Below are 225,958 nucleotides of genomic sequence, written 5' to 3' on the forward strand. Positions count from 1 at the left end.
ACCTGTGCTGCGGCAGCGGCGCGCTCGGGGCCGCCGTCGCGGCCACGGCCGGTCACCCCGTCGAGCTGTACGCGGCCGATCTGGACCCGGTGGCCGTTCGCTGTGCCCGCCGCAATCTGGCCGGTACGGGCGCCCGGGTCTTCGAGGGTGACCTGTTCGCCGCCCTGCCCGACGCGCTGCTCGGCCGGGTGGAGGTGCTGATCGCCAACGTCCCGTACGTCCCGACCGGCGACATCGAACTGCTGCCGCCCGAAGCGCGGTTGCACGAGGCACGGCCCGCGCTGGACGGTGGGCCGGACGGGCTGGACGTGCTGCGCCGGGTGGCCGCGGCGGCGCCGCAGTGGCTGGCGGCCGGTGGGGCGTTGCTGTTCGAGACGAGTGAGCGGCAGGCGGACGGCGCCCTGGCGGTGGCGCGGGCGGCCGGTCTGGCGGCGGCGGTGAGCCGCGAGGAGGAACTGGACGCCACAGTCGTCACGGCGACCCTGGGCTGACCGGCGACGGATCCCGCAGGGCGGTCGGTCCGCCGCTCCGGCCACCGGACCCCCGTGCCGGTGGCCGGCCGGGCGGACGGCCGGCCGGGCGGGCGGACGAGGCCCGACGAGCGGTCAGATCCTCGCGCCGTACACGTGGTCGACAGGGATGGTGAGCAGCACCCGACGGTCGGCGACCATCGCCTCGCGGTACTCCGCCCAGTCCGGGTGCTCCCCGGCGGCCCGGCGGTAGTAGTCCACCAGCGCCTCGACCTCGGGCCCGTGCGGGTCGGTGCCCGGGCCGGTGAGGGTGGCGCCACCCTCGGCGGTGGCCCAGGACCGACCGTCCGGCCCGGTCACCTCCAGGCTGACCCGCGGGTCCCGGCGCAGGTTGGCGGTCTTCGCCAGCCCCTCCCGGGTGGAGATCAGGATGACGTTCGCCTCGCGGTCGTAGAAGGGCATGATCGGGGAGAGCTGGGGCCGTCCGTCCGCCTTGATGGTGGCGAGGATGCCGAGGCGGCTCTGCGCGAGCAGGGCGTACGGATCGTGAGCAGTCGTGGTCATGCGGGCCATCATCGGGCTTCACACCGGTGTGAAGGTCAAGACCCGGTAGGCGTGTCGCACCCGTTGGCCCCGAAAGGTGGGGATCCGGGGAATCGCCGGTGGCGGCCGCCACCCGGGGCCGGCGTCCGTGGACCACGGGGGATGACGGCCCGTCACCGGGCGTTGATCCGAACCGGAGCAGCGCCGCGCGATGGCCGCCGACCCCGCCTCCCGCCGACCCCCGCCACTGTCCGCGCCCCCGCCATTGCCCGCCGCCCCCCGCGCGGGTCAGGTGGTCCCGAGCTTGCGGATGGCCCCGGCGAGCGCCTCGGCCGTCCGTCGCACGTCCGCCTCCGTGGTGCGCCAGTTGCTGAACGCGGCGCGCAGGGCGGGCAGGCCGGCGTAGCGGGTGGGGGTGAGGAAGGCCTCGTCGGAGATCGCGGCGGCGAGGGCGGCGAGGCGCTGGGGCGTCGGGTCCTCGGCGAGGGTGAAGCAGACCACGTTGAGGCGTACCGGAGCGAGCAGTCGCAGGCCCTCGATCGCGCCGATCGCCTCGCCGAGCGCGTGGGCGCCGCTGGTGCAGCGCTCCACGATCTCGCGGTGGCCGGCCCGGCCGTAGGCGCGCAGGGTGAACCAGGCGGCCAGGGCGCGCAGCCGGTGCGAGTTCTCCGGGGTGAGGTGCACGAGGTCGGGGTGCTCGCCGATCGGGCCGAGGTAGGCGGCGGCGTTCTGGAAGACCCGGGCCTGGAGGTCGCGACGGCGGGTGAACTGCACGGCGCTGTCGTAGGGCACGTTGAGCCACTTGTGCAGGTCCACGCAGACCGAGTCGGCCTGGTCCAGCCCGGCGACCAGCTCCGCGTGCTCCGGGGAGAGGGCCGCGAAGGCGCCGAAGGCCGCGTCGACGTGCAGCCAGAAGCCGTACCGCTCGCGGAGCGCGGCGATCGCGCGCAGGTCGTCGAAGTCGACGGTGTTCACGGTGCCCGCGTTGGCGACCACGATGCACGGGCCGTCGGCCTCGGCGAGCGCCCGCTCCAGCGCGGCCACGTCCACGGCCTCCCGGCCCGGCAGGGCGGTGACGGCGGTCAGCGCGGTACGGCCGAGGCCCAGGAGGGACAGCGCCTTGGACACGCTGGAGTGCGCACTGCCCGACAGCACCCGCACCCGTCCCAGCGCGGCGACCCCGTCCTCGGCCACGTCCACCCCGAGCCGCTCGCCCAGCCACTCCCGGGCGATCGCCAGCCCCACGGCGTTGGACATGGTGGCGCCGCTGACGAAGGTGCCGCTGTGCGCGGGGGAGAGCCCGAAGAGCTCGCGCAGCCAGCCGACCGTCTCCCGTTCCAGGTGCTGACCGGCCGGGTCCAGCGAGGAGTTGGAGTTCTGGTCGGCGGTGGCGGTGAGCCAGTCGCCGACCAGCGCGGCCGGCGTCGCCCCGCCCGTCACGAACCCGAAGTAGCGAGGCCCGGCACTGGCCGACAGCCGCGGCTCCCAGCGCTCGCCGAACTCGGCCAGGGCCGCCCGCAGGCCCCCGCCGTCCTCGTGCAGCGGCCCCGGCGGCGTCGGCCGGTCGGCCTGCGGCGGGATCACCGGCCGCTCGTCGAGTCCGGCGAGGAAGCCGATCGCCCGCTGCCGCGCCTCCTCAAGGAGGGCGGGCAGCTGGTCGAGGTCGGCGGCGAGGTCGGGGTGCATGCGGGTTTCTCCGTTGATCGGTTGTCAGGCCGAGGGTAGTGACGCGCGGAGATCGTGTCGCGGGCCAATCCGCTGCCGGTGGCCTGGGCGCGCGCCCGGGGTGGAGGCCGCTCGCGGGTGGTAGCGGTGCGTGAGGATTCCCCGGCCGCGGTCGGGGAACGCGCGATGCGACCGAAGGAACCGGTACGAGGCGAGGAGGCAACGGTGAACGACATCGCGCAGGGAGGCGCCGGAGGTGTTCCGCTGCACCACGGCTCCGACGAGGACGTCCGCGACGATCCCCGGGCTCCGGGGACGAACGGCCGGGGCGACGGCGGACCGGGCGGGTCCGGTGCGTCCGGGCAGGCTCCCGAGGACCCGGTCGAGGACCAGGGGGAGGCGACCACGGCAGAGCCGGGCCGGGCGCGCAGGCTCGGACCCGACGAGTCGGAGGAGACGGACGGGTCGGAGGAGGCGTGACCCGCTCGGCAGACGCCTTACGGACGTCCGACGGCTGCGGTCGGGTACCCCGGCCCCGGCCGTCGGACGACGGGCGCCACGCCGGGTGCCGCGCCCGGTGCCGCGTCCGGCCCGCACCGGGAGGGTTTGGCCCGTGCCCGCGGCGGTAGACGCGTGCCCGGGGCGGCTTCGAGCACCGGACCGCACCGGCTGCTCCGTGCCGAGAACCGTCCGGTCGACTTCGGGAGGACCCTGTGATCGTGCCCCGTGTCATGGCCCGGCCGTCCGCAGCCCCGGCGGCGGAACGCGACGGGCGAGTACGTCGTGACGGCTACGCCCGGTTGAGCGCCGCCGATCTCGGTATCGACACCGAGGCGCTCGCGGCGGACTTCGAGGGCCTCGCGGACGCCTACCGCGACCTGCCCCCGGATCCGTACGCGCGGCGGACCAACCGGTTCCGCCGCTACTCCCACGCCGTCCACCTGCCGTGGACCGGGGAGCTGTTCTACATCCCGGGGGCTCCCGACGACGAGTTCGGCACCGCCACCGAGTACTGGCAGGACGAGCACAACCCCGAGTACCCGCGGATGCGTCGCCGGCTGCCCGACATCCCGCCCGCCCTGCACCGCAACCGCCTGCTGGACGCCCTGATCCGGGCCGATCTCGACCGCGCCCTGTGGCTGGAGGACCTGCACCGCGTCCCCGTCTACGTGGGTGTCCACCTGATCGCGCTCGCCGTACGGGGCCGCGAGCAGGTCGCGGTGTCCTCGCCGAACTGCCTGCACCAGGACGGCGGTTCACCGGCGACGTTCACCTTCGCCCACCTCGTCGGGCGGCGCAACGTCGAGGGTGGCGAGAACGTCATCGCCACTCCGGAGAGCGCCGGCCGGCAACCCGATGACCTGCCCCCCGGGGCCGTGCACGACCGGTTCTTCCTGACCGAGCCCCTGGACGGCTACGGAGTGCACGACCGGCGGGTCAGCCACTACGTCGGCCCGGTCCGTCTCGGTGACGAGGACGGCGACGGCCGGCGCGAGATCCTCATCGTCGGCATCGCGCCGTACGAACCCGGGCTGTAGCCGGGGCTCAGGAAGCCGGGCCGGACTCGTTGTCGGACCTGCCCGCTAGCCTCCGACCGGAGCCCCCGGAACGGGCCAGGGGTGGGAGGGAGGGCGGGGCGCATGGGAACGACGTCCGGGGTGACCGGGGACCGGCCGGTGCCGCTGGTCGGCTGCTGGCTGGCCTGGATCGCGGTGAACACCGGCGACCAGGCCGGGGTGATGGAGCTGCTGGGGTTGTCCTCGCCGCAGCCGGTGTCCTTCGAGACCGGGGTCGACACGGTGGACGGCGACGGCCACGGCTTCTCCGACGAGGATCCGCACGACGGCTACCGCCGGGTGTTCGTCACGCCGGAGCTGGCCGGTTGGACGCTGGTGGCGGGCGCCTGGTGCGATCCGGTCGATGCCGAACGGGCGGCCGACGTCCTGGCGGCCTGCGAGCGGTTGAGCGCCCGCTACGGGCGGGCCCAGGCGTACTGGTACGGCGCGCAGACCGACGGTTCGGCGGTCCTGGTCGCCGAACAGGGCGTGGCCGTACGGCGGTTCGGCTACGTCCCGGGCGAGGAGACGGCGCACCTGGAGCTGGGTGCGCCGCTGCCCTACGAGCAACGGCGACGTGCCGAGCTGGGGCTGCCCCCGCTGGTGTCGGGCCGCGTGGACTCCGAGGAGCAGGCCGACGCGTGGGTGTGGGAGCTGTTCGAACTGGCACCCCGCCTGGCCGGAGAGCTGAGCCTCGACCCCGGTTCGGTAGGACCGGACACACCGGTCCGGGGCGTCGGGGTGCTGGCCCTCACGGAGTACGGGCGCCGACCGGGCGCGGCGCGGTGACCGGAACCGTCGGCGAGGACACTCAGCGCTCGCGGCGGGGCAGTTCGGCCTGCCGGACCGGCCGGCAGACCAGGGCGTGGACGGCGCCGAGGCTGGAGAGGCCGCCGCAGGCCAGGAAGACCGGGGCGGTGCCCCAGGCACCGATGGCGGCGCCGACCACCGGGTAGCTGAGCGGGGCGATGCCGACCATGGTGAGCATCACGACGGAGGTGACCCGCCCGAGGTAGGCGGGATCGGTGGTGGTCTGGACGAGGGCGCCGTCCAGGCTGCCGAAGACGCCCGCGCTCAGGCCGACGAACGCGGCGAGCACGGCGGCCGACCAGAGCGTGGGCACCGCGCCCATGGCGGCCGCGCCGAGGCTGCCGAGGAGCAGAGTGGTGGCCATGGTGAGGCCCGCCCGGGGCAGCCGGCCGGCGACGGCGAGCAAGGTCGCGCCGGCGGCGGCGCCCGCGCCGAAGCAGGCGACGATCAGGCCGAGGCCGGACGGGCCCCAGCCGCGTTCGGCGTTGAGGAGCACCATGCCGACGTTGAGGGTGCCGACGAGACCGAGTTCGCAGACGGCGCCGACCAGGACCAGCGGTCCGAGCAGGCGGTGGTGCCGGATGTAGCGCAGGCCGTCGAGCAGCTCGGCGCGGGCGGTGCCTGAGCCGCCGGGCGCGGCCCCGCCGTCGGGCGGGTCCAGCGGCCGGATCCGCACGGACAGCAGCAGGGGCAGCGACAGGGCGAAGAGCCCGCCGGCGACGGTGAAGGCGACGGCCGGACCGCCGAGGCCCATGGCGAGGCCGCCGATCGGCGGGCCGGCGACCTGGCCGAGGCGCATCGCGAGCGAGCGCAGACCGGTGACGCGGGCCAGCTGGTCGGCGCCGGTGATCCGCGGCGGCAGGGCGCCGACGGCCGGGACGAACAGGGCGTCGACCGCGCCGAAGACCAGGGCGACCGTGACCAGCAGCCACAGGGCGGGCGTGGTCACGGCGACGGCGGCCGCGACGGCGAGGATGAGCAGGCAGCGCAGCGCGTCGCTGCCGAGGATCACCCGCCGCGGGTCGAGGCGGTCGGCGACCACCCCACCGCCCAGCATCAGCACCGCCCGGGGCAGCGCACCGGCGGCCATCACCAGGCCGACCTCGGTGGGGCCGACGGCCTTCTGGGCCGACCAGCCGAGGGCGAGGAAGTAGACCGTGTCGCCGACCAGCGAGGCGGTGTAGGCGGCGAGCCAGCGCAGCACGTTGGCGTCGCGGTGCGCGGGCAGGCCGGGGCGTATGGACCGCGGTGTCACCGACGTGGCCATGGCGGCGGGCTCCTGTGGATCGGCGGATGCGTCAGGGGCGGAACGGGAAGCCGTACAGGTGGACGGACACGTGCTCGCGGTTCTCGCTGTCGCCGGCCGCCTTGGCGGCCTTGCCGCGCTCCCGCCAGCGGCGGCCCAGGGCCTGCAACTCATCATTCAGTTCGGCGAGTTCGGCGGCGGTGAGATCGAGCAGCCACTCGGAGGTGAAGGCCGCGTCCGTCCACTCCCGGCCCCAGGCGGCGCCCTGGTCCAGGTAGGTGCGGACCTGGGCGGCGCGGCTGTCCAGCAGGCCGCGGGTGACGGCGCCGACCGCCGCCGCGCCCTCGGGCGTGCCGGCGAGGTCCGACTCGCGGAAGCCCCAGCCCTGCTCGGAGGCGACCTGCCACCACCGCTCCCGACCGTCCGTGCTCTGGCCGGTCGCCTCGACGACGAAGTCGAGCTCGGCCAGCTTGCGCAGGTGGTAGCTGACCAGGGACGGCGCCTGGTCGACCTGCTCGGCGAGCTGTGAGGCGGTGGCGGTGCCGGCCGCGTAGAGCAGGCGGTAGAGCTGCATCCGCAGGGGGTTGGTGAACGCCTTGAGGCGGGAGAGATCGGTGATCAGCTCAGGCTCGGGGGTTTCGGGCACGGCTTCACCGTAGACAGGAAAGGAAAGTTGCGCAAGGAAAACTGCGCAATAAACATTTCGGATCTGGCTGCGGCTTCGGGACGGCCGGTGCGTGCCGGTGCTCCGCCCGGGTGCCGCCGGTCGCGGGAACACGCCGGGCGCCCGGGGGCGGATCGGGGCGAACCGTTTGCCCGGACGGGGCCGGGGTTACCCGAGGAGGGCAGCCCCGAGAACGAGGAGTCCATCGCATGCAAGAGCCCGGCCCGCTGAAGAAGATCGCCGACAAGGTCGTGGACGTCGTCCAGAACGCGGCCCCGGGGGAGCATCCGGAGATCCCCGGAGCACCCGGCGCGGCTTCGCCGAGCGTCGCGGAGCCCGTCGAGCCGAACGGTCCGCTGCCTCCCAAGCCCGACCAGGCCGCGCCCCGGCCGGTCACCGCGACCGGCCGTGACACGGGCGCCGGAGCGACGGTCCGCTCCCAGGACGGCCAGTTCCTGACCAACGCGCAGGGCGCCCGACTGCCCGACAGCGACCACTCCCTCAAGGCCGGCCCCCGCGGCCCGGTGCTGCTGCAGGACCACCATCTGCGCGAGAAGATCACCCACTTCGACCACGAGCGCATTCCCGAGCGCGTCGTCCACGCCCGGGGCGCGGCCGCGCACGGCGTCTTCCGCGGCTACGGGACGGCCGGAGCCGTCTGCAAGGCCGCGTTCCTCGCCGAGGACGTCGAGACGCCGGTGTTCGTGCGCTTCTCCACGGTGCTCGGCTCGCGCGGCTCCGCGGACACCGTCCGCGACACCCGCGGCTTCGCGACGAAGTTCTACACCTCCGAGGGCGTGTTCGACCTGGTCGGGAACAACATCCCGGTGTTCTTCATCCAGGACGCGATCAAGTTCCCCGACGTCGTCCACGCGGCCAAGCCCCACCCGGACCGGGAGATCCCGCAGGCCCAGTCCGCGCACGACACCTTCTGGGACTTCGTCACCCTGCACACCGAAGCCACCCACCACACCCTGTGGAACATGTCCGACCGGGGCATCCCGCGCTCCTTCCGCACCATGGAGGGCTTCGGCATCCACACCTTCCGCCTGGTCAACGCGGACGGCGCGAGCACCCTCGTCAAGTGGCACTGGAAGCCCAAGCTCGGCGTGCACTCCATGGTCTGGGAGGAGGCCCAGCTGGTCGCCGGTGCGGACCCGGACTTCCACCGCCGGGACCTCGCGGACGCGATCGAGGCCGGGGCCTACCCCCAGTGGGAGCTCGGCATCCAGACCTTCCCCGACACCCCCGAGCAGACCTTCGAGGGCATCGACCTCCTCGACCCGACCAAGATCGTGCCGGAGGAGCTCGCACCGGTGCGCCCGGTCGGGCTGCTCACCCTCAACGCCAATCCCACCAACTTCTTCGCCGAGACCGAGCAGGTCGCGTTCCACCCCGGGCACCTGGTGCCGGGGATCGACATCACCGACGACCCGCTGCTGTCGGGGCGTCTGTTCTCCTACCTCGACACCCAGATCACCCGGCTGGGCGGCCCCAACTTCGCCCAGATCCCGATCAACCGCACCCACGCCCCCGTCAACGACATGCTGCGCGACGGGTTCCACCAGCACGCCGTCCACTCCGGCGTCGCGCCCTACAAGCCGAACTCGCTCGACGGCGGCTGCCCGTTCTTCGCCGGGGCCGCAGACCACGCCTTCATCGAGTACCCGACGCCGGTGGCCGCCGCCGGCAAGGTGCGCGAGGCACCGGCCTCGTTCGCGGACCACTTCAGCCAGCCGCGCCTGTTCTGGGCGAGCATGAGCCCGGTGGAGCGCGAGCACATCATCGCCGCGTACACCTTCGAACTCGGCAAGTGCTACGAGCAGGCCGTCAAGGAGCGCGGCCTCCAGGTGCTGGCCCGGATCGACGCCGACCTGTGCGCCCAGGTGGCCGCCGGCCTCGGCCTGCCCGTGCCCGAGCCCACCGAGCCGCCCGCACAGGTGCAGCCCAGTCCCGCCCTCTCCCAGCTCGGCCGGACCTGGCCGGTGGACGGGCGGGTCGTGGGCCTCGTCGCGGGGAACGACCACGGAGCGCTGGCCACCGTGCGCCGGGCCCTGCTCTCGGCCGGCCTGGTCCCCCTGGTGATCGCCGGCGCCGGGGGCGAACTCCGGACGGGTGGCGACGGCGAGCCCCTCGCCGTGCAGCGGACGTTCGACACCGCCCGCTCGGTGGAGTTCGACGCGATCGTGCTGGTCGGCACCCCGGTCCCGGCCCGGGGAGCGAACCCCGCCCGCGACGCCAAGGCGGGCACCCCGCAGCCGGACTCCTCCGGCATCGACCCCCGACTGGTGCTCATGCTCACCGAGGCCTACCGCCACTCCAAGCCCCTGGTCGCCGTGGCGGGCGGGCAGAGCGCGCTGCAGGCCGCGGGCATCGCCACCAACGCCCCCGGCGTCCTCGCGGGCCTCGGACCGGACGAGGCAGTGCGACCGCTCATCGAGCTGCTCGCCGGCCACCGGGTGTGGGACCGCTTCCCGCCGTCCTCCGACCTCTAGGCCTGCCGGCACGGCCATCCGGCGCCCCCGGTCCCGGCGGATCCGCTCCGCCGGGACCGGCGGCGCCGGCTGATCACCGGTGGCGGCCGGCGGACGGCGGACGGCGTACGGCGGCCGTGAAGCGAAGGCCGCCGTACGGCCGCCGTGGTGCCGGTCGCGCGCCCGACCGGGTGGCGAGGTGGGGCTCGTCGGCTCAGCGCCGGGTGCGAACGGCAGGCCGGGCGGTGACGCTGGCGAAGCCGGCCGTGCATCCGGCGCCGGATCGGCCGTGCCGCAGAGACAGGGAGGACACGGGACCATGGCTCTCCGTCATCCGTCCGAGCGCAGCCGTGACGGGCGGGGTCGCTTCGAACGGTTCGCGGAAGCCGCCTCGAACCTCACCAGTTCCCCGCTCTTCTACGTCTTCTGCGTGCTCCTGGTGCTCGCTTTCGCGGCCGTCCACGCGGCAGGCCTGTCCCTGGAGTGGCAGATCCTGGTCGGGGACATCATGACCGCACTCAACCTGCTGCTCCTCACCCTGCTGAAGAACGCCGAACGCCGCGCGGAGCACGCCGTCCAGCGCAAGCTGGACGCGATCGCCACCGGTCTGCTGCGGCAGATCGACGAGCGCGACCCGGGCGATGCCCGCAGGGCGCTCGAAGAGGCCATCGGCATGGAGGAGGAGGTCTGAGCAGACGGCCGTGCCGCAGCGCCGGGCACGGCACGCCGTGGGTGCGGCCCGCCACAACCGAGTGCCGCAGCGCCCTGTCGTCCGGTGACGGTGTCTGCGGACCGGGTGAATACGCCCCGGGCCGCGCAAGGTCCCGGGCCCGGGCGCCGATGGTTGAAGAGCAGGTCCGGACCGCTCTGGGTCCGGCCGACGACACGGAGGCGGATTCTGATGGCTCGGTTGCTCCACACTCGTCCCGCGGCCACCGGCGCCCACCGGCGTACGGCGTTGGTGGCGGCCGTGCTCGGGTGCGCGGTTCTGGTGGCCGCCGGCTGCTCGTCCTCCTCCTCGTCCTCGTCCGGCTCCTCAGGGACGGCGAGTTCGCGCCGGCCGGAGGCGAGCTCATTCTCCGGGCAGCTTCCCTCGGCGCTCGCATCGGCGAACGCGTCGGTGCTGGAGTCGGTGTCGGCCGCCGCGGCCTCCGCGTCGGCCGCGGCGGCCTCGTTCGAGGCTTCCGTCTCGGCGCAGATCGCCGCCGGACGCTCCGAAGCCAAGGCCGTGCTGGACAAGACACAGGGGGCCGGGAACGCGATCTCGGACGTCACGATCACGGGGCTGCCGAAGGCACAGGCGGCCGGCTTCAACGCGGCGCTGGTGACGGTGCTCAACAACACCCAGGCCAAGGCCTCCTACGCGATCAAGGTGGAGTTCTCGGAGCAGAGCGGGAAGGTCGTCGACACGACCTACCTGAACGTCAAGGACCTCGCGGCCGGTGCGACCGCCACGCCCACGGCATTCAGCTCGCTCGACCGTGACCAGGCCCTCGTTTCGCGGGTGGTCCAGGCCCAGCGGTACTGATCCCGACCGCCCGGAGGTCGCGGTGGGCCTGCTGTTCGCAGGCCCCTCCGGCCCGGCGCGCCATGTCGTCGAGGCGGGCTACCGCGCCGGTGACACGCAACTCCTTCGCCTTAAGCTGGGCGCATGAGTTCCCGACCCACCACACGCCCCGGCGGGCGCAGCGCCCGCGTCCAGCAGTCCGTGCACCAGGCCGTCCGTGAGCTGGAGGCGGAGGTGGGGCGGGACGCGCTCACCGTCCCGCTGATCGCCGCCCGCGCGGGGGTGACGCCGTCCACCGTCTACCGGCGCTGGGGGGACCTGCGGGAACTGCTGTCCGACGTGGCCGTGGAGCGGCTGCGCCCCGACGCTCCGCCGGCCGACCACGGCAGCCTGCGGGCGGACCTGGAGGCGTGGGCCGTGCAGTTCGCCGAGGAGATGGGCTCGACGGCCGGGCGCACGTACATTCGCGACGCCCTGCTGGGCGACCCGGAGCAGGGCAACGCGGTCCGCTGCTCCGACTACGCCGCCGAGCAGCTGACGGCCCTGGGTGTGCGCGCGGCCGGGCGGGGGGAGGCCGTGCCGGCCGTGGAGACCCTGCTGGACGTCGTCGTCGCCCCGCTGATGTACCGGATCCTGTTCCGCCCCTCGGACCTGTCGGCGGCCTACACCGACGGTCTGGTCGCGGCGGCGCTGGGCGCCGCCCAACCCGCCTCGACGCCTAAAAGCTAATCGTTTGCGTTCCGGGCTCCCCGGCGCCTAGAGTGCTTAACGCAAAGTCTTCGCCTTAACGGTCGGAAGGACTCCCGATGAGCACCGCTGCGCCCCGCCCGGGCATCCCCGTCACGAGCACCGGATGGAGCCTCGGGGGCCTCACCGTGCACCGGGTCGACGAGATCGAACTGCCGCGCCCCACCGGCCCCTGGCTGCTGCCGGACGCCACCGGGGACGTCCTGGACCAGGCGCCGTGGCTGCGCCCCGACTTCGCCGACGCCGACGTCCCCCGGCTGGCCAGCCACAGCTTCGCGGTGCGGGCCGGTGGACTGCGGATCATCGTGGACAGCGGTATCGGCAACGCCAAACCGAGGGCCAACCCGGCCTGGAACGGCCTGGACACCGACTTCCTGGAACGCCTGACCGCGGCCGGCTTCCCACCCGATTCGGTGGACCTGGTGATCACCACGCACCTGCACACCGACCACGTCGGCTGGAACACCCGCCCCGCGGGGGACGACTGGGTGCCCACCTTCCCCAACGCCCGCTACCTGACCGGCCGCACCGAATGGGACCACTGGGCCGCCACCGACCTGGACCCCGCCCGCGCCCAGATGTTCCGCGACTCCGTCCACCCCGTCCGCGACGCCGGACAGTACGACCTGGTGGCCGTGCCCGAGCAGGGGCCCGGGGTCGAGGTCGCACCGGGCGTCCTCCTGGTCCCCGCCCCCGGCCACACCCCGGGCCAGGTCGCGGTGGAACTGCGCGGCGGCGACCGTCGGGCGCTGATCACGGGCGACAGCATCCACCACCCGGTGCAGCTGTCCCACCCCCACCTGAACAGCTGCGTCGACACCGCCCCCGCCCAGGCGGTCCGCACCCGCGCCCGGCTGCTCGACTCCCTGGCGGACACCGACGCGCTGCTCCTGGGCACCCATTTCCCGCACCCCACCGCCGGCACCGTCCGCCGGGACGGCGGCCGCTACCGGCTGCTCGCCGAGCCGGGCACCGCGCTCGCGGCCGCCGCCTAACGCATACCGTTGGCCTTTACGGCCCGGCCTCCCGTACGCCATCCCGCTCCGACCGAGAAGGACCGCAGCCGTGCCCACCGTCGCACTCACGCCCCCGGAGGCCGCCCGTTGGGCCGCCCGCGCCGGACTCGTCCTGCCCGCCGAGCGCCGGGCCGCGGTGGCCGCGGTCGCCGACCACATCCACCAGGTCGTCGCCGTCCTGCGCGAACTGGACTTCGAGGACGTCCCGCCCGCCGCCGCCTACCAGCCCGTCCAGGAGAACCACGATGCAGCCGTATGAGCTGTCCCTCGCCGCCGCCGCGGACGCGATCCGGGCCCGGCGGCTGTCCCCGGTCGAACTGGTCGACTCCGTCCTCCACCGCATCGAGGAGGTGGACCCGCACCTCGGGGCCTACGTCACCGTCACCGCCGAGCGGGCGCGCCGGGCGGCGGCCGAAGCGGAACACGAGGTGGCCCACGGCCGCTACCGGGGACCCCTGCACGGCGTCCCGATGGGGCTGAAGGACCTGATCGACGTCGACGGGATGCCCACCACGGCCAGTCCCGTGTCCGCGCGGGCCACCGAGCGCGAGCGGACAGCACGGTCGCCGCGCGCCTGGGTGCGGCCGGCGCCGTCCTGCTCGGCAAGACCCACACCCACGAGTTCGCGTTCGGCCTGACCACCCCGCAGACCCGCAACGCCTGGGACCGCACCCGGGTCGCCGGCGGCTCCAGCGGCGGCTCCGCGGTCGCCGTCGCCTCGGGCGCCGCCACCTTCGCCCTGGGCACCGACACCGGCGGGTCGATCCGGGTGCCCGCCGCGCTCAACGGGGTCGTCGGCCTCAAGCCGACCTACGGCCTCGTCCCCCGGCACGGCGTCACCCCCCTCTCCTGGTCACTGGACCACGTCGGCCCGCTCACCCGCACCGTCGAGGACGCGGGCCTGGTGCTGACCGCGCTGGCCGGACACGACGCCCGCGACCCGGCCTCGCTGCGCGTGCCCGCCGCCGACTACCGGCCCGGTCCCGACACCGACCTGACGGGGCTGCGCCTCGGCGTGCCGCGCACCTACTACTTCGACCACGTCCACCCGCGGGTGGAGGCCGCCGTCCGGGACGCCGTCGGGCAACTGGAAGCCCTGGGCGCGCGGCCCGTCGAGGTCGACGTCCCGATGGCCCGCTACATCCGGGCCACCCAGTGGGGCCTGATGGTGCCGGAGGCCGCCGCCTACCACGAGGGCACCCTGCGGACCGTCCCCGAGCTGTACCAGGAGGACGTCCGCGTCCTCCTGGAGGCCGGCGGGCTGATGGGCGCCGGCGACCATCTCCGTGCCCAGCGCTCGCGCACGCTCATGCGCGCGGCGTGGGCCCGGATGCTGGCGGAGGTCGACGTGATCGCGGCCCCGAGCGTCCCGATGCCCGCGGTCGGACGGGGGGAGGAGACGGTCACCTGGCCGGACGGCACCGTGGAGGGCGTCTCCGACGCCTACGTGCGCCTGAGCGCCCCCGCCAACATCACCGGGGTGCCCGCCCTGACCGTCCCGGTCGGCCACGACCCCGCCGGCCTGCCGATCGGCCTGCAACTGCTCGCCCGCCCCCTCGGCGAGCCCGTGCTCCTACGGGTCGGCCGCGCCTACGAGTCGACGCAGCCCGCACGGGCGCTGGCCGCAGCGGCCTGAGCGGGGTTGGTGCCGGCCGTCCGCGGCCCAGCGGTCAACTCCGGGCAAGGGCTAGCCTGTTCCGCATGACGACCACCCACTCCGCGAACCCGGCGCCCGCGAGCCCCGGCGGCCGCACCGTCCGCGATCGCCTGCTCGCGCTCGGCTCCCCGCGCGCGGCGGCGGCCGTGCTCACCGGGACGAACGCGCTCTACCTGCTGCTCGTGGTCTTCGGGAACGTCACCGACTTCGCCACCAACCAGCGGTTCGTCCAGCACGTGCTGGCGATGGACACCACCTTCCGCGACCAGGACCTGATGTGGCGTGCCGTCACGTCCCCCGGGCTGCAGAACGCGGCGTACGTCGCGATCATCGCCTGGGAGGCGCTGAGCGCCCTGGTCCTCACGGCGGGGACGTTCGCCTGGTGGCTGCGGCCGGCAGTGGCGCGTCGGCTCAGCACCCTCGGCCTGCTGCTGATGCTGCTGCTCTTCGGGGCCGGGTTCATCGGGATCGGAGGCGAGTGGTTCGCGATGTGGCAGTCGAAGGCGTGGAACGGCCTGGACGCGGCGATCCGCAACGTCACCCTGGCGGGACTGGCCCTCCTGGTGGTGAACCTGCCGCAGCGCGCCCACGCCCCGGTGGACTGAGCGAACCCGCGCCCCGGTGGACGGCGGGGACCGCGCCTCCGGTGCCCGCCGCGGGTCCGGACGGACGCAGGCCCTAGGGTGGCCGGTATGCCGCTCGTCGACGTGACCTACGCGCCCACCGTGCCCGAGCCCTCCCTGCGCGCACTGGGTTCGGTGCTGCCGCATCTGGTGTCCCTGGCGGTGGAGTGCCCCGAGGAACCGTACGACGGCGATCTGCAGCCGGGGGACGTCGAGATCCGCTTCCGGCAGCTGGGCCCGCTGGACCGCAGTGGGCTGTCGGTGGTGATCGAGATCAAGTCGAAGTGGTTCGCCAGCAGGGCGGCCGACCGGCAGGAGCGGGTGGACGCGCTCCACGAGGGCATCCGCGCCGCGACCGGGCTCGTCGACTTCGGCGTCTATCTGTCACTGCCGGTCGCCGCCTGGTCCCAGGGCGACTGACGCCGCCGGACGGACCCACTGGGTAGCGGCCGGGGCGGACATCACGTCCCCTGGAGGAATGGCCGACCCGACACCGCCGCTCAGCCCCGTCGAACACCTGCTGGAACGGTTCCTCGCCTCGGGGCGCACCCTGGATCCCAGGGACGTTCCGGCCATCGCCCAGCACTACACCCGGGCGCTCGGCATCGGCTCCGGCACCGTCTACCTCGTCGACATCCAACAGCACCGGCTCGTCCCCATCGCGGGCGGTCCGGGACTGCCGATCGACGGCACCAGCGCCGGCTGGGCCTTCCGCACCGCCTCCCTGCGCGTCACCGAGGACGACAACGGACTGGTGGCCTGGTTCCCCATGTCCGACGGCGCAGACCGGCTCGGTGTCCTGTGTCTGAGGACCGACCGCCTGAACCGCGAGGCGCTGCACCGCTGCCGACTGCTCGCCGCGCTGCTCGCCGTGGTGATCACGTCCAAGCGCGACACCAGCGACAGCTACGCCCTGGGCACCCGCGCGGAGCCCATGAGCCTCCCCGCGGAGATGCTGCGCGCCTTCCTTCCGCCCCGAACCGTCCGCACCGACAGGTCGTGTCCACCGCCGTCCTGGAACCCGCCTACGACCTCGGCGGGGACGCCTTCGACCACTCGCTGGCCGCAGGCGTCCTGCACGCCACCGTCCTCGACGCGATGGGCCACGACCTCGCCTCCGGCCTGACCGCAGCCGTTGCCCTCACCGCCTGCCGCAACGCCCGGCGCAACGGCGCCGACCTGCCCGCCCTGGTCGCCACCATCGACGACACCCTCCAGCACTGGCTGCCCGACCGCTTCGCCACCGGCATCCTGCTGCGCCTGGACGTGGCCGCCGGGGCACTGGAGTGGATCAACTGCGGCCATCCGCCGCCCCTGCTGATCCGCGACCAGCAGGTCGTCGCGGATGCCCTCGCCCGTGTGTCGGAACCGCCCCTGGGACTGGGCGCGCTCTCCGAGGGGCCCCGCACCGCCCAGACCCTCCGGCTCCAGCCCGGCGACCGGCTGCTCCTCTACACCGACGGCGTCACCGAGGCCAGGGGCGCCGGCGGCGAACTCTTCGGCCTCGAACGCTTCACCGACTTCGTCATCCGGGCCACCGCCGCCGGTGAGGAAGCCCCCGAGGCGTTGCGCCGGCTCATCCACGCGATCCTGGAGCACCAGGACAACCTGCTCTCCGACGACGCCACGATCATGATGATCGAGTGGCAGCCCGCGGCCTCGGCCCCGGTGGACGCCTTCTTCACCGATCCCTCCTGACCCCGGCCGTCACGGTCGTCGACGGCCTCACCCCCTCACCCCCTCACCCCCTCGCGCCCGCCGGCCGGGGCCGGTGTCCGGAGCCAGGGGTGGGGTGCATGCGGCGGGCAAACCGTCCGTCAGGCTGTCGGCGTCGGTGGCTCAGCGTGATGGAGGTCGGCCGATCGGTGAGAGTGCCGGGGATCGCGTGGTGAGTGCGCTCACACGCGAATGCGCTGTACGACGGCGGATAGTGGTGTCCGGCCCCGCGCTTCGAGGACGGGCCGGTGAGGAGGGCGGGAGGCGGCTCGGGCAGGCGCGGAGGGGGTTGCCGGGGGCCACCCGCTCGCCCTGGTGCTCCGCCGTCGAATCGGTGCCGGTGTCTCCGGCTACGACGGGGGATCGTGCTGAGGGGGTCTTGGCGGCCGCGGATCCGGTCTGGCAGCTTTGCATTCGTCGTCGGCTGCACCGGCTCCTGTCCCGCCGGATGCGGCTAACCGCCGAGTCACGCCCCCCGACCGTTCGGCCCCTGTCCGGCCACGGTCGAGGCGGGGCGTGACACCGGCCCAACCCGATTGAGGTCTTGTTCTACATGCCCGCTTTCAAGCTCCGTATGCGTACCTCTGCCGCGATTCTGGCCGGCACCGCCGCTGTGACCGCCCTGGGCGCCGCGGTGGTCCCCACCGTGGCCTCGGCCGCGGACGCCTCCCCGCAGGCCGTCGCCGCCCGGATCGTCCCGGCGGACCAGCTGGCCTCGTTCAGCCAGATCATCTCGCACGAGTCCGGCTGGAACGTGACGGCGACCAACCCGAGCTCGGGCTCCTACGGGCTGGGCCAGGCGCTGCCGGCCTCCAAGATGGCCTCCGCCGGTGCGGACTGGAAGACCAACCCGGCCACCCAGATCAAGTGGACGCTGGACTACATGAACACCCGCTACGGCAGCCCGAACGCCGCCTGGTCCTTCTGGCAGACCCACCACTGGTACTGAGCCGACCACTCGGCTCCTTCCGCCTCGGCGGTCGGACAGGGGTCGCCGGGGTGACCGACGAGGGCCCGGGCCCGCGCGAACGAGCGCGGGCCCGGGCCCTCGTGCTTCCTTCACCCACGCCCGAGGGCGGGGACCGTCGCACCGTCCTGCGGGCCGCCCGGGGCGGTCACGGCTACGGGCTCGACGAGCTCAGGCACTGCCTCCCGTACGGCTGACCGGCGTCCGGCGGGTGGAAGTAGGCGGTGACGGTCTTGCCGTTCTTCTCCAGCCGGGTGTGCCAGTGGTCGGCGAGCGCGTCGACCAGCGCCAGGCCGCGCCCCCCGGTGGCTTCCGGCGTCGCCGCCCGGCGGCGGGGCAGTCGGCTGCTGTGGTCGTGGACGCTCAGGTGCAGGCAGCGTCCGTCCCAGGTCAGCACCAGCTCCGCGTCGCTGCCGGCGTGGACGTGGGCGTTGGTGGTCAGCTCGGACACGGCCAGCACGACCGCGTCCGCGACGGCCGGGGCGTCTCGGTTCCAGCCGAGGTCCTCCAGGTGTCTCCTCGCCCACTCCCGCCCCGCCCGTACCCCCGCGCCGAGCGGAAGCCGCCGGGCCCATCCCACTCCGCCGCTCCTGGACATGAAGGCCTCCCTTCCGGTAGGTGCGAGATTCGTCTGCCCCCATCCGGCGACCGCATGCGACCGGGGTCACATCCCGTCCGCTGACCTGTGCTCAGGAACGCTGACGCGTCCTGTCGGTGGCGCTTCCGCGCTCTGCGTCCGGAGGCGGGGGCGCGAGCCGCCGGCATGGAACCCGAGCGCGCGGGAAGGCGGTCGTCACGGAACGCGTCGCACGGGCGACGCCGCGACACGAGGAGAGCCATGAGCGCCAACACGATCTGGGAGTTCCGTTCCGAATCCGGCCACGTCTCGGGCACCGACCTGGTCGGCTTCCACGTCGAAGCCTCCGACGGCCCGATCGGCAAGATCGACAAGCACTCCGAGGAGGTCGGTGCCTCCTACCTCGTGGTCGACACCGGCCCGTGGATCTTCGGCACCCGGGTCCTGCTGCCCGCGGCCACCGTCGCCAGGGTCGACCAGCACGAGAAGAAGGTGTACGTCGACCGGACGAAGGACGAGATCAAGAACGGCCCCGCGTTCGACCCCACCCACGGCACCGGTACCGACTACCAGGCGGGCTACAACGCCTACTACGGCCCGTTCTACGTCGGTCCCTTCCTCTGATCGGCCCGCCGGGGCGCCGGTCCCCGCTCCCAGGTCGCACCGGCTGACCGGACGGTCCGACGCGCGGGTTCAGCAGGCCTGTTCGGCAGCCGGTGCGGGCGTGCGGGGCGCTTCCCGGACGGTGGGGAGCAGCAGGACGGCGAGATTCGCCGCGCCCACCAGGGCCGCTCCCAGCAACAGCGGCGCCGAAGTCCCGATGGCCGCAGCGAGGGGCGCGGCGACCGCGAGGCCGAGCGGGCGGGCGGCGAAGGAGATCAGGGTGTCGAAGGACCCCACGCGGCCGAGGGCTTCCTGCGGGATGCGGCGTTGCATGGTGGTCTCCCACAGCGGGTTGAGGACGCCGACGCCGAACATCCCGGCGAAGTAGGCGGCCGCGACGACCGGGACCGGTAGCACGAGGGCGAAGGCCGTCAGCGGGAGTGCGAACACCGCGGCGCCGACGGCGACGCCGACCAGTGGGTCGCGGATCCGCAGCCGGGAGGCGGCGTGGACACCGGCCACCGTGCCCACCGTGCCGACCTCGGCGATGACGACCCAGGCGGTGTCCCCGCCCAGGTGGCGTGCGGTGATCACCGGGCCCAGGGTGAGGAGCACGCCCGCGGTCAGGTGCCACACGCCGTGGCCGAGGACGTTGGCCAGGAACCAGGGATGACGGCGGGTCTCGGCCCACCCCTCGCGCAGTTCCCCCAGGAAGGCGCTCCGCTCGGCGCGGGGGAGGGAGCGGTCCAGCCGCAGCCCGCCCAGAGTGGTGGCGGACGCGATGAACAGGGTGCCGGTGAGCAGGGAGGACCAGCCGGCCCCCACCAGCAGCATCAGGCCGCCGGCGGCCGCAGGAGCCGCGATCTGCGCGAGCCCCTGCGCGGCGCCGAGTCGGGCGTTGGTCCGAAGACGCGCCGGTCCGGCCACGACGGCGGCGACCAGCGTACGGACGGCCGGCGTCCCGAAGGCCACGGCCCCGCCCGTGACCGCCGACAGCACGGCCAGATCGGGGATCCGCACCCGGCCGACGAGCAGTTCCGCGCCGATCGCGAGTTGTGCGGCGGCGCGCGTCAGGTCCGCGGTGAGCACGACCCGCTGCGGTGGGAAGCGGTCGGCGACCACGCCCGCGACGGGCAGCAGGACGAGCATGGGGAGCAGCTCGCAGGCCAGCACGAGGCCGAGGTCCGCGGCCGAGCCGGTACGGACGACCGCGAGGGTGAGGGTGGTCGGGATCAGCGCGGTCGCGAGGGCGGCGACGGTGCGCCCCACCAGTAACCGGCGAATCGGAGAGGTCATGACGCGCACGGTACTTCGTGCCGGTCCGGCCGCCCGCGGCGGGCCGTGCCCCGTCACGCCGTCACCCGTCAGCGGGCGAGGGTCGGGACGGTACCGCACTCGGCGTGCTCGACCTGGACGCCGGGCAGGCCGCGGGACCAGGCGGTGGCGATCGGAGTGAGCTGGGCGCGAGGGTCGGGACGGTACCGCACTCGGCGTGCTCGACCTGGACGCCGGGCAGGCCGCGGGACCAGGCGGTGGCGATCGGAGTGAGCTGGGCGCGGGGGAGAGGGACGGGGCCGAGACCGATCGGGAAGTGGATGCGGCCGTCGGGGGTGCGGTAGGGGTGGGGCCAGGCGTGGATCCGGGTGGCTCCGGCCTCCTCCAGGGCGGCGAGCAGGGTGCGGAGGCGGCCGCGGACGGGGCCGGCGGACTCCTCGTCGGCGCTGATCACGGCCCAGGCGGCGTGCCGGCGGTGCAGCGGGGGCGGGGAGAGCAGGGCGGGCCAGGGGTCGGGGTCGGTGGTGGTCAGTTCCCAGGCGCGGTAGAGCTCCTCGGTGAGCAGGTCGCGGGTGTCCGGGCCGACCTGGGTGGTGCAGCTGCGGACGGGGGCGGAAGGGGTGAGGACGGTCAGCGCGGCGGAGCCGTGATCGGTGAACTCCCCGGTGAGGGTGACCGGCTGGCGCCAGTCCCAGGAGGCCCAGGTCTCGGTGAAGCCCTGGAACAGGTCGTTCTCGGAGGCATCGGAGGAACTGGAGGCGTCGGGGGCGTCGGGGGCCGACAGGACGGTGCGGGCGGCGAGCACCGACCAGGCCAGTGAGGGCAATTGGCCGAACGGCGCACCGTCCAGGCCGCGCGCCCGGGCCCAGGCCTTGACCTGCCGGGCCAGCCGGACGAAGCGGGGGTGCCGCTCCCCGAGCGCCGACAGGATCGCCTCGGCGTCCGTCACCGCGCTCAGCGCGAGGGCCGCCGCCTCACCCAACTCGGCGCGCCGGGGAACGGCTCGGGCGGGATCCAGGGCGCCGGTGAACACCAGGGCGAGGTCGACGGTCAGCCCGTCCGTCTCCAGTCGCAGCCCCGGCACCCGGGCGCCGCGTACCTCCCGCACCCGCCGGGCCTGCGGCACGGCGGCCCTCACCCGGGCCAGCACCCCGGGCAGGTCGGCCGGGCCCGGGAGCGCGGCCACCAGGTCCAGGTCGCCGCCGTCCAACTGGCAGCCCAGGCGCCGCGAACCCACCGTGTGGACGATGCCCTCGGGCAGTGCCGAGGTGATTCGCCGGGCCAACTCGTCGGCAACGGCGGTGCGTTCGGGCGCTTCGGCACCCAGCGACACCGCCGGGTCCTCCGGCACCAGCCGCACCTCGCCGGTGCCCAGCGCGACCACCGCGCGCGGGTGCATCGGCTCGTCGCCCCGACGGGAGAGCACCACCAGCTCGCCGACCCGGGCGTCCACGCCCGTCAACCGGGCGGCGCAGTCCGCGGCCACCCGCTGCGGGTCCGCGCTGCGCCCGAGGCTCAGGTGCGGGGTGAAGCCCTCGGCGCGGCCCCGGCAGCGGGGGAAGCGGCGTTCGAGGGCGTGCCGGAGTGCGGCCCAGGGCTCCGGCGCGGCGGCGGCCGGGTCCAGCCAGACGGTGGCGTCCTCGCGGTGCCCGAAGGTGTGCACGCCGTCGAGCCGGGCGGTGAACGGGGCGACCTCGGCGGCGGCCGCGCCGAGCAGCGGCAGGGCGCGGTCGAACGCGGACTCCGGCACGAAGCCGAACAGCAGGTTGACGTGCGGGGGCCAGCGCCGGATCTGGGGGTCGTGGGCGGCGCGCAACTGCTGGATCGGCGGCCAGAGTTCCTCGGGCGGCAGCCAGGCGAGGGCGGTCCGGGGGGTGGGCGCGGCGTCCAGCGTCTCCGGGGAGGAGGCGTCGTCGAGAGTGAGGTCGACGGTCACGCCGTAGTGGTCGGAGGGGTGGAGTCCGTCGGGGCCCGGCCGGTCGCCGAGCAGGGTGGCCGCGGTGGCGCGGGCGCGGTCGGACCGGTGCAGCACGCGGTCGATCCGGCCGGGCCGGCCGGTGAGCGAGGAGACGGCGGCCAGCGGGTTGGCGGTGGGGTCGAAGGTGGGGGTGTCGTCGGCCGGGCCGTGCACCTGCGTCCAGGCGTCCCGCAGTCCCAGGGCGGCGGCGGGGCCGTCCGGGCCGGAGCGGGCGTCGTTGAAGTCCCCGAGCAGCAGCAGTTCGCCCTCGACGCCGGACAGTCCCTCCGCCAGCCGGGCCAGTTCGGCCTGGCGGCGCGAGGGGCCGTCCGTCGAGTGGTCGCTGCTCAGGTGGACCGCGGCGACGGTCAGCGGGCCGTCGGCCGTCCGGACGGTGACGGCGATGACGGCCTTGTGCGAGCCGAGGACGTGCCGTCCGGCTTCGAGCACCGGGAGCCGGCTGAGCAGCAGCAGTCCGTACTCGGCCACGTCGCCGCCGGACGGGTCGCCGCCGAGGGTGTAGCCGTCGCGGACCCAGGGGGCGGCCAGCAGCTGGGCGGCCAGCGCCGGTTCGGCCTCCTGGAGGGCGATGACGTCGGCGTCGGCGGCCTCCAGCTCGGCGAGCAGCAGCGGCCGGCGGCGCGTGGTGGAGATCCGGTCGGCGTCGTAACGGTCCCACAGGGTGTTCCAGGTGACCACGCGAAGGTTGTTCGAGCCGGCTGCTTCGGTGCGGGCCTCGTGCGGCTGCCAGCCGCCGTCCGGCCGCCAGGCGTACGGGGTGACGGCGCTGAAGAAGGGTGAGGGGAGGTGGCGGGGTTCGGTGCGGCGCCCTGCCTCGGTGGTGTCCAGGACGTCCACGCCGGTGGTGCGGTCCCACACCACGACGCCGTCCGCCTCGACCCAGCGGACCCGGTGCCAGGGAACCTCGCCGGAGGCGGCGAAGGCCTCCAGCGGGACGCGCTTGGTGCGGTCGTCGCGCTGACGCACGCCCAGGGTGAACCGGGCCGGGTCGAAGCGGGCGTCCCAGCGGATGCGCTGGCAGACCTGTTCGATGGGGCGCATCACTCCTCCTCGGAGTCGAGCGTGCCCGCCGTGTCCTCCACGGTGCCACCCGGGCCGACGTACCAGGTGCGGTGCGCCTGGCCGGGGTGCGGCGGGCTGAAGCGGTGCAGTTGGGCGGTGAGCACCTCGGACGGCACCGGATGCGGGCGGACGGCGTTGCGGCGCAGCAGTTCCTGTTCCCCGACCAGCAGCACCACCTGGGTGACCAGGGCGTCGCGGCGCCGGGCGATGCCGTGGACGTGGGAGCGCTGCTCGCGGTTGAGCGAGGTGGCGTCCCAGGCCACGGTGGCGGCCGGGTCGGCGAGGGCCGCGTCCAGCCGGGCCAGGCCGCTGCGCAGCACCTCGGGGTTGTGGCGCTGGTCGGCGCGCGAGCCGAGGGCGGCGCGCAGGTCGTCCAGGCTGATCCGGGTGGAGACGCCGGGTAGTGCGGCGGCGAAGGTGCTCTTGCCGCTGCCGGACGGGCCGCTCAGGTGGACCAGCCGGGGGAAGCGGCCGTCCCGCCAGCGCCAGGTGGCGGCGACCGCCTCCTCGACGGTGGTGATCCGGCCGAGCGCGTAGGCCTCGCGGGCCTGGGCCCAGCAGCGGTCGGCGGCGTCCGGGTCGAGCTCGGCCAGGGCCTCGCGCAGGCCGGTGCGCAGCCAGGCCAGCGGGTCGGCGCCGAGCAGTCCGGCGTCCTCGGCGTGCAGGGCGGACCAGGCGACCTGCTCGCGCTCGGCGGGGCCCGGGGCGGCGGTCGCGGCCACCGCGTGCAGCACGCCGAGGTCGGCGGCGGCGGAGAGCCGGACCAGGCCGGCGCGACGCTCCTCGTCCGGGTACGGCTGCTGGAGGCCGGAGTGGAGGGCGACCAGGTCGGCGACCCGGCGGGCCAGCGGCAGGCCGAGGCGGTCGGCCAGTCGGGGGGCGAGCTGGGGTGCGGCCGGTCGGGTGGCGAGCCGGGGCTCCGCGAGCCGGGTGGCGGGCCGGGGCTCCGCGGGCTGGGGGGCGAGCTGAGAGGCGGTTGGGTTCCGATGGGTGGTGCGACGCAGCGCGGTGGCGAGCACGCCGGCCAGTCGGGCGTCGCCGGTGCGGCCCAGCTCGTCCAGCCGGGCGGAAATCTCCGCCAATTCCTCCTGCGGGCAGTGGAGTTCTGGGAATGCCAAGGCTTCGGCCAGCAGCGGGAGGTCCGGCAGCTGGCCGGCGCGAACGTCCCAGAGCGCGGCGTTCGGGCCGAGGCCGTTCTCCACCACGGCGGCGTGCATCCAGTGGGTGTCGGTGCGGACGTGGTGCGGGCGGACCCACTTGGCGATCCGTTCGCCGAACTCGGCCCGGGGGAAGCCGCGGACGGTTCGGACGACGTAGCCCTCCTGCCGGTCCAGGTCCAACCGCAGGGCGCGCAGCGCCCGTTCGTCGTAGCGGCCGCGCCAGAGCACCCGGGGCGTCGGGACCCCGAGGCGGCGCAGGAAGCGGACGGTGTCGTCCCAGTCCAGGCAGTGGTCCCGGTCCGTCCAGACCGAGAAGCCGTGGAACCAGCTGTCCAGGTCGGTGTACGGGATGGAGTGCCGGGCGAACAGGTTCTCGCCGCAGACCCGCCAGCCGGCCGGGATCCGGGGGCCCACCCGGCTCTGCAGGCCCTTGACCCAGGCCCGGGACGGGTGGTGGGCGGAGTCCAGCGAGCGGGCGTGGAGGCCGTCGGCGTAGAGCGTGGTGTTCTCGCCGTCCAGCTTCTCGGTGACGACGACCTCCGCCCCGGCCAGGCCGGAGAGGTCCCCGGTCCTGATGTCGTCCGCCGCAGCCCCCGGTGACCAGGGGAGATGCGGCGTCCGGGGGTAGTGCACGCGCATGTTCCGCTCCCTGGCGTCCTTGATCCGGCGGCCACTGTAGGAGCGGACGGAAGGGACGGGCCACCGAATATCGGACTGCCGTGCGGCTCAGTCGATGCGGTGCTCGCGCCAGAAGGGCGTCAGGTCGACGGAGGTCGCGGCCTGGGCGGCGGCCTTGAAGTCGGCGGTGGTGGAGACGCCGTACCAGTGTGCGCGGGCGTAGTCGCGCAGCAGGGTGGCCATGGTGTCCGCGCCGATCAGGCGGCGCAGTTCGTGCAGGGCGCAGGAGCCGTGGTCGTAGATGACCGGCACGTAGCGGTCCGGGTGGTTGTCCCAGTAGCTCATCGGGTTGGTGAGGCGTTCGTCCGCGGACCGCCAGGGCGTCCTGGCGGCGCAGCCCTCGCCGGTGTCGCCCATGGCGACGGCCATGGCGTACTCGGCGAAGGACTCGTCGAGCCAGGGCGTGCGGTACTGGTCGTCGCCGACGATGCCGTACCACCACTGGTGCGCCAGCTCGTGGATCACGGCGGAGGGCCGGATCCAGTCGAGGACGAAGCCCGGGTACTCCATGCCGGCGAAGTCGAACCGGTTGTCGAGCACCAGGGCCAGGTCCCCGTACGGGTAGGCGCCGTAGCGGGCGGAGTGGGCGTCGATGGTCCGCAGGGAGAGGTCCAGCATGTCCTGGGCGTCCTTGGGGGCGATGTCGGCGACCGAGTAGACGGCGACCCGGACGCCGTCCGGGGACCGGCCCTCGATGCGGCTGAACGGGCCGGCGGCCCAGGCGAATTCGCGGACCTTGCGGGCGCCGATCCGGGTGACCGTACGGCCGGGCTCGCCGGGGGTGTCGACGGCGGTGCCGGTGGCGGGGACCAGCAGGCCGCTGGGGTGGTCGAGGGTGACGTCGAAGTCGGAGCTGAGGCCGTAGAAGGACTCGCCGAGTTCGGAGTACGGGTCGAGGTGCCAGCCCGCCTGGTCGCGGACGGCGAGGACGGGAAGGGCGTTGCCGATGAAGCTGAAGGCGCCGTCGCGGCCGAAGCGGTCGATGCCGTCCGGGACGTCGACGGTGAGGTCGAAGTCGACGGTGCCGGAGGCGCCCTGGGGCAGCGGGCGGGCGAGGGGGACGCGTAGGGCGGTGCAGTCGACCTCGTAGTGGTCCTGGGCGTCCTGGGCGGCTTGAGTGGCCGGCGTGGTCCGGATGGTTCGGGCGGCCTGGGGCGGCTGGGTGGTCTGGGTTGTGTTCAGACCGGTCACCCGGACGGACGGGCGCGCGCAGCCGCCGCGGAAGTTGTCCCAGAGGCGCAGGTACACCTCGTCGAGGGGGTCGGGCGAGGCGTTGCTGAAGGTGATCCGCTCGTGGCCGCGCCAGTGGGCGCCGGTGTCGTCGCTGTTCAGATCGACGGTGTAGGCGGGGGTGCCGGGAGTACGCGTCGGGTCGGTGTCGCTGACGGCGGCGGGGGTGGCAGCAGCGGCAGCAGTCGCGGTGGTAGCGGCGTGGCCGGGCGGGGCGGTGGCCGCCGTCAGCAGCACGGCGAGGACGGCGAACAGGGGGTGGAGGCGTCGCACGCCGTGGTCTCCTGTCGTTGGAAGGGAGGAGCGGTAGGGGAAGCAGGGGTGGTGCCGGGCGAGGCGGCGGTGGACGGTTCGGCGGATGGCGCGCCGAGCTCGACGCTCAACAGGCCGAGCACCTCGCGCATCCGCCGTTCCACCTCCTCGATCGAGGCGCCCACCACCCGGACGTACCCCGAGGCGTTGTCCGAGGGCCGCCGGGCGGCGACCGAGTCGCCGACACCGATCTTGAGAACGGCCCCGACCACTCCGGGGACACGCACCAGCTCCTCCGTCGGAGTGATCCGCCGGACCGTACCCGCGCCGGACAGCGGCAGCAGCAGGGTCCCCGCGCGGCTCCTGTGGTCAGACCATGAGCCGGCGCAGAGCGTCGGCGACCTGCGCGGCGCCGGCGGTTCCGACCGACCTCGTCATCGCCGTCCAGTCGGGGACGGAGCTGCCGGGGACGGAGCTGCCGGGGTCGGAGTTGCCGGGGGCGGACGCGCCGGCCCCGAACCCGTCGGCCAGGCGTTTGAGCTTCTCGACCAGCCCCTGCCGTACGGCCGTCGCCGTTCGGTGGCGGCCGAGGTCGGCGGCTCGGGCGATGCCGCCGTAGATCAGGTCGAGGGCCTTGCCCACGCCGTGGGTGCGCAGCGCCAGCACCTCGTCCTCGTCGAAGACCTCCGCCGGCCAGCGGAGGCGCACGTCGGTGCCGACTGCCCGGCTGTGGAAGCGGCCGTTGAAGATCTGACTGAGGTTCTGCGGCGGCAGGCAGAGCGTGGGGGTCCCGAGCTGCCCCGCCTCCAGGAGGGTGGTCAGGCCGGGGGAGGTGAGCAGTACGTCGCACTCGGCGAGGCGGCGCAGGAAGTCCTCGTGGGGGAGGGCGCCGACCGTGGTGGTGGCCGGATGCGCGCAGGAGTCCACCAACTGTGCCGCCAGCCAGGCGGGCAGGTTGCCCGCGATGTGCACCTCGGTGATCCCGCTCGCGGTGAGCGCCTCCAGGGCAGGGGGCAGGACGAGCCGCGGATAGCCGGCCCAGTCGGCGAGTCGGGGCGCGCGCAGGCCGCCGAGGTTGAGCAGGGCCCGACGTGGGTAGCGCGTCGGCGCGGTGCTCCGGGAGACTCCGCCGTCGGCGATCACGGCGTCCACCCAGCGCAGCTGGTGCACGTCGGCCAGCACCCGGGCGCCCTGGCGGGGCAGTTCCACGCACCGCTGGGCGCAGTACACCTCGGCGTCCAGCGGGAGGTCGGGGCGGTCCCCGTCCGTCCACAGGAACGGCAGGCTGTCGACGAACACCACCGGCACCCCGCAGGCCCGCAACGCCTTCGCCAGCCCGCCGTCCAGTACCACCAGCGCCGCCTCCACGCGCTGCGCCTGGACGATCCGTCTCAGCTCCGCCTCCGACCGGGTGTCCGGGAGGTCGAACCAGCGCTCGACCGGCTGCTCGGCGAGCACCGATCTCCCCAGTCCGGAGGCCAGCCCGATGAATCTCAGCCGGTCGCCGCCGGTACCCCGGAGGGCGGACAGCACCGCGCTCAACTTCCCCGAGCTGCCCCAGCCGAACTCCACCCCGGCCACGGCAACCGTCCTGGTCTCCGCCTTCGCCCGCATCCGTGTCAACTCCCCCGCCCGTACCGGATCTCCTGTCGTCCGTATTCGTACCAGGCGAGAGAAACGGGCTTGATTCGGCTACCTACCGAAAAATGAAAGCTAACCACCCCACCAGGTGAAGCTGCGCGTCAGCGCATTGACGGAGGGTCGTCCAGTGATCGGGCCGGTCGCCTCGCCCCGCCCGCAACACGCGGGCAGGAACGTCCCTGCGCCCCGGGGCCGCCGTACCGGGCTGCAATGGGCGCCGACCCGGGCCGAGCGCCAACCGCAGACCACAGGAGAGGGCCGCCCGATGGAGCAGCCGACGACCGCCGACACCGATCCGGTCCGCGTACTGGAGACCTCGGGCCCCGACTACCGCCGGGCCTTCGGCCTCTTCCTCGCCGGCACGGACGAGAAGCCCCGCACCCACGCCCGGCTGAGCGACATCGCCATGACCCTCCCGCACCGCCGGGTCCTGCTGGACCTCGGCGCCGGGGACGGCCGCACCACCGCGCACCTCGCCCGGTACTTCGACCGCACGATCGCCGTCGAGCCGAGCGCCGCCATGCGCGAGAGGCTCGCCGCCGCCTGCCCGGACGCCCTGGTCCTCCCCGAGCCGCTGGAGCGCGCCGCCCCGCCCGGGCCGGGCGACCTGGTCCACCTCTCCCACGTGCTCTACTACGTCCCGGAGCCGGACTGGCTCCCCACCGCCACCCGAGCCCTCGGCTGGACGGCACCCGGCGGCGCCCTGCTGATCGTCCTGCAGAACCCCGACAGCCCGTGCATGCGGATGGCCGCCCACTTCACCGGCGTCCGCTACGACCTGCGCCCCCTCCTGGACCGCCTGCGCGCCGAGCATCCCTCCCACGACTACGCCCTGGAGACCCTCGTCCTCCACTACCGCACGCCCCACCTCGCCGAAGCCGTCGACGTCGCCGAATTCATGGTCAACGTCGCCGATCTCGCCGCCCTCGACGCCCGCCCGACCAGGGGCGCCGTCGCCGCCTACGTCCAGCAGCACTTCGCCCGTCCCGACGGCGGCTACGCCATCGGCCACACCCAGGACATGCTGATCGTCCGCCGTGCCCGGGAGTGACCGTCGCTCCTCGCGGCGGGTGCCGGGCGCGGTTGAGGGGCATGTCCGGCGGGGCGCTGCTCAGCCCTGACCTCCGGGTGGGGTCCAGGGTGTGCGGGTGAGGGAAAAGTTTGGCGGGGCGCCCGGGAAGTCTTGTATGGTTCGTCGCGAATCATCCAGAGGGGTGGAGGGACCGGCCCTACGAAGCCCCGGCAACTCCCCGTTCGTCCCGGCGTCCGAAGTACGCGCCGTGCCGTCCGGGATCAGTGCCAACTCCGGCCTGTCGCCAACGTGGCGCGGGAAAGATGAGGAGACACGGTGCTCTCTGTGCTGTCCTTCGCCCGGGCGCTTCCCGCCCCGGCCCTTCCGCGTACCCGTCTCGTGTCCGGCGCAGGCAATCGGCCGCATCCGCAGGCCCGTCCTCGCTGACCACCCCGCTCCCCACCCCACCGGAGCGTCCGTGAGCCGGACCCACCCGCGGCCCACGGGATTCGAGACTGGAGTACCCGTCCATGGAGAACATGGAGAACACGAGCGGCGTCGGAGTGCTCGACAAGATCACCTCGATCCTCGGCACCCTGGAGGCCGGTCCGGCCACCCTGGCCGGACTCGTCGACGCCACCGGCCTGGCGCGGCCGACCGCCCACCGGATCGCCGTCGCACTGGAACACCACCGCCTGCTCGGCAGGGACGTGCAGGGCCGGTTCGTCCTCGGCCCGAGACTCGCCGAGCTCTCGGCGGCCGCCGGTGAGGACCACCTGCTGGCAGCGGCCGGCTCGGTCCTCACCCAGCTGCGCGACCTCACCGGCGAGACCGCCCAGCTCTACCGCCGGCAGGGCGACGTGCGGATCTGCGTTGCGGCGGCCGAGCGCCTCTTCGGGCTGCGCGACACCGTTCCGGTGGGCCTCGCCCTGCCGATGAAGGTCGGGTCGGCGGCCCAGGTCCTGCTCGCCTGGGAGGAGCCCGAGCGGCTCCACCGCGGCCTCCAGGGCGCCCGGTTCACCGCCACCGCGCTCAGCGGTGTGCGGCGTCGCGGCTGGGCCCAGTCCATCGGCGAACGCGAGCCCGGGGTGGCCTCGGTGTCCGCACCCGTGCGCGGCCCGTCCAACCGGGTGGTGGCGGCGGTGTCCGTCTCCGGTCCGATCGAACGGCTCACCCGCCACCCCGGCGCCCGGCTGTCCCAGGCCGTGGTCGAGGCGGCGGCCCGGCTCACCGAGGCCCTGCACCGAACCTGACCCCCCCTCCCCCCGGGCGCCTCCTACTCCTTCTCGTCCAGCAGAGCGGCGAACCGCGCCAGTGGGTCCCCGGTGAAGGGGCGCAGCGCGGGGGCGAGGAGGCGCGCGCCGGGGAACCGCAGGCCGCCGAGGAAGGCGAAGCGAGTGGTGCGGTCGGTCTCCGGGCGGGCCGCCATCCCGCCGAGCACCAGGCGGCTCTGCATCAGGCACCAGCCGGGTGCGAGGTCGATCCCGAACGTCGCCCGGAGCCGGGTGCGGCCCTGGATCCGGGCCTGGAGCGAAGTCGTCGGCAGCGAACCGGATGGTGCGGACCGGACGAGTCGCACCGTGCGGACGTCGGGGATCCAGAGCGGCATGGTCCGCTCCAGGTCCTGGGCGAGCGCCCAGACCCGCTCGAACGGCGCGTCGAGGACGGTCTCGCCGATCCGGGCCGCCCCGGGCGCGGTCGCGGCGATCACGTGCAGCCGCCGGACCGGGTCGAAGTCGGCGACGGGCCACTGCGGCATCGGGGTGTCGGTCACTGCTGCCACGCCTTTCGGAAGCTGAGTCGGGCCCGGGAGAGCCGGGACTTGACCGTCCCGGGCGCGACCGCGAGCAGCGCCGCGGTCTGTCGTTCGTCCAGCCCCTCCAGGTCGCGCATCAGCAGGACGGCGCGGTGCTCGGGGGAGAGCCGGGCAAGCACGTCGCGGATGTCCGCGGCGAGCTGGGGATCGCCGGGCGCGGGGACCTCGCCGAGTTCGGCCGGCCGCGAGCGTGCCGCCCGGTTGGCGTACCGGACCGCCTCCCGCACCGCGATGGCCCGGACCCAGCCGTACAGCGCTTCGGGGTCCTGGAGTTGGCGCAGTTTGCGGAAGACCACGATCAGCGCCTCCTGGGTCGCGTCGGCGCCGTCGTCCAGCGCGATCGGGCCGCAGAGCCGCCGGACGTACGGGGTGATCAGGTCCAGCAGTCGGCCGACCGCGAGTTGGTCGCCGCCCTGGGCGGTTCTCACCAGCTCGGCGAGGCCGGGCGGTGGCTCCTGCATGGTGCTGTCTCCGCTCTTTCCACTGCTGACGGTCGTCGGTCGTCGGTCGGCGCTCGGCGACCGGGTCCGGCGTCTGGGCGTCCGGGCGTCCGGGGTCCGTAGAGGGAGGACCCGGAGCGGAGAAACGTTCCCTGCCGACTTCGCCCGGGGGCAGTGTTCCTCGTCACAGGAACGGATCGTCCTGCGGGGTGCTCCTTCGGGTGTTCGAGCGTCCTGAGACCCCGTGAGGTGACGGCATGAAGTCGACGAAGATCAGCAACAGGGCCACCGCGGTCGGTGCGGTGCTGGCGGTGGACGGCCTGGTCCACCTCTACTGGGCCACCGGCCGGACCTGGCCGGTGGACGGCACCACCCGGCTCTCGCAGCTGGTGCTCAACACCCAGGTGCCCTTCACCCCGCAGGGGCTGGTGCCGCTCGCGGGGATGCTCTTCTCGGGCGCGACGCTGGTGCTGGTCCGGGGCGGTCGGCTGCCGGCCCTGGGTCGCCGGCTGCCCGCCCTGCTACCGCGCTGGGGGAGCCGGGCGGTGGCCTGCGGACTGCTCGCCCGCGGCGCGGTCGGACTGGTCTGGGTGACCGGCTCCTGGGCGGACCCGGGCGACACCTTCTACTGGCTCAACCTGCTGCTCTACACCCCGCTGTGCCTGGTGCTCGGCCGGGCGGCCCGGCAGGTCGCAGCCGCGGAGACGACGCCTGCGGGCACGGCGCCCACGGGCGGTTCGGTTTCGGGCGTGGCGCGGGCCTGAGCTTCCCGGCTCCGGCTCCGGCTCCGGCTCCGGACCTGGACCCGGACCCGGACCCGGACCGAGTCCGGGCCGAACCCGAACGGCGTCCCGCGGCTCCGCCCCGAGGAGGCAGGAGCCGCGGGACGCCGTCCGTCCGCCCGTACCGGCCGGGTCAGCGCCGCAGGTGCTGTACGGCGCGCGGGCCGGCGACGGGCGCCGCGGCGCGTGCGGCCTGTGCGCCCGGCGCGCCGGCGGCCGGGCTGCGCAGGGTGCCGGGCTGGAAGTGGCCGCTGTACACGTCGGTGGAGTTCAGCGGCTGGGCGTCGTTGGCGGTCACCATCACCGGACGGATCTGGCGGCCGTCGTTGATCAGCGACTGGTAGTCGCCGAGGAAGTGGCCCCCGGCGAAGGGCGCCTGGAGCCAGTCGAACACCGGCGAGATCTGGCGCTCGACCGGGCTCTCCTCGCCGCCGCGCGGGAAGCTGAGCAGCCAGGCGGCCGTGGGCAGCGTGGTGGTGTTGCCCGGGGTGAGGTAGCGCAGGTCGTAGTAGCTGACGGCGACGGTGCCGTTGGCGGTCACGCTGATGGACGGGGTGAACGCCGGGGCGCCCGGGGCCTGGTTGATCCGGGTCGGGCCGCTCCAGGTCCGGCCGCCGTCCGTGGAGTGCACCAGCTGGATCGCGTCGTACTGACCACCGGTGAACTCCGATCCCTCGTAGGCGAGATACAGCTCGCCGGTCTGCGGGTCGACGGCCACGCTCGGCAGCCCGGCGCCGGCCCGGAGGGACTTGGTGGCGTCGGCGGGCGCGTTCGGGTCGACCTCGGGGACGGAGGTGTCGGCGGCGACCCGGACCGGTTGGCTCCAGGTCCGTCCCTGATCCGTCGAGGTGACCATGCCGAAGTGCACGTCGCTGACGGTGGTGGCCGTCCCGTCGGTGAAGGTGATCGAGTCGAAGAAGTCGTACAGCGTGTCGGTCCGCGGGTCGACCACGATCTGGTTGCCGATGGTCTGGGTGTTGGGCGTCGTGCTGGTGACGACGAAGGGCTTCGCCGGGCTCCAGGTGCGGCCGTGGTCGCGGGTGATGGAGATGTAGCCCGGCCCGTCGAAGTAGGGCGCAGGGCTGCTGACCTGGTCGATCCGGTCCCAGACCTGGTAGGCGACGCCCGGGTGCACCGGGTCGGCGGTGACGGCGTTCTTGTCGTCGGTGATCGCCGGGTCGTTGTCGCTGATCAGCTCGGTGACGTGCTGCCAGCTGCGACCGCCATCGGTCGAGGTGGCGGCCGCCACCGAGTTGCGCGGCGTGGTGGCGTCGAAGACCAGGGCGCTGGCGTAGGCGGTGCCGTCGGGGCCGAAGCTCACCCAGCCGTCGGAGGCCCGCTGGTAGGCCAGCCCGCCCGGGGCGCAGTGGGTGAACGGCAGGGCGGTCTGGGTGAAGTGCACGCCGTCCGTGGTGTAGCTCGAACTCAGGCCCCGGGCACCGCCGTTGGACCAGCGGTCCTGCTGGTAGATGGTGATCGTGTCGGCCGGGTCCAGCGGGTTGGAGGCGGCGTACGGTTCGTCCTCGGCGGCCGGGTGGTTGGTGCCCGGGCCGTCCGCGGAGAGGTCGCAGGTGGCGTACGGATCGCCGGGCGAGATCAGGGCGAGCGGTGGGCGGGCCGCACTCGCGCCGTCCGTGCTGCCATCGGTCGTGCTCGCACCGGCCGGTGCGCCGCCCGCGACGGCGGCGAGGACGAGCGCTGCGGTCGCGGTGGCGAGCGACGCTCTGGTGCGGAACTGCATGGAGACCCCCATGGTCGTCGGCGGCAAACTGCCTGGTGTCCTGGGTGGCGCTGCGCTGTTCCGGTACCGAACTGGAGTTGATGTTCGGTCGGCCGCGCGAGTCTATCCAGGCACGGGAGTCTCACCAACGGTCGGGACACGCTTCTTACCGTTCCGACACCACCCGCGTGGCCGACCGGCCTCCGGTGCGACAACCCTCCCGTACGACCGGGCCTCCGGGTACGAGGAAACCGTCGGCCAGGGAGGCTTACCGTCCGCCCTCCCACAGCGCGCGCTCGACGGTCCGCAGGGCGGTGGCCGACTGCTCCCAGCCGTGCCACCAGAAGAGCCCGCCGTCCCGGCTCGCCTCGGCGGCCAGCGCCGTCAGGTGCGCCCACGGGCCGGCCGGGATGCCGAACTGCGTTCGCGCGGCCATGAGTTGAGCCGTCTCGGCGTCGACCGGCACCATGCCGACCAGCGGGAACGGTTCGTCGTCCGCCGTCCGCCCGGTGCCGTGGAGCATCGGGTGCAGGGTGATCGGGTCGAGCAGCAGGGCGAGGTCGGCGGCCGGTACCGGCTCCGGCCCGTCCCGCCAGCTGAGGCGCCGACCGCTCAACTCGGCCTTGGGGACGGCCAGTCCGTCGATCGTGACGCCGTCCTCCGTGATCCGGAGCTCCGCGCCGCCCGGCCGGGACGGCAGCCGCAGCCGGTAGCCCCCGTGCAGGCACGGCGGCACGTCGGGGAGCGCGCCGGCGAACGGGACGGTGACGCCGTCCACCTCGAAGCCCGTCGGCCCGAGCAGCACCGCCGCGGTGGCGGGCTCGCCGTTGACGGTGACGCCGACCCGCGGGCGCGGGACCGGGCCCCGGTCGTCCCGCGCCACGTCGACGCGCACGCCCTCGGAGGCGTACCCGCCGACCAGGTCGGCGAGCGTCGGGAGTTCCGGCAGCGGGTACTCGGTCAGGCACACGGGGCTGCCGCCGACGCTGCCGACCAGCCGACGCCGCCCGTCCCGGCCGAACTCCGTCCGCAGGTCGCCCCCGGCGCAGTCGTCCCCGGCGGCCCAGCGCAGCACGCCGCGCTCGTAGCGCGGGTCGGCGATCCGGCGGCCGTCGAGGTGGACCCGGTGTCGGGGCGGGTCGGTCGCGCGGCCCAGGACGTAGACGGAGAGTTCGCCGCCCGGCGTGCCGTACAGACCCGTCCACGGGTACAGCGCCCCCGCGAGGACGGAGTCCAGGTCCTGCCGGATCGTCGCCCAGCGCGCCGAGCGGCCGCTCAGCAGCCGGCGTGCCTCGGACTTGCGGGTGAGCAGGGTGCGCAGCCGCCGCACCGCCTCCGGCGCGGGCCGCTGGTGGACGCCCCGGGCGGCGGCCTGGAGGGCCAGGTCCTCGCGCCGGGCCAGCAGGGCGCGTTCGGCCGGGCCGAGCTCCGGCGGTGCCCAGTCCGCCACGGCGGCCGCGGGCTCCCGGACGTAGCGTTCGCGCAGTGCGCTGTCCTCGCCGAGGGCGAGGACGAAGCGGGCGCCGGGCGTGTCCTCCTGCCAGTGGAAGCCGGTCGGGATGCGGAAGTCGGCGAAGCCGTCGAGGGCGGCGAGTTCGCGCGGCCCGTAGTCGTCGATGACCCGCAGCGGGCCGTCGGGCGGGCGGACGGTCTGGCCGGGCTTGAGCAGGCCGAGGCGCCGGAGCACCTGCGGGTCGGCCGGGGCGGCGGCGGTGGGCGCCAGGTACCAGGTGGAGGCGCTGGTGACGGTGCGCTGCACGGCCGGGTCGCGCAGTTCGGCGACGGTGTGGCGGGCGGTGACGGGCTCCAGGCCGCGGTAGCGGGCGCCGATGTAGTTGACCACGGTGTGGTCCGGGCCGTAGGCCTCCTCCAGCCGGTCCAGCAGGACGGGCAGGTGCCGGTTGGTGAACCCGCCGCGCCGGTAGTCGAGTTCGCCGACGATGCCGACCTGCCAGAGCACCAGGTGCAGGCCCGGGTCGATCCGTCTGCCGCGGATCAGCAGGTCGGAGGCCTCGAAGGTCTGCATGCCGGGGGTGCTCGGGTCCACCCCCAGGTCGGCGCAGAGCACGTCCAGGGCGCTGATGCCCGGGCGCATCACGGCGCGGTGGCCCTCGCGGCGGGCGATCCGGAGGGCGCGGTGGCTGGAGAGCACGAAGACGCCCGGGTGGCCGTAGAAGACCGCCGCCACCCGCCGCCCCGCGCGGACGAAGTGGAGGATCGCTTCGGACATCTGGACGTACGTCAGGTACCGGTCCTTGGCGTCGTCGTAGAGCACCCCGAGGTCGTAGGCGTCCGGACGCCAGGCGTTGATCCGGACCACGGTGGCCGGGTCCGCCACGCAGTGGAAGACGTGGTCGGCCTCGCGGAGCAGGCGCTCGTCGGCCCGGGTGAACCCGGCGGCCTCGATGCCGGAGCCGAGGACGAGCAACTCGCCCTGTCGGTCGCCCGGTTCACCCGTGGGTGGACCCGCGGCGGCGAGCGCGCGGGTCAGTTCGGCCCACCGGGCCTCGTGCTCGCGGCGGGAGGGGAAGCGGTCGAAGGGGCGGGCGTAGCGGTGCACGGGCGGGATGCCGGCGGACTCCATTGCGGCGGTGCGGGCCTCAGAGCGTGTCCGCGGCGTCGACGAGGTCGACGATCGCCTGGGTGATCTGCGGCGGCAGCGGGTCCACCAGGACCGGCGGGTCGAGCTGGACGTACGTCTGGGCGATCTGCGGAGTGGGAGCCATCAGGATCGGCGCGTCGGACCCGGGGGTCGTCCGTCCGGTCTGCGCGGGCGCCACCAGCACCGCCGCGTCCGGCCCGAGCGCGTCCGGGCCCGGGGGGAGGCCCTGCTCGGCGTCTCCCGCCAGGGCGAGGTCGACGTCCACGTCGATGTCCATGACGTCGACGTCCAGCACGTCGACGGGCAGGCTGCCGGCGGTCAGCGCGATCACGGCGGTCACTCGTCCCCTCGGGGCCACGGGCTTGGGCGAGTTCATGCTACTGAACATGCGTTCGGTCGGACAGGGGTGCCGTGGCGCCGCAGGTCCCCGGGGCGCCCGCCGTCAGGCGACCGGCCCAGCTCCGCGAGCGCACGCCGGACCGGCCTGGTGAGCTGTGCCCGGGAGCCCGCCACCCGCCCGGCCTCCCGCCCCGCCCCCTGTTCCGCCGAAGGAGGAGCCGTGCCGGACCACCCGACGACGTCGTACCGCGACCTGCGCGCCCTGGTGATCAACTGCACCCTCAAGCGCTCCCCGGAACGCAGCCACACCCAGGGCCTGATCGACGTCTCCACCGGCATCCTCCAGCGCCAGGGCGTCCAGGTCGACGTCCTGCGCGCGGTCGACCTCGACATCGCCACCGGCGTCTGGCCGGACATGACCGAACACGGCTGGGAGACCGACGACTGGCCGGTCATCTACTCCCAGGTGATGGCCGCCGACATCCTCACCCTGGCCGGCCCGATCTGGCTCGGGGACAACTCCTCCGTGATGAAGAAGGTGATCGAGCGGTTGTACGCCCGCTCGTCCCTCCTCAACTCCGAGGGCCAGTACGCCTACTACGGGCGGGTCGGCGGCTGCCTGATCACCGGGAACGAGGACGGTGCCAAGCACTGTGCGATGAACGTCCTCTACAGCCTCCAGCACCTCGGCTACACCATCCCCCCGCAGGCCGACGCCGGCTGGGTCGGCGAGGCGGGCCCCGGCCCCTCCTACCTCGACGAGGGATCCGGCGGCCCGGAGAACGACTTCACCAACCGCAACGCCACCTTCATGACCTGGAACCAGCTCCACCTGGCCCGCATGCTCAAGGACGCCGGCGGCATCCCCGCCCACGGCAACCAGCGCTCCGAGTGGGACGCCGGCTGCCGCTTCGACTTCGAGAACCCCGAACACCGCTGAACCGCATGCCTCAGCGGGCCTGCGGGGCAGCTGTCATGACGGATGGTTGGTGACACCTCGCGGAGGCGCTGCTGCGGGGCGTTCCCGCCGAGGTCACCACCGTGTTCCGCCGGCGGCTCCTGGTACCGCAGCTTCGAGCACGACCGGGGCAACTCCGTGTCGCTGCCGGACACTCTGGACGCCTTCCTCCGCCTGGGCGCCTCCTGGTCGAGGCCGGCCGAGGCGCTGCACATCCACGTCAATACCGTGCACTACCGGATCCAGCGGATCGAAGACCTCACCGGCCGCAGCCTGCTCAAGCTGGAGGACCGGCTGGACCTGTGGGCGGCGCTGCGGTGCAGCTCGTAGGCGCCCCTCGGCGTCAGATCGCGCGGCGGTAGCTGCTGCCGTCCTTGGCCCGGCTCAACCGGCCGCTCTCGACCAGGTAGCGGCGCAGCGCCGGGAAGTCGTCGTGCACCGTGCGGATGGCCTCGTTGACCTCGACCTCGCGGTAGTCGCGGCCGGGCTCGAAGAGCGTCGCGGCGAGGTGGTCGAGCAACGGGTCGCGGCGGGCGGCCTTGCGAGGGATGACCTCCAGGCGCCCGTCACGGAACAGGGAGGCCACCTTGGGCGGGAGGGCACTGGTCACGGGGTCTCCTGACATCGGCGTCGTCGCGGGGAGGTTCGCATGCCGCCGAGTGCCCGCTCAACTGATTTACGGTCAGGATGGCTGCTGGCTGCGGGTGAACAGCAGGGCGACCAGCGCCCCGTCGGCCGTGCGGGCCTCGCGGCAGACGGCGTTCTCGGCGAAGGTCGGGAGAGCGGGCAGGCTGATGTTCGGGCTGATCTGGCGGGCCAGCCAGACGCGCTGTTGGCGGCCCGGTCCGGTCCGGTGCTCCATGGTGGCGGCGTCCCACAGCAGTCCGAGGTCGGCGCTGAGAGCCTGCCAGTGCGGTGCGGCCGCCACGAACTCGGCCTCGGCGATCCGCTCGGGCGGGCCCAGCTGGACGAGCAGCAGGACCACGAACGCCTCCTCCGCCCCGACTGCGGCGTTGTCAATGATCTCGGCGCCGATGTGCACCGGGTGCGAGCCCGACGGCAGGCCGGGCAAGGCCGCGTCACCGGCGTGGTGGTACTCCTCCGGCCGGTCCCAGGGGTCCTCGATGTACTCGTCGGCGAGCCGGCGCAGCAGCGTCTCCACGTCCATGGCCACAGATCATGCCAGGACGGGGCCGCACCCGTTCGGCCGCAGGGATGTCAAGGAAGCGCAGCTCCAGCAGTGGCCACACGACCCGGAACGGCAGTAGAGGGCTCTGCCCGGGTGGCGAAACCCGGGGATGAGTAGAGGCCGAGTGGCCCGCCCCCGGAAGCCGGGGACGGCCCACTCGTTGGGTCCGAGAAAGAAGCCGCGCCTCACGAAGCGCTCCTGGTCGCAGGACCGGCGTTGGCGCCGAGCCCGACCGCGGCGATGTAGGCCCGCTGGGGGTGGTCGGTGCCGTAGCAGCCGATGTCGGAGGTGAGGAACGTCCAGCCGTTGACGGGCGTGGGGCCCTGGTGGCGCTTGATGAGCTCCAGGCCTTCGGCCTTGGCGAGGTCCAGGACCTCACGGTCGGGCAGCCGGTCCCGGTCGTACGGGTGGACGCCCGACTCGGCGGTTCCGCCCGTGGCTCAGAGCCTGCCGGGCCCGGCCGCGCCGTACGCAGGCCCGAGGCGGGGCCCCGCCACGGGCCGCCGGTGGCCGGCGAACGGGTCAGCGGGTCGGTGATCCCTCACCTTCGGCGCGGGTGGTGAGGCGTCCGGCGGTGTCGAGGCGGGTGAGGCGGGCGTGTTCCTTCTCCGCCCACCGGCGGACCCGGTCCGGGTCGAGGGCGGTGCCGTGGCCGACGTGGAGGGCGGTGGGGTCGAGGGCGAGCATGCGGCGGAGGCTGGCGAGGTTCTGCCGGGGGTCGTCGTGGAAGGGCGGGTTGGCCGGCCTGCCGGGGATCAGGCCCATGAAGGAGCCCGCGATCAGGTCGCCGGCGACGAGGTCCCCGTCGTCGGTGAGGACGGAGACCGACCCGGCGGTGTGGCCCGGGGTGGGCATGATGCGCGCGGCCACGCCGTAGTCCTCCAGGCTCGTCTCGCCGCGGACGAGAACGCCGGGTTCGACCGGCTCGGCCTGGACGTGGAGGTTCTGGTTGCGGGCCATGAGGCGGCCCATCGGGCCGGTGGGCAGGTACGGTTCGCGGACCCGGCCGGAGCGGTACGGGCCGAGGTCCGCGATGTGGCCCGCGACGGGCGCGCCGGTGAGCCGGTGCAGTTCTGCGGCGGAGCCGAAGTGATCGATGTGGCCGTGGGTGAGGACGATCAGCGAGACGTCGGCGGGGTCGACGCCGTGGGCGGTGACCTGGTCGAGGATCCGACGGCCGCTCCCGGGGGTTCCGGCGTCGACGATGACGGGCCTGCGGCCGAGCAGCAGGTAGGCGTTGATGTTGTGCCGGCCCATGACCGGGACCGGGACGACCTTCGTACGGGACATGGTTCTCCTCGCGGGGTGGGGGTGTCCGGCTAGAAACGGCGGCGGTACTCGGCCGGGGTGGTGCCCAGCCGCCGCCGGAAGACGCGGTGCAGCGTCTCCACGGAGCCGAGGCCGCTGAGGGCCGCGACCTCGGGCAGGCTGCGGTCGCTCTCCTCCAGCAGCCGCCGGGCGGCCTCCAGCCTGGCCGCCTCGACGTAGGCGGCCGGTGTGGTGGAGGTGCGCTGCTGGAACAGCCGGGTGAAGTGGCGCACGCTCAGGTGCGCCCGGGCCGCCAGGGCTTCGAGGGAGAGGTGCTCGGTGAGGTGTTCGGCGATCCACATCCGCAGTTCGTCGATCCGGTCGTCCTCGGAGCCCTGGACGGACAGCGGCACGCTGAACTGGCTCTGTCCACCGGAACGTTTGACGTACATCACCATCATCCGGGCGGTCGCGAGCGCGACGTCCTGGCCGTGGTCCTCGGCGACCATGGCCAGCGCCATGTCCATCCCTGAGGTGACGCCGGCGCAGGTCCAGACCTGTCCGTCCCGGATGAAGATCGGGTCCGGGTCGACCCGGACCCGGGGGTGCTCGGCGGCCAGCCGGGCCGCGGTGAGCCAGTGCGTGGTGGCGGGCCGGCCGTCGAGCAGCCCGGCCGCGGCCAGCAGGTGCGCTCCCGCACAGACCGAGCCGACCCGACGGGCGCGGGAGGCCGTACGGCGCAGCCACTCGGTGACCTCGGGATCGACCACCGGCTCCACGCCGCCGTCGACGATCTCGATCGCCCCCGCCACCAGCAGGGTGTCGATCGGGCCGGCCACGTCGTCGAGGGCCAGGTCGGCCATCAGCCGGACGCCGCCGGAGGTCGCCGCCGGGCCGCCGTCCGCCGTGGCGATCCGCACGAGGTAGCCGGGCCGGTCGGCTCCGGCGACCCGGGTGGCGACGGAGAACACTTCGGCCGGGCCGGTGATGTCCAGCAGCTCGATACCGGGGAAGGCGGCGATCACGACGCGGTGCGGCGGGGGCATGCCCTGATCATTCCGTCGGGCCGGACATGGCCGCAATGACCAGGATCTGTCACATCCGGCCATCGAGGGGGCGGTCGGCAGGTCTGGCGAGGGCGGCAGGTGTGGCCGGGGCGGCAGGTGTGGCGCGGGGTGGCAGGTCTTTCCAGGGGTCGGCGCCGTGGGCCGGGTCGACGGGAATTACCAGGACCGGGGCCGGGGCAGCGAGAATACGGCCGGTGCGAATCGAGTCGGAAAGGAACGAGATGAGCGGAATCCCGGTGGAGATCGACACCCCGGACATCCTGGTCGAGCTGGACGTGCTCCAGAGGAACATCGAGCGCATGGCGGCCGCCCTGTCCGCCAAGGGCCTGCGGCTGCGCCCCCACGCGAAGACCCACAAGATGCCCGAGGTCGCCGCGCGGCAGCTCGCGGCGGGCGCCGTCGGACTGACGGTGGCGACCATCGGGGAGGCCGAGGTCTTCGCCGAGCACGGCGCGACCGATCTCTTCATCGCCTATCCGCTCTGGATCGGGCCCCGCCAGGCGGAGCGGCTGCGCCGGCTCACCACCCGGGCCAGGATCGCGATCGGCACGGACTCCGTCGAAGCGGCCGAGGCGGCGGGCCGTCAGCTCGGGGCCGCGGCCGGTGACATCGAGGTCCTGGTGGAGATCGACAGCGGCCACCACCGCAGCGGCGTCCGTCCGGCCCGGGCGGTGGAGGTCGCGGACGCGGCGGCCCGTGCCGGGCTCCGGGTCGGGGGAGTGTTCACCTTCCCGGGACACGGCTACGCGCCCGACATGCCCGAACGGGCGGCCGCGGAGGAGGAGAAGGCCCTCGGCGAGGCCGTCGGGGCGCTCAACGCCGCGGGCTTCGAGGTGACGCGGGTGAGCGGTGGCTCCACCCCCACCGCGGAGCTGACCGGGAGCTCGGCGATCACCGAGGCGCGGCCGGGCGTCTACGTGTTCGGCGACGCGCAGCAGCTGGAACTCGGCCGGTGCTCCACGGCGGACATCGCGCTGACGGTCGCGGCCACCGTCGTCAGCCGTCACGAGGGGGACGACACCACGCCCCGGCGGGTCGTCCTCGACGCGGGCAGCAAGATCCTCGGCGGCGACCGGCCCGCGTGGGCGACGGGCTTCGGCCGGCTCATGGACCACCCCGGAGCCCGCATCACGGCGCTCTCCGAGCACCATGCCACCGTGGTCTGGCCCGCCGACAGCGACCTTCCCGGGCTCGGCGAACGGCTGCGCGTGATCCCCAACCACGTCTGTGTGGCGGTGAACCTGGTCGACGACGTCGCCGTGGTCAGCGGCGGCGAGCTCGTCGGCCGTTGGCGTGTGGCCGCACGCGGCAGGAACGCCTGACGCGGCCGCAGCGGTGGGCCGCTACGCCCCGGGGGCCCGGCAGGGATCCACGGTCCCCTCGCCGAGGCCGTCGGCCGGGCGGGCGCGGGTGGGGCACGGGGGAGGAGCGGCCCCGGCCGGCAGGAGGGTCGGAGGTCAGCGCTGGGTGCGGCGGAAGGTGCCGGGGGGTCGGCCGGTTTCGCGGGTGAAGAACTTGCCGAAGTTGGTGGGTTCGGTGAAGCCGAGGATGCGGCCGATCGCGGCGACGGGCAGGTCGGTGTGGGCGAGGAGGCGTTGTGCCTGGAGGGCGACGCGGGCGTCGACGAGCTGCTTGGCGGTGCGGCCGGTGGCGGCCAGGCAGGCGCGGGTGAGGGTGCGGGGGGAGTAGCCGAGGCGCGCGGCGTAGTCCTCGACGGAGCGGGTGGTGGCGAAGGAGCGCTCCAGTTCGCGGCGGAAGGCGAAGTGGAGCTCGTTGCCGCGGGCGGGGTGCGGGGCCGGGTCGGGGAGGCGGGCGATGCGGATGAGGAGCGCGCCGAGGAGCTGGCGCAGGAGGGCGCCCGTCAGCTCGGCGGTGGCGCCGCGGGCGGTTTGGAGCGTCGCGTACTCCGCGGCCAGTTCGGTGGTGGCGCGGTCGAAGGCGGCGTGGTCGCCGGGTGACAGGTGCCATGCGACGGGCCCGAACCCGTCGAGTGCGGAGCGGGCCGAGGGCAGGAGCGGCGGGAAGTCGGCGGTGAAGAGGACCAGTACGGCGTCGAGCTCCGCCGGGTGGCCGCCGGGACCGTGGGGCAGTCGCTGGACCTGGCCCGGCCGGAGGTGCAGCAGGGTGCCGGAGGCGCAGGGGTGGGTGACGAAATCGACCATCGCGGTGCCTTCGCCGCCCCGCACGAGGAGCAGCTGGTGGAAGTCGAGGCGGCTCGGCCGACGGGCCACCGAGCTCTTCAGCCGGGATCTCAGGGCGTCGAAGGTCAGCACCTCGATGCCGGTGTGCAGTCGGTCCGGGTTGTCGTAGGCGATGTCGACGACGTCGTGCTGTCCAGTTTCGACCATCACGAGTCCCGACCCTACCTCGCCCGCGGGGCGGCCGCGGCGGGATCGTGGAGTCACGGCGGCAGCGCGCCGCCGCCACCGTCAACTCTTCGAGAAGTGAGGCCCGTTCACCATGTCCACCTTCGTCATCACCGACCCCGCGCAGCTGCCCGTCGCCTTCGAGGACGCCCTGAACGCCGGGGACGTCGACGCCGTCCTGGCCCTGTTCGCGCCCGGTGCGGCCATGCGCACGGTCTCCGGCGATCTCATCACCGGTCCCGGGGCGCTGCGCGCCGAGATCAGTGGGACGGTCGCCGCCCGCGGCCGGCTCACGAACGTCCAGCGGCACACGCTCGTCGGTGCGGGCACCGCACTGCTGGTCACCGACTGGACCATGGAGATCGACACCCCGGCCGGCGAGCGCGTCGCGCCGACCGGCACCACCGCCAACATCGCCCGTCAGGACCCCTCCGACGGCAGCTGGCGCTTCGCCCTCCTCAACCCGCTCGGTACCGCCTGAGCCGGTCGGTCGGTCGGCCGACCGGTCGGCGGTCGGCGGGTGGCGGGTGGCCGGGTCACGGTGGCGTGATCCGGCCACCCGCCCGGGCTCAGGCCCGGTAGCGGCCGGGAGCGGTCGTCGGCGGGGTGTCCAGCACCCGGAAGGAGATGCCCGCCGCGATCAGCCGGTCGATCAGCGGTCGTCCCATCGCCACCGCCGTGGTCAACTGCCCCGCCAGGGGCGGCAGATCGTCGTACGCCAGGCAGAGCGCCGACTCCGCGAGCATCTTCGCCGTCTCCTGGTAGCCGGGGTCGCCCCCGGACACCTCGGTGAAAACCGTCCGCCCGTCGTGTGCCCGTGCCGCGAACCGGACGGCGAACCAGGACCGTGCCCGCTGCTCCGCGCTCGGGCCGTCGCCGGGCTTGCGCAGCCGCCCCAGGGCCCGGCGCAGCAGCGGGAGTTGGGCGGCGACGGCGAGTGCCGTGACGGCGGCGACACCGCCGAGGGCGATCGGCAGCCGGCGCACCGCCGCGTAGTGCGCGTAGCCGAAGTCCGGGCCGTACTCGTCCAGCGCGGCGGCCGAACGGGACACCACCTGCGGGTCGATGGTGGGCAAGGGCAGCGCCCAGGCGCGGGCCGCCCGCGACCGGTGCGGGCGTCCGGCCGGGGTGCGGACCAGCCGTCCCTTCGGCCGGGGCTCCACCGCGCGGCGCGCCCGGGCGGCCCGGGCCATCGCCCGCGGCCGGGAGAAGGCCGTCATCGCCGAGGCGAAGGTGCCGCCGGAGACGGTGCCGCCGGCGCGGACGAAGCCCTCGACCGAGATCCGCGCCGCCGGGCCGCCGCGGCGCAGCAACTCCTCGACGGTGAACAGCACGCCGAGGTCGTGCGGCACCGAGTCGAAGCCGCAGGCGTGCACCAGCCGCGCACCGGTGGCCAGTGCCCGCTCGTGGTGCCGCAGATACATCCGGTCGACGAACTCCGGCTCGCCGGTGAGGTCCACGTAGTCGGTGCCGCTGTCCGCGCAGGCCGCCACCAGGGGCTCACCGTGCCGCAGGTACGGGCCGACCGTGGAGATCACCACCCGGGTGTCGGCGGCCACGGCGCGCAGCGCCTCGCGGTCGGCGGCGTCCGCGACCAAGAGGGGGAGTTCGGCGCAGCGCGGGTCGATCCGCGCCAGCTTCGCCCGGACCGCGGCGAGCCTGCCCTCGTCCCGTCCCGCGAGGGCCCAGCGGCACCCCTCGGGCGCGGCCCGGGCCAGGTACTCGGCGGTGAGTCCGCCGGTGAAGCCGGTGGCACCGAACAGGACGAGGTCGTACGGGCGGGGCTCGGCCATCAACGGTCCCTACTTGCGGGTAATCGAGTGCGCCACGCTAGGAGCCCGTGGTGGCACTGTCAACGATTCCGGCCGGACGTGCCGCCCGCGACGGACGGCCCGCCAGTCGGCTTGGCCCAAGGTCGCCGGGCGCAGTCGAGTTGGCGTCACAGTATCGGCCGGAAGCCTGGACGGGCCCCGGCGAACCGCCCATGATGCGCGACAGGTGCAGACCTTTTCCAGGAGGGGATGACCGTGCGCTTCACCAAGAGGCTCGCCGCCACTGCGGCGGGATTGTTCCTCACCGCGGCCATGACCGTGGCGGGAGCCGCCTCCCCCGGCTACGCCGGCGCGCCGACGGCACCGCCCGCCGACCAGGCGCGCGCGACCGCGCAGCCCGCCGGGCTGACGCGCCCGGCGACCCCGCCGAACTCGGCGTGCGGGGGAGCGGGCGACTACGGCTGGTTCGGGGTCGCGCCCGGCAGCCCCGCCAACGGCGGGGTGGCCGGTAACCTTTGGGTCGACGCCCAGAACTCGGCGCAGAACACGCCGCTGTGGCTGTGGACGGGGAACGGGAGCAATGCCCAGCAGTGGTGCATGGCGCCGGCCGGCGGTTCCGGCTTCGCCCAGATGTTCTGGATCTTCGCCCAGTACAGTACGACCACCGACTGCATGGACGTCGACAACGGCGACAACAACGGCTACGCGCCCGGCACCAGGGTCCACGCCTACCCGTGCTTCGGATCGCCGGGGGGCGGCCGGTACACAAACCAGCTGTGGTACGTGTGCGAACGCGACCAGCCTGGAACCTTCAGCCTGGAACCGGCGTTCGCGGCGCTCTCCTCCGAGTGGCTGGACGTGTGGGGAGGCCCCGGCCCGAAGGCGTTCGTGCAGGGCAACCCGCTCCAGATCTGGCCGGGCAATGGCGCCGACAACCAGAGGTTCACGGCGTTCACCTCGCCCGGCAGCTACTGGAGCCCCGTGCCGTACTCCTCCGGGGTCCCCGGCTGCTGACCGGCATGATGGCCGTGATCATGATGGGGGTGTCATGGCGCTGTTCCCGCCGAAGTGCCCGGTCGGGCCGGACGAACGGACGTGGATCGAGGAGTCGATGGCCTGGCTGGCGGCCGAGTTCGGCCGTGGCGTGCTGGACCGTGCGCCGGTGCTGCCGACCGCCGAGTACTTCCCGGGGCAGTACCGGGGCTCGGAGGAGGACATCCGGGCCGTGATCGCCCGGATCTGCGGATACCTGGACGTGGCGCCCGACCGGCTGACGATCGAGATCCAGCCGGACGACGGTGAGGACGCCATGGTCGCGGACCTCCGGCTCGCCCGGAGGTCCCGCCACGCGGCCGGGCACTACCGGCGCGAGAACGGGCGGCCGGTGATCGCGATCGACCAGCGCCAGGCCGCTCGTCCGGTCGCGCTGGTCGCCACCGTCGCCCATGAGCTGGGGCACGTCCGCCTCCTCGACGAGCAGCGCATTCTCCCGGCCGACCGGCGCGACCAGGAACCGCTCACCGACCTGCTCACGGTCCACTTCGGCCTCGGCATCCCCACCGCCAACTCCGCCTTCAACTTCCGCCAGGACGGCCGGGGTCGGGCGTACTCGCGGCTCGGCTACCTGAGTGAGCGGATGCTCGGCTACGCCCTGGCCTGCTACGCCCACCGGCGCGGCGAGGTCAAGCCCGCTTGGGCCCGCCACCTCACCACCAACCCACGGGCGTACCTCAAGCAGGGCCTCCGCTACCTGGACCGGAATCCGCCGGGCGCGTGACCTCACGGGCGCGGGACGGCGGTGTCAGAACCCGGTGAGGCTCGTCCTCCCGACGGCGGTGCCGGATTCCTGGAGCCGGTGTGCCGCACGGGGGTCGGCGGCGTTGACGGGACCGGGGCCGCGGACGGCGGTGGGGCGCAGGACACCGGCGTCCACCAGGTGTGCCATCCGGGTGAGGATTGTGGCGCTGCCCGGCCCGGCCGGGGACGGGGCGCTCCTTCAGGCAGGCGCCGGGGGCCGGAGCGCGAGATGACGCGGAGTCAGCCCTGCTGCGGCCGAGGCCCGCTGTAGAGGCCGCGGGTGCGCATCCGTAGTGGCTCCTCGCGGTACTCCTCCACCGCGTGGGCCAGCCAGCCCGGGGTGCGGGCGACGGCGAAGACCACCTCGCCGGCCTCGGGCGGGAGGCCGGCGGTGAGGGCCATCGCGGCGAGGGCCAGGTCGATGTTGGCCCGCAGGGCCGGCCGACCGGCGGGCCCCGCCGCCGCTTCGACCTCGGCGACCGCCGCCACCACGGCCGCGCCGCCGTCGAGCCGGGCGACCGCTTCGAGCAGGGCGACCGCCCGGGGGTCGCCGTCCGGGTAGAGGCGGTGGCCGAGGCCGGGGATCGGCCGGCCGGTGCGCAGGTAGTCGGAGACCACGGGTACGGCGCCGTCGGCCAGTACCTCGGCGAGCATCCGGTGGGCCAGCGGGCTGGCCGCGCCGTGCAGCGGGCCGTCGGTGGCGCCGAGGCCGGCCGAGACCACCGCGTACGGATGGGCCCGCGCCGAGGCCGCGACCCGGGCCGCCACGGTGGAGACCGCCAGCTCGTGGTCGATGAGCAGCACCAGGGCGCGGTCCAGGCAGGCCAGCGCCTCGGGCGTGGGCGCGGTGGTGGCGAGACGGCTCCACAGCCGGGCCGCGAGTGTGGCGTCGGGCCCGGGGTCGGGCGCGGTGCGGGGCAGGGCTTCGACCATGGCGGCGATCAGTGCGGAGCCGGCCGCCAGTACGGTCTGTTCGCGCAGGTCGAAGCGGAGCGGGTCGAGCGCGGCGGCGACGGTGGCCGAGATCCGCAGCCGGTCGGGCAGCCGGATCCCCTCGGGGAGCGCGGCGGCGGCCCGGGTGAGGGCCTCGGCGGTGGCGGGCGGCACCCGCAGGGAGACCGGTGCGTCGGTGCCCAGGCCCCAGAGCCAGGCGACGGCGGCCTCGAAGCCGTGCTCGGCGGCGAGCCGGACGGCGTCCTGCCCCCGGTAGTAGAGCCGGCCGTCCTCGATCAGGGTCAGCCCGCTGCGCACCGTGACCGGTCCGCCGGGCCAGGCTCCGGCGCCGGAGCGTTCGACGGCCGAGGCGTCGCCGACCGAGGCCTCGCCCGCCGGGCGCACCGGTGCGCGGCGGCCGCGGGCGGCCAGTTCGGCCACCTCGCGGGCGTCGAAGGTGCTGCCCCTGCCGCCCGGGGCCCGCTCGCTGCTGAGCTGGCCGCGGCTGGCGTAGGCGTACACCGTCTCCACCTTGACCCCGAGCTGCTCGGCGACCTGCTGGGTGGTCAGGCGTTCGGTCATGGTCTGCCCTCGTCCTCGTCCCGCGTCCTGATGGTGATCGATCCCGATCCACAGTATTCCACATTGATTGCAATCAACGTTGACAATGTGGATCAATGGTCGGAGAGTACAGAACGTCAACGGGAACGAACACCCCCAGGAGGACTCCCGTCATGTCGAACACCCCGAGCAGCACCGAGATCGAGGTCCCGCGCGGACTCAAGGGCGTCGTGGTCACCGAGACCGAACTCAGCGACGTCCGCGGACTGGAGGGCTTCTACCACTACCGCCAGTACTCGGCGATCGACCTCGCCGAGCAGCGCACTCTGGAGGACGTCTGGCACCTGATGCTGCTCGGCGAACTCCCCGACCCGGCCGGGCGCGCCGCCTTCCTGGCCCGCACCGCACCACTGCGCCGACTGCCCGACGCGCTGCGCCCGGTGCTGCCCGCCCTCGCGGCGAGCACCGCGCACGGCGGCCCGCTCACCGCCCTGGGCGCCGCGCTCTCGATCGCCGCCGCCGACCGCGGCTTCCGGCCGCTCTACGACACCGCCCCCGAACGGCGCGTCGAGGACGCCCTGTTCGCCGCCGCGCTGGTGCCCACCGTGCTCACCGCGCTCCACCGGCTGCAGAAGGGCGAGCAGCCGGTCGAGCCGCGCGAGGACCTCGGCCACGCCGCCAACTACCTCTACATGCTGACCGGGCGGGAGCCCGGGCCGGCCGAGGCCCGGGCGATCGAGCAGTACCTGATATCCACCGTGGACCACGGCTTCAACGCCTCCACCTTCACCGCCCGGGTGATCGCCTCCACCGGGGCCGACCTGGCGGCCTGCCTGGTCGGCGGGCTGGGCGCGCTCTCCGGACCGCTGCACGGCGGCGCGCCCAGCCGGGCGCTGGACACCCTGGACGCGATCGGCACCCCGGAGCGGATCGACGGCTGGATCCGGGAGCGGGTGCTGGCCGGCGACCGGATCATGGGCTTCGGCCACGCCGTCTACCGCACCGAGGACCCGCGCTCCCGGATGCTGCGCGGCGTCGCGCAGTCCTTCGGCGGTGAGCTGGTCGACCTCGCCGTCCAGGTCGAGGCCCAGGTCGAGGCGATCCTGGCGGAGCTGAAGCCGGGGCGCGAACTCCACACCAACGTGGAGTTCTACGCCGGGGTGGTGATGCACCTGTGCGGCCTGCCCCGGGAGATGTTCACCCCCACCTTCGCCGCGGGCCGGGTGATCGGCTGGAGCGCCAACATCCTGGAACAGGCCGCCGATTCGAAGATCATCCGTCCGTCGGCCCGCTACACCGGCCCGGCCGCCCCGGCGCCGCTGCCGACGGCCTGAGCGGCCTGCCCGCGCGGCCGGATGCTCTGCCCGCCGGGGCCGGCCGGACCGATCGCCGGGCAGAAGCACCGCCCCCCACTCGTCCTCGGCCTCGGTTGGGCGAACCCGCCATCGCCGAGGACATCGCCGCCGGCGCCGAGCTGCGGCACGTCCGCACGGGTTGAAACCCCGTTCGGGCGGGGTGTGCGGATGTTCGGTGCCGCGCCCGGCCCTTGGTTCGCGCCCGACCGATCACCACCGGGTGCGACCCGGGCATTTCACCACCTTTCGTGCTGCGGGCGTCACCCGTACGCCCTCGTGCGTATAAAAACGATCAGTCACTCTGAGGCTCGGCAGTCGCACGTACCACCGACCGAAGGGGAACGACCGTGACCACGCCCGTCCCGTCCCGCATCGCCCTCGTCAACGGCAGCTTCGAGCAGCCCACCGTCACCACCGGGGTCGGGTTCTTCCCCGACGCCTCCCAGACCCAGGCCCCCAACCACGTCCCGGGGTGGCTGACCACCGCCACCGACCACGTCATCGAGATCTGGCACGACGGCTTCAACGGCGTCCCGGCCGCCCACGGCGCCCAGTTCGCCGAGCTGAACGCCAACCAGGTCTCCACCCTCTACCAGGACCTGCCCACCACCCCGGGCGCCGTCCTCTACTGGCGCCTCTACCACCGCGGACGGCTCGGCCAGGACACCATGGCGCTGGACATCGGGGCCCCCGGCTCGGTCGTCCAGCAGCGGCAGTTCACCGACGGCAACAGCGCCTGGGGCTTCTACACCGGCACCTACACCGTCCCGGCCGGGCAGACCACCACCCGCTTCGCGTTCCGTTCCGTCTCTGCCGCCGGCGGCAACCAGTCGGTCGGCAACTTCCTCGACGGGATCTTCTTCGGCACCGCCCCCTCCGTCACCCTCACCAAGTACGCCATCCCGGTCGGGCCGGTGCAGGTGGGCGACGTCATCACCTACCGCGTCGTCGCCGAGAACCAGGGCGGCGGCAACGCCGAGAACCTGGTCCTGACCGATGCCATCCCGGCCGGCACCACCTACGTGCCCGGGTCGCTGAACATCGTCAACGGGCCCAACGCCGGCCCGAAGACCGACCGGGCCGGTGACGACCAGGCGTTCTTCGACGCCGCGAACAACCGGGTGGTGTTCAACCTGGGCAACGGCGCCACGGCCGGCCAGGGCGGCAGCCTGCCCAACGCCGACACCCTGCCGGACGGGACGACGGTGGAGTTCCGGGTCACCGTCGACGAGGCCAGCGCCTCCGGCACCGTCGCCAACACCGCCACCGCCGGCTACGAGAACCGCCTCGGCCCCACCCCGCAGCCCCTCACGGCGACCTCCAACGTGACCGACACCCAGGTGCTCCCGGCCGCCGACCTGGCCGTGACCAAGTCCGCCGATGCCACCACCGTCACCGTGGGACAGACCGTCACCTACCGCGTCGCCGTGCACAACAACGGCCCGGACCAGGCCACCGGCGTCACCGTCGACGACCCGCTGCCCGAGGGCCTCGCCTTCCTCTCCGCCACGGCCACGGCCGGGGACCACGACTCCGCCACCGGGGCGTGGAGCGTCGGGACGCTGGCCGCGGGCGCCACGGCCACGCTGACCCTCCGGGCCAAGGCCGCCGGCACCGGGCGGATCGTCAACACCGCCACTGCCCACGGCAACGAGACCGACCTCCACCCCGACAACAACACCGACTCCGTCACCGTCTGCGTCCAGCCGGCGCCCACCTGCCCGCCGTGCCCGCCGCCGTGCCCGCCCGCCACGTGCACGGCGCCGCCCACCGACTAGACCGGCCTCTGGCCCGGGGCCGCCGTCGAAGTCCCGGCCTACGTCGATCACCCGGCCCGGTCGGCCGGTCGGGCCGGGTCGAGGTCGACGGCGTAGAAGTCGCCGTCGCACCCGGTGGCGAACGGGAGCCGGCCCGGATGCCCCGAGCTGCGGCGCCCGACCGGATCCGCCGGACAGGCCTAGACCAAGTCGCTGACGACCGGGTGGTCGGGGGAGCGGGGGCAGGTGAAGATCCGCAGGGTCTCCAGGCCCCCGAGGACGTCGGTCGGTTCCTGGTGCCGGCGGCGGTCGCCGGGGCGCCCGTCCAGCGAGCCGACGGGGGCCCAGCTCTCCGTGCCGCCGTCCCATTCGGTACTGGCGACCGCCGCGAGGAAGTGCATCGCGCTGTCGCAGCTGCCGCAGCGGACCGGGCCGAAGTAGCCCTGGTAGTTCCAGGGTTCGTGGCCGCCGAGCTTCCAGCCGGGGGCCGTGGAGAGGTCCCAGGAGTAGCGGGGGTCGTAGTCCTCGGGGTCGTCGGGCAGGGGGAAGGCCGCCTGCTCCCATTCGTCGACCCGGGTCTCGAACTCGCCGCCCAGGGCGCCCGGGTGCGGGTACTCGGTCACCGGCTCCGGGCGCAGCAGGCACGGGGTGGGCAGGTAGCCGGGTTCGCCGATGGCGAGGGGTTCCGGCGGGGTGGCGAAGCGGTCTCCGAGGTCACTGCCGCGGCGGTGGCGGACCTGGACCCACGGTCCGGCGATTCCGTTGTACGGCGCCGCCGGAGCGTCGTAGGAGTGCTGGAACGGACACCACAGAACCTGCAGCACGTCCGTGCCCGCCGGGAACCCGTCGTACCAGGGCACGTCACGCGCGTACACCTGCAGTACCGGCAGCAGCGGCCACGACGTGTCCTCGGGTATCGCGTCCCAGCTGATCTCGCCGTGGTACGCGAACCGCGTCGACCGCTCGCCCCGGACGTTGGCGGGGCGGTGCGGCCGGGTGCGCCTCAGGTGGGTGCCGCCCGGGCAGGCCGGCCACGGCTCGTCCTCGGGCCAGGCGAGCGGTCCGCCCACCGAGCTGTCGCGCGGGCCCGGTTCGGCCGGTGCCGGGTGGAGACGAACCGCAGTCCTGGCGTGGGGCGCGAGTTCCGGGAAGATCGCGGTGACGTCCAGTGGGCGCGGCGGGGTGACGGCGGTGTTCGCGGGGTCTTCCTTGATCACCCGCAGCATCCTACGGGGGGCGAACTCGCCGGAGCAGCGGCCCCGGCGGGCGGTGGGGACGACGAGCGCCGCCGAGGGGGAGGGCGGTGTCCCAGTGGCGGAGGCCGTAGCGGGAGCGCCGGTTGAGCAGTTCGGCCGCCGTCAGGACGGCGTGGCCCGCGAGGGCCGGCCGGCTCGCGAAATTGGTCCAGACCTAAATGGTCCAGACCTATTGACCGCCTCCGGCCGGCCTCCTACGATCCGGTCCGGCACAGCCCCACATGTCCCCACCTCACCCACAGCCGGGCGGCACGCCCCCACGTGCCGGTCACCCCCTGGGCGCCCGGCGGGAAGGGAGCTCAGCATGTTCCGTCGGAGGTCGCGCGCCACGCGCGCGTCGTCGGGTGGTTTCCACCGCAGCCCGTGTCCCGGCCGCCCCGAACAGGGTCCGGGCGTCCTGATGCGCTCCCTCGCCGGGGTGAGTGCCGCCGCCGTCATCGGTGCCGGAATCGCCGCGGTCGGCCCGGTCACCGCCGGGGCCGCCACCACCAACCTGCTGTCCAACCCCGGCTTCGAGAGCGGACTCTCCGGCTGGACGTGTTCCGGCGGTTCCGGGGCGGCCGTCGGCAGCCCGGTCCACTCCGGCGCCTCCGCGCTCCAGGCCACGCCGAGCGGCCAGGACGACGCCCAGTGCAGCCAGACCGTCAGCGTGCAGCCCAACTCCCCGTACACGCTGAGCGCCTACGTCCAGGGCAGCTACGTCTACCTGGGTGCGACCGGCACCGGTGGCGGCAGTGATCCCTCCACCTGGACGGCGGGGAACGCCTCGTACGGCCAGCTCAGCGTCGGCTTCACCACCGGTCCGACCACCACCTCGGTGACGGTCTACCTGCACGGCTGGTACGGGCAGCCCGCGTACTACGCGGACGACGTGTCGCTCACCGGCCCCGGCGGCAGCAGCCCGTCGCCCACCGCCACCCCCACCAGCGCGCCGCCGACCACCCCGCCCCCCACCACCCCGCCGCCCACGACACCCCCGCCGACCAGCACCCCGCCGACCACCACCCCGGCGCCGGGGGACACCTGCCCCACCAAGCCCAAGCCCTCGGGCAAGGTCCTCCAGGGCTACTGGGAGAACTGGGACGGCGCCTCCAACGGCGTCCACCCCGGCATGGGCTGGGTCCCCATCACGGACAGCCGGATCGCCGCCCACGGCTACAACGTCATCAACGCGGCCTTTCCGGTGATCCTCTCGGACGGCACCGTCCAGTGGCAGGACGGCATGGACACCAACGTCAAGGTGTCGACACCCGCCGAGATGTGCCAGGCCAAGGCCGCCGGCGCGACGATCCTGATGTCCATCGGCGGCGCCGCCGCGGGCATCGACCTGAGCTCCAGCGCCGTCGCCGACAGGTTCGTGGCCACGGTCGTCCCGATCCTCAAGAAGTACAACTTCGACGGGATCGACATCGACATCGAGACCGGCCTGTCCGGCAGCGGCAGCATCAACACGCTGTCCGCCTCCCAGGCCAACCTGATCCGCATCATCGACGGCGTGCTGGCCCAGATGCCCGCCGGCTTCGGCCTGACCATGGCCCCCGAGACCGCCTACGTCACCGGCGGCAGCGTCACCTACGGCTCGATCTGGGGCGCCTACCTGCCGATCATCAAGAAGTACGTCGACAACGGGCGGCTGTGGTGGCTCAACATGCAGTACTACAACGGCAGCATGTACGGCTGCTCCGGGGACTCCTACCAGGCCGGCACCGTCCAGGGCTTCACCGCGCAGACCAGCTGCCTCGACAAGGGTCTGACCGTCCAGGGCACCACGATCACGGTGCCCTACGACAAGCAGGTGCCCGGCCTGCCGGCCCAACCCGGTGCGGGTGGCGGCTACATGGACCCGGGATCGGTCGGCCAGTCGTGGAGCGCCTTCGGTGGAGCGCTGAAGGGGCTGATGACCTGGTCGCTCAACTGGGACGGCTCGAAGGGCTGGAGCTTCGGCGACAACGTCAAGTCGCTGCAAGGTCGTTGAACCCCCGCTGACGACCCGCCGGCGACCCGCCGGCGACCCGCGCCCCCGGCCCGTCCGGGGCGCGGGTCGTCGAGGACGGCCGCGATCAGGTCACGACGGTGAATCGGTCAGGCCGGTGGGAACCTGCCAGTCGCGGCGGCGGCCCTGGTTGGTCAGCAGCAACCCCTCCTTGAAGACCAGGAGCCCCAGCTGGCTCGCCACCTTCGCGGTGATCGGCACGATGTCCCCCGCCTTGCCGTACCCGAAGCTGGGAAGCGCTCCGGCGCTCACCCCGAGCCGGCTGACCGGGTCGGCCCGGGGCTCCGGCCGAAGCCCAGCAGCGCCTTCCGCACCTGCTCCTGCTGTCCCAGCGCGTACGTCTCGGCGATCGCGGCGTCCCCGAGCGGGTCGCCGGTGGCGCGCATCCGGTCGAGCAGTTCATCCGTCCAGCCGTTGGCGGTCGTCATGGGGGCCTCCGTCGCGTTTTCGGTGACACGTACAGGTATCACCGCCCTCCGGCCCGGGCGGGCAGCCTCACACGAACGAGGGCGGGTCGCGCGACGCTCAGGGCATGCGGGCCAGGGCGCAGGAGATCAGCCGCTCCCACACCGTCAGGTCGTCTTCGGCGGAGGGTGCCGCGGTGCCGTCCGCCTCGGGGTCCGGGCGCCACAACGAGCAGGGGAGCAGGCCCGGTTCGAGCAGTTCCAGGCCGTCGAACAGGGCGAGGATCTCCTCGTCGGTGCGCCAGCGGCCTCGCCCGAAGCTGTCCTGGAGCTTCCGCTCGGCGATCCGGGTCTCCTCGTTCCCGCCGGAGCGGAAGTGCGAGATGTAGACCAGGCTGCCCGGGGGCACCCGGTCCACCCACCAGCGCACCAGCTCGGCGGGCCGCTCGGAGTCGTCGAGGTGGTGCAGCACGCCGCTGAAGACCACGGCCACCGGCTCGTTGAAGTCGATCAGGCGCCGCACGTCCGGGTGGTCGCGGATCGACTCCGGTTCGCGCAGGTCCGCCTGGACCAGCGTGCTGCGTCCCGCGGCGGCCAGCAGGGCGCGGCCGTGGACGAGCACGGTCGGATCGTGGTCGACGTAGGCGACGCGCGCCTGCGGAACGTGCCGCAGGGCGACCTGGTGCACGTTGTCGGCGGTCGGCAGGCCGCTGCCCATGTCGACGAACTGCTGGACGCCCTCACGGGCCATCGCGCCCACCGCCCGCACCAGGGCCCGGCGGTTGGCATGGGCGATCTCCGCCGAGCCGGGCAGGTCCCGGAGGAAGAAGTCGCCGACCTCGCGGTCGACGGCGTAGTTCTCCTTGCCGCCGAGCAGGTAGTCGTAGACCCGGGCGATGCTCGGCTTCGACCGGTCGATCAGGGCGCTGTGATCGGTCACGGGAGTCAACTCCGTTCCTGGAGTCCGATGTCGCCCTGATCGTAGGAGAACCGGGCGCGGAAGCCGCGCACCTCACCGGCGCGTTGGACGGTGTGGGCGGCATCCGCCCGGTCGGGCCGGTCGTGCTGCGGCGCAACCGTTTCCCGGTCCGGAGGGGCGGTACGGGAGAGGGCCGAACGGCGCGCCGCCGCAACGGGGTTCGGTGCGGCGGCGCGTTGCTCGTGCCCGGGTCGGCGGCCGTCCTCGTCAGGGCCCGGGAGCGCCCGGCAGCCGGTGCCCCGACGCCGATCCCTATCCCTTTGGGACCAGGTCGGTCAGGCCGCGGCGTCGAGGTCGGAGGAGAGCAGGTCGGCGAGCGCCGCAAGTGCCTCTTCGGCCCCGTCGCCGGAGGCGTTGAGCTCCAGGGTGTCGCCGCACCGGGCGGCCAGGGCGAGGACGGACAGCAGGCTGCGGGCGTCGACCGGGGGCTGGCCCGGGCGGCCGACGGTGACCTTGGCCTGCTGACGGGCGGCGGCCTGCACGAACAGGGATGCCGGGCGGGCGTGCAGGCCGCTGCTGGAGCCGATGGTGATCTGGATCGAGGGCATGGGAGTCCTTGGGGAGACGGAGGAGACGGTCGCCGGCCCGGGTGGGAACCGGGTCGGTGGGAGGGCGGGTCCGGCGGTCCGCGCGGAGGGTGGAGCGCGGCCCGCCGGGGCAGAGTGCCCGGTCCTCGCGGTACGGGGGCGGTCGCGGAGACCGGGCAACCTGTGGTTTCACGCCCGTTACGGCGTTGTTTCGGTTGGTTCTACGCCCGACTGCGCAGAGATGTCAACACATTCGGGCGCAATCCAAGAATCGGGCGAGAACGGAACGACCTCTTGCTTTTTGGCCCGGAGCGCGTATGGTCGGGCTTCACCAGGCGTAAACGGACATGAAACGGACCTGAACCCACATGTATGCACCGGAGCGGCAGCAACAGATCCTCCGCCTCGCCCAGGAGCGGGGCAGGGTGGACGTGCCGACCCTGGCCGAGGACTTCGGTGTCACGCAGGAGACCATCCGGCGTGACCTGAGCGCCTTGGACCGGGCCGGCCTGCTGCACCGGGTGCACGGCGGGGCGCTTCCCGTCGGCGCGCTGCACCTGGAACCCGGCCTGGCCGAACGGGACTCCACCGCAGCGGCCGAGAAGGAGCGCATCGCCAGGGCCGCCCTGGCCCTGCTGCCCGGCGAGGGCAGCGTGATCCTCGACGCCGGGACGACCGTCTCCCGGCTGGCCGCCCTGCTGCCCGTCGACTGCGCCCTCACCGTCGTCACCAACGCCCTTCCGGTCGCGGCCCGGCTGGCCGACCACCCCGCGCTCGCCCTGCACCTCGTCGGCGGGCGGCTGCGCCACCGCACCCAGGCGGCCGTCGACTCCTGGGCACTGCGCGACCTGGCCGACATCCACGCGGACGTCGCGGTGGTCGCGACCAACGGCTTCTCCCCGGAGGGCGGCCTGTCGACGCCGGACCTCGCCGAGGCCGCCGTCAAGCGGGCGATGCTCGCCGGGGCCCGCCGAGTGGTCCTGGTGGCGGATTCCTCCAAGTACGGCGCCCGCCACTTCGCCCGGTTCGGCTCGCTGGACCAGGTCGACGTGCTGGTCACGGACACTGGACTGAACGACGAGCAGACCGCCGAGATCGAGAACCACGGACCGGAGGTCATCCGCGCATGATCGTCACCATCACCCCGAACCCCAGTCTCGATCGCACCTACGAGCTGCCGACGCTCACCCCGGGCGAGGTCAACCGAGCCGCGCACGACCGGCTCGACCCCGGCGGCAAGGGCGTCAACGTCTCCCGGGCGCTGACCGCCGCGGGCCACCGCACCACGGCCGTCCTGCCGCTGGGCGGCCTCTCCGGCGGTCTGCTCTCCGATCTGCTGCAACGCCAGGGCATTGACGTGGCGGCCGTCACCATCGCGGGCGACACCAGGATCAACGTCTCGATCGCCGAGGACGGCGGCGGCCTCACGAAGATCAACGCCGTGGGCCCCGAGCTCAGCGCCGCCGAGTCGGCAGCGCTGCTGGCGCTCGTCCGCGACACCCAGCGGACCGGCCGGGGCACCGGGAACGGCGTCGACTGGCTGGCCTGCTGCGGCAGCCTGCCGCGCGGGCTGGCGCCCGAGTGGTACGCCGAGCTGGTGGCCCAGGTGCACTCGGGTGGCGCCCGGATCGCCCTGGACACCTCAGGCCCCGCGCTGCTCGCCGCGCTCTCGGCCCGTCCCGACGTGGTCAAGCCCAACCGGGAGGAACTCGCCGAGGCGGTGGGCCACCAGGTCACCACCGTCGGCGACGCCGTGGACGCGGCCGGGGAACTGCGCAAGCGCGGTGCCCAGCAGGTCCTGGCCAGCCTCGGCGCGGACGGGATGCTGCTGGTCGCCGAGGAGGGCAGCTGGTACGGCAGCGCACCGGTCGCCGCCGTGCGCAGCGACGTGGGAGCGGGCGACGCCTCGCTCGCGGGCTTCCTCGGAGCCGGTGGCACCGGCCCCGAGGCGCTGGCGGCGGCACTGGCGCACGGCGCCGCCGCCGTGCAACTGCCGGGGAGCGTCATGCCGACCCCGGCCGATCTGGACCCGGCCGCCGTGGTCGTGACGGCGGACATCCCGCTCGAACGACCGCTGCGCGGTTGAGAACGGCCTCCTGCCGGAGGCAGCACGCCCGACCGTGTGGGACGGAACGGCGACCATTCCCGGGGGCAAGGGAAGACTGTCAGGCACCAGTTGAAGGACCGACACGATGAGCGACACCAGCGGACTGACCACACCCGCACTCGTTGATCTCCACCTCGCCCCGACGGACAAGGGCGAAGCCCTCCGCTCCCTCGCCCAGCGGCTGGTCGCCGAGGGCCGGGTGACCGACCTCGACGGCTTCCTCGCCGACGTGGCCGCCCGGGAGGCCCAGGCCCCGACCGGGATGGGGGACGGGATCGGCATCCCGCACTGCAGATCGGCACACGTCACCCGGCCGAGCCTGGCCTTCGGCCGCAGCACCAGGGGCGTGGACTTCGACGCCCCGGACGGACGGCCGGCCGACCTGATCTTCATGATCGCCGCACCGGCCGGCGCGGACGACACCCACCTGCAGATCCTCGCCGCGCTGGCCCGCCGACTGATGGACCCGGCCTTCACCGGCGCGCTCCGCGACGCCGGGAGCCCGGGCGCGGTCGCGGCCCTGATCAACGGCGAGGACGCGCCGGCCACCGCTCCGGAAGCAGCCGCTGCTCCGGAGGCGGTCCCGGCCCCGGCCCCCGAGCCGGCCGCTCCGCACGGTGGATTGCGGCTGGTCGCCGTGACCTCCTGCCCGACCGGCATCGCCCACACCTACATGGCCGCCAAGGCCCTCGAACTGGCCGCCGCCCGGGCTGGTGCGCGGATCGAGGTCGAGACCCAGGGGTCGGCCGGGACGACGGTGCTCGCGCCCGAGGTGATCGCGGCCGCCGACGCGGTGATCCTGGCCCATGACGTCGAGGTACGAGACCGTGCCCGCTTCGCCGGCAAGCCGACCGTGGACGTGGGGGTGAAGGCCGCCGTCAACCGCCCCGACGACCTGATCGCCCAGGCCGCCGGACTGGTCACCGAGTACGGCGGGGGCACGCGTCCCGCCGCCGCGCCGGTCCCCGCTCCGCGCGCACCGGCGGGCGAGCACTGGGCCCAGCGGCTGCGCAAGTACCTGATGACCGGCGTCAGTTACATGATCCCCTTCGTCGCGGCCGGCGGTCTGCTGATCGCCCTCGCCTTCGCCGTCGGCGGCTACCAGATCGCCTCCGCGCCGTCCGTGCTGGGCCACTTCGACTGGACCTCCTCGCACAGCTGGGCGGCGATGCTGTTCCAGACCGGCAAGGCCTCCTTCGGCTTCCTCGTCCCGATCCTCTCCGGGTACATCGCCTGGGCGATCGCGGACCGGGCGGCACTGGCCGCGGGCATCGCCGGCGGCGCCATCTCGGTGGCGGTCGGCGCCGGCTTCCTCGGCGGCATCGTGTCAGGTCTGGCCGCGGGCTTCCTGGTGCTGTGGATGATCCGCTGGAACGTGCCGCGCGCGGTCAGGGGCATCATGCCGGTCGTGGTGATCCCGCTCGTCTCGGTGGCGGTGGTCGGCTTCCTGATGTTCGTGGTGGTCGGCTCGCCCATCGCCTCGGCGATGAACGGCCTGACCGACTGGCTGAACGGCCTCTCCGGCTCCAACGCGATCCTGCTCGGCGCGCTGCTCGGCGCGATGATGGCCTTCGACATGGGCGGTCCGCTCAACAAGGTCGCCTACACCTTCGCGGCCGGTGCGCTCACCACGGCGGGCACCACGCCGGACGCCGGCAGCCTCAAGGTGATGGCCGCCGTGATGGCCGCGGGCATGACCCCGCCGCTGGGCATGGCCCTGGCCACCGTGGTCCGGCGCACCCTGTTCACCGCCGAGGAGCGGGAGAACGGCAAGGCGGCCTGGGTGCTCGGAGCCTCGTTCATCACCGAGGGCGCGATCCCGTTCGCGGCGGCGGACCCGCTGCGGGTCATCCCGGCGAGCATCGTCGGCAGCATGACGGCCGGCGGACTGGTGATGGCCTTCGGCTCCACCCTGCGGGCCCCGCACGGCGGGATCTGGGTGCTCCCGCTGATCGGCAGCCCGTTCCTGTACCTGCTCGCGGTCGTGGCGGGCACGGTGCTCACCGCGGCGGTGGTCGTCCTGCTCAAGGGGATGCGGAAGGGCGCCGCCGCGGAGCTCCCGGAATCCCCGGCTGCCGAACAGGGGCTGGCCCGGGTCTGATCCGACGGCCCGTGCGGCGAGCCCTGACCGAGCCGGTCCGCCGGCGCGGTCAGGGCTCGCCCGGTGCGGGGCCCGGGCAGGGGCTCCGGTTGCCGGTGTCCCGTACACCGCCGGTCCGGTCACGCCGGACCGAGGCTCTGGGCGCACCAGATCGTCTTGCCGTTGATGGTGTGGCGGGTGCCCCAGCCCTGGGTGAGCTGGGCGACCAGCATCAGGCCGCGTCCGCCCTCGTCGAAGGTGCGGGCCCGGCGCAGGTGCGGGGCGGTGTCGCTGCCGTCGGAGACCTCGCAGATCAGTGAGGCGTCGCGGATCAGCCGCAGCCTGATGGGAGGTTGACCGTACTTGATCGCGTTGGTGACCAGCTCGCTGACGACCAGTTCGGTGACGAACGCCGGCTCCTCCAGGCCCCAGGCGGCCAGTTGGTCGGCGGCCAGCTGCCTGGCGTGAGCCACCTGTGCGGGGTCGGGCTCGATGCCCCAGTCGGCGACGTGGTCGGGGTCCAGCGCCCGGGTGCGGGCGAGGAGGAGGGCCGCGTCGTCGGTGCGGTGCTCCGGCAGCATGGCCCTCATCGCCGTGTCGCAGAGCGACTCCAGCGAAGTGCCCGGCTCGCTCAGGATCCGGAGCAGGGCCGCGGTCCCCCGTTCGGCGTCGCCCTCGCGGCTCCGCACCAGCCCGTCGGTGTAGAGGGCGAGCAGGCTGCCTTCGGGCAGATCGAACTCCGTCGCCTCGAACGGCAGGCCGCCGATGCCCAGCGGGGGCCCCAGCTGCGCTTCGAGCGGGACGCCGGTGCCGTCCGGCGCGATGACCAGCGGCAGCGGATGGCCCGCGCTCGCCAGCGCGCAGCGGCGGGCCACCGGGTCGTACACCGCGTACAGGCAGGTGGCGCCGGTCTCGCCGGTCGGTTCGAAACGGCCGTCGGGCCCGGAGTCGTCCGGGAGGTGGAGGACCAGGTCGTCCAGGTGGGTGAGCAGTTCGTCCGGCGGCAGGTCCACGTCGGCCAGGGTGCGCACCGCCGTGCGGAGCCGGCCCATGCTGGCGGAGGCGTGCACGCCGTGCCCGACGACGTCACCCACGACCAGGGCGACCCGGGCGCCCGACAGCGGGATGACGTCGAACCAGTCGCCGCCCACGCCGACGCCGGCCCCCGCGGGCAGGTATCCGGACGCCACCTCGACCGCCCGGTGGCTCGGCAGCCGCTGCGGCAGCAGACTGCGTTGCAGGGTCAGCGCGGTCGTGTGCTCGCGGGTGTACCTGCGGGCGTTGTCGATGGCGATGGCGGCCTTGGCGGTCAGTTCCTCGGCGAGGATCAGGTCGTCGGCGGTGAAGGCCTCGGGCCGGTCCTTCCGGGCGAAGGCGACGACGCCCAGCACGGTGCCGCGCGCCAGCAGTGGCACGGTGATCCGGCCGGTCAGTCCCTGGGCGGCGATGGTCCGGTCGATCACCGGGAGGCCCGGCGGCCAGTGGGCGGGGTCGGCGGACAGGCCCAGACCGAAGGCCCACTCGCCGTCCTGGTCGGCTTCGGCGGCGAGCTGGACCATGGACGTGCCGGCGGCCATGCAACGGGCGGCCACGGAACCCGGGGCGTACCCGACCGGCGTCACCGGCCCGGAGGACCCGTCGGGGTCCTCCTGCGCGCTGTGCCGGGCGGCGCGGCTGAGCATGACGGTGCCACCGGCGGTGACCGCGTCGGCGGGCGGTTCCTCCCCGCGCAGGACCTCGTCGAAGAGGTCGACGGTGACGAGGTCGACGAAGCCCGGCACCGGGGTGGTCGCCAGTTCCCGGGCGGTGCTGATCACGTCGAGGGTCCGGCCGATGCCGCTGCTGGCCTCGTTGAGCAGGAGCAGGCGCTGGCGGGCCCAGTACTCCGCGCTCATGTCGAATCCCCAGTTGGCGACCGCGCGTACCCTGCCGCCGGTGTCCCGGACGGGCCACATGCTGGTGGCCCAGGCATTGGCGTAGGCGCTGCCGAGCGGCCGGAAGACCGTGATGAGGCGCGCTGGTTCGCCCGTCCTGGCCACCTCGGAGAGCCGGTTGGTGTACGCGGCGTCGTTCAGTTCGGGAAACAGCTCACGGTACTTGTCACCGAGCACCTGGGCCTCCGAGTGCGCCATCACCCGGCACGCGGCGGCGTTCACCCAGAGGAAGCGCAGCTCGGGGTCGTACACCCCGAGGGCGAAGGGGCACTGCTCGAAGGCCCGGTCGGCGATCACCGGACGGCGGTCCCAGCGCTGGACGGTCAGCACCTGGCCCAGCGGCCGTCCGTCGCCGCCGTTCAGGGGGTGGGCCGTCACCGCGGCGTCCACGGTGGACCCGTCCCGGTGGCGCAGCGTGAGCGACGTGCTGCCGGGGCCGGCGTCCCCGGGGTACCCGGGCCGGGGGTCGACCACGAAGTCCGTCACGGGGCGCCCGACGGTCTCCTCCGCGCTCCAGCCCAGCAGCAGCCGGCCGCCCTCGCTCCAGCCGCTCACCACGCCGTCCGGACCGACCACGACAGCGGCGGTGGGTGCGTCCTGCTCGCCAGTCGTCTCCACGCGCGCCTCCGTCCGGGCAGCGGTGCAAGCCGGAACGGGTTCCGGCGGCCTCGCTCCACCCTAGGGCCGGCTCCCGTCACGCGCGCTCCCAGTGGGGAGGGCACGGTCGGTCACGGCTCGACGACCAGCTTGCCGCGGGTGTGACCGGTGCGGCTGGCGTCGAACGCCTCGGCCGTCCGCTCCAGCGGGAAGGTCCGGGCGACCTCCACGGTCAGCGCGCCGCGGTCCACGACCGCCGCCAGTTCGGCCAGCTCGGCGCCGTCCGGGCGGACCCAGATCCAGTGGCCGCCGTGCTGGGACACCTCGGGATCGGCGACCGAGACGTGCCGTCCGCCCTCGGCGAGTACGGCCAGGGTCGTCTCCAGTTGGCCGCCGACGAAGTCCGCGACGGTCGACACGCCGCCGGGTGCCAGTGCGCGCACCCGCTCGGTCAGGCCGTCGCCGTAGGTCACCGGCTCGGCTCCGAGGCCGCGGACGAACGCGTGGTTGCGCTCGGAGGCGGTGCCGATCACCCTGGCCCCGCGGTCGCGGCCGAGCTGCACCGCGAGGCTGCCCACGCCGCCGGCGGCGCCGTGCACCAGGAGGACGTCGGAGGGACCGACGTCGAGCCGGTCCAGGCTGCGCGACGCGGTGAGGCCGGCCAGCGGCAGTCCGGCCGCCTGGGCCCAGTCCAGCCCGGACGGCTTGCGCGCCACCGCGGGCGCGGCGACCGCGACGTACTCGGCGAAGGTGCCGGCCTGCACCACGTCCTTGCGGGCGTAGGCCATCACCTCGTCCCCCGGGGCGAACTCGGGCGTGTCCGGCCCGGTGCGGGTGACGACGCCGGCCACGTCCCAGCCGGGGATGACGGGGAAGACCGCGTCCATCATGCCGTCCAGGCCACCCGCCATGACCTTCCAGTCGACCGGGTTGACGGCGGCGGCCCGGACCTGGATCAGCACCTGCCCGGGGCCGACCTTGGGGTCGGGCACCTCGCCGTACTTCAGCCGGGAGTTGTCCCGGGCGTACGAGTCGTAGGTCACGGCGCGCATGAACTGACCTCCAGGGAAGCGGTGTTGCGGCCTCACGAACCGCCACGGGGGCGGGTGCCATCGCCCACGCTATGCCGGGGTCCTGCGCCCGGCATCCCCGAAGCGCCGGACGGGGCCGCGCGCACCGGGTCCCTCCCAGGACGCCTCCCGGTTCGGACAAAATCTGTTAGCGCTCACATGATCTTTGGCCGAAACCTTGGCGGGGTGTCATGAAATAGCGGGTCAGAACGCTCGTGAGCGGTCATCGACGGCGTTGACGCTCACAAAGTCCGCTCATACGCTCCGGCACCGGATTCCCGTGGCCGTACTCCGAACGGAGCGCTGATGTCCAAGCCCCGCCCTCGTCCCCCCTTCCTCCGCTCAGCCCTCGTGGGCGCGCTCGGCGCGGCCACCGCGCTGGGCGGCCTGCTCGGCGCGCCCGCCGCTGCCGGTGCGCCCGCCGCTGCCGGCGCGCCCGTCGCGCAAGTCGCCGCCGCGGGCGGATCGTTCTCCGCGCTCACGTACAACGTGGCCGGCCTTCCGCAGGTGCTGTCCAGCGCCTCCACCGACCGGCAGAGCAGCACCACCGCCATCGGCGGCCGGCTCGCGCCGTACGACGTCGTGAACGTCCAGGAGGACTTCAACTACCACGCCGCGCTGTACGCCGCCGACTCCCACCCGTACCGGACCGCCACCAGCGGCGGGGCGGGCATCGGCAGCGGCCTCAACACCCTGTCCGACCTCAGCTACGACACCGACGACTTCCAGCGGGTCAGGTGGAACGACTGCCAGCTGGACTCCGGGGACTGCCTCACGCCCAAGGGTTTCACCTTCATGCGGACCCGGCTGGCCGAAGGCGTGTACGTGGACCTCTACAACCTCCACGCGAACGCGGGCACCGAGCCCGGTGACGAGGCCGCCCGCGCCGCGAACCTGGCCCAGCTCACCGGCTTCATCAGGACCCACTCGGCCGGGAACGCCGTCGTCGTCATGGGCGACACCAACACGCGCTACACCCGCGCCGACGACACCATCGCCGCCTTCGCCGCCGACAACCGGCTGACCGACGCGTGGGTGCAACTGGAGCGCGGCGGAGTGGCGCCGACCCGCGGCGCGGACCCGCTGCTGTGCGACCAGAGCGCGCCCACCGACACCTGCGAGATCGTCGACAAGGTCCTGTACCGCAGCAGCGCCCTGGTCTCGCTCACCGCCACCTCGTACGCGAACAAGCACGCCGACTTCCTCGACGGCTCGGGCAGGATGCTCTCCGACCACGACCCGGTCGCGGTGGGCTTCTCCTGGAGCCGGAACCCGGCCTACCTGGCGAGTGACCAGTTCGGCGGCCCGCACGGCGACTTCTACGACGACATCGACCGCGTCCCGGCCGGTGCGCGGGCCACCACGGTCGGTCTGCGGGCCGGCACCCGGGTCGACCAGGTCGGCCTGACCCTCGCCGACGGCACCGCCCTCACCCATGGCGGCTCCGGCGGCACCGCCTCCTCGCTCACCCTGGCCAGCGACGAGTACGTGAACTCGGCAACCCTCTGCCAGGGCTCGTACAACGGACACACCCGCATCTTCTACGCCTCGTTCGGCACCAGTCTGGGCCGCACCCTGTCCGGTGGCACCACCACCGGCGACTGCGTGACCCGCACCGCGCCGGACGGCTGGCAGTTCGCCGGGTTCCACGGACGCGCCGGCGACGAGGTCGACAAGCTCGGCTTCCTGTTCACCCGTCGCTGAAACGCGCCGGTGTGCCGTCCCGGCACCGGGGAGGCACACCGGGGTCCGCGGCGGACGGAACCCCGGCCGCTGCGGCGGCCGGGGTTCCTCGTGCGTCGTGGTGACGGGTGGGGTCAGCGTTGCAGGGTGAGGAGGCCCGGGCGCCAGGGGAGTTGGTCGTAGGGGCCGGTGGCGGTGGGGGACTTGCCCTGGTAGAGGAGCTGGAGGTTGCAGGGGTCGATGGTCATGGTCTGGTCGGGGTTGTTGCGGACGAGGTCGCCGTGGCTGATGTCGTCGGTCCAGGTGGCGCCGCTGTTGGCCTTGCCGGCGAAGGGGTTGTTCTCGCTCGCGGCCTGCGGGGTCCACTGGCCGTTGAGGCTGGTGGCGGTGAAGGAGCGGAAGTAGCGCTGCTCGTTCGCGCCGCGGGCCTCGACGATCATGAGGTACTGGTTCCGGTCCTTGACCTTGTAGACCTGCGGCGCCTCGAAGAGGTTCTTCACCGAGTCGCTCATGACCGTGGTGTAGGAGGAGCCGAAGTTGCCGGGGAAGTTGCCGATGGGCATGCTCGCCCGGTAGATGCTGCCGTTGTCACCGGCGAAGAACAGGTACATGTTCTGGTCGTCACCGATCAGCGTCTGGTCGATCGGGGCCGCGCCGGGGATGCCGCCGGTGAACAGCGGCTGCGGCGCGGACCAGCCGTTGGGGTTGGTCGGGTCGCTGGACGTGCGGTAGACGAACGGCCACTGGCCCCACTGGTAGGCCAGCACCCAGATGTTCTTCGGCGCGAAGTAGAACAGCGTCGGCGCCACCGCGGCCTGGCCCATCCCGGTCTGGGGGGCCGAGGCCATGTCGGACCAGTTGGTGAAGGGGGCGAAGGCCATCGAGCCGTACGAGGAGCCGTTCACGTTCGACGCGTAGACCAGGTGCTTGCCGTTGTAGACCACGTCGGTGAAGTCCTTCAGCGCGCGCCAGCCGTTCGCCGGCTGGGCCAGCGCGCCGGTCGAGGACCACCGGTACGTCGACGGAAGCGCGCACGAGCCGCCCGGCGGGGCGGAGGAGGACAGGCCGGTCCAGCTCTGGTTGCTGCCGCCGTGGCACGGCCAGAGGTCCACCGCCGTGCCGTTGGCCGTACCGGCGCCCGCGACGTCCAGGCAGAGCCCGGACTCCACGCCGACCACCGTGCCGTCGGCGTTCACCCGCCACTGCTGGTTCGCGGCTCCGGTGCACGCCCAGATCTGCACCCGGGTGCCGGCGGTGGTGGCGTGGCCGGGAACGTCCAGGCACTTGTCGCCGTACACGGTGAGCTGGTTGTCGGATGTCAGCGTCCACTGCTGGTTGGTCCCGTTCCAGCAGTCGTAGATCTGGAGGGGAGCGCCGTCCGTCCGGCTGGCGTTCGCCACGTCGAGGCACCGGCCGGAACCGGTGCCGCGGAGGGCGCCGCTGGTGGTGGCCTGCGCCGGGCCGGCGACCAGTACGGCCGCCAACGCCGCCACGGCCGCGACCACGGCGACGAGCATCCTGGGTCGCCGGCGATCGGACCTTCGTTCACGCATGGGGAGACTCCTTCACGGCCGGGTGGGGCCGACAGTCGGATGTGTGAGCGTTAACAAAACCGCGCGCGGGGCGACGTCTGCCCCGGGGACCAGCTCAACCGAGGTTCCAGTGCTGGTTGGCGCCGCCGTTGGAATCCCAGACCTGGACGGGCGTGCCGTTGCCGGTCTGACCGCCGGGGAGCTCCAGCGCCCGGCCGGAGGCGACGTTGGTCAGGGTGTAGGAGCCGTCGTCGTTCCGGTCGGCCCGCCAGTGCTGGTTGGCGGCGCCGCTGGCGTCCCAGACCTGAAGCCTCGTCCCGTTGCCGGTCCGGCCGCTCGGCTCGTCCAGGACCCGGCCGCTGGCGACGTTGGTGAGCGTGTAGGAGCCGTCGTCGTTCCGGTCGGCCCGCCACTGCTGGTTGGCGGCGCTGCCGTTGGAGTCCCACACCTGGAGCGGAGTGCCGTTGCCGTTCTGTCCCGCGGGCTCGTCGAGCACGCGACCGGCGGCAGCGTCCGTGAGCGTGTGGACGGTGCCGGAGGCGATGCCCCCGCCCGGCGTGCCGCCGCTGCCCCCACCGGGGGAGCTGCCCACCGTGAGGTCGGAGCTGCCGCTGCTCCGGTAGCCCTCGGTGGCCAGGATCTCGTAGTTCAGATTGCCGAGGTTCATGCCGTGCCCGGCCCACGCGTCGAAGTGGTTCCCGAGGGTGATGGTCCCGCCGGTCCGCCTGTCCCGGCGGACGCTCCAGTACTGGTTGAAGGTCCTGATCCCCTCGATCGAGGGGGCGTTGTAGCGGGTCGTCTCGTAGATGTCGTAGGTGCCGCCGTCACTGGTGACGGTGCCCTTGTACGTGCCGGTTGGCTTGTAGGAGCCGTAGTTGTCGACGACGTAGTACTCGACGAGCGGATCGGTGCTCCAGCCGTAGAGCGAGAGGTAGGCGTTGCCGTTGGTGCTCCAGGTGCCCGAGTACGTCACCGGACTGCGGGATCCGGTGCTCCAGCCCTTGCCGGCGACGAAGTTGCCGGCGTTGGTCCAGGACGTGCCGTAGTGACCGCCGCCGTTCAGCGACATCGAGACCGAGCCGGTGCCCTCGGTCCAGAACGAGTAGAAGTATCCGCCGTCGGTGCCGGTCCGGTTCGTGGTCACGGTGTCGGCCTCGGCGGTGCCGGGCAGCAGCAGGACGACCGCAAGGGCCGGTGCGAGAACGGGTACCTTGCCGACGGACCGCCGGAGGCGGCCGACCTTGCGGCTCTTGGGGTGGGAAGGATTCACGGGGTGATCCGTTCTGCCGATGGGTGGGGGTGGGGAGCGGCCCTGCGCCACCCGGTGAGCGCCGACGGAAGGGTGGGTCGGCCGCCCGGCATCGTACGGCGGCGCAGGGAGCCGACGTGCCGTCACCGCCGCTCCGGCGAACGGCGAGAGGTGATCGGCGGCACGCGACATGCGACCCGGAACCGGGGGCACGGCGGTGCACAGGTGTCGACGGCGACAGTGTTGGCCTGCTCCCGACAAGCTGTCAACTCTTTCGGCAGAGAGGGCGAAAGAGTCGGCCCGGGCGCGACCGCGCCTCTTCCTCCAAAGCCAATGGTCACGCCCCTGGCGACCGCACAGGTCGAGGCCGAACCCGGCCGCCCGGTGCAGAGTGGGCAGGGATTCGCGGGAACAGGAAGCTCGAAAGTTTCGGGCCGTGCGGCCGACCGCTCCGCGGTGCGCTCAGCCCGATGCCCGGACGACCAGCCGCGTGGGGAGCACCACCGATTCGCCGCGCGCCGGGTTCCCCAGCAGCAACTCCAGGGCGCGCGAGCCGAGTTCCTCCACCGGCTGGCGGACGGTGGTCAGGCCCGGCCGGCAGCGCGCCGCAAGGGGCGCGTCGTCGAAGCCGATCAGCGCGACGTCCTCCGGAACCCGCAGGCCGTGCCGCCGCAGGGTCCGGAGGGCGCCGGCGGCCATCTGGTCGGAGGCGGCGAACACCGCGTTCACCTCGGGGTACTGGTCCAGCAGCCGCTGCATCGCGTGCTCACCGGAGGCACTGCTGAAGTCGCCGTAGACCACGGCTGGCCGGACCGCGGCCACCGCGGCCATCACCTGGCGGTAGCCGGCCAGCCGGTCCGCACCGGCGGCGGTGTCCGGCGGTCCGGCGATGGTGGCCACCGAGCGGCGCCCGGACGCGCACAGTCGCCGCACCGCGTCCCTGGCGCCGGCGAGGTTGTCCGCGTCCACGAACGCCACGGTGCCCGGCTCCGGCGGCCGGCCCAGCGACACCACGGGCACCCTGGCCGCGTGCAGCAGCCTGACGAGCGCGGTGTCCCCCCAGGCGCCGACCAGCAACACGCCGTCGACGTGACCACCGCACAGATAGCGGACCAGCGGTGGCCGCCGCGAGCGTCTGGGCACCGTGAAGACGGCCAGCTCCCGCTCCGCGCCCGGCAGGGACCGTCGCAGCCCGGCCAGCAAGCGCACCGGGAAGGCATCGGCGTGGTACCGCGCCGGATCGGCGAAGACCACGACGGCCACCACGCCGGTCCCCCGGGCACTGGCCGCCCGGAGACGGACGTACGCCAGCTCGCGGGCCGCCCGTTCCACCCGGGCCGCCACGTCGGTGGACACCGGGGCGGAACGGTTCAGCACCCGGGAGGCGGTCGCGGTGGAGACACCGGCGCGCCGGGCGACCTCGGCCAGTGTCGGAGCGGGGTCGTTGCTGCGCAAGGGCTGGGGCATGGGGCCGTCCTGGATCGATCCTCGACACGGGAACCGCACCCCGAACCGGTCGTGCGCCGGTCCACCCACCGGCTGCCAGCTTGGAGGGTTGAACGGTCTGCGTCAAGGGATCCGGCACCGTCAGCCGGGCAGGTCGGGCAGCGTGTTCCGGCGGATCACCTCCGCGTACCACCGCGCGCTGTCCTTGGCGGTCCGGGCCTGGGTGGCGTAGTCCACGTAGTACAGACCGAACCGCTTGCCGTAGCCCCACGCCCACTCGAAGTTGTCCATCAGCGACCAGAGGAAGTAGCCCCGCACGTCCGCTCCGGCGGCGATCGCCCGCAGGACGGCGTCGAGGTGTCCGCGCAGGTAGTCGACCCGCTGCGGGTCGTGCACCGTGCCCTCCGGCGTCAGCCGGTCGTCGAAGGCGGCGCCGTTCTCGGTGACCATCAGCGGGAGTCCGGGGTGCTCGCGGTGGAGGCGCAGCAGCAGGTCGGTCAGGCCGGAGGGGTCGATCGGCCAGCCCATGACGGTGCGCGGGCCGGGCGCGCGGTGGAACAGCACGTCGGCACAGCCGGCGAAGGGGGACTGGGCACCGTCGCCGTGACCCGCCTCGCCCGCGGTCGCGGGGTCCGGGGCCTGCCCGTGCGGCAGGGCCGAAACGACCGTCGGAGTGTAGTAGTTGACGCCCAGCAGGTCGACCGGCCGGGCGATCGCGGCCGGGTCGCCGTCGTGGACCAGGGCCTGCCAGTCGACCAGGTTGTCCGTGTCGGCGAGCAGGTCGTCGGGGTAGGCGCCGTTCAGCATCGGTCCGGTGAAGACCCGGTTGCCCACCGCGTCGATCCGGCGGGCGGCCTCGCGGTCCGCGGCGGACGCGGTGAGCGGCCGCACCTCGTGCAGGTTGAGCGACACCGCGATCCGCGCGTCGCGGGGCAGCGCCGCGCGCAGCGCCTCGACCGCGAGTCCGTGGCCGAGGTTGAGGTGGTGGGCCGCGCGCAGGGCGGCCGTCCAGTCGGTACGGCCCGGCGCGTGCACCCCGGAGCCGTAACCGAGGAAGGCGGAGCACCAGGGTTCGTTGAGGGTGGTCCAGAGGCCGACCCGGTCGCCGAGGGCGTCGGCGACCAGCGCGGCGTAGTCCGCGAACCGCTCCGCGGTGCTGCGGGCCGGCCACCCTCCGAGGTCCTCCAGCTCCTGTGGCAGGTCCCAGTGGTAGAGCGTCACGGCGGGCTGGATGCCGTGGTCAAGCAGCTCGTCCACCAGGCGCCGGTAGAAGTCCAGGCCCCGTTCGACGGCCGGCCCGCGGCCGGTCGGCTGGACCCGGGGCCAGGAGACCGAGAACCGGTAGGCGCCCAGGCCCAGTTCGCTCATCAGCCGGACGTCCTGCCGGTAGCGGCGGTAGTGCTCGGTGGCGCGGTCACCGGTGTCGCCACCGGCCGTCCGGCCCGGGGTACGGCTGAAGGTGTCCCAGATCGAAGGGGTCCGGCCGTCGACGTCGACGGCTCCCTCGATCTGGTAGGCCGCCGTCGCGGCTCCCCAGAGGAAGCCGGCGGGGAAGGCGGAGGGAGAGGCGTCGACCGGGGCCGACCCGGTCAGTGCGGAAGTCATCGCTGGATTCTCCGTTTCTGGCGGGGTTCATCGACTGACGATCAGTTCTTGACTGCGCCGGCGGTGATGCCGCCGACGACCTGCCTGCCCAGCAGGGCGAACACCAGCAGCAGCGGTGCGGTCCCGAGCAACGCGCCGGTGAGGATGACGGCCTGGTCGGAGTCGTACGATCCGCCGCCGAGGCCGGCCAGCGCCACCTGCACGGTGGGATTGCTCTGGCTCAGTGCGATCAGGGGCCAGAAGAAGTCGTTCCAGGACTGCACGAAGACCAGCATGCCGAGTACGGCCATCCCGGGCCGGGCGATCGGCAGCACCACGCTCCACAGGATCCGCAAACTGCTCGCGCCGTCCATCCGGGCCGCCTCGACCAGTTCGATCGGCAGCGCCTCCGACAGGAACTGCCGCATGAAGAACACCCCGAACGCGGCCACCAGGTTGGGCAGGATCACCGACTGAAGCCGGTCGGTCCAGTGCAGTTGCGCCATGATCTGGTACAGCGGGATGACGCTCAGCTGGGCGGGCACCGTCATGGTCGCCACCACCAGGCTCAGCAGGGCGTTGCGGCCGCGGAAGGGCAGTTTGGCGAAGGCGAAGCCGGCCAGCGTCGCGAACAGCACGGTGCTGGCGGTCACGCAGCTCGCCACCACCACCGAGTTGAGCAGCGCCCGGCCCATGTGGACCTCGTTCCAGGCGATGTCGAGGTTGTGCCACAGGTTCCCGCCGGGCAGCAGCGGGGGCGGGGTCTGCGCGATCCGGCTGCCGGAGGTCGAGGCGCCGACCAGCGTCCAGTACAGCGGGAACAGGGAGAGGGCGGCGACGAGGATCAGCACCGCGTACGTGAACGGTCCGGCTCCGGTGAGCCCGCGGGCTCCCGCGCGCCGTCGTCCCGGATTGACGGCCATCGCTCTCAACCTCCGTTCCGGGCGCGGTGGATGCGGACCAGGGCGAGGTTGAGCGCGCCGATGGCGAGCAGGATCAGCAGCATCGTCCAGGCCACGGCGGCGGCCCGGCCGAGGTGGAAGGCGTACCAGCCCTGGTCGTACAGGTACAGCCCGAGGGTCTGGTACTGGTGGGCCGAGCCGCCGCTGTGGCCGGTCGCCCCGCCGCCGAACAGCAGTGGCTCGCCGAAGAGCTGGGTGGCCCCGATGCTGGAGACCACGACGGTGAACAGGATGGTGGGCCGGATGGACGGCACCGTGACGTGCCGGAACTGCTGCCACCGATTGGCGCCGTCGAGCGCCGCCGCCTCGTACAGGTCGTGCGGGACGGTCTGCATGGCGGCGAGGTAGATCAGGGCGTTGTAGCCCGTCCAGCGCCAGGTGACGATCGTGGAGATGGCGATCTGGGAGGTCCAGGTGCCGCCCTCCCAGTCGACGTGGCCCAGGCCGAGGCTGCCCAGCAGCCAGTTGACCATTCCGTAGTCACGCCCGAACAGCAGCGTGAACACCAGGGTCGCGGCCGCGATCGAGGTGGCGTACGGCGCGAGCATCGCGATCCGGAAGAAGCCGCGGCCGCGCAGGCGGTAGTTCAGCAGGTGCGCCAGACCGAGGGCCATCAGCAGCTGCGGCACGGTGGACAGCAGGCCGATGGTGACGGTGTTGCGCAGGGCGTTCCAGAACAGGTCGTCGTGGAGCAGCCGGGTGTAGTTGTCGAAGCCGCGCCACTGCATCTGGTCGGAGGTCTGCAGGTCGACGCTGTGCAGCGAGACCCAGCCGGTGTAGAGCAGCGGGAACAGCCCGAAGGCGAGGAAGCAGAGGAAGAACGGTGCGACGTACAGGTACGGCGAGGCCTTGAGGTCCCACCGGTAGAGCCGGGTGCGCCAGGGGCGCGGCGGCGGGGGAGCGGGGCGGGGCCTGCCGAGGGAGGTGGCCGGGACGGCCTCGTCGAGCATGGGTGAGGACCTCTCTGGTGGGTGGCGCCGTCCCGGCCCGGCGGGCGGCGGGGCCGGGGCGGGCGGACGGCGGGAGACCGGGTGTCAGTCGCTGACCTTGTCGTCGATCTCCTTGACCGCGTTGCTCCACGCCTTGGCGGGGTCGCTCTGGTGCTGCTCGATGCTGAGCAGGGCGCCGTTGGTCAGGGTGTCCTTGACCAGGCCGTCCCACTCGCCGATCACGGTCGGCTGGATGGACTGGGCGGTGGCGGCGTAGATCCGGCCGGTGGGCGTGTCGCCGAAGAAGTCGAGTGTGGCGTTCTGCACCTCCGGCTGACTCAGCGCCTTGGTGTTGGACGGCAGGTTGCCGACCGTGGTGAAGACCTTGGCCTGCTGCGCGGGTGCGGTGAGCCAGGCGACGAGGGCCTCGGCCTCCTTCTGGTGCTTGCCGGCCTTCGGTACGGTGAGGAACGAGCCGCCCCAGTTCCCGGCGGCCGGCGCCGTGGCGATGTCCCACTTGCCCTTGTTGGCGCTCCCGGACTTGTCGGCGACGATGGCCGTCATCCAGGACGGGCAGGCGACCGTGGCGAACTTGGAATTGGCGAACGCCTGGTACCAGGGTGTGTCGAACTGCTTGAGGCCGGCGCTGATCCCGGCCTGGACCGCGCCGGTCGCCAGGCTCCAGGCGTTCTTGACGCTGGGGCTGTTCTTGTAGTCCAGCTGGCCGCTGCTGTTGTCGTACTGGGTGGTGCTGGAGGACACCACGGCGTTGAACAGGCCGCCGGCGGAGTCGGTGAAGAAGGTGCCGCCGGGGGCCTTGGCCTGGTACTGCTTGCCGGTCTCGACGAACTTGGCCCAGTCGCCCTGCCAGAGCTTGGCCACCTCCTCGCGGTCGGTGGGCAGCCCGGCCTGCTGGAACAGGTCCTTGCGGTAGCAGATCGCCATCGGGCCGATGTCGGTGCCCAGGCCGATGGTGCGGCCGTCCGCCGTGCTGGCCTGCTGCGACTTCCACGGCAGGAAGGCGTTCTTGTCGACCCCGTCCGCCTTGCCGAGGTCGACGAACTTGTTCGCCTGCTTCTTCACCACCTGGGCGATCCGGCCGACCTCGACCGCCTGGACGTCGTCCAGGCCGCTGCCGGAGGCGAGGTGGGTCTGCAGCGCGGGATAGTAGTCGGTCTCCTGCTCGACGGTGTGCTCGACGATGGTGATGCCGGGGTGTTCCCGCATGTAGGCGTCGAACAGGCCGGCCTGCTTGTAGCCGAAGGTGCCGTAGTCGCCGACGGTCAGGGTGATCTTGGCGTCCGAGGCCGTGGCGCCGCCCGAGCCGGAGCTGCTGCACCCGGTGACCACGAGGGCGCACAGGGCGGCGGTCGCGGCGCTCAGCAGCGGCTTGGGGACCTTGCGCAGGGGGAGGCGGGCGGTGGCTCTGCCGCCGTGGGGTGTACCGGGGTTACGCATGGCCGAATCTCCTTGTCCAGGCTGGGTGCAGGGCTGTGCCACACCACGGGGGGCGGCACGGCGTGGTGCTCGGAACCGGTGGGAGTGCGAGGGTGTGCGATCGCGGGAGGAGCGCTATGGGAGCGCTCCCACATCGATGTGGGAAGATTGCTTCGCCGCGTGAGGCGTGTCAAGGGCGGGCAACGGCTCCGTTACCGGACCGTGTCGTCCGGACGCCCCCGCCGCGGTCGTCGCCGTCCACCGTCCGTCCACCGTCCGCGGGGAGAACGATCATGAGCCGAGCCGAGCAGCAGCCGCCCGCTGCCCGTCCCACCCTGGAGGCGGTGGCGGCGCGGGCCGGAGTGGGCCGGGGCACCGTCTCCAGGGTCGTCAACGGCTCGTCCAAGGTCAGCGCCAAGGCCCGCGCGGCGGTGGAACAGGCCATCGCCGAACTCGGCTACGTCCCCAACCAGGCGGCGCGGTCCCTGGTCACCTCCCGGACCGACGCGGTCGCCCTGGTCGTCCCGGAGAGCGTCGCGAAACTGAGCTCGGAGCCCTACTTCTCCGACATCATCACCGGAGTCTCCGCCGAACTCGCCGAATCCGACCTGCAGTTGCTGCTGGTGCTGGTCCGCGACGAGCACGAGCGGGAGCGGCTGACGCGCTACCTCACCGCCCGCCGGGTGGACGGCGTCCTGCTGGTCTCGGTCCACCAGGACGATCCGCTCCCGGAGCTGCTGGAGCGGCTGGAACTGCCCGCCGTGCTGGGCGGGCGCCGCTCGGAGCAGGAACCGCTGAGCTACGTCCACGCCGACAACGCGGGCGGCGCCCGCGCGGCCGTCCGGCACCTGCTGTCCCGGGGCAGGACGGCCGTCGCGACCGTCACCGGGCCGCTCGACATCGAGGGCGCCGCGGCGCGCCTGGCCGGCTACCGTCAGGCGCTCGCCGAGGCCGCGGTGCCGGCGGACGAGGGGCTCGTGGCGCACGGGGACTTCACCGAGCGCGGCGGCCGCGAGGGCATGCGGGAACTGCTCGCCCGACGGCCCGGTCTGGACGCGGTGTTCTGCGCCTCGGACCTGATGGCGGCGGGCGCGTTGCAGGCGCTGCGGGAGGCGGGCCGGCGGGTGCCGCAGGACGTCGCCGTGGTGGGTTTCGACGACTCCGTGGTGGCCCGGCACACCGAGCCGCCGCTCACCAGCGTCCGCCAGCCGATCGAGGAGATGGGGCGGTTGATGGTCCGCTCGTTGCTCCAGGAGATCGCCCAACCGGGCCGGTTCCGCCGGCAGACGGTCCTGCCGACGGAACTGGTGGTGCGGGAGTCCTCGTGACCGGGGCCGGTCCGACGGCGCTACGTGCCGGCCAGGTGGGCGCGGTAGCCGGCGCCGAAGGCCGTCGGCGTGCCGTCGTAGGAGCTGATCAGCGCCGGTCCGTTGCCGCAGTCCCAGGTGTTCCACGTCCAGGCGAGGTAGGAGACGCCGTGCTGGTCCAGCCAGGGCAGCAGGGTGTCCAGATAGCCGTGCGCACAGTCGTTCTCGCCCAACTCGCCCGCGACGACCGGCACCTGGGCGGCGAGTGGGGCGAGCTGGCCGTCCCAGCAGGAAGTGGTGCTGCAGGCGTTGAAGTTGTACGAGTGCCAGGACGCGGCCAGGTTGTGCAGCGGGTCGGCGGGCTGGTGCGCGGCCCACTGGGTGAGGTCGTTGGCGTACTCCTGGCCGCCCAGCATCAGGACGTTGTCCGCGCCGGTCGAGCGCACCGCGTCGACCATCGCCTGCATCCCGGCGACCCGGTAGCCGATTCCGGGACAGCTGCCGCCGTCGCGCCAGCAGGTCCAGCCGCTGTCCTCGCTCCCGGTGGCGCGTGACGGGTACGGCTCGTTGAACAGGTCGAAGACCACCGCGTCGTCGCCCTTGAAGGTCTGCGCCACCGAGGTCCAGAACGGGATGGCACCGGCCGCGTCCGGCATGGGCTTCTGGCAGGTGGCGTTGGCGTCCGGGCAGCCGGCGGAGGGTCCGGTGTACACCCCGTCGGTCCAGTGCAGGTCCAGGACCGCCACCAGGCCGTTCCGCTCCAGCAGGTCGACGTAGCTGCGCACCGCACCGATGTAGGCCGCACCGGCGTAGGCGGGGTCGACGTCGGAATGGCCGAGCCAGCAGTCCTCGTTGAGCGGCACCCGGACGGAGTTGATGTGCCAGGACTTCATCGTGGTGACGGAGGCCTGGTCGGCCGGGCCGTCGAAGAAGCCGTGGCCCTGGACGCACATGAACTCGGCCCCGGAGCGGTCGACCCCGTGCAGGGTGATCGGGGTGCCGTCGGCCTTCGCCAGCGTCCTGCCCGCGACGTGGACGGCCGGGGCCGGTCCGTTCGGGGGCGGCGTGGTCGGCGGGGTGCTGGTCGGCGTGCCGGTCGGCGTGGGGGAGGGGCTCGGCGACGGGCTCGACCGCGGACCGCAGGGGGTGCCGTTGAGGGTGAAGGCGGTGGGGGCGGTGTTGGTGCCGGTGTAGGAGAAGTTGGCGCTGGTGGTGTAGCCGGCGCCGGGGCTGATGGTGGGGGCGTAACCGGGGTTGGTGACGGTGACGGTGTGGCCGGCCTGGCTCCAGGTGCCGTTCCAGCCGTTCTGGAGGGTCTGGCTGCCGGTGTAGGAGTAGCCGAGGGTCCAGCCGTCGATGGGGGTGGTGCCGGTGTCGGTGATGGTGAGGTTGGCGGTGAACCCGCTGCCCCAGTCGTTGACGGAGTAACTCACGTCGCAGGAGGGGCCGGAGGCGGGGGAGGAGGCGGAGGTGGTCGCGGAGGCGGTGAGGGGGAGCACGGCCAGGGCGGTGCACGCGGCGGTGGCGGCCGCCAGCGCGGCCGTGCGGGGTGTGGCGTTACGGGGCATGCCGGGTCCTCGTGGGTGGGGGCCGGGGCCGCCGGTGCGGCCCCGGCCGGGTGAGGTCAGCTGGCGGTGCGGGTCAGCCGGCCGTGCAGGTCAGCGTCGGAGCGGTGTTGCCGCCCGAGTAGCTCGCCTGGAAGCCGAAGCCGGTGGTGCCGTTGGGCGCCAGCGCGCCGTTGTAGGTCAGGCTGGCGGCCGTCACCGCGCTGCCGCTCTGGGCAGTGGTGGCGTTCCAGCTGTTGGTGATCTGCTGGTTGCCGCCCCACGTCCAGGTGACCGTCCAGGACTTCGTCGGTGTGGTGCCCGTGTTGGTGACCGTGACGTTGGCGGTGAAGCCGCTGCCCCAGTCGTTGGCGACCGCGTAGCCGGCGGAGCAGCCGGTGCTGCCGCCACCCCCGCCCGAGGCCGTCGTGGTGGCGGTCACCGCGGCGGAGGCGGCGGAGACGTTCCCGGCGGCGTCCTGCGCCGTGACGGTGTACTGGTAGGCGGTGGCGGGGGAGAGCCCGGAGTCGGTGTAACCGGTGGTGGTCACGGTGGCGACCTTGGCCCCGTTCCGGTACACCGAGTAGCCGGTCACGCCGGCCGGGTCGGTGGAGGCCGTCCAACTGAGCGACACGCTGCTGCTGGTGGTGCCGGTGACGGTCAGTCCGCTCGGCACGCTCGGGCCGGTGTTGCCGCCGGAGCCGCTGCCGAACGCGGGGTAGGCGTTCTGCACCAGCTGCCGGAACTGGGCCGGGAACCACTGTCCGGCCGGGATGTTGCTGCCGGGGATGGCGTCCGTCGGGTAGGTGTTGCCGTTGCCGTCGCTCTGGGTGCCGTTCGGGTCGCAGTGCGGGTCGCCGTGGGGGTGGGAGGCGTCGGGGTAGTCGCCGTCCGACTCGCCCGGCGGCTTGACCCAGAGGAACGCGATGATCGGGCTGCCCGTGCCGTACGGCAGGGACTGCGGACGTTCCCCGATGCCGGCGCCGTTGACGTTGCACCAGTCGCCGCGGAAGGGCTTCCGGTCGACCCTGTTGGCCGCGACGTACGCGTCCACCGTGGTGGGGGCGGAGTTGAGCGCGGTCGGCCGGGCGGAGCCGCCCCAGCCGTTGCGCGAGGTGTCGACCAGCATGCCGATGCTGCTCGGGAACCCGTTGGACACCAGGGTGGAGTACATGGCGGTGTCGTAGTGGTACTCGTCGAACGCGGGGTTGTACTGGTAGAAGTTCGCCGACTTGAGCGGCTGGCCGCCGACCGTCAGATCGGGGTCGGTGAGGAACGGCTCGGTGAGCGGGGTGGTGTTGGCGGTGTCGCTGACGAAGCCGTCGATGCTGGCGAACCCGGCCGTGGTGGCCTGGGCGACCTTGGCGTACTCCTTGCCCGCCGGGACCATGTTGTTGGACCAGCCGAGCCAGCCCGCGTGGCCGATGTCCAGGTAGTCGTACACGTTGGGGATCGCGTGCAGCTTGTTGAGCGCGTACTCGATCCCCGACTCGTAGTACGGGGTCGCGGTGGCGCAGGGCGGCTTGGACTGGTTGGTCACGGCGTTGGGCAGCGAGTCCGGCTCGATGACGGCCGCGATCCGGAGACCGGCGTACTTCGGGTTGGCCAGCACGGCCGCGATCGGGTCGATGTACTGTGCCTCGTAGGTGGCCAACCCGGCAGCGGTGGCGGGGAGTTCACCGTTGGAGGCGATCGCGGCGCAGTCCCGGCCCGGCAGGTCGTAGATCACGACCTGGAAGACCACCGGCGTGCCGCCCTGCTGTTGCTGGCTGAGTGCGTGGTCGAGGTGGGCCTGGAGGCCGAGGTGGGTGGCGTCGCCGGCGATAGCGCCGATGCGGTCCATCCAGACCGCGGTGGGGTTGGCGGCGACCTGGGTTTCCAGAGCGCCCAGGCTGCCGCCGTCGGCCGCGGCCTGGGCCTTGACCTCCGCCGCGAAGTCGGGGTTGAGGTAGCCGGTCGCGCCGGCGAACGGGTTGGTGAGGTGAACGGCGGCCGCTGGGGCGGGCGCCGCGTGGGCGGGGGCGGCGGCACCGATGCTCGGCAGCAGGCCGGTGGCGCCGAACAGCGTGGCGGCCGCTGCCGTGCGGAGCCGACGCAGGACGGGTTGAGGCACGTCCGGGTCCTTTCCGATGGGTGGGGATTCCTGACGGGGCCGCGGGCATCGAGTGGGAACGCGCCCAAACGAGGCGTGGCGACCCCTGTCACATCAAGCCAGGGCCTGAGAAACGGCGTCAATAGGCGCGGGAGCGCTCCCAGAAGAGGCTGTAACTTACATGCCGCCACACCGGAGAAGGCACCGTGCCCGGTGCGCCGGGACCGTCGGCAACCTCCGGCGCCCGCCGGTGCTCCGGACGCCGGGCACTGATTTCCGAAACATTGCCGAAACTTTCAACCACATATTGACGGGTCTCGCACACTCCGAGTTACCTAGCCCCCGGGAGTGCCGCCCACCCGGGCGCCGTCCGCCGGACGGTCGCCGCAGCGCTCCCGTTCCCCGAACCGACGGCCCCACCGCCGTCATTCGCTCGTGCGCCATGACCCGCCGTCAGCGCGGGTGTGCACCTTCCCTGGAGCGACGCTGGAGGGCGACCATGCCTCTTCGAAGGATACTGAACGGAATTCACCATGCCTGGACCGCCGTGGTGGTCCTGGCGCTGGTGCTCGCGACCGGCGCGCTGGCCGCGACGACGCCGGCCGCGGCGGCCGGCAGCACGTTGAAGGCGGCCGCGGAGGCGAACGGCCGGTACTTCGGCACCGCCCTGTCGGACGGCGACCTGGGTGTCGGCGGGGAAACCGCCGTCGTCGGGGCGCAGTTCGACGCGCTGACCCCGACCAACGAGATGAAGTGGGAGACCACCGAGCCGTCGCCCGGCTCGTACAACTTCGGCCCGGGCGACCAGCTCGTGCAGTTCGCCCGGGCGCACGGCATGCGGGTACGCGGCCACAACCTGGTGTGGCAGAACCAGCTTCCCGGCTGGATGTCGAACCTGCCGCTGAGCCAGGCGCGTTCCGCCATGGAGGCCCACATCACCGCCGAGGCCGGCCACTACAAGGGGCAGGTCTACGCCTGGGACGTGATCAACGAGCCGTTCAACGGCGACGGCTCCCTCGTCCCGGACGTGTTCTACCGGGCGATGGGAGCGGACTACCTCGCCGACGCGCTGCGCACCGCGCACGCCGCCGACCCGGGCGCGAAGCTCTACATCAACGACTACAACATCGAGGGTGTGAACGCGAAGAGCAACGCCCTCTACAGCCTCGCCCGGTCGCTGCTCGCCCAGGGCGTGCCGCTGGGCGGCATCGGGCTGGAGAGCCACTTCGTCGTCGGCCAGGTCCCCGCGGATCTGCAGGCCAACATCCAGCGGTTCGCCGACCTGGGCCTGGACGTGGCCGTCACCGAACTGGACGACCGGATCCAGTTGCCCGCCTCCGCAGGCGCCCTCCAGCAGCAGGCCGCCGACTACGCCGCCGTGGTGCGGGCCTGCCTGGCCGTGTCCCGCTGCGTGGGCGTGAGCCAGTGGGGCGTGGACGACGCGCACTCCTGGATCCCCGGCACCTTCCCCGGGTACGGCGCCGCCACCATGTACGACGACAACGACCGGCCCAAGCCGGCCTTCGCGGCGACGCTCTCCGCCCTCGGCGGTTCGAGCGCCGGCGGCGGTGGCGGCACCACGGGCGAGCTGCGCGCGGTCGGTGCCGGCAAGTGCCTCGACGTGCCGAACGGTTCGACCACGGCCGGCACCCAGGTGCAGGTGTACAGCTGCTGGGGCGGCACCAACCAGATCTGGACGCACACCTCCGCCGACCAGCTGAGCGTCTACGGCGGCGCCGGCCGGATGTGTCTGGACGCCTCCGGGCAGGGCACGGCGCCCGGCACCAAGGTGGTCGTCTGGCCGTGCAACGACCAGGCCAACCAGCAGTGGCACCTGAACGCCGACGGCACCGTCACGGGAGTCCAGTCCGGTCTGTGCCTGGACGTCTCCAGTGGCTCCACCGCAGACGGCGCCCCGGCGCAGCTGTGGACCTGCAGCGGCCGGAGCAACCAGCAGTGGAGCCTCGGCTGACCGAGCGGTGCGGTGCGGTGCGGCCGGACGGCGCCGGGTTCCCCGGCCGTCCGGCCACACCGCTTTTCCGCGGTCCCACGGGCCCGGCACCCGACGGCCCGGACCACCGGACGGCCCGCCCGTCAGCCGCGCTCCACCTGGCCGGGCACGGCCGTTCGCGGCGGGGCGGTGCTGCTGCGCTGGACCAGGCTGGTGGCCAGGTCCACCCGGAGCGTGCCGGGCTGCACCCCGCGGGCCAGGTCGATCACCAGACGGGTCGCCACCTCGGCCATCTCGGTCAGCGGCTGGCGCACGGTGGTCAGCGGCGGCCCGACCCAGCGGGCCAGCGGCAGGTCGTCGAAGCCGACCACGCTGAGGTCCTCCGGAATGCGCAGCCCCAGCTCGCGGGCGGCCTCGTACAGGCCTAGGGCCTGGAGGTCGTTCCCGGCGAACACGGCGGTCGGCCGCTGCGGCAGGCCGAGCAGTTCCAGTCCGAGCAGGCGTCCGGCCTCGTGGTGGAAGGAGCCCTCGCGGACCAGGTCCGCGTCGTACGGGATGCCCGCCATGTCGAGCGCCGCCCGGTAGCCGTCGGCCCGGGCGCGGCTGCACATCATCCGGGCGGGGCCGCCGATCAGGCCGATCCGGCGGTGTCCGAGGTCGAGCAGGTGCCGGGTGGCGGCGAGACCGCCGTCCCAGTTGGTGGTGCCGACGGCGGGCACGTCCTGGCCGGGGTCGCCGGCCGGGTCCAGCACCACGAACGGGATGTCCCGGCGGGCCAGTTGCTCGCGCAGCGAGCGGTCCAGGTCGGACAGTACCAGCACCACGCCGGTGGGGCGCCGCGCCAGCACCCCGTCCACCCAGGACTGGCCGGGACCGTGCCGTTCGGCGGACTCGGAGAGCACGATGCTCAGCCCCTCCTCCCGGACGGCGTTCTCGACACCCCGGATCACCTCCACCGCCCAGGCGCTCTCCAGCTCGTGGAAGACCAGCTCCAGCAGCGGGCTGGACCGGCGGTTGCCGCGCCGCCGCCGGTAGCCGTACCGCTGCAGCAGCTCCTCCACCCGCTCGCGCGTGGCCGGCGCGACGTCGGCGCGCCCGTTCAGGACTTTCGAAACAGTCGGCGCGGAGACTCCGGCCTCCTGTGCGATCTCGGCGAGCGTGGCCGCTCTGGTCACGGGTTCCTCCTGCACTGCCCCTGCTGGGCGAACTCCGTCGTGGATGGCTGTACGGGACGACCGCGGGTGGCCGTACCGCACGGATGCTAGCCCCCCGGACGAGTCGCGGGCCGATCCCGTCGGGGCTCTTGACGGTCGGTCAGCGCCGATCTAGGTTTCCCACAACATTCGGCAACTTGCTCGAAACATTCGAAACAGAGGGCAGGATATGCGATCGAAAGTCGCCGCGATCACCGCGGTCACCGCACTCGTCCTGGGGACGTCCGCCGCCTGCGGCTCGGGGGGTTCCTCCGACTCGGGCGACGGCACGATCCACGTACTGGTCTACGGGGATGCCGCCAACAAGGTCGAGAAACAACTCGTCGACACCTTCAACAAGACCTCCAAGGTCAAGGCCGTGCTGGACACCATCCCCGGCGCGGACTACCAGCAGAAGCTCCAGACCGTCATCAACACGCCGCGGGCCCCCGACGTCTTCTTCAACTGGGGCGGCGGCTCCATCCAGCCGTTCGTCAAGGCGGGCCTGCTGCTGCCGCTGGACGACTTCATCGCCAAGGACCCGGGCCTGAAGGGCAACTTCCTGCCCTCGGTCTTCAACTCGGCGGTGGTGGACGGCAAGCCGTACGGAGTGCCGATGCGCGGCACCCAGCCGGTGCTGCTCTTCCACAACAAGCAGGTGCTCGCGGACGCCGGACTCACCCCGCCGAAGACCTGGGACGACCTGGTCGCCGCCACCAGGACACTGAAGGCCAAGGGCGTCACCCCGATCGCGCTCGGCGGCGGCGACCAGTGGCCCACCCTGATGTGGTTCGAGTACCTCTACGACCGGATCGCCGGCCCCGGCCTGTTCCAACGGGCGCTCGGCGGCGACCGCGAGGCGTGGGCGAGCGAGGACAGCCGCAGGGCGCTGACCACCCTCAAGCAGCTGGTCGACGCCGGCGCCTTCGGCAGCAACTACGACTCCGTCAAGTTCACCGACGGCGGATCCCCGGCCCTGGTCGCCAAGGGCAAGGCCGCCTTCGAGCTGATGGGCTCCTGGTACTACTCCACCCAGCAGGACGCCAACCCCGACTTCGCCAGGTCCGGCCTCGGCTACACCGGCTTCCCGGCCCTGAACGGCGGCAAGGGCGACCCGGCCGACGTCGTCGGCAACACCAACAACTTCTACTCCGTGCTCAAGAGGACCAAGCACCCGGAGGCCGTCGCGGCCTTCCTCCAACTGATGTACTCCGACGAGTTCGTGAAGGCCCAGCTGGCCATCGGCAACCTGCCGACCACCACCAGCACCGTCAACTTCCTCGACCTCTCGGCCAGCCCCGGGTACTCCAAGGACCAGTACGAGCTGGTCAAGGCCGCCCCCTCCTTCCAGCTCTCCTGGGACCAGGCCTACCCGCCGGGCGCCATGACGCCCATGCACACCGCCGTCCAGCAGTTCTTCGACGGCAGGCTCGACACCGACGGCTTCATCAAGGCCATGCAGGCCTTGCCGACCTCATGACGCGCGCCGCGCGCCCGGGCGCGGCGGCGACCCGCCCGGGCCTCGTCTGGGCGCTCCCCGCCGCGGTGTTCTTCCTGATGTTCGCGCTCACACCACTGCTGCTGGTCGTCGTGCTCTCCTTCACCAGCTGGGACGGCATAGGCGAACCGCGCTTCAACGGCCTGGACAACTGGACCGCCCTGCTCCACGACCCGGTGATGCTCCAGTCCGTCTGGACCACCCTCCTGCTCACCGCCCTGGGCGTGGTGACCCAGACGCCGGTCAGCATCCTGCTCGGCGTCTGGGCCGCCGGGCACCAGCGCAACCGGGCCGTCCTCTCGGCGGTCTACTTCGTGCCGCTGCTGCTCTCGGCCACCGCCGTCTCGGTGGTGTGGCGGGCCGTCCTCGACCCCAACTTCGGCGTGCCGGCCCAGCTCACCTGGCTGTTCGGTGACGGAAACCTCCTCGGCAGCAAGGGCGGCGCGATCGGCGTGCTGACCTTCGTCGGCGTGTGGCAGTTCACCCCGCTGCACGCCCTGATCTACCAGGGCGGCGCCCGGGCCATCCCCCAGGTGCTCTACCAGGCCGCCGCCGTCGACGGCGCGGGCCGGGTACGGCAGTTCCTCCACGTCACCCTGCCGCAGCTGCGCAACACGATCATCACCTCGGTGATCCTCATGGTGGTCGGCGGTCTGACCACCTTCGACACGGTGCTGATCCTCACCCAGGGCGGCCCCGGCACCGACACCACCGTCACCGCCTACTACATGTACCAGAAGGCCTTCAAGGGCTTCGACTTCGGCGTGGGCTCGGCCGTCGCGCTGGTCCTCGTGGTGGTCGCCACCCTGATCTCGCTCGCGGTCGTCCGGCTCTCCGGCTACGACCGGATGCGCGGCACGGCGGAGGGCCTGTGATGCGACGACGCCCCAACGTCCTGGCCGGGTTCGGCTCCCTGGTGTGGCTGGTGCTGGTGGGCCTGCCGCTGTACGTCCTGCTGATCGCCACCTTCCGCACCCGCTCCGACTACTCCACCGAGGGCCCGCTGAAGCCGCCCGCGCAGTGGACGGTGCAGAACTACCTGACCGACCTGTCGAACGGCTTCGGCCAGGACTTCCTCAACACCCTGACCGTCACCGCCGGTGTGGTGGCCATCGTGCTGCTGGTCGTCCCCCCGCTCGCCTACGCCATCGTGCGCGCCCGCGGCCGGGCGACCGGCTGGATCTTCCGGCTGTTCCTGCTCGGGCTGGCGATCCCCGCCCAGGCGGTGATCGTGCCGATGTTCTACGTCATCAGCCAGACCGGCATGTACGACCACCTGGTCGGCGTCATCCTCCCGACCGCGGCCTTCTGCCTGCCGGTCTGCACCCTGGTGCTGACCGGTGCGATGCGCGACATCGGCCCCGAGCTGTACGAGGCGATGGCGATGGACGGCGCGTCCCCGGCGCGGGTGTTCCGGCAGCTGGTGCTCCCGCTGTCCAAGGGCGGACTGGCCTCGATCACGGTCTTCGCCGCCCTCCAGGCCTGGAACGGCTTCCTCTTCCCGCTGATCCTCACCCAGTCCGACTCCACCAAGGTCATCACCCTCGGCCTGTACGACTTCCAGACCGAACACGGTGTGGACGTGCCCGGACTGCTCAGCGCCGTGGTGCTGTCCATGCTCCCCGTCCTCATCGTCTACCTGTTCGCCCGCCGCGCCCTGGTCCAGGGCCTGACGGGGGTCGGAGGAAAGTGAACGACCACCGGAACCCCGAGCCCGCCCCCGCCTGGCAGGACACCTCGCTCACCCCCGGGGCCAGGGCCGACGCCCTGATCGCCGCGATGACCCTGCGGGAGAAGACCGCCCAACTGGTCGGCGTCTGGGTCGGCGCCGACGCCGACGGCGGGGAAGTCGCCCCCCACCAGCACGAGATGGAGCCGCCACCCGACCTCGACACCCTCCTGCCCTTCGGGCTGGGCCAGCTGACCCGGCCGTTCGGCACCGCCCCGGTCGACCCGGCGCTCGGCGCGCTCTCCCTGCTGCGCACCCAGCAGCGGATCGCCGCCGCCAACCGCTTCGGCATCCCGGCCCTCGCCCACGAGGAGTGCCTGGCCGGCTTCGCCGCCTGGGGTGCCACGGCGTACCCCGTCCCGCTGTCCTGGGGCGCCACCTTCAACCCGGAGCTGGTCCGGACGATGGCCGCGGCCATCGGGCGCGACCTGCGGTCCGTCGGCGTGCACCAGGGCCTGGCGCCGGTGCTCGACGTGGTCCGCGACGCCCGCTGGGGGCGGGTCGAGGAGACGATCGGCGAGGACCCGTACCTGGTCGGCACCGTCGGGACCGCCTACGTCCAGGGCCTGGAGTCGGCCGGGATCGTCGCCACGCTCAAGCACTTCGCCGGGTACTCGGCCTCCCGCGCCGGCCGCAACCTCGCCCCCGTCTCGATGGGCCCGCGCGAGCGCGCCGACGTGATCCTGCCGCCCTTCGAGATGGCCGTGCGGGAGGGCCGCCCCCGCTCCGTCATGCACGCCTACACGGACACCGACGGCCTGCCCTCCGCCGCCGACCGGGACCTGCTCACCGGGCTGCTGCGGGGCACCTGGGGCTTCACCGGCACGGTCGTCGCCGACTACTTCGGCGTCGCCTTCCTCCACACCCTGCACGGCGTGGCGGAGGACCGGTCCGCCGCCGCCGCACTGGCCCTGGAGAGCGGGGTCGACGTCGAACTGCCCACCGTCGACACCTTCGGACAGCCGTTGTTCGACGCGGTCGTCGCGGGCACCGTCCCGGAGCGGCTGATCGACCGGGCGCTGCGCCGCGTCCTCGTCCAGAAGGCCGAACTCGGGCTGCTGGACGCCGACTGGTCGCCCGTACCGGCCGCCCTCGCCGACGCGGACCCGAGCGAACCGCGGGCGCTGCGCGGCCTGGTCGACCTGGACCGGCCCGCCAACCGGGCACTCGCCGCCGAACTCGCCGAGCAGGCCGTGGTACTGCTGCGCAACGACGGTCTGCTGCCGCTGCGCGAGCCCGGCCGGATCGCGCTGATCGGCCCGAACGCCGACGAACCCACGGCGGTCCTCGGCTGCTACTCCTTCCCCGTGCACGTCGGCAGCCGGCACCCGGACATCCCGCTCGGCATCGGACTCCCCACCCTGCGCGAGGCGCTGGCGGCCGAGTTCCCCGACAGCGAGCTGTGCACGGTGCGCGGCGTGGCGGTCGACGGCGAGGACACCGCCGGCATCGCCGAAGCCGTGCGCGCCGCCGAGCGGGCCGACGTGGTGGTGCTCGCCCTCGGCGACCGGGCGGGGCTGTTCGGCCGCGGCACCAGCGGCGAGGGCTGCGACGTCGCCTCCCTCGAACTTCCAGGGAGGCAGGCGCAGTTGCTGGAAGCAGTGCTGGACGCCGGGAAGCCCGTGGTGGTCACCCTGCTGGCCGGTCGCCCCTACGCCCTCGGGCGGGCCGTCACCGAGGCGGCCGGGATCGTCCAGTGCTTCTTCCCCGGGGAAGCCGGGACGGAGGCGCTCGCCGGCGTGCTCAGCGGGCGGGTCAACCCGTCCGGGAGGCTGCCCGTCTCCGTCCCCGCCCACCCCGGGGTCCAGCCCTCGACCTACCTGGCCGCGAGGCTGGCCCAGGCGGGCGGGGTCTCCAGCACCGACCCGACACCCGCCTACGGCTTCGGACACGGGCTCGGATACAGCGAGTTCGCGTGGTCCGGCCCGGAGGTGCGGGAGGCGGAGACCGGCACCGACGGCGCGTTCCGGCTCTCCTTCGAGCTGCGCAACACCGGTTCGCGGGCGGGCACCGAGGTGGTGCAGCTGTACCTCCACGACCCGGTGGCCTCCGTCGTCCAGCCGGTTCAGCGGCTGGTCGGCTACCGGCGGATCCCGCTGGACGCCGGGGCGGGCTGCCGGGTGGAGCTGACCCTCCCGGCCGACCTGGCCTCCTTCACCGGCCGCGACGGCCGCCGGATCGTCGAACCCGGCGCCCTGGAACTGCGGATCTCCGCCTCCAGCACCGACCCCCGCCTCACCGTGCCGCTGCGCCTCACCGGCCGGGTCCGCCGGCTCGACCACACCCGCCGCCTGCACCCGACCGTCACCGTCCACGGCCTCCCACCGGCGGGCAGCCCCTGACGGCGGGAGCCCCCGCTCCCGCCGACTTCCCCGGCGGGCGGATGCTTCGGGGCCGGTCCCGCGGCGGCGGCGACCGGCCCCGAAGCGCTGTTCAGCCGCGGTCCTGCCGCTGAGCGCCCGGCCCGGCGGTGGAGCCCGCGACCTCCGTACCCACCGGGTGCGGCGCACCGCCGGCCCGGACGGGGCCGCTGCCGTCCAGCCCCATGAAGTGAACGGCGTAGGCGGCCATCGGCGTGCCCCGGACCGGCAACTGGTGGCCGGCGCCGGTGATGCTGTACGTCTCGACCTGCGTGACGCCGGAGCGGTCGGCGTACCGGGCCCGGTTCCAGTCAGGGGCCGGGGTGTCCGTGGACGACGGGGTCTGGCGCACCCCGAGGACGTTCGTCCACTGCTTGGTCTCCTCGCCCAGGTCGCGGTGGTTCAGGATCGGGTCGGCGGTGCCGTGCCACAGCTGCACCCGGGGGCGCGGCCCGGTGTAGCCGGGGTCGGCGCGGCGCACCAGGTCGCCCCACTGCTGCGCCGTCATGGAGACCTGGCCCCCGGCGCAGGGGCCGTTCCAGCCGCGCACGGTGCCCGTGTGGAAGCAGTGGTAGGGCACGCCCATGAACGCGGAGCCCGCCTTGAACACGTCCGGGTAGTCCGCGAGCATGACGTTGGTCATCATCCCGCCCGAGGACTCACCGGTGACGTACACGGCGTCGGGGTTCGCGCCGTAGTGCTGCTCGGTGTACCTGATCATCGACATCAGCCCGACCGGGTCACTGCCGCCGTTGCGCGTCAGCGCCTGATCGGACGAGACGTCCCAGCAACTGCCGCCGGGGCTGGTCGAGGGGTAGACGACGATGAACCCGTACCGGTCGGCCAGCGCTGCGAAGTCGGTGCTGGAGTACAGGTAGGGCCCGGAGCCCTGGCAGCCGTGCAGCGCCAGCAGGACCGGTGGACGCGCCCTGGCACTGTTCGGCACGTACACGTACATCTGCAGGCCGGTCGGATTTTCGCCGAAGCCGGTGATCCGGGTCAACGAGGCGGCGCCGGCCTGGGGCGCGGCGGACAGGCTCACCCCGAACGCGGCGCCGACCACCAGCAGTACGGCGAGCAGGCGGGACTTCGAGTACCGGGAACGCAGCATGGAACCCCTTCTCCGCGGCGTGGACGCCGGTGCCGGTGAGCAGGTGACCGGGCGCGCCCCGGAAGGGGCCCGCCACACATGTGAGCGTTCACATTCGCGGCGGCGTTCCCGGGCACCTGTTCCCGTTACGGTGTCGTCTTCGATTGCTGACGCTGCAGCAGGGTCCGTCCGGCTGTCAAGGAGTGACCGGGCCGCCCCGCGATCTCCCGGCGGCCACGGCCGACGGTGCCGGTCGCACCGGTGAAAGTTTCACGGTGGCGGCGTTCGCCGGTCTTCCGGTCCGTGGTGCCGCCACCGCCGGTGTGCCGGTGGCCCGGAGGGTCAGGTGCACCAGAAGAGGAACGGCTTGCAGGATGGCGTCGCCGTTGCCGTGGGGGTGGACGGTCCGGGGGAGTGCCGGGTGGGCGGCGGCGCGGTGGGCGTCGTGGGCTGGGAAGGGGCGGGCTCGGTCGTGGCGGCATGTGAGGGCGTGGCCGTCCTTGACGCGCTGGGCCGGGTGCTGGTGACCGACGGCTGGGCCGGAGGGCTCGCCGTACTCGGGGCGGCCGTCGCGGTGGTGGGAAGGCTCGCGGGCCCGTGGGTGGACGGCGCGGCCGTCGAGGTGGACGCCGCCGTAGCGCCCGGCGGGAGCGGGACCGCCTCGCCGTCGCCCTGGCCGAGGGCCACCACCGCGGTGGCCAGTCCGCCCGCCGCCACACCGAGCACCGCCAGGGCGAGCCGGGCGCCGTGCCGGCGGGCGGTTCGCCGCCGGATCCTGCGGGGCGCGGGAGCCGCGGTGGGCGGGTGCGCGACCGGGGGTTCGGGCTCGTACTGGGGGAGCGCCTCTTGCGGCCGTCCGCAGCCGGGACAGGAGAGTGCGCCGTTGAGATGCCGTTGGCAGAGCGTGCAGTAACTCATTCGATCTTCCTAGGTGCCCGGATGCCGCGTCGGGCGGTCTGCGGAGCCTATGCAGATCCGCCCCGCCCGCGACACCGGCCCGGGGCGAGGCTTCTGCGGAGATCACGTGTGGTTCGCGTGAGGAGCACTCGGCCGTCCGCACGGACGGTTGGCCTTCCGCGGCAACGTGTTCGGCCGCGGGTTCGCAGCCGGCCCTGGACCGAGCACAGTCAGGTCTGCGGTCGATCGATGGGATGGATCCGGTGCGGGTGTCCCGGAGGTGCGGAAGGAGATCGGCGAAGTACCAGGCCGGACAAGCCGGTCGACGGCGGAGGAGGTCGTGGTCTCTTCCGAGACATGGGACCGTCCTGCTACGTTGGCGCCGTGTCCCTGACTGACAAGGCGATCGCCAGCATCCGCCGGATGATCCGCGAGGGCGAGCTGCCTCCCGGAGCGAAGCTGCCCCCCGAGCAGCAGCTCGCGGCCGAGCTGGGCCTGTCCCGGAACCTGATGCGCGAGGCGGTCAAGGCGCTGGTCGTCGCCCGGGTCCTGGAGATCCGGCGCGGCGACGGCACCTACGTGACCAGCCTGGCGCCCGCCCTGCTGCTGGAGGGCCTCGGGGGCGCGGTCGAGCTGCTCCAGGGGGACACCGTCCTGGAACTCACCGAGGTGCGCAGGCTGTTCGAGCCGGTCGCCACCGCGCTGGCCGCCACCCGCATCACCGACGAGGACCTCGCCGAGGTGGAACGGCACCTGTCGGCCATGCGGGACGCCCGGGACGACGTGGAACTGCTGCTCCGGCACGACGCGGCCTTCCACCGCGCGGTGGCCCGCGCCACCCGCAACGAGACCCTGGCCACACTGCTGGAGCACATCTCCGGACGCACGCTCGGCGCCCGGGCCTGGCGGGGTCTGGCCGACGCGGACGCGGCGGGGCGGACCATCGCCGAACACGAGGCGATCCACCAGGCCCTCGTCGCCCGCGACCCGAACCTCGCCCAGGCCGCCGCCCTGATGCACGTCAACACCACCGAACGCTGGTTGCGCGACCACCTCGCCGGGGAAGGGCGGATCCCCGCCGCCCGGTGCCCGGAGCCGGACCGTCCCGGTACCAGCTGACCAGTCGTCCACCGCCAACCGAGGAGTGACCGCGGGTGAGAGTCGACGCGCACCACCATGTCTGGGAGCTGGGCCGGCGCCCGCAGAGCTGGCTGGACGGACCGGAGTCGGCGGCGATCCGGCGTGACTTCGGGACGGCCGACCTCGCACCCCACGTCCGCGCGGCGGGCATCGACCGCACCGTGCTGGTGCAGGTCCTGCCGGACCTGGCGGAAACCCGGGAGTTCCTCGCCCTGGCCGCGGCCGAGCCGCTGATCGCCGGGGTGGTCGGTTGGGTGGACCTCACCGCGCCCGATGTCGCCGACACCCTGGCCGAACTGCGGCAGGGGCCGGGCGGCGACCGGCTGGTGGGCGTGCGGCACCTCGTCCAGGGCGAGGACGACCCGGAGTGGCTGGCCCGGCCCGACGTACGGCGCGGACTGCGCGCGGTCGGCGCGGCCGGCCTCCGCTACGACCTGCTCGTCCTGCCCCACCAACTCCCCGCCGCCGTCGAGGCCGTACGCGAGCTGCCGGAGCAGTCGTTCGTCCTCGACCACCTCGCGAAGCCGCCGATCGCGCGCGGCGGGGTCGAGCCCTGGGCCGGCCGCCTGCGGGAGCTGGCCGACGAGCCCAACGTCTTCTGCAAGCTCTCCGGCCTGGTGACGGAGGCTCGCCGGGACGCCTGGAGGGTCGCCGACCTGCGCCCCTACGCCGACACCGCCCTGGACGCCTTCGGACCCGACCGCGTCATGTTCGGCTCCGACTGGCCGGTCTGCCTGCTGGCCGCCTCCTACCAGGAAGTGGTCGGCGCGGCCGAGGAGTTGACGGACGGACTCGCTGCCCGGGAGCGGGCCCAGGTCTTCGGCGGCACGGCGGTCCGGGCGTACGGGCTGCCCGGACCGACCGCATCAGGACCCGGTCAGGAGCCGGGATGAAGACCGAACTCGCCCAGGGGGAGACCGGGCTCGGCGTGGCGCAGCGGTGCGGTCGACGGCAGGAGCGTCGCCCCCAGCCGCCTCCGCGGTGCGCGGAGGCGGTGCACTGCGGAGACGCACGGCACCGACGCGGTGGGCGGGCGGTTCACTCCTGCGCGGCGGGTGGCTGAGCCTGGGCTTCGATCACCAGCGCGTGGCCGGGGCGGTTGGCCAGGTCCGGAGCGGCCAGGCCGAGGTGGTCCAGGTACCGGCCGGTCACGGTGAGGGCGGTGGTCCGCCGCGCCCAGGCGGGCCAGGTCTCCTCGGGGGAGGAGACCTCGGGGCGCACGCGCACGGCGTAGCGGGTCGCGGGGTCCAGGCCCGGGAGACGTACGGGCGCCCCGTTCTCGGCGACGGAGGTGTCCAACTGGACGTAGGCGAAGACGGCGTGGGCGCGGTCCGGGGAGACGACGCCGTGGACCCAGGCGGCGGGGTCGGGGTGGTCGGCGCGGACGACGTGGCCGCCGTGGAGCAGTGGCCGCAGCTGCTTGTAGGCGCTGACCCAGGCGGTGAGCGCGGTCAGGTCGTCCTCCGACCAACCCGAGATGTCGGACTCGATGCCGGCGTGGCCGAACAGCGCGGTGGCGCAGCGGAAGGCGAGTGCGGTGTCGCGGTGGCTGATGTGGGCGGGCGCGGAGCCGACGTGGGAGCCGATCAGCTCGTAGGGCAGCAGCAGGCCGGTCCAACGCTGGATGGCCTGGCGTTCGACCGGGTCGATGTTGTCCGATCCCCAGATCCGGTCGGTGCGGTCGAGGATGCCGAGGTCGGCGCGGGCGCCGCCGGAGGAGCAGGACTCGATCTCCAGCTCGGGGTGGCGGGCGCGCAGTTCGTCCAGGAGCCGGTAGACCGCCGTGGTCTGCGCGTGCACGCCGGGCCGGCCGTCGTGGACGGCGTCGGCGAGGTCGCGGTTGTGGTCCCACTTGAGGTAGTCGACGCCCACTTCCCCGACCACGGCGCTGATCCGTTCCAGCAGATAGGCGTGGGCGCCGGGGTGCGCGACGTCCAGGACGTGCTGGCTGCGCTGCTCGAACGGGAGGCGTTCGGGGTCGGCGAGGAGCCAGTCGGGGTGGGCCCGGGCCAGGTCGGAGTCGGGGTTGACCATCTCGGGCTCGAACCAGAGACCGAACTGCATGCCGAGCCGGTGGACGTGGTCGGCGAGCGGACGGAGACCGTCGGGCCACACCTCCTCGTCGACGTACCAGTCGCCGAGGCCGGCCCGGTCGTGGCGGCGGTGCCGGAACCAGCCGTCGTCCACGACGAACCGTTCCACGCCGACCGCGGCCGCGGTCCGCGCGAGGGCGTGCAACCGCTCGGGATCGTGGTCGAAGTAGACCGCCTCCCAGATGTTCAGGGTGACCGGCCGGGCGGTGGCCGGGTGCCGGGGTCGGGCCCGGAGCATGTCGTGGAAGCCGCGGCCGATCCCGTCCAGGCCCGTCCCGGAGGTCGCGAAGTACACCCACGGGGTCCGGTAGGACTCGCCCTCGGCCAGTCGGATCTCACCGGCCGCCAGGAGCTCGCCGCCGCCGAGGACGGTCGTTCCGTCGGCCAGCCGCTCCGCGTACTGGACGTGGTCGCCGCTCCAGGCGGAGTGCACGCCCCAGACCTGGCCGTGCCGGAAGCCGAAGCCCGCGGTGCCGGCGAGCAGGAGCCCGGCGTCGAAGCCGGTGCGGCCCCGGCGGTTCTCCCGCGACCACACGCCCTGTCGCAGCGGGGCGCGCTGCGGGGAGCGTTCACGGGCCCAGCGGCCGGCGAAGTCCAGCAGCTCCACGGCGTGGGCGGGGACCGGCAGCACGCACGCCAGCACGTCCAGGGTGTAGGTGTCCGTCGCGGTGTTGGTCAGGGTGTGGCGCAGCCGCACCACGCCGTGCTCCGTCATCTGCAGCTCGGTGTCCAGCGCGAGCCCCGCGCCGCCGTCCAGGGCCCGCACGTGGACGGTGCCGCCGCGGCCGTCCGCGGCGTGCACGGCGACCGGTTCGACGAGCTCGAAACGCGGGGGGCGGACCCGCCCGTCGCGGTGCCCGGTCAGGGCCGGACGTCCGAACCAGCCCTGCCCCTGGGAGGGCATCAGGCTCCCGGCCCGGTGGCGCGGGCCCCGGCCCATGGCATCGAGCACCTGTGCGGCATCGTCGGGGCGGAGGCCGGGATCGACGCCCCAGTGCAGCACCCGGGGCAGGTCGGGTCCGGTGACGTCGAGCGCGATGGCCGCGTCACCGGCCGACAGCACGACGAGGTTCGACTCGGTCATGTGGTCCTCGTTCAGGGGTGAAGCGGTCAACATTGCGGTCAACGAGCCTTGCCGCGCCCTGCCTTGCCGTGCCGGCCAGGGCGCGCCGCTGGGCATCCTATGCATCTGTGAGCGCTAACAAAACGGTTCGGCGACAGCGTCCTCCCACGGTCGGACCCGGGGGCGCGGTGGCCGCCCGCACGCCCCCTCGACAGCACCTGGAGCGCGCGGCTAGGCTCCCGCGCAGGAAGATATTCAATTTGTTGACTATGGAGCCCGCCGTGCACCCCTTCCGCGCAGCCGTCGAGGCCGGTGACCACGACGCCATCGAGGCCCTCCTGGCCGAGGACGTCGTCTTCACCAGCCCCGTCGTCTTCAAGCCCTACCCCGGCAAGGCCATCACCGCCGCGATCCTGCGCGGTGCCGGTCGGGTCTTCGAGGACTTCCACTACGTCCGCGAGATCAACGGCACCGACGGCCGCGACCGCGCCTTCGTCTTCAAGGCCGTCGTCGACGGCCTTGAAGTGCACGGCTGCGACTTCCTCCACTTCGACGAGGACGGGCTGATCGACGAGTTCACGGTGATGGTCCGCCCCCTGTCCGGCGCGCAGGCCCTCGCCGCCGCGATGGGCGCGCAGTTCGAGCGGATCACCGCCGAGGCGCTGGGCGCGTCCGAGGCGTGAGTGCGACGACGGGCTTCCGCCGCTACGTCGCGGTCGGCGACAGCCAGACCGAGGGCCTGGGCGACGGTGACGGGACGACCGGCTGGCGTGGCTGGGCGGACCGACTGGCCGAGACGATCTCCGAGCGGGAACCCGGCCTGCTCTACGCCAACCTCGCCGTCCGCGGCCGGCTCGCCGGCCAGGTGCGGGCCGAACAGCTCGCGCCGGCCCTCGCGTTGCGGCCGGACCTGGTCACCGTGGTCGCCGGGATGAACGACCTGATGCGGCCGGGCTTCGACGCGGGCGCGGTCGTGGCGGAGCTGGACCAGATGTTCGCCGCCTTCACGGCCACCGGGGCGCGGGTGCTGACCTTCACCTTCCCCGACATCGGGCGGATCGCGCCGTTGGCCCGCGGGCTGCGACCCCGGGTCCTGGACCTCAACGCACGCCTCCGGGCCACGGCCGACCACCGCGGGGTCGTGGTCGTCGACTTCTTCCCGCACCGGGTGACGACCGATCCGCGCATGTGGAGCGCGGACCGGCTGCACGCCAGCCCGCTCGGCCACGCCGGGATCGCCGCCGCGGCCGCCCACGCGCTCGCACTGCCGGGCAGCGACGACGGGTGGGCGGAGCCGCTGCCGCCGCTCCCGGTGGCGGGAATCCTGCGGCGGGCCACCGAGGAGTCGGCCTGGATCGGCACCTTCCTCGGACCGTGGCTGCTGCGCCGGCTGCGCGGCCGCTCCTCCGGCGACGGGCGGGCCGCGAAGCGCCCCGAACTGCGGCCCGTCGGGGGTTCCCGCCAGGTGCACTGACCGGCCGGCCCCGGCGACCGTCAGGCCGGCCCCTGTGCGGGGGCCGGCGTGGCGGCCCGCCGCTCCAGGACCGCGAGCGCCTGCTCGCACCAGCGCCGGTTCTCGTGCTCGAACGACAGACCGCGCATCAGCGTCAGGTACGGGCCGATCCGTTCGGCCGTGGCGAGGTACTCGTCCTCGAAACGCCCGTCCAGCAGTCGCGCTCGCAGGCGCTCGTAGCGGTCGATCTTGGCCTGCGCCCACGTCAGGCGTTCCAGCAGCGCCGCGCGCACGGCGTCCGGGTCGCCCGCGTCCACGGCCTGCACCTGGACGAGGAGCTCGTCCCGGATCGCGGACGGCCGCGGCGGCGTGGCCGTGAACGAGCGCAGCGCGGCGCGGCCGGCCCCGGTGAGCGAGAACAGCCGCTTGTTCGGCCGCCGCTCCTGCTCGACGACCCGGGCACTGATCAGCCCCTCGGCCTCCATCCGGTCCAGCTCCCGGTAGAGCTGTTGCGGTGTGGCCATCCAGAAGTTCGCCACCGACGCGTCGAACGCCTTCGCCAGGTCGTAGCCGGACGCCTCGCCCTCCAACAGGGTCGACATGATCGCGTTGCGCAGTGCCATGCCGCCAGCCTAGCGAGCACCCTCCACGACGGCCACTGATGCGATTAATCAAGAAGTTGCCCGTTCCCCGGACAGCGGTCCGACGAGCAGGGACGGATCGGGGCCTTCGCCCCATAGCGGGCGATCCCCGAGGTTTACCGATCTTTCAAGGAACGGATCTTCTCCTAGTGTTCCGAAAGATCCGACCGGAACGGCCGATCCGTCCGTCCCGCCGACACCGAGCAGAGGGGACACCGGAGTTGAAGAGCGACGACAGCCCGCCCCACCCGGACCGGGCCGCCGGTGCCGTCCGGCTCGAAGGGCTGGCGAAGTCCTTCGACGGCCAGGTCCGCGCGGTCGACGGGGTGGACCTGGAGATCGGCGAGGGCGAGTTCTTCGCGATGCTCGGGCCGTCCGGCTCCGGGAAGACCACGGTGCTGCGCATGATCGCCGGCTTCGAGCGGCCGACCGCCGGCCGGGTGCTGCTCGGCGGGGCCGACGTCACCGGGCTCCCGCCGTTCGACCGGGACGTCAACACGGTGTTCCAGGACTACGCGCTCTTCCCGCACATGACGATCGAACGCAACGTCGGCTACGGCCTGATGGTCCGCCGGGTGCCGAAGGCCGAACGGGCGGAGCGGGTGCGGGCGGCGCTCGCCATGGTCCGCCTGGAGGGCTTCGAGCGCCGCCGGCCGGCCGAGCTCTCCGGCGGCCAGCGCCAGCGGGTGGCCCTGGCCCGGGCGCTGGTGAACCGCCCGAAGGTGCTGCTGCTCGACGAGCCGCTCGGCGCGCTCGACCTGAAGCTGCGGCACGAGATGCAGGCGGAGCTCAAGCGGATCCAGCGCGAGGTCGGGATCACCTTCGTGTTCGTCACCCACGACCAGGACGAGGCGCTGACGATGAGCGACCGGGTGGCGGTGTTCAACGCGGGGCGGATCGAGCAGGTCGGCGCGCCCGCCGAGGTGTACGAGCACCCGGCCACCGCCTTCGTCGCCGGTTTCGTCGGCACCTCCAACCTGCTGGACGGCGCGGCGGCCGAGCGGGTCGTGGGCGAGGCCGGGCTGTTCAGCGTCCGGCCGGAGAAGATCCGGATGGCGCACCCGGACGACCCCGCCGGGCCCGACGAGCTGTCCGCCGCCGGGCGGGTCGCCGAGGTCGTCTACGCGGGCGGCCAGACCCGGTTCCTGGTGGACCTGGAGGCCGGCGGGCGGCTGACCGCAGTCCGGCAGAACCTCGACGAGGGCTCCGCCGACGTCCAGCGCCACCGCGGCACGGACGTCGTCCTGGCCTGGCACCGCAAGCACACCGTCCGCGTCGGCGCGTAGCCCGAACGACCCTCACCACCCCGTCACGCTCACCGCCCCCATCACCCTCACCCCCGAAGACCCGAAGATCGGAACACCTCGCATGCGCATCTCCCGGATCGCCCGCACCGCGGCCGCCGCAACCGCCGCCGCCCTGCTCGCCGCAGGGTGCGGCAGCGGCGGTACGGCCGGAACGGCCGGCGGCCACGGCGGCCTGAACCCGCCGAAACTGCCGGTGCTCCAGTCCCTCGGCCCCGGCGAGGGCCAGGTGAACCTGGTCGCCTGGGCCGGCTACGCCGAGGACGGCTCGGACGACAAGTCCGTCGACTGGGTCCACCCCTTCGAGCAGCAGACCGGCTGCAAGGTCAACACGAAGATCGCCGGGACCTCGGACGAGATGGTCTCGCTGATGAAGACCGGCCAGTACGACGCCGTCTCGGCCTCCGGCGACGCGACCCTGCGGCTGATCGCGGCCGGCGACGTCGCCCCCGTCAACACCGCCCTGGTCCAGAACTACGCCGACGTCTTCGACGGCCTGAAGAACCAGCCGTGGAACTCGGTGAACGGCCAGATGTACGGCATCCCGCACGGCCGCGGCGCCAACCTGCTGATGTACCGCACCGACAAGGTCACCCCGGCCCCGGACTCCTGGAGCGTGGTCTTCGACGGCGCCTCGCCCTACAGCGGCCACGTCACCGCCTACGACTCCCCGATCTACATCGCCGACGCCGCGCTGTACCTGATGAAGTCCAGGCCGGAGCTCGGAATCAAGAACCCCTACGCCCTGGACCAGAACCAACTCAAGGCCGCCGTCGACCTGTTGAAGGCCCAGCACAAGGCGGTCGGCGAGTACTGGAGCGACTTCCAGAAGTCGGAGAACTCCTTCAGGACCGGTGACACCGTGGTCGGCACCACCTGGCAGGTGATCGCCAACATGGCGCAGGCCGACCACGCCCCGGTCAAGGCCGTGCTGCCGAAGGAGGGCGCCACCGGCTGGTCGGACACCTGGATGGTGTCGGCGAAGGCCGCGCACCCCAACTGCGCCTACCGGTGGATGAACTGGATCGTCTCACCGACCGCCAACGCCCAGGTCGCCCAGTGGTTCGGCGAGGCCCCGGCCAACGCCAAGGCCTGCGACCGGACCACGGACAAGGACTTCTGCACCACCTTCCACGCCGCCGACGAGGCCTACTGGAAGGACGTCCACTACTGGACCACCCCCGTGAAGAGCTGCCTGGACGGCCGTACGGTGACCTGCACCGACTACGCCGCCTGGACGGCGGCCTGGACCGAGATCAAGGGCTGATGGTCCAGACCCTCACGGCCGCCCGGCCGCTGCGCCGGGCGGCCTCCGTCCTGCACCGGTACGCCGGACTGCGGCTGGCGCTGCTGCTTTCGGCGCCGATGGCCTGGCTGGTGCTCGCCTACCTCGGCTCGCTCGCCGTCCTGCTGCTGTCCGCCTTCTGGGCCGTCGACGACTTCACCTACGACGTCGAACGGGTCTGGAACACCGCCAACTTCACCACCGTCCTCACCGAGCCGGTCTACCGGGCGGTCGCCCTGCGCACGCTGGGCATCGCCGTCGCGGTCACCGTGATCGACGCCGTGGTGGCCTTCCCGATGGCCTTCTACATGGCCCGGGTCGCCCGGCCGCGCACCCGCAAGCTGCTGGTGGTCGCGGTGCTGACCCCGCTGTGGGCCAGCTACCTGGTGAAGGCCTACGCCTGGCGGGTCATCCTCAGCCAGGGCGGCGTACTCGACTGGCTGGGGCGCCCGTTGGGGCTCTCCAGCCCCGGGTACGGCACCACGGCGGTGATCGTCGTCCTCGCCTACCTGTGGCTGCCGTACATGATCCTCCCGATCCACGCGGGACTGGAGAACCTGCCCGCCGGCCTGCTCGACGCCTCGGCCGACCTGGGCGCCTCCGCCGGACGGACCTTCCGCTCGGTGGTCCTCCCGCAGGTGCTGCCCTCGGTGTTCGCCGGGTCGGTGTTCACCTTCTCGCTCAGCCTGGGCGACTACGTCACCGTGCGGATCGTCGGCGGGAAGACCCAGGTGCTCGGCACGGCGATCGCCGACAACGTGACGCTGAACCTGCCGCTGGCCGCCGCGCTGTCCTGCGTACCGGTGGCGCTGATCGTCGGCTACCTGCTCGCCGTGCGCCGCACCGGCGCCCTGGACTCCCTGTAGGGGGCACGTCCCGTGAACCTCTCCCGCCGCACCCGGATCGCGCTGCGCCTGGCCATGGTCGCGGGCCTCGCCGTGGTCTACCTGCCGCTGCTGCTGGTCCTGCTCAACTCGCTGAACCGGGACCGCTCCTTCGCCTGGCCGCCGGCCGGGCTGACCACCGAGTGGTGGGTCCGGGCCTGGCGGTCCGAGGGCGCGCGCAGCGCCGTCCTCACCTCGCTGCAGGCCGGGGCGGGGGCCACCCTGGTGGCCCTGGTGCTGGGCACCATGACCGCCTTCGCGGTCCAGCGTCACCGGTTCTTCGGCCGGCAGACGGTGTCGTTCCTGGTGATCCTGCCGATCGCGCTGCCCGGCATCGTCACCGGCATGGCGCTGAACGCCGCGTTCAGGACCGTCCTCGGCCCCGCGGGCATCGGCTTCGGCGTGCTCACCGTGGTCATCGGCCACGCGACGTTCTGCATCGTCGTGGTCTTCAACAACGTCGTCGCCCGGCTGCGCCGGATGTCCCCCTCGGCCGAGGAGGCCTCGGCGGACCTCGGCGCCCACACCTTCCAGACCTTCCGGTACGTCACCTTCCCGGCCGTCCGGTCGGCGCTGCTGGCGGGCGGGCTGCTGGCCTTCGCGCTGTCCTTCGACGAGATCGTGGTGACCACCTTCACGGCCGGCCCGGGCGTCCAGACCCTGCCGATCTGGATCTACGCCAACCTGGCACGGCCCAACCAGGCCCCGGTGGTCAACGTGGTGGCCGCGGTGCTGGTGCTGCTCTCCGTGGTCCCGGTGTACCTGGCCCAGCGGCTGTCGGCGGACAGCGCCGGCGGGCGGCTGTAACGGGCGCTGCGCTCCTGCTGGTCGACCGCCGACCCGGTCGTGGTCGAACCGACCGTTCCCCGCGTGAAGATATGTTGAAACTGCGACGTTTTCACTGAATGCGAAAACAGAGTCCTGACCGTTATTCAGTGAATGACGGACCCTTCGGAAGGGTTCTGGATCAGGTCCTTCAGCTGCCCGAACTCCGTTCTTAATATTTCCTTACCCCTGGCCGTTGACCTGCGTTCATCAACTCTGCTTTCCTTCATGCCCAGCAGGCAGCCCCACCGAAAGAGCGTCAATTCCGGTTGCCCGGAAGAAATGACCGGATTCGGCGTTCGGGTGGATTCCGCCGTCTGCTCCTTCCCCACAAAGGGATCGTTCGCGGCCCCCCATGGCCGTGCGGGCGATCGGTAGAGAGAGGCACCCTCACCTCATGGGTCACTCCCACAGAATGCGGCGTGCGAAGTACGCAGCGCTCACCGGCATGGCGTCCCTCGCCCTCGCCGCCGCCGGCCTGGCCGGTGCGGCCGGCCCCGCCGCCGCGCAGGACACCCCCAGCTCCTCGGGCAGCATCGGCAACGAGTTCAACCCCTGGAGCCCGCAGAACGGCCACCCGTACCGCCACGGCGCGGTCCCGGGCAAGCAGCAGCAGGAGAAGTACAGGAAGTGGCTCGCCGCCAAGAACCAGGCGGCGGCCACCGGCCAGGAGACGCTGTCCTACGGCGGCGGCGTCGACGGCATCGGCGTGCAGAGCGGCCACTCCAAGGTCTACCTGGTCTTCTACGGCACCCAGTGGGGCACCCAGACCACCGACGCCAACGGGAACGCGAAGTTCTCCGGCGACTCGGCCGGCGCCGCCGGTGCCACCCAGCAGATGTTCAAGGGCATCGGCACCAACGGCGAGACCTGGTCGGCCGACCTGACCCAGTGGTGCGACGGCCCCAACGTCTCCACCGGTGCCACCAGCTGCCCGTCCAACGCCAACTTCATCCCGTACCAGAGCGGCGGCGTGCTGTCCGGCGTCTGGTACGACAACGCGGCCGCCTCGCCCTCCCAGGCCACCGGCAACCAGCTGGCCCAGGAGGCCGTCAAGGCCGCCGGCCACTTCGGCAACACCACGGCCGCCGCCAACCGCGACGCGTACTACGTCATCCTGTCGCCGCACGGCACCAACCCGGACGACTACCAGAACCCCACCACCGGGTACTGCGCCTGGCACGACTGGAACGGCGACACCACCCTCACCGGTGGCGCGGCCAGCTCGCCCTACGGCGACATCGCCTTCTCCAACCAGCCGTACAACATCGACCAGGGCAGCACCTGCGGCGTCGGCTTCGTCAACTCGCCCGGCACGCTGGACGGCTACACGATGACCCTCGGCCACGAGTGGCACGAGATGATGTCCGACCAGAACCCGGCCGGCGGCTGGACCAACCACGTGAGCGGCAGCTCGTACAACGGCCAGGAGAACTCGGACGAGTGCGCCTGGATCCAGCCGGGCTCGGCCGGCGGCGCCGCGAACATCTCCTTCGGCTCCTACGGAACCTTCGCCGAGCAGGCCAGCTGGTCGAACGACACCAACTCCTGCGCGATCTCGCACGCCATCCTGACCCACGGCAACACGGTCACCGTCACCAACCCGGGCAACCAGTCCGGCACCGTCGGCACCGCGGCCAGCCTGCAGATCCACGCCACTGACTCGGCCTCCGGCCAGACCCTGAGCTACTCGGCCACCGGCCTGCCCGCCGGCCTGTCGATCAACTCCTCGACCGGTCTGATCTCCGGCACCCCGACCGCCGTCGGCACCTCCAGCGTGACGGTCACCGCGACCGACTCCACCGGCGCCGCGGGCAACACCACCTTCACCTGGACCGAGTCGTCCACCTCGGGCGGCGGCAACGCCGTCACCAACGGCGGCTTCGAGAACGGCAACGCGACCGGCTGGACCACCAGCGGCAGCGCCTCCGTCCTCGGCGCGGCCGCGCACAGCGGCAGCTACGGCCTGCAGCTCGGCTCCAGCAGCCCGAGCACGGACTCCTCCGCCGCCCAGACCTTCACCGCGCCGACCGGCTCCAGCAAGCTGTCCTTCTGGTACAGCAACACCTGCCCGGACACCGTGACCTACGACTGGGCCACCGCGACCCTGAAGGACAACACCACCGGCACGACCACCACGGTCCTCGCCAAGACCTGCTCCGCCACCGCGAGCTGGACCAACCAGAGCGCGACCGTCACCCCCGGTCACTCGTACACGCTCACCCTGAGCAACCACGACGACAACTACGCGGGTGACCCGACCTTGACCTACTACGACGACGTGACCGTCTCCTGACGATCGCCTCGGCTCGACGCACCGGGGTGGGCCTCGTGCCCGCCCCGGTGTGTTTCTTCGGTTTCGGGGGGATCCGATCCGGCCGCCGGTGCGTCGAACCGGTACCGCTCCCACCTCTGCACCAAGGAACCACCGTGAACCTGAGAAGACCCGCCGCCCTCGCCCTGACCTGCGCCGCCGCCCTGCTGGCCCTGACCGGCTGCGGCTCCAAGGGGGCCGCGACGGCCGCGTCCGCCCCGGCGCCCACCACCACGGCCCTGACCACCCCGGCCCCCGTGACCGCCGACGAACACGCCAACCACACCACCCTGAAGGTCGCCGTCGGCGCGACCGTCTCGGTCCAACTGCACGGCACCTACTGGTCCGCCGTCACCAGCTCCGCCACCGACCTCCTCGCCCCGGCCGGCGCCCCGACCACCGCGCCGGCCCCCTCCTGCCGCCCGGGCGGCGGCTGCGGCACCGTCACCGCCTCCTTCGTCGCCCGGACGGCGGGCACGGCGCACCTCACCACCTCGCGCACCTCCTGCGGTGAGGCTGTCAACTGCTCTCCGGACCAGCGCAGTTACGACGTCACCATCGAGGTCACCGGCTGAGCGCAGCCCGTCGGCTCCCCGGACCGTGAGCCGGGACACACTTGAGCCCTCCCCTGGGGCAGGGTGGAGATTCGTCGCACCAGCCGGACACCGATCCGGACCCGACGGACTCCGAGGAACACCATGTCCACCCCCCTCCCCGCCCCCCTCTCCACCACCCGCCCCGGCCAGGACCGCCCGGAACTGCGGCGAGCGATCGAGGATCTCGCCAGCTCCGGCTTCCTCGGTGTACAGCTGCGGGTGACCGACGAGCAGGGGGAGTGGGTCGGCAGCGCCGGAGTCCGCGAGCTGGGCTCCGGCGCGGCCCCGCTGACCGACGGGCACTTCCGCATCGGCAGCAGCACCAAGAGCTTCGTCGCGACCTCGGTGCTGCTGCTGGTGGCGGAGGGCAGGATCACGCTGGACACCCCGGCCGATGACCACCTGCCCGAATTCGGCCTCGACCGGCGGATCACCCTGCGGATGCTGCTGCAGCACACCAGCGGGATCTTCAACCACACCGGCGAACTCCACGAGGACGGGACGATCGTGCCGGGGGTCCCCTGGCAGGGCAAGGAGTGGGTGGACAACCGGTTCAAGACCTACCTGCCCGAGGAACTGGTACGGCTGTCGCTGTCCAGGCCGGCCCGGTTCGCGCCGGGTGCGGGCTGGAGCTACGCGAACACCAACTACGTGCTGGCCCGGCTGGTGGTCGAGAAGGTCACGGGCCGTCCGTTCGCCGAGGAGCTGCAGCGGCGGATCCTGGGGCCGCTGGGGATGACCGGCACCGTGGCGCCGGGCTCCTCGGCGGAGATCCCCGAGCCGCACAACCACGGCTACTACCGCTACCAGGACGCCGGGCAGGAGCGGACGGTCGACGTCACCCGGCAGAACCCGTCCTGGGTCGGAGCCGGTGGCGACATGATCTCGACCACCCGGGACCTGCACACGTACTTCTCCGCCCTGATGGGCGGCAGGCTGCTGCCGGCCGGGCTGCTGGACGAGATGCGCACGCCGGAGGCGACCGTCGGCTACGGCCTGGGGCTGTTCGCGCAGGAGACCGAGGGCGGCACCGTCTTCCACCACAACGGCGCCACCATGGGCTCGGCGGCGCTGATGTACGGCTCCCCCGACGGCAGCAGGACCCTGACCGCCGGGCTGACCTGGGTGGACGACGCGGAGCTCACCATCGCGGGAGCCTTCCGGAAGGCCCAACAGCGGCTCGTCGCCGAGGTGTTCAGCGGCGCCACGCCGGGAGTAGGGGGGCGCCTCCCCGCCCGGTCCGGACGCACGAGAAGGTGGGCAGATGATGAGCGGAGTCACGATCGGTCAGGCCGCGGCGTTCCTCGGCGTCTCGGTGAAGACGGTGCGGCACTACCACGATCACGGCCTGGTCGACGAACCACGGCGCGACGCCTCCGGCTACCGGCGGTACGACTCGGACGAGTTGCTGCGGCTGGTGCAGGTCCGGACCCTGGCCACCGCAGGGGTGCCGCTGGCCGAGATCGGGCCCCTGCTCGACGCCGACGCCGAGGAGTTCGCCGCCGCCCTGGCCGACGTCGAACGGCGGCTCGCCGAACGGATCGCCGAGCTGGCGGCGCGCCGGGAGACGCTGCACCGCCTCGCCGAGGGCGACCGGGCCCTGCTGCCCGACCGCGCCTGCGCGATCCTCGACCGGATGCCCGCCCTCGGCTTCGAGCCGGACTACGTGGCCGCGCAGCGCGAGGCGCTGGTGCTGGCCCGGGTGCTGGTGCCGGACGGCTTCGACGGTTTCCTCACCCAGCTGGAACACCAGCTCGACGACCCCGGCTTCGTCGAGCTGGCCCAGCGCGGCTGGGAGGCCCGGAACCGGAACCCGGACGACCCGGGGATCGAGGAACTCGCCGCCGCCATGGCCGACCGCTACCTCGCCAACCCCGCTCTGCTGGGGGACCCGGGCAGCCTGGAGGCCTGGAGCAGGGCCGCCACCCAGTACCGGCTGATCGACCGGCACCGCGAGGAGCAGGCGCCGGCCGCCGCCCGGCTGACCGCGCTGACCGAGGCCAGGCTCCGATCCGCCGGTGTGGCCGGCCCACGCCTGCCACGCCGGTGAACCGGGCCCCGACCGTCAGCTGTTCCATCGGTGTTCAACCACGCGGTCTCGACTCCGTCCCGCCAACCCCCTAACTTCCCTGGGGGACTGCGAGAAGGAGCCATGGAAGACACGCAACCTGCCGTACGGGCACGCGGATTGACGAAGTGCTTCGGTGACGTCGTGGCGCTCGACGAGGTCGGGCTGGAGCTGGTTTCCGGGCGGATCCACGGGCTGGCCGGGCCGAACGGCGCCGGGAAGACCACCCTGCTGGGGCTGCTGCTCGGGCTGGCCGTCGCCGACGGCGGCGAGCTGGAGGTGCTGGGCACACCGGTCGGACGGGCCCTGACCGCACCGGACGGGGTCGCCGGATTCGTCGACGGCCCCGGCCTGTACCCGTCGCTGACCGCCCGGAAGAACCTGGCGGCACTGGCGGCGCTGCGCGGTCAGGACACCGGGGCCCGGCGGATCGACGAGGTGCTGGCCGAGGTCGGACTCACCGACGTCGCCGACGACCGGGTGCGGGGCTTCTCGCTGGGCATGCGCCAGCGGCTCGGACTGGCCGCCGCGCTGCTCACCGAACCGCGGCTGCTGGTGCTCGACGAGCCCTCCAACGGCCTGGACCCGGCGGGCAAGCAGCACGTCCACGGGGCGCTGCGCAGGCTCGCGGACGACGGCGTGACGGTCGTGCTGTCCAGCCACCGGATGGACGACCTGGAGGCGCTCTGCTCCGAGGTGACGATCCTCGCCACCGGGCGGGTGCGCTTCTCCGGCCCGCTGGGCGGCCTGGCGGCCGAGACCCGCGAACTGGACCACCGCCTGCTCACCTCCGACCCGCCGACCGCCCACCGGGTGGCCGCCGGGACCGCGGGAGTGCGGGTGGTGGACGGCGCCGGGGCGTGGCGCGGCACCGAGGCGCTGGTGGTGCGCGCCTCCCGGCCCGCCGTCGAGGAGTTGGTGGCCGCGCTCGTGCGGGAGGACGTACGGGTACGGGAGGTCGCCCCCGTGGTGTCGCCGCTGGAGGCCGCGTACCTCGCCCTCACCCAGGAGCAGCTCACGGCGGAACAGCGGGAGGGCGGGCGATGAGCACGGTCACGGCCGGAAGGGCGGTGGCCGGAACCGGCCCCGCCGCCGCAGTCGGGGCACGCCGGGTGCCGGTGGGCCGGGTGTACCGCTTCGAGCTGGTCAAGCTCGTCTCGCAGTGGCGGATCCGTCTGCTGGCACTGGCCTGTTGGACGCTGCCCGGGCTGTTCGTGGCGGCCGTGGCCCAGCAGGGGACGCTGCCCTCCGACACCCTGTTCGGCCGCTGGATGCACGCCAGCGGCTGGGCCGGCCCACTGGTGGTGCTGGGCTTCGCCGGCTCCTGGGCGCTGCCGCTGCTGACCTCGGTGGTAGCGGGTGACGTGTTCGCCGCCGAGGACCGCCTCGGGACCTGGCGGCACCTGCTGGTCGCGGTCCGCTCGCCGCGGCGGATCTTCCTGGCCAAGACCCTGGCGGGCGCGACCGTGCTCGCGCTGCTGGTGGCCGGACTGGCGGCCTCGGGTACCGTCGGCGGACTGGCGGCGGTCGGTGACCAGCCACTGGTCGGCGTCGACGGGCACCGGCTGGCTCCGTCCGACGCGGCCGCGGGCGTCCTGCTGGCCTGGGTCTGCGCGCTGGCGCCCACCCTGGCACTGGCTGCTCTCGGGCTGCTCGGCTCCGTCATCCTGGGCCGCTCCCCGATGGGGCTGCTCGTCCCCGCGCTGTCCGCCGTCGCGATGCAGCTGGCCCAGATGCTGCCGCTGCCGGTGGCGCTGCGCCTCGCCCTGCCCGGTTACGCCTTCGTCTCCTGGAACGGGCTGTTCGCGGACCCGGCGCGGCTGACCGAGCTGCTGATCGCCGTCGCGGTGAGCCTGGTGTGGGCCGTGGTGGCGACCACCGCGGCGTACCTGCTGTTCGTCCGGCGGGACTTCACCAACGGCAGCGAGGACGGCGGCGGACGCCGGACACTCGCCTTCGGGGTGGCGCCGCTGGCCGGGCTGCTGGTGCTGACCTGCGGCGCGGTCGCCGTGGCCACGCCCTCGACCGGGTCGGGGATCAGCCAGGCGAAGGTGCAGCGCACCGTCGCCACCGTGTTCGCGCACCTGTACCGGCTGCAGACCGAGCAGTTGCACCGCCCCGCCGTCACCGAGGCCGACCTGCGGGTCACGGCGGACTGCGGCCGGGGCGACGGCCAGGTCGACCCGGAGGGCCCGGGCAACGACTGGCGCTGCACCGTCACCTGGCACCTGCCCGGGACGGAGGCCCCGGGGACGGCGGTCTACCAGCTGGACGTCGCCCCGGACGGGCGGGTGATGGCGGACGGCGACGGCCCGAAGGAAGTGAACGGCTACTTCCTGGTGCACACCGGGGCCGGCGACGCGCCGAACCCGCTGTGGCAGTTCGACGGCCAGATCGACCTGTTCGCCCCCGCGACCGGCTGACCGGGCCCGTCGCCCCGAAGCTCCCCGCACCCAGACATCCCCAGGCGCAACCGCGCACTCACAACGAAGGGCTGACGCCATGCAGGTAACGCGTCGTCGACGTGTCCAGAAGGAGCACCCGGTGCTGCTCGCCCGGCGGGTGGGCCGCCGGGCCACCCTGGCCACGGCGTGCATCACGGCGGTGGCCGTGGCCACCGGCACGGCCTTCGCGGCCACCCAGCAGTTCGGCACCGACCAGGTCGGCCAGGTCACCGCCGACGGCCAGGTGATATCCAGCGACCAGTACATAGCCCCGTACGGCGACCGGCTGGTGATCAACAACGGCAAGCTGATGGGTTCCCGGGTCAGCCCGGACGGCACCCACCTGGCCGCCTCGCTCGCCGACGGCGACGCCTCGCTGGTCGTGGTGGACCTGAGGACCGGCCGGGTGCAGCAGCGGGCCGGCAAGGCCAAGACAGCCGACCTCAAGCTGACCGACGGCTCGGTCGGCCAGGAGGCCCCGGTCTACTCGCCGGACGGCAAGCAGCTGTGGCTCGGCCAGCTCGACGGCTACACCCGGTTCACCGTCAAGGCCGACGGCTCGCTCGCCGACCCGGTGAAGGTGGTGATCCCGGCCGACGGCGACAAGCACGCGCTGGCCTCCGGCGCGGTGTTCTCCGCCGACGGCTCCACGCTGTACGCGGCCGTCAACGGCCAGAACCGGGTGGTCGCGATCGACACGGCCACCGGCGCGCTCGGGCAGAGCTGGACGGTGGGCAACGCGCCGCGCGGCATCGTGCAGGTCGGGCACAAGCTGTACGTCAGCAACGAGGGCGGGCGCCCGGCGACCGCTGACGACGACACCCTCAACTCCTACGGCACCCAGGTCCCGGCCGACCCGGACACCGGCGCCGCGACCTCGGGCACCGTCAGCGTCATCGACCTCTCCGCCCCGTCCGCCGCCGTCGGCTCGATCGACGTCGGCCTGCACCCGACCGCGGTGTACGCCAAGAACGGGACGGTCTTCGTCACCGACACCTCCTCCGACCAGGTGTCGGTCATCGACACCAAGCACGACAAGGTCGTCCAGCGGATCTCCACCAAGCCGTGGCCGGAGGCCTCGGTGGGCTACGAGCCGACCTCGGTGGCGCTCACCGACGACGGCCGCCTGCTGGTCACCCTCGGCCGCGCCAACGCGGTGGCCGTCTACCGCTTCACCAGCGCCCAGGAGCCAGTGAGCTACGTCGGTCTGCTGCCCACCGACTACTTCCCGGCCGAGGTCACCACCGTCGGCTCGAAGGTGGTCGTCTCCAACACTCGCGGCATCGACGCCCGGCGCCCCAACTCCACCGGCGCCCACAACACCCACGACACCACCTCCAGCCTGACCCAGTTCACCCTGCCGGGCGACAAGGAGATCCGTTCCCAGACCGAGAAGGTCTTCCAGCAGAACGGCTGGACCAGGAACGCGGTCCGGACCGCCGACCGGCGCGGGGCGAAGCCCGTCGCGGTACCGGCCCGGATCGGCGACCCGTCGACGATCAAGCGCGTCTTCCTGATCGTCAAGGAGAACCGGACCTACGACCAGGTCTTCGGCGACATCGGCAAGGGCAACGGCGACCCGAAGCTGGCCCAGTTCGGCGCCAACGTGACGCCCAACCAGCAGGCGCTGGCCAAGCAGTTCGGGCTCTACGACAACACCTACGACATCGGCACCAACTCCGCCGAGGGCCACAACTGGCTGATGCAGGCGGACAACCCGGAGTACACCGAGTCCTCGGCGGGCGAGTACGAGCGCAGTTACGACACCGAGGACGACGCCCTGGGCCACCAGCGCTCGGGCTTCCTGTGGACGGGTGCGCAGGCGGCCGGCCAGGACGTGCGCGACTTCGGCGAGTTCCACCAGTTCCTGACCAAGCCCGCCGGCGCGAACTGGCAGAACCTGTACTGCGACGCCAAGAACATGGAGGCGACCGGCGACGACACCGCCTACCCGCTCAACTCCTCCTCGCCGATCCCCTCGCTCAACGACGTGTCGGTGCCCGGCTTCCCCAAGTTCGACCTCGACGTGCCGGACCAGTACCGGTACCAGATCTGGAAGCAGGACTTCGAGCAGAACGGCCCGGCGGCGCTCAACATGCTCTGGCTGTCCAGCGACCACACCGGCGGCCCGGCCGCTCCGGCCGCTCAGGTCGCCGACAACGACCTGGCGGTCGGCAGGATCGTGCAGGAGATCTCGCACAGCGAGTACTGGAAGGACTCCGCGATCTTCGTGGTCGAGGACGACTCCCAGGCCGGCCTGGACCACGTGGACGGCCACCGTGCCCCGATCCAGATCATCAGCCCGTGGGCCCAGCACGGCGCCGTCGACAGCCGCTACTACTCGCAGATCACCATGGTCCGCACCATCGAGCAGATCCTCGGGATCCACCCGATGAACCAGAAGGACAGCGCGGCCACCCCGATGGCCACCGCCTTCACCGACAAACCCGACTACACCCCGTTCACCGCGGTGCCCAACCGGACCTCGCTGACCGACGGCCTGAAGACCCCGCCGTCCTGCGGCGTCGACGTCCCCGGTGCCCAGGACCGCAGCGCGGCGGCGGCGCCGGTGACCGCCGCCCCGCCGGCGGCTGAGCAGGGCGTCGCCGCCCAGTGGGACACCTGGAAGTCCCAGCAGCACCTGACCGGCCCCAAGGCCGCCCCGGACCGCGCGAACCCGGCCCAGATGAACCACCTGACGTGGTACCAGACCCACAACTGGACCACCCCCTACCCGGGCGAGGACGAGATCCACGCCCCGAACGACGTCCCCGGCGCCTACATCCCCTCCGCCGAGAACGACGGCTGAGACGGCCGTCCCCTCGCCCCGAGGACCCGTTGCGCGGGCCCCGGACCGGCTGCGGCCGGCCCGGGGCCCGTTCGTCCTGTCAGGGAGTCCGGGGCAAGCCCTACGAGCGGACCGCCGCCCCCGTCCAGGCCCGGTTGCCGAGGAGGGTCTTGATGTCCGAGGCGAGCCCGTTGTCGGGGTTCACCAGGAAGCCCAGCTCGTAGAGGGTGTTCTTGTCCCAGTTGGTGGTGAGCAGCCGGATCGGGACGTCGCCGGGGTGGGCCTGGAGCGCGAGCTTGAGCTCGGCCACCATCTGGGGGGTGATCCGGTGGACCGGCACGGTGATCTGGACCGGTGGTTTGGTGCCCAGTTCGGCGGAGGAGACGTCGAGGGTGGAGATCTCCTGGCCGAAGATGCTCAGCGAGCCGTCGCGCTCGTTGAGCCGGCCGCGGACGGAGATCACGTTGTCCTCGACCATCTGGTCGGCCATCAGGTTGTAGGTCGCGGGGAAGAACAGCACCTCGACCGAGCCGTCGCGGTCGGCGAGGGTGATGATCGCCCAGGCGTTGCCCGCCTTGTTGATCCGCCGGTCGACGGCGGTGATCAGCCCGGACAGCCGGACCTCGCCCTCCGAGCGGCCGGAGCCGAGGAGTTCGGCGATCGAGGTGTCGCGGTTCTGGGAGAGGATGTGCTCGGCGCCGTCGAGCGGGTGACTGGAGACGTACAGACCGAGCATCTCCCGCTCCAGGGCGAGGAGTTGGCGCCGGGGCCACTCGTTGTCGGTGAGCTGGAAGTCCAGTCCGATGCCGGGCCCGCCGCCGTCGCCGGGGTCGAGGGCGCCGAACAGGTCGTCCTGGCCGATGGCCTGCTGCTTCTTGAGCCCGGTGACGGAGTCGATCGCGCTCTCGTGCACGCTGCTGAGCGACAGCCGGGTGTGGCCGAGCGAGTCGAAGGCGCCGGCCTTGATCAGGGAGTCGACGGTGCGCTTGTTGCAGACCACCAGTTCGACCTTGTCCAGGAAGTCGGCGAAGGAGGTGTACTTGCCCTTCTCCTCCCGGGTGCCGACCAGAGACTCGATCACGGGCACGCCGACGTTGCGCACGGCCTTGAGGCCGAAGCGGACGTCGCTGCCGACGGCGGTGAAGTCGACCACCGACTCGTTGACGTCCGGCGAGAGGATCTTGATGCCCATCTGCCGGCACTCGGCCAGGTAGACGGCCATCTTGTCCTTGTCGTCGGCGACGGAGGTCAGCAGCGCGGCCATGTACTCGGCCGGGTAGTTGGCCTTCAGGTAGGCGGTCTGGTACGAGACCAGGCCGTACGCGGCGGAGTGCGATTTGTTGAAGGCGTAGCCGGCGAACGGGACCAGGACGTCCCACACCGCCTGGATGGCCTCGTCGGAGTAGCCGCGCTCCTTGCAGCCCGCGTGGAAGGGCACGAACTCCTTCTCCAGCACCTCCTTCTTCTTCTTGCCCATCGCGCGGCGCAGCAGGTCTGCTTGGCCGAGCGAGTAGCCGGCCAGCACCTGGGCCGCTCGCTGGACCTGCTCCTGGTAGACGATCAGGCCGTAGGTGGGGCCGAGGACGTCCTTGAGCGGCTCCTCCAGCTCGGGGTGGATCGGGATGATCTCCTGCTGGCCGTTCTTGCGCAGCGCGTAGTTGGTGTGGGAGTTCATGCCCATCGGGCCGGGCCGGTACAGCGCGGAGACGGCGGAGATGTCGGCGAACTCGGTGGGCTTCATCAGCTTGAGCAGGGCGCGCATGGGCCCGCCGTCGAGCTGGAACACGCCCAGGGTGTCGCCGCGGGCGAGCAGTTGGTAGGTGGTGGGGTCGTCGATCGGGATCTTCTCGATGTCGACGTCGATGCCCCGGTTGGCCTTCACGATCTTGATGCAGTGGTCGATGATGCCCAGGTTCCGCAGACCCAGGAAGTCCATCTTGATCAGGCCCATGGCTTCGCACGACGGGTAGTCGAAGCCGGTGATGATCACGCCGTCCTTGTCCCGCATGTGCAGCGGGATCAGGTCGAGCAGCGGGGTGGAGGAGAGGATGACGGCGGCCGCGTGCACACCGGTGCCGCGGATCAGGCCCTCGATGCCGCGCCCGGTGTCGATGATCTTCTTGACGTCCGGTTCGTTCTGGTAGAGCGCCCGGATCTCGGTGCCCTCGTTGTACCGGGCGTGCTTCTCGTCGAACAGGTCGGCCAGCGGCACGCCCTTGCCCATGACGTCCGGCGGCATCGCCTTGGTGATCCGGTCACCCATCGAGAACGGGTAGCCGAGGATGCGGTTGGCGTCCTTGACGGCGGCCTTGGCCTTGATCGTGCCGAAGGTGTTGACCTGGGCGGTGTACGCGGCGCCGTACTTCTCGGTCACGTAGCGGACCATCTGGTCGCGCTGACGGTCGTCGAAGTCGATGTCGACGTCCGGGGGGTTGATGCGCTCGGGGTTGAGGAAGCGCTCGAACAGCAGGTCGTGCTCCAGCGGGTCCAGCTGGGTGATCCCGGTGAGGTAGGCGACCATCGAGCCCGCCGCCGAGCCACGGCCCGGGCCGACCGGGATGCCGTTGTCCCGGCCGTACTGGCAGATGTCGGCCACCACGAGGAAGTAGGCGTCGAACCCCATCGGGGTGATCACGCCCATCTCCAGCTCGATCCGGTCCAGCACCTCCTGGCTGGGGTTGTCGCCGTAGCGGTGCTTCAGCCCGATCTCGATCTTCTTGCGCAGGTAGGAGGCCTGGGTCTCGCCCTCCGGCACGTCGAACTGGGGCATCCGGTCGACGTAGGTGAAGACCTCCTCGTACGACTCGACCCGCTCGGCGATCGCCAGGGTGTTGTCGCAGGCCTCCGGTAGCTCGCGGAAGAGCTCGCGCATCTCCTCGGCGGTCTTCACGTAGTAGCCGGTGCCCTGGAACTTGAAGCGGTTCGGGTCGTCCTTGTTCTTGCCCACGCCGACGCAGAGCAGGCTGTCGTGGGCGTCGGCCTGGTCGGCCGTGACGTAGTGGGAGTCGTTGGTGGCCAGCAGCGGGATGTTCAGCTGCTTGGCCAGTCGCAGCAGGTCCTCGCGGACGTCGCGCTCGATGTCCAGGCCGTGGTCCATCAGCTCCAGGAAGTAGTTCTCCTTGCCGAAGATGTCCTGGTACGCGCCCGCGGCCTTGACCGCCTCCTCGTACTGGCCCAGCCGCAGCCGGGTCTGCACCTCGCCGGAGGGGCAGCCGGTGGTGGCGATGATGCCGCCGGCGTTGGCGGCGATCAGCTCGCGGTCCATCCGGGGCTTCATGTAGTAGCCCTCCATCGACGCGAGCGAGGAGAGCTTGAAGAGGTTGCGCAGGCCGGTCGCGTTCTGGGCCCACATCGTCATGTGGGTGTAGCGGCCGCCGCCGGAGACGTCCTTGCCGCCCTCGCCGTCGGCGCCGGTCGGGCGCTGACCGCCCGGCGACCAGAACACCTGCTTCTTCAGGAAGCGCGAGGCCGGCGCGACGTACGCCTCGATGCCGATGATCGGCTTCACCCCGGTCTTCGCCGCCGCGTGGAAGAACTCGTACGCGCCGAACATGTTGCCGTGGTCGCTCATCGCGATGGCGGGCATGCCCTGTCTCTCCGCCTCGGCGAAGAGCTTGCCGTTCTTCGCCGCCCCGTCCAGCATCGAGTACTCGGTGTGGACGTGCAGGTGCGCGAAGCTGTCGGACACGGCGCTGCTCTCCTCGTGGACCTCGGTAGGGGCGAAGCGGTCCACGCTAGCGGGTCGGCGCGCGCGACGCACAACGGGCCGACGGACCGCCCGGCGACGGCCCGGCAGCCGGTGCGGGCGAGCCGTCAGGCGCCCGCCGGCCGGACCTCGGCGAGGGCGGGGATCTCGGCGGCGCTGGCCAGCACGTGGGTCTGCGGGTGCCCGTCGAAGTCGGCGCGGGTGAGCTCCCCGGTCAGCACCCCGACGACCACGCCGGCCCCGGCGTTGCGGCCGGCCTCGACGTCGACCACGGTGTCGCCGGCGGTCAGCACCCGGCGGGTGTCGATGACCCCGGTCTTCTGCATCGCCCGGTGGATCATGTACGGCGCCGGGCGGCCGCGCGGGACCTCGTCCGAGGTGACCACCGCGTCCAGGTTGCCGCCCTCGCCGGTGGACCAGCCGAGCGACTCCAGCAGCGGGTACGCGACGTCGTCGCTGAAGCCGGTGGTGAGCGCGACCTTGACACCGCGCCGGCGCAGTTCGGCCATCGCCTCCTCGACCCCGGGGACGGCCTGCGGGGGAGTGGTGCGGTAGGCCTCGCGCAGGTACTCCGCGAAGGCCGCGTAGCTCTCCTCGACCAGCTCCGGGGTCGGGGTGCCGCCGCCGAGGCGGACCAGGGCGGCGATCGCCTCGCGCTTGTCGGTGCCCATCCAGGTCTGGAGGTCGGCCTCGGCGACGGCCACCCCGTTCCGCTCGACGGCGGTGCGCAGTGCCCGGTAGACGGCGCCGGACTCGTTGACGGTGGTCCCGGCCATGTCCAGGGCGGCGAGCTCGATCACGGTGTCAGTCCTCTTCGGTGCGGTAGCGGCCGATGACGGTACGGCCTTCGATGGTGTTCTCGATGGTGAAGGTGGCCATGGCGGGCAGGTAGCGGTCGTCGGCGTCCTCCAGCGGCACGCCCAGGCGCGAGGTGGTGAGCCGGCGCACCCGCAGCAGCGGCGCTCCGGCGTCGACCCGCAGGAGTTCGGCGTCGCGCGGCCCGGCGGCGACGGCGTCGATGGTGTGGCGGGCGCGGTGCAGGTCGACCTCCCGGCGCAGCAGCTCCTGGTAGACGGAGCCGGTGTCCGGGTCGAAGTCGAAGAGGATGCGGCCGACCTCGTGGACGAAGGTGGAGCGCTCCAGCATGGCCGGGACGCCGTCCAGCAGCCGCAGCCGGACGAGTTCGACGACCGGCTCGCCCTCCGCCAGGCCCAGCCGGGCCGCCGCCTCCGGGGACGCCCGCCGGCGGGCGACCTCGACGGTGTTCTGCCCGGGTTCGCGGCCGATGCCGCGGGCCCACTGGGTGAAGGACAGGAAGGTGTCGAAGGGCTGGGAGGGCGCGGTGCGAACGGCGACGGGTGGCTTGCCGCGCCCGCCGACCAGGCTGCCCGCGGTGCGCAGCATGGCCAGGGCCTGGCGGACCGGGCCGCGGGAGGTGCCGAACTCGGCGCAGAGCTGCGACTCGCTGGGCACCGGCTCGCCCTCGGGCCACTCGCCGGACTCGATGCGGCGCTGGAACTCGGCGCCGAGCCGTTGGTGGAGAGGGAGGTCCTCACTTGTCTTCACAAGTCGACTATGACATCCGGGTCCGGCACTTCTCAAGGCCCGTCAAGCCGCGGTTCGTGCTGTTCACCCAGCAGATGCTTGTGATCGTCGGCGGATGAACAGCCGGTAACTTGTACATACAGGCCTTGACCGCAGGGCCCGGAAGTCCGGAAGCTGGACCCATGAGCAGCAGCACCCCACCCGTGACCCCCGCCACCACCCCCCGCAGCGACGTGGTGATCGTCGGCGCCGGCATCATCGGCCTGGCCCACGCCTTCGAGGCGCTGAGCAACGGACTCTCCGTCACCGTGGTCGACCGCGACCGGCGGCCGGTCGGCGCCTCGGTCCGCAACTTCGGCCACTGCTGCATCAGCGCCCAGGACGGCGAACTGCTCGCCCTCGCCCAGCGCTCCCGGCCGGGCTGGCTGCGCGCCGCCGAGGCGGCCGGCATCTGGGCCGCGGAGGCGGGCACCCTGGTGGTCGCCCGGTCGGCGACCGAGGCGGCCGTCCTGGAGGAGCTGCGCGCCGAACGCGGCGCCGACGCCGTCCAGCTGCGCAGCGCCGCGCAGACGGCCGAGGCGCTCGGCCGGGCGGCGGGCCAGGACGGCGATGTGGTGGGCGGCGCGGTGCTGCCCGCCGACCTGCGGGTCGACCCGCGCGAGGCGGCGCCCGGCCTGGCCCGCTGGGTGGCCGAGCAGCCGCGAGGACGCGTCCTGTGGGGCACCGCCGTCACCGGCGTCGAGTCCGGCACCGTGCACACCACGCGCGGCCCGGTCCACGGCGAGCGCGTCCTGGTCTGCGTCGGCCACGACCTGGACCACCTGTTCCCCGACATCGCCGAGGACCACGGGATCGAGCGCTGCCGGCTGGCCATGGCCCGGGCCGCCGCCCCGGCGGGCTTCCACACCGACTCCGCGGTGCTGACCGCCACCTCGATGCTGCGCTACGACGCCTTCACCGCCCGGCCGTCGGCCGCCCGGCTGCGGGAGGAGGTGCTCGGCCACAGCGCGGAGCTGCTGGAGATCGGCGCCAACGTGATGTTCACCCGCCGGCCGGACGGCACCCTGCTGATCGGCGACTCGCACCACTACGACGCCACCACCCCGCCGTTCGTCGACGAGCGCACCTACGAGCTGCTGATCGACGCCGTCGCCCGGGTGCTGGGCGTGCCGCGCCTGCGGATCCTGGAGCGCTGGCAGGGCGTCTACGCCAGCAGCCCGCGCGGTCCGCTGCTGGTGCGCGACCTCGCCCCGGGCGTCCGGGCCATCTCGGTCACCTCCGGCATCGGGATGACCCTGTCCTTCGGCCTCGCGGCCGCCACCTTCGACGGCACCCTCGCCGCGACGGCCTGAGCCGCTGCCCGCCGGGGGCTCAGAAGGACGAGTGGGCGAACCAGTGCGCCAGCAGCTCCTGGTCCCCGGAGAGCTCGATGCCGGCGGTGTTGCGGTCGAGACGCCCGTACAGCATGAGCAGCAGTTCGGCGGCGGAGGCCCGGACGGTGGCGTCGGCGTTCCCGTCGGGGCCCCGGTCGGCGCCCCCGTCGGCTTCGCCCTCGGTGCCGTCGAGGCCGAAGCCGTCGGGGCGCAGCCGGACCAGCCAGTCGCCCTCGCCGTCGGTACGGGCGAAGCGGATGGTCCGGTTCTCCGCCCGCAGCTCCGCGGTCCCGGGGGCGAAGAAGGCCGCGAAGGGCAGGTTGGTCAGGAACTCGTCCACCCCGTCGGCCGCGAGGGCCGGGTCGAGGTCCGGCTCCAGCCCGAGCGCGAGTTCGGCGTCGACCCGGTGGACGAGGGTCTCGAACAGCATCCGGCGCACCCAGAACCGGGCGTGCTGGTCGGCGCCCCAGGCCCACATCGGCGCGCCGAGGTCACCCTCGGCGAAGGCCGCGGCGGCCTCTTCGGCGGCCTCGGCCAGCCAGGCGGGGTAGTCCTCGGGCCGCTCGGGGAGCCGCAGGTCGACGTCCCGGCTGCGCGGCGGCTCCTGGATCCGCTGCCGCAGCAGCACGGTGAACCAGCGCTGCACGCTGCCGGTGTGGCGGACCAGGTCGGCCAGCGTCCACCCGGGGCAGCCGGGCACCGGAAGGGCGGGGTCGGCCTGCCGTACGGCGGCGACGAAGCGGGCGGTCTCGGCGGCGACGGCGGTGCCGTGGTCCTGCGGGGTCATCAGGGCTGTTCCTCAATCCTTCATCAGGTGAAGCAATTGGCGACGACGCTAGGCCTGAAAGGTTGAGACTGTCAAGTAACTCTCCCCGGGCGCCCGAGGTGGCCCCGTCCGCCGTGGGGCCTACCCGAGCGGCGCCGAGCGGATGGACAGCCCGGGCCGGCGGCGGTGCACGGTGAGGTAGACCAGCCCGTCCCCGGCCGCCGAGACCGCCCGCCGCGCGCCGTGCGGCAGCCAGGCCGTGCACCCCGCGGACAGCTCCTGCCGGCCGCCGTCGGTCTCCAGGAGGCCGCTCCCGTCGAGCACCTGGACCAGGACGTCCAGGTCCGGCTCCACGTGCGCGGCCACCTCGGCGTTCGCCGGCAGGCGGACGATGTTCGCGTCCAGCTGGCGGCCCTCCTCCTGGAGGCGCCACAGCGCTCCGCCGCTGTCGGCGGGAGCCTGGTGGAGCAGGGACTCCAGGTGGGCGAGCACACCGGGTCCGGGATGGGACGTCAACGCGGCCTCCTGCGGGGGAGTGGGATCGGCCCGTGGATTCTACGGAGGACCGCGTGCGACCCGAGGGACGGCCGCAGGGACGACCCGACGGGATCAGCCGCTGGCCAGGAGCCGGGTCAGGGCCGCGTCGATGTCCAGGTGCTCGGACTCGGATCCGGCGGGCACCAGGGTGAAGGAGTCCGAGAGGAAGGCCGTGACGAGATCCTCCGGCGCGCTGACCAGGGACCCGCCGCCGGGCCCCCGAAGGGTGATCAGAACCTCGCCCGCCGACCCCGGACGGACCTTCACGTCACCGCTGCCGACGGGGCCGAGCCGGCCCTCGTTCAGCAGTTCCCGGCTGAAGTACCAGCACACCCGGGCCGCGTCGCCGGTGCACTGGCACGGGGTCAGCGGAAAAGCCAGGCAGGCCGCGTAAGGGAGGCTCGCGTCGAAGCGGAGTTCCGCCTGGACCGGCACGTCGGGCGCGGCGCTCTCGGGGAAGGTCACGGGCACCGGGCGGACGGTGGACAACTGCATCGGTACGGCCTCCTGTGATCGCCACGCGCTGGACCGGGCCGGCCCGGCGTGCCCGGGGCGCCTACCCGGCGCGTCCCCAGGCAGCCAGGGGTGGACGAATCTCCACAATTCCCTTGCATCCGCTGCCCGCACCGCCCGCCGACACCCGTCAACTCCGGGCCCTCGCTTTCACTCCTGTTCACTCCTACGAAGGAAATGGCGGGCTGTCCGGAGCCCTGGACCAGGTCGCGACGGTCACCCGCCGGAGGAGGCTGGGAAGTGGGCCGCTCCCGCCGCCCTCCCTCCCGAACGGAGCCCGAACGTGATCAGACCCCGGCCCCTCCGGGCAGCCGCCGCACTGCTGCTCCCCGCCGTCCTCGCGGCCTGCTCCAGCTCGGGCCCCGGCTCCGGTACGCCGACGACCGCCGCGACGAGCCCCGTGCAGGTCAGCACGAGCGCGACGAGTCCCACGCAGAGCAGCGCCGCGGCCCTCCAGGTCACCATCAAGGACTTCGCGTTCGCGCCCGCGAGCCTGAAGGCGGGCCCCGGCCGGACCGTCACCGTGACCAACCAGGACACCACCGCCCACACCCTCACCGCCGCCGACACGTCCTTCGACACCGGCACGATCGCGCCCGGCGCCACCGCGACCCTCACCGTGCCCCAGCAGACCGGCGACCACCCGTACATCTGCACCATCCACCCGTTCATGCACGGCACCCTCACCGTGGGCTGAGGCCCCGTCGCCACCCGGGCACCCGCCCGCCGCCACGGCCCGGCCCACCTCCTGCTGCGCGTGGTGGCCGCCGCCGGCCTCGCCGTGGACGCGGCCGTCCACGCCCGGCTCGCCGACCGCTACGACGCCGTCGGCAGCCTCGGCCAGCTGCCGAACATGTACGAGCCGGTCCGGTTCGCCGAGAAGACCCTCGCCGCCTGGGCCGAGGGCATCGCCACCGCGGCGCTCACCGTCCTGCTGCTCGGCCACCGCCGCCGCATCCAGGGAACGCCGGCACCGCTCCCCGCCGCCCGGGTGAACGGGCGGCGCGGCGGGCTTGGGGGGCCGGGCGACGGGCGGGCCGGAGGCGATGATCGCCGGAATCCCGGAGGCCCTCACCGTCGGAGGCGGACATGCGGATCCTGCTCCTCGCCAGCGCGTTCAACAGCCTCAGTCAGCGCCTGCACGCCGAGCTGCGCGACCGACGCCAGCAGGTGGAGTTCCAACTCGCCGGTGATGACGAGGAGTTGACTGCCACGCTGGACCGGTTCCGGCCGGACCTGCTGCTCGCGCCGATGCTGCGCACCGCGATCCCCCAGGAGGTCTGGTCCCGGCTCACCTGCCTGATCGTCCACCCCGGCCCGCCCGGCGACCGCGGCCCCTCCTCGCTCGACCGGGCGATCCAGGAGGGCCGCACCGAGTGGGGCGTCACCGTGCTCCAGGCCGAGGCGGAGCTGGACGCCGGGCCGGTCTGGGCCGCGGAGCCCTGCGGGCTGCCCGAGTGCGGCAAGAGCGACCTCTACCGCAACGAGGTCTCCGACGCCGCCGTGGCCGCCGCCCTGCTCGCCGTGGAGCGCGTCGCCTCCGGCACGTACGCGCCGCAGCCGCAGCAGGGCCCTGGCTGGCGCGAGGCCGTCCGCACCCGGCCCTTCCTGCGCCAGGAGGACCGCCGGATCGACTGGGTGACCGACCCCACCGAGACGGTGCTGCGCAGGCTCCGCGCGGCGGACTCCCAGCCCGGGGTGCTGGACGAACTGTGCGGCGCCGAGTGGTACCTGCACGGCGGCCACCACGAGCCGCGGTTGCGCGGCCGCGCCGGCGAGCTGCTCGCCACCCGGGCCGGCGCCGTCTGCCGGGCCACCTCGGACGGCGCGGTGTGGATCCCCGAACTGCGCCGCCGCCGCGCCCCGGACGGGCCCGCCACCGTCAAGCTCCCGGCGGTCACCGCGCTCGGCCCCCTGCTCCCGCCGCTGCCCGAGGATCCCGCGCCGCTGATGCCGGACGAGGGCGAGCAGCTCGGGTGGTCGGACATCCGCTACCGCGAGGACGGTCCGGTGGGCCTGCTGCGCTTCGCCTTCCCCGGCGGGGCGATGTCCACCGAACACTGCCGCCGGCTGCTGGCGGCGTACCGCTTCGCGCTCGGCCGCCCGACCACGGTGCTGCTGCTCGGCGGCGGCCGGGACTTCTTCTCCAACGGCATCCACCTCAACGTCATCGAGGCCGCGCCGGACCCGGCCGCCGAGTCCTGGGACAACATCACCGCGATGGACGACCTGGTCGCCGAGGTGCTCACCACCACCGACCGCCTGGTGGTGGCCGCCCTCGGCGGCAACGCCGCGGCCGGCGGGATGATGCTGGCGCTGGCCGCCGACGAGGTGTGGTGCCGCGGCGGCTCCGTGCTCAACCCGCACTACCGGCTGATGGGCCTGTACGGGTCGGAGTACTGGACGTACACCCTGCCGCGCCGGGTGGGCGCGGCCGAGGCCGGACGGCTGACCGACCGGGCCCTCCCGGTGTCCGCGGCGGCGGCCGAGCGGATCGGCCTGGTCGACCGGGTGCTGGACTGCGGGCCGGGCGAGTTCGGGGCGAACGCGGCCCACCTGGCCGGGCTGCTCGCCGCCTCGCCCGCCGCCCAGCAGCGGATCGCGGCGAAGAAGGCCGCGCGCGAGGCCGACGAGCGGGCCAAGCCGCTCGCCGCGTACCGGGAGGAGGAGCTCGCGGTGATGCGCAGGCAGTTCTTCACACCCGAATCGCCGTACCACGCGCTGCGGTCCGCGTTCGTCCGCAAGCGCCCGGTGCCCGCCGGGCTCCTCGCCCGGACGTGACCCGAACGGCCGCGCCCGGCTCGCGCGCTCCGGGCGGTCCGCCGGGCCCGCGGACGAGCGGGCGGTCCGGACCGTTGCTATGACTGGGTCCGAGCCATTTCCTCCGGCTCCCATCCCCGAGGAGGCATCCTCATGGGTGCTGCAACCGCTCCCAACGCCGCAACTGCCGCAACCGCCGCGACAACCGACACCGACGTGGTGCACATTCTCTGGATCAACGCCGGCCTCAGCTGCGACGGCGACTCCGTCTCGCTGACCGCCGCGATGCAGCCGAGCATCGAGGAGATCGTCACCGGCGCGCTGCCCGGCCTGCCCAAGGTCGCGGTGCACTGGCCGCTGATCGACTTCGAGTGCGGCCCGGTCCAGGGCGCGGACAACTTCGTCGAGTGGTTCTTCAAGGCCGACCGCGGCGAACTCGAACCGTTCGTCCTGGTCATCGAGGGGTCCATCCCCAACGAGAAGATCAAGAAGGAGGGCTACTGGTGCGGCTTCGGCGACGACCCCGCCACCGGACAGCCCATCACCACCAGTGAGTGGCTGGACCGGCTCGCCCCCAAGGCGACGGCCGTGGTGGCGATCGGCACCTGCGCCACGTACGGCGGCATCCACGCGATGGCCGGCAACCCGACCGGCGCGATGGGCGTGCCGGACCACCTCGGCTGGGACTGGAAGTCCAAGGCCGGGCTGCCGATCGTCTGCGTGCCCGGCTGCCCGATCCAGCCCGACAACTTCGCCGAGACACTGACCTACCTGCTGTACCAGCTGGCCGGCTCCGCGCCGATGATCCCGCTGGACGACAAGCTGCGGCCCGCCTGGCTGTTCGGCGCCACGGTGCACGAGGGCTGCGACCGCGGCGGCTACTACGAGCAGGGCCAGTTCGCCACCGAGTACGGCACCCCCGAGTGCCTGGTGCGGCTCGGCTGCTGGGGCCCGGTCGTCAAGTGCAACGTCACCAAGCGCGGCTGGATCAACGGCGTCGGCGGCTGCCCGAACGTGGGCGGCATCTGCATCGCCTGCACCATGCCGGGCTTCCCGGACAAGTTCATGCCCTTCATGGACCCGCCGCCCGGCTCGCGCGTGTCCACCGGCGTCAGCGGCGCGTACGGCTCGCTGATCCGCCGGCTGCGCGCGATCACGTTGAACACCGTCGACAAGGAACCGAAGTGGCGCCACACCGGCCGCCACCTGACCACGGGCTACCGCCCGCCCTGGTGACAGGGGAGGGCCGCACACCGCCCCGGTGTGCGGCCCCGTCGATCTCGCAGACAAGGACACGCGGACACGATGGCAACACCGACCACCAGGGCGACCGGCGACGGCAGCGGTCTGACCGAGATGTCCTGGGACCCGATCACCCGGATCGTGGGCAGCCTGGGCATCCACACGAAGATCGACTTCAAGCAGAAGAGGGTCGCGGAGTGCTACAGCACCTCCTCGGTCTTCCGCGGCTACAGCGTCTTCATGCGCGGCAAGGACCCGCGCGACGCCCACTTCATCACCAGCCGGATCTGCGGGATCTGCGGCGACAACCACGCCACCTGCTCGGTCTACACCCAGAACATGGCGTACGGCGTGAAGCCCCCGCACCTGGGGGAGTGGATCATCAACCTCGGCGAGGCCGCCGAGTACATGTTCGACCACAACATCTTCCAGGAGAACCTGGTCGGGGTCGACTACTGCGAGAAGATGGTCAAGGAGACCAACCCGGGCGTCCTGGAGCTCGCCGAGCGCACCGAGGCCCCGCACGCCGGCGACCACGGGTACCGGACCATCGCCGACATCATGCGCTCGCTCAACCCGATCGAGGGCGAGTTCTACCGCGAGGCCCTCCAGGTCAGCCGGTACACCCGGGAGATGTTCTGCCTGATGGAGGGCCGCCACGTGCACCCCTCCACGCTCTACCCCGGCGGCGTCGGCACCGTCGCGACGGTGCAGCTGTTCACCGACTACCTGACCCGGCTGATGCGCTACGTCGAGTTCATGAAGAAGGTCGTGCCGCTGCACGACGACCTCTTCGACTTCTTCTACCAGGCGCTGCCCGGCTACGAGGAGGTCGGCCGGCGCCGCGTCCTGCTCGGCTGCTGGGGAAGCCTCAACGACCCGGACCACTGCGACTTCACGTACCGCAACATGACGGACTGGGGCCGGCGGATGTTCGTCACCCCCGGTGTCGTCGTGGATGGCAAGCTCGTCACCAACGACCTGACGCAGATCAACCTCGGCATCCGCATCCTGCTCGGCTCCTCCTACTACGAGGACTGGCAGGGCAAGGAGCTGTTCGTCACCCACGACCCGCTGGGCAATCCCGTCGACCCCCGGCACCCGTGGAACCAGCACACCATCCCCCAGCCGCAGAAGCGGAACTTCGACGACAAGTACAGCTGGGTGATGTCCCCGCGCTGGTTCGACGGCAAGGACCACCTCGCCCTCGACACCGGCGGCGGCCCGATCGCCCGGCTGTGGTCCACGGCGCTGTCCGGCCTGGTCGACATCGGCTACGTCAAGGCCACCGGCCACAGCGTGCAGATCAACCTGCCCCGCTCGATGACCAAGCCCGAGGTCACCTTCGAGTGGAAGATCCCGCAGTGGAGCAACGCGATCGAACGCAACCGCGCCCGCACCTACTTCCAGGCCTACGCGGCCGCCGCCGCCCTGCACTTCGCCGAGAAGGCGCTCGACGAGGTCCGCGCCGGGCGCAGCCAGACCTGGGAGCGCTTCGAGGTGCCGGACGAGTCGATCGGCTGCGGTTTCACCGAGGCCGTGCGCGGCGTGCTCTCGCACCACATGGTGATCCGCGACGGCAAGATCGCCAACTACCACCCGTACCCGCCCACCCCGTGGAACGCCAGCGTGCGCGACAGCTACGGCACGCCCGGGCCGTACGAGGACGCGGTGCAGAACACGCCGATCTTCGAGGAGAACTCCCCGGAGAACTTCAAGGGCATCGACATCATGCGCGCCGTGCGCAGCTTCGACCCCTGTCTGCCCTGCGGCGTCCACATGTACGTGGGCAACGGGCGCACCCTGAAGACCATGCACGTGCCCACCGGCCTGAGCGGGCTCACCGCATGACGGCCGAACAGACCGGGCTGCGGATCCAGCAGGCACTGGACGCCCTGGCCGGCAGCGGCGCCGAGCAGACGGGTGAGCAACTCGTCCGCGACCTCATGGAGTTCTACGGCGAGGGCCTGGCCAGGCTCGTCCCCGCGCTGCCCCCGCCCGCCCTGGAGCGGATGCTGGACGACCCGGTGGTGGCCGGGCTGCTGCTCCTGCACGACCTGCACCCCGAGGACGTGACCGCCAGGATCGACCGGGCGCTCGCCGCCCTGCCCGAGCGGGTCGAGGTGCTCGGCTTCGCGCCGGAGACCGGCACCCTGCGGCTGCGCCGCACGGCCACCGGCTGCGGCTGCGGGGAGCAGGAGGTGGAGGCCGCCCTCGCCTGCCACGCGCCCGAGGTGACGGCCCTGGAACTGGAGCGCGCCCCCCAACTGCTCCAGATCGGCACCCGCCCGCCGCGGCCCGCGGAGGCGCGATGAACACCCGGCGGGTCTCCCGGGACGGCACCGCCCTGCTGCGCCGGCTGCGCGAGCCGGCACCGCCGCGGCCCGAGCAGTGCGCCCTGTGCGGCCACGACCTGCCGGCCGGCCACCGCCACCTGGTGGACGTCGAGGAACGCGCCCTGGCCTGCACCTGCACCGCCTGCGGCCTGCTGTTCCGGCAGCCGGGCGCGGCCGGAGGCCGCTACCGCGCCGTGCCGGACCGCTACCTGAGCGACCCGGAGGGCGAACCGGACGAGCGTGCCTGGTCGGTGCTGGGCGTCCCGGTCGGCACCGTGTTCCTGCTCCGCAACGCCGTGCTGGACCGGCTGCTGGCCTTCTACCCCGGGCCGGCCGGCGCCACCGAGAGCGAGCTGGACCAGGAGGCCTGGGAGCGCGCCCTCGGCACCAGCCGGCTGGCCGCCGCCCTGGAGCCGGACGTGGAGGCGCTGCTGCTGCGCCGCGCCGAGGGACGGGTCGAGTGCTTCCTGGTGCCGATCGACGTCTGCTACGAGCTGGTGGGCCGACTGCGGCGGTGCTGGCACGGCTTCGACGGCGGCGCCGAGGCCCGGGCCGAACTCGACGCGTTCTTCGGGAAGTTGGCCGAGCGGGCCCGCCCGCTACCCGCGGAGGTGAGGGCGTGACAACGCTTGCCTTCGCCTGCACCGGCGTGCGCTCCGACCCGTACGCGGCCGTGCCCACCCTGGTGTTCCGGCTACGGATCACCGCTCCCGCCGACACCCGGGTGCACGCCCTCGCGCTGCAGTGCCAGCTGCGGATCGAACCCGGCCGCCGGTCCTACGGCGACGCCGAGGGAGAGCGGCTCGGCGACCTCTTCGGCGAGCGGGAGCGCTGGGCCACCACGCTGAACCCGATCCAGCTCGCGACCGTGCCGCTGTTGGTGCCCGGATTCACCGGGGAGACCGAGGCCGACCTCGCGGTGCCGTGCAGCTACGACCTGGAGGTGGCCTGCGCCCGGTACTTCCGGGCGCTGGAGGGCGGCGAGGTGCCGGTGCTGCTGCTCTTCTCCGGCACCGCCTTCGCCGGGCCGGGCGGCTTCCAGGTCACGCCGGTGCCGTGGGACAAGGAGGCCAGGGTGCGGATGCCGGTGGCGGTCTGGCGGGAGGCGGTCGACCGGCACTTCCCCGGCTGCGGCTGGCTGCGGCTGCCCGAGGACCTGATGGACGAGCTGCTGGCCTACCGCTCCCGGCGGGCGCTGCCCTCCTGGGAGGCGACGGTGCGCGAGCTGCTCGCCTCGGCGACGGTCGGAGAGGGGGTCGGATGAGCGAGCAGAGCTTCCCCGAGGGGATCGAGCGCGGCTTCGCGGCCGCCCGGCAGATCGCCGACGCGGTGCTGATGGAGGGCTACGTGCTCTACCCGTACCGCGCCTCCGCGGCCAAGAACCGCCTGCGCTGGCAGTTCGGCGTCCTGGTGCCGCCCGAGTACACCAGGCAGGGCGGCGAACACTCCCACCAGCGCACCGAGTGCGTGATGGAGGCCCGGCGCGACGACCGGCTGGCGGTCGAGCTGCGCTTCCTGCGGGTCCAGCGGCGCACCGTCGAACGAGCCGTCGAGGAGGGCGGGTTCGAGCCGGTGGAGGAGCTGGAGCTCGCCGACCGGGTGCTCGTCGAGTGGGACGAGGCCGTCGAGGAGCGGGTCGAACTGCTGCTGGACGTCGAGGAGTTGACCCACGAGGGGCTGCAGCACGGGTTCCGGCTGCCGGGCGTCGGCAGTACGGAGCTGCTGCACGAGCACGGCAGCGCGGTCGGACGGCTGGTGCGCCGGCGCGAACAGCTCGACGGCGTGGTGCGGCTGAGGGTCGAGGAACTGCCCGGCCCGTACCGGGCGCAGCGCCTGACGGTCGAGGTGGAGAACGCCTCCGACTGGACGCCGGGCCGCGGGGCCGGCCGCGACGAGGCGCTGCCCCGCTCCCTGGTCTCCACCCATCTGCTGCTCGGGCTGGAGCACGGCCGCTTCCTGTCGGTCGCCGACCCGCCCGAGTGGGCCCGGGCGGCCGTGAAGCGCTGCCGCAACGAGCGCACCTGGCCCGTGCCGGCCGGGCCGGACGGCGGGTACCAGGTGGTGCTGTCCTCGCCGATCATCCTGGAGGACCACCCGCGGATCGCCCCGGAGAGCCTCGGGGCCCTGTACGACGCCACCGAGATCGACGAGATCCTGGCCCTGCGGACGGCGGCCCTGACCGACCGGGAGAAGCGGGAGGCCCGGGGCACCGACGAGCGGGCCGGCGAGGTGATCGACCTGGCCGAGTCGATGCCGCCCGAGGTGCTGGAGCGGCTGCACGGCGCGATCCGCGGGCTGCGCGAGGTCACCGGCTGCGGCCCGGACCCGCAACAGCCCTGGTGGGATCCGGGCAGCGACCCGGAGGTCGACCCCGAGCACGACCGGGTGCTGGTCGACGGCCGGCAGGTCGGCGCGGGCAGCCGGGTGCTGCTGCGGCCAGGACGGCGGCGCACCGACGCCCAGGACCTCTTCCTGGACGGGCGCACCGCCGTGGTGGAGGCCGTGCTGCACGACCTCGACGGCTCCGTGCACCTGGCCGTCACGGTGGAGGACGACCCGGGCGCGGACCTGTGGCGAGCCCAGGGGCGCTTCCGGTACTTCCAGCCCGACGAGATCACCCCGCTGGAGGAGTCGTGACCCGGCCGACGGTGCTGGTCGCCGGGGTGGGCAACGTCTTCCTCGGCGACGACGGGTTCGGGGTGGAGACCGTCCGGCGCCTCGCCGCCCACCCGCTGCCGGAGGGCGTCGAGCTGGTCGACGTCGGCGTGCGCGGCGTCGACCTGGCGTACCGGCTGCTCGACGGCTACCGCACCGCCGTCCTGGTCGACGCCACCTGCCGCGGCGGCCCGCCCGGCACGGTGTACCTCATCGAGGCGGCCGCCGAGCCGCTGGAGGTGCCCGTCCTGGACGGGCACCGGATGGGGCCGGACGCCGTGCTGGGACTGCTCGCCACGCTCGCGGCGGGCACCGGCGGCGATCCGCCCGGGCGGGTGCTGGTGGTCGGCTGCGAACCGGCGTCGCTGGAGGAGGGCATCGGGCTGAGCGAGCCCGTCGCCGCCGCCGTGGAGGAGGCCGTCCGCGTGGTCCTGGGGGCCGTGGCGGAGGCCCTTCCGGGGGCGGAGACCCTGTCGGTGGAGGAGGCCCGGTCGCCGGAGAGGAGGACGACACCATGCTGAGGAAGCTCATCGGCGCGGCCCTGCTGGCGGGGATCGGCGCGCTGGTCTGGCAGAGCCTGCCCGACCTCAAGCGGTACCTGAAGATCTCGCGGATGTGAGCCGCGGATTGCTGCGAACGGTGCAGCCCCGGGCGCGGTGGCGGCGCGGCTTCGAGCCGTCGCCGCCATCGCCCCCTGTAATGGGGCGCGTCGCCGGCCGCCGTGGAGAGGGACCGATGCACGAGATGTCGATCGCCGCCGCCGTCGTCGAGCAGGTGGACACGGCCGCGCGCGAACACGGCGCCGCCGCGGTGGCACGGGTACGACTGCGGGTCGGTGAGTTGGCGGGCGTCGTCCCCGACGCCCTCGACTTCTGCTTCGAACTCGCCTGCGCCGGCACGCTGGTGGCGGGCGCGGCGCTGGAGACCGAGTCCGTCGCGGCACGGGCCCGCTGTGCGCCCTGCGGTGTCGAGTGGGCCGTCGGCATGCCGCCGGACCTCGCCTGCCCCGGCTGCCGCACCGGCGGCGGCGTCGAGCTGCTGTCCGGGCGCGAGCTCCAGATCCTCGACGTCGAGTGGGCCGAACGCCCCGGCGTCCCGGCCGAACGGAAGGGCTGAAAGCCGATGTGCCAGAGCGGACACGCGGGCCGGACGGCCGACCTGCGGCGGGCGGTGCTCGCCCGCAACGACGACGGCGCCCGCGAGCTGCGGGCCGCGCTGACCGCCCGCGGGACGGTCGCGGTGAACCTGCTCTCCAGCCCCGGCAGCGGCAAGACCGCCCTGCTGGAGGCGGAGTTGGGGCTCGCCCGACGGCGCGGGGTGTCCGTCGCCGCGCTCACCGCCGACCTCGCCACCGAGAACGACGCCCTGCGGCTGGCCCGTTCGGGCGCGCCGGTGAAGCAGGTGCTGACCGACGGGCTGTGCCACCTGGAGGCCCGGATGCTCGCCGGGCACCTGGACGGCTGGCTGCCCGGGGACTGCCGGCTGCTGTTCGTGGAGAACGTCGGCAACCTGGTCTGCCCGGCCTCCTACGACCTCGGCGAATCGCTACGGGTGGCGCTGGCCTCGGTGACCGAGGGCGAGGACAAGCCGCTCAAGTACCCGACCGCGTTCGGGCTGGCCCACCTCGTCCTGGTGACCAAGGCGGACCTCGCCGCGGCGGCCGAGTTCGACGAGGCGGCGTTCCTCGCCAACGTCCAGCGGGTCAACCCCGGCGTGGAGGTGGTGACCACCTCGGCCCGCACCGGCGACGGCGTGGGCGCGCTGCTGGAGCGGGCGCTCGCCTTGCTGGACGGCGCCGCGCCGCACCGGCCGGTGATGGCCGCGCAGGTCCGTGAGGGGGACGAGGGCCACCACCACCCCGTGCCGGAGCCGTCGTGACGGCGCTCGGCGTCGAGCGGCGCCGGGTCGCCGTCCGGGGCCTGGTGCAGGGCGTCGGCTTCCGGCCGTTCGTCTACGCGCTGGCCGGGGAACTCGGACTGGCCGGCAGCGTCACCAACACCGGCGAGGGCGTGCTCGCCGAGGTCGAGGGCAGCCCGGAGGCCCTGGACGCCTTCTGCCGGCGAGTGGCAGGCGACGCCCCGCCGCTCGCCCGGGTCGCCTCCGTCGAGCACCAGCCGCTCGCCGCCACCGGCGCCACCGGCTTCACCATCACGGCCTCCCGCACCGACGGCCCGCGCGCCACCCTGATCCCGCCCGACGTCGCGATCTGTGCCGACTGCCTGGCCGAACTCACCGACCCCGCCGACCGGCGCCACCGGCACCCCTTCATCAGCTGCACCAACTGCGGCCCCCGGCACACCATCGTCACCGGCCTGCCCTACGACCGGGCCAACACCACGATGGCCGGCTTCCCGATGTGTGCCGACTGCGCCCGGGAGTACACCGACCCCGCCGACCGCCGCTTCCACGCCCAGCCCGTCGCCTGCCACGGCTGCGGACCACGCCTCACCCTGACCGTCCCCGGGCACGCCGACCGCCGTGGCGAGGACGCCCTCGGCGGGGCCCGGCGGCTGCTCGCGGACGGGGCGGTCCTCGCCGTCAAGGGCATCGGCGGCTACCACCTCGCCTGCGACGCCCGGGACCGCTCGGCCGTCGCCCTGCTGCGCCGGCGCAAGCGGCGCGGTGACAAGCCCTTCGCCGTGATGGCCCGTGACCTCGCCACCGTCGAGGCACTGCTGCCGATCGGGCCCGTCGAAAGGGAACTGCTCACCGGACCGGTGCGGCCGATCGTGCTGCTGCGCCGCCCCGGTGGGTTCGCAGCCGAGCTTCCGGCCGTCGCCCCGGGCAGTCCCGACCTCGGGGTGATGCTCCCGTACACCCCGCTGCACCACCTGCTGCTCGCCGCGCCCGGGCCGGACCTGCTGGTGATGACCAGCGCCAACCGCTCCGGGGAACCGATCGTCACCGACGACCGGGAGGCGCTGGAGGCGCTCGCCGCGCTGGTCGACGGCTGGCTCGGCCACGACCGGCCGATCCGGGTGCCCTGCGAGGACTCCGTGGTACGGGTGGTCGACGGCGAACAGCTGCCGCTGCGCCGCTCGCGCGGGTACGCCCCGCTGCCGCTCCCGCTGCCGGTGCCCGTCCGGCCGGTGCTGGCCGTCGGCGGGGACCTGAAGAACACCTTCGCGCTGGCCGGGGACGGCTACGCGTGGCTGTCCGGCCACATCGGCGACATGGACGACCTGGCCACGCTGCGCGCCTTCGACCGGGCGGTGGACCAGCTCGGCACGATCAGCGGGGTGCGGCCCGAACTGCTGGTCGCCGACCGGCACCCGGGCTACCGCTCGCTCCACCACGCCGAGCGCACCGCCGCCGGCCGACCGGTGCGCCGGGTGCAGCACCACCACGCCCACATCGCGGCGGTGATGGCCGAACACGGCCTGGACGGCGGCCGGCCCGTCCTCGGGGTGGCCTTCGACGGGACCGGCTACGGCGAGGACGGCGCGATCTGGGGCGGTGAGGTGCTGCTCGCCGACTACGACGGATTCCGCCGTCTCGCCCACCTCGGGTACGTGCCGCTGCCGGGCGGCGACGCGGCCGTCGAGCGCCCGTACCGCACGGCGCTGGCGCACCTGCGCGCGGCCGGGCTGCCCTGGACCGCCGCTCTGCCGCCGGTCGGGGCCTGTACTCCTGAGGAACTGCGGCTGCTGGAGCGGCAGTTGCAGCGCGGACTGAACTGCGTGCCGACCTCCAGCATGGGCCGGCTGTTCGACGCGGTCTCCTCGCTCGCCGGGATCTGCCACCGGGCCGGGTACGAGGCCCAGGCGGCAATCGAACTGGAGGCCGCCGCAGCGGAGTTCGGCCCGGCGGGCGGCTACGGCTTCGGGCTCGCGGAGCGGGCGGGCGGCTGGGTCGTCGAACCCGGGCCGGTGCTGGCCGGGGTGGTGGCGGATCTGGCCTCGGGTGCCCCGGCCGGGCTGGTCGCCGCGCGCTTCCACGCCGGGGTGGCGGGGGCCGTGCGGCAGGTCTGCGCGGCCGTCCGGGACCGGTACGGCGTCACCACGGTGGCGCTCAGCGGCGGGGTCTTCGCCAACGCGCTGCTCTCCTCGGCCTGCGCCGGTGGCCTCGGGGAGGACGGCTTCACCGTGCTGCGGCACCGCCGGGTGCCGCCCAACGACGGAGGGCTGGCGCTCGGCCAGCTGATGGTGGCCGGCCGCGCGTCGGCCGACCGGGAGGAGTGAGAGCGGATGTGCCTGGCGGTGCCCGGCAGGGTGACGGAGATCGGGGAGCGCGACGGGACCAGGATGGCGGTGATGGACTTCGGCGGGGTGGTCAAGGACGTCTGCCTGGAGTACCTGCCGGACCTGGCGGTGGGGGAGTACGCGATCGTCCACGTGGGGTTCGCGCTGCAGCGCCTGGACGAGGAGTCGGCCCGGCGGACCCTCCGGCTGTTCGAGGAACTCGGGCTGCTTCAGGAGGAGTTCGGCGACCCGTGGGAGGCGGCTGAGGCGGTAGGAACGGCTGAGGAGGCCGAGCGGTGAAGTACCTGGAGGAGTTCCGCAACCCCGAGCTGGCCGAGGGTCTGCTCGCCGACATCAGGGCGACGGTCACCCGCCCGTGGGCGCTGATGGAGGTGTGCGGCGGCCAGACGCACAGCATCATCCGGCACGCCATCGACCAACTTCTCCCTGACGAGGTCGAGTTGATCCACGGCCCGGGCTGTCCGGTGTGCGTCACCCCGCTGGAGGTGATCGACCGGGCGCTCGCCATCGCCGCCCGCCCCGGAGTGATCTTCTGCTCCTTCGGCGACATGCTGCGGGTGCCCGGCACCGACCGCGACCTGTTCCGGGTGCGGGGCGAGGGCGGCGACGTCCGGGTGGTGTACTCACCGCTGGACGCGCTGAGGATCGCCCGGGAGAACCCGGACCGGGAGGTGGTGTTCTTCGGCATCGGCTTCGAGACCACCGCCCCGCCGAACGCGATGGCCGTCCACCTGGCCCGGAAGCAGGGCGTGCCCAACTTCAGCATGCTGGTCTCGCACGTCCGGGTGCCCCCGGCCATCGAGGCGATCATGGCCTCGCCGGACTGCCGCGTCCAGGGCTTCCTGGCCGCCGGGCACGTGTGCAGCGTGATGGGCACCGCCGAGTACCCGGAGCTCGCGGAGCGCCACCGGGTGCCGATCGTGGTCACCGGCTTCGAGCCGCTGGACATCCTGGAGGGCATCCGGCGGACCGTACGGCAGCTGGAGCGCGGTGAGCACACCGTCGAGAACGCCTACGCCCGCGCCGTTCGGCCGGAGGGCAACCCGGCGGCCCGCGCCATGCTGGAGGACGTCTTCGAGGTGACCGACAGCTCCTGGCGGGGCATCGGCGTGATCCCGCGGAGCGGCTGGCGGCTCTCGCCGCGGTACCGGGAGCACGACGCCGCGGACCGCTTCGACGTCGGGGGCATCCGCACCCGGGAACCCGCCCAGTGCCGGGCCGGCGAGGTGCTGCAGGGGTTGCTGAAGCCCCACGAGTGCGAGGCCTTCGGCACGGTCTGCACCCCGCGCACCCCGCTGGGCGCCACCATGGTCTCCAGCGAGGGCGCCTGCGCCGCGTACTACCTCTACCGGCGGCTGAGCACGCCGGGCCCGGCCCAGGAGGCGAGCCCCGTTGGCTGACACCGAACTGCTCACCGACCCGGCCGCGCCCGACTTCTCCGGCTGGAGCTGCCCGCTGCCGCTGCGCGACCACCCCCGGGTGGTGATGGGCCACGGCGGCGGCGGGGCGCTCTCCGCCGAACTGGTGCAGAACCTCTTCGCGCCCGCATTCGGCGGCCCGGTGCTGGCCGGGCTCGGCGACTCGGCGGTGCTCGAACTCGGGGGCGCGCGGCTGGCGTTCTCCACCGACTCCTACGTGGTGCGGCCGCTGTTCTTCCCCGGCGGGTGCATCGGCGACCTCGCCGTCAACGGCACGGTCAACGACCTCGCCATGAGCGGGGCCCGGGCGGCCTACCTGTCCTGCGGCTTCATCCTGGAGGAGGGGGTGGAGCTGGCCGTCGTCGACCGGATCGCCCGGGCGCTCGGCGAGGCCGCCCGCGCCGCCGGGGTCGAGGTGGCCACCGGGGACACCAAGGTGGTCGAGGCCGGGCACGGGGACGGCGTCTACCTGAACACCGCCGGGATCGGGCTCGTCCCGGCCGGGGTCGACATCCGGCCGCAGCGGGCCCGCCCGGGCGACGTGGTGATCGTCAGCGGACCAATCGGGCTGCACGGGGTGGCGATCCTGAGCGTCCGGGAGGGCCTGGAGTTCGGGGTCGAGGTGCGCAGCGACTGCGCGGCCCTCGGCGGCCTGGTCGAGGCGATGCTCGGCGCCACCCGCGACCTGCACGTGCTGCGCGACCCCACCCGGGGCGGGCTGGCGGCGGCGCTTAACGAGATCGCGTCGGCGGCCGGGGTCGGCGTGGTGCTGACCGAACGCGCCGTCCCCGTCCCGGAGCCGGTGGCCAACGCGTGCGCCGTGCTGGGCCTGGACCCGATGTACATCGCCAACGAGGGCAAGCTGGTCGCCTTCGTCCCGCGCACCGCGGCCGACGCCGTGCTTGCCGCGATGCGCGCCCACCCGCTCGGCGCGGAGGCCGCGGTGATCGGCGAGTGCGTCGAGGAGCACGCCGGCATGGTCGTCGCGCGCACCGGCTTCGGGGGCACCCGCGTGGTCGACCTGCCGATGGGCGAACAACTGCCCCGGATCTGCTGACCCCGCGCCGCCTCCGGGGCGCGGGGGTGCGGGGGGCGGGGGTGCGGGGAAACCGATTTCCGTTTCGGCGGGGTCATCGCCTATGGTGGTCCTACCGACGCGGGGTGGAGCAGCTCGGTAGCTCGCTGGGCTCATAACCCAGAGGTCGCAGGTTCAAATCCTGTCCCCGCTACCAACAGAAGCCGGGGTCGACACGATGATCGTGTCGACCCCGGCTTCTTCGCGTTCCGGCGCGGCGTTGTCGAGGTGCGCACCGGCCCGGGACCCGTCGGCCCTCGTGCCGACGGCGAGTGGTGGCCCGTCAGTTCCCCGGTGAGCTGGGCACCTTGACGGGACGCTGACATCACATCAGGTTACTTTAGGGTAATTTAAGGGTGTCGCCCGGGTGAACGTCCCCGGCCTCCCGTGAAGGACTCGTACGTGCTCTCTCACCAGTTCCGCCGTTCCGGCCGCCGTTCGGCCGGGGTCGCGCTGGCCCTTGTCACCGCTGTCGCCGTGCTGCCCGTCGCTCCCGCGTTCGCCGATCCGGCTCCGGTGCCGGAGGTGTCGGCCCAGACGGACGCCACGGCGCACCTGGACGCGGTGGAGCAGGCGTTGCGCCAGGTGTCGCCGGGCCTGGAGGGGACGGTGTGGGAGCGTACGGAGGGGAACCGGCTGGATGCTCCGGCGGGGGATCCGGGCGGGTGGCTGCTGCAGACGCCGGGCTGCTGGGGGGACGCCTCGTGCCGTGAGCGGACCGGGACCAAGCGGGTGCTCGACAAGATGCGGGAGAACATCTCGCGGGCGACCCGGACCGTCGACATCTCAACTCTCGCACCGTTCCCGGACGGTGGGTTCCAGGACGCGATCGTGGACGGGCTCAGGGCGTCGGTCGCCGCGGGCCACGCGCCGCACGTGCGGATCCTGGCCGGAGCCGCGCCGCTGTACAACATCACCGCTCTGCCGTCGAAGTACCGGGACGACCTGGTGGCCCGGCTCGGGGACGCCGCCGGGAGCGTGACCGTCGAGGTGGCCTCGATGACCACCGCGAGGACCGCGTTCTCCTGGAACCACTCCAAGCTGCTGGTCGTCGACGGGCAGAGCGTCATCACCGGCGGGATCAACAACTGGAAGGGCGACTACCTCGACACCGCCCACCCGGTCACCGACGTCGACCTGGCGCTGACCGGCCCGGCCGCCGCGTCCGCCGGCGCCTACCTGGACACCCTGTGGGACTGGACCTGCCGCAACAGCGGCGTCTTCTCGGCCGCCTGGTTCGCCTCCTCCAACGGCGACGGGTGCACCCCCGACCTGGAGAAGCGCCTCAACCCGGCGGTCGCGCAGGTGCCCGCGACCGGGGACCTGCCGGTGATCGCCGTCGGCGGCCTCGGCGTCGGCCTCCGCGACGCCGACCCCGCCTCCGGCTACCGTCCGGACCGGGCGCCCGCCGCCGCCGACCTCAAGTGCGGCCTGATCGGCCTGCACGACAACACCAACGACGACCGGAACTACGCGACGGTCAACCCGGAGGAGGTCGCGCTGCGCGCGCTCGTCGCCGGTGCGGGCAGCCGGATCGACATCTCCCAGCAGGACGTGACCGGCACCTGCCCGCCGATGCCCCGCTACGACGTGCGGCTCTTCGACCTGCTCGCGGGCAAGCTCGCGGACGGCGTGAAGGTGCGCATCGTGGTCAGCGACCCCGGCAACCGGGGCGCCGTCGGAAGCGGCGGCTACTCGCAGATCAAGTCCCTGAACGAGATCAGCGACACCCTGGCCGCCCGCCTGACCGCCCGCCTCGGGGACGCGGGCAAGGCCAGGGCGACGATGTGCCAGAACCTCCAGCTCGCACCGTTCCGCGCCTCCTCGGCCCCGACCTGGGCCGACGGCCACCCGTACGCGCTGCACCACAAGCTGGTCTCGGTCGACGGATCCGCCTTCTTCATCGGCTCCAAGAACCTCTACCCGGCCTGGCTGCAGGACTTCGGCTACGTGGTGGAGAACCGCGCCGCCGCCGCGCAGCTCGACCGGCAGCTGCTCGCCCCGCAGTGGCAGTACTCGCAGGCCGCCGCGACCTTCGACTACAGCCGGGGCGTCTGCCAGGGCTGACGTTCCGCCAAGAGAGGTGTGGTGAACGCCGGGCGCTGAGCCCGCGTGTCGGCCGCCGCCGACCGCCGTCCGGGGCCCGGCGCCCTGGACGGCGGGTCAGCGGCTGCGCCAGCATGGGGCGCATGCCCGAGACGCCGAAGTCCCCCCGCAGGATCGCCGACGACCACGTCACCCGGGTCGCGGAGCTCGACCCGGCGACCTCGACCAGACTCGGCCTCCACCCCGAGGACGACCGGCAGCCGGACCTGTCACCGGAGGGCTTCGAGGCACTCGCCGAACTCGCCCGGCGGACCCTGACCGCCCTCGACACCGCGGCGCCCGTCGACGACCCCGCCGAGCTGGACTGCGCCCGGCTGCTGCGCGAGCGGCTCACCGCCGAACTCGCCGTCCACGAGGCCGGGGACCACTACCGCCAGCTGCGCAACGTCAACTCGCCCCTGCACAAGGTCCGCGGCGTCCTCACCATGATGCCCACCGACACCCCCGAGCAGTGGGCGGCCGTCGCCGGACGGCTGCGCAACATCCCCGGCGCCCTGGACGGCTACCGGGCGACCCTGGCCGAGGGCATCGGCCGCGGACTGCTCAGCGCACCCCGGCAGGCCCGCGCCGCCATCGCCCAACTCGACGCCTGGACCGGACGGTCAGGCGGCGGAACGAGCTGGTTCACCGGCTTCGTCGCGGACGGACCGGCCGCGCTGCGCCCCGAGCTGGACGCCGCCGCCGAGCGGGCGACCACCGCCGCTGCCGCCTTCCGCGACTGGCTGGCCGACACCTACCTGCCCGCCGCCGAGGGCACCCCGGACGCCGTCGGCCGCGAGCACTACCTGCGCTCCGCCCGCTGGGCCAACGGCGCCGAGATCGACCCGGCCGAGGCCTACGCCTGGGCCTGGGAGGAGTTCCACCGGACGGCCGCCGAGATGCGGGCCGAGGCCGGGCGCATCCTCCCCGGCGCCGGCGTCCGGGCCACCATGGACCACCTCAACGCCCACGGCCACGCCGTCGAGGGCGAGGAGAACGTCCGCGCCTGGCTGCAGCAGATCATGGACGAGGCGATCGACGCCCTCGACGGCACCCACTTCGACATCGCCGGGCCGATGCGCCGGGTCGAGACCGTGATCGCGCCGCCGGGAAGCTCGGGCGCGCCCTACTACAACGGCCCCAGCCTCGACTTCCGCCGCCCCGGCCGCACCTACCTGCCCGCCCTCGGCCGACGCACCTTCCCCACCTGGCAGCTCGTCAGCACCTGGTACCACGAGGGCGTCCCCGGCCACCACCTGCAGACCGCCCGCTGGACCGCCTGCGCCGACCGGCTCAGCACCTACCAGATCACCCTCGGCGCGGTCAGCGCCAACAAGGAGGGGTGGGCGCTGTACGCCGAGCGCCTGATGGACGAACTGGGCTTCCTCACCGACCCCGCCCGGCGCCTCGGCTACCTGGACAAGCAGATGCTGCGGATCATCCGGGTGATCGTCGACATCGGCATGCACCTCGAACTCGCCATCCCCGCGGACTCCGGCTTCCACCCCGGCGAGCGCTGGACCCCGGCCCTCGCCCTCGACTTCATGGCCGCCCACCACGGCAGCGAACTCCCGCGCCGCACCAGCGAGATCGACCGCTACCTCGGCTGGCCGGGCCAGGCCATCGGCTACAAGCTGGGCGAACGGGCCTGGCTCCAGGGCCGGGAGGCCGCCCGGCGCCGCCAGGGCGCCGCCTTCGACCTCAGGACCTGGCACACCGCCGTCCTCGCCCAGGGCTCCCTCGGCCTCGACGACCTGGCCACCCGCCTCGCCGAGGCATAGCCTTCGATTCGCGGCACCCGCTGGTCACGGCTCCGGCCCCGCGGGACGGAGGCGCCGAGGCGGACGGAGGAGCCGCGGCGGCGGATCGACGGGCAGGGAGGGGAGGGTCAGAAGCTGTACTCGATCCTCTTCTCCCGCATCAACGTGTCCAACTCCGCGTCCGACAGAGGGTGCAGGGTGTTCAGGAGGTCGCGTAGCGCGGCTTCGCCGAGGGTCTGGCTGAGGACCGAGACCTCCGCGTGGCGGTAGCGCCGGGTGACGGTGACCTCCTGGGTGGAGCCGTGGACCGTGACCATCTCGCCGTGCGCGTCCACCGTGCAGGTCGTGCCCGGGTCCGGGGTCCCGGGGCACCGCGGAGCCGGTGTGCTCGGCGGGCGCACCACGAGGCCCACGTACCCGGACTCGTAACCCTCCCGGACGGGCAGGTAGTCGACGCTGAAGGAGGCCGGGCCGACCCGGACGCGGGACGCCTGCATGCCTGCCGGCGCGGTGCCGAGGTACAGCAGCTCCGGGTGTTCCCGGTACCGTGCGACGGCCGCCTCGTCCCGGCGGTGCTCCGCCCGGGACGGGCCGATGAAGCCCCCGTAGGCCACCGCGGCCGCCAGCACGGCCAGCGAGCCCAGCCGCATCCACCTGCCCGGCACGAAGAACGCCGCGGCCACGGCGAACGGCGCTCCGGTCAGCGCGACCCGGGTACCGGCGCTCCCCAGGTCGACGCCCGCGTCGTAGGCGGCGACACCTGCCAGGAGGCCGAGCGTGCCGAGGACGAAGACGAGCACCGCCCAGAGCAGTCGCCCGGGGCCGGAGCCGCACAGCGGCACCACCGCCCGCACCGGTAGGCCCGCCAGGGTCAGCAGGCCCACCATGAGCGACCCGCCCAGCGCCAGGACCGGCACGGTCGCACCCACCCCACGGGCCCAGGCGGTCAGCAGCAGGCCGAAGCCGAGCGCCGGTACGACGGCGGCCGTCGTCGCCCAGACCAGGAAGAGATGAAGGGCTGTCAACGCCCCCCGGCGATTGATCATGTCCGGGAGCCTTCCAGGCCAGGCCCCGGCGCACATGAGTACCCGTACTCAGAACGGGAGCCCCGCCCGTGCCCGCGGGGACCGGGAGTAGCCAGGGGCGAGGCGGGTAGCAGAGGGATCTCCGCAGGTCCCGGACGGCGGTCCGGGCAGGTGGTGCGGGAGGGAGCGCGACGGGAGGGGGACGGGTCGACGTGCTGGGCCAGTCACATGCGATCAGCGGGGCACTGCTCTACGCGGCGACCGCGCCGTTCCTGCCGGAGGCCCTGTTCGGGGTGCAGCCGCGGCCGAGCGAGATCCTGGTCGGCACGCTGCTCTGCGCCGGGGCCGCGCTGCTGCCGGACCTGGACCACCACGACGCGACGCCCGCGCACCTGCTGGGCCCGCTGTCGAAGGGGTTGTGCCGCCTGGTGGGCAGGCTGTGCGGGGGACACCGCCATGCGACGCACTCCCTGCTCTTCGTGGCGCTCACCGGCTGGGGCACCTGGATGGGCGTCACCCGCCTCGGCGGTGGCTTCACCCTGGCCCTCACCTTCGTGCTCTTCGCTCTCGCGGCGCGGGCCCTGCACCTGCACCCGCCGGGGCACGGGCTGACGGCGTGGGTGACCTCCGTCGGCCTGGCCGGTGTCGGGACGGCGACGGTGGCCGCCTGGTTCACCGGCGTCGCCGGCTGGCTGCCCTACACGGTCTGCCTGGGGACCCTGTCCCACCTGCTCGGCGACTGCCTGACCCGCCGGGGCGCGCCCCTTCTCTGGCCCTACCCCAAGCGCTTCGAACTCGTGCTGATCCGCCGCACCGGCGGGAAGCTGGAAACCCGGTTCCTCGTGCCCGTGATGACCGTCGCCACGTTCGCGGCCCTGTGGTTCTCGGCCTTCGCCCCGCGCCTGGCCGCGAACTGAGCACTCCCACGACGCCGCCGGGCCGGCCGGCGGGCCCAGGCCCGGTGCGAGGCCGGCTCCTCCGGTGGCACGCCCGGCGTGATTCGCATGCGATCGGCCTGGGTAGTCGTGCGGCATGACGACTCCCACCCGACCCCTCGCCGTGGTGACCGGCGCCTCCAGCGGCATCGGCTACGAACTGGCCCGCCAGTTCGCGGACCACGGCTTCGACCTCCTGATCAACGCGGAGGACGGCGGCCTCGCCGCGGCCGCCGAGAGCCTGCGCGCCGACGGTGCCGTCGTGACGGACGTCCACGCGGACCTGCGCACCCGCCACGGAGTGGAGACCCTGTGGTCGGCGATCGCCGCCACCGGCAGACCCGTCTCGGCGGTCGCCCTCAACGCCGGTGTCGGCCGGGGCGGCGCCTTCGTCGACACCGACCTGTGCGACGAACTGGAGATCATCGACCTCAACATCACCTCGACCGTCCGCCTGGCCAAGCACCTCCTGCGCGACATGACCGCCCGCGGCGAGGGCCGGGTACTCATCACCTCCTCCATCGCCGCGACCATGCCGGGCCCGTTCCAGGCCGTCTACAACGCCTCCAAGTCCTTCCTCCAGTCCTTCGCCCAGGCCCTGCAGAACGAGCTGAAGGACACCGGCGTCACCGTGACCGCGCTGATGCCCGGCCCCACCGAAACCGACTTCTTCCGCCGTGCCGACATGACCGACACCAAGCTCGGCCAGGAGGACAAGGACGACCCGGCCCAGGTCGCCCGGCAGGGCTTCGAGGCCCTCATGGCCGGCAAGGACAAGGTGACCGCCGGCTCGCTGAAGACCCGCGCCCAGGCGGCGGCCAACAAGGTGCTGCCCGACAGCACCAAGGCGGAGGTGCACCGCAGGATGGCCGAGCCCGGCTCGGGCGACGACTGACACCCGTCGGCGAGCTCCTGACCCGAACCGGAGTCCACCGGCGTGCGACTGCTCCTCACCTCCGACACCCACGTCCCCACCCGGGCGCGGTCCCTGCCCGCCCCGCTGCTGCGCGCCCTCGACGAGGCCGACGCGGTGTTCCACGCCGGGGACTGGGTCGACACCGCCACGCTCGACCTGTTCGAGGCCCGGGCCCGCCAGCTGGTCGCCGTTCACGGCAACAACGACGGGCAGGCGCTGCGCGACCGGCTGCCCGAAGTGGCCCGGGTCGAACTGGCGGGCCTGCGCTTCGCGGTCGTCCACGAGACCGGTCCCGCCCGGGGGCGCGAACAGCGGTGCGGGTCGCGCTTCCCCGACGCGGACGTCCTGGTCTTCGGACACAGCCACATCCCGTGGGACAGCCGTGCCCCCGGCGGCCTGCGGCTGCTCAACCCCGGCTCCCCGACCGACCGGCGCCGCCAGCCCTTCGCGACCTACCTGACCGCCCGCGCGGACGACGGCCGCCTCACCGAGGTACGACTCCACCGGCTGCCGCCGCGTTCCTGACCCCGGCCCGGACCCCGCTCAGGTGAGGCCCGGGTGGGGTCCGGGCCGGGACCGGGCGGGGTCAGCCGCTGGAGTCGGTCCGCAGGCGGATTTGCTCCTCCAGCCGGGCCAGGCTGTCGTCCAGCGCCTGTTCGACCTCCTCGCGCGGCGGGGCCGACCGCGGGTCGAAGAACGACAGGTGGACGGTCACCTGGCTGGTCCCGGTGTCCAGGCCCGCCACCTGGAGCCAACCGGCGTACCGGCCGTTCTCCCGGGTCCCCCACTCCATCCGCATCTGGTCCTTCTGCGCCCGCAGGAGTCCGCGCTCGTCCTCACCGGTGCGGTCCTCGTGCACGGTCACCGCGGGCGGATCGTCGACCCGCACGTGCAGGTCGCGGGGCATCCAGGCGTCGAACCGCCCGGGGTCGGAGGCCTGGTCGAAGACCAGTTCCGGCAGGGCCGGCATGGTGCGGGTGCGCTCGTACTCGGTCATCGGCCACTCCTCGGATCCTGTCCGCGCCGGCAGCGGGCCGGGCGGTCCGCTGCCCACCCTCGGCCCCGCCCGGCGATACCGCGACCAGGGGGCCGCCGGCCGACGGACGCATCGCAGGCCGCGGCCACGTCTCCGGCTGCCGGGGCGAGAAGGGGGACCGGTGGACGTACGGGCTCGGGATTCCGTCCGTCGAGGCTTCGGGTGCTGGCGGGCTGTTCCGGGGGGTCCGGTCCGGTCGCAGCCGGTCCCGGGTGGCCGGGGCGCCACGGGCGGGACACAATCGTCGGGGTGGCGCGACATCCGCCATGCCGCCGGTGGGGCGGGTACGGACCGGGAGGCGACTGTGGCCGGCGTGACCAGCACCGATCTTCTCGTGGACGCGTTCGACCGGATCCGTGAAACGGTCGCCGACGTGGTCGATGGCCTGACCCCCGAACAGCTGGGGTTCCGGGTGCAGGACTCGGCGAACTCGATCGCCTGGCTGGTGTGGCACCTCACCCGGGTGCAGGACGACCACCTCGCCGACGCGGCCGACCGCGAACAGGTGTGGACCGCCGACGGCTGGGCGGGCCGGTTCGGGCTGCCGTTCGCCGCGTCCTCGACCGGCTACGGGCACCGGCCCGCGCAGGTCGCCAAGGTCACCGCCACCGCCGACCTTCTCGTGGGCTACCACGAGGCCGTCCACGCCCGGACCGTGGCCTATGTGCGAGGCCTCGACAACCGCTCGCTCGCCAGGATCGTCGACGAGTCGTGGCAGCCTTCGGTCACCCTGGGCGTACGTCTTGTCAGTGTGATCGCCGACGACCTCCAGCACGTCGGCCAGGCGGCCTACGTACGGGGTCTGCTGCCCGGGCGCTGACGGTCGATGGGGGCGGGGGTTGGTCGGTGGAGCGGACGGAGGACCACCGTTCGGCGAGCCCGGACGCCGCCGGGCCGCGGCTGACCGGGGCCGTTCCGGGTGGGACCGGCCCGGTTCCGTCTCCGGGAGGTCGACCCCGGCGCGGGCTCCGCCTACTCCGCGTGGGTGGCGATCACGGTCCACGCTCCGGTCGACGTGTCGTCCCTCCGGAGGTCGAACGCGAAGGTGATCGGCCTGCGCCGGTGCGGGTCGCCACGGAGCACCTGCTCGCTGCGCCGGTCGACCTCGTAGTAGACGCCCTCCGCGTCGACCGCGACACGGAAGACGATCGGGTCGCGGGAGACCAGCGAGCGCACCGTGACCGACCTGACGACGGCGTCACGCATGACGGTTCGGTCGACCGTGCGTACGGACGTGAAGTCCAGGCTGCCGTCGTTCATGACCCACTCCTCCAGGAACCGATCGACGGCGACCTCCAGAACCGCCTTGTCGAACCGGCCGTCGAGCACGCTCAGATCGCCGACGGCGGCGTCGGCATCCGTGCTCCACGAGATGTTGGTGAGCGACAGGATGTCGCTCACCCCCTTGACCGCGGTCTTCCCGGCCACTTCGAGCACCGCCTCGCGAGCGACCTCCTTCTGGTCCCAGCCGTCCGTCTCGATGGCGCCGGTCAGGTGGTGCGCACCCTCGGCCGCCTGCTCCACCGAGGACACGATCCACTCTCCGTCCCGGTTCTTGCGCAGCGTCCAGTACTCGACCGGGCGCGTCGAACCGTCCTTGCGCAAGGCATCCGGGCCGTGGCTGCGGCGGACGTAGTCCTTGAGCGTCGCGGTGACCCGGAAGGTGACGGTGTCGTTCACCTCGCCTGCCCGATTCGCGACGTCGACCAGCTCGACCACCGGGCCGGAGACGATCTCCACGACGTTGACCTCGCCGCGTGACTCGTAGTCGCGCAGCTCGTCGGCCCACTTGCCGTAGAGCACCGGGGACAGGATCTGCTGCAAGGTGGCGTGATCGTGTCGGGTCCAGGCACGCTGGGCGGTCACGTACAGCCAGACGGCCCGGCGCTCCATCGCGGCGCGGTCGAAGCTCGCATCCGTGTCGGCGATGGCATCGACCCGGGCCCCGACCTGGGCGGCGCGCTCGCGCGCCTGCGCGTCCGCGCGGTGCGCCGTACGGTCCGACACGGTGTTCAGGCCGGCTGCCTGCCCCGCCTTCCTGCGTCGGTACACGAGCCACAGGATCAGGACGACGACAACCACGATCACCAACAGGAGGACGAACCCACCGCCACCGGATCCGTAACCCGAACCGAAGCCGCCGCCGGTCGAACCGTGGAAGCCACCACCATGGCTGCCCCCGCTGCCGCCGCTGCCCCCGCCCCCGAAGCCGTGGCTACCGCCCCCGCCGCGGGCGTACGCGACCGTCGGGCTGCTCAGCGCGACGACTCCAGCGACCACAGTTGTCCACCGACGGGCGCGCACCGGGCTCCCCCTTCAAGAATCAGAGCATTTCCACGCGAGCCTACAAGCCTGGTCACCCGGATGGCCCAGGGGTCAGCCGGTGGCCCGGCAGGGCGATGGCCTCGGGGGCTCCGGAGGCGGGGGCACGGGAGCTGTTGTCGAGCCGGGTGCTGTGTGGGCCGAGCGCGGTCGGCCGGGTGGGTCGAGGCGCCCGAGCACGGGCCCGAGCCGCCGTCGAGGGTCAGCCGGGCCGGTCGGACCTGCGGGCGCCCCGGGGGCGGTTGCGGCCGGCCCAGGCGTGCGAGCATGGCCGGATGACTGCGAGTTCCCACGAGCCGTACGAGCTGCACCGGGTGACGACACCGGTTCTGGAGATCGCCTACCATCGGACCGGCCGGCGGCGCCGGCAGGCCGACGCTCCGGTGATCCTGCTGCACGGCTTCCCCTACGACGTGCGGGCCTACGACGAGGTGGCGCGGCTGATCGCCGAGGCCGGGCGGGAGGTGCTGGTGCCGTACCTGCGCGGTTACGGGCCGACCCGGTTCCGGCAGGCGACGACGATGCGCAGCGGCCAGCAGGCCGCGCTCGGCCAGGACCTGGTGGACTTCATGGACGCGCTGGGGATCGAGCGGGCCGTGGTGGCGGGCTACGACTGGGGCGGGCGGGCGGCCTGCGTCGTCGCGGCGACCGGTCCGGAGCGGGTCCAGGGGCTGGTGACGGCGGGCGGCTACACCATCCAGAACATCGCCCGCGCGATGGAACCCGCCGCCCCCGAGGCGGAGTTCAACTTCTGGTACCAGTACTACTTCCACTCCGAGCGGGGCCGCCTGGGGCTGGAGCGCAACCGTGAGGAGCTGTGCGGGCTGCTCTGGCGGTTGTGGTCGCCGACCTGGGCGGATGCCGGGAAGGCGTTCGCCGCGTCGGCGCCCAGCCTGCACAATCCGGACTTCGTGGAGGTCGCGATCCACTCCTACCGGCACCGGTACGGGCTGGTGGACGGGGATCCGCGCTACCGGGCGCTGGAGGAGCGGCTCGCCGGTCAGCCGCCGATCGGGGTCCCGACGGTGGTGCTGGTGGGTGAGGAGAACGGGGTGATCCCCGCCGCGGACCAGACCGGCAGCGAGCGGTTCACCGGGCCGTGCGAGGTGCGGACGCTGCCCCGGGTGGGGCACAACGTGCCGCAGGAGGCGCCGGAGGCGTTCGCCGAGGCGGTGCTGGGCCTGGTGGGGTGAGCGGCGGCGGGGCCGCCGGGAGGTCGGCGGCCCCGCGCTGGGTGCAGGCGCTAGCCGTGCGTGACGCACTTGTTGGCGCTGTTGGACCACAGGCCCTGGAGGTCGAAGGTGCCGGTGCTCAGGGTGACGTAGGCGTCGAGGTTCTGGCACTCGTCGCCGATCTCCCCGCCGCCGCCGTTCCAGCCGATGCTGGGCCAGAAGTCGGTGACCGTCTCGGCGTACTCGTGGGTCTCGGTGGACTCGATGCCGGAGAGCATCCGGCCGTCGGTGAAGGTGGTGCAGGCGCCCGCGCCCATGTCGGGGATGTACGGCAGGTTCGTGTAGGCCAGCGTGCCGTAGGAGCTGCTGGTCTTGTCGTGCCAGGCGCAGAAGCCGCTGTTGGGGAAGCCGTCCGGGTGGGTGCCGGTGGGGGAGAGCACCACGTACTGCGCGTTGAGGTTGGGCGCCTGGGTGGTGTTGCCGAAGTGGGCGGCGGCCTTGCCGGCCTCGGCGCCGAGCTGGGTGCTGGTGGCGCTCGCGGGCGCGGCGGCGGAGTTGTCGAACCAGACGCCCGCCAGCGGGGTCGAGGCCGGGTGCTGGACGTGGACGCCCTTGGTGCCGCAGCTGGTGGTGCCCTTGGCGACGCCCTCGCAGTACTGGTCGAGGACGGTGCCCCAGGTGTCCTGGCTGCCGTAGAGGCCCTTGAACATGTTCTGCATGTCGGCCGCCACCCCAGCCGGGTCGGAGGACCACTGGCTGCCCCAGAAGACCAGGTACACCTTCGGGGTGGGGGACACCACGCCCTGGGTCGCGGAGGAGCGGACCGAGAGGGTGTTGTTGGTGGTCGCGGCCGGGTGCGGGGCGGTGCTCGGGCGGAGCGGCTTGGTCCCGAAGTGGGCGGTGGCCGGGGCGGGTTGCGCCTCGGCTCCGGTGGCCAGTGCGGTGGTGCCGAGGGCGGCCAGGGCCAGCGCGGTGAGGGTGTGCGCGGCGGCCTTGAGCGGTGTGCGCATGCGTCTGCTCCCGGGTGTGAGGGTGTGGGAGGTTTGTCGGTGCTCGTCGAGCCCGGACACCACATCAACCCGGGGGCGGTGCCGTCCAGATGGCGGACGCGGCGGTGCGAAGCCTTTGCCGTGGTCATACCAAGTCCTTGTCGGTGAAAGGCCGGTGGGCGTGTTCGACGGGGCCCGGTGATTGCCACGACGCCGCCGCGACCGCGGCGGCCGGCGGCGGGTCCACGAGGCGCCGGCCGAACGGCTGTAGCCCGAGCCCGGGCGCCGGTGGCCGAGGGCGGGCGATGGCCGGGCGAGACGATGGTCGAGGGGGACCGATGGAGAAGCCGCAGCACGCCGAGCCCTGGTACGCCACCGCGCTGCGGGCCGGGCTGGAGCTGGTCGGCTGGGTCGGCCTGCCGATCGCGCTGTGGCCGCACTCGGTGCTGCTGGCGATCGGCGTGGACGTGCTGCTGATCGGCGTCCCGGCGGTCCTGCAGACGCCCGGGGACAAGCCGGGGACGGTCCTCGCGGTGCCCGGCTGGGTCACGATCCTGATGGTGTTCGCCGAACTCGCCGGTGCCGTCACCGCCGCCCGGCTGCTCCTCCCGGGCTGGGCGGCGGTGCTGGTCGCGCTCCTCGCCCTCATCTGCTGCGTCACCGAACTGCCGCGCTGGAAGCGGCTGTTGCGCGCATGAACGGGCCCCGACGGTAGCCGTCGGGGCCCGTTCGAAGGACTGCCGTCAGTGCGGGGCGTCCAGGGAGCCGGTGGGGGTCGGGTCGCTGCTCGCCGGAGCATCCGGCGCGGGGGCGTGGGCCGGCGGTCGGTCATCGGCCCCGGCCGTCGGCGGTGGACCGCGGTGGACGGCGCGCCGGTCAGCCCGCGGCGCCGTGCGGGCCGTGCCGGCGCAGCAGGACGGCCGCCTCCCGGTCGGTGACCTCGTGGAACTCGCCGTACCAGGGCCCGGCGGCGTGGGCGTAGGGCGGCAGGTGGAGGCAGACCAGGGCGTCGACGTCCCGGCGCAGCTCGTCGGCGAGCCGGGCGTCGCACACCGGCGCCGCGAGGACCAGCCGCTCCGGGCGGTCCGGGTGGTCGCGGAGCAGGGCGCGGACGGCGGTGTGCGCGGTGAGGGCGTCGGTGAGACCGTCCGAGACCAGGACGACCGTGCGGCCCCGGAGGCACAGCGGGGCCCGCCCGTCGCGGTAGAGCACCTCGCGGCGGTGCACCTCGGCGCGCTCGCGCTTGACGCTCTCGCCGACCTCGACCGGGGTGACGCCGAGGACCTTGAGCGACTCCCGGTCGAACAGCGGCGGGTCGCCGTCGGCGATCGCCCCCACCGGGCGGTCGTAGCCGGGCACGTTCAGCTGTCGGACCACGGTGGCGTCGAGCGGGGCGTCCAGGGCTTCGGCGACCTCGGCGGCGACCGGCAGCCCGCCGGGGGCCAGACCGAGCACGACCACCCGGCCGCCGGTCCGGTCGCCGACGAACGGCAGGACCGCCCGGGCGAGTTGTTGCCCGGCGGCGCTTCGGTCGGGGAATCTCACGGGGACGTCCTTCTCCTGGGCCGCCCGGACGGCGCGGCCCTCACGCCGCGCTCCGCGCCGTCCGCGGGCTTCGCGCCGTCCGGGCGGCGAGGGCCGGGAGCGTCCCGCCCGCGAGGACGGCCCGGCGCTGGTGCGGGGACAGGCGGTGGGTGAGCCGGTACTCCTCGTCCCGGGTGGTGTTGCGGGCGGTGAGGTACCCGTCCGCGTCGGCGGCGAGGGCCTCGTGCAGATCGGGCAGGGTCAGCCGGTCGCCGGGCACGGCCCGGCCCTCTACCAGGTGGTCGGTGATCAGCTGCGCGGCGACGCCGAGTGGTTCGGCCATGGTCCTCGGCCTCCGGTCTGCTGCGCTCGCGACGCCGGTCAGCGGTAGGGGCGGCGGCTCGGCGCGGCGACTGGGATCAGCGGTTGGGGTCGGCCGCGCTGATGTCGGCGAGAACGGAGTGCGGGTCCCGCTCCATCGCCAGGTCGCCGATCGAGACCATGCCCACCGCCCGGCCGTCGTCCAGCACGGGCAGACGGCGAAGGGCGTGCCGGCGCATCAGGTCGACGGCCCGCTCGACGTCGTCGTCCGGGGCGACGGACACCAGCTCGGAGCTGCAGACGTCGCCGACGTCGGTACTGTCCGGGTCCCGCCCGGCGGCGAGCACCCGGACCACCAGGTCCCGGTCGGTCACCAGACCGCACAGCCGGCCGTCGCCCGGCGCGCCGTCGGAGACCAGGACGTCCCCGATCGCGCTGTCGCGCATCCAGCGGGCCGCGTCGCGCACCGAGGCCGGCCTGGGAACGGTGACCGGGGCGGCCGTCATGATCTCCTTGATCTTCCGGGTCATCGTGTCCTCCAGGGCGTTCGGGTGCGCGGCCCCGCGGGCGGCCCGCGCGAGGGCGCGTCTGCCCGGCGGCGGCGCCGGGAAACGGCTGCGGTGGTCACCCCGGCGTGGATTCGGGGGCGAGGGGCGTCCGCAGGAGTGCGGCGCGCAGCGGCGGCCGGGAAGGGGGTCTCCCGGCCGCCGCGGAACGTCGACGGATCGGGCCGTGGCGGGCGCCACGTCGGTCGACGTGGCCAGGGCCGGCCGACCGGGCCGACGGGCTGATGTTTGAGCCGGCGCCGGTGGGCAGACGCAGGGGTGGACACGTGGACCCGCGGGTCGATGCGTGCATACGCGCGCGGCAGGCCCGGGGTCGCAGAACAGCGCGATCGGAAGCGGCCATGAACGACCAGGAATCGACTTCATCAGCCCCGTCGACGGGCCCGGCCCGGTTGTTGCGCCCGGTGGAGTCCGCCGCCTCCGCCGTGCGGCACGTGCCGGGTGCCGGGGTCGTCGGCGGGATGGTCGACGGAGTGCTCGACACCGTGGGACTGGTGTCGCCGCGGACCCGCCGGATCGCCGCCTACACCGGTGCCGGGCTGCTGGGAGCGCTCGGCGCGGTCGAGTGGCCGGTGGCCGCGGCTGGTGCTGCCGCCGTCTGGCTGACCCAGGCGCGGCCGAGGAGTTCCCCGGCGTCCGCCCCCTCATCCGCTCGGACGGGAGGTCCGGGAGGCGGGAGCGGAGCGGCCAGGACGGCGGAGCCACGCACACGGAGCACGCCGAGCCGCCGCCGGACCACCGTCGCCGCGTCCGCCGGGTCGTCCCGGCGGAAGAGCGTCTGACCCGGCGGAACGGGGCCGAGCCGTGGTACTGCGCCGACTGACCCGTCTACCGGCGATGGGCCTGGGACTGACCCTGGCCGTACCGGTGGTCCTCGCACGCTCCGCCGTACCCACGGCCCGCGCCGCCGCCCGGGTGGCCGTCGAGGCCGGGCGTGTCGGGGCCCGCACCACCGTCCGCAGCACCGTCCGGACCGCCTCCTCGGCCGCCGGGACGGCGACCCGGGTGGGCCGGGTCGCCCGGAGCGCGGCCGAGACCGGCACCGGCTACTGGCACGCCGGCTCGCGGATCCAGCTGCCGCTGCGCCCCCGGGGGGGCGGCACGGCGCGCAACGCCGAGGCGGCGGCCCGGAGGGTGGCGCTGGGGCTGGCCCGCCGGCCGGACGTGATCGCCGCCTACTGGGACGGCGGCCTCGCCCGGCTGGTGGTGCAGCTGACCCAGGACGCGGCCACCGACCGCGTGGTGGAGCGGGCCACCGAACTCGCTGCCGTACAGCGGCTGGAACGGGTGGACGAGGATGTCCTGGAGACCGCCCACCCCGGGCGGACCGGCAGCGTCCGCGCCCAGGCGGTCGCGCTGGCCTGCGACGCCGTCGGATTCGTCACCGCCGTGGGAGCCAGGGCGGTTCCGCTGCGCACCGGGCCCCGGCTGGCCACCGCCCTGGTCTCCCTGGTCCGCGAGGACCCGGACGTCCGCGCCATGCTGCGCCGCCGGTTCGGCGAGGCCGGCTCCGACCTGGCGATGGCGGCCGCGGGCGCCGCGGCGTACGGCGTCGGGCAGTCGCCCGGCGGGCTGGCCCTGGACGCGCTGCTGCGGACCGGGCGGCTGATGGAGACGATCGCCGGCGCCGCAGCCTTCGACGCCGCGCACGACACGGTCTGCGCGCCCGGACGGCTGAGCGTCGCGGGTGCCGGAACCGCCCGGCCCGCGCTGCGCCCGCTGCCCGGCGAGGAGTTCGCGGACCAGGCGGTCGGCAGCACCCTGCTCGGCACCGCCGCGGCCCTGCTGTTCACCCGCAACGTGGCGGAGGCCGCCGAGGGGCTGGTGGCGGGCAACCCGAAGGCCGTACGCTACGGCCCCGCCGCGTTCACCTCCGCCCTGGGCACCGCGCTCGCCCGTGAGGGCGTCCTGGTCCGCAACCTGGAGCGGCTGCGCCGACTGGAACTCGTGGACACCGTGGTGCTGCACCCCGACTCGCTGCGCGGCACGGGGAGAACGGTCCTGGAGGCCCATCCCACCGTGCCCGACTGGGACCACGACCGGCTCTGGCAGGCGGCCGTCGCCGCCCTGGACCGGCCCGGGGCGGAACTGGAACTCCGGCCGGTGCCGGACCGGTCGGGTCGGCCGGACGCCGGGACGGGGCTGCTGGTCGCGTCCGCCGGGGGCGTGGACGTCGGCACGGTCCTCGTCGGCCGGGAGCTCGCCCCGGTGGCCGAGGCCGCGCTGGACGCCGCCCGCCAGGCCGGCCTGCACGTCGTGGTGGCCGACGACGGGACGCTCGGCGACTTCGGTGCCCTGGCCGACCAACTGGTCGGAGCAGAGCGGCCGTTGGCGGACGTGGTGCGCGAACTCCAGCGCGAGGGGCGGGTGGTGCTCACGATCGCCCGCGTCCCGGCGCACGGAGCAGCCGAGTTGACGGACGAAGCCCGCGAACTCCTCGCCGGGCTGCTGCGCGGTGACCTCGCGGTCGCGGTGACCGACCCGGACAGCGCGGTGGTGTGGGGCGCGGACCTCCTCCTGCTGAACGGTCGTGACGGCCCGAACGGGAAGGAGGGCCCGACCGGCCAGGAGGACCCGGCCGGCCAGGAGGGCCGTAACGGCCCGGACGACCTGTCCGGTCTCGACGCCGCCTGGCGGCTGCTGGCCGCGATCCCCGCCGCCCGTACCGTCGCCCGCCACTCCAAGACCCTGGCCGAGGCGAGCGCCGCGCTGTCCGGCCTCCTGGTCGTCACCCGGGGCCGGCGCCCGCACGGCACCCTCCCGGTCGCCGCCCGGCTCTCGCCGGTCAACGTCACCACGGCCGCGGCCCTGTTCTCGGGCTGGCGGGCCGCGCTGCGGGTCGGCATCCGCCGGGCGCCCCACCCGCCGCCCCGCGTCCCCTGGCACGCGCTCGCGCCCAAGGAGGCGCTGGCGCGGATCACGGCGGCCCGCCGTCCGGCACACCGCGACGCGCCGTGGGTGCGGCGGCTCACGGCCCACCCACCGCTGCGCCGGGCGGGCCGGCTGGTCGGCGCGGTGCGCTCCGAGCTCGACGATCCGCTGACGCCGGTCCTGCTCGTCGGGGCGACGGCCTCCGCCCTGCTCGGGTCGACCGTGGACGCGGCGCTGGTCGCCGGAGCCCTCACGATCAACGCGATGATCGGCGCGTTCCAGCGGCTGCGCTCCGAACGGGCGCTCTCCGCGCTGGAAGTGACGCAGAATCAGCGCGTCACGGTGGTGGACGGCGAGCGGACCCGCAGGGTCGGTGCCGCCGACCTGAGGCCGGGTCAGCTCATCGAACTGAGCACCGGAGAGGTGGTGCCCGCCGACGCCCGGCTGATCGAGGTGGACGAGCTGGAGGTGGACGAGTCCGCGCTGACCGGAGAGTCCCTCCCGGTCGCGAAGCAGCTGGACGCCACCCCCGAGGCGACGGTCGCCGACCGCCGCTGCATGGTTTTCGAGGGCACCACCGTGGTGGCCGGGCACGCCCGGGCCGTCGTCGTCGGCACCGGCGAGGACACCGAGGCCGGACGGGCCGCCCACCTCGCCGCCCGCACCCCGCCCGCCGGGGGAGTCCAGGCCCGGCTGCGCGAACTGACCGACCGCAGCCTGCCGTTCACCCTGCTCGGCGGAGCCGCCGTCGCGGGGATCGCGGTGCTGCGCGGCAGCCCGGTGCGCGAGGCCGTCCGGGGCGGGCTGGCCGTGGCGGTGGCCGCCGTGCCCGAGGGCCTGCCGCTGGTGGCCACCGTCGCCCAGTTGGCCGCGGCCCGCCGGCTCAGCCGTCAGGGCGTGCTGGTCCGCACCCCGCGCGCCCTGGAGGCGCTCGGCCGGATGGACACCGTCTGCTTCGACAAGACCGGCACCCTGACCGAGAACCGGCTGCGGGTGACCCGCGTCGCCACGGCCGACGGCGCCCGCCACCCGGCCGACGACCCCACGGCCGTCGACGTCCTGCGGACGGCGGCCCGGGCCTGCCCGCCGGCCGACGAGGACGAGGCCGTGCACGCCCACTCCACCGACGAGGCGGTGCTCGCCGCCGCACCGGACGACCTCGGCTGGACGCCCGCCCAGACGCTGCACTTCGAGGCCAGCCGCGGCTACGCGGCCGCGACCGGGACGGCGGACGACGGGCGGGCGCTGCTGGTGGTGAAGGGCGCGCCCGAAGCCGTGCTGCCCGCCTGCGCGGGCGCGGCGGAGACCGGGGAAGCGACGGTGGCGGCCCTGGGCGCCGAGGGCCTGCGGGTCCTCGCCGTCGCGCGGCGACCGCTCCCCGACGCCGACGAGGCGGCGCTCGACCGGCCGTTGGAGGGGCTGGAACTGGTCGGCTTCGTCGCTCTGGCCGACACCCCGCGATCCGGGTCCGCAGCACTGATCGAGGGGCTCCGCGCCACCGGCGTACGGCCCGTGATGCTCACCGGCGACCATCCGGCCACGGCCCGCGCGGTCGCCCTCGCCCTCGGCTGGCCCGAGGACCTCACCCTGGCGACCGGCGACGAGCTGGCCGGCCTCGACCGGACCGGCCGCGCCCGGGCGCTGGGCGGCTGCGACGTCGTCGCCCGGGTCGCCCCCGAGCAGAAGGTGCTGGTGGTCGAGGCGCTCCGGGAATCCGGGCGGGTGGTCGCGATGGTCGGGGACGGCGCCAACGACGCCGCCGCCATCCGCTCGGCCGACGTCGGGATCGGGATCGCCGCCCGGGGTTCGGCGGCCGCCCGCAATGCGGCCGACCTGGTGATCACCGACGACGAACTGACCGTGCTGACCGACGCCGTGGACGAGGGCCGGGCGCTGTGGCGCAGCGTCGCGGACGCGATCACCATCCTGATCGGCGGCAACGCCGGCGAGATCGGCTTCTCCCTGCTGGGCACCCTGCTGTCCGGGCGCGCCCCGATGTCCACCCGGCAGATCCTGCTGGTCAACCTGCTCACCGACATGTTCCCGGCGATGGCCGTCGCGGTCACCCCGCGGGACGATTCCCCGGACGGCGAGGCCGCCCAGCGCGTCGGTACTGCCGCGCTGGACGCCCCGCTCGCCCGGCAGATCCGCCACCGCGGTCTGGTCACCGCCCTCGGCGCGGCCACCGCCTGGCTGATCGGAACCGCCACCCCCGGCTCGGTCCGGCGCACCAGCACGATGGCCCTGTGCGGCGTCGTCGGCGCCCAGCTGGCCCAGACCCTGACCGGGCGGGCCCGCAGCCCGCTGGTGCTGGCGACGGTGCTGGGCTCCGCGGCCGCGCTGGCGGTGATCGTGCAGACGCCGGGCGTCAGCCGGTTCTTCGGCTGCACCCCGCTCGGCCCGGTGGCCTGGACGGGCGTGGCGGCCTCGATCGCCGTGGCCGTCGCCGCGCCGCCGCTGCTCCCGCAGGCCGAGCGGCTGGTGCTGGTGGCGCTGGCCCGGGCGGTGTCGGCCGTACGGGGCAAGCGGTCATGAGCGGGGCCGAGCGGCCCGGTCGGACCGGGCGTTTCTGCGCCCGGTCGTAGAGTCCCCGGTCGCGGAGCCGGCGGGCGCCGGCACGGGGGCGGGTGGTGCGGACCGTGTCACTCCACCGTTCCGTTCCCGGATCAGCCCACCGTTCCGTTCCCGGATCAGCGCCGACGGGTGTCGCGCCCCTGCCCGGCGGCCAGGCGGCGGCGGATCACCATCAGATCGAGCACGCTGATCCCCGCGAACGCCAGGCACACGGCGGCGAGGACGGCGTACAGGCCCCGGTTGGGCGGCGGGCCCGGGGCGGCGAGTGCGGCCAGTACGGCGAAGGCCACCGCTCCGCAGAGGAACAGCACCAGGAAGATCCGGGACAGCAGTCGTCGCAGCTCCAGGTTGGAGCGGGCGTTCACCGGCTCGGTGCCCCGGCGCACCCCGGGCTGGGGCCGCAGTTCGGGCGTCGTCCGGCCGGGGCCGCTCGGGGTGTGCGGGTAGTCATGGCGCTCACCTGCCCCGCGTCGCGTGTGTCGTCCGGCCATGGTGTGCTCCGTTGGATGTGTCCGGCCAGTGGTTGCGCCGTGCGCCTACCCGGCACCGCCCGCAGGACACCCGAGCCGCAGGCGGACGGTCAGCTGCGGGCCCTGCTCCTCGCGGCCCTCCTCGGCCACCCGGCAGAGCGCGGAGAGCGTCCGCAGCATCGTCTCGACGTGCTCGGGCGCGCCGAGCAGCTCCGCCGTGGCCTCGCCGGTCGGGGCGGGCGGTCCCGGCGGCGGGGCGGGGCTCTGGACGTCGAAGGCCTGTGAGGTGGTCACCGCCGGGCCCGGCCCGGGGAACGCCTCGGTGCCCTCGGGCCCGGCCTCGGCGACCGTCCAGGTGCTCTCCGAGGTCAGGGTGGGCGGTACGTCCCACACGTTGCCGATCCGCGTCCGGCCCCGGCCCGTGTGCGTCGGGAAGGCCGCCTCCAGGGCGTCGAGGACGGCCCCGGCGACCTCCGGCGCGCCGTCCGTGAGGCGAACGAGGACATGGCCGGCGAGCAGGGGCAGGCCCATCGACTTCTCCGTTCTGTCCGCTGCAGCTGTTCTGTCCGACGTGTCCCGTCCGACATCCGTTCTGCCCGGTCTGTTCGAGGACCAGGGACGCACACCGGGCGGGCCGCCGCACCTTCAGCGTTCCCGCCCGAGCCGGGACAGCAGCTCCGGCAGGTCCGCCACCGAGTCGAGGACGTGGTCCGGGTCGCCGTCGCCGCGGCGCGGGGCGCCCGGGGCCGCCTTGCCGGTGCGCACCAGGACGCCGGTGATCCCGTACCGCTGGGCGGCCAGCACATCGGACTCGATGTCGTCGCCGACCATCAGCGCCCGGTCCGCGGCGAGGCCGAGCCGGTCCAGGGCGGCGGTGAAGAACGCCTCGGCCGGTTTGCCGAGCACCTCGGCGCGCACCCCGGCCGCGTACTCCAGCGCGGCGACGAAGGCGCCGCCGTCCAGCCGCAGCCCGTCCCCGGTCCGCCAGTAGGCGTTGCGGTGCATGGCGACCAGCCGGGCGCCGTGCTGGAGGGCCGTGAAGGCGCGGTCGAGCGCCGGGTAGTCGAACTCGGGGCCCGCGCCACCGGTCAGGACCACCTCGGCCTCGGCCGGGTCGTCGACGACGGAGACGGGCCCCAGGTCCGCCCGGATGTCGCCGCTGTTGAGCAGCAGGCAGCGGGATCCCGCCAGTCGGGCGGCGGTGGCGGCGGGCGCGGTGAGCACGGACTCGACGGTGACCGGGAACCCGGCCGCGGCGAGGGTTTCGGCGACGGACTGCCGGGTGCGGGAGGTGGTGTTGGTCAGCAGCACGTACGGCAGGCCCTCGGCGTGCAGCCGGCGCAGCGCCGCCACGGCTCCGGGGAGCGGCTGCCAGTCCACCGTGAGCACGCCGTCGATGTCGAGCAGCACGCCTTCGGGTCGTCCCATGACCCGAACATAGCGCCGACGCGGCCGCGGGGCCCGGCCTCCGCCCGTCAGCCGATGAGGCCGAGGCGTGGTCCGCCCCGGTCGTGCAGCCGTCGCAGGAAGCCGAGCACCCCGGCGGACCCGCCCGCCCAGGTGGCGCTCGCCCGGGCGAGACCCGGGTCCGGGAAGACCGGGCGGGCCGGGGTGCCGCCGCTACGGCTGAGGATCACGGCCGCGACGGTACGGGCGGCGTCCCAGAACTCCTCGGAGGCGGAGGACCCGGACGTTCTTGTGGTTCCGCAGGTTCCGGAGGTTCCGGAGGCGACCGCGACGTCCACCAGGAAGTCGCCGACGCCCGCGAGCCCGCAGCACTGGCCGACCAGCGGCATCCGCGGCGCGAGCGCGGCGCAGGTGCGGGCGGCCTGCCGGGCGAGGGAGAGGTACCCGGGGTCGCCCAGCCGGTCGGCGGCCCGGACGAGCACCGTCCCGACCCCGGCGAGTCCCCGGCACCAGGAGCCGTAGCGGCGGGTCGCCCCCGGGGCGGTGGCCCGGGCGAGGAGCCCCGGGGTGACGGCGGCGAGCTCCGCGCAGGCCTGCTCGGCCCGGCGCAGGTCGGCCGGATCTCCGCTCGAACTCCCGTACTCCAGCAGGAAGTAGGCGACGCCTGCCGTGCCGTGCGCGAGCCCCTCGCGCAGGGCGGCCCGGCCGACGGTGTCGGCGCCCGCGGGCGACAGCCGGGCCCGGCCGGAGGCCAGCATCCGGGCGCACTCGGCAGCGACGGCGAGGTGCCGGTCGCGGTCCGCCGGGGAGCACCGGGCGAGCAGCAGGCGGCCGATGCCGATCCCGGCGACGCCCTCGATCAGATCCGCCTCGGGCGGCCCGCCGTCCGGGCCCCGCGTCGGCAGGTCCTCGGCCCTGGCCACGAGGGTGCCACGCATGACGGCCCCGTCCGCGGCGGTGCCCACGGCGGCCCCGTCCGCGGCGGCCCCGCCCGTGCCGATCCCGGCCTCGGCGAGGAACAGGTCGACGCCGGTACGGCCCGAGTAGAAGCCCGGCGGCAGGCTGCGGGATCGACCCGCCGTCCACCGCGCCAGCGCCTCGACGGCCTCCGACACCCCGGGCCGGTGGAGGTGGTGGATCAGCTCCAGGCCGAGGCCCGCGCTCCCGCCGTAGACGTCGACCGGGGTCGGCACGGCCGCGCGCGCGGAGAGCACCGGGTCGACGATCCGCCCGGCCTCGGCGACGCAGTACCCGGTGGTGTGCTCGACGATCTCCCGGAGCAGGTCGGCGTCGACCCGTGGCGGCTCGGCCTCCCGGGACGCCGCCCGGGACTTCCCGGTGCGCAGCCGGTCGGCGCCGGCGGTCCGTACGGCCGGATCGAGGCTGGTCAACTCGGCGATCAGCTCGCGGAATCGGCGGTGGTCGTCGCCGGGCAGCGCCCGGGCCAGCCCGGCCAGGGTGCGGTCCCGGTTGACGGCCGGGTCGTCGTCGACGATGACCGGGTCCAGGCCGGTGGCGGCGAATCCGAGGGTCGCGCCCAGCGCGTAGTAGTCGTCGGCGGGTCGGGCCGGCTGCCCGGCCGGGCGCCGTACCGGCTCGCTGTAGCCGGGTGTCGCGCCGTCCGGGGCGGCGCCGTCGATGGCGCTGATCCCGAAGTCGACCAGCCGGCACCGGCCGTCGGCGTCGAGCGCCACGTTGTCGGGCTTCAGGTCGCGGACCACCACGCCCCGGCGGTGGATGCCGTCCAGCAGCCGCAGCAGCCGGGTGGCCAGCCCGGCCAGCCGGTCGGCGTCGTACGGGCCCCGCTCCTGGACCTCCCGCCGCAGGTCCCGGTCGCCGCAGCTGCTCATCACCAGGTACTCGTCCGAGCGGTGCCGGAAGGAGTCGAGCGCCCGGGGCACCCCGGGGAGGCCGTCGAGCGCGGAGAGCACCGCCCGTTCGTGGCGCAGCCGGTCCCGGGCGTCCGCCCCGGACTCCTCTTCGGCGACGAAGGCCCGGGCCTGCTTGACCACCACCGGCAGTCCGGTGGTCAGGTCGACCGCCCGGTAGACGTTGCCCTGCGGCTTGCGCGCGATGCCGGCGGTGACCCGGTAGCGTCCGCCGCCGAGCCCGGGGGAGGCCTCCGGTCGGGCCGCCGCGGCCGCCCGCCGTTCGAAGGGGTCCTCGGCCCACGGCGGGCACCGGTAGGAAGCGGCCGCCAGGCCGTCGAAGACCCGGCCGTCCGGGCCGACCATGACGGATTCCAGCCGCCCGCTCCGGCCGGTCCGGTAGTCGCCGGTGAAGGGCCCGTAGCGGTAGTGGACCGGCGCGTCCGGATCGACCCGCCGGTCGCTCACCACCGTCGGCCCCTCGCGCCCGCGCAGTACCGCGACCAGCTCCTCGGCGAGCGCGACCACGGTGCCGGGCGCCGGGTACACCGTGATCGCCTTCCCGACCGAACCAGCGCCGCGCATCCCGGAGTTGAGCTCCCGCAGGACCTCCGGACCGCTCGCCCACTTGGCGTGGCAGACGTACCGCAGCAGCACCGGTCGGACGATCCCGATCACGGCCGCCAGCTCGCCGGGCCGTGCCGAGACGTGCAGCTTCCAACCGTGTTCCACCGCCGGCATCCGAGGATCGTTCAGGTAGGTCCAGGTGTCATCGGACCACCCGCGGCGGCCGGCGGCGGAACCGGTCACGTCAGGAGTTGAAGTCGCAGGCGAACCGGGTGGTCGCCGTCACCCACGGGTCGGCCAGACACGCCGTGGCCTCGCGGTCGGTGCGGTCGTCGTCCTCGAACGCGACGGTCTCGTCATCGACCAGCAGCGGACCCGCGTCGCGGATCTCCTCGATCATGGTTCCGGGCATGGGAAACCTCCAGATCTTGTCGTGCCTCCGGTGATGGTGCGGGTCGCGGCCCGTGCGGCTGGCGCAGTGGGCCGGGATCCCGATCCACGAAGGTAGGGAGGAACGTTCCGCCTGACAAGAGCTCAGGACGCAGCAGCTCCACTTCCCGAGCACATCCGTGGAGGAACCGTAAACATGCTCGCGGGTGCGGCGGCCGCCCGGCTCAGGAGCTGACGCCGACCGCGTGCCGGAAGCTCGTCCGGTCGGAGACCAGGTCCAGCACGGCCCGGGCCACGTCGGCGCGCGGGATGCTGGAGCCGGCCGGTCCGGCCTCGACGGCGTGCCGGTAGCGGCCCCGGCCCGGCCGGTTCGTCAGCCGCGGCGGTCGGACGGCCGTCCAGTCCAGGCCGCTGTCGCGCAGCACCCGTTCCATCGCCTCCAGGTCGGTGTACACGTCCCGGAGTACCGCCCGGAGCAGCGGGCCGAAGGCCTTCGCGGCGAGGAAGGGCTGCCCGGCCCCGGAGCGGTTGAGCGGTGCGGCGCTGCCTGGGAGGCGGCCGAGGCGGCGGGGGGTCAGCGCCCCAGGTAACGGCGGCCCGGTATCTGTTCGAAGATCAGATTGGTGCGGGTCTGGGCCACCGCCGGGTGGGTGGTGAGGTGGTCCACGACGAAGTCGCGCAGCTCCTCGGGCCCGGCGACGCCGACGTGCAGCAGGTAGTCGTCCGAGCCGGCCATGTGGAAGACGGCCAGCACGCCGGGCAGGTCGGGGGCGGTGCTGCGGAAGCTCTCGTTCTGCTCGCGGGTGTGGGCGCGCAGCCGTACCGAGATCATCGCCTGGAGCGGCAGCCCGATCGCGGCCGGGTCGAGCTCGGCCCGGAAGCCGCGGATGATGCCGCGCTCCTGGAGCGCCCGGACGCGGGCCAGGCAGGTGGAGGGGGCGATGCCGACGGCGGCCGCGAGGGCGTTGTTCGGGAGGCGGGCGTTCTCGGCCAGGGCGCGGACGATCGCCCGGTCCACGTCGTCGAGCGGTGCCCGGCGGGCCTGCGGATTGTTCGGCATGCCCGCCAGGATCCCAGTCCGTTCCGCAGATTCGCAAACCTGACCGGGCCTGGACCGAATGTTCTTCGGAGAGGCTTCCGCCGAGCGTCCGGAAGTTCCATCCTTGCCGACGGTCCTTACCGACGGCTGTCGTCGACGCAGACGGCAGCCGTCGCCCCACCGCACCCCCGGAGCGCGCCGCCCATGAGCCCGACCGCCTTCCCCGCCGCCGAGACCGAGACCGCGACCGCGCGCGCGACCGCGATCGCCGTCGATCCCGGTCCGGAGCTGGACGGCGGCGACTTCACGCTTCCCGAGGGCGGCCTGGACGACGACCGGCGGCTGCGCGCGCTCGACGCCGTGGACGAGTACCTGACCCGCAAGCGCAAGCACCTGGTCGGCTATCAGGCCACCCAGGACATGCAGGGCACCGCACTGGACCTCGCCCGGTTCATGCCGAACAACATCAACAACCTCGGCGACCCGTTCCAGAGCGGCGGCTACAAGCCCAACACCAAGGTCGTCGAGCGGGCCGTGCTCGACTACTACGCCAAGCTCTGGCACGCCGAGCGCCCGCACGACCCGGCCGACCCGGAGTCCTACTGGGGCTACATGCTGTCCATGGGCTCGACCGAGGGCAACATGTACGCCCTCTGGAACGCCCGGGACTACCTGAGCGGCAAGGCGCTGATCCAGCCGCCGGCCGCCCCCTTCGACGCGGTGCGCTACGTCAAGGCCGACCCGGACCGGCGGAACCCCAACGCCCACCACCCGGTGGCCTTCTACTCCGAGGACACCCACTACTCCTTCGCCAAGGCCGTCGCCGTCCTCGGCGTGGAGACCTTCCACGCCGTCGGCCTGGAGAAGTACGCCGACGAGTGCCCGCTGGTCGACCCGGTGACCGGCCTGAACACCTGGCCCACCGAGGTGCCCTCCCGCCCCGGCCCGTCCGGCCTGTCCTGGGACGGCTCCGGCGAGATAGACGTCGACGCCCTCGCCGTGCTCGTCGAGTTCTTCGCCGCCAAGGGCCACCCGGTCTTCGTCAACCTCAACCTCGGCAGCACCTTCAAGGGCGCCCACGACGACGTCCGAGCGGTCTGCGAGCGGCTGCTGCCGATCTTCGAGCGGCACGGGCTGGTGCGGCGCGAGGTGGTGTACGGCAGCTGCCCGCAGACCGGCCGGCCGCTGGTGGACGTGCGCCGCGGCTTCTGGATCCACGTGGACGGCGCGCTCGGCGCGGGCTACGCGCCGTTCCTGCGGCTGGCAGCCGAGGACCCCGAGCGGTACGGCTGGACGCCGGAGGCTGAGCTGCCCGAGTTCGACTTCGGCCTGCGGCTGCCCACCGCCGGGCACGGCGAGGTCGACATGGTCTCGTCGATCGCGATGAGCGGCCACAAGTGGGCCGGTGCGCCGTGGCCGTGCGGCATCTACATGACCAAGGTGAAGTACCAGATCTCGCCGCCGTCCCAGCCGGACTACATCGGCGCCCCGGACACCACCTTCGCCGGCTCCCGCAACGGCTTCTCCCCGCTGGTCCTCTGGGACCACCTGTCCCGCTACTCCTACCGGGACCAGGTGCACCGGATCCGCGAGGCCCAGGAGCTGGCCGCCTACCTGGAGCGGCGGCTGACCGCGATGGAGCGCGAACTCGGCGTCGAGCTCTGGTCGGCCCGCACCCCGGGCGCCGTCACCGTCCGGTTCCGCAAGCCGAGCCCGGAGCTGGTGGCGAAGTGGTCGCTGTCCTCCCAGGACGTGCTGATGGTCCCGGGCGACGAGGCCACCCGGCGCAGCTACGTGCACGTCTTCGTGATGCCCTCGGTCGACCGGGCCAAGCTGGACGCCCTGCTGGCCGAACTCGCCGAGGACCCGGCGATCCTGGGCGCGCCCTGACCGTCGTCAGAGGTTGGTCAGCTGGTCGCCCTTGGCGTCCTGGAGGACGTGGTCCACGCAGACCGCCAGGATGACCAGGATCAGGGCGTCCTGCGGGCTCATCACGTCCACGGCGTAGGCGTCGCGGACGGTGAACCAGCGGCGGGACACGTGCGCCAGGGTGGTGCCCTCGTGGCGTATGTCGAACTCGCGGTCCCACAGGTTGCCGTTGATCCTCAGCTTGCGGCCGTCGCCGAGGCGGACCTTGAAGCGGTCGCCGAAGAGCTTGAACAGCTTCTTGCTGACCTTCGCGGTGGGCTGCCCCTCCTGCTTGATCAGCAGGGTGTGGTGGAAGGTGAAGGCCTTGCGGACGATGCTCGCGACGTGCTCGCCGCGGGTGTCGACCAGGCGGAAGGTGCGGCGCAGCCGGAAGAACTTCCGGTTCACGCGGTAGAGCTTCTCCCGTTGCTCGGTCTCGATCCAGGCCTCCTCGTGGAAGGCGAACATGCGGTCGCGGACCAGGTAGCGCACTGTGGTTCCCCCGTGGTGTCCGCCGGCCCCCGTGGCCGGCGCGGCCCAGAGCGTAGCGGCCGGTCAGCGAGGGGGAGGGGCAGGGGGTGGTGCTCTTTACCGGTCCGCGACCTTCCGCCGCCCTGACGCGGGGTGCGGGACGGCGGGGCTCATTCGAGTGCCGCCACTCGTGCGGTCTCTAGGCGATGCCCTGTCCGTCGATGTCCGCCCCCCATTCGTCCTCGCCGGTGGCGCCCACGCAGTACCCGCCGCCCTGGACGGTGCCCCCGTTCTCCTGGCACTGCTCGGCGGTGACGTCGCGGGGCAGGGCCATGGCCGGGGCGGAGCCGGCGAGGACGAGGACGGCGGTGGCGGCGAACGGGACGGCCAGGCGGGCCAGCGATGAAGTGATCATGTGCCTTACGAGAGCACGCACCCGCTGCGGCGGCGAGCCGTACGCGTCCGTTCGCAGGCCACGACCCGTCAGCGCGGGCCGGCGGCCTCCGGAGGCCAGGTGTCCGGGGCGAGGACGCCGAGGGCGTAGGCGCGGGCGACCAGGGCGGTGCGGTTGGGCAGGTGCCAGCGGCGGGAGAGCCGGGCGAGGTGGTAGTTGACGCCGTCCGTGGTGAGCCCGACCTCCTTGGCGATCCGGGCGGTGGTGGCGCCCCGGGCGGCCGCGGCGAGGATGCGGGCCTCGATCGGACTGACCTCGGCGCCCGGGCCGGGCTGCCGGGGGACGGGCGGGGCGGTGGGCTCGGCGAGGGTGCGCAGCGAGATCAGCAGGTTCGGGGTCTCCTCCGGGGAGTCGCTGATCAGCTCGACGGTCATCTCGCCCTGCCGTTCGCGGCCGTCGGCGGGCGTCCAGGAGACCTTGGCCGGGTACTGCGAGCGGCGGTGGAGGCGGACGGCCTCGGTGAGCGCCTGGAGGGTGGCGCGGTCCCTGAGGGTGAAGAACTCCAGGATCCGCTGGTGGCGCAACTGACCGGGGAGCAGGCCGAACTCGGCGGCCATCGCGCGGTTGACGATCAGGATCCGGCCGCCGTACTCGCACACCGCGATGGGCAGCGGCACGTGGTCCATGAGGCGCAGGGCGCGATTGCGCCAGATCACCGCCGGGTCCTGCCTGGTCACCGGCGCGGGGCGGCGGCCCTCGATCGGTCGCATGCGTCGTCCTCCTCCTGTCGCACCGGGCCGCAACTGATGGAGCGTAGGCAAGTCTCCGGACGGTGCGAGCACTACACAATCATGTAGTGATCACTGTCGGGCGGCGGCCGTGGGGGCTCAGAGTGGAGGAACCGAGAAGTTTTCCGCCGTGGGAGGGACCCACCGATGACCGACACCACGACCGAGGCAGCGAGCAGCACCGGTACCACCACGGGGGGACCGACCGTCCCCCTGGTGGACATCTCCGCGCTGGCGCCGGCCAGCGTCCCCGTGCTGCGGAGCATGGAACTGGCCAGAGAGCACGGCCCGGCCTTCGTCCAGCGCCTGCACGGCCGCGAGGTGCTGATGGTCAGCAGCCTGGAACTGGTCGAGGAACTGGCCGACGAGGAGCGCTTCACCAAGGCGATCGGCCCGGCGCTGGAGAACGTCCGCGAGTTCACCGGGGACGGCCTGTTCACCGCCTACAACGACGAGCCGAACTGGGCCAGGGCGCACGACATCCTGATGCCCGCCTTCGCGCTCGGCTCGATGCGCACCTACCACCCGGTGATGCTGAAGGTCGCCCGCCGGGTCATCGAGGCCTGGGACCGCCGCTCGGCCGCCGGGCTGACGGTGGACGTGCCCGGCGACATGACCCGGATGACCCTGGACACCATCGGACTGGCCGGGTTCGGCTTCGACTTCGGCTCCTTCGAGCGGGACGAGCCGCACCCCTTCGTCGAGGCCATGGTGCGCTGCCTGGACTGGGCGATGACCCGGCTGACCCGCAACCCGGCGCTCGACCACGGCGAGCGCGACGCCGCCTTCCGCCGGGACGCCGACTACCTGGCCGGCGTGGTGGACGAGGTGATCGCCGCCCGGGTGGAGAGCGGCGCCGAGGACGGCCCGGCCGAGGACCTGCTCGGCCTGATGCTCGGCGCGGTCCACCCCGTCGACGGCACCCGGCTGGACATCGAGAACATCCGCAACCAGGTGATCACCTTCCTGATCGCCGGCCACGAGACCACCTCGGGTGCGCTCTCCTTCGCGCTGCACTACCTCGCCAAGCACCCCTCCGAACTCCGCCGCGTCCAGGAGGAGGTGGACGCGCTCTGGGGCGACCGGTCCGACCCGGAGCCCTCGTACGAGGACGTCGGCCGGCTGCGCCACACCCGTCAGGTGCTCAACGAGGCGCTGCGGCTGTGGCCGACGGCGCCCCAGTTCAGCCGGGAGGCGCGGGCGGAGACCCTGCTCGGCGGGCGGATCCCGGTCCGTCCGGGGATGCCGATCTTCGTGCTGACCCCGATGCTGCACCGCGACCCGGCCTGGGGCGACAACCCGGAGCTCTTCGACTCCTCCCGGTTCGACCCCGAGCGCGAGGCGGTCCGCTCCCCGCACGCCTTCAAGCCCTTCGGGACCGGCGAACGCGCCTGCATCGGCCGGCAGTTCGCGCTGCACGAGGCGACCATGCTGCTCGGCATGCTGGTCCACCGTTACCGGCTGATCGACCACGCCGACTACCAGCTGACCCTCAAGCAGACGCTCACCATCAAGCCCGAGGGCTTCACCCTCGCCCTCGCCCCGCGCACCCCCGCACCGCCGGCCCGGTACGCCCGGCCCGACCAGCCGGCCGTGCCGCGGCAGGCCGCCGGCGCCGCCGAGCGCCCGGACCGCCCCGGCCGGGTCCGCCAGGGCACCGGCCTGCTGCTGCTGCACGGCTCCAACTACGGCGCCTGCCGCGACTTCAGCCGCCAACTCGCCGAGGTCGCTGCCGAACTCGGCTGCGACACCGAGACCGCCCCGCTGGACGCGTACGCCGACGGCCTGCCCACCGACCGCCCGGTGGTGATCACCGCCGCCTCGTACAACGGCCAACCGACCGACGACGCGGCCGAGTTCGTCCGCCGCCTGGCCGAGGCCCCGGACGGCGCGGCCGACGGCGTCCAGTACGCGGTGCTCGGCATCGGCGACCGCACCTACGCCGCCACCTACCAGCGCATCCCCACCCTGGTCGACGACCGGCTCGCCGCCCTCGGCGGCACCCGGCTGCTCGCCCGCGCCGAGGCCGACGCCTCCGGCGACCTGGCCGGTACCGTACGGGAGTTCACCGAGGCGCTGGCCGACCTCCTGCTGACGCGCCACGGCGACGCCGAGGCCGCGGCCGCCCCGCGGGAGGAGGCCGCGTACACCGTCACCGAACTGACCGGCGGCCCGCTGGACGCGCTCGCCGCCCGGCACGGCATGAGCAAGCTGACCGTCACCGCCGTCGGCAGCCTGACCGACCCCGACTACCACCGGGTGAAGCGGCTCGTCCGGCTCGCCCTGCCGGCCGGCGCCGAGTACCGGACCGCCGACCACCTGACCGTGCTGCCGGCCAACGACCCGGTCCTGGTCGAGCGCGCCGCCAAGCTGCTCGGCACCGACCTCGACACGGTGCTGAGCATCGTCGCCCACCGGCGCACCGGCCTCGCGGTCGACCGCCCGCTGAGCGTACGGGAACTGCTCACCCACCACGTCGAGTTGCAGGACCGCCCGACCGCCGAGCAGCGCGCCACGCTGGCCGCGCTCAATCCCTGCCCGCCCGAGCAGGCCGCGCTGCGGGCGCTGCCCGCGGACGACCCGCGCACCCTGCTCGACCTGGTCGAGGACTTCCCGGCCCTGCGGGAGGCGCTCGGCTGGCCGGTGCTGCTGGAACTGCTGCCGCCGATCCGGCCCCGCCACTACTCGATCTCCTCCTCGCCCGCGGGCCCCGCACCCGCGGCCGGGGGCGTACGGGAGGTCGACCTGATGGTCTCGGTGCTCAGCGCCCCGGCGCGCTCGGGCCGGGGCACCTTCCGGGGCACCGGTTCCGGCTACCTCGACCGGGTGGGCGTCGGCGACACCGTGCTGGCCCGGGTCCAGCCCTGCCGGGAGGCTTTCCGGATCGGGCACCGCACCCCGGTGATCATGATCGCGGCCGGGACCGGACTGGCGCCCTTCCGCGGCGCCGTCGCCGACCGCCGGGCGCTGCTGGCCTCGGCCGGCGAGGGGGCCCAACTCGCCCCGGCTTTGCTGTACTTCGGCTGCGACGCCCCGCAGGCGGACTACCTCCACCGGGCCGAGCTGGAGGAGGCCGAGCGGGTGGGCGCGGTCTCGATGCGGCCCGCCTTCAGTGAGCAGCCGGAGGGCGGGCGGCGGTTCGTCCAGGACCGCATCGCGGCCGAGGCCTCGGAGGTCTGGGCGCTGCTGGAGGCCGGTGCGGAGGTGTACGTGTGCGGCGACGGCGCCCGGATGGCGCCCGGCGTGCGGGAGGCCTTCCGGACGCTCTACCGGGAGCGCACGCCGGGGGCCGACGAACAGCGGGCGCAGGAGTGGTTGCAGGGCCTGATCGAGGCCGGGCGCTACGTCGAGGACGTGTACGCGGGCTGAGGGCCCGGCCGGGGGTGTCCGGTGTCCGGCCGCTGAGGAACGTCCGCCCCGCCCGCCGCTCGACGTGAGCGGCGGGCGGGCGGCCGGTGCGTCAGTGTGCAGGGCGTGGCCCTCGACGGCGGGGCGGGCGTGCTGCTGCGGGCCCGGCGGCCGTCGGCGGCGGACCCTACGGCCGGACGCGGACCTGGATGACGGCGTGGCGGCCGCTGACGCGCCACCCCGTCCCGGTCCCGTCGAGCCGGGCGACGGTGGCGGCGTCCAGACCGACGACCACGTCCGACTTCAGCGTCCGCAGGGCGGCGACGCTCGACGGGAAGTGCTCGGCCGTCTCGGCGAAGGGGGTGGTCGGGGGCCAGAGCCGGTCGCCGACCAGGCGGCGGTAGTTGAGGTCACCCTTGAGGATCGTCAGCGCCGCGCCCCCGAGTTCGGCCCGGAGGCCGGCGGGCAGGTCGTGGTACGGGAGCGGCGCGCAGAAGAACGGATGGGTGCGGATCACCAGCGTGCCGAGGTTCAGCGCCCGCCACAGCCGCTCGCCGACGGCCCCGGCCGCCGGTGACGGCGCGGTGCGCAGACGCTCGACCGAGGCGAGGACGTCGGCGGTGGTGGCGTCCGACACGTAGTACGGCTGGGGCTTCACGTACAGGGCGACCTCGGCGGCCCGGCCCTCGGTCAGCAGATGGTCGATCAGCACCAGGTCGGGCAGCAGCTCCCGGCCCGCGTTGTCCGCGACGAGGCAGACCAGCCCGCCGCCGGCCCGCTCCAGCTCGGAGCGGAGCAGTGCGCTGTCGTCCGCGAGCAGGTCGGAGGAGACCGGGCCGCCGGCCCCGGCGGTGAGCTGGAAGCCGAGGTCCGCCCGGTTGCCCCACAGGGCGGACGAGAGCAGTGCCTCCGCCCGTCGGGACGGCGGCAGGCCGTCGAGCCGGTCGAGCGCCGCCAGCTCCTCGTCCACCGCGGCTCCGGCCAGTTCGGCGTTCTTGAACGGCGCGAACGGGTCGATGCCCTGCCAGGCGCCGGGCCGGAAGTACCCGGTGGCGTCGAGCAGTCGGCGGTAGAAGTAGCTCTCCGCCCACAGGAACGGCGCCTCGCCCCAGGGCCTGCCCCACACGGGCCCGCCCCACTCCCGCCACCGGGCGGCGTCCGGGGTGTCCTCCTCCGGCGGCTCCAGCAGGCCGGTGGTGCTCTCCACCAGCAGCGCCTCGATCGCCGCCCGCTCGGCCGGGCCGTACGGCAGGGCGTCGAGAACCCGCCGGACCAGCACGGGGTGGCGCTCGTGGAAGACGGCCCACGGGAACGAGCCGGGGACGTCACTGCGGATCACGGGTGCGTTCGGCACGGTGGGGCCTCTCGGCGGGAGCTGCTGGCTGGACCGGGGGCTCGGGCCTGTCCCCGTCGGCTCCAGCCGAGACTAGACGATCCCGGTCTGGCGGCGGGTGGGGGAGAGCGCGAGGAAAAGTGTTATCCGGTCGCCGGCCAGGAGGTCTCCTGGGCATGGGAACGAACGCGGGAGGCCGTGGCAGAGGGTGCGCGGCCGGCACGCGGGGTTCGAGATGGGGCGCTCCGCGCGGGGACGGCAGTCCCCGGCCGGCGTTCGTTCCCACGGCGCCCGGCCGGATCGTCCCGTCCGTCCGGCGTCGCCCGGCGGTCCGCACGCACCCCACGGCGGCGGACCGCCGGGCACCGTTCGTCAGCCGCGCCGGAGCCGCCAGATCTGCTCCTCGCCGGTCTCCGCCGGAGCGAGCGCCTCGGCGGGGCGGCGCCCGTACTCGGTGAAGCCGAGCCGGGCCGGGACGGCGGCGCTGGCGAGGTTCGCGGGGTCGTGCACGATCTCCACGAAGTCCACGCCGGGGAGGTGGAAGGCCTGTTCGGCCAGCGCCCGGGCCGTCCGGGTGGCGATGCCGCGGCCGGTGGCGGCGGGGTGCAGCCAGTAGCCGATCTCCCGGCCGTCCTCCTCGGTGTCCTCGCGCCGGAACAGCCCGCAGGCGCCCACGATCGCGCCGTCCAGCAGGATCGCGTAGGTGAAGTCCTTCCCGCTCTCCCACAGTTCCGGGCGCTCCGCCAGGAACGCGGTGGTCTTGGCCTCGCTGTGCTCGGCGACCCACGGCATCCAGGGCCGCAGGTGCTCCAGCGACTCCTCGATGACCCGGAAGAACTCGGGGAAGTCCGCCTCGCCGCGGAAACGGCGCAACGTCACCTCGCCCAGGGCGATTTCCTGCTCTGCCAGCTTCATCCAGGGATGATGTCCGTCACCCCGCCGCCGGCGCAACGGGATAACGGCGCCTCCGCAGCAGGTGGAGCAGCGCGCCGAGGCCGGAGGTGGCGGCGGTGACCGTGAGCAGGGAGACGTCGGCGAGGCCGGCCATCGCGAGGTCGAACCGGGGGTTCTCGGCCTCCGCGGTGAACTCCGGATCCACCAGGCCTTCCGGGTCCTCGGTGACGCTCACCCGCTCGCCCGTCGTGTCACCGCTGCCGCAGGAGACGGACCGGGTGCGCCCCGGGGCTTCGTCGTAGCGCACCGCGCAGCTGTAGCTGGTGCCCTTGCCGTGCATCACCGTGATGTCGGTGACGGTGCCCGGGTGGACGGTGCCGCGCATGGACAGCACCGTGGCCTGGACGGTCTTGATGCTCATCAGCGGGACGGCGATCACCGGGGCGATCATCAGGAGCATTGCGGCGGTCTGCAGCGCCCTCGACCGGCAGAAGCACATCACGGCGTAGATCAGCCCGACCACCCCGGTCAGGACCAGCGCCGTCGCGGGGACGAGGAACCACGCGCCGAGCGCCCCGAGCGCCCCGCCGAGCGGGAGCAGCACGGCGGCGGCAGGGATCCACAGGGCCGTCAGCAGCGGCCGTCTCGGCCACGGCGTGTCGTTCTTCCCGGACTTCCCGGACCCGGCAGGCTTGCCGGACCCGTCGGGACGTCCGTCCCGGCCGGGCTCCCGCCCCGGCCGGGACGTCTCGTAGTGCGTCATGGCGGGAGATCCTGTCAGGTCGAACCGGGGACGGGCAGCGGCGGGGGCGGACCCTTTGCCGGGCGGGGCGGCTTGTGGAGGCCGGCGGCAGGAGTGGTGGACGTTGCCGAGGCTTCGGGTGCCAGGCCCGGTGGCCCGCCACGGATCCATCACGGCACCGCGGTGTCGGTGGCACCGGGCATGATCAGGGGACAGGACCGGGAACGGGGAGGTCGGGATGAGCGCCACGAGGTTGTGGGTCATCGGTACGGTGTCCGACGAGGAGTTGCGGCAGCTGCTGGGCGCGGCGGCCGAGGCCGGGCCTGTCGCGGCCGCGCCCGGGCCGGCGGCGCCCGGGGTGGCGGCGCCCGGGGTGGCCGAGGAACTGGCCTGGTGGCGCGGGGTGGCGGGCGAGTCCCTGTTCGGCGAGCCGGCCGTCGGCGGCGGGAGCGCCGGGGAGGACGCCTTCCGGCTGTGCGCGTTCTTCGACAGCTGCCGGGACGGCTCCGACGCGGTGGAGGACCTCCGGGAGGCCGTCGTGGGCCGGTTCCGGCCCGAGGAGAAGGAGGGCCTGTTCTCGGCCGCGGCACGCAAGGCCAACCCGTTCTGGGCCCTCGCCTACGCCCTCGGACCGGACGCCACGCTCCAACTGCCCGGCTGGTTCGGCGACTTCCTGCTCGACTCCCGGCAGGTCCGCGCCTGCCTCCCCGACGCCGAGGAGGCACTGACCCTGACCGGGGCCCGCCGCCGGGAGGTGGTCGAGCGCATCCACGCCTGGATGACCGGCCTCGGCGACGGCCCGGACCACGACGCCGACGCCCTCCTCGACGGCCCACTGCGCGTGCTCCGCCACGCCGCCCGCACCGGCCGGGGCGCGGCCGGGCACACCCTCTGGTACTGAGGAAGGGCCGGTGCGGGAATCACGGCCCGTCGAGCGGTCGGGGCCGCACTCCTCCGACCTCAGTTGGTCCGCGGCACGGCTGCTCCCGCTGCCGGGCCTCTGAGCACTTTGGCGACCGGCCGCCTGACCAGGCATGATCGGGGCATGGTCGAACGAGTCATTGCAGCGTGTGACGGAGCAGCCAAGGGCAACCCGGGTCCGGCGGCCTGGGCCTACGTGGTGGCGGACGGCGCCGGGGTGCCCCAGCGCTGGGAGGCCGGGCCGCTCGGGCACAGCACCAACAACATCGGCGAGCTGACGGCGCTTCAGCAGCTGCTGTCCGCCACCGACCCGGCCGTCCCGCTGGAGGTGCGGCTCGACAGCACCTACACCCGCGACTCGGTCACCAAGTGGCTCAAGGGCTGGAAGCGCAACGGCTGGAAGACCGCCGCGGGCAAGCCGGTGGCCAACCGCGAACTGATCCAGCGGATCGACGAACTCCTGGAGGGCCGGGACGTCACCTTCGTGTACGTCCCCGCCCACCAGGTGGACGGCGACCCGCTGAACGCCATCGCGGACAAGGCCGCCAGCGACGCCGCCCGCACCCAGCAGGCCGCCGCCGGGACGGCCGCCGACCTGCCGGTGCCCGACCCGGCCGCGGTCGCGAAGCCATCGAGGGCGCCCAAGGCGCGCAGCACCGGTTCCGCCGCCACCGGCACCGCCAGGCTCAGCGGCGGATCGCGCACCCTGAACGCCCGCTTCCCCGGCACCTGCCCGTGCAGCCGCCCGTACGCCAAGGGCGACAAGATCACCAAGGTGGGCGGCAGCTGGGGCCACCCGGAGTGCGCCGCCGCCCACGCCTGAGCCCTCCCAGGTCCAGCCCTGAGCCCTCGCAGGTCCAGGCCTGAGCCCCTGGTCGTCCAGGTCTGAGCCCCCGCACGCCGCCGCCTGAGTACCCGTACTCAAGCGGCGGCCCTGCGCGGCGGTGCACGATAACGATCATGACGAAGAACGGGAAGGGCCGCCGGAAGGCCGTGCGGGTCGGGATGATCACGGCGGCCGCCGGGGCGATGGTGCTCGGCACGGTCGGCTACGACGCGGCCGCGACGCTGGCGGAGGCGCTGCCCCGGGCCTGGTCGGGGACGCCGTACCCGGTGGCCGACCCGGCAGCGGTCGCCAGGCACCTGGACACCCGGGCCCAGGCCGTCTACGACGCCCTCGCCCTGCCGCCGGGCGCCACGCTGACCAGCGGGAGCGAGGGCGACGGCATCACGGCCCGCAGCTACGGGGCCTGCCGCGCCCGGGGCCTCACCCACCTCCTGGAGAGCATGGGCGACACCGGCGCCGACCAGCCCCGCACGGCCGCCCTCGGCGCCCGCTTCACCCTCGCCGGGGTCGGCCGGCCGCAGTGGCAGCAGGCCCGGCAGCGGGCCCGGCAGGCCCTGACCGACCAGGGCTGGACGGTCGCCGCCGTCGACGGGTCCGCCGCCGCCCCCGGCCTGACGCTGACCCCACCGGCCACCGGACCCGGCTCCCTGGTCGAGAGCGTCTCGATCAGCTTCGACCCCGTGGCCGGCACCCTCGCGGTCGCGGCCGCCACCGAGTGCGCCCACTACCCGGACAGCACTCCGACGGGCCCGCTCGGGGAGCCCACCGACCTGCCGGCCATCACCGCGCCGACCCAACTGCGCAACCGGTGAGTCCGGAGCCGCTCCCGCCCGTACAGACAAGTGGGCGTGCCGGAGCGGAGGTGAGTGCGGTGATCGTGTCCGAGACGCTGGAGTTCCACGTCGGCGACCAGGTGTGGGTCTACCGCGACTCCTCCTTCGGCACGGTCGAGAGCGCGGTCGTCGTGGACGCCCCGGCGGACCACAGTCTCCGGCTGGAGTTCACCGACGGCCACCGCAGCCACCTGCGCGACGGCCGGGTCGAGTTGCACGTCGGGCCACCTGAGTGAGCGGAGCCGGACGAACGCGACCGGCCGACCGCGGGTGCGGCCGGCCGGTCGGTGGGCGAGGACGTCAGGAGGGGATCACTTCTCCTGCGCCATGGACTTGATGTCCTCGAAGCCCATGCCGACCTTGTTGAGGGCACGGGCCTGGTCCTCCGGCACGCCGAGCGCGGTCAGCTCCTTGAGCTGGGCGTCGGTCAGCGGGGCCGCGTCGGTGCTGAACGGCGGGACGGCGCCCGGCCCGGCGCCGCCGCCGAGGTCGGAGTCCCCGCCACCGGCGGCCACCATGAAGAAGGTCTTCATGAGGTCCTCGGCGGTCATCTTGTTCGGCACGGGCGACGGGGCCTCGACCTTGGGCGCGTCCTGGTTGAAGGTCAGCTTCACCGGGAACTCGACGCCCGGCTCGACCTTCTCCGCCAGCTGCGCCAGGTCGAAGGTGGCCGAGGAGAGCGAGCCGTCCTTGAGGTAGAGGTCGGCGCCGACCTGGCGGTCCGGGACGCCGGTCGGGGTCTCGGTCGGGAACTTCTTGAACTGCTGGGGGAACTTGGTGGAGAGCGGCTTGAGGGCCTTGTAGAGCTCGTCCACGGCCTGGCGGGCGGGGGCGCTCATCCAGATGTGCTCGGTCCCGTCCTTCTTGCCCTTGTCCTCGAAGGTGACCGTGCGGTCGAAGACGTCCTTCAGCGAGTTGAAGAGCTCCTGGCCGGCCTGCGGGTCGACCGAGGGCACGGCCTCCGGCTTGCCGCCCTTGGCGCCGTCGTCCTTCTTGGCCGCGTCGGCGAGCTCCTGGAGGTCGAAGGACGTCCAGTTGCCGCTCAGCAGGCTCTTGGCGGGGGCCATGTCGGACGGGAGGCCGTCGGTGACGTCGTCGACCTCGGCGGCGTCCTGACCGGTGAGCTTCAGGACGGTCTTGAGGTCGATCCGCAGGTACCCCTTGGCCTCGACCTGACGGTACTCCAGGAGCGGGGTGCCCTTCTTGTCGGCGATGCGGTAGGAGAGCCGCACCGACTTGTCGAGCGTGACGTCCTTCTCGGCCTTCTGGTCCTTGGCGGCCGCGTTCTTGAAGGCGTCGACGTCCTTGAGCGGCTTGTCGGCGGAGACCGCCACGGCTATGGAGAGGCCGGACAGCGCCTTCGCGCTCTTCTCGTCGGCGGCCTCGTCGCCGGTGGCCTTGCTGAAGGCGACGATCTGCTCGGGGGTGGCGTCCACGGAGAGCGTGAAGCCGGCCGACTTGCCGTCACCGATCTTGCCGAAGGCCTTGGACACCTTCTGGCCGGCCGAGATCTGCTCGGCGGTCCCGCAGGCGGTGAGGCCGGCGGCGAGGACGGAAGCGGTGACCGCGACGGGCAGCGCACCGCGCGCGGCCTTGCGGATGGCGGTGTTGATGGTGCGTCTCCTGTGTGACAGGGCCTGAACGAACGACGTCAGGCCGACCCTCCCCTGCGGCGAAGTGCACCGCAGCGCATACACATGTGAGCACAGTATCAGCAAGGAGGCACACGATTTTTTGACCCCGTCTTTAACTGATCTGTCCGGGATGATGGTCCTTTGGCCGGATTCCGCCCCCGCCGTGCCCGCCGGCCTACCCCTTGGACGACCCTGAGTGGGCCCCGCGCACGAAGTGACGCTGGAACAGGAAGAACAGCACCGCCACCGGCACGGTCGACACCAGCGCCGCCGCCAGCTTGAGCGGGTACTGCGTCCCGGAGCCGAGGCCGCCGGAGACGAAGTGCGCGAGACCGGTGGTCAGGGTGTCGTGCTCGCTGGACCGGGTGGCGACCAGGAAGTGGGTGAACTCGTTCCAGGAGCCCTGGAAGGAGAGCACGGTGAGGGTGATCAGCGACGGCCGGGACATCGGCAGCACGACCGACCGGAAGATCCGGAACGTCCCGGCCCCGTCGATCCGCGCCGCCTCCTCGATCTCTCGTGGCACCGACTCGAAGAACTGCTTCATGATGAAGACCCCGGCGGCGTCGACCAGCAGCGGCAGGATCATCCCGCCGTAGGTGTCGAACATCCCGAAACTCTTCAGCACCAGGAACTTCGGGATCAGCAGCACCACGCCCGGCACCGCCATCACCGCCAGCACGAAGCCGAACAGCAGCCGCCGGCCGGGAAAGCGGATCCGGGCCAGGGCGTAGCCCGCCATCGAGTCGAACAGCACCCGCCCGGCCGTGACCAGGACGGTCACCAGCACGCTGTTGCCCAGCCAGCTCAGGAACGGGACGTTCTCCACGCCCCGCGCCAGGCCGGACAACCGCCGGTAGGAGTCGAGGGTGCCGCCGTCCGGCAGCAGGGTCATCGGGTGGGCGGCCGCGTCCGGGTCGGTCTTGAGGCTGTTCGCCAGCTGCAGCAGGAACGGCAGCACGTAGACCAGCGCGAAGCCGGTCAGCGCGGTGTACCCGAGGAGGCGCAGCGGGCGGGGGAAGCGGCCGAGCACGGGTTTGTCCGGGACGGCACTGCGGCCGGCCCCGTCCGGGCCGGTGCCGCGGTCGGCCCTGTCCGGTCCGGCGGAGCGGTCAGCGTGTCGCACGGCGGGCTCCCTTCGGGTACCGCCGCTGCTTGCCGTCCCGTTCCCGCAGGACGAACCGCTGCGCGGCGGTGAGCAGCAGGACGAGGCCGAGCAGGACGAACGCGATGGCGGCGCCCTGTCCGTAGTCGGCGTTGTCGAAGCCGGCCGTGTAGGAGAGGTAGGCGGGCGTGAGGGTGGTGTTGCCGGGGGCGCCCCTGCCCATCACGTAGACCTGGTCGAAGACCTGCCAGGTGGATATCAGGCCGAGCGTCAGCACCAGGAAGAGGACGGGCCGCAGGGCGGGAAGCGTGACGTGGCGCAACAGTTGGCGCCGGTTGGCGCCGTCGAGGGCGGCGGCCTCCTCCAGTTCGCGCGGGACGTCCTGGAGCGCGGCCAGGAAGATCAGCATGAAGGTGCCGGAGGTGGTCCACACCGCCATCAGGATCAGGGTGCACATCGCGACCGAGGGCCCGGCGAACCACTCCGACCAGGGCAGTCCGAGCGGGCCGCCGCCCGACGGCGCGGGCCGGTCGACGCCGAACCGGGCGAGGACCAGCCAGACCAGGCCGCGCGGATCGGCGAACCAGTTGGGACCTTTGACCCCGAACCAGGCGAGCGCCCGGTTGACGGCGCCGCTGCCCTGGAACAGGAACAGGAAGACGGTGGAGACGGCGATCGAGCTGGTGACGGAGGGGAAGTAGAAGACGGTGCGCAGGGCGCCCCGGCCGCGCAGCATCCGCTGGTTGACGGCGATGGCGAGGAACAGCGCCAGCGCGGTCTGGAGCGGCACGGTCAGCAGCACGTAGTAGAGGGTGTTGCGCAGCGAGGTGGCGAACAGCGTGCGGTCCAGGCCGTCCTCGGTGAACAGCCGGCGGTAGTTGTCCAGGCCGACGAAGTCCGCGTTGCCGTTGAACGGGTCGGACTGGCCGTCCCAGTGCAGCAGGCTGACCCACAGGGCCATCGCGATCGGCAGGACCAGGAAGAGGCCGAGGACCAGCACCATCGGGCCGGTGAACAGCCAGCCCCAGGCCCCCTCGCCCAGCCCGCGCCCGGCCCTGGTACGGGCGTCACCCGGCATTCTTGAGGGCCTGCTCGCCGTTGCGCTGGAGGGCGGCCAGGATGGCGGCCGGATCGCCGGTGCGCAGGGACTGGAGGTCGGTGTTGAACTGGGTCAGCACCTGGTTGAACCCGGGGACGGTGACCGGCGGCTGGGCGTGGGCGACGCCGTCGACCCAGGCCTTGGACTCGGGGTACGTCGCGGCGTAGGTCGCCAGGACGCTGGTGCGCGAGGGCATCACGCCGAAGGCCTTGGCGAACTCCAGCTGCTGGTCGGCCGAGGTGAGGTGCTTGACCAGGTCGATGCCGGCCGCCCGGTGGGAGCTCTTGGCGGCGATGCCCCAGCAGTTGCTGAAGGACAGGGTGCCGGGCCCGGCCGGTCCGGCGGGCAGCGGGAGCACCTTGTACGGGACGTCCGGGTAGTCCTTGGCCATCGCGCCCTTGAGCCAGTTGCCCTCGATGGTCATGGCCGCCCTGCCCTTGCCGAGCGCCTCGCCGCCCCAGCCGGCGTCCACCTCGGTGACGTACTTGGCGGAGCCGGCCTTCATCATGCCCTGGAGGTACTCCAGGGCCTGCCTGTTGGCGGGGCTGTCGGCGGTCATCGCGGTCTGCGCGGGGTCGGTGATCCAGCCGCCGGCCTGCTTGAGCAGGGCGCCGAGCCGCTGGTAGTCGGGGGCGGTGACCAGGCCGGTCACACCGTCCTGGGCGAGTTTGCCGGCGTCGTCGGAGAGTTGCTGCCAGGTGGTGGGGTAGTCGGCCTCGGTCAGGCCGGCCTTCTTCCACAGGTCGGTGTTGACCGCCAGGGCCAGGGTGGAGCTGTCCTTGGGCAGGCAGGTGAGCTTGCCCTGATAGCTGAAGGCCTTGCGGAGTTGCTCGGAGAAGTCGGCGGCGTCGGGTATCTGGTCGCCGTAGGCGTACAGCGAGCCGCCCTTGGCGTAGTTGGCGAACTGGTCGGAGTTGACGTAGAAGAGGTCCGGCGGGTTGCCGCCGGCGAAGGCCTGGCCCAGCTGCTGGTTGATGTTGGCGGCGATCTGCACGGTGACGGTGTTGCCGGTCTTCCCGGCCCAGTCGGCGGTGGCGGCCTTGACCGCGGCGGTCTCGGCCTCGCCGGAGGTGGCGATGAGCACGGTCAGGTTCTGGTTCGCGCCGGAGGACTGCTCGGCCGATGAGTCGCCGAAGCCGCCGGAGGAGGAGCAGCCGGTGGCGGCGCCGAGGGCGAGGGCCGCGCAGACGGCGGCCGCGGCGAGGGTGCGGGAGGTGGCCATGCGGATCTCCTTGCGAGGGGCGGGGTGGGGCGGAGGAGCTTCGGGAGAGCGGCGTCACACGCTTTCGCGAAGGACCAACTCCGGTTCCAGCAGGATGTGTTCGGTGGGCCGGTCGCGGTCGCCGAGGCGTTCCAGCAGCAGCCGCATGCAGGCGCGGCCGACGGCGTCGAGCGGCTGGGCGAGGCTGGACAGCGAGGGGAACAGCAGCGGGGCGATGGGGGAGTCGTCGAAGCCGATGACGGCGGCCTCCGGGCCGGGGCCGCGGCCGGCCCGGCGCAGCGCCTGGTACCAGCCGAGGGCCAGGGTGTCGCTGGCGGCGACCACGGCGGTGGCACCGGTGGCGAGCAGCTTCTCGGCGGCCCCGGTGGCCTGTTCGGGGTCGTCCGGGCTCGCGACCCGGCGGCCCCGGGTGGGCAGGCCCAGTTCGCGCATCGCCTCCTGCCAGCCGCGGGCGCGGTCGTCGCCGACGCCGGAGCCCCTGGGCCAGCCGAGGAAGCCGATCCGGCGGTGGCCGAGGCCGGCGAGGTGGCGGACGGCCGCGGAGGTGCCGGCGGCGCCGTCCACGTCGACCCAGTCGCCGACGTCCTTGCCGGACCAGGTGCGGCCGAAGGCGACGAACGGGACGCCGCGCTCGTGCAGCCAGCCCTGGCGGCGGTCGCCGCGGTCGGTGCCGCTGAGCACGAAGCCGTCCGCGCCGTGCTCGTCCAGCAGCTGCTGGTAGCTGGTGAGTTCGTCGTCCCCGGGGGCGACGGCGAACAGCACCACCCGGTAGCCGGCCCGGTCGGCGGCTTCGGAGAGCGAGTGGAGGAACCGGTCCAGGACCGGTGTGGGCACGCCGGTGCTGCTGGAGCGGATGCCGTAGCCGATCAGCCGGCTGGCCCGGGTCTTGAGCGCCTGCGCGGCCCGGTGCGGGCGGTAGCCCAGTTCGTCGATGGCGCGCCGGACCCGCTCCAGTGTCTGCGGGCGCAGCAGCTCGGGCGAGTTGATCGCGTTGGACACCGTCTGACGGCCCACGCCGGCCCGGGCGGCGACCATTTCGAGGGTCACGGCGGACCCCGTCCTGGGCCTGGGCGATGAGTGTGGATGCATGACGGTGATCCTAGGTTCTGTCGTCATCGAGCCGGTGTTGGAGCGTTCCAAGCGGGGGTTCCATCAATCCCACCAGGCGAGTTAATGTCTTGGAACGCTCCAACGGCAGAAAGGTTGCGCCCGGGTGGAAGCAACTGTCAAGCCCCGCACCGAGAACGAGGAGTCCATGCCAGCGACCGAACTGCAGCCCTTCCTGCACGACGCCCGGCTCTCCGTGGCCGCCCCCAGCCTCTGCGCCGCCCGCCCCGACGGCCGGATCTCGGAGGGCGCCGACGGCTTCTACCACGGCGACCGCCGGATCCTCTCCCGTCTGGAGGTCGGCGCCCCCGGAGTCCCCAACACCCCCGTCGCCACCGTCGACGGCGCCGACGGGCACACCGCCTTCGTCACCGTGCTGCGCGGCCTCGCCGAGAGCACCGCCGACCCCGCCACCACCCTGGAGCGCCGCCGCGAACTCCACCCCGGCCGCCTGGTCGAGCGCTACAGCGTCCACAACGCCGGCGGCCGAACCGCCCGACTGCGCCTGGAGGTCCGCGCGGAGAGCGACTTCGCCGCCATGGACACCGTCAAGGCCGGCCGCAGCGGTACCGCCGCCGTCCCCGAGGCGGAACCGGACGGACTGCGCTGGAGCCGCGGTCCGCTCACCGCCCGCCTCACCCTCACCCCGGCGCCCGACCACCTCGACCCCGGCACCGGCACCCTCGGCTACGACCTCGAACTCGCCCCCGGCCGGAGCTGGCAGGCCGTCCTGGAGTGCACCGCCGACCACCGCGACGGCGACCTCTTCCCCGCCGCCCCCACCACCCCCTGGACCACCCCCAGGATCACCGGCCGCGACCACGACCTCGCCCGCTGGATCCACCGCTCCCACCAGGACCTGCGCGGCCTGCTGCTCACCGACCCGCTGCGCCCCGCCGACACCTTCCTCGCCGCCGGAGCGCCCTGGTTCCTCACCCTCTTCGGCCGCGACTCGCTCTGGGCTGCCCGGATGCTGCTCCCGCTCGGCACCGACCTCGCCGCCGGAACCCTGCGCACCCTGGCCCGCCGTCAGGGCCGCGCCGTCGACCCGGCCACCGAGGAACAGCCCGGCAGGATCCTGCACGAGGTCCGCCGCGCCGAGCAGCACCTCGGCACCGGCTCCCGCCTGCCGCCCAGCTACTACGGCACCGCCGACGCCACGCCGCTCTGGCTGGTCCTGCTGCACGACGCCTGGCGCTGGGGCCTGCCCGCCGAGCAGGTCGAGGAACTGCTGCCGAACGCCGAGGCCGCGCTCGGCTGGCTGGAGCGGTACGCCGACGCGGACGGCGACGGCTTCCTGGAGTACGTCGACGGCACCGGCCGCGGCCTGTCCAACCAGGGCTGGAAGGACTCCTCGGACGGCATCCGCTTCCGCGACGGCCGGATCGCCCGGGCCCCGATCGCGCTCAGCGAGGTCCAGGCCTACGCCCACGAAGCGGCCGTCGGGGCCGCCGCCCTGCTGGAGGCCTTCGGCCGCCCCGGCGCCGCCCACTGGCGCCACTGGGCGGACGGCCTGCGACAGCGCTTCCGCGAGCGCTTCTGGGCCGAGGACGGCGACGGCCGGTACCCGGTGGTCGCCCTCGACCGCGACAAGCGCCCGGTCGACTCGATCGCCTCCAACCTGGGCCACCTGCTCGGCACCGGTCTGCTCGACGAGGCGGAGAGCGCGCTGGTCGCCGCGCGGCTCACCGCCGCCGGCATGGACAGCGGCTTCGGGCTGCGCACCCTGGACGCCGGCACCGCCGGCTTCAACCCGCTGGGCTACCACACCGGTTCGGTCTGGCCGCACGACACCGCCGTCGCCGTGCACGGCCTGGCCCGCGCCGGACTGCACGGCGCCGTCGCGCCGCTGGCCGCGGGGCTGGTGCGCGCCGCCGCCGCCTTCGACCACCGGCTGCCCGAACTCTTCGCCGGCCACCCGCGCGACCGGTACGCCGGCCCCGTCCCGTACCCGGCCTCCTGCCGCCCCCAGGCCTGGGCGGCCGCGTCCTCCGTACTCGTCCTGCAGTCGCTGCTCGGGCTGGCGGCGGACGCCCCCAACCGCCGTCTGCGGGTGCGCGACCGGGTCCCGGCCGGGTACGAGTCGCTGCGGATCGACGGGCTGACGGTGGCCGGGCTGCCGATCGAGGTGGAGACCGACCATGCCGGGGCCGTCCGGCTGCGGGCGCCGGAGGGCTTCACGGTCACCGTGGTGCGCTGATCCGCGCGCCGGGCGGCCGTCACCCGTGCCGTCCTTGGACGGTCCGTGTGCCGACTCCGTCCCACCGGGCCGCGGCCCAGGCGGGACGCAGGGGTCGGCGGGGGCTGGGGTGTTCGAATTGTCATCACCACCTGCTAACCTCAGCCGATTTCCCGCCGCACCGAGTCGGCGGACAAGACGGGGTAAGAGGTACAGAAGACATGGCATTCCTCCGGGCCAAGCAGAAGGCCCAGGTCATCGAGAAGCTCTCGCAGGTGGCGCCTCCCGGCGAGACCTTCATCGCCTGCGTGCACGCGGAGAGCGGGCCCAGCCCGTGGCTCGCCGCGGCGCTCGGTGAGATTCCGCTCGTCGGCCTGATCATCGTGCTGACCCGCAGGTACTACTTCCTGACGCTCACCAACAGCCACGTGGTGATCAACTCGGCGAACCGCTGGAACAACCGCCCCGGCGACGTCGTCGCGGCGTTCCCGCGGCACGCCTTCCCGGTCAACCGGGTCAAGCGGGCGAGCATCTGGAGCTCGATGTACATCCAGATGCCGGGCAACAGCAGCCCGACGCGCCTGAACATCCACCGCATCTGGCGCGCCGAGATGGACCAGCTGAGCGCCGCCTTCCCGCCCGGGTCGATCGACCCGAGCTCGCAGCCGTTCGACACCCCCCAGGGCCAGGGCTACCCGATGCCCGGTCAGCCGATGCCGGCCCAGCCCGGTGTCCCGCCGCAGCAGGGATTCGGCGCGCCCCAGGGCCAGCCGTACCCGCCGCAGCAGCCGTACCCGGCCCCGCAGGCGGCCGCGCAGGGCCAGCCGTACCCGGCCCCGCAGGCCTATCCGCCGGCCCAGCCCTACCCGGCGGCCCAGCCCTACCCGCCGCAGCCGGGCGCCCCGGTGCCGCCGCAGGGCCAGCCGTACCCGCCGCAGGTCCCGAACGTGCCCTACCCGGGCCAGCCGGGCCAGCAGGGCTACCCCGGCCAGCGCTGACCACGCCGTTCGGCCCCGGCTCCCGCCCGTGCGGGAGCCGGGGCCGAGGCCGTTCGCGGTCACCCGCGGTGACCGTGCAGTGGTCGTCCGTGGCCCCCACGGGCTCGCCGCGCTGGCGGGGGCGGACTCTGCCAGGCTGGGAGGGAAGCTACCTCGACCGAGGAGGCCCGCAGCCATGTCAGCGCAGAAGCCCGGGCCGTCCGGGCGGCGGGCCCGCGTCGCCGCGCTCCGGGCGGCGGAGGTCCGGCACGCGCGGGCCCGGCGGTGGCTGGTGGGCGGCCTGATCAGCCTGCTCGTGCTCGTCGTGATCGGCGGGATCGCCGTGGTGATCGCCACCAACCAGGACTCCACCGCGCCCAGTGGCGTCCCGGCGCACCCGCGGACCACCGCCGAGGGCCGCACCACCCCGCCGCCCTGGGACGCACCCGCCGACGCCGCCGCGGCCGTCAAGGCGGCCGGCCTGCCGATGCTCGGCGCCGAGGGAACGGCCCTGCACATCCACGCCCACCTCGACGTCTACGCCGACGGACGGGCCGTGACGGTGCCCGCGCTGGTCGGCATCGACGAGAGCGCCCAGAAGATCAGCCCGCTGCACACCCACGACACCACCGGCGTCATCCACGTCGAGTCGCCGGTGAGCGCCGGTTTCACCCTGGGCCAGTTCCTGACCGAATGGCAGGTCTCCGCCTCCGCCGACCACCTCGGCGGACTTCGCACCGACGCGACCCATACCCTGACCGCGTACGTCAACGGCAAGGCGGTGAGCGGGGACCCGGCGGCGATTCCGCTGAACGCCCACGACGAGATCGCCCTGGTCTACGGGACGGCCGCCGAGAACGCCGCCGTCCCGGTGCCGAGCGGCTACAACTGGCCGGCCGGGCTCTGACCGCCGCGGCGGCGCGCGGTCAGCCCGCGGGCGGCGGGGCGCCCACCGCGCCCCGCCCGTACGGAAGGCCGCCCGGCACTCAGGTCAGTTCGCGCATCCGCCGCACCGGGCCGACCAGCAGGATCACCGGGCTCGCCACGCTGACGATCGCGACCAGCAGCAGCGCCGGACGCGGCCCCCAGGCCGCGGCGGCGGCGCCCGCGGCGAGGGCGCCGACCGGGATGGCGCCCCAGGAGACGAAGCGGACCGTGGCCATCACCCGGGAGAGCAGTTCCGGCGGAGTGTGGGTCTGCCGGTGGGTGCGGGTCACGATGCTGGTGACCACGACCCCGGCCGAGAAGCCCGCGTTGCCGAGCGCGAAGACCAGCGTTCCCCAGCCGGACCCGGCCGCCGGGAGCAGCAGGGCGAAGACGGTGGAGACCGCGGCCGCCCAGCGCAAGGAGGGGCCGCCGCCGAAGCGGGACACCAGGCGCGGCGTGGCGGCCGCGCCGAGCAGGCTGCCGAGGCCGCCGGTGGCCATCAGGGCGCCCACGGCGGCGGCCGGGGCGTCGAGGGTGCGGACCAGGAAGACCGGGGTGAGCGTCATCAGGCCACCGCAGACGAAGTTCACGGCGGTGGCGTCGGCGACGCAAGGCCGGATCACCGGGTGCCGGGCGACGAAGCGCCAGCCCTCGCGGATCTGCTCGCGCATCCCGGCGCCGCCGGTCGGCCGGGCGGCGGGCTGCCCGACCTGCGGGAGGCTGCCGAGCAGCGAGGCCGAGACCAGGTAGCTGACCGAGTCCAGCAGCATCGAGGCCGCGCCGCCGACGAGTTGCACCAGCACCCCGCCCAGCGAGGGCCCGGCCAGGTCGGTGGCCGCGATGCTGCCGGAGACCAGGCTGTTGCGGGCGGTCAGCTGCTCCTTGGGGACGACGGTGGGCAGGAAGGTCGAGTTGCCCACGTCGAAGAGGACGCTCGCGAAGCCGACCACCAGCGCCACCACGACGAGCTGCGGAAGGCCGAGCACCCCGAGGGCGGCCGCCAGCGGGACGGAGGCGACGGCGGCCGCGCGGACCAGGTCCGTCGCGACCTGGGTGCCGCGCAGCGGCAGGCGCTGGACCAGGACGCCGGCGGGCAGCCCGATCACCAGCCAGGCGACGTACGCGGCGCCGGTGATCAGTCCGACCTCCAGGGCCGAGGCGTGCAGGGTGACCACCGCGATCAGCGGCAGCGCCACCGTGGTCACCTGGTCGCCGAGCCGGCTGACCGTCGAGGCCGTCCAGTAGCGCCAGAACGCCGCCGCCCCGCCGCTTTCGCGTCCCCCGGGCCGTACCGGGCCCGCTCCTGCCGCCGTGTCCGCTGTCCGCGTCGTCACGTCCACCCCTTCGTCACCGGATCCGCCCGACTGAGTTCCTTTTGGGAACTCACTATAATGGGTGATCATGCGGCACACGGAAGCGGCTGACCCCGACTGCGCGATCTCCCAGGCCCTGGCGGTGGTCGGGGACACCTGGACCCTGCTCCTGATCAGGGACGTCGCCGGTGGCACCCACCAGTTCGACGCCCTGCAGAACGGACTGGGCATCAGCCGCAAGGTGCTCACCGAACGCCTCAAGGCACTGGTCGCCGACGGCGTACTGGAGAAGCGGCTCTACCATCCCCACCCGCCGCGCTACGAGTACCACCTGACCGGCCGGGGCCGCGGTCTGCTGCCCGTGCTGGTCGCCCTCCAGGACTGGGGCGGGCGCTACGTCCTCGGCGACGGCACGCTCAGCGGTACCAGCACCCCCGACTCCGCCGAGACCCGCCGGGTGCGGGCGCTCACCGGCCACCGGCTGCCCGCCCTGGAACTCGACGCCGCCGCCGGCGGACGCGCCGACCCGGTCGCCGCGGACCGCGCCTGGACGGTGCTCTACTGCTACCCGGGCGCCTACGCCCCGGGCGGCCTGGACTACCCGCCCGGCTGGGGAGAGGTCCCGGGCGCGCCCGGATGCACCCTGGAGTCCTGCACCTACCGCGACCGGATGGGCGAGTTCGCCGCCCGCGACACCGCCGTCCACGGCGTCAGCACCCAACGCCCCGACCAGCTGGCGGCGTTCGCCGACCACGCGCGGATCCCTTTCCCGCTGCTCTCCGACGCCGGACTCGAACTCGCCGCCGCCCTGCGGCTGCCCACCTTCCGCGCCGCCGGAGTCGAACGCCTCAAGCGGCTCACCCTGGTCCTCGACGCCGACCGCACCGTCCGCGGCGCGCTCTACCCGGTCCTCGACCCCGCGGGCTCGGTCGAGGACGTCCTCGCCCTGCTCGACGGCCTGCGCGGCGCCTGACCGCAACCCGGACCTGCCGGCCCGTCACCTGCCGCCCGCCGAAGCCTCAGCGGCGGCCCCGCCCGCGCAGGGAGCGGCGGGCCGCGCCGAAGGTGAGGGCGGCCCACAGGACGGCCGCGGCGCCGGTGACGTAGACCCCGGCGCCGCGGAAGGACAGGTCGTCGTCCAGGGTGGCCGGCGGTGCCCAGCCGTCCGGGTCGGCCAGCACCGTCGTGGTCCGGCCGACGGAGCCGCCCGAGCAGCCGGTGCCGCCGATGGTGCCGTGCGGCAGCGGGTGGCCGTCCTCGCGCCGGATGCCGCAGGTCCAGCTCACCTTGCCCATCCGGTCCTTGCCGCTGTGCGCGGAGGTGATCACGACCCGGGTCTCCACCCCGCGGTGGGCGATCAGCTGGGCGCGCAGCGAGGCGGTGGGGATCACCAGCAGCAGCACGCCCAGGAACACGGCCGGCCAGATCACCCACCCGGTGCTGCGGATCATCATCAGCCCGACCACGGCCGCCATCAGCACCAGCACGGCGAGGACGGTGCAGGGGACCTGGTAGTCCGGATCGGTGGCGAGTGCGAGCAGACCGACGATCAGCAGCGGCGCGAGCAGACCGACCAGCAGCGCCGTACGGCGCACCGTGCGCGGGGCGAGCTGGACGTCCTTGCCCGGGCGGCGCCGGCGGACCGGCTTCGGCGACCGGCCGGCGCCCGCGGCGAGCGGTCTCTTCTGCTTCTTGTTCGGACGACTGGCCATGCTGCCCCCGTTTTCCGGTGTTCCGTTCGTGCTCGCGCCAGTGTGACGGCAGCCCCCGAGCCGGGGAAGACCGGGGTGGCCGACCAGGCCGGCCCGGTCCTGACGCCCCGTCGACTCGGGGGTGGTTCTGTTCCGACGGCCGGAAGGCGGGGCTCACGTCCCGGCGTTCGGGGCTTCGCGGGCGAAGCCGGACAGGAGCTGCGGGAGCGCGCGGTTGACCCGGAGGCAGTGCAGGAAGACGGCGGCCCCGGCCGCAGGCGTGTGGGGCGCATCACAGCTCCGGGGGCCGTTCGGACTCCTACGATCGTGATCGCGGACGTCCGCCACGGGCCCGGCGTCCGCCGCACCACCGCGATCCGGCCCGAGGAGAAGCGCACCTTGACCACCCCCACCGCCGCGCCCGACAGCTACTACCAGCGCACCGGCGAACACAGCTACAAGCCGACCGCCCACGCGCAGGGCGCCTGGCACCCCGACGAGCAGCACTTCAGCCCGGTGGGCGGCCTGATCGCCCACGCGATCGACCGCCACCGGGCCGACCGCCCTGCCGACGGGCTCGCCCTGGCCCGGATCAGCTACGACATACTCGGCCTGATCGCCCTGGACGAGCTGGAGATCACGGTGGGGACCCTCCGCCCCGGCCGCACCATCGAACTGGTGGAGGCGGTGGCCTCGGTCAACGGCCGGGCGGTGGTCCGGGCCCGGGCCTGGTTCCTGGCCGAGCAGGACACCAGCGCCGTCGCCGGCACCCACGACGAACGGCTGCCCGCGCCGGAGGAGTTCGAGCCGTGGGCGATGGGCGACCAGTGGGGCGGCGGCTACATCGCCTCGGTCGAGGTCCGCCGCCGGTTCACCGCCCCCGGCCGCGCCGCCGCCTGGCTGTCCACCCCGCTGGAGATCGTCGCCGGGGAGGCGAGCAGCCCGCACGCCGCCTTCATCGCCCTGGTCGACACGGCCAACGGCATCGCCGTCCGGGAGCAGCCCACCGCCTGGATGTTCCCCAACACCGACCTGACCATCCACTTCCACCGTCGCCCCGACGGCCGCTGGACCGGCCTGGACACCGCCGTCAGCTTCGGTCCGTCCGGGCACGGCGTCACCAGCACCGTGCTGCACGACGTCCACGGGCCGGTCGGCCGGGCCGAGCAGATCCTCACCGTCCGCCCGATGCCCGGTAGTTGACGCCGCCGGCAGACCGACGGTGCCGCCCCGAGCCCGGGACGGCACCGTCGTACCGGCTCAGCCCGGCAGCGAATCCATGAAGGAGCTCACCGAGAACACCGCCTTGCCCGGCCCGGCCGGCCCGTAGCCGGGCGGGGAGGACAGGCCGAACTCCTCCAGGGTGGCCCGGTAGGTCTGCAGCAGCCGGATGTGGTACTCCAGCGGCGCGCCCTGCGGATTGGCCTTGCCGAGCGGGGTGGTGGGCTCGGGGCACCAGGTGGTGAAGCGCGGCACCACGCCGTGGGACATGAAGAAGCGCAGCCCCTCCCGGGTGGAGGCGATCGCCTCGTCGACCGTGGTGAAGCCGAAGGGCTCGGCCATCTCCACGCCCGCCACGAAGTTGGGGATCACGTTCTCCGCGCCGAACACCTCGGTGGAGTCGAGGATCCGGCGGTGCCACTCGTCCCGCCCGACGTAGCGCTCCTTGCCGGGGCAGTAGAGCTCGAACAGCCGCTTGTCCCACACCTCGAAGTTGGGGTGGTAGATCTTCACGCCGTGGTCGCGGAAGCGCTGGACGTCATCGCGCGGCAGCGCCTGGGCGACCACCTTGCCGATCCACCGGTCGGGGAAGCGCTCCTCGATGGCCTTGGCGTACTGGCCGTAGAAGTCCGCCTCGTCCCGCCCGCCGACCTGCGAGGTGATCGCCCCGCCGGTGAGGGTGTACGCCCGGGAGGCCCGGGCCGTGTCGTGCCGGTCGATGATCTCCAGCGCCTCCAGCACCTCCTCGACCGGCTTGACCCCGGTGTACGGACGGCCCGCGGCCTTGTGCTGGCGCCAGTTGTGGTTGATGTCGCAGTACTGGCACTCCTCCTTGGCGCCGAAGTACTGGCAGACCCGGAACACCGTGAGGTAGATCAGGTAGCCCCACTGGATGGTCGGCGCGACCTCCATCACCGACTTCCCGTTGGCCAGCGTGTGCCGGTAGTAGTCGGGCATCGGCGGCAGGCCGACATCGGCGATCCGCGCGCCGTCCAGGTAGAGGCCGAGCGAGCCGTCCTCCCCGGCGCCGACCCGGTACGGCGAGTCCGGGTTGACCCGCACCGACACCACCGTGCGGCGCAGCCCGTACGGCCCGCCGGTCAGCACGATCTCCTCCGGCGGCCGGTTCAGCGCGGCCGCGCCCAGCTCGGGCAGGGTGCGGTGGTCGAAGGAGAAGATGAAGTACGACTTCGGCTTGACCTCGCCACCCCCGTCGGCGCCGGTGCTGCCGCTGAGGGCGGACTCGTCGAAGGCCATCCCGCCGCGCAGCAGGTCCTCCTTGATCACCGCCTCCCGGGGCACGTCGGGGAAGCGCTCCATGAGGTCCTCGACGACTGCGGTCCGGCTGCGGGCCTGGCTCTCCATGCGCTGCTCTTCCTTCCTGGCCCCGTTCCTCTCACGGCGCTGCGCCCAGTTTCCTCCCCCTTACGCGGGTGGCGCGGACAGGCCCGCCCGGCGGGAACACGGGGCGCAACGCCGGTGGGCGGACCGGGACACGGGTGGGGTTCACCGGATTGACGCGGTGGCGGAGCGGGGAGGGGTGCCCGGTTCGGGAACGGGCGCCGAACAGCGGGGTTGATCGATGCATGACTCGGGTGCGGGCAAACGCCGTCAGCCTGAACGTTCACCCTATCGGGTGTAGAAGATCGCCCGTTGCGATCCGGAACGGGCTTTCGCGCCTACGGTTGGGAAGCGAGCGAGACGGGGCCCGCGGCGTGGAGTTCCCCATCGCGTCAGGCGGGATGACGACCCGTCACCTCATGCGATCCCTCTCAGAGGAGGCTCCATGCCCCTGCGCACCAGAACGGGCACCCGGCCCGGGCCAGCACCCGCCCCGGCGGTGGGCCGATGAGTTCCCCGGCGATCGAACGGATCCTCCGCGGTCCCACCGGACTGGGCACCTCCGGGCTGCAGTTGAGGCCTCAGGCGCCGATGTCCGAGGCCGCCCGGCCGGCGGGTCGGGCCCCTGGGGTCCCGACCGCGGAGACCGCGGACACGGCGGTGGTCGAGACCAGGTTGGTCGAGACCGTGGCACTGGAGGCCGTCGTGACCGAGGCGGCGGCCCTCGGGGCGGCGGCTCCGGACGTCCAGAAGTCGTCCCTGCCCGTTCCCTCCCTGCCCGTGCCGTCCCTCCCCGCCGCGCTGACCGCGCCGCGGGCCGCCGCGGCGCCGAGCGGCGGGAAGCCGAAGCTCGGCGACCCGATCCCCGGCCTCTACCACCACCCGGTCGCCGAGCCCGACCCGGTCCGGGTGGAGGAGCTCAGCCTCAAGCTCAAGGCCTGGGCGGTCGACGAGATCGAGCTCTACCCGCCGGAGTGGGAGAAGGACTTCGACGGGTTCTCCACCGGGCGTTACATGGTGGCCTGCCACCCCGACGCGCCGAGCACCGACCACCTGATGCTCGCGGCCCGACTGATGGTCGCCGAGAACGCGGTGGACGACTGCTACTGCGAGGACCTCGGCGGCTCGCCGATCGGGCTGGGCAGCCGCCTGCTGCTCGCCCACACCGCGCTGGACCCGCTGCACACCACCCCGGAGTACCACCCGGCCTGGGAGGCCTCGCTCTCCGAGGACGCGCCCCGGCGCTCGTACCGCTCGGCGATGGACTACTTCGTCCGTGCCGCCACGCCCTCCCAGGCGGACCGCTTCCGGCACGACATGGCGCGGCTGCACATGGGGTACCTGGCCGAGGCCGCCTGGGCCGAGACCGACCACGTCCCGGAGGTGTGGGAGTACCTGGCGATGCGCCAGTTCAACAACTTCCGCCCCTGTCCGACGATCACCGACACCGTCGGCGGCTACGAACTGCCCGCCGAACTGCACGCGCTGCCCGCCATGCAGCGGGTGATCGCCCTGGCCGGCAACGCCACCACGATCGTGAACGACCTGTACTCGTACACCAAGGAGCTCGCCAGCCCCGGGCTCCACCTGAACCTGCCGGTGGTGATCTCCGAGCGCGAGGGCGTCTCCCGCAAGGAGGGCTACCTGAAGGCGGTCGAGGTCCACAACGAGCTGATGCACGCCTTCGAGGCCGAGTCGGCCGCGCTGGCGCTCGCCTGCCCGGTGCCGACCCTGGTGCGGTTCCTGCGCGGGGTGGCCGCGTGGCTCGACGGCAACCACTACTGGCACCGGACCAACACCCACCGTTACAGCCTGCCGGACTTCTGGTAACCACCAGGCCCGCAAGCCGCAAGCCGTTATTGCCCGATGTCCTGATAACCACCAATGAGAAACCCGGAGTTGACCCCCATGTCCCTGACCGACGACATCACCACCCCCGGCAGTGCCATCCCCGGCCCGGCGACTCCGTACCAGGGCGACATCGCGCGCTACTGGGACCACGAGGCACGTCCGGTCAACCTGCGCCTGGGCGACGTCGACGGCCTCTACCACCACCACTACGGCATCGGCGAGATCGACCAGGAGGCGATCGGCGACCCGGCGGACAGCGAGCGCGAGAAGAAGGTCATCGCCGAGCTGCACCGCCTGGAGTCCGCCCAGGCCGACGTCCTGCTCGACCACCTCGGCGACATCCGGGCCGAGTCCACGCTGCTCGACGCGGGCTGCGGCCGCGGCGGCTCGATGGTCATGGCCCACCAGCGCTTCGGCTGCCGGGTCGAGGGCCTGACCCTCTCCAGCCAGCAGGCCGACTTCGGCAACAAGCGCGCCGCCGAGCTGGGCATCGGCGACTTCGTCCGCTCCCGGGTCGCCAACATGCTGGACATGCCCCTGGAGAACGGTTCCGTCGCCGGTTCCTGGAACAACGAGTCCAGCATGTACGTCGACCTGCACGACCTGTTCGCCGAGCACTCCCGGGTGCTGGCGGTCGGCGGCCGGTACGTGACCATCACCGGCTGCTGGAACCCGAAGTACGGGCAGCCGTCGAAGTGGGTCTCGCAGATCAACGCGCACTTCGAGTGCAACATCCACTCCCGCCGCGAGTACCTGCGGGCGATGGCCGACAACCGCCTGGTGCCGCAGGCCGTCATCGACCTGACCCCGGACACCCTGCCCTACTGGGAGCTGCGGAACACCACCTCGCTGGTCACCGGCATCGAGGAGGCGTTCATCGAGTCCTACAAGGACGGCTCCTTCCAGTACGTGCTGATCGCGGCCGACCGGGTCTGACCGGGGCTGACCGGGTCATTCCGGTCCGGCCGGGCCTGACCCGGTCCGACCGGACCCCGGACCGACGGGCGGTCTCCTCGTGTGGGTGAGAGGAGGCCGCCCGTCGGCCTTCACGTCGGCCTTCACGCGGTGCGGTCAGCGGTCAGCGGGACCGGTGACCGTCACGCAGTGCCCCGGCGGGTGAAGGTGAGGTGGGTGACGCCGCTCGGGCCGGTCACCGCCTCGGTGTCGAAGCGCTCCTCCAGCCCTTCGAGTCCGGCCCAGAGCGACTCGCCCCGCCCGAGCACGATCGGCACCACGACCACGTGCAGGTGGTCGATCAGGTCGGCCTCCAGGAAGGCCCGAACGGTGCGCGGGCCGCCGCCGATCCGGACGTCCTTGCCGCCGGCCGCCTCCCGGGCCTGCCGCAGGGCCTCCTCGGGGGTGGCGTCGATGAAGTGGAAGGCCGTCCCGCCCTCCATCTCCAGGCTGGGGCGCGGGTGGTGGGTGAGCACGAAGACCGGGGTGTGGAAGGGCGGGTTCGCCCCCCACCAGCCCTGCCAGTCCTCGTCCTCCCAGGGCCCGCGCTGCGGGCCGAACTTGTTGCGGCCCATGATCTCCGCGCCGATGTCGTCGCCCCAGGTGCGGGCCATCACGTCGTCCAGCCCGGTGCTGCCGCCCTCCTTGCCGTGCATCCGCCGGAAGGTGCGGGTGCCGAAGAACCACCTGTGCAGCCGGTCGGTGGCGTGCCCGAAGGGGCTCTCCAGGCTCTGGCCCTCGCCGGTGCCGTAGCCGTCGAGGGAGATCGAGAAGTTGTGGACCCGGACCAGGGACACGGTGCTGCCTCCACTGCTCTTCGTTGAATACGGCGACTCGCGACCGTCCGCCACGCCACCCCGTCCGGCCGTCCGCTCGCGGGACAGACCCTAGCGCCCGGGTCCGACAAACCTGACGTTCCGTCACCGATGGGGCGTGGCGGCCGCGGGCGGGGGAGGGCCGGGGCAGGGGTGGAGAAGTCGTCACGCTATTGTCGTGCCTTCTTCACGAGGCGCACGCCCCGCCGGGCGATGCTGCCTCCGGCGGCGCGCACGGGCGGCCGCCACGACCGACCCCGGGGGGAACGATTCCGATGACCGCACGCCGCATGACCTCAGGCCGTACGGCCGCCCGCCGCACGACTTCCGGCCGCGCCCTGTCCGGCCTCCTGGCCGCGGGCCTGCTCGCCGGTGCCGCCGCCCTGGTGCCGACCGCGGCCCCGGCGGCCGCCGACACCGGCGCGGGCGACCTGCCGTTCGGCTCGGCCACCACCGTCGGCCTGCACAACACCTACGACCCGGCCGCCTACCAGTACCTCGCCCAGAGCCTGGACACCGGCACCGGCATGATCGAGCTCGACCTCTGGACCGACGTCATCACCAAGGAGTGGAAGGTCAGCCACTCCAACCCGCTCGGCAACTCCAACAACTGCACCGCCGCCGACAACCCGGGCCAGCTCTACGGCGGCGGCACCAACAAGAACCTGGAGCACTGCCTCGACGACATCCGGGTCTGGCTCGGCGCCCACCCGGCCGCCGGACCGCTGGTGGTCAAGCTGGAGCTGAAGGGCGGCTTCGCGGCCAACATGGGGATGGGCCCCGACCAGCTCGACGCACTGATCGCCGCGCACCTCGGCGACGCGGTGCTGCGCCCGGCCGACCTGCTGGCCAAGCCCGGCGGCGGCTCGTACGCCACCGTCGACGAGGCCGTGCGGGCGGGCAACTGGCCGAGCCGTTCCGCCCTCGCCGGGCGGGTCCTGCTCTACGCGATACCGGGGACGGTCGAGGAGAACAACCCCTTCGACACCCTGCACACCGACGTCGAGTACGGACGGCACCTGCGCGACCTCGCCGCGGCCGGGCGGATCGGCCAGGCCCAGCTGTTCCCGGCCGTGCACGGCGCGGCGGCCGGTGACCCGCGCAGCAAGTACACCGGCGCGGACGCCGGGATCCGCCCCTGGTTCGTGGTCTTCGACGGCGACGCCGCCACCTATCTCAACGGCATCGACACCGCCTGGTACGACCGCTCCCACTACCTGGTGGTGATGACGGACGCCCAGAACGTCGCGCCGCAGATCAGCGCCACCGACCCGACCGCCGACCAGGCGCGGGCCCGGACCGAGCAGCTGGCCCGGGCGCACGCCAGCATCGTGTCCAGCGACTGGCGCAAGCTCCCGACGGTGCAGTCCCTGGTGCTGCCCCGCGGCTGACTCTCCGCAGCGGCCCGGCCCGACCCGAGTCGGGCCGGGCCGGGCTCAGCGGCGAGGGCCCCCGCTGAGCCGGTCGACATGGGCGAGGACGGCCCCGGCGCCGTCCTCGCCCGCGACGGCCCCGGCGAGCTCGGCCGCCCGTCGGCGGACCGGCTCGGCCAGCGCGGCCGTGATCGCGGCGGCGAGGCGTTCGGCGGTGAGCTCCGTGAAGGGCACGGTCTCCGGTGCCACCCCCAGCCCGTGCAGCCGCGCCGCCCAGAACGGCTGGTCGATCATCACGGGCACCGGCACGGCGGGGACCCCGGCCCGCAGCGCGGCGCCGGTGGTCCCGGCCCCGGCGTGGTGGACGACGGCGGCCGTGCGGGGGAACAGCCAGTCATGGGGCAGGTCGCCGACGGAGAGGATGCCGTCACCCGCCGCCGTCAGCCCGGCCCAGCCCGCCTGGACCACCGCGCGCACACCCGCCCGCCGCACCGCCGCCGTCACCAGCTCACCGAGCCGCTCGCCCTCGTCCGGCGCCATGCTGCCGAAACCGATGAACACCGGAGCGGGCCCGGCCTGGAGGAAGTCGACCAGTTCGGCCGGCGGCCGCCGGCCCAGCGGCCGGGCGGGCCACCAGAAGCCCGACACCTCCACCGGTGCCGGCCAGTCCGCCGGGCGCGGCTCCAGCAGCGGGCTGTAGCCGTGGACGACCGGCCGGGTGTGCCCGAGCGGTTCCGGCGCGGCCGTGCCGGGCAGGCCGAGGCGCTCGCGCATCCGCGCCACGGCTCCGGAGAACAGCCGCTCCGCACTGCGCAGCCGTTCCCGGCCGGCGGCGAGGTTGCCCGCCGGCCCGAGGTCACCGGTGCCGGCGGGGCCGGGCAGGGGGAACCGCGCGGTGGCGAAGGCGGGTGTGAGGTAGGTGCCGAGCACGGGCACGCCGAGGGCCTCGCCCGCGGTGAGGGCGAGAGGCGACGGGGCGAAGGCGGTGAGCAGCAGGTCGGCCCCGCCCGCCACGGCGTCCGTCACGCCGTCGGCGAGCCCGTTCACGAACGCGGTCGCCAGTGCCCGGGTCTCCTCCGGGGAGGTCGCCCGCGACCGGCCGAGGACGAACTCCCTGGGGTCCCCCGGGAGCGACCGGAACTCCAGCCCGCAGGACTCGATCAGGGTGGCGAAGGTCGGGTGGGCGAGCACCGAGACCCGGTGCCCGGCGTCCACCAGTCGCCGGCCCAGTCCGGTGAACGGTGCGACGTCTCCGCGGGAGCCGGTGGTGACGATCAGGATGCGCATGGGGTCGATTCTGCCGCCGACCCGGTGCGGCCCGGCCGGTATCCGCCGTGTGGCGCCGACCAGTTGGGGCCTTCTCCGGACGCGGCGCTGCTTCACCGGACCGCGACGGCGGCCGGCCTGCCGGTTGAAGTCATCGGCGGATACAGCGAGTTGACCGGAGATGAAGACTCCGAACGTGGCTTCCGGGGAGCCCCGGGGCTCGCCATCCTGGTGGGCATGACCCGAACTCTACGCGCGTGGAAGTCCCGTGCCGTCGCCGTCGCCGTCCTCTCCCTGGCCACCCTGGCGCCCGTCGCCGTCGCCACCGGGGCGCAGGCCGCGGTGAGCGGCAAGGTGTGCGTCTCCGCCCTGCCGTCCCAGGCCCGGACCACCCTCGGCCTGATCGCCAAGGGCGGCCCGTTCCCGTACCGCCAGGACGGCGTGGTGTTCACCAACAAGGAGGGCGTGCTGCCGGCCCAGCGCTCCGGCTACTACCACGAGTACACCGTGGTGACCCCCGGTGCGCCGACCCGCGGCACCCGCCGGATCGTCACCGGCCAGCGATACCAGGAGGACTACTACACCAGCGACCACTACGCGACCTTCCGCCTGATCGACTTCGGCTGCTGACCGCACCCACCGCCCCGCCGGGCCCCGGCCGCCGGAACCCACGGCGTGCCGGGGCCCGCTCGCGTTCCCGGGCACAGGGCGGCCCGGTGTCAGGGCGCGGTAGGGTCGGCGCGCTGCCCGCCCGTACGAACCGGAGGAACCCGTGCCGCAGATCCTGGTCGACCACTCGGCCGAACTCGCCCTCGACCGGGCCGGACTGGCCGCCGAGCTGCACAAGGCGGTCACCGAGGTGATCGACACCACCGTGCCGGAGTGCAAGACCCTGTTCCGACCGGTCCCGCACCACACCGTCGGTGACGGTACGAGCGGTGAGGCCCTGGTGCTGGTGGAGATCAAGATCCTGGCCGGCCGGAGCACCGCCCAGCGCGCCGAACTGACCGCCCGGGTGCGCGACGTGCTGGGCGCGCACATCGCCGTCCCGGCCGCGATCGGCGTCCAGGTCACCGAACTCGACCGCGACACCTACCGCTTCGTCCACCACCCGGGCCGCTGACAGCCGCTGACCTCCCGGGCCCTCCCGGGCCGTCACCGCCCCTGCGCCGCCTCGGCTACCGTCCGGTCGGGCACCGACGGTAAAGTGGCAGGCCGCGGAGGGGGGACGCAGATGGCGAAGACGGCAGCGGGCGACGGAACGGGCGGGTCCGAGCAGCCGGGGGAGCGCGCCTCGGCCATCGCCCGCCGACTGGACCGGCTGATGGCCCGTGAGGCGGCGAGGTCGGGCGGACGCCCCCCGGCCTACCGTGAACTCGCCGACCGGATCAACCGCCTGGCCGGCCGGGACGTCATCTCCCGCGACACCGTCCGCAACCTCCACCTCGGTCTGAACCAGAAGGGCCAGGCCTGCAACCCGACCGTGGACACCCTCGACTGGCTGGGCCGGGGCTTCGGGATCGGCGCCGGCGCCAGCTACTTCCTGGACGACGCCAAGGCCGCCGTGGTCGACGAGCAGCTCGAACAGCTGGAACGGGTCGCCGAGTTGAGGCAGGCGCTGGGCAATGACGGAGTGGTCAACCTGGTCAGGCGGGCCTCGGCGCTCTCCGACGGAAGCCTGCGGGTGCTGCTCTCGCTCGCCGACAACCTCCGGAAGCTCGAACAGGACGCCGCGGGGGAGGGCCCGGTGGGCCAGGACGGCCGGCATGCCGCTCCCGCCGACGGAAAGACGACGGGTGCGCGCCGTGCCGCCCCCGGACCCGCACCCGTAGAACGCCCCCGCCCCTAAGGAACACCCTCGCCTTGGTCTTCCCCCGCGGCCTGCGCCGACGTTGCGAACAGCGGCTGTCCGGCCTGAGCCTGCCCGCCCCCTTCACCGTCGAGGGCTTCCGTGCCGCGCTGGAACGCCGGCGGGGCCGACGCATCGTCATGGAGCCGCTGCCCGCGCTCGGCCCCGACCTCCCCTGCGGCCTGTGGATCGCGCTGCCCAGCATCGACGTCGTCTACTACGAGGAGCGCACCAGCCCGGCCCACCAGGACCTGATCAAACTGCACGAACTCGGCCACGTCCTGTGCGGCCACACCGGCACCCTCGAACTCACCCGGCTGACCGCCCTGTTGCCCGACCTGACGCCCGAGCTGATCGCCCAGCTGATGGGCGCGGGCCGGACGAGCTACCAGACCGCCGACGAGCAGGAGGCCGAGATGATCGCCCTGCTGCTGGCCGACCTGGTCGACGCCACCACCGACCCGAGCCCCGACTCCGACCGCCTCGCCGCGAGCCTGCTGCACCCGATCCGCCAGCCCCGGTGGAGGAGGCCCTGATGCGCCCCCTGTTCACCTGGCTGATGCCCACACTGATCTGGGCCGTCGTCATCTGGCGGGCGCCCTCGGCCTTCGTTTCCCGGGCCAACCGCGCGCTGTGGGCGGCCTTCACCGCGATCGCCCTCGGGCTCAGCTGCCGTCCGGCGTCCGTCGAGCGGGCACTCGGCGAGGTCACCGGCATCCGGGACGTCACCCAACTGCTCAAGCACCTCGCCGGAGTCGCCGCGGCGTACTTCCTGCTGGAGTACGTCCAGGCGGTCCGGCGGCGCCCGGAGCGGCCGGGCGCCGCGCGCGTGCGACTGCTGCTCACCCTGGCCGCGGGCCTCGCCCTGACCCTGCTGTTCGTCTTCGCCCTCCCGCACGACGCCGACGGCGCCTTCGGCATCGACGCACACTTCGGCGAACCAGGGGTCAAGGTCTACCTCTGCGTCTTCGACACCGTCTTCGCGCTGGCCGGCGCCCGGGCGATGGTGCTGTTCTGGTCGAACCGGGAGGCCGTCCCGCCCGGGGCGCTGCGGGCCGGGCTGACCTGCCTGGCCGCGTCCGGGGCCACCGGCCTGGCCTATGCGCTCTACCGCTACCACTTCATCATCACCAGCGGCAACGCGACGGAGTTCGACGCCGACGGCAAGCCCGTACCGCTGCAGGACACGGTCAGCGAGCTGCTGCCCGCGCTCATGCTGGTGCTGCTCGTCCTCGGCGTCACCGTCCCGCCCGCCCGGACCCTGATGGGCTACCTGCGCGACCAGTACGCGCTGTGGCGGCTGCACCCGCTCTGGGCTGACGTGGTGGCCGCCGTCCCGCAGGTGGTGCTCGGCACCCCGAGCAGCCGGCTGCGGGATCTGCTGACCGTCCGCGACCGCTCGGTCGAACTCGCCCACCGGGCCTTCGCCATCCGGGACGCGGCCCTGGTGCTGCGAGAGGACACCCCGGTGCCCGAGGCCGCCTCGACGGCCGTGGACGGTCCGACGGCCGGGGTCGGTCCGACGGCCGGAGCCGCCTCCACGTCGGCCGGCGACGGGGACCTCGCCCGGGTCGAGGCCCGCTGGCTGCGCACCGCCGTCCGGCACCGGGCCAGGGCCCTCCCCGCCCCCGCCCCGCCCGCGGCCCTGGCCGCCACCACCGGCGGCCGCACGCCGCGCGAGGAGATCGCCTGGATGCTCTCCGTGGCCGCCGCCTACCGGCAGCTCGGTACGGACGAGAGCGACCGACGGTCCACCCCCTGACGCGAAGTCACTACCCTCCGCTGACCGCCCGTGCCGTCCGGTCCCGCCCGGGAGGTGCCGTTTTCCCTCCCTGGCGATTATGATCGTCGCGCGGCGGGGGAGCCCGCCGCTGCCAACCTGGGGGCGGGAACGTGCGGTTCGGGAAGCGGACGCGGCGGACGCCGATCCCGTGACACCGGTTGGAGCCGGCGGGCCGTAAGCGCCCGAACAGTACGGCGGCCCCGGGGAACCGGGCCGACCGGCGGGGCGCTCCCGACCTACGGGGGTGGGCGGGAGCGCCGGCCGTCGGTCCGTCGAGGACTTGTCACGGACCGGACAGACGATCGGGCCAGAGGAGCTGACACAGGCTCGGACGCGTCGGTAAGCGATCACACAACAGGCCGGCTTGAGGAAGGCCTCGTGGATGCGGTCACGGCAGGCAGCGCAGGCCACGAGGGCTTGCACCGCCGGTCGAGCATGACGCGCGCCCAGTCGGACGGCGGCCATCCGGCACGGCCGAGATCAGCAAGGGCCCGGACGTGATGCACCTGGACATCACCGGTGGTCCCGCCGCCGACACCCCGGCGGGACCTTCAGCCCGCGCCGATCCTGCGCCCGGTGACCTCGGCGGGCCGGATGCGTACCCACAGCGGGCGGGAGCCGCCGGCCCACGGTGTGGCGCCCGGTAGCGCCGTGAGCCGCTGTTGCTCCTCCGGGTCGTCGACGTGGTGGGCCTCGCCGAGCATCAGGACGCTCCAGCCGTCGCTGCGGTGGTCGTCGATGTGGTCGACCTGGAACGAGGCGGGCGAGCCCTCGGCCGGGGCGGCGGTGCCCCTGGGGGAGGTGCGGTAGACGATCGTTCGGGCGTCCACCGCGTAGTTGACCGGGAGAACGGCGGGTGCCGGTCCGACGGGCAGGCCGACGCGGCCCACGCCGTGGGTGCCGACGAGTTCCCAGCACTGCGGCTCGGTCAGGTGGAACAGCGGGCGCGGGTCGGCGTCGGCCTGTCCCGGTGGCGCGTCGGGGCGGTGTCCGGTCAGCAGCTCCGGCCAGCTCGTCCCGAGCGCGGTGGCGATCCGGACGAAGGCGGGCGGATCGAGTTGAGGTCCGGTCTGCAGGAGTTGACGCAGATAGGCCGGTGCCATGTTCGCCCGGTAGGCCAGTGTGCCTTCGCTCAGGCCGAGTTGGTCACGGCGTTGGACGATCCGGCGGGCGATGGCGACGGGGTCAGGGTGTGCGGTCATGGCGGCGACTCCTCCGTCCATGGTGGCGATTCCTCCGTCCATGGCGGGTCACGTCCGGAAGAGAGCGACCTTGAGCGCGCCGGTGTCGGCCGCGTCGGCGAAGACGTCGTAGGCGTCCTGCATCTCGTCCAACCCGAAGCGGTGCGTGACCAGGCCGCCGACGTCCAGTCGGCCGACCGCAAGCATGTCGAGCAGCAGCGGGGTGCTGTGGGTGTCGACCAGGCCGGTGGTGATGGTGACGTCGCGGATCCAGAGGTCTTCCAGGTGAAGTACCGCAGGCTTGCCGTGCACGCCGACGTTGGCCACTCTGCCGCCGGGGCGCACCAGTCGGGTGCACAGTTCGAAGGACTCGGGCACGCCGACGGCCTCGATGGCGACGTCCACGCCGAGCCCGTCCCGGGTGAGCGCCCGCACGGCCTCCGGGCTGGCTTCGGCGGCGGTGAGGGTCGTGTCGGCGCCGAACCGCTTGGCGGCGTCGAGGCGGCTCTGGGCGAGGTCGATCGCGATGATGCGGGAGGGGCTGTAGAGCCGGGCGGTGAGAACGGCGGCGAGGCCGATCGGCCCGGCGCCGACGATGGCGACGGTGTCACCCGGTCCGAGGCGGCCGTTGCGGACGCCGACCTCGTAGGAGGTGGGCAGGATGTCCGCGAGCAGCAGGGCGTCCTCGTCCCGGACACCGTCGGGCAGCGTGTACAGGGAGGTGTCGGCGAAGGGGGTGCGGACGTACTCGGCCTGGCAGCCGTCGATCAGGTGGCCGAGGATCCAGCCGCCTCCGCCGGTGCACTGGCCGTAGGCCGCGGTGCGGCAGTAGGCGCAGCGGCCGCAGGCGGAGATGCAGGAGATCAGGACGCGGTCGCCGGCCGTGACGGTGCGCACGCCCGGTCCGCTCTCGGTGACGGTGCCGACGGCTTCGTGGCCGAGGATGCGGCCGTCGGTGACCTCGGGGACGTCGCCCTTGAGGATGTGCAGGTCGGTGCCGCAGATGGTGACCGCGTCGACCCGGACGACGGCGTCCTCGGGATCGCGGACGGCCGGATCGGGGGCATCGCCCCAGGTGCGGCGGCCGGGTCCGTGGTAGGTGAGCGCTTTCATGGCTGCGGGGGCTCCTCTCGGGCGGCGGAGCCGGATCGGTTCCGTTCGCCCTTCCAGCGTTCTCCGCGCCGGTGCCCGCTGCCAGGGGGCTGGTGGGGTGCTCGCACTGGGCCGATGGACCCCTTTCGCCCGACGTGCCACGGCGGGCGCGCCTACGCTGGTCTGTGGGCAGGGGGGCGAGCCAGGGAGGATCCCTTGGGCAGCGCGTCGGAGACCAGCGCATCGGCGACGGGCTCGCCCGTTCCGAAGCTGCGGCTGGACGAGCTGCTGGAGGAGCTCCAGGCCCGGTTGGACGCGGCCCGGGGCACGCGGGACCGGGTGCACAGCCTGCTGGAGGCGGTCCTGGCGGTCGGGCGCGACCTGGAGCTGGCCCAGGCCCTGCAGCACATCGTGGAGGCGGCCGTCACCCTGGTGGACGCCGAGTACGGCGCGCTCGGGGTGATCGGCGAGGACCAGCGGCTGTCGCAGTTCATCCCGGTCGGAGTCACCGAGAACCAGGTCAAGCTGATCGGCAACCTGCCGTCCGGGCACGGCATCCTCGGCGAGCTGATCCGCCGCCCCGAGCCGCTGCGGCTCAGCCGGATCTCCGACCATCCGGCCTCCTACGGCTTCCCGGCCAACCACCCGCCGATGCGCAGCTTCCTGGGGGTGCCGATCCGGATCCGGGACAAGGTGTTCGGCAACCTCTACCTGACCGAGAAACGCGGCGGTGGCGACTTCGACGCCGAGGACGAGTCCGTCCTCGCCACCCTCGCCGTCGCCGCCGGCGTCGCCATCGACAACGCCCGGTTGTACGACCGTGCCCGGCAGCGGCAGCGCTGGCTGGAGGCGAGCGCCGAGGTGACCAGCAGTCTGCTGTCGGGCAGCGCGGAGCAGGAGGTCATGGACCTGCTGCTCGCCCGGGCGACGGAGATCGCCGGCGCCGACCTCGCGGTCGTGGCCGTACCGCTGCCGGAGACCGGCGAACTGGAGATGAGGATCGCCGTCGGCCTCGGTGAGCGGGAACACCGCGGTCTGGTGCTGCCGGTCGAAGGCTCCTTCATGGGAGCGGCCTTCCGCACCGGCGGGCTCGTGATGAGCCCGGACGTCCAGACGGATCCCCGGATCACGGCCGGTCCGCCGCGCTTCCAGGGCCTCGGCCCGGCCCTGGCAGTGCCCGTCGGCACCTCCGAGCGCGGGATCCGGGGCGTGCTGTTGCTGGCCCGCGCCGCCGGCGCGCCGCTGTTCGAGGAGGACGAGGCCAGGCCCCTGCTCGGCTTCGCCGGCCAGGCGGCGGTCGCGATGGAACTCGCCGAACGGCGCCGCGACTCGGAGCAGATCGCGCTGCTGCAGGAACGCGACCGGATCGCCCGAGACCTGCACGACCTCGCCATCCAACGCCTCTTCGCCACCGGCATGACCCTCCAGGGCGCGACCCGCTTCATCGAGCACCCCGAGGCGACCGACCGCGTCCTGCGCGCGATCGACGACCTGGACGAGACGGCCAAGACCATCCGCGCCACCATCTTCGGCCTGCGTCTGCGTGAGAGCGGGCCGGCGGCGTCCGGACTGCGCACCCGCGTGGTCGAGGTGGTCGAACGCGCCGCCCGTTCGCTCGGCTTCGCCCCGGCGCTGCGGATGAGCGGCCTGCTCGACGTCACCGTGCCGCCGGAGATCGCGGAGGCGGTCGTCGCCGTTCTGGAGGAGGCGCTGTCCAATGCTGCCCGCCATGCCGGGGCCGACACCGTCGAGATCTCGTTGGTCGCCGACAGAGAGCTGACCCTGACGGTCACCGACGACGGTATCGGCCTTCCCGAGGGCGGCCGCCGCAGCGGGCTCGCCAACCTGGCCGACCGCGCCGCCGGATTCGGCGGCACCTTCACCGCCCGTGCCCGCCAGGAGGGCGGCACCGAACTGGTGTGGCGCGTTCCCCTGCCCGACGGATAGGCATCAGGGCTGCTCCAGCACGTCGCCGGGGCCCAGACGGGGAGTGGGCGCGCCCCCGGGGCCGTAGCCGAGGCGGATCAGCATCTGGACGTAGCCCGGGCCCTGGTGCGGGTCACGGGCCTCCCAGCGCAGGTAGGGCCATTCCATGGCCTGGTGCAGCAGGGAGGTGCGGACGCCGTGGACGGTGGCGGCGAGCAGGACGTGTTCGAGGGCGAGGCCGGCGCGCAGCCAGTCCCCGGGGGTGTCGTGCCCGGTGGCGAGGACGGCGATGCGCGGCTCGGCTTCGAAGGCGGCGGGGGCTTGGTGTTCGGCGGCGCGGATGGCGGCGAAGTCGCGCATCGGCAGGTGGCCGGATCGATCCTGGGGGCCGAGGGCGGTGGCCGGGATGCCGTAGGGCGACGCGTCACCGGTGCGGATCCAGCTGCGGCTCTCGGTGCGCTGGGGCTCGTCGGTGGTGTTGCGGCGTTCGGCCTCGGCGGTGAGGTGCAGCAGCCGGGCGGTCTCCTCGTGGTCGGGCAGGTGGAGCAGGGCTTCCTCGGACCGGGCGGTGGTGACGAGTTCGTCGAGGACGGCCGGAGGAACGGGCTTGTCGGTGAACGGTGTCCGGGTGGAGTGCCGGTGCCAGATCGCCTCGTACAACTCGCCGATGCCACGGACGGGCGCGGCGGCCGGGGTGTCCAGCTGGACGGTGGCGAACAGGTCCGGTGTGCCCGGGTCGGGCAACAGGCGTACCTCGGGCGCCCAGCCGAGGTGGCGGGCGGCGATCCGCAGGTTGAGGACGGCCGTACCGACGGAGATGTGCAGAGCACGTCCCTGGGGATCCGCCGCCGGGACGGTCCGGCTGCGGTCGGCCCAGACTTCCAGGGTCGAGGTGTCGGGCTGGAGCCGGAAGCGCCAGGGCTGGCTGTTGTGGATCGAGGGCGCCGCGACCGCCGCGGAGACGAGCTTCTCCAGCGTGGTGGCGTCGAGGGCGAGAGTGGGCACGACCGCCTCCAAGGGGGCGTGATCTGGCGGGGTCAGCCGGAGGCCGGCGGGTTGCCGCCGCGCAGGGTGTCCAGGCGAGTGCGGTACTCGTCGGGGTCGATCTCGCCGCGGGCGAGGCGCTCGGCGAGCAGTCGTTGCGCAGAGGTCAGCTGCGGCGGTGCCACAGGATGCACCGGGGCTGACGGGCTGCGCGGGGTCGACCGGCCGCCCGGATGCCGGACGAGCGCGACCACTCCGAGAACCACGAGCGCTCGGAAGGGCTGCATGCTCACGCTCATCAGGCCGATGCCCGAGCCGTCGGTCCAGTACGTCATCGCCGTCTCCTCAACCGTGACGGGAGGTCGAACACCTCCACCGTGCGACGGGGGAACGGCGTGCCGCTTGGGCCGTTCGGCACCACCTCGGGGCCCGGACGGGCCCCGTGCGGTGGCTCAGTGCGGGCGCTGGTGGTGCTGCTGCTCGGGCTCGGCGTGGGCGGCGAGGACGGCCGCTTGGAGCCGACGCTCGACGCCCAGCTTGGCGAGCAGCCGCGAGACGTGGTTCTTCACCGTCTTCTCGGCGAGGTACAGCTGCTGGCCGATCTGGCGGTTCGTCCTGCCCTCGCCCACCAGGGCGAGGATCTCCCGTTCGCGCGGGGTGAGCCCGGCGAGGGCGGCGTCGGTCTCGTTCTCCTCGTGGTGGCGCAGGCTCTCCATCAGCTTGTGGGTGGTGGCCGGGTCGAGCATGGACTGGCCGGAGGCCACCGTGCGGACGGCACTGACCAGGTCGGCGCCCTTGACCTGCTTGAGGACGTAGCCGGCCGCGCCGGCCATGATCGCGTCGAGGAGGGCGTCGTCGTCGTCGAAGGAGGTCAGCATCAGGCAGACCAGGCCGGGCATCCGGTCCCGCAGCTCCCGGCACACGGTGACGCCGTCGCCGTCCGGGAGCCGGACGTCGAGCACGGCGACGTCCGGACGCAGCGCGGGTACCCGGGCGAGGGCCTGGGCGCAGCTGCCGGCCTCGCCGACGACCTCGATGTCCTCCTCGGCTTCCAGCAGGTCGCGGACGCCCCGGCGGACCACTTCGTGATCGTCCAGCAGGAAGACGCGTACGGGCTGGGGCGCGTCCATGGCAGGCTCCGAGGGGGGTGCGCGGGCGTGACACCACCGATTCTGCGCGCCCGCGCGGCCCGGCGCACCGTGTCAGGCGTGCGGCACCACGACGACCGGGCACCGGGCGTCGTGGATCACCGTCCTCGTGACCGGCCCCAGGTGGTGCCCGGTACGGCCGAGCACCAGCAGCTCGGCCGAGGCCGCGGCTGCCGTGATCCCGGCGGGCGCGGGCTCGTCCACCAGGGCGACGTCCACCGTCAGCCCGGGGTGGTCCGCCCGTGCCCTTTCGGCCGCGTCCGCCAGCATCGAGACTGCCAGGCCGCGGGCCTCGCTCACGCCGGGCAGTCCGGGCGCCGCGTGCTGCGGCCAGGGCCAGGCGTACACCAGGTGCAGCGGCAGCCCGCGGCGGACGGCCTCGTCGGCGGCCCAGCCGGCGGCGGCGAGGCTCTCGGGCGAACCGTCGACAGCGGCCAGCACGAACGTGGCCATGGGGCCTCCCCGGTCAGGCCGGGGCGGTGAGCCGGAGCTCGACGCCGGCCACACCCGGCACGGAGCGCACCAGGCGCTCCAGGACGGCGGCGGAGAGGGTGTCCGGCAGGCCGCCGGTGAGGGTGATCCGGCCGTTCTCGGAACGGACGTCGGTGTCCACCGCGGCGCTCGGGCCGAGGACGGCGACGAGCTCGAAGCGGACCCGGTCGGCGAGTTCGCGGTCGTCACCGAGGTAGACCTTCAGCAGATCGCCACGGCTGACGATGCCGACCAGGTAGTCCTCCTCGTCGACCACCGGGAGCCGCTTGAGGTGGCCACGGGCCATCGCCCGCGCGGCCTCGTTGAGCGGGCTGCCGGGGTGCACCGTGACGGCGGGGACGGACATCATCCGCCCCGCGGTCAGGGCTTCGGCGCGCTCGCCGTCGCGGTCGCGGGCGGTGAGCAGGTCGGCCTCGGAGACCACCCCGACCACGCGGCCGTCGCCGGTCAGTACGGGGACGGCGCTGACCCGCCAGCGCTGCAGGGTCTCGGCGATCTCGCGGAAGTCCGCGTCGCGGCCGACGGCGACCACGGCGTGGGTCATGACGTCGGAGACAGCGCTCGGTGTGCTGGTCATCGTGGGCCTCCTACGACGCCGCGCGGTAGGCGCGGGGGTGTTCGAGGGCCGGCTCGGTGTCGTCCTCGGTCCAGTCGAGGGTGGCGTGGACGGCGACCACACCGTCCACCGCCCGGCAGAGCCGTTCGGTGACCGGGATCAGGCTGCGACGCGGCAGCCGTCCGTTCAGCGTGACCACGCCGTTGTGCACCGTGACCTCGATGTCGCCGGGGGTGAGCCAGAGGGTCTGGCCGAGCACGTCGTGGTTGATCTCGTCGCGGATGGCGGCGTCATGGCGCAGGAAGACCTGCAGCAGGTCCCGGCGGCTGACGATGCCGACCAGGCGGCCGACCTCGTCGACCACGGGCAGGCGCTTGACCCGGTGCTTGTCCATGGCGCGCGCGGCCTCCGGCACCGACCAGCCCGGCCGGGCGGTGACGGCGGGGCTGGTCATCAGCCCGCCGGCGGTCTCCGCCTCGGCGCGGGCGCGGTCCTTCCCGTCCAGCCAGCGGCCCGGGTAGCGGCCCTCCGGGTCCGGCAGGACGGCCTCCTTGCGGATCAGGTCGGCCTCGGACACCAGGCCGAGCGGCCGTCCCTGGTCGTCGATCACCGGGATGGCGGTGACGTCGTTGCGGTGGAACAGCGCCGCAACCTCCTTGAACGGTGTGTCGGGCCGGGCGGTGACGACTTCTCGGGTCATCACGTCGTTGACGCTGCGGTGCGACATGGTCCTCACTCCTCCTCGGGCGGCCCCGTCTTCACTGTCCGTCGGCCGGCGACGGCCGCACAGGGCCGGACGGTCCTACCCCAGGGGCCGGTCCGGCCCAGAACAGCGCGGCCGGACGGCAAGGACCATGGGAAGGACCTCGCACCCCCTGCTGGAGGTGGCCATGACGGCGGACGCCGGCACACTCCAGAAGTCGCTGGAGGTCATGACGGACGACACGCGCGCGCCTGATGACGTTCCGCAACGTCGAGGTCACCTCGCACCAGGCGTACTTCACCCGCGACGCGGTGGACCGGATCATCGCCGCGCCCGTGCAGAACGTCCGGGACCACCTCGCCGGCCGCAGCGGCGACCACACCCTGGTCGGGCCAGGTCCGCAACAGGGCCGCCAGGCCGGTGTCCGAGTCCCGGCCGGCCGACGGCCGTCAGCCTGACGACGGCTGCCCGCTGTCGTCGATGTCCCACGTCAGGTGGTCGGCGAGGGCGTTGAGTCCGTCGATGCGGGCTATCTGGAGGCACAGGGCGGCGGAGTCACTACGTGCGCGGGTGCGGCCGGTCACCGACACCACGCCGCGTTCACAGCGGATGTGCAACGAGCCCGGAACGACTCCGCTGCCCGGGGTGAGGGCGAGGGCGAGCGCCTCGGAGCGGATGGCCTCGTCCTCGCGGCACAGGGCGTCGAGCAGGTCGTGGGTGGAGAGCAGACCGGCCAGGCGGCCGTCACCGTCCACGACGGGCAGGTGGTGCAAGGAGTGCTCGGCGACCTGGGCCACCGCTTCGGTGGCGCTCGCGTCCTCGGTGACGGTGACGGCCGGAACGGTCATGAGGTCGCGGGCGAGCAGTTCCTGCCGCGGATCCTGCTCGGCGTAGGCGGCCAGGAGGTCGGAGGCGGCGACCACGCCGGCGACGGTGCCGTCCGTGGTCACCACCGGCACGATGCCGCGGCGGGAGGCGCTCAACACGGCGGCGACGGTGGCGAAGTCGGTGCCGGGGGTGACCGCGATACCGGGGCGGCTCATGCAGTCGCGGACGAGCGTGCGACTCGGTGACGGTGCGGGGGCGGCGGACGGGAAGGTGTCGGCAGCGGTGCCGTCGAGGATGCTGTGCTGCACGGTGTTCACTGCCCTTCGGCGGCGGAGGGGCGCCGTAGCCGCCGCAGGTAGGGGTCGAAGGTCGGGCGGCGTTCGAGGCGCACCCGGGCGTCCACGCACACGGCACCGCCGGGACGGGCGATGACGGGGTTCAGGTCGGTCTCGACGAGCTCCGGGAAGTCCTCGGCGAGCCGGGACAGCCGGGTGAGGACGGATCGGACCGCCGCGAGGTCGACCGGCGGTGCTCCGCCGGTGCCCGTCAACAGGGGCGCGCCGCGGAGCTCGGTGACCATGGTGGTCAGGTCGCGTTCGCACAGCGGAGCGAGCCGGGCCGCCCGGTCGGCCAGGACGTCGGTGGCGGTGCCGCCCATCCCGAAGATGACGAGCGGTCCGAAGACCTGGTCCTGGACCACGCCGGCGAGAAGCTCGACCCCCGGCAGGGCCATCGGCTGGACCACCGCTCCGGCCAGCTGGGTGCCGAAGCGCTGCGCGAACTCCCGGTAAGCGGCTCGCACTTCGGCGGCGGTGGCGAGGCCGGTGCGGACGGCACCCAGCGCGCTCTTGTGCACCTGCCCGGGCCAGTACGCCTTCAGCGCCACCTTCCCCTCGTGCCCGAGGCGGCGTAGCCCGTCCGCCGCCGCGACCGCCGTGTGCTCGTCGCGGGCCCACACGGAGGTGGTCAGCGGCAGCCCGTAGGCCTCCAGCAGGTCGGCGGTGGTCAGCGGGTCGAGCCAGCCGCCTTCCGGATGGGCGGTGAGGTAACCGTCGACCAGGGTGCGGGCGGTGTGCCGGTCGCAGCCCGGGGCGTCGACGGGTACGGGCTGGGGCTCCTTGAGCCGGCGGGCGCGGTCGACGGCATGGGCGAGGGTGCGGGCGGCGGCGACGGAGTCCGAGTAGGCCGGCAGCATGCCGCCGTCGGCGCAGGTGCGGTACCGGACGGGGACCTGCTGGTCGAGGAGTACGGCGGCGATCGGGACGCGCCGCCGGGCCGGGCCCTCCACCAGGGCACGCGCCGGGTCCTGCCCAGGGGTGGCGCACAGCGCCGTCGGGACCAGGCAGACCAGGATCGCGTCGATGGCTTCCTCGCTCTCCAACGCCCTGAGGAACAGGGCGAGTTCGCTCGCACCCACCGCCGCCGTGGTGTCCACCGGGTTGCGGACGGAGGCACCGGACGGCAGCAGCTTCCCGAGTTCCGCCGGGAGTTCGGGCAGCTCCAGCCCGAACTCCGCGCAGGCATCGGCGGCCAGGACGCCGATGCCGCCCGCGTTGGACACCACGGCGACCGCGCCACGCGGCGCGGGCAGCGGCTGGGCGTGCAACAGGGCCGCGGCCTCGACGAGTTCGTCGATGCTGCGGGTCGCGGTGATGCCGGCCTGCCGGAACAGCGCCTCCCGGGTGACGGTGGGGGTGGCGGCGGCCGCCGTGTGCGAGGCGGCGCCCCGCCGGCCGGCGGTGGAGCGGCCGGCGTCGACGGTGAGCACCGGGATGGTGCGGGTGACGCGGCGGGCGGTACGGGCGAAGGCGCGCGGGCTGCCGAAGGATTCCAGGTGGAGGAGCGCGAGGTCGGTACGGCCGTCCGCCTCCCACCACTGGAGGAGGTCGTTCCCGCTGACGTCGTACTTGTCGCCGAGCGAGACGAAGCTCGACACCCCGATGCCGAGCCAGGCCAACCGCTGCAGCAGTGCGATCCCGACGCCGCCGCTCTGCACCGCCACTCCGGCGCTGCCCGGCAGGGGGAAGGTGCCGCCGAACTCGGCGTCCAGCCGGACGGCCGGGTCGGTCTGGGCCATGCCCAGGCTGTTCGGCCCGACCAGGCGCATGCTGTGCCGGCGGCAGGCCCGCATCAGCCCGCGGGCCTCCTGCGCGTCGAGGCCGGAGGTGAGCACCACCAGCGCTCGGACCCCTGCGGCGCCGCACTCCTCGGCCACTCCGGGGACGGCGCCGGCCGGCACGGCCAGCACGGCGAGGTCCGGCACGGCGGGCAGCGTGCGGACGGAGGAATACGCGGGCTCCCCGTCGATGTCCCTGGCGTGCGGGTTGACCGCCCAGACCGCGCCCGAGAAGCCGCCCCGCCGGATCTTCCCGAGGACGGTCCGCCCGACCGAACCCGGCCGCCGGGACGCCCCGACCACCGCGACCGATGCCGGGCGCAGCAGGGCCGCGAGGCTCGCGATGTCGGCGCGACGTCCGCGTTCGTCCACGGCCGAGCGGTAGCGCTCGTCGCTCTCCTCCAGCGGGATCCGGATCCTGACCTCGCCCTGGGCGTACCGGTGCTCGACGGGCAGCCCGAGGTCGGCGAAGACCTGGTGGACGGCGCGGTTGCCGAACAGGGTGTCGGCCTCGAAGAAGCGGACGCCGTCCGCCCGGGCGCGGTGCACCAGGTGTTCCAGCAGCAGAGTGGCCACGCCCCGGTGGTGCCAGCGGTCGGCCACCGCGAGGGCCAGTTCGGCGGTCTGCGGCGGGTCGTCCACCAGCTCGCAGTCCGCCTCGCCGACCAGGTCCTCGCCGGCCCAGGCACCGAGCGCCAGCAGACCGGCTCTCGGTGCGCACAGCCGGTCGGCGGCCTGCGCGGGCGCGTTTCGGCTGACCCCGAAGAAGCGCAGCCGGCGGCTTTCCTCCGACATCCCCTCGGCGTGCAGGTCGAGCACGGCGCGGTGGTCGTCCGGGCCGAGCGGCCGCAGTTCGACCGTGGTGCCGTCGGCCAGCAGGGCTTCGGCAGTGCCGCGGGGCGGGTGGACAGCGGACATGGCGCCTCCTCGGCCGTCGCCGTTCTACTCCTCCAGCCTCGACGTCCGATCCGCGCCCCGCGAGGGCCGACCGGCCCCGCTCCACGCGCCGAACGGCATTGCGGACCGAGCGCGCGGAGGAGACGCTGAAAACGGCATCCGTTACGACCGGCGGCTGGTTCCACCGGATCCTCGCCCCGGGCGCCGAGCAGCCCGGCACGGCCCGGTGCCTGAGCGAGGCGGCGCGCGGCCCGGCGGCGAGGTGCGCAGACTGGAGGCAGACCGATCGGCACGGGAGGTCACCTCGTGGCACCAGACCCACCCGCGGGGTATCCCGACATGCCGGACCCGTGGACGCTCCGCTACCAGGGCTTCGACCCGGTCGAGGAGGGGCTGCGGGAGGCGCTGTGCGCGGTCGGCAACGGGTACGTGGTCAGCCGGGGCGCCGCACCGGAGGCGGTGGCCGACGGGGTGCACTACCCGGGGACGTACCTGGCCGGCTGCTACGACCGGGCGGAGTCGAGGGTCGCCGGGCGCGTTGTCGACAACGAAGACTTGATCAACGGCCCGAACTGGCTGCCGCTGACGTTCCGGCCGGCTGGTGGGTCGTGGTTCACCGGCCCGCCCGCCGAGCAGACGCTGGAGCTGGACCTGCGACGGGGGCTGCTCACCCGCACCGCCCTGGTCGTCGACGAGCAGGGACGGCGGACCCGGCTGGTGCAGCGCCGCTTCGCCAGCCAGGCCCGGCCGCACCTGCTCGCCCTGGAAAGCACGTTCACACCGGAGAACTGGTCCGGCCCGCTGGACGTCCGCTCGGCTCTGGACGGCAACATCGCCAACACGGGGGTAGCCCGCTACCGGGGGTTGGCCCAGCGCCACCTCGTCCCCGCCGGTCAGGGCGTGGACGAGCCGGGTCTGCTCCGACTCGAAGTCGAGGCGGTCAACTCACCCCTGCGGATCGCCCTCTGCTGCCGGACGGCCGCCGCTGCCGTGGAGCCGACGACCGAGTGCCGCGAGGGCTGGGCCGCCCACCTCCTCACCCTGAACGCCGAACAGGGCCAATCCGTCACCGTCACGAAGACCGTGGCAGTGCACACCTCCCGCGACCGGGCGATCGAGACCCCGCTGCGTGCCTCCGGCCTGCTCGCCGCCGAGGCCGGCGACTTCGAGCAACTACTCGCCGAGCACTCGCTGCGATGGGCGGAGTTGTGGCGCCGATGCGGGATCGATGCCGATTTCGACGGCGCCGGTCCGCTGCACCTGAACCTGTTCCACCTGCTGCAGACGTACTCCGAGCACTCCGTCGACCTGGACGTCGGGATCCCGGCCCGGGGACTGCACGGCGAGGCGTATCGGGGACACGTCTTCTGGGACGAGCTGTTCGTGCTGCGGCTGCTCAACCTGCGCTTCCCGGAGCTGGCCCGGGCCGTGCTGCGCTACCGCCACCGCCGCCTCGGCGCCGCCCGTCGCGAGGCCCGCGAACTCGGACTGCGCGGAGCGATGTACCCGTGGCAGAGCGCCGGCGACGGGCGGGAGGACTCCCAGCAGCTGCACCTCAACCCACTGTCCGGCCGCTGGCTGCCCGACCACAGCCACCTCCAGCGGCACGTCGGATCAGCCGTCGCGTACAACATCTGGCAGTACTACCAGTCCACCGGGGACCGGGACTTCCTCGCCACGGCCGGCGCCGAGACGCTGCTGGAGATCGCCCGCTACTGGTCCTCCGCGGCCACATACAACCGCAGCCACGGTCGCTGGTCGATCCGCGGGGTGCTCGGCCCCGACGAGTACCACGACGCCTACCCGTGGGCGGCCCGGCCCGGACTGGACGACAACGCCTACACCAACGTGCTCGCCTCCTGGGTCCTGGCCCGCGCCCAGGACGCCCTGGACGTCCTGCCCGGCTACCGGCGCGACGAGCTGCGCGAACGCCTGGCCCTCGACGACCTGGAACTCGACCGCTGGCAGGAGGTCGGGCGACGCCTGCACGTTCCCTTCCACGAGGGCGTCCTCAGCCAGTTCGACGGCTACGAGCAGCTCGCCGAACTCGACTGGCCGGCCTATCGGTTCCGCTACCCGGACCTGCGCCGGCTCGACCGGATCCTGGAAGCCGAAGGGGACACCGTCAACCGCTACAAGGCCTCCAAGCAAGCGGATGCGCTGATGCTCTGGTACCTGTTCTCCGCCCGCGAGGTGCGCGACCTGCTCCGGCGCCTCGGCCACCCGGCCGGCCACGAGCTGCTGCACCGCACCACCGACTACTACCTGCGGCGCACCGTCCACGGCTCGACGCTCAGCTCGGTGGTGCACGCCTGGGTGCTGACCCGCTCCGACCGCCGCGCCTCCTGGCGGTACTTCCGCGACGCCCTGGTGGCCGACCTGCGGGACAGCCAGCACGGCACCACGGCCGAGGGCGTCCACCTGGGCGCCATGGCGGGTGCGGTCGACCTGCTCCAGCGCTGCTACACCGGCCTGGAGGTCCGGGAGGACGCCCTCTGGCTCGACCCGCACCTGCCCTCAGCCCTCGGCCGACTCGACCTGGAGCTGCGCTACCGGGGGCACTGGGGCCTCGGAATAGCCGTCGAGCGCCGCACGGTCACGGTGAGCCTGCGCGAGGACCGCCAGGAACCGGTCCGCGTCCGCCTGCGCGGCACCGAGACGACGGTCCGGCCCGGCGAGACCCGGCGCTTCCACCTGTGACCAGGACGTCACCGCCGCCCGGACCAGCCGGGTTCCACCTGCTCCCACGCGGATTCCCAGTCCGCGTCCGCCTGCCGGTCCAGCCGACGGCGGCGCAGGGCGACCCAGCCCTCCGTACCGAATCCGAGCGCGGTGACCGCGGCCAGACCCACCAGGACGGAGTCCGTGACCATCAGTCCGTTCGACCGGGGGGCGCCGACCGGCTGCCCGGCATCGTTCAGCCCGACCGGGAGCGCCGTCCCGGTGGCCGTGCCGTCCGGCACGGGGACACTGCCCGCACCTGGCCCGACCGGGTACGTCCACCGCGCCGGGGCGTGCTCCCGCGCGCTGCCCGCCCTGGGGTCGTCCGACAGCGCGGGGCCCGTGGTGACGGCGGTGACGACGTGCCGGTGCCGGGCGGCCTGCGCCGCGTCGTCGGCCTCCGCCCGGTACACCATCACGGCCGTGACCGCCGCCAGGACCAAGGTGACGAGCACCATCAACGCCGCCCCGGCCACCAGACGGCTGTACGCCCGGTCGAGCGGACGACAGAGCGGGTTGCGGTCCCGGCCGACGGCCCGGCGGAAGTGTCCGCGCAGGGACGTGCGCGAGGTGGGGCGCCTGTGTGTGGCGGCGACGGCGGACATGACGCGCCTCCTCGGTACCGGATGCTTCCGCTGCTCTCACGGATCAGTCTGGCGAGCCCGCTTCCGCTTCCCCGAGGGCCTTACGGGCCCGGCGCCGGGGACCGACCGGCCCCAGCTCGGGCCCGGTGCCTGGTGGTGCCATGGAAGGAGGACGGCGGCCGGCCCCGGCCCCGCACCGAGCCAGGGAGGACGTCATGAGAGCCGCCGTGGGAGACCGCATCATCGTCCAGGGCACCCGGCCCGGCGCGGCGCGCAGGGACGGCGAGATCGTCGGCCTGCACCATCCGGACGGCAGCCCGCCGTACGACGTGCGCTGGGCGGACGACGGCCGGGTGACGGAGTACTTCCCCGGTCCGGACGCCCGGATCCACCACTTCGAGCACCGCCCCGAGCCCGCCGCGACCGCACCGCCCCATCCGCACCTCTTCGCCGACTGACGGACCACCACCGTGACAGTCGCCGCCCACGCCCCGACACGCGGACTCACCAGTACCGAGGCCGCGCGACTGCTCTCCGAGCACGGCCGCAACGAGGTCGCGGCCGCCCACCGGGTACCCCTGTGGGCCCGGGTGGCCGCCCAGCTCCGGGACCCCCTGATCACCGTGCTGCTCGCGGCCGTCGCCCTGACCCTGGCGATCGGCGACCACCCGGACGCGATCGTCATCACGCTGGTGATCGTGATCAACACCAGCGTGGGCGTGGTCCAGGAGGTCCGCGCGGAGAGCGCCGTCGCGGCACTCTCCCGGCTCTCCGCCCCGGTCGCGCGGGTGGTGCGTGACGGGGTGCAGCGCACGGTGCCGGCGGCCGAGATCGTGCCGGGAGACGTCGTCGCCCTCACCGAGGGGGACATCGTGCCGGCCGACGCCCGGCTCACCGAGGCGGCGGGGCTCCTGCTCGACGAGTCGATGCTGACCGGTGAGTCCCTGCCGGTGACGAGGTCCGCCGAAGGCGGGGCCCCGGGGGACGACAGGGCCCAGGCGGGAACGATCGTGCTGAGGGGCCGGGCCCTGGCCGTGGTCACGTCCACCGGAGCCGACAGCGCGCTCGGCCGGATCGCCGCCATGCTGCGGCCACGGCCCGAGCCCACGCCGCTCCAGCGGAGGCTGGCCGGGCTCGGGCGGGTGCTGGCCGTCGTGGCGGTCGGCCTCTGCGTCCTGGTCTTCGTCCTCGGCCTGCTTCGGAACCAGCCGCCCGGCGAGATGGGGGTGACGGCCATCAGCCTGGCGGTCGCCGCCGTACCGGAGTCGCTGCCGGCCGTCGTCACGCTCGCCCTCGCGCTGGGCGCGCGCCGGATGGCCGCCCGCCACGCCGTGGTCCGGCGACTCCCGGCCGTGGAGACGCTCGGCTCGGTCACCGTGCTGGCGACGGACAAGACCGGCACCCTCACCGAGGGCCGCATGGTCGTCGAGCGCCTCTGGACACCGCATTCCACGGCCACCGTGACCGGCCTCGGGTACGGACCGGCCGGTGGAATCAGTCTCGACGGAACCGCCGACGACGAGGTGAAGAGCCTGCTCACCGCCGCCGCGCTGTGCAACGACGCCGCCCTGCGGCCGCCGACAGGCGGGGACGGCCCATGGGAAGCGATCGGCGATCCCACCGAGGCCGCCCTGCTGACGGCCGCCGGCAAGGGGGGCCTGGACCACCCACGGCTGCGGGATACCTACGCCCGGGTCGCCGAAACACCGAAACACCGTTCGACAGCACCCGCAAGCGGATGAGCACCGTCCACCGCGGGCCTGACGGCGGCCTGCTGGCCTGCCTCAAGGGCGCCCCGGAGAGCGTCCTCGACCCCGCCGTCCTGGCCGACGCCCCGGAGCTCCTGGAGAGGGCCCGGCGCGCGGCCGCCGCTCTCGCCGCCGAGGGCTACCGGGTGCTCGCCGTGGCCGAGCAGCACCTCGACCGCCTGCCGGAGCCGCCCGAGGAAGCCGAACACGGCCTGCGGCTGCTCGGACTGACCGCCCTGGCCGACCCGCCCAAACCGTCGGCCGCTGCCACCCTGGCCACCTGCCGTCGCGCCGGCATCCTTCCCGTCCTGGTCACCGGCGACCACCCCGCCACCGCGCGCGCCCTGGCCGTCCGGGTCGGTCTGCTCGAACCAGGCGCCGGACCGGAGGTCGTGGTGAACGGACAGGCCATCGCCAGCGGTGCGGTCACCGACCTCACCCGGGCACGGATCTTCGCCCGTACCGACCCCCGACAGAAACTGGACATCGTCCAGGCCTGGCGAGCCCGGGGCGCCGTCACCGCGATGACCGGCGACGGCGTCAACGACGGCCCCGCCCTGCGGCAGGCGGACATCGGCGTCGCCATGGGCCGGCGCGGCACCGAGGTCGCCCGCCAGGCCGCCGACCTGGTCCTGGCCGACGACGAACTCGCCACCGTGGTCGGCGCGGTGGAGGAGGGCCGCCGGGTCTACGACAACATCCGCCGCTTCCTGGTCTTCGGCCTGTCCGGCGGCGCGGCCGAGATCCTGGTCATGCTGGCCGGCCCGCTCTTCGGCCTCGCACTGCCGCTGCGCGCGGGCCAGATCCTCTGGATCAACCTGCTCACCCACGGCCTCACCGGCGTTGCCATGGGTGCCGAGCCGGTCTCACCCGGTGCGATGACCCGGCCCCCGCGCCCGCCGCACCAGCACATCCTCGGCTCCGGTGTGTGGCAGCGGGTGCTGCTGCTCGGCCTCGTTGTCGCGGCGGCCTCCCTCGGTGCCGGGCTCTGGGCCCACGAAGGCCAACGCCCCTGGCAGACCGTGCTGTTCCTCGCCCTGCTGACGGCCCAGCTCGGCACCGTCCTCGGCCTGCGCGAACGGCTGCTCACCCGCGCCAACCTCTTCCTCCCACTGGCCGTCCTCGCCTCCGCCGCACTCGCGGCGGCCGCCTTCTACCTGCCGTTCCTCCGCGATGTGCTGGACACCGTGCCACTGTCCTGGAGTGACCTCACCGCCCCCGCGTTCGCCGGACTCGCCGGGTTCGTGGTGGCCCGGCTGCGCAAGCAAGGGATCTAGGAACCCCCGGTCGGCACGTCCACCCTCACGCGCTCCAGCACCGGCGGCCCTCTCGGTCCAGCCCGGCGGAAGCCATGTCGTCCCCTCCGTCACGTGGCGCCAACGTCCGCAAGTCCCCATCCACCGCGATAGTGTGACTGGGAGTCAGGAACGAACTCGACTGGGATCCAGCGCCGGCAGCCCCCGCACCGGGACGCTGTCGCCGCTGCGCAGGCCGTTGGGCGGCCGGGTTGCCCGGCTGTCGTCCGATGTGCGCCGGCGGCGGAATGCTCTGCGGGCCACGCGGGTCAGGCGGTGTCCGCCTCAGTAGGGCAGTCGGCGGCCGGACGGCGTCCGCAGGTCGAGCGGTGGAGGTTCGTTCGGGCGGGTCGGCCTGGTGACGACCTTGATCCGGACCATCGTGCCCACCTCCTCGTTCGGGTCCGTGTTCCACCTTGCCGCCGGCGACTCGGTCACCCCAGGGCTCCCCGGGCCGGCCCGGACCGCCGGACGGTGACGTGTCGGCCGGGACCGGCGGTCCGTGCGCCTGGGCCGGTCGGCCCTCGCGGCAGGGCCGGACCGGTGCCTAGCGTGGGAGCAGGCCCACAAGCGCCGAACCGAGGAGGACCGCCATGACACCCGCGAACTCCGACAGTCCCGGCCGTTCCGTCGTCCTCGGTGTCGATGCGCACGACACCGGTCGGATGACCGCCGCCTGGGCCGCCGACGAGGCCGACCGCCGGGGAGTGCCACTGCGGCTGGTGCACGCCGTCCCGCCGCTGTACCGGGAGTTCCGGCACTTCGACGGGGACCGCTACCACAAGGCCCTGCTCGCACGGGCCGAGCGAGCCCTCGACCGGGCCGGGTCCGTGGCCTGGCAGCGGCACCCGGGGCTGGCGCTGACGACCGATGTCCCCGAGGACCTCCCGGCCCCGGCGCTGTGCCGCGAGTCCCGGCACGCCGCGCTCGTCGTCCTCGGCTCCCGTCGGCTGGGCCGGGCCGAGGAGGCGTTGAGCGCCTACTCGGTGGCCGTCCCGGTGAGCGCCCAGGCCCACTGTCCGGTGGTCGTGGTCCGCGATCCCGAGCACACGACCCAGGAGCCGCCGTACGTCGTTCTGGGCGTGGACGGCAGCCCGTCCTCCGAGCCCGCCGTCGACTTCGCCTTCGACCTCGCCGCCGAACGCCGGGCGGCCCTGCGCGTCCTCTGGGTCTGGCAGCGGCCGCCGTTCGGCGAACTGGACGACGCCGCCACCGAGGAGGTGCTGCGCCGGCTGCTCTTCGAGTCGACCGCAGGCCGCCACGACCGCGCCCCCGATGTGACCGTGACCCACGAGCTGGCCCACGGCCACCCGGTCGAAGAACTCGCCAAGGCCTCCGAGCACGCCCTCGCCGTGGTCGTCGGCCGCCGGGGGAGTGGCGGGTTCACCGGCATGCGGCTCGGTTCCGTCCCCCACGGGCTGCTGCACCGGGCCCACTGCCCGGTCATCACCGTGCCCGCTTCCCCGAATTGGGACCGGCCGGCTCGCTGAGGTCTCGATCGTCCTGCCGACAGCCCGGGAGAACATCGTGAACGGTCCCGTCGTCGCCGGATTCGACGGCTCGCCGGAGAGCCTCGCCGCCGCCCGGTGGGCCGCCGAGGAGGCACGACAGCGCGGACTTCCCCTTGAACTGCTCCAGGCCTGGCCGTGGCCGAAGCTGGACGTGGTCGGCTCCAACGAGGTCTACACCCGGAGCCGGGAACAACTCGCCTCCTTCGAATCGAACTTGCGAGCCAGTCACGGCGGCCTGTCCATCTCGTCCAGCCATCGCCCCGCCGATCCGGCCGAGGCGTTGGAGGCCGCCGCGCGCAACTCGGCGTTGCTCGTGCTCGGCTCCCGCGGGCTGGGCACGGTCCACGGGTTCCTGGTCGGCTCGGTGAGCCAGGAGGTGCTCGGCCGGGCGGCCTGTCCGGTGGTGTTGGTACGCGCCTCCGACGGAGGAACCGACGGTCCGGTCCTTGTCGGCCTCGACCTGGCCCGGCCTGCGGACGAGGTGCTCGACTTCGCATTCGAGGCCGCCGCACGGTGCTCGGCGCCCCTGCGGGTCCTGCACGCCTGGACGCCTCCGGCCGGCACCGCGTACGTGTCCTTCGATGCCATCGGCAGCGTGGAGAAGGACTTCTCCGACGCGGAGAGGGGCCGCCTCGCCGACGCCCTGGATCCCTGGCGGGCCCGTCACCCCGAGGTGGCGGTGACGGCTGACCTGGTCCACGGCAGCCCGGCTGTGGAAATCGTCAACGCCGCGCCAACGGCTCGGCTGCTCGTCCTGGGCCGCCGGATCCGGAGGATGCCGCTCGGAGCCCGTCTCGGTCCGGTGGCACACGCCGCGATCCACCACGTCGACTGCCCGGTCGTGATCGTCCCGCACGGCTGACGGGACCGTCCGGCTGTCCGGCCCGGTCCGAACGGCCCATCTCCCCCTCCGGATTCAGGGGCGAGGCTGGAGGTGACGAAAGGTGGAGACCATGCACACCGTGATCGTGTACGAGAGCATGTACGGCGACACCCGCGAGATTGCCGAGGCGATCGCCGAAGGCGTCCACCGGGCCGACCCCGGGGCAGCCGTGGACTGCGTCCCGGTGGCCGAGGCCGACGCCGAACTCACCCGCTCCGCGGACCTGCTGGTGGTCGGCGGACCGACCCACATGCACGGCATGTCCTCCGGGCTCAGCCGCCGGATGGCCGCCATGGCCGAGGCACACCAGGAAGGCCGCGAGGAGGCCGCCGCCGAGGCACGGGAGACCGCTGAGGGCCCGGGCCTGCGCGCATGGTTCCACGACCTGCCGGAGAGCGGAGACGGTGTCCACGCCGCGGCGTTCGACACCCGCGTCGACATGCCCCGGGCCGGCGGCGCCGCCAACGGCATCGCCCACCGGCTCTCCCACCGTCACTACGACGTCGTCGCCGAACCGGAGGGCTTCATCGTGGAGAGGAACGACGGGCCGCTGCGCGCCGGAGAACTCGACCGCGCCCGCGCCTGGGGCGCCGAGCTGGTCTGACCGCCGACTCCCTGCCTCCGCCGCGGGTGCCGCTGTCCCCACCCGCGGCGAGGTGCTGGTTCAGCGGTCGAGGAACAGGCGTACTTCCGCTGCCTGGGCCCCTGGAAGGTGAAGCCGAAGTCGGCCCGCTCGCCCATTCCGCAAGCCCGCTCGACCCGGTTCTCCAGCCCGGCCGTGGCGCTGACGTACGCGCAGTCGCCGTCAGGCAGGGTGTCCTCCACCCAGCCGTAGACCTTGGGACTGGTGTTCTTGCAGCTCGGGGTCCAGTGGGCTTTGCCGCCCGTGATCCTGGGGTCAGCGGAGGACGGGCAGGAAGCGGCGCCGGCCGACGTCGCAGAGCCGAGGACCAGTCCGGCAGCGAGGGCGGTCGCGGCCATGGCCGGGGCGACGATCCGGGTGAGCACGTACACGGGTGAGCCTTCCGGTCAGGGAGCTCTGACGAGGAGAATGTACGCACCCGAAGCGGTGGAATCTCCCGGACTACCCGGACGAGTGCAGACGCGGGGTTGCTTGACGCACGCCCACCGGGTCCGTGGCCGCGCTGCGCGGTCGCGTACTGGCCCTGTTCGAGAGGGCCGAGAGGCCCTGCCATCCGATCGGCGCTTTCTGGCGGTTGGCTCGTCCCACGTCGGACCCCCGTGTCGCACCGGGCGATCCTGATGTACTGCTCCGGCCGCCCTTTCACGTCCTGGGCCGCTCGGTCTGGTGACGGTTCTCATGCTCACGTCTCCGGTCTCGCGAGGACGAAGTCGTTCCGGGGAGCAAGGTCGCCCGCATCCACTACGCCAGCGACCGCTCGTCCACGCTTCCCGCCTGGACGATTCCCGGCGGCAAGGTCGAGGAGGGCGAGCGTTTGGACGAGGCCGCCACCCGCGAACTGCGCGAGGAGACGGGCCTGGTCGTCGCCCCCGAGGAGCTGCGGCTGGTCCGCACCATCCAGGACAAGGCCGGCTGGGACAGTAAGGGCCCGATACTGCTCTCGGTGTTCGCCGCAACGTCCTGGCAGGGCGAGTTGACGAACACCGGGCCGGACAAGCATCTCGCCCACGATCATGTACCTGTGGCATTGAAGAGTCCCCCCGCCGACCCGCCGCCGGCCAGACGCCCGCAAGAAGGTGATCCACGAGACTCGGTGCACAGCCGCTACCGGACGGGGCCGTCTCGTGCCAGATCTACCCTGGGCCGCGTCAGGCACACGTTTTTCGAGTCGTGTTCGTGCGAACCACGGGTTCCACGCTGAGCCCTTTCCGCGTGCGCTGAAGTACCTGGAGGAGGCGCTCTTCGGTCGGGAGCCGCCCCGCAAGGAGCCGGTTGCAGTGAAGGTGGACGTAGCTGGCGAGGAGCCAGCTGCGGGTCGTGGTGAGCCGACCGGTGTCCTCCAGATCGGAGAGCTGTGCGTCGGCTGCCGCGAGCGCGGCCCGGCGCCGTCGTAGGATGTCGCCCACCGAATCGCCTAGAAGGGCCGGGCCCTCTGGGGTGCCGAGCAGAGCGCGAAGACGCTGCTGGTGTACACGGTAGTCGCCGCCGCCCTGGCGGCGGGCTTCCTCAGGGTGTTGCCGTACCTGGTCCGAGTACCAGCGCAGGCGGTCGCGGACGCTGAAGCCGAGCGCGGCCAGCAGGTCATCGGTGGTAACGGCGACCAGCTCAGTAAGGTCGGCGGACGGGTGCCCCAGATCCGTGCCTTCGGAGAGCAGGTGCATCACAGCTCGGCTGTCGGCGCAGAAGACCTCCTCGCTGATGTCGGTCCCTTCCGGGCCGCCGTACCGCTCAAGCTCGCGCTCGTAGGTGTCGATGGCGAGCCGTGAGACGAGACCCTCGTCGCTGAGCCGGGAGGTGAACCGAGTGACCTCCGGCAATAGGTACCGGGTGAGGGTGTCCGGGTCGCCCTTCCAGCGCACGCGCAGGTGGGGGTCGGGGTCGGCGTAGCGGATGAAGAACCACTGTTCGGCGAGTCCGGACACCTCGACCATCTCGCAGAGCTGGCGGAGAGGGCCCGCGAGGATGCCGTTCTCCTGATCGCGGTCGCAGTAGAGCTTGGCGAACAGCCAGTTGCTCCCGGGCAGGCGCCTTCGGTCGGTGATCGGGGCCGGGCGTCCGCCGTTGTGCCGGCTGCTCTGAGCGTGTGTGGCCGTGCCTTCGTGGGCTGCTGGCACGGTCGTGGGACGAAGGACGAGCGGAACCACGATCTCGCTCATGAAGAAGCCGTCCGCCCCGGGGATCCAGGCTGCGGTGGTGTCCGGCAGTGCTTCCTGGAGTGTCAGCTGGCCCGTTGCATCGGACCGGGCTTCGACCCTCAGCTGCTCGACGTGGCGGGGGTCGTCCAGGTCGAGCAACAGCCGGTTATCTGCCATGGCGAGGTAGAGGCGTGGCGGGACCGACCACGCCTCGCGCCAGGCCGCCAGGCGGGCCGCGAATGTCCTTCTGTCCGCGGTCCAGCCGTGGGAGCCGTCGACGGCGGACCTGAGCAGCCAGCGTGCCGGGGAGAACACGATCCGGCCGTACTGGACCCTGGGCAGGTACGGGAATCCGGCGGCCGGCCCCCAGTCGAAGGGGGCGAACTCGGGTGCCCCGTCACGGGAGACCTGATCGAGGAACCGGCAGACGGCAGGCGCCTGGTGGGTATTGAGCATGTGGCGGGCTGTCGGACGCAGCGCGGTGTCCAAATCCTGGGAGCGAAGGTGGAAGCGGCCGTTGCGGAGGCTGACCGTGATGTCATCGAGCGGGATGGTTCGGTGGGCAGGCACCCCGGCGGGCACGTCCAGCACGATCTCGTGGCCGGGTGAGGCAGGGCGTACGACTACGTTGGCCATGCGGTGGTTGGTCGGAAGGTAGACGACCTCAGCGGGCAGTCCGGCGTCGGGGCGGGCGCGGTTCTCGGCGTCGACCAGGCCACGGAGCGCCTCCCCGCCCTGGCGTCCGAGGAGGTCGGCGAAGCGTCCGAGCGAGCGGCCGGCGCTGGTGGCACCGAGGTTGGGCCCCACGATCACGAGGAAGTCCCCGCGGTCCACCGCCTCGGCGGACTGCGCCGCGACGAACGCGGAGATCTCCAGGGAGAGGGGCGCGTGCTCGGGATCGGGCCGGCATGTGCGCAGGGCCTCCAGCGTGGTGTCGGTCAGCTCGACGACGCGCTTCTTGTCGCGAAGGGCGCCCAGTGCGAGGTCCGTCAGTACGGCGGCACGTCGCATGCCCGCCTGCGAGGCGTCGATTCGGTGGAACGCGTGTTCGTGTCCGAGTGGTCCTATCCCGGTGTACTCGTCGAGCACATCCAGGATGGGGACCTCTCGATCCGGGCCGTAGCGGGCGGTGAAGGCACTCCGGAAGGCCGACACGTCTGGGGAGCCCAAGGGTTGCGGCGACATCTGAAGGAGCAACTCGGCTGCGTGGGCGCATGCTTCGCCCACGCGCGCACTGACCCGGTCGCCGCCGACGGGGCGTGCCATGTCGGTTTGGAAGACCAGTCCGCTTTGCGGGAGTATGTCTCCGGCCAGCTGGGTGAGATCGCGTTCCCGGGCTGGTGCTTGGACGGGTGGTGCCCTGTCGAAGTCCGACATTGCGGTGAGGAGATCGCCGAGTTTCATGACCGTCCGGGCGCAGCTGGGTCGGTTGGCGAGCCGTTGGCACAGATCACTGGCTGGATCCGAGGTCGTGAGTCTGGCGCGGAGGTCCGTGACCAGCAGGCGTAGTTCCCACAGTTCGGCGAGCATCCGGTCGATCTGTGCCGGGCTACCGGAGGAGTGGTCCAGCAGATGGCGGCGCAACCGGGGATACGGTACGGGTTGTCTGGCGACGCGTAGGAGCTCGCGTACGGCTGGGGTCAGCCGGACCGAGCCGGGGCTCCCCGCTCTGGTTTCGGCGAGCCGCAGTCGCCCGTGGCGCTCGACCGCGAGGGCATCGACCATCCACTCGCTCTCCGCGCGGACGATCGGGTCATCGTCCAGTGCTTGGCACAGTTCCGTCAGCCACTTCATGTCGGGGCGGGTGCGGATCCGGTCCCGGTCATTGCGGACGTTCAGCGTCGTGTTGTCGCCCCAGCCGGCGACGGACACGGCCGCGCACGCGCCGTACGGGGTCGGTCGGGTGCTCATGCGGATCAGGTAGCGCAGGAGTTTCAGCTCGGCCCGGGCTGTGTCTCGCGCCCTCGCATGCGGGCGGCGGAGGGCCTCCAGCAGGTCGGGGCTTGCGATGGCCAGAGCGCGCAGGACTCGCGGATCCGCCAGGCCGTCACGCGGGTCAGGTGAGCAGTGGGCTCCCGGTCCGATGGCAGGCAGCAGTGGTGTGCGCAGGATCAGCCAGGGCATCGGCTCGTAGAGGGGACCAGGGCCGCCTGGCGCGAACGGTTTCCGCCCGCGTCGGGAAGCGGCGGTCGCGTTCGCGGTCAT

198 protein-coding genes, 1 tRNA gene, 6 pseudogenes and 1 riboswitch (2 of these 206 running past the window's edge) are annotated in these 225,958 nt (G+C 73.5%); of the genes and pseudogenes, 110 read left to right on the plus strand and 95 right to left on the minus strand.

Annotated elements, in window-relative coordinates; all coding sequences use genetic code 11:
- On the plus strand, positions 1 to 491 hold the 3' portion of the coding sequence (locus tag ACIRVF_RS04110; protein WP_402813359.1) for a putative protein N(5)-glutamine methyltransferase. It extends 301 nt beyond the left edge of the window; only the last 491 of its 792 coding nucleotides appear in the window; the start codon falls outside the window, past its left edge; it ends in the stop codon at positions 489 to 491.
- A gap of 114 nt (positions 492 to 605) precedes the next feature.
- Here the strand turns inward: ACIRVF_RS04110 and ACIRVF_RS04115 are convergent, their stop codons facing one another.
- Positions 606 to 1,034, minus strand: a complete 429-nt coding sequence (locus ACIRVF_RS04115) for a PPOX class F420-dependent oxidoreductase (RefSeq protein ID WP_402813361.1) — start codon at positions 1,032 to 1,034, stop codon at positions 606 to 608.
- A gap of 267 nt (positions 1,035 to 1,301) precedes the next feature.
- Entirely contained in the window at positions 1,302 to 2,699 is a 1,398-nt protein-coding gene (locus ACIRVF_RS04120) for a pyridoxal phosphate-dependent decarboxylase family protein (protein ID WP_402813363.1), read from the minus strand.
- 204 nt (positions 2,700 to 2,903) lie between these two features.
- On the opposite strand from ACIRVF_RS04120, the gene ACIRVF_RS04125 reads away from it, so the two are divergent.
- The 3 genes from ACIRVF_RS04125 to ACIRVF_RS04135 all read left to right on the plus strand — a co-directional run bounded on the left by ACIRVF_RS04125 (position 2,904) and on the right by ACIRVF_RS04135 (position 5,023).
- A complete protein-coding gene (locus ACIRVF_RS04125) occupies positions 2,904 to 3,158 on the plus strand; it encodes a hypothetical protein (RefSeq protein WP_402813366.1) in 255 nt (84 codons plus the stop codon).
- Between the two features lie 239 nt (positions 3,159 to 3,397).
- A complete protein-coding gene (locus ACIRVF_RS04130) occupies positions 3,398 to 4,216 on the plus strand; it encodes a 2OG-Fe dioxygenase family protein (RefSeq protein WP_402813369.1) in 819 nt (272 codons plus the stop codon).
- Between the two features lie 102 nt (positions 4,217 to 4,318).
- Positions 4,319 to 5,023, plus strand: coding sequence for a hypothetical protein (locus ACIRVF_RS04135; protein ID WP_402813372.1), 705 nt, complete (start codon positions 4,319 to 4,321; stop codon positions 5,021 to 5,023).
- A 22-nt stretch (positions 5,024 to 5,045) separates the two neighbouring features.
- Here ACIRVF_RS04135 and ACIRVF_RS04140 read toward each other — a convergent pair whose 3' ends face one another.
- A complete protein-coding gene (locus ACIRVF_RS04140) occupies positions 5,046 to 6,311 on the minus strand; it encodes an MFS transporter (RefSeq protein ID WP_402813375.1) in 1,266 nt (421 codons plus the stop codon).
- Positions 6,312 to 6,342: 31 nt separating this feature from the next.
- The gene (locus tag ACIRVF_RS04145) at positions 6,343 to 6,936 is read right to left on the minus strand and encodes a helix-turn-helix domain-containing protein (RefSeq protein WP_402813378.1); all 594 of its coding nucleotides are present in this window, start codon (positions 6,934 to 6,936) and stop codon (positions 6,343 to 6,345) included.
- A 227-nt stretch (positions 6,937 to 7,163) separates the two neighbouring features.
- Between ACIRVF_RS04145 and ACIRVF_RS04150 the strand changes: the two genes are divergently transcribed.
- The 11 genes and pseudogenes from ACIRVF_RS04150 (at position 7,164) to ACIRVF_RS04200 (ending at position 17,643) form a co-directional block, all read left to right on the plus strand.
- Positions 7,164 to 9,449 carry a catalase gene (locus tag ACIRVF_RS04150; protein WP_402813381.1) on the plus strand — a complete coding sequence of 762 codons (2,286 nt, stop codon included), beginning with the start codon at positions 7,164 to 7,166 and terminating at the stop codon, positions 9,447 to 9,449.
- Between the two features lie 298 nt (positions 9,450 to 9,747).
- Entirely contained in the window at positions 9,748 to 10,119 is a 372-nt protein-coding gene (locus tag ACIRVF_RS04155; protein ID WP_402813383.1) for a low affinity iron permease family protein, read from the plus strand.
- A gap of 210 nt (positions 10,120 to 10,329) precedes the next feature.
- The gene (locus tag ACIRVF_RS04160; protein ID WP_402813386.1) at positions 10,330 to 10,956 is read left to right on the plus strand and encodes a hypothetical protein; all 627 of its coding nucleotides are present in this window, start codon (positions 10,330 to 10,332) and stop codon (positions 10,954 to 10,956) included.
- Positions 10,957 to 11,079: 123 nt separating this feature from the next.
- Positions 11,080 to 11,664, plus strand: coding sequence for a TetR/AcrR family transcriptional regulator (locus ACIRVF_RS04165; protein ID WP_402813389.1), 585 nt, complete (start codon positions 11,080 to 11,082; stop codon positions 11,662 to 11,664).
- A gap of 77 nt (positions 11,665 to 11,741) precedes the next feature.
- On the plus strand, positions 11,742 to 12,677 hold the full coding sequence (locus ACIRVF_RS04170; RefSeq protein ID WP_402813392.1) for an MBL fold metallo-hydrolase: 936 nt from the start codon (positions 11,742 to 11,744) through the stop codon (positions 12,675 to 12,677).
- 70 nt (positions 12,678 to 12,747) lie between these two features.
- On the plus strand, positions 12,748 to 12,957 hold the full coding sequence (locus ACIRVF_RS04175; RefSeq protein ID WP_402813395.1) for a hypothetical protein: 210 nt from the start codon (positions 12,748 to 12,750) through the stop codon (positions 12,955 to 12,957).
- Positions 12,944 to 14,334, plus strand: a pseudogene (locus ACIRVF_RS04180) (amidase). The gene ACIRVF_RS04175 and the pseudogene ACIRVF_RS04180 overlap by 14 nt, the downstream one beginning before the upstream one ends.
- Before the next feature lie 65 nt (positions 14,335 to 14,399).
- Entirely contained in the window at positions 14,400 to 14,960 is a 561-nt protein-coding gene (locus ACIRVF_RS04185) for a DUF2165 domain-containing protein (protein WP_402813398.1), read from the plus strand.
- 87 nt (positions 14,961 to 15,047) lie between these two features.
- Complete coding sequence (locus tag ACIRVF_RS04190; protein ID WP_402813401.1) at positions 15,048 to 15,398, plus strand: hypothetical protein; 351 nt, start codon at positions 15,048 to 15,050, stop codon at positions 15,396 to 15,398.
- 58 nt (positions 15,399 to 15,456) lie between these two features.
- Positions 15,457 to 16,676: pseudogene (locus tag ACIRVF_RS04195) on the plus strand (PP2C family protein-serine/threonine phosphatase).
- 592 nt (positions 16,677 to 17,268) lie between these two features.
- The gene (locus ACIRVF_RS04200; RefSeq protein ID WP_402813404.1) at positions 17,269 to 17,643 is read left to right on the plus strand and encodes a transglycosylase SLT domain-containing protein; all 375 of its coding nucleotides are present in this window, start codon (positions 17,269 to 17,271) and stop codon (positions 17,641 to 17,643) included.
- A 172-nt stretch (positions 17,644 to 17,815) separates the two neighbouring features.
- Here ACIRVF_RS04200 and ACIRVF_RS04205 read toward each other — a convergent pair whose 3' ends face one another.
- Complete coding sequence (locus ACIRVF_RS04205; protein WP_402813407.1) at positions 17,816 to 18,259, minus strand: ATP-binding protein; 444 nt, start codon at positions 18,257 to 18,259, stop codon at positions 17,816 to 17,818.
- 240 nt (positions 18,260 to 18,499) lie between these two features.
- On the opposite strand from ACIRVF_RS04205, the gene ACIRVF_RS04210 reads away from it, so the two are divergent.
- Positions 18,500 to 18,862, plus strand: coding sequence for a PRC-barrel domain-containing protein (locus ACIRVF_RS04210; protein ID WP_402813410.1), 363 nt, complete (start codon positions 18,500 to 18,502; stop codon positions 18,860 to 18,862).
- 69 nt (positions 18,863 to 18,931) lie between these two features.
- Here the strand turns inward: ACIRVF_RS04210 and ACIRVF_RS04215 are convergent, their stop codons facing one another.
- The 6 genes from ACIRVF_RS04215 to ACIRVF_RS04240 all read right to left on the minus strand — a co-directional run bounded on the left by ACIRVF_RS04215 (position 18,932) and on the right by ACIRVF_RS04240 (position 28,090).
- Positions 18,932 to 20,137 (minus strand): MFS transporter, encoded by a 1,206-nt coding sequence (locus tag ACIRVF_RS04215; protein WP_402813413.1) that lies wholly within the window; start codon positions 20,135 to 20,137, stop codon positions 18,932 to 18,934.
- 61 nt (positions 20,138 to 20,198) lie between these two features.
- A complete protein-coding gene (locus ACIRVF_RS04220; RefSeq protein WP_402813416.1) occupies positions 20,199 to 23,135 on the minus strand; it encodes an RNA repair domain-containing protein in 2,937 nt (978 codons plus the stop codon).
- Positions 23,135 to 24,955, minus strand: a complete 1,821-nt coding sequence (locus ACIRVF_RS04225) for an RNA ligase family protein (RefSeq protein ID WP_402813419.1) — start codon at positions 24,953 to 24,955, stop codon at positions 23,135 to 23,137. Before ACIRVF_RS04225 ends, ACIRVF_RS04220 begins: the two co-directional genes overlap by 1 nt.
- An 87-nt stretch (positions 24,956 to 25,042) precedes the next feature.
- Positions 25,043 to 26,497: a M1 family metallopeptidase gene (locus ACIRVF_RS04230; RefSeq protein ID WP_402813422.1), complete on the minus strand. Its 1,455-nt coding sequence runs from the start codon at positions 26,495 to 26,497 to the stop codon at positions 25,043 to 25,045.
- Positions 26,452 to 26,823 (minus strand): hypothetical protein, encoded by a 372-nt coding sequence (locus ACIRVF_RS04235; protein ID WP_402814605.1) that lies wholly within the window; start codon positions 26,821 to 26,823, stop codon positions 26,452 to 26,454. The genes ACIRVF_RS04230 and ACIRVF_RS04235 overlap by 46 nt, the downstream gene beginning before the upstream one ends.
- A gap of 22 nt (positions 26,824 to 26,845) precedes the next feature.
- Positions 26,846 to 28,090 carry a hydroxymethylcytosylglucuronate/cytosylglucuronate synthase gene (locus tag ACIRVF_RS04240; protein WP_402813425.1) on the minus strand — a complete coding sequence of 415 codons (1,245 nt, stop codon included), beginning with the start codon at positions 28,088 to 28,090 and terminating at the stop codon, positions 26,846 to 26,848.
- A gap of 292 nt (positions 28,091 to 28,382) precedes the next feature.
- On the opposite strand from ACIRVF_RS04240, the gene ACIRVF_RS04245 reads away from it, so the two are divergent.
- Together ACIRVF_RS04245 and ACIRVF_RS04250 are read left to right on the plus strand one after the other, a co-directional pair.
- Positions 28,383 to 29,168, plus strand: a complete 786-nt coding sequence (locus ACIRVF_RS04245) for a class I SAM-dependent methyltransferase (protein ID WP_402813428.1) — start codon at positions 28,383 to 28,385, stop codon at positions 29,166 to 29,168.
- A gap of 148 nt (positions 29,169 to 29,316) precedes the next feature.
- Positions 29,317 to 29,459: riboswitch (SAM riboswitch) on the plus strand.
- 209 nt (positions 29,460 to 29,668) lie between these two features.
- On the plus strand, positions 29,669 to 30,382 hold the full coding sequence (locus tag ACIRVF_RS04250) for an IclR family transcriptional regulator (protein ID WP_402813431.1): 714 nt from the start codon (positions 29,669 to 29,671) through the stop codon (positions 30,380 to 30,382).
- A gap of 23 nt (positions 30,383 to 30,405) precedes the next feature.
- Here the strand turns inward: ACIRVF_RS04250 and ACIRVF_RS04255 are convergent, their stop codons facing one another.
- Both ACIRVF_RS04255 and ACIRVF_RS04260 read right to left on the minus strand, forming a co-directional pair.
- Entirely contained in the window at positions 30,406 to 30,903 is a 498-nt protein-coding gene (locus ACIRVF_RS04255) for a hypothetical protein (RefSeq protein WP_402813434.1), read from the minus strand.
- Positions 30,900 to 31,406 (minus strand): RNA polymerase sigma factor, encoded by a 507-nt coding sequence (locus ACIRVF_RS04260; RefSeq protein WP_402813437.1) that lies wholly within the window; start codon positions 31,404 to 31,406, stop codon positions 30,900 to 30,902. The genes ACIRVF_RS04255 and ACIRVF_RS04260 overlap by 4 nt, the downstream gene beginning before the upstream one ends.
- Before the next feature lie 236 nt (positions 31,407 to 31,642).
- Between ACIRVF_RS04260 and ACIRVF_RS04265 the strand changes: the two genes are divergently transcribed.
- Entirely contained in the window at positions 31,643 to 32,149 is a 507-nt protein-coding gene (locus ACIRVF_RS04265; RefSeq protein ID WP_402813439.1) for a DUF3995 domain-containing protein, read from the plus strand.
- Between the two features lie 151 nt (positions 32,150 to 32,300).
- Here the strand turns inward: ACIRVF_RS04265 and ACIRVF_RS04270 are convergent, their stop codons facing one another.
- The 3 genes from ACIRVF_RS04270 to ACIRVF_RS04280 all read right to left on the minus strand — a co-directional run bounded on the left by ACIRVF_RS04270 (position 32,301) and on the right by ACIRVF_RS04280 (position 36,829).
- Entirely contained in the window at positions 32,301 to 33,908 is a 1,608-nt protein-coding gene (locus ACIRVF_RS04270; RefSeq protein ID WP_402813442.1) for a neuraminidase (sialidase), read from the minus strand.
- A 247-nt stretch (positions 33,909 to 34,155) separates the two neighbouring features.
- On the minus strand, positions 34,156 to 36,471 hold the full coding sequence (locus ACIRVF_RS04275) for an SAM-dependent methyltransferase (RefSeq protein WP_402813444.1): 2,316 nt from the start codon (positions 36,469 to 36,471) through the stop codon (positions 34,156 to 34,158).
- A gap of 16 nt (positions 36,472 to 36,487) precedes the next feature.
- Positions 36,488 to 36,829, minus strand: coding sequence for a hypothetical protein (locus ACIRVF_RS04280; RefSeq protein WP_402813447.1), 342 nt, complete (start codon positions 36,827 to 36,829; stop codon positions 36,488 to 36,490).
- 219 nt (positions 36,830 to 37,048) lie between these two features.
- Here ACIRVF_RS04280 and ACIRVF_RS04285 point away from each other — a divergent pair, with 219 nt between their 5' ends.
- On the plus strand, positions 37,049 to 37,768 hold the full coding sequence (locus ACIRVF_RS04285; protein WP_402813450.1) for a flavodoxin family protein: 720 nt from the start codon (positions 37,049 to 37,051) through the stop codon (positions 37,766 to 37,768).
- Positions 37,769 to 37,924: 156 nt separating this feature from the next.
- Complete coding sequence (locus ACIRVF_RS04290; protein ID WP_402813453.1) at positions 37,925 to 38,116, plus strand: helix-turn-helix domain-containing protein; 192 nt, start codon at positions 37,925 to 37,927, stop codon at positions 38,114 to 38,116.
- A gap of 13 nt (positions 38,117 to 38,129) precedes the next feature.
- Here ACIRVF_RS04290 and ACIRVF_RS04295 read toward each other — a convergent pair whose 3' ends face one another.
- From ACIRVF_RS04295 to ACIRVF_RS04310, 4 genes are all read right to left on the minus strand, one after another.
- A complete protein-coding gene (locus tag ACIRVF_RS04295) occupies positions 38,130 to 38,396 on the minus strand; it encodes a DUF2087 domain-containing protein (RefSeq protein WP_402813456.1) in 267 nt (88 codons plus the stop codon).
- 72 nt (positions 38,397 to 38,468) lie between these two features.
- The gene (locus ACIRVF_RS04300) at positions 38,469 to 38,954 is read right to left on the minus strand and encodes a hypothetical protein (protein ID WP_402813459.1); all 486 of its coding nucleotides are present in this window, start codon (positions 38,952 to 38,954) and stop codon (positions 38,469 to 38,471) included.
- A 543-nt stretch (positions 38,955 to 39,497) separates the two neighbouring features.
- Positions 39,498 to 40,265, minus strand: coding sequence for an MBL fold metallo-hydrolase (locus tag ACIRVF_RS04305; RefSeq protein WP_402813462.1), 768 nt, complete (start codon positions 40,263 to 40,265; stop codon positions 39,498 to 39,500).
- 29 nt (positions 40,266 to 40,294) lie between these two features.
- Positions 40,295 to 41,269, minus strand: coding sequence for a GlxA family transcriptional regulator (locus ACIRVF_RS04310; protein ID WP_402813465.1), 975 nt, complete (start codon positions 41,267 to 41,269; stop codon positions 40,295 to 40,297).
- Positions 41,270 to 41,511: 242 nt separating this feature from the next.
- Between ACIRVF_RS04310 and ACIRVF_RS04315 the strand changes: the two genes are divergently transcribed.
- Entirely contained in the window at positions 41,512 to 42,612 is a 1,101-nt protein-coding gene (locus tag ACIRVF_RS04315; RefSeq protein ID WP_402813466.1) for an alanine racemase, read from the plus strand.
- Between the two features lie 135 nt (positions 42,613 to 42,747).
- On the opposite strand, the gene ACIRVF_RS04320 is transcribed toward ACIRVF_RS04315, so the two are convergent.
- Complete coding sequence (locus ACIRVF_RS04320) at positions 42,748 to 43,638, minus strand: helix-turn-helix domain-containing protein (protein WP_402814607.1); 891 nt, start codon at positions 43,636 to 43,638, stop codon at positions 42,748 to 42,750.
- A 112-nt stretch (positions 43,639 to 43,750) separates the two neighbouring features.
- Between ACIRVF_RS04320 and ACIRVF_RS04325 the strand changes: the two genes are divergently transcribed.
- Entirely contained in the window at positions 43,751 to 44,137 is a 387-nt protein-coding gene (locus ACIRVF_RS04325) for a YybH family protein (protein WP_402813469.1), read from the plus strand.
- 88 nt (positions 44,138 to 44,225) lie between these two features.
- Here the strand turns inward: ACIRVF_RS04325 and ACIRVF_RS04330 are convergent, their stop codons facing one another.
- Positions 44,226 to 45,449 (minus strand): saccharopine dehydrogenase family protein, encoded by a 1,224-nt coding sequence (locus tag ACIRVF_RS04330; protein ID WP_402813472.1) that lies wholly within the window; start codon positions 45,447 to 45,449, stop codon positions 44,226 to 44,228.
- Between the two features lie 228 nt (positions 45,450 to 45,677).
- On the opposite strand from ACIRVF_RS04330, the gene ACIRVF_RS04335 reads away from it, so the two are divergent.
- Together ACIRVF_RS04335 and ACIRVF_RS04340 are read left to right on the plus strand one after the other, a co-directional pair.
- On the plus strand, positions 45,678 to 46,442 hold the full coding sequence (locus tag ACIRVF_RS04335; protein ID WP_402813475.1) for an RICIN domain-containing protein: 765 nt from the start codon (positions 45,678 to 45,680) through the stop codon (positions 46,440 to 46,442).
- 34 nt (positions 46,443 to 46,476) lie between these two features.
- On the plus strand, positions 46,477 to 47,205 hold the full coding sequence (locus ACIRVF_RS04340; protein WP_402813478.1) for a hypothetical protein: 729 nt from the start codon (positions 46,477 to 46,479) through the stop codon (positions 47,203 to 47,205).
- A gap of 24 nt (positions 47,206 to 47,229) precedes the next feature.
- Here ACIRVF_RS04340 and ACIRVF_RS04345 read toward each other — a convergent pair whose 3' ends face one another.
- Positions 47,230 to 47,373, minus strand: coding sequence for a hypothetical protein (locus tag ACIRVF_RS04345; protein WP_402813481.1), 144 nt, complete (start codon positions 47,371 to 47,373; stop codon positions 47,230 to 47,232).
- A 92-nt stretch (positions 47,374 to 47,465) separates the two neighbouring features.
- On the minus strand, positions 47,466 to 48,740 hold the full coding sequence (locus tag ACIRVF_RS04350) for a citrate synthase (RefSeq protein WP_402813484.1): 1,275 nt from the start codon (positions 48,738 to 48,740) through the stop codon (positions 47,466 to 47,468).
- A gap of 152 nt (positions 48,741 to 48,892) precedes the next feature.
- Here ACIRVF_RS04350 and ACIRVF_RS04355 point away from each other — a divergent pair, with 152 nt between their 5' ends.
- Both ACIRVF_RS04355 and ACIRVF_RS04360 read left to right on the plus strand, forming a co-directional pair.
- The gene (locus ACIRVF_RS04355; RefSeq protein WP_402813487.1) at positions 48,893 to 50,053 is read left to right on the plus strand and encodes a citrate synthase/methylcitrate synthase; all 1,161 of its coding nucleotides are present in this window, start codon (positions 48,893 to 48,895) and stop codon (positions 50,051 to 50,053) included.
- A 368-nt stretch (positions 50,054 to 50,421) separates the two neighbouring features.
- Positions 50,422 to 51,852 carry a hypothetical protein gene (locus tag ACIRVF_RS04360; RefSeq protein WP_402813490.1) on the plus strand — a complete coding sequence of 477 codons (1,431 nt, stop codon included), beginning with the start codon at positions 50,422 to 50,424 and terminating at the stop codon, positions 51,850 to 51,852.
- A 179-nt stretch (positions 51,853 to 52,031) separates the two neighbouring features.
- Here the strand turns inward: ACIRVF_RS04360 and ACIRVF_RS04365 are convergent, their stop codons facing one another.
- On the minus strand, positions 52,032 to 53,048 hold the full coding sequence (locus tag ACIRVF_RS04365) for a hypothetical protein (RefSeq protein WP_402813493.1): 1,017 nt from the start codon (positions 53,046 to 53,048) through the stop codon (positions 52,032 to 52,034).
- Between the two features lie 439 nt (positions 53,049 to 53,487).
- On the opposite strand from ACIRVF_RS04365, the pseudogene ACIRVF_RS04370 reads away from it, so the two are divergent.
- Positions 53,488 to 53,916: pseudogene (locus tag ACIRVF_RS04370) on the plus strand (carbohydrate binding domain-containing protein); the annotation flags it as partial.
- 180 nt (positions 53,917 to 54,096) lie between these two features.
- A pseudogene (locus tag ACIRVF_RS04375) lies at positions 54,097 to 55,062 on the plus strand (chitinase); the annotation flags it as partial.
- Positions 55,063 to 55,152: 90 nt separating this feature from the next.
- Here ACIRVF_RS04375 and ACIRVF_RS04380 read toward each other — a convergent pair.
- From ACIRVF_RS04380 to ACIRVF_RS04395, 4 genes are all read right to left on the minus strand, one after another.
- Positions 55,153 to 55,332, minus strand: a complete 180-nt coding sequence (locus ACIRVF_RS04380) for a hypothetical protein (protein ID WP_402813496.1) — start codon at positions 55,330 to 55,332, stop codon at positions 55,153 to 55,155.
- Positions 55,329 to 55,508 (minus strand): hypothetical protein, encoded by a 180-nt coding sequence (locus ACIRVF_RS04385; RefSeq protein ID WP_402813499.1) that lies wholly within the window; start codon positions 55,506 to 55,508, stop codon positions 55,329 to 55,331. The genes ACIRVF_RS04380 and ACIRVF_RS04385 overlap by 4 nt, the downstream gene beginning before the upstream one ends.
- 97 nt (positions 55,509 to 55,605) lie before the next feature.
- Entirely contained in the window at positions 55,606 to 56,424 is an 819-nt protein-coding gene (locus ACIRVF_RS04390) for an SAM-dependent methyltransferase (RefSeq protein WP_402813502.1), read from the minus strand.
- A 314-nt stretch (positions 56,425 to 56,738) separates the two neighbouring features.
- On the minus strand, positions 56,739 to 57,011 hold the full coding sequence (locus ACIRVF_RS04395) for an HPr family phosphocarrier protein (protein WP_402813505.1): 273 nt from the start codon (positions 57,009 to 57,011) through the stop codon (positions 56,739 to 56,741).
- 347 nt (positions 57,012 to 57,358) lie between these two features.
- Here ACIRVF_RS04395 and ACIRVF_RS04400 point away from each other — a divergent pair, with 347 nt between their 5' ends.
- From ACIRVF_RS04400 to ACIRVF_RS04410, 3 genes are all read left to right on the plus strand, one after another.
- Entirely contained in the window at positions 57,359 to 58,120 is a 762-nt protein-coding gene (locus tag ACIRVF_RS04400) for a DeoR/GlpR family DNA-binding transcription regulator (RefSeq protein ID WP_402813508.1), read from the plus strand.
- Entirely contained in the window at positions 58,117 to 59,076 is a 960-nt protein-coding gene (gene pfkB, locus ACIRVF_RS04405) for a 1-phosphofructokinase (RefSeq protein WP_402813511.1), read from the plus strand. Before ACIRVF_RS04400 ends, pfkB begins: the two co-directional genes overlap by 4 nt.
- A gap of 106 nt (positions 59,077 to 59,182) precedes the next feature.
- Positions 59,183 to 61,198: a fructose-specific PTS transporter subunit EIIC gene (locus ACIRVF_RS04410; protein WP_402813514.1), complete on the plus strand. Its 2,016-nt coding sequence runs from the start codon at positions 59,183 to 59,185 to the stop codon at positions 61,196 to 61,198.
- Between the two features lie 119 nt (positions 61,199 to 61,317).
- Here ACIRVF_RS04410 and ACIRVF_RS04415 read toward each other — a convergent pair whose 3' ends face one another.
- Complete coding sequence (locus tag ACIRVF_RS04415; RefSeq protein WP_402813517.1) at positions 61,318 to 63,729, minus strand: SpoIIE family protein phosphatase; 2,412 nt, start codon at positions 63,727 to 63,729, stop codon at positions 61,318 to 61,320.
- A 110-nt stretch (positions 63,730 to 63,839) separates the two neighbouring features.
- Positions 63,840 to 64,760 carry an NADP-dependent oxidoreductase gene (locus ACIRVF_RS04420; protein ID WP_402813520.1) on the minus strand — a complete coding sequence of 307 codons (921 nt, stop codon included), beginning with the start codon at positions 64,758 to 64,760 and terminating at the stop codon, positions 63,840 to 63,842.
- Between the two features lie 324 nt (positions 64,761 to 65,084).
- Between ACIRVF_RS04420 and ACIRVF_RS04425 the strand changes: the two genes are divergently transcribed.
- The gene (locus ACIRVF_RS04425; protein ID WP_402813523.1) at positions 65,085 to 66,482 is read left to right on the plus strand and encodes a jacalin-like lectin; all 1,398 of its coding nucleotides are present in this window, start codon (positions 65,085 to 65,087) and stop codon (positions 66,480 to 66,482) included.
- Positions 66,483 to 66,595: 113 nt separating this feature from the next.
- Here the strand turns inward: ACIRVF_RS04425 and ACIRVF_RS04430 are convergent, their stop codons facing one another.
- The 7 genes from ACIRVF_RS04430 to ACIRVF_RS04460 all read right to left on the minus strand — a co-directional run bounded on the left by ACIRVF_RS04430 (position 66,596) and on the right by ACIRVF_RS04460 (position 75,621).
- Positions 66,596 to 68,014 carry a non-reducing end alpha-L-arabinofuranosidase family hydrolase gene (locus ACIRVF_RS04430; protein WP_402813525.1) on the minus strand — a complete coding sequence of 473 codons (1,419 nt, stop codon included), beginning with the start codon at positions 68,012 to 68,014 and terminating at the stop codon, positions 66,596 to 66,598.
- A gap of 94 nt (positions 68,015 to 68,108) precedes the next feature.
- On the minus strand, positions 68,109 to 69,263 hold the full coding sequence (locus tag ACIRVF_RS04435; protein ID WP_402813528.1) for a glycoside hydrolase family 11 protein: 1,155 nt from the start codon (positions 69,261 to 69,263) through the stop codon (positions 68,109 to 68,111).
- Between the two features lie 441 nt (positions 69,264 to 69,704).
- Complete coding sequence (locus ACIRVF_RS04440; protein WP_402813530.1) at positions 69,705 to 70,709, minus strand: LacI family DNA-binding transcriptional regulator; 1,005 nt, start codon at positions 70,707 to 70,709, stop codon at positions 69,705 to 69,707.
- A 120-nt stretch (positions 70,710 to 70,829) separates the two neighbouring features.
- Complete coding sequence (locus ACIRVF_RS04445; RefSeq protein ID WP_402813533.1) at positions 70,830 to 72,293, minus strand: glycoside hydrolase family 1 protein; 1,464 nt, start codon at positions 72,291 to 72,293, stop codon at positions 70,830 to 70,832.
- A gap of 41 nt (positions 72,294 to 72,334) precedes the next feature.
- Positions 72,335 to 73,195 carry a carbohydrate ABC transporter permease gene (locus tag ACIRVF_RS04450; protein ID WP_402813536.1) on the minus strand — a complete coding sequence of 287 codons (861 nt, stop codon included), beginning with the start codon at positions 73,193 to 73,195 and terminating at the stop codon, positions 72,335 to 72,337.
- Positions 73,196 to 73,200: 5 nt separating this feature from the next.
- Positions 73,201 to 74,184, minus strand: coding sequence for a carbohydrate ABC transporter permease (locus ACIRVF_RS04455; protein ID WP_402813539.1), 984 nt, complete (start codon positions 74,182 to 74,184; stop codon positions 73,201 to 73,203).
- Between the two features lie 84 nt (positions 74,185 to 74,268).
- The gene (locus ACIRVF_RS04460; protein WP_402813542.1) at positions 74,269 to 75,621 is read right to left on the minus strand and encodes an extracellular solute-binding protein; all 1,353 of its coding nucleotides are present in this window, start codon (positions 75,619 to 75,621) and stop codon (positions 74,269 to 74,271) included.
- A gap of 272 nt (positions 75,622 to 75,893) precedes the next feature.
- Here ACIRVF_RS04460 and ACIRVF_RS04465 point away from each other — a divergent pair, with 272 nt between their 5' ends.
- On the plus strand, positions 75,894 to 76,928 hold the full coding sequence (locus ACIRVF_RS04465) for a LacI family DNA-binding transcriptional regulator (RefSeq protein WP_402813545.1): 1,035 nt from the start codon (positions 75,894 to 75,896) through the stop codon (positions 76,926 to 76,928).
- 20 nt (positions 76,929 to 76,948) lie between these two features.
- On the opposite strand, the gene ACIRVF_RS04470 is transcribed toward ACIRVF_RS04465, so the two are convergent.
- Both ACIRVF_RS04470 and ACIRVF_RS04475 read right to left on the minus strand, forming a co-directional pair.
- Positions 76,949 to 78,475, minus strand: a complete 1,527-nt coding sequence (locus ACIRVF_RS04470; protein WP_402813547.1) for a cellulase family glycosylhydrolase — start codon at positions 78,473 to 78,475, stop codon at positions 76,949 to 76,951.
- A gap of 73 nt (positions 78,476 to 78,548) precedes the next feature.
- On the minus strand, positions 78,549 to 80,564 hold the full coding sequence (locus tag ACIRVF_RS04475) for a glycoside hydrolase family 6 protein (protein WP_402813550.1): 2,016 nt from the start codon (positions 80,562 to 80,564) through the stop codon (positions 78,549 to 78,551).
- A gap of 478 nt (positions 80,565 to 81,042) precedes the next feature.
- On the opposite strand from ACIRVF_RS04475, the gene ACIRVF_RS04480 reads away from it, so the two are divergent.
- Positions 81,043 to 82,515 (plus strand): endo-1,4-beta-xylanase, encoded by a 1,473-nt coding sequence (locus ACIRVF_RS04480; protein WP_402813553.1) that lies wholly within the window; start codon positions 81,043 to 81,045, stop codon positions 82,513 to 82,515.
- 122 nt (positions 82,516 to 82,637) lie between these two features.
- On the opposite strand, the gene ACIRVF_RS04485 is transcribed toward ACIRVF_RS04480, so the two are convergent.
- Positions 82,638 to 83,669 (minus strand): LacI family DNA-binding transcriptional regulator, encoded by a 1,032-nt coding sequence (locus ACIRVF_RS04485; RefSeq protein WP_402813556.1) that lies wholly within the window; start codon positions 83,667 to 83,669, stop codon positions 82,638 to 82,640.
- 208 nt (positions 83,670 to 83,877) lie between these two features.
- On the opposite strand from ACIRVF_RS04485, the gene ACIRVF_RS04490 reads away from it, so the two are divergent.
- The 4 genes from ACIRVF_RS04490 (at position 83,878) to ACIRVF_RS04505 (ending at position 89,256) form a co-directional block, all read left to right on the plus strand.
- A complete protein-coding gene (locus ACIRVF_RS04490; protein WP_402813559.1) occupies positions 83,878 to 85,167 on the plus strand; it encodes an ABC transporter substrate-binding protein in 1,290 nt (429 codons plus the stop codon).
- Positions 85,164 to 86,060 (plus strand): carbohydrate ABC transporter permease, encoded by an 897-nt coding sequence (locus ACIRVF_RS04495; RefSeq protein WP_402813562.1) that lies wholly within the window; start codon positions 85,164 to 85,166, stop codon positions 86,058 to 86,060. Before ACIRVF_RS04490 ends, ACIRVF_RS04495 begins: the two co-directional genes overlap by 4 nt.
- Complete coding sequence (locus ACIRVF_RS04500) at positions 86,060 to 86,878, plus strand: carbohydrate ABC transporter permease (RefSeq protein ID WP_402813565.1); 819 nt, start codon at positions 86,060 to 86,062, stop codon at positions 86,876 to 86,878. The genes ACIRVF_RS04495 and ACIRVF_RS04500 overlap by 1 nt, the downstream gene beginning before the upstream one ends.
- Before the next feature lie 86 nt (positions 86,879 to 86,964).
- Positions 86,965 to 89,256 (plus strand): glycoside hydrolase family 3 N-terminal domain-containing protein, encoded by a 2,292-nt coding sequence (locus tag ACIRVF_RS04505; protein WP_402814609.1) that lies wholly within the window; start codon positions 86,965 to 86,967, stop codon positions 89,254 to 89,256.
- Between the two features lie 91 nt (positions 89,257 to 89,347).
- On the opposite strand, the gene ACIRVF_RS04510 is transcribed toward ACIRVF_RS04505, so the two are convergent.
- Complete coding sequence (locus ACIRVF_RS04510) at positions 89,348 to 90,385, minus strand: alpha/beta hydrolase family esterase (RefSeq protein WP_402813568.1); 1,038 nt, start codon at positions 90,383 to 90,385, stop codon at positions 89,348 to 89,350.
- A gap of 321 nt (positions 90,386 to 90,706) precedes the next feature.
- Positions 90,707 to 91,282: a hypothetical protein gene (locus ACIRVF_RS04515; protein WP_402813571.1), complete on the minus strand. Its 576-nt coding sequence runs from the start codon at positions 91,280 to 91,282 to the stop codon at positions 90,707 to 90,709.
- A 363-nt stretch (positions 91,283 to 91,645) separates the two neighbouring features.
- On the opposite strand from ACIRVF_RS04515, the gene ACIRVF_RS04520 reads away from it, so the two are divergent.
- Together ACIRVF_RS04520 and ACIRVF_RS04525 are read left to right on the plus strand one after the other, a co-directional pair.
- Positions 91,646 to 92,380: a FadR/GntR family transcriptional regulator gene (locus ACIRVF_RS04520; protein ID WP_402813573.1), complete on the plus strand. Its 735-nt coding sequence runs from the start codon at positions 91,646 to 91,648 to the stop codon at positions 92,378 to 92,380.
- A 35-nt stretch (positions 92,381 to 92,415) separates the two neighbouring features.
- Positions 92,416 to 93,294 (plus strand): amidohydrolase family protein, encoded by an 879-nt coding sequence (locus ACIRVF_RS04525; RefSeq protein WP_402813576.1) that lies wholly within the window; start codon positions 92,416 to 92,418, stop codon positions 93,292 to 93,294.
- A 145-nt stretch (positions 93,295 to 93,439) separates the two neighbouring features.
- On the opposite strand, the gene ACIRVF_RS04530 is transcribed toward ACIRVF_RS04525, so the two are convergent.
- Complete coding sequence (locus ACIRVF_RS04530; protein WP_402813578.1) at positions 93,440 to 95,578, minus strand: alpha-galactosidase; 2,139 nt, start codon at positions 95,576 to 95,578, stop codon at positions 93,440 to 93,442.
- A gap of 260 nt (positions 95,579 to 95,838) precedes the next feature.
- Between ACIRVF_RS04530 and ACIRVF_RS04535 the strand changes: the two genes are divergently transcribed.
- Both ACIRVF_RS04535 and ACIRVF_RS04540 read left to right on the plus strand, forming a co-directional pair.
- Positions 95,839 to 96,240, plus strand: coding sequence for a nuclear transport factor 2 family protein (locus ACIRVF_RS04535; protein WP_402814612.1), 402 nt, complete (start codon positions 95,839 to 95,841; stop codon positions 96,238 to 96,240).
- The gene (locus ACIRVF_RS04540; RefSeq protein ID WP_402813580.1) at positions 96,237 to 97,031 is read left to right on the plus strand and encodes an SGNH/GDSL hydrolase family protein; all 795 of its coding nucleotides are present in this window, start codon (positions 96,237 to 96,239) and stop codon (positions 97,029 to 97,031) included. The genes ACIRVF_RS04535 and ACIRVF_RS04540 overlap by 4 nt, the downstream gene beginning before the upstream one ends.
- Before the next feature lie 20 nt (positions 97,032 to 97,051).
- On the opposite strand, the gene ACIRVF_RS04545 is transcribed toward ACIRVF_RS04540, so the two are convergent.
- Positions 97,052 to 97,633, minus strand: a complete 582-nt coding sequence (locus tag ACIRVF_RS04545; protein ID WP_402813582.1) for a PadR family transcriptional regulator — start codon at positions 97,631 to 97,633, stop codon at positions 97,052 to 97,054.
- Between the two features lie 239 nt (positions 97,634 to 97,872).
- On the opposite strand from ACIRVF_RS04545, the gene ACIRVF_RS04550 reads away from it, so the two are divergent.
- From ACIRVF_RS04550 to ACIRVF_RS04600, 11 genes and pseudogenes are all read left to right on the plus strand, one after another.
- Positions 97,873 to 98,937 carry an ABC transporter ATP-binding protein gene (locus ACIRVF_RS04550; RefSeq protein ID WP_402813585.1) on the plus strand — a complete coding sequence of 355 codons (1,065 nt, stop codon included), beginning with the start codon at positions 97,873 to 97,875 and terminating at the stop codon, positions 98,935 to 98,937.
- Between the two features lie 82 nt (positions 98,938 to 99,019).
- Positions 99,020 to 100,222: an ABC transporter substrate-binding protein gene (locus ACIRVF_RS04555; protein WP_402813588.1), complete on the plus strand. Its 1,203-nt coding sequence runs from the start codon at positions 99,020 to 99,022 to the stop codon at positions 100,220 to 100,222.
- Entirely contained in the window at positions 100,222 to 101,106 is an 885-nt protein-coding gene (locus ACIRVF_RS04560) for an ABC transporter permease (RefSeq protein WP_402813591.1), read from the plus strand. Before ACIRVF_RS04555 ends, ACIRVF_RS04560 begins: the two co-directional genes overlap by 1 nt.
- A 12-nt stretch (positions 101,107 to 101,118) precedes the next feature.
- On the plus strand, positions 101,119 to 101,931 hold the full coding sequence (locus ACIRVF_RS04565) for an ABC transporter permease (RefSeq protein ID WP_402813593.1): 813 nt from the start codon (positions 101,119 to 101,121) through the stop codon (positions 101,929 to 101,931).
- 433 nt (positions 101,932 to 102,364) lie between these two features.
- Positions 102,365 to 104,245: a putative Ig domain-containing protein gene (locus ACIRVF_RS04570; protein ID WP_402813596.1), complete on the plus strand. Its 1,881-nt coding sequence runs from the start codon at positions 102,365 to 102,367 to the stop codon at positions 104,243 to 104,245.
- A gap of 134 nt (positions 104,246 to 104,379) precedes the next feature.
- A complete protein-coding gene (locus ACIRVF_RS04575) occupies positions 104,380 to 104,838 on the plus strand; it encodes a hypothetical protein (RefSeq protein ID WP_402813598.1) in 459 nt (152 codons plus the stop codon).
- Between the two features lie 123 nt (positions 104,839 to 104,961).
- Positions 104,962 to 106,062: pseudogene (locus tag ACIRVF_RS04580) on the plus strand (serine hydrolase domain-containing protein); the annotation flags it as partial.
- 61 nt (positions 106,063 to 106,123) lie between these two features.
- Positions 106,124 to 106,909 carry a MerR family transcriptional regulator gene (locus tag ACIRVF_RS04585; RefSeq protein WP_402813600.1) on the plus strand — a complete coding sequence of 262 codons (786 nt, stop codon included), beginning with the start codon at positions 106,124 to 106,126 and terminating at the stop codon, positions 106,907 to 106,909.
- A 102-nt stretch (positions 106,910 to 107,011) separates the two neighbouring features.
- Positions 107,012 to 107,974 carry an ABC transporter ATP-binding protein gene (locus ACIRVF_RS04590; RefSeq protein ID WP_402813604.1) on the plus strand — a complete coding sequence of 321 codons (963 nt, stop codon included), beginning with the start codon at positions 107,012 to 107,014 and terminating at the stop codon, positions 107,972 to 107,974.
- Complete coding sequence (locus tag ACIRVF_RS04595; protein ID WP_402813611.1) at positions 107,971 to 109,350, plus strand: ABC transporter permease; 1,380 nt, start codon at positions 107,971 to 107,973, stop codon at positions 109,348 to 109,350. Before ACIRVF_RS04590 ends, ACIRVF_RS04595 begins: the two co-directional genes overlap by 4 nt.
- 79 nt (positions 109,351 to 109,429) lie before the next feature.
- On the plus strand, positions 109,430 to 112,180 hold the full coding sequence (locus ACIRVF_RS04600; RefSeq protein WP_402813613.1) for an alkaline phosphatase family protein: 2,751 nt from the start codon (positions 109,430 to 109,432) through the stop codon (positions 112,178 to 112,180).
- 100 nt (positions 112,181 to 112,280) lie between these two features.
- Here the strand turns inward: ACIRVF_RS04600 and dnaE are convergent, their stop codons facing one another.
- The 3 genes from dnaE to ACIRVF_RS04615 form a co-directional block, all read right to left on the minus strand.
- Entirely contained in the window at positions 112,281 to 115,847 is a 3,567-nt protein-coding gene (dnaE, locus tag ACIRVF_RS04605; RefSeq protein WP_402813615.1) for a DNA polymerase III subunit alpha, read from the minus strand.
- 125 nt (positions 115,848 to 115,972) lie between these two features.
- The gene (locus tag ACIRVF_RS04610; RefSeq protein ID WP_402813617.1) at positions 115,973 to 116,665 is read right to left on the minus strand and encodes a phosphonatase-like hydrolase; all 693 of its coding nucleotides are present in this window, start codon (positions 116,663 to 116,665) and stop codon (positions 115,973 to 115,975) included.
- 4 nt (positions 116,666 to 116,669) lie between these two features.
- Entirely contained in the window at positions 116,670 to 117,431 is a 762-nt protein-coding gene (locus tag ACIRVF_RS04615; protein ID WP_402813621.1) for a GntR family transcriptional regulator, read from the minus strand.
- A gap of 161 nt (positions 117,432 to 117,592) precedes the next feature.
- On the opposite strand from ACIRVF_RS04615, the gene ACIRVF_RS04620 reads away from it, so the two are divergent.
- Positions 117,593 to 118,762 carry a TIGR03364 family FAD-dependent oxidoreductase gene (locus ACIRVF_RS04620; RefSeq protein WP_402813624.1) on the plus strand — a complete coding sequence of 390 codons (1,170 nt, stop codon included), beginning with the start codon at positions 117,593 to 117,595 and terminating at the stop codon, positions 118,760 to 118,762.
- A gap of 19 nt (positions 118,763 to 118,781) precedes the next feature.
- On the opposite strand, the gene ACIRVF_RS04625 is transcribed toward ACIRVF_RS04620, so the two are convergent.
- From ACIRVF_RS04625 to ACIRVF_RS04635, 3 genes are all read right to left on the minus strand, one after another.
- Positions 118,782 to 119,570 carry a maleylpyruvate isomerase family mycothiol-dependent enzyme gene (locus ACIRVF_RS04625; protein ID WP_402813627.1) on the minus strand — a complete coding sequence of 263 codons (789 nt, stop codon included), beginning with the start codon at positions 119,568 to 119,570 and terminating at the stop codon, positions 118,782 to 118,784.
- Positions 119,571 to 119,690: 120 nt separating this feature from the next.
- Complete coding sequence (locus ACIRVF_RS04630; protein ID WP_402813630.1) at positions 119,691 to 120,065, minus strand: cupin domain-containing protein; 375 nt, start codon at positions 120,063 to 120,065, stop codon at positions 119,691 to 119,693.
- A 93-nt stretch (positions 120,066 to 120,158) separates the two neighbouring features.
- A complete protein-coding gene (locus ACIRVF_RS04635) occupies positions 120,159 to 120,581 on the minus strand; it encodes an SsgA family sporulation/cell division regulator (RefSeq protein WP_402813632.1) in 423 nt (140 codons plus the stop codon).
- Positions 120,582 to 120,882: 301 nt separating this feature from the next.
- Here ACIRVF_RS04635 and ACIRVF_RS04640 point away from each other — a divergent pair, with 301 nt between their 5' ends.
- The 19 genes from ACIRVF_RS04640 (at position 120,883) to ACIRVF_RS04730 (ending at position 140,153) form a co-directional block, all read left to right on the plus strand.
- Positions 120,883 to 121,296, plus strand: coding sequence for a cupredoxin domain-containing protein (locus tag ACIRVF_RS04640; protein WP_402813635.1), 414 nt, complete (start codon positions 120,883 to 120,885; stop codon positions 121,294 to 121,296).
- 392 nt (positions 121,297 to 121,688) lie between these two features.
- Positions 121,689 to 123,380 (plus strand): enoyl-CoA hydratase-related protein, encoded by a 1,692-nt coding sequence (locus ACIRVF_RS04645; RefSeq protein ID WP_402813638.1) that lies wholly within the window; start codon positions 121,689 to 121,691, stop codon positions 123,378 to 123,380.
- 132 nt (positions 123,381 to 123,512) lie between these two features.
- Positions 123,513 to 124,595: a hydrogenase expression protein HypE gene (locus ACIRVF_RS04650; protein ID WP_402813639.1), complete on the plus strand. Its 1,083-nt coding sequence runs from the start codon at positions 123,513 to 123,515 to the stop codon at positions 124,593 to 124,595.
- A 69-nt stretch (positions 124,596 to 124,664) separates the two neighbouring features.
- Positions 124,665 to 126,452 (plus strand): nickel-dependent hydrogenase large subunit, encoded by a 1,788-nt coding sequence (locus tag ACIRVF_RS04655; RefSeq protein WP_402813641.1) that lies wholly within the window; start codon positions 124,665 to 124,667, stop codon positions 126,450 to 126,452.
- On the plus strand, positions 126,449 to 126,916 hold the full coding sequence (locus ACIRVF_RS04660; RefSeq protein ID WP_402813643.1) for a thioredoxin: 468 nt from the start codon (positions 126,449 to 126,451) through the stop codon (positions 126,914 to 126,916). The genes ACIRVF_RS04655 and ACIRVF_RS04660 overlap by 4 nt, the downstream gene beginning before the upstream one ends.
- A complete protein-coding gene (locus ACIRVF_RS04665) occupies positions 126,913 to 127,560 on the plus strand; it encodes a DUF5947 family protein (protein ID WP_402813646.1) in 648 nt (215 codons plus the stop codon). Before ACIRVF_RS04660 ends, ACIRVF_RS04665 begins: the two co-directional genes overlap by 4 nt.
- Entirely contained in the window at positions 127,557 to 128,201 is a 645-nt protein-coding gene (locus tag ACIRVF_RS04670; protein ID WP_402813648.1) for a DUF6084 family protein, read from the plus strand. Before ACIRVF_RS04665 ends, ACIRVF_RS04670 begins: the two co-directional genes overlap by 4 nt.
- Positions 128,198 to 129,574, plus strand: a complete 1,377-nt coding sequence (locus tag ACIRVF_RS04675; protein WP_402813650.1) for a hypothetical protein — start codon at positions 128,198 to 128,200, stop codon at positions 129,572 to 129,574. Before ACIRVF_RS04670 ends, ACIRVF_RS04675 begins: the two co-directional genes overlap by 4 nt.
- On the plus strand, positions 129,571 to 130,113 hold the full coding sequence (locus ACIRVF_RS04680; protein ID WP_402813653.1) for a hydrogenase maturation protease: 543 nt from the start codon (positions 129,571 to 129,573) through the stop codon (positions 130,111 to 130,113). The genes ACIRVF_RS04675 and ACIRVF_RS04680 overlap by 4 nt, the downstream gene beginning before the upstream one ends.
- Positions 130,107 to 130,211 (plus strand): DUF6893 family small protein, encoded by a 105-nt coding sequence (locus ACIRVF_RS04685; protein WP_402813656.1) that lies wholly within the window; start codon positions 130,107 to 130,109, stop codon positions 130,209 to 130,211. The genes ACIRVF_RS04680 and ACIRVF_RS04685 overlap by 7 nt, the downstream gene beginning before the upstream one ends.
- A gap of 116 nt (positions 130,212 to 130,327) precedes the next feature.
- Positions 130,328 to 130,708 carry a hydrogenase maturation nickel metallochaperone HypA gene (locus tag ACIRVF_RS04690; protein WP_402813659.1) on the plus strand — a complete coding sequence of 127 codons (381 nt, stop codon included), beginning with the start codon at positions 130,328 to 130,330 and terminating at the stop codon, positions 130,706 to 130,708.
- Between the two features lie 6 nt (positions 130,709 to 130,714).
- A complete protein-coding gene (gene hypB, locus ACIRVF_RS04695; RefSeq protein ID WP_402813661.1) occupies positions 130,715 to 131,470 on the plus strand; it encodes a hydrogenase nickel incorporation protein HypB in 756 nt (251 codons plus the stop codon).
- A complete protein-coding gene (gene hypF, locus ACIRVF_RS04700) occupies positions 131,467 to 133,773 on the plus strand; it encodes a carbamoyltransferase HypF (protein WP_402813663.1) in 2,307 nt (768 codons plus the stop codon). Before hypB ends, hypF begins: the two co-directional genes overlap by 4 nt.
- 6 nt (positions 133,774 to 133,779) lie before the next feature.
- The gene (locus ACIRVF_RS04705) at positions 133,780 to 134,073 is read left to right on the plus strand and encodes a HypC/HybG/HupF family hydrogenase formation chaperone (protein ID WP_402813665.1); all 294 of its coding nucleotides are present in this window, start codon (positions 133,780 to 133,782) and stop codon (positions 134,071 to 134,073) included.
- Positions 134,070 to 135,194: a hydrogenase formation protein HypD gene (hypD, locus tag ACIRVF_RS04710; RefSeq protein WP_402813667.1), complete on the plus strand. Its 1,125-nt coding sequence runs from the start codon at positions 134,070 to 134,072 to the stop codon at positions 135,192 to 135,194. Before ACIRVF_RS04705 ends, hypD begins: the two co-directional genes overlap by 4 nt.
- Complete coding sequence (hypE, locus tag ACIRVF_RS04715) at positions 135,187 to 136,269, plus strand: hydrogenase expression/formation protein HypE (RefSeq protein WP_402813670.1); 1,083 nt, start codon at positions 135,187 to 135,189, stop codon at positions 136,267 to 136,269. The genes hypD and hypE overlap by 8 nt, the downstream gene beginning before the upstream one ends.
- Before the next feature lie 98 nt (positions 136,270 to 136,367).
- Positions 136,368 to 136,444: transfer RNA gene (locus ACIRVF_RS04720), tRNA-Met, on the plus strand.
- Positions 136,445 to 136,689: 245 nt separating this feature from the next.
- On the plus strand, positions 136,690 to 138,354 hold the full coding sequence (locus ACIRVF_RS04725) for a phospholipase (protein ID WP_402813672.1): 1,665 nt from the start codon (positions 136,690 to 136,692) through the stop codon (positions 138,352 to 138,354).
- Between the two features lie 122 nt (positions 138,355 to 138,476).
- Positions 138,477 to 140,153 (plus strand): DUF885 domain-containing protein, encoded by a 1,677-nt coding sequence (locus ACIRVF_RS04730; RefSeq protein ID WP_402813674.1) that lies wholly within the window; start codon positions 138,477 to 138,479, stop codon positions 140,151 to 140,153.
- 107 nt (positions 140,154 to 140,260) lie between these two features.
- On the opposite strand, the gene ACIRVF_RS04735 is transcribed toward ACIRVF_RS04730, so the two are convergent.
- The gene (locus ACIRVF_RS04735) at positions 140,261 to 141,178 is read right to left on the minus strand and encodes a hypothetical protein (RefSeq protein WP_402813677.1); all 918 of its coding nucleotides are present in this window, start codon (positions 141,176 to 141,178) and stop codon (positions 140,261 to 140,263) included.
- Between the two features lie 191 nt (positions 141,179 to 141,369).
- Between ACIRVF_RS04735 and ACIRVF_RS04740 the strand changes: the two genes are divergently transcribed.
- The 3 genes from ACIRVF_RS04740 to ACIRVF_RS04750 all read left to right on the plus strand — a co-directional run bounded on the left by ACIRVF_RS04740 (position 141,370) and on the right by ACIRVF_RS04750 (position 143,533).
- On the plus strand, positions 141,370 to 142,074 hold the full coding sequence (locus tag ACIRVF_RS04740) for a metal-dependent hydrolase (RefSeq protein ID WP_402813680.1): 705 nt from the start codon (positions 141,370 to 141,372) through the stop codon (positions 142,072 to 142,074).
- Positions 142,075 to 142,189: 115 nt separating this feature from the next.
- Positions 142,190 to 142,987 (plus strand): SDR family NAD(P)-dependent oxidoreductase, encoded by a 798-nt coding sequence (locus tag ACIRVF_RS04745; protein ID WP_402813683.1) that lies wholly within the window; start codon positions 142,190 to 142,192, stop codon positions 142,985 to 142,987.
- A 42-nt stretch (positions 142,988 to 143,029) separates the two neighbouring features.
- Positions 143,030 to 143,533, plus strand: coding sequence for a metallophosphoesterase family protein (locus ACIRVF_RS04750; protein ID WP_402813686.1), 504 nt, complete (start codon positions 143,030 to 143,032; stop codon positions 143,531 to 143,533).
- Between the two features lie 61 nt (positions 143,534 to 143,594).
- Here ACIRVF_RS04750 and ACIRVF_RS04755 read toward each other — a convergent pair whose 3' ends face one another.
- Positions 143,595 to 144,005 carry an SRPBCC family protein gene (locus tag ACIRVF_RS04755; RefSeq protein WP_402813688.1) on the minus strand — a complete coding sequence of 137 codons (411 nt, stop codon included), beginning with the start codon at positions 144,003 to 144,005 and terminating at the stop codon, positions 143,595 to 143,597.
- A 352-nt stretch (positions 144,006 to 144,357) separates the two neighbouring features.
- On the opposite strand from ACIRVF_RS04755, the gene ACIRVF_RS04760 reads away from it, so the two are divergent.
- The gene (locus tag ACIRVF_RS04760; RefSeq protein ID WP_402813690.1) at positions 144,358 to 144,864 is read left to right on the plus strand and encodes a DUF664 domain-containing protein; all 507 of its coding nucleotides are present in this window, start codon (positions 144,358 to 144,360) and stop codon (positions 144,862 to 144,864) included.
- 152 nt (positions 144,865 to 145,016) lie between these two features.
- On the opposite strand, the gene ACIRVF_RS04765 is transcribed toward ACIRVF_RS04760, so the two are convergent.
- Positions 145,017 to 146,324 (minus strand): TIM44-like domain-containing protein, encoded by a 1,308-nt coding sequence (locus ACIRVF_RS04765; RefSeq protein WP_402813693.1) that lies wholly within the window; start codon positions 146,322 to 146,324, stop codon positions 145,017 to 145,019.
- A gap of 317 nt (positions 146,325 to 146,641) precedes the next feature.
- Between ACIRVF_RS04765 and ACIRVF_RS04770 the strand changes: the two genes are divergently transcribed.
- On the plus strand, positions 146,642 to 147,559 hold the full coding sequence (locus ACIRVF_RS04770; protein WP_402813695.1) for an alpha/beta fold hydrolase: 918 nt from the start codon (positions 146,642 to 146,644) through the stop codon (positions 147,557 to 147,559).
- Positions 147,560 to 147,609: 50 nt separating this feature from the next.
- Here the strand turns inward: ACIRVF_RS04770 and ACIRVF_RS04775 are convergent, their stop codons facing one another.
- Positions 147,610 to 148,548 carry a hypothetical protein gene (locus ACIRVF_RS04775; protein WP_402813698.1) on the minus strand — a complete coding sequence of 313 codons (939 nt, stop codon included), beginning with the start codon at positions 148,546 to 148,548 and terminating at the stop codon, positions 147,610 to 147,612.
- A gap of 317 nt (positions 148,549 to 148,865) precedes the next feature.
- Between ACIRVF_RS04775 and ACIRVF_RS04780 the strand changes: the two genes are divergently transcribed.
- A complete protein-coding gene (locus tag ACIRVF_RS04780; protein WP_402813701.1) occupies positions 148,866 to 149,225 on the plus strand; it encodes a hypothetical protein in 360 nt (119 codons plus the stop codon).
- Positions 149,226 to 149,403: 178 nt separating this feature from the next.
- Here the strand turns inward: ACIRVF_RS04780 and ACIRVF_RS04785 are convergent, their stop codons facing one another.
- The 3 genes from ACIRVF_RS04785 to ACIRVF_RS04795 all read right to left on the minus strand — a co-directional run bounded on the left by ACIRVF_RS04785 (position 149,404) and on the right by ACIRVF_RS04795 (position 150,902).
- Positions 149,404 to 150,072 (minus strand): phosphoribosyltransferase, encoded by a 669-nt coding sequence (locus tag ACIRVF_RS04785; RefSeq protein WP_402813703.1) that lies wholly within the window; start codon positions 150,070 to 150,072, stop codon positions 149,404 to 149,406.
- A gap of 40 nt (positions 150,073 to 150,112) precedes the next feature.
- On the minus strand, positions 150,113 to 150,394 hold the full coding sequence (locus ACIRVF_RS04790; protein WP_402813706.1) for a hypothetical protein: 282 nt from the start codon (positions 150,392 to 150,394) through the stop codon (positions 150,113 to 150,115).
- Positions 150,395 to 150,470: 76 nt separating this feature from the next.
- Positions 150,471 to 150,902, minus strand: coding sequence for a CBS domain-containing protein (locus ACIRVF_RS04795; protein ID WP_402813709.1), 432 nt, complete (start codon positions 150,900 to 150,902; stop codon positions 150,471 to 150,473).
- Positions 150,903 to 151,775: 873 nt separating this feature from the next.
- On the opposite strand from ACIRVF_RS04795, the gene ACIRVF_RS04800 reads away from it, so the two are divergent.
- Complete coding sequence (locus ACIRVF_RS04800; RefSeq protein ID WP_402813712.1) at positions 151,776 to 156,344, plus strand: HAD-IC family P-type ATPase; 4,569 nt, start codon at positions 151,776 to 151,778, stop codon at positions 156,342 to 156,344.
- 155 nt (positions 156,345 to 156,499) lie between these two features.
- Here the strand turns inward: ACIRVF_RS04800 and ACIRVF_RS04805 are convergent, their stop codons facing one another.
- From ACIRVF_RS04805 to ACIRVF_RS04835, 7 genes are all read right to left on the minus strand, one after another.
- Positions 156,500 to 156,874, minus strand: a complete 375-nt coding sequence (locus ACIRVF_RS04805; RefSeq protein ID WP_402813715.1) for a hypothetical protein — start codon at positions 156,872 to 156,874, stop codon at positions 156,500 to 156,502.
- Between the two features lie 45 nt (positions 156,875 to 156,919).
- Positions 156,920 to 157,384: a hypothetical protein gene (locus tag ACIRVF_RS04810; RefSeq protein ID WP_402813717.1), complete on the minus strand. Its 465-nt coding sequence runs from the start codon at positions 157,382 to 157,384 to the stop codon at positions 156,920 to 156,922.
- A gap of 114 nt (positions 157,385 to 157,498) precedes the next feature.
- Complete coding sequence (locus ACIRVF_RS04815) at positions 157,499 to 158,281, minus strand: HAD-IIA family hydrolase (protein ID WP_402813720.1); 783 nt, start codon at positions 158,279 to 158,281, stop codon at positions 157,499 to 157,501.
- A gap of 47 nt (positions 158,282 to 158,328) precedes the next feature.
- Positions 158,329 to 160,938, minus strand: a complete 2,610-nt coding sequence (lanL, locus tag ACIRVF_RS04820; RefSeq protein WP_402813723.1) for a class IV lanthionine synthetase LanL — start codon at positions 160,936 to 160,938, stop codon at positions 158,329 to 158,331.
- A gap of 1 nt (position 160,939) precedes the next feature.
- Positions 160,940 to 161,107, minus strand: coding sequence for an SflA family class IV lanthipeptide (locus ACIRVF_RS04825; protein WP_402813726.1), 168 nt, complete (start codon positions 161,105 to 161,107; stop codon positions 160,940 to 160,942).
- 202 nt (positions 161,108 to 161,309) lie between these two features.
- Entirely contained in the window at positions 161,310 to 161,663 is a 354-nt protein-coding gene (locus tag ACIRVF_RS04830) for an NAD(P)-dependent oxidoreductase (protein WP_402814615.1), read from the minus strand.
- Entirely contained in the window at positions 161,660 to 162,145 is a 486-nt protein-coding gene (locus ACIRVF_RS04835; protein ID WP_402813729.1) for an Lrp/AsnC family transcriptional regulator, read from the minus strand. Before ACIRVF_RS04835 ends, ACIRVF_RS04830 begins: the two co-directional genes overlap by 4 nt.
- Positions 162,146 to 162,328: 183 nt before the next feature.
- Here ACIRVF_RS04835 and ACIRVF_RS04840 point away from each other — a divergent pair, with 183 nt between their 5' ends.
- Positions 162,329 to 164,014 (plus strand): histidine decarboxylase, encoded by a 1,686-nt coding sequence (locus ACIRVF_RS04840; protein WP_402813731.1) that lies wholly within the window; start codon positions 162,329 to 162,331, stop codon positions 164,012 to 164,014.
- Between the two features lie 6 nt (positions 164,015 to 164,020).
- On the opposite strand, the gene ACIRVF_RS04845 is transcribed toward ACIRVF_RS04840, so the two are convergent.
- From ACIRVF_RS04845 to ACIRVF_RS04855, 3 genes are all read right to left on the minus strand, one after another.
- Positions 164,021 to 164,524: an LURP-one-related/scramblase family protein gene (locus ACIRVF_RS04845; RefSeq protein WP_402813734.1), complete on the minus strand. Its 504-nt coding sequence runs from the start codon at positions 164,522 to 164,524 to the stop codon at positions 164,021 to 164,023.
- A 178-nt stretch (positions 164,525 to 164,702) separates the two neighbouring features.
- Entirely contained in the window at positions 164,703 to 164,918 is a 216-nt protein-coding gene (locus ACIRVF_RS04850; RefSeq protein ID WP_402813736.1) for a hypothetical protein, read from the minus strand.
- A gap of 68 nt (positions 164,919 to 164,986) precedes the next feature.
- Positions 164,987 to 165,667 (minus strand): PAS domain-containing protein, encoded by a 681-nt coding sequence (locus ACIRVF_RS04855; protein ID WP_402813738.1) that lies wholly within the window; start codon positions 165,665 to 165,667, stop codon positions 164,987 to 164,989.
- A 165-nt stretch (positions 165,668 to 165,832) separates the two neighbouring features.
- Here ACIRVF_RS04855 and ACIRVF_RS04860 point away from each other — a divergent pair, with 165 nt between their 5' ends.
- On the plus strand, positions 165,833 to 169,054 hold the full coding sequence (locus ACIRVF_RS04860; RefSeq protein WP_402813741.1) for a cytochrome P450: 3,222 nt from the start codon (positions 165,833 to 165,835) through the stop codon (positions 169,052 to 169,054).
- Between the two features lie 166 nt (positions 169,055 to 169,220).
- On the opposite strand, the gene ACIRVF_RS04865 is transcribed toward ACIRVF_RS04860, so the two are convergent.
- From ACIRVF_RS04865 to ACIRVF_RS04875, 3 genes are all read right to left on the minus strand, one after another.
- Complete coding sequence (locus ACIRVF_RS04865; protein ID WP_402813744.1) at positions 169,221 to 170,387, minus strand: damage-control phosphatase ARMT1 family protein; 1,167 nt, start codon at positions 170,385 to 170,387, stop codon at positions 169,221 to 169,223.
- Positions 170,388 to 170,738: 351 nt separating this feature from the next.
- Positions 170,739 to 171,281: a GNAT family N-acetyltransferase gene (locus tag ACIRVF_RS04870; protein ID WP_402813747.1), complete on the minus strand. Its 543-nt coding sequence runs from the start codon at positions 171,279 to 171,281 to the stop codon at positions 170,739 to 170,741.
- A gap of 16 nt (positions 171,282 to 171,297) precedes the next feature.
- Positions 171,298 to 172,023 (minus strand): hypothetical protein, encoded by a 726-nt coding sequence (locus tag ACIRVF_RS04875; protein ID WP_402813749.1) that lies wholly within the window; start codon positions 172,021 to 172,023, stop codon positions 171,298 to 171,300.
- Positions 172,024 to 172,240: 217 nt separating this feature from the next.
- On the opposite strand from ACIRVF_RS04875, the gene ACIRVF_RS04880 reads away from it, so the two are divergent.
- The 4 genes from ACIRVF_RS04880 (at position 172,241) to ACIRVF_RS04895 (ending at position 174,839) form a co-directional block, all read left to right on the plus strand.
- Complete coding sequence (locus ACIRVF_RS04880) at positions 172,241 to 172,903, plus strand: hypothetical protein (RefSeq protein ID WP_402813752.1); 663 nt, start codon at positions 172,241 to 172,243, stop codon at positions 172,901 to 172,903.
- A 144-nt stretch (positions 172,904 to 173,047) separates the two neighbouring features.
- A complete protein-coding gene (locus tag ACIRVF_RS04885) occupies positions 173,048 to 173,746 on the plus strand; it encodes a ribonuclease H (RefSeq protein ID WP_402813755.1) in 699 nt (232 codons plus the stop codon).
- Positions 173,747 to 173,883: 137 nt separating this feature from the next.
- The gene (locus ACIRVF_RS04890) at positions 173,884 to 174,582 is read left to right on the plus strand and encodes a hypothetical protein (protein ID WP_402813758.1); all 699 of its coding nucleotides are present in this window, start codon (positions 173,884 to 173,886) and stop codon (positions 174,580 to 174,582) included.
- 59 nt (positions 174,583 to 174,641) lie between these two features.
- Positions 174,642 to 174,839 carry a hypothetical protein gene (locus ACIRVF_RS04895; protein WP_402813761.1) on the plus strand — a complete coding sequence of 66 codons (198 nt, stop codon included), beginning with the start codon at positions 174,642 to 174,644 and terminating at the stop codon, positions 174,837 to 174,839.
- Positions 174,840 to 174,914: 75 nt separating this feature from the next.
- On the opposite strand, the gene ACIRVF_RS04900 is transcribed toward ACIRVF_RS04895, so the two are convergent.
- From ACIRVF_RS04900 to ACIRVF_RS04920, 5 genes are all read right to left on the minus strand, one after another.
- The gene (locus tag ACIRVF_RS04900) at positions 174,915 to 176,300 is read right to left on the minus strand and encodes a hypothetical protein (RefSeq protein WP_402813764.1); all 1,386 of its coding nucleotides are present in this window, start codon (positions 176,298 to 176,300) and stop codon (positions 174,915 to 174,917) included.
- 112 nt (positions 176,301 to 176,412) lie between these two features.
- Positions 176,413 to 177,363 (minus strand): carbohydrate ABC transporter permease, encoded by a 951-nt coding sequence (locus ACIRVF_RS04905; protein WP_402813766.1) that lies wholly within the window; start codon positions 177,361 to 177,363, stop codon positions 176,413 to 176,415.
- The gene (locus ACIRVF_RS04910; RefSeq protein WP_402813769.1) at positions 177,350 to 178,420 is read right to left on the minus strand and encodes a carbohydrate ABC transporter permease; all 1,071 of its coding nucleotides are present in this window, start codon (positions 178,418 to 178,420) and stop codon (positions 177,350 to 177,352) included. Before ACIRVF_RS04910 ends, ACIRVF_RS04905 begins: the two co-directional genes overlap by 14 nt.
- On the minus strand, positions 178,410 to 179,663 hold the full coding sequence (locus tag ACIRVF_RS04915; RefSeq protein ID WP_402813772.1) for an extracellular solute-binding protein: 1,254 nt from the start codon (positions 179,661 to 179,663) through the stop codon (positions 178,410 to 178,412). The genes ACIRVF_RS04910 and ACIRVF_RS04915 overlap by 11 nt, the downstream gene beginning before the upstream one ends.
- A gap of 54 nt (positions 179,664 to 179,717) precedes the next feature.
- The gene (locus tag ACIRVF_RS04920) at positions 179,718 to 180,710 is read right to left on the minus strand and encodes a LacI family DNA-binding transcriptional regulator (RefSeq protein WP_402813774.1); all 993 of its coding nucleotides are present in this window, start codon (positions 180,708 to 180,710) and stop codon (positions 179,718 to 179,720) included.
- 208 nt (positions 180,711 to 180,918) lie between these two features.
- Here ACIRVF_RS04920 and ACIRVF_RS04925 point away from each other — a divergent pair, with 208 nt between their 5' ends.
- The 3 genes from ACIRVF_RS04925 to ACIRVF_RS04935 all read left to right on the plus strand — a co-directional run bounded on the left by ACIRVF_RS04925 (position 180,919) and on the right by ACIRVF_RS04935 (position 184,833).
- Positions 180,919 to 182,970, plus strand: a complete 2,052-nt coding sequence (locus ACIRVF_RS04925) for a glycogen debranching N-terminal domain-containing protein (RefSeq protein WP_402813777.1) — start codon at positions 180,919 to 180,921, stop codon at positions 182,968 to 182,970.
- A gap of 200 nt (positions 182,971 to 183,170) precedes the next feature.
- Positions 183,171 to 183,947, plus strand: coding sequence for a hypothetical protein (locus ACIRVF_RS04930; protein WP_402813779.1), 777 nt, complete (start codon positions 183,171 to 183,173; stop codon positions 183,945 to 183,947).
- A gap of 175 nt (positions 183,948 to 184,122) precedes the next feature.
- The gene (locus ACIRVF_RS04935; protein ID WP_402813782.1) at positions 184,123 to 184,833 is read left to right on the plus strand and encodes a hypothetical protein; all 711 of its coding nucleotides are present in this window, start codon (positions 184,123 to 184,125) and stop codon (positions 184,831 to 184,833) included.
- A gap of 79 nt (positions 184,834 to 184,912) precedes the next feature.
- On the opposite strand, the gene ACIRVF_RS04940 is transcribed toward ACIRVF_RS04935, so the two are convergent.
- Positions 184,913 to 186,187 (minus strand): MFS transporter, encoded by a 1,275-nt coding sequence (locus tag ACIRVF_RS04940; RefSeq protein ID WP_402813785.1) that lies wholly within the window; start codon positions 186,185 to 186,187, stop codon positions 184,913 to 184,915.
- A gap of 67 nt (positions 186,188 to 186,254) precedes the next feature.
- On the opposite strand from ACIRVF_RS04940, the gene ACIRVF_RS04945 reads away from it, so the two are divergent.
- Entirely contained in the window at positions 186,255 to 187,139 is an 885-nt protein-coding gene (locus tag ACIRVF_RS04945; RefSeq protein ID WP_402813788.1) for a winged helix-turn-helix transcriptional regulator, read from the plus strand.
- Positions 187,140 to 187,185: 46 nt separating this feature from the next.
- On the opposite strand, the gene ACIRVF_RS04950 is transcribed toward ACIRVF_RS04945, so the two are convergent.
- Positions 187,186 to 187,878, minus strand: coding sequence for a hypothetical protein (locus ACIRVF_RS04950; RefSeq protein ID WP_402813791.1), 693 nt, complete (start codon positions 187,876 to 187,878; stop codon positions 187,186 to 187,188).
- Positions 187,879 to 188,256: 378 nt separating this feature from the next.
- Between ACIRVF_RS04950 and ACIRVF_RS04955 the strand changes: the two genes are divergently transcribed.
- Complete coding sequence (locus ACIRVF_RS04955) at positions 188,257 to 189,060, plus strand: thioesterase family protein (RefSeq protein ID WP_402814617.1); 804 nt, start codon at positions 188,257 to 188,259, stop codon at positions 189,058 to 189,060.
- A 57-nt stretch (positions 189,061 to 189,117) separates the two neighbouring features.
- On the opposite strand, the gene ACIRVF_RS04960 is transcribed toward ACIRVF_RS04955, so the two are convergent.
- Positions 189,118 to 190,443, minus strand: a complete 1,326-nt coding sequence (locus ACIRVF_RS04960; RefSeq protein ID WP_402813793.1) for a radical SAM protein — start codon at positions 190,441 to 190,443, stop codon at positions 189,118 to 189,120.
- A 483-nt stretch (positions 190,444 to 190,926) separates the two neighbouring features.
- Here ACIRVF_RS04960 and ACIRVF_RS04965 point away from each other — a divergent pair, with 483 nt between their 5' ends.
- A complete protein-coding gene (locus tag ACIRVF_RS04965; RefSeq protein WP_402813795.1) occupies positions 190,927 to 192,249 on the plus strand; it encodes a family 2 encapsulin nanocompartment cargo protein terpene cyclase in 1,323 nt (440 codons plus the stop codon).
- A 78-nt stretch (positions 192,250 to 192,327) separates the two neighbouring features.
- On the plus strand, positions 192,328 to 193,206 hold the full coding sequence (locus tag ACIRVF_RS04970) for a geranyl diphosphate 2-C-methyltransferase (protein WP_402813798.1): 879 nt from the start codon (positions 192,328 to 192,330) through the stop codon (positions 193,204 to 193,206).
- Between the two features lie 161 nt (positions 193,207 to 193,367).
- On the opposite strand, the gene ACIRVF_RS04975 is transcribed toward ACIRVF_RS04970, so the two are convergent.
- The gene (locus ACIRVF_RS04975; RefSeq protein ID WP_402813800.1) at positions 193,368 to 194,021 is read right to left on the minus strand and encodes a dihydrofolate reductase family protein; all 654 of its coding nucleotides are present in this window, start codon (positions 194,019 to 194,021) and stop codon (positions 193,368 to 193,370) included.
- A 293-nt stretch (positions 194,022 to 194,314) separates the two neighbouring features.
- Here ACIRVF_RS04975 and ACIRVF_RS04980 point away from each other — a divergent pair, with 293 nt between their 5' ends.
- Positions 194,315 to 195,430: a phosphatidylinositol-specific phospholipase C domain-containing protein gene (locus ACIRVF_RS04980; protein WP_402813802.1), complete on the plus strand. Its 1,116-nt coding sequence runs from the start codon at positions 194,315 to 194,317 to the stop codon at positions 195,428 to 195,430.
- Positions 195,431 to 195,475: 45 nt separating this feature from the next.
- On the opposite strand, the gene ACIRVF_RS04985 is transcribed toward ACIRVF_RS04980, so the two are convergent.
- On the minus strand, positions 195,476 to 196,699 hold the full coding sequence (locus ACIRVF_RS04985) for a glycosyltransferase (protein ID WP_402813805.1): 1,224 nt from the start codon (positions 196,697 to 196,699) through the stop codon (positions 195,476 to 195,478).
- Between the two features lie 216 nt (positions 196,700 to 196,915).
- Here ACIRVF_RS04985 and ACIRVF_RS04990 point away from each other — a divergent pair, with 216 nt between their 5' ends.
- From ACIRVF_RS04990 to ACIRVF_RS05010, 5 genes are all read left to right on the plus strand, one after another.
- Positions 196,916 to 197,308 carry a ribonuclease domain-containing protein gene (locus ACIRVF_RS04990; RefSeq protein WP_402813808.1) on the plus strand — a complete coding sequence of 131 codons (393 nt, stop codon included), beginning with the start codon at positions 196,916 to 196,918 and terminating at the stop codon, positions 197,306 to 197,308.
- Positions 197,309 to 197,450: 142 nt separating this feature from the next.
- Entirely contained in the window at positions 197,451 to 197,801 is a 351-nt protein-coding gene (locus ACIRVF_RS04995; RefSeq protein ID WP_402813811.1) for a 5-carboxymethyl-2-hydroxymuconate Delta-isomerase, read from the plus strand.
- A 111-nt stretch (positions 197,802 to 197,912) separates the two neighbouring features.
- A complete protein-coding gene (locus tag ACIRVF_RS05000; RefSeq protein ID WP_402813813.1) occupies positions 197,913 to 198,527 on the plus strand; it encodes a hypothetical protein in 615 nt (204 codons plus the stop codon).
- Between the two features lie 14 nt (positions 198,528 to 198,541).
- A complete protein-coding gene (locus ACIRVF_RS05005; protein ID WP_402813816.1) occupies positions 198,542 to 199,063 on the plus strand; it encodes a hypothetical protein in 522 nt (173 codons plus the stop codon).
- Positions 199,063 to 200,289, plus strand: a complete 1,227-nt coding sequence (locus tag ACIRVF_RS05010) for an MAB_1171c family putative transporter (RefSeq protein WP_402813818.1) — start codon at positions 199,063 to 199,065, stop codon at positions 200,287 to 200,289. The genes ACIRVF_RS05005 and ACIRVF_RS05010 overlap by 1 nt, the downstream gene beginning before the upstream one ends.
- A 572-nt stretch (positions 200,290 to 200,861) precedes the next feature.
- Here the strand turns inward: ACIRVF_RS05010 and ACIRVF_RS05015 are convergent.
- Together ACIRVF_RS05015 and ACIRVF_RS05020 are read right to left on the minus strand one after the other, a co-directional pair.
- Positions 200,862 to 201,512, minus strand: a complete 651-nt coding sequence (locus tag ACIRVF_RS05015; protein ID WP_402813820.1) for a helix-turn-helix domain-containing protein — start codon at positions 201,510 to 201,512, stop codon at positions 200,862 to 200,864.
- 48 nt (positions 201,513 to 201,560) lie between these two features.
- Positions 201,561 to 202,604, minus strand: a complete 1,044-nt coding sequence (locus ACIRVF_RS05020) for a zinc-dependent alcohol dehydrogenase family protein (RefSeq protein WP_402813822.1) — start codon at positions 202,602 to 202,604, stop codon at positions 201,561 to 201,563.
- Between the two features lie 114 nt (positions 202,605 to 202,718).
- Between ACIRVF_RS05020 and ACIRVF_RS05025 the strand changes: the two genes are divergently transcribed.
- A complete protein-coding gene (locus ACIRVF_RS05025) occupies positions 202,719 to 204,530 on the plus strand; it encodes a GAF domain-containing protein (protein ID WP_402813825.1) in 1,812 nt (603 codons plus the stop codon).
- Positions 204,531 to 204,533: 3 nt separating this feature from the next.
- Here the strand turns inward: ACIRVF_RS05025 and ACIRVF_RS05030 are convergent, their stop codons facing one another.
- The 6 genes from ACIRVF_RS05030 to ACIRVF_RS05055 form a co-directional block, all read right to left on the minus strand.
- Entirely contained in the window at positions 204,534 to 205,514 is a 981-nt protein-coding gene (locus ACIRVF_RS05030; protein ID WP_402813828.1) for an Acg family FMN-binding oxidoreductase, read from the minus strand.
- Between the two features lie 32 nt (positions 205,515 to 205,546).
- Entirely contained in the window at positions 205,547 to 205,828 is a 282-nt protein-coding gene (locus ACIRVF_RS05035) for a hypothetical protein (protein WP_402813830.1), read from the minus strand.
- A gap of 117 nt (positions 205,829 to 205,945) precedes the next feature.
- Positions 205,946 to 206,623, minus strand: coding sequence for a response regulator (locus ACIRVF_RS05040; protein ID WP_402813833.1), 678 nt, complete (start codon positions 206,621 to 206,623; stop codon positions 205,946 to 205,948).
- A 72-nt stretch (positions 206,624 to 206,695) separates the two neighbouring features.
- On the minus strand, positions 206,696 to 207,094 hold the full coding sequence (locus ACIRVF_RS05045; protein ID WP_402813836.1) for a universal stress protein: 399 nt from the start codon (positions 207,092 to 207,094) through the stop codon (positions 206,696 to 206,698).
- A 13-nt stretch (positions 207,095 to 207,107) separates the two neighbouring features.
- The gene (locus ACIRVF_RS05050; protein ID WP_402813839.1) at positions 207,108 to 207,710 is read right to left on the minus strand and encodes a CBS domain-containing protein; all 603 of its coding nucleotides are present in this window, start codon (positions 207,708 to 207,710) and stop codon (positions 207,108 to 207,110) included.
- A 10-nt stretch (positions 207,711 to 207,720) separates the two neighbouring features.
- Positions 207,721 to 208,416: a CBS domain-containing protein gene (locus tag ACIRVF_RS05055; RefSeq protein ID WP_402813842.1), complete on the minus strand. Its 696-nt coding sequence runs from the start codon at positions 208,414 to 208,416 to the stop codon at positions 207,721 to 207,723.
- A 190-nt stretch (positions 208,417 to 208,606) separates the two neighbouring features.
- On the opposite strand from ACIRVF_RS05055, the pseudogene ACIRVF_RS05060 reads away from it, so the two are divergent.
- Positions 208,607 to 208,850: pseudogene (locus ACIRVF_RS05060) on the plus strand (hypothetical protein); the annotation flags it as partial.
- Here the strand turns inward: ACIRVF_RS05060 and ACIRVF_RS05065 are convergent.
- Complete coding sequence (locus ACIRVF_RS05065) at positions 208,842 to 209,528, minus strand: HPP family protein (protein WP_402813843.1); 687 nt, start codon at positions 209,526 to 209,528, stop codon at positions 208,842 to 208,844. The pseudogene ACIRVF_RS05060 and the gene ACIRVF_RS05065 overlap by 9 nt on opposite strands.
- A 5-nt stretch (positions 209,529 to 209,533) precedes the next feature.
- Positions 209,534 to 212,254: a GNAT family N-acetyltransferase gene (locus ACIRVF_RS05070; protein WP_402813845.1), complete on the minus strand. Its 2,721-nt coding sequence runs from the start codon at positions 212,252 to 212,254 to the stop codon at positions 209,534 to 209,536.
- Between the two features lie 318 nt (positions 212,255 to 212,572).
- Between ACIRVF_RS05070 and ACIRVF_RS05075 the strand changes: the two genes are divergently transcribed.
- The gene (locus ACIRVF_RS05075) at positions 212,573 to 214,933 is read left to right on the plus strand and encodes a glycoside hydrolase family 65 protein (RefSeq protein ID WP_402813848.1); all 2,361 of its coding nucleotides are present in this window, start codon (positions 212,573 to 212,575) and stop codon (positions 214,931 to 214,933) included.
- 8 nt (positions 214,934 to 214,941) lie between these two features.
- Here the strand turns inward: ACIRVF_RS05075 and ACIRVF_RS05080 are convergent, their stop codons facing one another.
- Complete coding sequence (locus ACIRVF_RS05080; RefSeq protein WP_402813850.1) at positions 214,942 to 215,559, minus strand: hypothetical protein; 618 nt, start codon at positions 215,557 to 215,559, stop codon at positions 214,942 to 214,944.
- Positions 215,560 to 215,753: 194 nt separating this feature from the next.
- Between ACIRVF_RS05080 and ACIRVF_RS05085 the strand changes: the two genes are divergently transcribed.
- The 3 genes from ACIRVF_RS05085 to ACIRVF_RS05095 are packed head-to-tail and all read left to right on the plus strand — an operon-like array spanning position 215,754 to position 218,563.
- Positions 215,754 to 215,996, plus strand: coding sequence for a DUF1918 domain-containing protein (locus ACIRVF_RS05085; protein ID WP_402813852.1), 243 nt, complete (start codon positions 215,754 to 215,756; stop codon positions 215,994 to 215,996).
- Between the two features lie 12 nt (positions 215,997 to 216,008).
- Positions 216,009 to 217,280: a cation-translocating P-type ATPase gene (locus ACIRVF_RS05090; protein WP_402813855.1), complete on the plus strand. Its 1,272-nt coding sequence runs from the start codon at positions 216,009 to 216,011 to the stop codon at positions 217,278 to 217,280.
- The gene (locus ACIRVF_RS05095) at positions 217,277 to 218,563 is read left to right on the plus strand and encodes an HAD-IC family P-type ATPase (RefSeq protein WP_402813857.1); all 1,287 of its coding nucleotides are present in this window, start codon (positions 217,277 to 217,279) and stop codon (positions 218,561 to 218,563) included. Before ACIRVF_RS05090 ends, ACIRVF_RS05095 begins: the two co-directional genes overlap by 4 nt.
- 303 nt (positions 218,564 to 218,866) lie before the next feature.
- Here ACIRVF_RS05095 and ACIRVF_RS05100 read toward each other — a convergent pair whose 3' ends face one another.
- Positions 218,867 to 219,019, minus strand: coding sequence for a hypothetical protein (locus ACIRVF_RS05100; protein WP_402813859.1), 153 nt, complete (start codon positions 219,017 to 219,019; stop codon positions 218,867 to 218,869).
- 155 nt (positions 219,020 to 219,174) lie between these two features.
- Here ACIRVF_RS05100 and ACIRVF_RS05105 point away from each other — a divergent pair, with 155 nt between their 5' ends.
- The 4 genes from ACIRVF_RS05105 to ACIRVF_RS05120 all read left to right on the plus strand — a co-directional run bounded on the left by ACIRVF_RS05105 (position 219,175) and on the right by ACIRVF_RS05120 (position 222,819).
- Positions 219,175 to 220,071 (plus strand): universal stress protein, encoded by an 897-nt coding sequence (locus ACIRVF_RS05105; RefSeq protein WP_402813862.1) that lies wholly within the window; start codon positions 219,175 to 219,177, stop codon positions 220,069 to 220,071.
- 37 nt (positions 220,072 to 220,108) lie between these two features.
- Positions 220,109 to 220,954, plus strand: coding sequence for a universal stress protein (locus ACIRVF_RS05110; RefSeq protein ID WP_402813865.1), 846 nt, complete (start codon positions 220,109 to 220,111; stop codon positions 220,952 to 220,954).
- Between the two features lie 91 nt (positions 220,955 to 221,045).
- Positions 221,046 to 221,579: a flavodoxin family protein gene (locus ACIRVF_RS05115; RefSeq protein WP_402813867.1), complete on the plus strand. Its 534-nt coding sequence runs from the start codon at positions 221,046 to 221,048 to the stop codon at positions 221,577 to 221,579.
- A gap of 775 nt (positions 221,580 to 222,354) precedes the next feature.
- Positions 222,355 to 222,819, plus strand: a complete 465-nt coding sequence (locus ACIRVF_RS05120) for an NUDIX domain-containing protein (protein ID WP_402814620.1) — start codon at positions 222,355 to 222,357, stop codon at positions 222,817 to 222,819.
- Here the strand turns inward: ACIRVF_RS05120 and ACIRVF_RS05125 are convergent.
- Together ACIRVF_RS05125 and ACIRVF_RS05130 are read right to left on the minus strand one after the other, a co-directional pair.
- A complete protein-coding gene (locus ACIRVF_RS05125) occupies positions 222,767 to 225,877 on the minus strand; it encodes a lantibiotic dehydratase (RefSeq protein WP_402813870.1) in 3,111 nt (1,036 codons plus the stop codon). The genes ACIRVF_RS05120 and ACIRVF_RS05125 overlap by 53 nt on opposite strands.
- A 77-nt stretch (positions 225,878 to 225,954) precedes the next feature.
- Positions 225,955 to 225,958, minus strand: the 3' portion of a protein-coding gene (locus ACIRVF_RS05130) for a lanthionine synthetase C family protein (RefSeq protein WP_402813873.1). It continues 1,340 nt past the right edge of the window; only the last 4 of its 1,344 coding nucleotides appear in the window; the start codon falls outside the window, past its right edge; its stop codon occupies positions 225,955 to 225,957.

Source organism: Kitasatospora sp. NPDC101157, from assembly GCF_044768255.1.
In the GTDB taxonomy this organism is placed as follows: domain Bacteria; phylum Actinomycetota; class Actinomycetes; order Streptomycetales; family Streptomycetaceae; genus Kitasatospora.

Excerpts from the sequence above, each read along its gene's own strand:
- ACIRVF_RS04115 (WP_402813361.1), bottom strand. The coding sequence starts at position 1,034 with ATGACCACGACTGCTCACGATCCGTACGCCCTGCTCGCGCAGAGCCGC.
- ACIRVF_RS04120 (WP_402813363.1), bottom strand. The coding sequence starts at position 2,699 with ATGCACCCCGACCTCGCCGCCGACCTCGACCAGCTGCCCGCCCTCCTT.
- ACIRVF_RS04135 (WP_402813372.1), top strand. The coding sequence starts at position 4,319 with ATGGGAACGACGTCCGGGGTGACCGGGGACCGGCCGGTGCCGCTGGTC.
- ACIRVF_RS04140 (WP_402813375.1), bottom strand. The coding sequence starts at position 6,311 with ATGGCCACGTCGGTGACACCGCGGTCCATACGCCCCGGCCTGCCCGCG.
- ACIRVF_RS04150 (WP_402813381.1), top strand. The coding sequence starts at position 7,164 with ATGCAAGAGCCCGGCCCGCTGAAGAAGATCGCCGACAAGGTCGTGGAC.
- ACIRVF_RS04155 (WP_402813383.1), top strand. The coding sequence starts at position 9,748 with ATGGCTCTCCGTCATCCGTCCGAGCGCAGCCGTGACGGGCGGGGTCGC.
- ACIRVF_RS04160 (WP_402813386.1), top strand. The coding sequence starts at position 10,330 with ATGGCTCGGTTGCTCCACACTCGTCCCGCGGCCACCGGCGCCCACCGG.
- ACIRVF_RS04165 (WP_402813389.1), top strand. The coding sequence starts at position 11,080 with ATGAGTTCCCGACCCACCACACGCCCCGGCGGGCGCAGCGCCCGCGTC.
- ACIRVF_RS04170 (WP_402813392.1), top strand. The coding sequence starts at position 11,742 with ATGAGCACCGCTGCGCCCCGCCCGGGCATCCCCGTCACGAGCACCGGA.
- ACIRVF_RS04185 (WP_402813398.1), top strand. The coding sequence starts at position 14,400 with ATGACGACCACCCACTCCGCGAACCCGGCGCCCGCGAGCCCCGGCGGC.
- ACIRVF_RS04190 (WP_402813401.1), top strand. The coding sequence starts at position 15,048 with ATGCCGCTCGTCGACGTGACCTACGCGCCCACCGTGCCCGAGCCCTCC.
- ACIRVF_RS04200 (WP_402813404.1), top strand. The coding sequence starts at position 17,269 with ATGCGTACCTCTGCCGCGATTCTGGCCGGCACCGCCGCTGTGACCGCC.
- ACIRVF_RS04205 (WP_402813407.1), bottom strand. The coding sequence starts at position 18,259 with ATGTCCAGGAGCGGCGGAGTGGGATGGGCCCGGCGGCTTCCGCTCGGC.
- ACIRVF_RS04210 (WP_402813410.1), top strand. The coding sequence starts at position 18,500 with ATGAGCGCCAACACGATCTGGGAGTTCCGTTCCGAATCCGGCCACGTC.
- ACIRVF_RS04215 (WP_402813413.1), bottom strand. The coding sequence starts at position 20,137 with ATGACCTCTCCGATTCGCCGGTTACTGGTGGGGCGCACCGTCGCCGCC.
- ACIRVF_RS04220 (WP_402813416.1), bottom strand. The coding sequence starts at position 23,135 with ATGCGCCCCATCGAACAGGTCTGCCAGCGCATCCGCTGGGACGCCCGC.
- ACIRVF_RS04225 (WP_402813419.1), bottom strand. The coding sequence starts at position 24,955 with ATGCGCGTGCACTACCCCCGGACGCCGCATCTCCCCTGGTCACCGGGG.
- ACIRVF_RS04240 (WP_402813425.1), bottom strand. The coding sequence starts at position 28,090 with ATGCGGGCGAAGGCGGAGACCAGGACGGTTGCCGTGGCCGGGGTGGAG.
- ACIRVF_RS04245 (WP_402813428.1), top strand. The coding sequence starts at position 28,383 with ATGGAGCAGCCGACGACCGCCGACACCGATCCGGTCCGCGTACTGGAG.
- ACIRVF_RS04250 (WP_402813431.1), top strand. The coding sequence starts at position 29,669 with ATGGAGAACACGAGCGGCGTCGGAGTGCTCGACAAGATCACCTCGATC.
- ACIRVF_RS04260 (WP_402813437.1), bottom strand. The coding sequence starts at position 31,406 with ATGCAGGAGCCACCGCCCGGCCTCGCCGAGCTGGTGAGAACCGCCCAG.
- ACIRVF_RS04265 (WP_402813439.1), top strand. The coding sequence starts at position 31,643 with ATGAAGTCGACGAAGATCAGCAACAGGGCCACCGCGGTCGGTGCGGTG.
- ACIRVF_RS04270 (WP_402813442.1), bottom strand. The coding sequence starts at position 33,908 with ATGCAGTTCCGCACCAGAGCGTCGCTCGCCACCGCGACCGCAGCGCTC.
- ACIRVF_RS04275 (WP_402813444.1), bottom strand. The coding sequence starts at position 36,471 with ATGGAGTCCGCCGGCATCCCGCCCGTGCACCGCTACGCCCGCCCCTTC.
- ACIRVF_RS04300 (WP_402813459.1), bottom strand. The coding sequence starts at position 38,954 with ATGGACGTGGAGACGCTGCTGCGCCGGCTCGCCGACGAGTACATCGAG.
- ACIRVF_RS04305 (WP_402813462.1), bottom strand. The coding sequence starts at position 40,265 with ATGTCCCGTACGAAGGTCGTCCCGGTCCCGGTCATGGGCCGGCACAAC.
- ACIRVF_RS04310 (WP_402813465.1), bottom strand. The coding sequence starts at position 41,269 with ATGCCCCCGCCGCACCGCGTCGTGATCGCCGCCTTCCCCGGTATCGAG.
- ACIRVF_RS04315 (WP_402813466.1), top strand. The coding sequence starts at position 41,512 with ATGAGCGGAATCCCGGTGGAGATCGACACCCCGGACATCCTGGTCGAG.
- ACIRVF_RS04320 (WP_402814607.1), bottom strand. The coding sequence starts at position 43,638 with ATGGTCGAAACTGGACAGCACGACGTCGTCGACATCGCCTACGACAAC.
- ACIRVF_RS04325 (WP_402813469.1), top strand. The coding sequence starts at position 43,751 with ATGTCCACCTTCGTCATCACCGACCCCGCGCAGCTGCCCGTCGCCTTC.
- ACIRVF_RS04330 (WP_402813472.1), bottom strand. The coding sequence starts at position 45,449 with ATGGCCGAGCCCCGCCCGTACGACCTCGTCCTGTTCGGTGCCACCGGC.
- ACIRVF_RS04335 (WP_402813475.1), top strand. The coding sequence starts at position 45,678 with ATGACCGTGCGCTTCACCAAGAGGCTCGCCGCCACTGCGGCGGGATTG.
- ACIRVF_RS04340 (WP_402813478.1), top strand. The coding sequence starts at position 46,477 with ATGGCGCTGTTCCCGCCGAAGTGCCCGGTCGGGCCGGACGAACGGACG.
- ACIRVF_RS04345 (WP_402813481.1), bottom strand. The coding sequence starts at position 47,373 with ATGGCACACCTGGTGGACGCCGGTGTCCTGCGCCCCACCGCCGTCCGC.
- ACIRVF_RS04350 (WP_402813484.1), bottom strand. The coding sequence starts at position 48,740 with ATGACCGAACGCCTGACCACCCAGCAGGTCGCCGAGCAGCTCGGGGTC.
- ACIRVF_RS04355 (WP_402813487.1), top strand. The coding sequence starts at position 48,893 with ATGTCGAACACCCCGAGCAGCACCGAGATCGAGGTCCCGCGCGGACTC.
- ACIRVF_RS04385 (WP_402813499.1), bottom strand. The coding sequence starts at position 55,508 with ATGACGACCGCCAACGGCTGGACGGATGAACTGCTCGACCGGATGCGC.
- ACIRVF_RS04395 (WP_402813505.1), bottom strand. The coding sequence starts at position 57,011 with ATGCCCTCGATCCAGATCACCATCGGCTCCAGCAGCGGCCTGCACGCC.
- ACIRVF_RS04400 (WP_402813508.1), top strand. The coding sequence starts at position 57,359 with ATGTATGCACCGGAGCGGCAGCAACAGATCCTCCGCCTCGCCCAGGAG.
- pfkB (WP_402813511.1), top strand. The coding sequence starts at position 58,117 with ATGATCGTCACCATCACCCCGAACCCCAGTCTCGATCGCACCTACGAG.
- ACIRVF_RS04410 (WP_402813514.1), top strand. The coding sequence starts at position 59,183 with ATGAGCGACACCAGCGGACTGACCACACCCGCACTCGTTGATCTCCAC.
- ACIRVF_RS04420 (WP_402813520.1), bottom strand. The coding sequence starts at position 64,760 with ATGCGCGCCGTGACCTACGACTCGTACGCCCGGGACAACTCCCGGCTG.
- ACIRVF_RS04425 (WP_402813523.1), top strand. The coding sequence starts at position 65,085 with ATGTCCAAGCCCCGCCCTCGTCCCCCCTTCCTCCGCTCAGCCCTCGTG.
- ACIRVF_RS04430 (WP_402813525.1), bottom strand. The coding sequence starts at position 68,014 with ATGCGTGAACGAAGGTCCGATCGCCGGCGACCCAGGATGCTCGTCGCC.
- ACIRVF_RS04440 (WP_402813530.1), bottom strand. The coding sequence starts at position 70,709 with ATGCCCCAGCCCTTGCGCAGCAACGACCCCGCTCCGACACTGGCCGAG.
- ACIRVF_RS04445 (WP_402813533.1), bottom strand. The coding sequence starts at position 72,293 with ATGACTTCCGCACTGACCGGGTCGGCCCCGGTCGACGCCTCTCCCTCC.
- ACIRVF_RS04450 (WP_402813536.1), bottom strand. The coding sequence starts at position 73,195 with ATGGCCGTCAATCCGGGACGACGGCGCGCGGGAGCCCGCGGGCTCACC.
- ACIRVF_RS04455 (WP_402813539.1), bottom strand. The coding sequence starts at position 74,184 with ATGCTCGACGAGGCCGTCCCGGCCACCTCCCTCGGCAGGCCCCGCCCC.
- ACIRVF_RS04460 (WP_402813542.1), bottom strand. The coding sequence starts at position 75,621 with ATGCGTAACCCCGGTACACCCCACGGCGGCAGAGCCACCGCCCGCCTC.
- ACIRVF_RS04465 (WP_402813545.1), top strand. The coding sequence starts at position 75,894 with ATGAGCCGAGCCGAGCAGCAGCCGCCCGCTGCCCGTCCCACCCTGGAG.
- ACIRVF_RS04470 (WP_402813547.1), bottom strand. The coding sequence starts at position 78,475 with ATGCCCCGTAACGCCACACCCCGCACGGCCGCGCTGGCGGCCGCCACC.
- ACIRVF_RS04480 (WP_402813553.1), top strand. The coding sequence starts at position 81,043 with ATGCCTCTTCGAAGGATACTGAACGGAATTCACCATGCCTGGACCGCC.
- ACIRVF_RS04490 (WP_402813559.1), top strand. The coding sequence starts at position 83,878 with ATGCGATCGAAAGTCGCCGCGATCACCGCGGTCACCGCACTCGTCCTG.
- ACIRVF_RS04495 (WP_402813562.1), top strand. The coding sequence starts at position 85,164 with ATGACGCGCGCCGCGCGCCCGGGCGCGGCGGCGACCCGCCCGGGCCTC.
- ACIRVF_RS04500 (WP_402813565.1), top strand. The coding sequence starts at position 86,060 with ATGCGACGACGCCCCAACGTCCTGGCCGGGTTCGGCTCCCTGGTGTGG.
- ACIRVF_RS04505 (WP_402814609.1), top strand. The coding sequence starts at position 86,965 with ATGACCCTGCGGGAGAAGACCGCCCAACTGGTCGGCGTCTGGGTCGGC.
- ACIRVF_RS04510 (WP_402813568.1), bottom strand. The coding sequence starts at position 90,385 with ATGCTGCGTTCCCGGTACTCGAAGTCCCGCCTGCTCGCCGTACTGCTG.
- ACIRVF_RS04515 (WP_402813571.1), bottom strand. The coding sequence starts at position 91,282 with ATGAGTTACTGCACGCTCTGCCAACGGCATCTCAACGGCGCACTCTCC.
- ACIRVF_RS04530 (WP_402813578.1), bottom strand. The coding sequence starts at position 95,578 with ATGACCGAGTCGAACCTCGTCGTGCTGTCGGCCGGTGACGCGGCCATC.
- ACIRVF_RS04545 (WP_402813582.1), bottom strand. The coding sequence starts at position 97,633 with ATGGCACTGCGCAACGCGATCATGTCGACCCTGTTGGAGGGCGAGGCG.
- ACIRVF_RS04555 (WP_402813588.1), top strand. The coding sequence starts at position 99,020 with ATGCGCATCTCCCGGATCGCCCGCACCGCGGCCGCCGCAACCGCCGCC.
- ACIRVF_RS04560 (WP_402813591.1), top strand. The coding sequence starts at position 100,222 with ATGGTCCAGACCCTCACGGCCGCCCGGCCGCTGCGCCGGGCGGCCTCC.
- ACIRVF_RS04570 (WP_402813596.1), top strand. The coding sequence starts at position 102,365 with ATGCGGCGTGCGAAGTACGCAGCGCTCACCGGCATGGCGTCCCTCGCC.
- ACIRVF_RS04585 (WP_402813600.1), top strand. The coding sequence starts at position 106,124 with ATGATGAGCGGAGTCACGATCGGTCAGGCCGCGGCGTTCCTCGGCGTC.
- ACIRVF_RS04590 (WP_402813604.1), top strand. The coding sequence starts at position 107,012 with ATGGAAGACACGCAACCTGCCGTACGGGCACGCGGATTGACGAAGTGC.
- ACIRVF_RS04595 (WP_402813611.1), top strand. The coding sequence starts at position 107,971 with ATGAGCACGGTCACGGCCGGAAGGGCGGTGGCCGGAACCGGCCCCGCC.
- ACIRVF_RS04600 (WP_402813613.1), top strand. The coding sequence starts at position 109,430 with ATGCAGGTAACGCGTCGTCGACGTGTCCAGAAGGAGCACCCGGTGCTG.
- ACIRVF_RS04620 (WP_402813624.1), top strand. The coding sequence starts at position 117,593 with ATGAGCAGCAGCACCCCACCCGTGACCCCCGCCACCACCCCCCGCAGC.
- ACIRVF_RS04625 (WP_402813627.1), bottom strand. The coding sequence starts at position 119,570 with ATGACCCCGCAGGACCACGGCACCGCCGTCGCCGCCGAGACCGCCCGC.
- ACIRVF_RS04635 (WP_402813632.1), bottom strand. The coding sequence starts at position 120,581 with ATGCAGTTGTCCACCGTCCGCCCGGTGCCCGTGACCTTCCCCGAGAGC.
- ACIRVF_RS04645 (WP_402813638.1), top strand. The coding sequence starts at position 121,689 with ATGCGGATCCTGCTCCTCGCCAGCGCGTTCAACAGCCTCAGTCAGCGC.
- ACIRVF_RS04650 (WP_402813639.1), top strand. The coding sequence starts at position 123,513 with ATGGGTGCTGCAACCGCTCCCAACGCCGCAACTGCCGCAACCGCCGCG.
- ACIRVF_RS04655 (WP_402813641.1), top strand. The coding sequence starts at position 124,665 with ATGGCAACACCGACCACCAGGGCGACCGGCGACGGCAGCGGTCTGACC.
- ACIRVF_RS04660 (WP_402813643.1), top strand. The coding sequence starts at position 126,449 with ATGACGGCCGAACAGACCGGGCTGCGGATCCAGCAGGCACTGGACGCC.
- ACIRVF_RS04665 (WP_402813646.1), top strand. The coding sequence starts at position 126,913 with ATGAACACCCGGCGGGTCTCCCGGGACGGCACCGCCCTGCTGCGCCGG.
- ACIRVF_RS04675 (WP_402813650.1), top strand. The coding sequence starts at position 128,198 with ATGAGCGAGCAGAGCTTCCCCGAGGGGATCGAGCGCGGCTTCGCGGCC.
- ACIRVF_RS04685 (WP_402813656.1), top strand. The coding sequence starts at position 130,107 with ATGCTGAGGAAGCTCATCGGCGCGGCCCTGCTGGCGGGGATCGGCGCG.
- ACIRVF_RS04690 (WP_402813659.1), top strand. The coding sequence starts at position 130,328 with ATGCACGAGATGTCGATCGCCGCCGCCGTCGTCGAGCAGGTGGACACG.
- hypB (WP_402813661.1), top strand. The coding sequence starts at position 130,715 with ATGTGCCAGAGCGGACACGCGGGCCGGACGGCCGACCTGCGGCGGGCG.
- ACIRVF_RS04705 (WP_402813665.1), top strand. The coding sequence starts at position 133,780 with ATGTGCCTGGCGGTGCCCGGCAGGGTGACGGAGATCGGGGAGCGCGAC.
- ACIRVF_RS04730 (WP_402813674.1), top strand. The coding sequence starts at position 138,477 with ATGCCCGAGACGCCGAAGTCCCCCCGCAGGATCGCCGACGACCACGTC.
- ACIRVF_RS04735 (WP_402813677.1), bottom strand. The coding sequence starts at position 141,178 with ATGATCAATCGCCGGGGGGCGTTGACAGCCCTTCATCTCTTCCTGGTC.
- ACIRVF_RS04745 (WP_402813683.1), top strand. The coding sequence starts at position 142,190 with ATGACGACTCCCACCCGACCCCTCGCCGTGGTGACCGGCGCCTCCAGC.
- ACIRVF_RS04755 (WP_402813688.1), bottom strand. The coding sequence starts at position 144,005 with ATGACCGAGTACGAGCGCACCCGCACCATGCCGGCCCTGCCGGAACTG.
- ACIRVF_RS04770 (WP_402813695.1), top strand. The coding sequence starts at position 146,642 with ATGACTGCGAGTTCCCACGAGCCGTACGAGCTGCACCGGGTGACGACA.
- ACIRVF_RS04775 (WP_402813698.1), bottom strand. The coding sequence starts at position 148,548 with ATGCGCACACCGCTCAAGGCCGCCGCGCACACCCTCACCGCGCTGGCC.
- ACIRVF_RS04780 (WP_402813701.1), top strand. The coding sequence starts at position 148,866 with ATGGAGAAGCCGCAGCACGCCGAGCCCTGGTACGCCACCGCGCTGCGG.
- ACIRVF_RS04790 (WP_402813706.1), bottom strand. The coding sequence starts at position 150,394 with ATGGCCGAACCACTCGGCGTCGCCGCGCAGCTGATCACCGACCACCTG.
- ACIRVF_RS04795 (WP_402813709.1), bottom strand. The coding sequence starts at position 150,902 with ATGACCCGGAAGATCAAGGAGATCATGACGGCCGCCCCGGTCACCGTT.
- ACIRVF_RS04800 (WP_402813712.1), top strand. The coding sequence starts at position 151,776 with ATGGGCCTGGGACTGACCCTGGCCGTACCGGTGGTCCTCGCACGCTCC.
- ACIRVF_RS04805 (WP_402813715.1), bottom strand. The coding sequence starts at position 156,874 with ATGGCCGGACGACACACGCGACGCGGGGCAGGTGAGCGCCATGACTAC.
- ACIRVF_RS04810 (WP_402813717.1), bottom strand. The coding sequence starts at position 157,384 with ATGGGCCTGCCCCTGCTCGCCGGCCATGTCCTCGTTCGCCTCACGGAC.
- ACIRVF_RS04815 (WP_402813720.1), bottom strand. The coding sequence starts at position 158,281 with ATGGGACGACCCGAAGGCGTGCTGCTCGACATCGACGGCGTGCTCACG.
- ACIRVF_RS04825 (WP_402813726.1), bottom strand. The coding sequence starts at position 161,107 with ATGCCCGGAACCATGATCGAGGAGATCCGCGACGCGGGTCCGCTGCTG.
- ACIRVF_RS04835 (WP_402813729.1), bottom strand. The coding sequence starts at position 162,145 with ATGCCGAACAATCCGCAGGCCCGCCGGGCACCGCTCGACGACGTGGAC.
- ACIRVF_RS04840 (WP_402813731.1), top strand. The coding sequence starts at position 162,329 with ATGAGCCCGACCGCCTTCCCCGCCGCCGAGACCGAGACCGCGACCGCG.
- ACIRVF_RS04850 (WP_402813736.1), bottom strand. The coding sequence starts at position 164,918 with ATGATCACTTCATCGCTGGCCCGCCTGGCCGTCCCGTTCGCCGCCACC.
- ACIRVF_RS04855 (WP_402813738.1), bottom strand. The coding sequence starts at position 165,667 with ATGCGACCGATCGAGGGCCGCCGCCCCGCGCCGGTGACCAGGCAGGAC.
- ACIRVF_RS04860 (WP_402813741.1), top strand. The coding sequence starts at position 165,833 with ATGACCGACACCACGACCGAGGCAGCGAGCAGCACCGGTACCACCACG.
- ACIRVF_RS04870 (WP_402813747.1), bottom strand. The coding sequence starts at position 171,281 with ATGAAGCTGGCAGAGCAGGAAATCGCCCTGGGCGAGGTGACGTTGCGC.
- ACIRVF_RS04875 (WP_402813749.1), bottom strand. The coding sequence starts at position 172,023 with ATGACGCACTACGAGACGTCCCGGCCGGGGCGGGAGCCCGGCCGGGAC.
- ACIRVF_RS04880 (WP_402813752.1), top strand. The coding sequence starts at position 172,241 with ATGAGCGCCACGAGGTTGTGGGTCATCGGTACGGTGTCCGACGAGGAG.
- ACIRVF_RS04885 (WP_402813755.1), top strand. The coding sequence starts at position 173,048 with ATGGTCGAACGAGTCATTGCAGCGTGTGACGGAGCAGCCAAGGGCAAC.
- ACIRVF_RS04890 (WP_402813758.1), top strand. The coding sequence starts at position 173,884 with ATGACGAAGAACGGGAAGGGCCGCCGGAAGGCCGTGCGGGTCGGGATG.
- ACIRVF_RS04910 (WP_402813769.1), bottom strand. The coding sequence starts at position 178,420 with ATGCCGGGTGACGCCCGTACCAGGGCCGGGCGCGGGCTGGGCGAGGGG.
- ACIRVF_RS04915 (WP_402813772.1), bottom strand. The coding sequence starts at position 179,663 with ATGGCCACCTCCCGCACCCTCGCCGCGGCCGCCGTCTGCGCGGCCCTC.
- ACIRVF_RS04925 (WP_402813777.1), top strand. The coding sequence starts at position 180,919 with ATGCCAGCGACCGAACTGCAGCCCTTCCTGCACGACGCCCGGCTCTCC.
- ACIRVF_RS04930 (WP_402813779.1), top strand. The coding sequence starts at position 183,171 with ATGGCATTCCTCCGGGCCAAGCAGAAGGCCCAGGTCATCGAGAAGCTC.
- ACIRVF_RS04935 (WP_402813782.1), top strand. The coding sequence starts at position 184,123 with ATGTCAGCGCAGAAGCCCGGGCCGTCCGGGCGGCGGGCCCGCGTCGCC.
- ACIRVF_RS04945 (WP_402813788.1), top strand. The coding sequence starts at position 186,255 with ATGCGGCACACGGAAGCGGCTGACCCCGACTGCGCGATCTCCCAGGCC.
- ACIRVF_RS04950 (WP_402813791.1), bottom strand. The coding sequence starts at position 187,878 with ATGGCCAGTCGTCCGAACAAGAAGCAGAAGAGACCGCTCGCCGCGGGC.
- ACIRVF_RS04960 (WP_402813793.1), bottom strand. The coding sequence starts at position 190,443 with ATGGAGAGCCAGGCCCGCAGCCGGACCGCAGTCGTCGAGGACCTCATG.
- ACIRVF_RS04965 (WP_402813795.1), top strand. The coding sequence starts at position 190,927 with ATGAGTTCCCCGGCGATCGAACGGATCCTCCGCGGTCCCACCGGACTG.
- ACIRVF_RS04970 (WP_402813798.1), top strand. The coding sequence starts at position 192,328 with ATGTCCCTGACCGACGACATCACCACCCCCGGCAGTGCCATCCCCGGC.
- ACIRVF_RS04980 (WP_402813802.1), top strand. The coding sequence starts at position 194,315 with ATGACCGCACGCCGCATGACCTCAGGCCGTACGGCCGCCCGCCGCACG.
- ACIRVF_RS04985 (WP_402813805.1), bottom strand. The coding sequence starts at position 196,699 with ATGCGCATCCTGATCGTCACCACCGGCTCCCGCGGAGACGTCGCACCG.
- ACIRVF_RS04990 (WP_402813808.1), top strand. The coding sequence starts at position 196,916 with ATGACCCGAACTCTACGCGCGTGGAAGTCCCGTGCCGTCGCCGTCGCC.
- ACIRVF_RS05000 (WP_402813813.1), top strand. The coding sequence starts at position 197,913 with ATGGCGAAGACGGCAGCGGGCGACGGAACGGGCGGGTCCGAGCAGCCG.
- ACIRVF_RS05010 (WP_402813818.1), top strand. The coding sequence starts at position 199,063 with ATGCGCCCCCTGTTCACCTGGCTGATGCCCACACTGATCTGGGCCGTC.
- ACIRVF_RS05015 (WP_402813820.1), bottom strand. The coding sequence starts at position 201,512 with ATGACCGCACACCCTGACCCCGTCGCCATCGCCCGCCGGATCGTCCAA.
- ACIRVF_RS05020 (WP_402813822.1), bottom strand. The coding sequence starts at position 202,604 with ATGAAAGCGCTCACCTACCACGGACCCGGCCGCCGCACCTGGGGCGAT.
- ACIRVF_RS05025 (WP_402813825.1), top strand. The coding sequence starts at position 202,719 with ATGGACCCCTTTCGCCCGACGTGCCACGGCGGGCGCGCCTACGCTGGT.
- ACIRVF_RS05035 (WP_402813830.1), bottom strand. The coding sequence starts at position 205,828 with ATGACGTACTGGACCGACGGCTCGGGCATCGGCCTGATGAGCGTGAGC.
- ACIRVF_RS05040 (WP_402813833.1), bottom strand. The coding sequence starts at position 206,623 with ATGGACGCGCCCCAGCCCGTACGCGTCTTCCTGCTGGACGATCACGAA.
- ACIRVF_RS05045 (WP_402813836.1), bottom strand. The coding sequence starts at position 207,094 with ATGGCCACGTTCGTGCTGGCCGCTGTCGACGGTTCGCCCGAGAGCCTC.
- ACIRVF_RS05050 (WP_402813839.1), bottom strand. The coding sequence starts at position 207,710 with ATGACCAGCACACCGAGCGCTGTCTCCGACGTCATGACCCACGCCGTG.
- ACIRVF_RS05055 (WP_402813842.1), bottom strand. The coding sequence starts at position 208,416 with ATGTCGCACCGCAGCGTCAACGACGTGATGACCCGAGAAGTCGTCACC.
- ACIRVF_RS05070 (WP_402813845.1), bottom strand. The coding sequence starts at position 212,254 with ATGTCCGCTGTCCACCCGCCCCGCGGCACTGCCGAAGCCCTGCTGGCC.
- ACIRVF_RS05075 (WP_402813848.1), top strand. The coding sequence starts at position 212,573 with ATGCCGGACCCGTGGACGCTCCGCTACCAGGGCTTCGACCCGGTCGAG.
- ACIRVF_RS05080 (WP_402813850.1), bottom strand. The coding sequence starts at position 215,559 with ATGTCCGCCGTCGCCGCCACACACAGGCGCCCCACCTCGCGCACGTCC.
- ACIRVF_RS05085 (WP_402813852.1), top strand. The coding sequence starts at position 215,754 with ATGAGAGCCGCCGTGGGAGACCGCATCATCGTCCAGGGCACCCGGCCC.
- ACIRVF_RS05095 (WP_402813857.1), top strand. The coding sequence starts at position 217,277 with ATGAGCACCGTCCACCGCGGGCCTGACGGCGGCCTGCTGGCCTGCCTC.
- ACIRVF_RS05105 (WP_402813862.1), top strand. The coding sequence starts at position 219,175 with ATGACACCCGCGAACTCCGACAGTCCCGGCCGTTCCGTCGTCCTCGGT.
- ACIRVF_RS05115 (WP_402813867.1), top strand. The coding sequence starts at position 221,046 with ATGCACACCGTGATCGTGTACGAGAGCATGTACGGCGACACCCGCGAG.
- ACIRVF_RS05125 (WP_402813870.1), bottom strand. The coding sequence starts at position 225,877 with ATGCCCTGGCTGATCCTGCGCACACCACTGCTGCCTGCCATCGGACCG.